The 230,686-nt window shown below is 68.9% G+C and carries 184 protein-coding genes and 1 tRNA gene (1 of these 185 cut by a window edge); 78 read left to right on the plus strand and 107 right to left on the minus strand.

Features of this window, described 5'->3' with window-relative positions; translation table 11 throughout:
• The 4 genes from BO221_RS30685 to BO221_RS30700 form a co-directional block, all read right to left on the minus strand.
• Positions 1-4,752, minus strand: a 4,752-nt coding sequence (locus BO221_RS30685) for a type I polyketide synthase (protein WP_073564415.1), incomplete at its 3' end; no start/stop codon positions are given.
• Between the two features lie 329 nt (positions 4,753-5,081).
• Positions 5,082-6,254: a CaiB/BaiF CoA-transferase family protein gene (locus tag BO221_RS30690; RefSeq protein WP_073564416.1), complete on the minus strand. Its 1,173-nt coding sequence runs from the start codon at positions 6,252-6,254 to the stop codon at positions 5,082-5,084.
• A 113-nt stretch (positions 6,255-6,367) separates the two neighbouring features.
• Positions 6,368-6,697, minus strand: coding sequence for an SCP2 sterol-binding domain-containing protein (locus tag BO221_RS30695; RefSeq protein ID WP_073564417.1), 330 nt, complete (start codon positions 6,695-6,697; stop codon positions 6,368-6,370).
• Positions 6,698-6,799: 102 nt separating this feature from the next.
• Complete coding sequence (locus BO221_RS30700) at positions 6,800-7,174, minus strand: response regulator (RefSeq protein ID WP_043391706.1); 375 nt, start codon at positions 7,172-7,174, stop codon at positions 6,800-6,802.
• Positions 7,175-7,371: 197 nt separating this feature from the next.
• On the opposite strand from BO221_RS30700, the gene BO221_RS30705 reads away from it, so the two are divergent.
• On the plus strand, positions 7,372-8,376 hold the full coding sequence (locus BO221_RS30705; protein WP_073564760.1) for a sensor histidine kinase KdpD: 1,005 nt from the start codon (positions 7,372-7,374) through the stop codon (positions 8,374-8,376).
• Between the two features lie 77 nt (positions 8,377-8,453).
• Complete coding sequence (tatA, locus tag BO221_RS30710; protein WP_073564418.1) at positions 8,454-8,693, plus strand: twin-arginine translocase TatA/TatE family subunit; 240 nt, start codon at positions 8,454-8,456, stop codon at positions 8,691-8,693.
• A gap of 87 nt (positions 8,694-8,780) precedes the next feature.
• On the opposite strand, the gene BO221_RS30715 is transcribed toward tatA, so the two are convergent.
• The 5 genes from BO221_RS30715 to BO221_RS30735 form a co-directional block, all read right to left on the minus strand.
• Entirely contained in the window at positions 8,781-10,631 is a 1,851-nt protein-coding gene (locus tag BO221_RS30715) for a long-chain fatty acid--CoA ligase (protein WP_073564419.1), read from the minus strand.
• Between the two features lie 203 nt (positions 10,632-10,834).
• Positions 10,835-11,584, minus strand: coding sequence for an RNA polymerase sigma factor RpoD/SigA (locus tag BO221_RS30720; RefSeq protein ID WP_073564761.1), 750 nt, complete (start codon positions 11,582-11,584; stop codon positions 10,835-10,837).
• 228 nt (positions 11,585-11,812) lie between these two features.
• On the minus strand, positions 11,813-13,243 hold the full coding sequence (locus BO221_RS30725; RefSeq protein WP_073564420.1) for an FAD-binding oxidoreductase: 1,431 nt from the start codon (positions 13,241-13,243) through the stop codon (positions 11,813-11,815).
• Positions 13,244-13,277: 34 nt separating this feature from the next.
• The gene (gene folE, locus BO221_RS30730; RefSeq protein WP_233166318.1) at positions 13,278-13,862 is read right to left on the minus strand and encodes a GTP cyclohydrolase I; all 585 of its coding nucleotides are present in this window, start codon (positions 13,860-13,862) and stop codon (positions 13,278-13,280) included.
• 69 nt (positions 13,863-13,931) lie between these two features.
• A complete protein-coding gene (locus tag BO221_RS30735) occupies positions 13,932-14,273 on the minus strand; it encodes a Rieske 2Fe-2S domain-containing protein (protein ID WP_073564422.1) in 342 nt (113 codons plus the stop codon).
• A gap of 127 nt (positions 14,274-14,400) precedes the next feature.
• Between BO221_RS30735 and BO221_RS30740 the strand changes: the two genes are divergently transcribed.
• The 6 genes from BO221_RS30740 to BO221_RS30765 are packed head-to-tail and all read left to right on the plus strand — an operon-like array spanning position 14,401 to position 19,686.
• Positions 14,401-14,832: a hypothetical protein gene (locus tag BO221_RS30740; protein ID WP_073564423.1), complete on the plus strand. Its 432-nt coding sequence runs from the start codon at positions 14,401-14,403 to the stop codon at positions 14,830-14,832.
• A 54-nt stretch (positions 14,833-14,886) separates the two neighbouring features.
• A complete protein-coding gene (locus tag BO221_RS30745) occupies positions 14,887-16,218 on the plus strand; it encodes a zinc-regulated TonB-dependent outer membrane receptor (protein ID WP_073564424.1) in 1,332 nt (443 codons plus the stop codon).
• A gap of 22 nt (positions 16,219-16,240) precedes the next feature.
• A complete protein-coding gene (locus BO221_RS30750) occupies positions 16,241-17,164 on the plus strand; it encodes a metal ABC transporter substrate-binding protein (RefSeq protein WP_073564425.1) in 924 nt (307 codons plus the stop codon).
• 3 nt (positions 17,165-17,167) lie between these two features.
• A complete protein-coding gene (locus BO221_RS30755) occupies positions 17,168-18,013 on the plus strand; it encodes a hypothetical protein (RefSeq protein ID WP_073564426.1) in 846 nt (281 codons plus the stop codon).
• Positions 18,000-18,827 carry a metal ABC transporter ATP-binding protein gene (locus BO221_RS30760; RefSeq protein WP_073564427.1) on the plus strand — a complete coding sequence of 276 codons (828 nt, stop codon included), beginning with the start codon at positions 18,000-18,002 and terminating at the stop codon, positions 18,825-18,827. Before BO221_RS30755 ends, BO221_RS30760 begins: the two co-directional genes overlap by 14 nt.
• A complete protein-coding gene (locus tag BO221_RS30765; RefSeq protein WP_073564428.1) occupies positions 18,808-19,686 on the plus strand; it encodes a metal ABC transporter permease in 879 nt (292 codons plus the stop codon). Before BO221_RS30760 ends, BO221_RS30765 begins: the two co-directional genes overlap by 20 nt.
• Before the next feature lie 22 nt (positions 19,687-19,708).
• Here BO221_RS30765 and BO221_RS30770 read toward each other — a convergent pair whose 3' ends face one another.
• Positions 19,709-20,257 (minus strand): isochorismatase family protein, encoded by a 549-nt coding sequence (locus BO221_RS30770; RefSeq protein WP_073564429.1) that lies wholly within the window; start codon positions 20,255-20,257, stop codon positions 19,709-19,711.
• A 99-nt stretch (positions 20,258-20,356) separates the two neighbouring features.
• On the opposite strand from BO221_RS30770, the gene BO221_RS30775 reads away from it, so the two are divergent.
• Complete coding sequence (locus BO221_RS30775) at positions 20,357-20,758, plus strand: cyclic nucleotide-binding/CBS domain-containing protein (protein ID WP_073564430.1); 402 nt, start codon at positions 20,357-20,359, stop codon at positions 20,756-20,758.
• A gap of 6 nt (positions 20,759-20,764) precedes the next feature.
• Here BO221_RS30775 and BO221_RS30780 read toward each other — a convergent pair whose 3' ends face one another.
• Positions 20,765-21,364: a hypothetical protein gene (locus BO221_RS30780; protein ID WP_073564431.1), complete on the minus strand. Its 600-nt coding sequence runs from the start codon at positions 21,362-21,364 to the stop codon at positions 20,765-20,767.
• Positions 21,361-21,633: a hypothetical protein gene (locus tag BO221_RS30785; protein ID WP_073564432.1), complete on the minus strand. Its 273-nt coding sequence runs from the start codon at positions 21,631-21,633 to the stop codon at positions 21,361-21,363. The genes BO221_RS30780 and BO221_RS30785 overlap by 4 nt, the downstream gene beginning before the upstream one ends.
• A 302-nt stretch (positions 21,634-21,935) precedes the next feature.
• On the opposite strand from BO221_RS30785, the gene BO221_RS30790 reads away from it, so the two are divergent.
• On the plus strand, positions 21,936-22,781 hold the full coding sequence (locus tag BO221_RS30790) for an alpha/beta fold hydrolase (protein WP_073564433.1): 846 nt from the start codon (positions 21,936-21,938) through the stop codon (positions 22,779-22,781).
• Between the two features lie 9 nt (positions 22,782-22,790).
• Here the strand turns inward: BO221_RS30790 and BO221_RS30795 are convergent, their stop codons facing one another.
• The 7 genes from BO221_RS30795 to BO221_RS30825 all read right to left on the minus strand — a co-directional run bounded on the left by BO221_RS30795 (position 22,791) and on the right by BO221_RS30825 (position 29,077).
• Positions 22,791-24,506, minus strand: coding sequence for a tetratricopeptide repeat protein (locus tag BO221_RS30795; RefSeq protein WP_073564434.1), 1,716 nt, complete (start codon positions 24,504-24,506; stop codon positions 22,791-22,793).
• A gap of 11 nt (positions 24,507-24,517) precedes the next feature.
• A complete protein-coding gene (locus tag BO221_RS30800; protein ID WP_073564435.1) occupies positions 24,518-25,123 on the minus strand; it encodes a hypothetical protein in 606 nt (201 codons plus the stop codon).
• A gap of 12 nt (positions 25,124-25,135) precedes the next feature.
• Entirely contained in the window at positions 25,136-25,513 is a 378-nt protein-coding gene (locus BO221_RS30805) for a hypothetical protein (protein ID WP_073564436.1), read from the minus strand.
• 72 nt (positions 25,514-25,585) lie between these two features.
• Positions 25,586-26,077, minus strand: a complete 492-nt coding sequence (locus BO221_RS30810) for a hypothetical protein (protein ID WP_073564437.1) — start codon at positions 26,075-26,077, stop codon at positions 25,586-25,588.
• Positions 26,061-26,543, minus strand: a complete 483-nt coding sequence (locus BO221_RS30815) for a hypothetical protein (protein WP_073564762.1) — start codon at positions 26,541-26,543, stop codon at positions 26,061-26,063. Before BO221_RS30815 ends, BO221_RS30810 begins: the two co-directional genes overlap by 17 nt.
• A gap of 337 nt (positions 26,544-26,880) precedes the next feature.
• The gene (locus tag BO221_RS30820) at positions 26,881-27,318 is read right to left on the minus strand and encodes a hypothetical protein (RefSeq protein WP_073564763.1); all 438 of its coding nucleotides are present in this window, start codon (positions 27,316-27,318) and stop codon (positions 26,881-26,883) included.
• Between the two features lie 106 nt (positions 27,319-27,424).
• Complete coding sequence (locus BO221_RS30825) at positions 27,425-29,077, minus strand: thiamine pyrophosphate-binding protein (RefSeq protein WP_073564438.1); 1,653 nt, start codon at positions 29,075-29,077, stop codon at positions 27,425-27,427.
• A 112-nt stretch (positions 29,078-29,189) separates the two neighbouring features.
• On the opposite strand from BO221_RS30825, the gene BO221_RS30830 reads away from it, so the two are divergent.
• From BO221_RS30830 to BO221_RS30840, 3 genes are all read left to right on the plus strand, one after another.
• On the plus strand, positions 29,190-30,656 hold the full coding sequence (locus tag BO221_RS30830) for a hypothetical protein (RefSeq protein WP_073564439.1): 1,467 nt from the start codon (positions 29,190-29,192) through the stop codon (positions 30,654-30,656).
• Positions 30,657-30,801: 145 nt separating this feature from the next.
• On the plus strand, positions 30,802-31,479 hold the full coding sequence (locus BO221_RS30835; RefSeq protein ID WP_073564440.1) for a Bax inhibitor-1/YccA family protein: 678 nt from the start codon (positions 30,802-30,804) through the stop codon (positions 31,477-31,479).
• An 87-nt stretch (positions 31,480-31,566) separates the two neighbouring features.
• Positions 31,567-32,373, plus strand: a complete 807-nt coding sequence (locus BO221_RS30840) for a phospholipid scramblase-related protein (protein ID WP_083681619.1) — start codon at positions 31,567-31,569, stop codon at positions 32,371-32,373.
• Positions 32,374-32,380: 7 nt separating this feature from the next.
• On the opposite strand, the gene BO221_RS30845 is transcribed toward BO221_RS30840, so the two are convergent.
• Entirely contained in the window at positions 32,381-32,716 is a 336-nt protein-coding gene (locus tag BO221_RS30845; RefSeq protein WP_073564441.1) for a ferredoxin, read from the minus strand.
• Between the two features lie 584 nt (positions 32,717-33,300).
• On the opposite strand from BO221_RS30845, the gene BO221_RS30850 reads away from it, so the two are divergent.
• Positions 33,301-36,084 carry a vitamin B12-dependent ribonucleotide reductase gene (locus tag BO221_RS30850; protein ID WP_073564442.1) on the plus strand — a complete coding sequence of 928 codons (2,784 nt, stop codon included), beginning with the start codon at positions 33,301-33,303 and terminating at the stop codon, positions 36,082-36,084.
• 277 nt (positions 36,085-36,361) lie between these two features.
• Here the strand turns inward: BO221_RS30850 and BO221_RS30855 are convergent, their stop codons facing one another.
• From BO221_RS30855 to BO221_RS30865, 3 genes are all read right to left on the minus strand, one after another.
• Complete coding sequence (locus BO221_RS30855) at positions 36,362-39,703, minus strand: hypothetical protein (protein ID WP_073564443.1); 3,342 nt, start codon at positions 39,701-39,703, stop codon at positions 36,362-36,364.
• Between the two features lie 95 nt (positions 39,704-39,798).
• Positions 39,799-41,193: an undecaprenyl-phosphate glucose phosphotransferase gene (locus tag BO221_RS30860; protein WP_073564444.1), complete on the minus strand. Its 1,395-nt coding sequence runs from the start codon at positions 41,191-41,193 to the stop codon at positions 39,799-39,801.
• A 231-nt stretch (positions 41,194-41,424) separates the two neighbouring features.
• Entirely contained in the window at positions 41,425-42,561 is a 1,137-nt protein-coding gene (locus BO221_RS30865; protein ID WP_073564445.1) for a glycosyltransferase, read from the minus strand.
• 119 nt (positions 42,562-42,680) lie between these two features.
• Here BO221_RS30865 and BO221_RS30870 point away from each other — a divergent pair, with 119 nt between their 5' ends.
• From BO221_RS30870 to BO221_RS30885, 4 genes are all read left to right on the plus strand, one after another.
• Positions 42,681-43,733 carry a glycosyltransferase family 1 protein gene (locus tag BO221_RS30870; RefSeq protein ID WP_083681711.1) on the plus strand — a complete coding sequence of 351 codons (1,053 nt, stop codon included), beginning with the start codon at positions 42,681-42,683 and terminating at the stop codon, positions 43,731-43,733.
• A gap of 518 nt (positions 43,734-44,251) precedes the next feature.
• A complete protein-coding gene (locus BO221_RS30875) occupies positions 44,252-44,467 on the plus strand; it encodes a hypothetical protein (RefSeq protein ID WP_233166319.1) in 216 nt (71 codons plus the stop codon).
• The gene (locus BO221_RS52915) at positions 44,454-45,293 is read left to right on the plus strand and encodes a hypothetical protein (protein ID WP_143195784.1); all 840 of its coding nucleotides are present in this window, start codon (positions 44,454-44,456) and stop codon (positions 45,291-45,293) included. The genes BO221_RS30875 and BO221_RS52915 overlap by 14 nt, the downstream gene beginning before the upstream one ends.
• An 8-nt stretch (positions 45,294-45,301) precedes the next feature.
• Entirely contained in the window at positions 45,302-46,411 is a 1,110-nt protein-coding gene (locus BO221_RS30885) for a DNA alkylation repair protein (RefSeq protein ID WP_073564447.1), read from the plus strand.
• Between the two features lie 10 nt (positions 46,412-46,421).
• On the opposite strand, the gene BO221_RS30890 is transcribed toward BO221_RS30885, so the two are convergent.
• The 18 genes from BO221_RS30890 to BO221_RS30975 form a co-directional block, all read right to left on the minus strand.
• Positions 46,422-47,546, minus strand: a complete 1,125-nt coding sequence (locus tag BO221_RS30890) for a nuclease (RefSeq protein ID WP_233166320.1) — start codon at positions 47,544-47,546, stop codon at positions 46,422-46,424.
• A 123-nt stretch (positions 47,547-47,669) separates the two neighbouring features.
• The gene (locus tag BO221_RS30895; RefSeq protein WP_073564448.1) at positions 47,670-48,026 is read right to left on the minus strand and encodes a response regulator; all 357 of its coding nucleotides are present in this window, start codon (positions 48,024-48,026) and stop codon (positions 47,670-47,672) included.
• Positions 48,027-48,107: 81 nt separating this feature from the next.
• A complete protein-coding gene (locus BO221_RS30900) occupies positions 48,108-48,461 on the minus strand; it encodes a helix-turn-helix domain-containing protein (protein ID WP_073564449.1) in 354 nt (117 codons plus the stop codon).
• A 100-nt stretch (positions 48,462-48,561) separates the two neighbouring features.
• Complete coding sequence (locus BO221_RS30905) at positions 48,562-49,761, minus strand: tetratricopeptide repeat protein (protein WP_073564450.1); 1,200 nt, start codon at positions 49,759-49,761, stop codon at positions 48,562-48,564.
• Positions 49,762-49,866: 105 nt separating this feature from the next.
• Positions 49,867-51,423, minus strand: coding sequence for a hypothetical protein (locus BO221_RS56460; protein WP_233166321.1), 1,557 nt, complete (start codon positions 51,421-51,423; stop codon positions 49,867-49,869).
• 51 nt (positions 51,424-51,474) lie between these two features.
• Positions 51,475-53,544, minus strand: coding sequence for a serine/threonine-protein kinase (locus BO221_RS30915; RefSeq protein WP_073564451.1), 2,070 nt, complete (start codon positions 53,542-53,544; stop codon positions 51,475-51,477).
• A 74-nt stretch (positions 53,545-53,618) separates the two neighbouring features.
• Positions 53,619-54,842: an O-antigen ligase gene (locus tag BO221_RS54090; RefSeq protein ID WP_073564452.1), complete on the minus strand. Its 1,224-nt coding sequence runs from the start codon at positions 54,840-54,842 to the stop codon at positions 53,619-53,621.
• Positions 54,839-55,939: an LptF/LptG family permease gene (locus BO221_RS30925; RefSeq protein WP_073564453.1), complete on the minus strand. Its 1,101-nt coding sequence runs from the start codon at positions 55,937-55,939 to the stop codon at positions 54,839-54,841. The genes BO221_RS54090 and BO221_RS30925 overlap by 4 nt, the downstream gene beginning before the upstream one ends.
• Positions 55,936-57,048 carry an LptF/LptG family permease gene (locus BO221_RS30930; RefSeq protein ID WP_073564454.1) on the minus strand — a complete coding sequence of 371 codons (1,113 nt, stop codon included), beginning with the start codon at positions 57,046-57,048 and terminating at the stop codon, positions 55,936-55,938. The genes BO221_RS30925 and BO221_RS30930 overlap by 4 nt, the downstream gene beginning before the upstream one ends.
• Before the next feature lie 9 nt (positions 57,049-57,057).
• Entirely contained in the window at positions 57,058-58,323 is a 1,266-nt protein-coding gene (gene purD, locus BO221_RS30935; protein ID WP_073564455.1) for a phosphoribosylamine--glycine ligase, read from the minus strand.
• Position 58,324: 1 nt separating this feature from the next.
• Positions 58,325-61,663, minus strand: a complete 3,339-nt coding sequence (locus BO221_RS30940; RefSeq protein WP_073564456.1) for a tetratricopeptide repeat protein — start codon at positions 61,661-61,663, stop codon at positions 58,325-58,327.
• Positions 61,664-61,666: 3 nt separating this feature from the next.
• Positions 61,667-63,211 (minus strand): bifunctional phosphoribosylaminoimidazolecarboxamide formyltransferase/IMP cyclohydrolase, encoded by a 1,545-nt coding sequence (gene purH, locus BO221_RS30945; RefSeq protein WP_073564457.1) that lies wholly within the window; start codon positions 63,209-63,211, stop codon positions 61,667-61,669.
• Positions 63,212-63,319: 108 nt separating this feature from the next.
• Positions 63,320-63,814 carry a sigma factor-like helix-turn-helix DNA-binding protein gene (locus tag BO221_RS30950; protein WP_043389932.1) on the minus strand — a complete coding sequence of 165 codons (495 nt, stop codon included), beginning with the start codon at positions 63,812-63,814 and terminating at the stop codon, positions 63,320-63,322.
• A gap of 48 nt (positions 63,815-63,862) precedes the next feature.
• A complete protein-coding gene (locus BO221_RS30955) occupies positions 63,863-64,387 on the minus strand; it encodes a MerR family transcriptional regulator (protein ID WP_083681627.1) in 525 nt (174 codons plus the stop codon).
• A 164-nt stretch (positions 64,388-64,551) separates the two neighbouring features.
• Positions 64,552-66,495, minus strand: coding sequence for a serine/threonine-protein kinase (locus BO221_RS30960; protein WP_073564459.1), 1,944 nt, complete (start codon positions 66,493-66,495; stop codon positions 64,552-64,554).
• A gap of 22 nt (positions 66,496-66,517) precedes the next feature.
• Complete coding sequence (locus BO221_RS30965) at positions 66,518-68,392, minus strand: protein kinase (protein WP_073564460.1); 1,875 nt, start codon at positions 68,390-68,392, stop codon at positions 66,518-66,520.
• A gap of 146 nt (positions 68,393-68,538) precedes the next feature.
• A complete protein-coding gene (locus BO221_RS30970; RefSeq protein WP_198956227.1) occupies positions 68,539-68,826 on the minus strand; it encodes a hypothetical protein in 288 nt (95 codons plus the stop codon).
• Between the two features lie 254 nt (positions 68,827-69,080).
• Positions 69,081-72,032 carry a choice-of-anchor D domain-containing protein gene (locus tag BO221_RS30975; RefSeq protein WP_073564768.1) on the minus strand — a complete coding sequence of 984 codons (2,952 nt, stop codon included), beginning with the start codon at positions 72,030-72,032 and terminating at the stop codon, positions 69,081-69,083.
• Between the two features lie 270 nt (positions 72,033-72,302).
• Here BO221_RS30975 and BO221_RS30980 point away from each other — a divergent pair, with 270 nt between their 5' ends.
• Both BO221_RS30980 and BO221_RS30985 read left to right on the plus strand, forming a co-directional pair.
• Positions 72,303-72,566 (plus strand): hypothetical protein, encoded by a 264-nt coding sequence (locus tag BO221_RS30980; RefSeq protein ID WP_073564461.1) that lies wholly within the window; start codon positions 72,303-72,305, stop codon positions 72,564-72,566.
• A 120-nt stretch (positions 72,567-72,686) separates the two neighbouring features.
• Positions 72,687-73,328 carry a phosphatidylcholine/phosphatidylserine synthase gene (locus BO221_RS30985; RefSeq protein ID WP_073564462.1) on the plus strand — a complete coding sequence of 214 codons (642 nt, stop codon included), beginning with the start codon at positions 72,687-72,689 and terminating at the stop codon, positions 73,326-73,328.
• A 10-nt stretch (positions 73,329-73,338) separates the two neighbouring features.
• Here the strand turns inward: BO221_RS30985 and BO221_RS30990 are convergent, their stop codons facing one another.
• Positions 73,339-73,692, minus strand: coding sequence for a hypothetical protein (locus BO221_RS30990; RefSeq protein WP_073564463.1), 354 nt, complete (start codon positions 73,690-73,692; stop codon positions 73,339-73,341).
• 114 nt (positions 73,693-73,806) lie between these two features.
• On the opposite strand from BO221_RS30990, the gene thiD reads away from it, so the two are divergent.
• The 7 genes from thiD to BO221_RS31025 all read left to right on the plus strand — a co-directional run bounded on the left by thiD (position 73,807) and on the right by BO221_RS31025 (position 82,474).
• Complete coding sequence (gene thiD, locus BO221_RS30995) at positions 73,807-74,619, plus strand: bifunctional hydroxymethylpyrimidine kinase/phosphomethylpyrimidine kinase (protein WP_073564464.1); 813 nt, start codon at positions 73,807-73,809, stop codon at positions 74,617-74,619.
• Positions 74,620-74,643: 24 nt separating this feature from the next.
• Positions 74,644-76,050, plus strand: coding sequence for an MATE family efflux transporter (locus BO221_RS31000; RefSeq protein ID WP_073564465.1), 1,407 nt, complete (start codon positions 74,644-74,646; stop codon positions 76,048-76,050).
• Between the two features lie 98 nt (positions 76,051-76,148).
• Positions 76,149-77,705, plus strand: coding sequence for an ATP-binding protein (locus BO221_RS31005; protein WP_073564466.1), 1,557 nt, complete (start codon positions 76,149-76,151; stop codon positions 77,703-77,705).
• Between the two features lie 108 nt (positions 77,706-77,813).
• Positions 77,814-78,365, plus strand: coding sequence for a hypothetical protein (locus tag BO221_RS31010; protein ID WP_073564467.1), 552 nt, complete (start codon positions 77,814-77,816; stop codon positions 78,363-78,365).
• Positions 78,366-78,445: 80 nt separating this feature from the next.
• Positions 78,446-78,739, plus strand: a complete 294-nt coding sequence (locus BO221_RS31015; protein ID WP_073564468.1) for a hypothetical protein — start codon at positions 78,446-78,448, stop codon at positions 78,737-78,739.
• A gap of 99 nt (positions 78,740-78,838) precedes the next feature.
• Positions 78,839-80,098 (plus strand): serine/threonine-protein kinase, encoded by a 1,260-nt coding sequence (locus tag BO221_RS31020; RefSeq protein ID WP_073564469.1) that lies wholly within the window; start codon positions 78,839-78,841, stop codon positions 80,096-80,098.
• Between the two features lie 99 nt (positions 80,099-80,197).
• A complete protein-coding gene (locus BO221_RS31025; protein ID WP_233166322.1) occupies positions 80,198-82,474 on the plus strand; it encodes an ATP-binding protein in 2,277 nt (758 codons plus the stop codon).
• Between the two features lie 18 nt (positions 82,475-82,492).
• Here the strand turns inward: BO221_RS31025 and BO221_RS31030 are convergent, their stop codons facing one another.
• The 6 genes from BO221_RS31030 to BO221_RS31055 form a co-directional block, all read right to left on the minus strand.
• On the minus strand, positions 82,493-83,839 hold the full coding sequence (locus tag BO221_RS31030; RefSeq protein WP_073564470.1) for a PAS domain-containing sensor histidine kinase: 1,347 nt from the start codon (positions 83,837-83,839) through the stop codon (positions 82,493-82,495).
• Positions 83,836-85,254: a sigma-54 dependent transcriptional regulator gene (locus tag BO221_RS31035; RefSeq protein ID WP_073564471.1), complete on the minus strand. Its 1,419-nt coding sequence runs from the start codon at positions 85,252-85,254 to the stop codon at positions 83,836-83,838. The genes BO221_RS31030 and BO221_RS31035 overlap by 4 nt, the downstream gene beginning before the upstream one ends.
• Before the next feature lie 117 nt (positions 85,255-85,371).
• Positions 85,372-86,049 carry an ABC transporter ATP-binding protein gene (locus BO221_RS31040; protein WP_073564472.1) on the minus strand — a complete coding sequence of 226 codons (678 nt, stop codon included), beginning with the start codon at positions 86,047-86,049 and terminating at the stop codon, positions 85,372-85,374.
• Between the two features lie 14 nt (positions 86,050-86,063).
• A complete protein-coding gene (locus BO221_RS31045) occupies positions 86,064-88,487 on the minus strand; it encodes an ABC transporter permease (protein ID WP_073564473.1) in 2,424 nt (807 codons plus the stop codon).
• 37 nt (positions 88,488-88,524) lie between these two features.
• Positions 88,525-89,220, minus strand: coding sequence for an ABC transporter ATP-binding protein (locus BO221_RS31050; protein ID WP_233166323.1), 696 nt, complete (start codon positions 89,218-89,220; stop codon positions 88,525-88,527).
• Positions 89,221-89,279: 59 nt separating this feature from the next.
• Entirely contained in the window at positions 89,280-90,524 is a 1,245-nt protein-coding gene (locus BO221_RS31055; protein WP_073564770.1) for an HlyD family secretion protein, read from the minus strand.
• Positions 90,525-90,718: 194 nt separating this feature from the next.
• Between BO221_RS31055 and BO221_RS31060 the strand changes: the two genes are divergently transcribed.
• The 7 genes from BO221_RS31060 (at position 90,719) to BO221_RS31090 (ending at position 101,112) form a co-directional block, all read left to right on the plus strand.
• The gene (locus BO221_RS31060; RefSeq protein WP_369865897.1) at positions 90,719-92,746 is read left to right on the plus strand and encodes a von Willebrand factor type A domain-containing protein; all 2,028 of its coding nucleotides are present in this window, start codon (positions 90,719-90,721) and stop codon (positions 92,744-92,746) included.
• Between the two features lie 9 nt (positions 92,747-92,755).
• Positions 92,756-94,573: a HAMP domain-containing sensor histidine kinase gene (locus BO221_RS31065; RefSeq protein WP_073564474.1), complete on the plus strand. Its 1,818-nt coding sequence runs from the start codon at positions 92,756-92,758 to the stop codon at positions 94,571-94,573.
• On the plus strand, positions 94,574-95,275 hold the full coding sequence (locus BO221_RS31070) for a response regulator transcription factor (RefSeq protein ID WP_073564475.1): 702 nt from the start codon (positions 94,574-94,576) through the stop codon (positions 95,273-95,275).
• A 234-nt stretch (positions 95,276-95,509) separates the two neighbouring features.
• On the plus strand, positions 95,510-98,125 hold the full coding sequence (gene ppsA, locus BO221_RS31075; protein ID WP_073564476.1) for a phosphoenolpyruvate synthase: 2,616 nt from the start codon (positions 95,510-95,512) through the stop codon (positions 98,123-98,125).
• A gap of 356 nt (positions 98,126-98,481) precedes the next feature.
• Positions 98,482-99,360 (plus strand): alpha/beta fold hydrolase, encoded by an 879-nt coding sequence (locus tag BO221_RS31080; protein ID WP_073564477.1) that lies wholly within the window; start codon positions 98,482-98,484, stop codon positions 99,358-99,360.
• Positions 99,361-99,373: 13 nt separating this feature from the next.
• A complete protein-coding gene (locus BO221_RS31085; protein ID WP_073564478.1) occupies positions 99,374-100,411 on the plus strand; it encodes a sensor histidine kinase in 1,038 nt (345 codons plus the stop codon).
• Positions 100,408-101,112, plus strand: a complete 705-nt coding sequence (locus BO221_RS31090; protein ID WP_073564772.1) for a LytTR family DNA-binding domain-containing protein — start codon at positions 100,408-100,410, stop codon at positions 101,110-101,112. The genes BO221_RS31085 and BO221_RS31090 overlap by 4 nt, the downstream gene beginning before the upstream one ends.
• 13 nt (positions 101,113-101,125) lie before the next feature.
• Here the strand turns inward: BO221_RS31090 and BO221_RS31095 are convergent, their stop codons facing one another.
• Positions 101,126-102,571, minus strand: coding sequence for an FAD-dependent monooxygenase (locus BO221_RS31095; RefSeq protein ID WP_073564773.1), 1,446 nt, complete (start codon positions 102,569-102,571; stop codon positions 101,126-101,128).
• Between the two features lie 101 nt (positions 102,572-102,672).
• Here BO221_RS31095 and BO221_RS31100 point away from each other — a divergent pair, with 101 nt between their 5' ends.
• Positions 102,673-103,476 carry a helix-turn-helix domain-containing protein gene (locus BO221_RS31100; RefSeq protein ID WP_073564479.1) on the plus strand — a complete coding sequence of 268 codons (804 nt, stop codon included), beginning with the start codon at positions 102,673-102,675 and terminating at the stop codon, positions 103,474-103,476.
• Between the two features lie 32 nt (positions 103,477-103,508).
• On the opposite strand, the gene BO221_RS31105 is transcribed toward BO221_RS31100, so the two are convergent.
• Positions 103,509-104,060, minus strand: a complete 552-nt coding sequence (locus BO221_RS31105) for a TetR/AcrR family transcriptional regulator (RefSeq protein ID WP_158079941.1) — start codon at positions 104,058-104,060, stop codon at positions 103,509-103,511.
• Positions 104,061-104,307: 247 nt separating this feature from the next.
• On the opposite strand from BO221_RS31105, the gene BO221_RS31110 reads away from it, so the two are divergent.
• From BO221_RS31110 to BO221_RS31125, 4 genes are all read left to right on the plus strand, one after another.
• Positions 104,308-105,492, plus strand: a complete 1,185-nt coding sequence (locus BO221_RS31110; RefSeq protein WP_073564774.1) for an oxygenase MpaB family protein — start codon at positions 104,308-104,310, stop codon at positions 105,490-105,492.
• A 64-nt stretch (positions 105,493-105,556) separates the two neighbouring features.
• Positions 105,557-106,114: a trans-aconitate 2-methyltransferase gene (locus BO221_RS31115; protein ID WP_233166324.1), complete on the plus strand. Its 558-nt coding sequence runs from the start codon at positions 105,557-105,559 to the stop codon at positions 106,112-106,114.
• Positions 106,115-106,242: 128 nt separating this feature from the next.
• Complete coding sequence (locus BO221_RS31120) at positions 106,243-107,340, plus strand: DNA ligase (protein ID WP_073564481.1); 1,098 nt, start codon at positions 106,243-106,245, stop codon at positions 107,338-107,340.
• 93 nt (positions 107,341-107,433) lie between these two features.
• Positions 107,434-107,850, plus strand: coding sequence for a hypothetical protein (locus BO221_RS31125; protein WP_073564482.1), 417 nt, complete (start codon positions 107,434-107,436; stop codon positions 107,848-107,850).
• Between the two features lie 101 nt (positions 107,851-107,951).
• On the opposite strand, the gene BO221_RS31130 is transcribed toward BO221_RS31125, so the two are convergent.
• The 3 genes from BO221_RS31130 to BO221_RS31140 form a co-directional block, all read right to left on the minus strand.
• On the minus strand, positions 107,952-109,244 hold the full coding sequence (locus BO221_RS31130; RefSeq protein WP_233166325.1) for a S8 family peptidase: 1,293 nt from the start codon (positions 109,242-109,244) through the stop codon (positions 107,952-107,954).
• Between the two features lie 120 nt (positions 109,245-109,364).
• Positions 109,365-110,642 (minus strand): PKD domain-containing protein, encoded by a 1,278-nt coding sequence (locus tag BO221_RS31135; protein WP_233166326.1) that lies wholly within the window; start codon positions 110,640-110,642, stop codon positions 109,365-109,367.
• A 6-nt stretch (positions 110,643-110,648) separates the two neighbouring features.
• On the minus strand, positions 110,649-111,455 hold the full coding sequence (locus BO221_RS31140; RefSeq protein WP_073564483.1) for a hypothetical protein: 807 nt from the start codon (positions 111,453-111,455) through the stop codon (positions 110,649-110,651).
• 50 nt (positions 111,456-111,505) lie between these two features.
• Here BO221_RS31140 and BO221_RS31145 point away from each other — a divergent pair, with 50 nt between their 5' ends.
• The gene (locus tag BO221_RS31145; RefSeq protein WP_073564484.1) at positions 111,506-111,850 is read left to right on the plus strand and encodes a DUF3703 domain-containing protein; all 345 of its coding nucleotides are present in this window, start codon (positions 111,506-111,508) and stop codon (positions 111,848-111,850) included.
• A 13-nt stretch (positions 111,851-111,863) separates the two neighbouring features.
• Here BO221_RS31145 and BO221_RS31150 read toward each other — a convergent pair whose 3' ends face one another.
• Both BO221_RS31150 and BO221_RS31155 read right to left on the minus strand, forming a co-directional pair.
• Positions 111,864-113,297 (minus strand): aldehyde dehydrogenase family protein, encoded by a 1,434-nt coding sequence (locus BO221_RS31150; RefSeq protein ID WP_073564485.1) that lies wholly within the window; start codon positions 113,295-113,297, stop codon positions 111,864-111,866.
• Between the two features lie 33 nt (positions 113,298-113,330).
• On the minus strand, positions 113,331-114,968 hold the full coding sequence (locus tag BO221_RS31155) for an acetolactate synthase large subunit (RefSeq protein ID WP_073564486.1): 1,638 nt from the start codon (positions 114,966-114,968) through the stop codon (positions 113,331-113,333).
• Positions 114,969-115,070: 102 nt separating this feature from the next.
• On the opposite strand from BO221_RS31155, the gene BO221_RS31160 reads away from it, so the two are divergent.
• Entirely contained in the window at positions 115,071-115,955 is an 885-nt protein-coding gene (locus BO221_RS31160) for a LysR substrate-binding domain-containing protein (RefSeq protein WP_073564487.1), read from the plus strand.
• Positions 115,956-115,959: 4 nt separating this feature from the next.
• Here the strand turns inward: BO221_RS31160 and BO221_RS31165 are convergent, their stop codons facing one another.
• The 3 genes from BO221_RS31165 to BO221_RS31175 form a co-directional block, all read right to left on the minus strand.
• Entirely contained in the window at positions 115,960-117,480 is a 1,521-nt protein-coding gene (locus BO221_RS31165; protein ID WP_073564488.1) for an acetyl-CoA hydrolase/transferase C-terminal domain-containing protein, read from the minus strand.
• A 40-nt stretch (positions 117,481-117,520) separates the two neighbouring features.
• Positions 117,521-119,167 (minus strand): prenyltransferase/squalene oxidase repeat-containing protein, encoded by a 1,647-nt coding sequence (locus BO221_RS31170; protein WP_073564489.1) that lies wholly within the window; start codon positions 119,165-119,167, stop codon positions 117,521-117,523.
• Between the two features lie 372 nt (positions 119,168-119,539).
• Positions 119,540-120,274 carry an HAD family phosphatase gene (locus BO221_RS31175; protein WP_158079942.1) on the minus strand — a complete coding sequence of 245 codons (735 nt, stop codon included), beginning with the start codon at positions 120,272-120,274 and terminating at the stop codon, positions 119,540-119,542.
• A 124-nt stretch (positions 120,275-120,398) separates the two neighbouring features.
• Here BO221_RS31175 and BO221_RS31180 point away from each other — a divergent pair, with 124 nt between their 5' ends.
• On the plus strand, positions 120,399-122,177 hold the full coding sequence (locus tag BO221_RS31180; RefSeq protein WP_143195785.1) for a methyl-accepting chemotaxis protein: 1,779 nt from the start codon (positions 120,399-120,401) through the stop codon (positions 122,175-122,177).
• A gap of 60 nt (positions 122,178-122,237) precedes the next feature.
• On the opposite strand, the gene BO221_RS31185 is transcribed toward BO221_RS31180, so the two are convergent.
• Genes BO221_RS31185 through BO221_RS31200 form a run of 4 tightly spaced genes read right to left on the minus strand, consistent with a single transcriptional unit; the run spans position 122,238 to position 125,343 of the window.
• Entirely contained in the window at positions 122,238-122,789 is a 552-nt protein-coding gene (locus tag BO221_RS31185) for a hypothetical protein (RefSeq protein WP_073564492.1), read from the minus strand.
• Positions 122,786-123,793: a FecR domain-containing protein gene (locus BO221_RS31190; protein ID WP_143195786.1), complete on the minus strand. Its 1,008-nt coding sequence runs from the start codon at positions 123,791-123,793 to the stop codon at positions 122,786-122,788. Before BO221_RS31190 ends, BO221_RS31185 begins: the two co-directional genes overlap by 4 nt.
• Positions 123,780-124,340, minus strand: a complete 561-nt coding sequence (locus tag BO221_RS31195) for an RNA polymerase sigma factor (RefSeq protein ID WP_073564493.1) — start codon at positions 124,338-124,340, stop codon at positions 123,780-123,782. The genes BO221_RS31190 and BO221_RS31195 overlap by 14 nt, the downstream gene beginning before the upstream one ends.
• A 49-nt stretch (positions 124,341-124,389) precedes the next feature.
• Positions 124,390-125,343, minus strand: coding sequence for a hypothetical protein (locus BO221_RS31200; RefSeq protein WP_073564494.1), 954 nt, complete (start codon positions 125,341-125,343; stop codon positions 124,390-124,392).
• Positions 125,344-125,405: 62 nt separating this feature from the next.
• Here BO221_RS31200 and BO221_RS31205 point away from each other — a divergent pair, with 62 nt between their 5' ends.
• Both BO221_RS31205 and BO221_RS31210 read left to right on the plus strand, forming a co-directional pair.
• A complete protein-coding gene (locus BO221_RS31205; RefSeq protein ID WP_233166327.1) occupies positions 125,406-127,199 on the plus strand; it encodes a DUF1592 domain-containing protein in 1,794 nt (597 codons plus the stop codon).
• On the plus strand, positions 127,196-128,806 hold the full coding sequence (locus tag BO221_RS31210; protein ID WP_073564495.1) for a DUF1552 domain-containing protein: 1,611 nt from the start codon (positions 127,196-127,198) through the stop codon (positions 128,804-128,806). Before BO221_RS31205 ends, BO221_RS31210 begins: the two co-directional genes overlap by 4 nt.
• A gap of 68 nt (positions 128,807-128,874) precedes the next feature.
• On the opposite strand, the gene BO221_RS31215 is transcribed toward BO221_RS31210, so the two are convergent.
• The 8 genes from BO221_RS31215 to BO221_RS31250 all read right to left on the minus strand — a co-directional run bounded on the left by BO221_RS31215 (position 128,875) and on the right by BO221_RS31250 (position 138,358).
• Complete coding sequence (locus tag BO221_RS31215) at positions 128,875-130,119, minus strand: imm11 family protein (RefSeq protein ID WP_073564496.1); 1,245 nt, start codon at positions 130,117-130,119, stop codon at positions 128,875-128,877.
• 9 nt (positions 130,120-130,128) lie between these two features.
• A complete protein-coding gene (locus BO221_RS31220; RefSeq protein WP_083681635.1) occupies positions 130,129-131,304 on the minus strand; it encodes an AHH domain-containing protein in 1,176 nt (391 codons plus the stop codon).
• Positions 131,305-131,637: 333 nt separating this feature from the next.
• Positions 131,638-131,719, minus strand: a tRNA-Leu gene (locus tag BO221_RS31225).
• A gap of 133 nt (positions 131,720-131,852) precedes the next feature.
• On the minus strand, positions 131,853-132,311 hold the full coding sequence (secG, locus tag BO221_RS31230; protein WP_073564498.1) for a preprotein translocase subunit SecG: 459 nt from the start codon (positions 132,309-132,311) through the stop codon (positions 131,853-131,855).
• Positions 132,312-132,393: 82 nt separating this feature from the next.
• Entirely contained in the window at positions 132,394-133,167 is a 774-nt protein-coding gene (gene tpiA, locus BO221_RS31235; protein WP_043389879.1) for a triose-phosphate isomerase, read from the minus strand.
• A 33-nt stretch (positions 133,168-133,200) separates the two neighbouring features.
• On the minus strand, positions 133,201-134,388 hold the full coding sequence (pgk, locus tag BO221_RS31240; protein ID WP_073564499.1) for a phosphoglycerate kinase: 1,188 nt from the start codon (positions 134,386-134,388) through the stop codon (positions 133,201-133,203).
• A 39-nt stretch (positions 134,389-134,427) separates the two neighbouring features.
• Positions 134,428-135,438, minus strand: coding sequence for a type I glyceraldehyde-3-phosphate dehydrogenase (gene gap, locus BO221_RS31245; protein ID WP_073564500.1), 1,011 nt, complete (start codon positions 135,436-135,438; stop codon positions 134,428-134,430).
• Positions 135,439-135,544: 106 nt separating this feature from the next.
• Positions 135,545-138,358, minus strand: a complete 2,814-nt coding sequence (locus BO221_RS31250; protein ID WP_369865902.1) for an N-acetylmuramoyl-L-alanine amidase — start codon at positions 138,356-138,358, stop codon at positions 135,545-135,547.
• 86 nt (positions 138,359-138,444) lie between these two features.
• Between BO221_RS31250 and BO221_RS31255 the strand changes: the two genes are divergently transcribed.
• Complete coding sequence (locus tag BO221_RS31255; protein ID WP_083681637.1) at positions 138,445-139,128, plus strand: diacylglycerol kinase family protein; 684 nt, start codon at positions 138,445-138,447, stop codon at positions 139,126-139,128.
• Positions 139,129-139,256: 128 nt separating this feature from the next.
• On the opposite strand, the gene BO221_RS31260 is transcribed toward BO221_RS31255, so the two are convergent.
• Complete coding sequence (locus BO221_RS31260) at positions 139,257-139,451, minus strand: hypothetical protein (protein WP_143195787.1); 195 nt, start codon at positions 139,449-139,451, stop codon at positions 139,257-139,259.
• 314 nt (positions 139,452-139,765) lie between these two features.
• Between BO221_RS31260 and BO221_RS31265 the strand changes: the two genes are divergently transcribed.
• From BO221_RS31265 to BO221_RS31275, 3 genes are all read left to right on the plus strand, one after another.
• Positions 139,766-141,361: an NAD(P)/FAD-dependent oxidoreductase gene (locus BO221_RS31265; protein ID WP_073564504.1), complete on the plus strand. Its 1,596-nt coding sequence runs from the start codon at positions 139,766-139,768 to the stop codon at positions 141,359-141,361.
• Between the two features lie 16 nt (positions 141,362-141,377).
• On the plus strand, positions 141,378-141,749 hold the full coding sequence (locus tag BO221_RS31270; protein ID WP_073564505.1) for a hypothetical protein: 372 nt from the start codon (positions 141,378-141,380) through the stop codon (positions 141,747-141,749).
• 357 nt (positions 141,750-142,106) lie between these two features.
• Entirely contained in the window at positions 142,107-143,246 is a 1,140-nt protein-coding gene (locus BO221_RS31275; RefSeq protein WP_198956219.1) for a class I SAM-dependent rRNA methyltransferase, read from the plus strand.
• 15 nt (positions 143,247-143,261) lie between these two features.
• Here the strand turns inward: BO221_RS31275 and BO221_RS31280 are convergent, their stop codons facing one another.
• Entirely contained in the window at positions 143,262-143,879 is a 618-nt protein-coding gene (locus BO221_RS31280) for an START domain-containing protein (RefSeq protein WP_073564507.1), read from the minus strand.
• A gap of 46 nt (positions 143,880-143,925) precedes the next feature.
• Here BO221_RS31280 and BO221_RS31285 point away from each other — a divergent pair, with 46 nt between their 5' ends.
• The 4 genes from BO221_RS31285 (at position 143,926) to BO221_RS31305 (ending at position 150,862) form a co-directional block, all read left to right on the plus strand.
• On the plus strand, positions 143,926-145,452 hold the full coding sequence (locus BO221_RS31285; protein ID WP_073564508.1) for a 3'-5' exoribonuclease YhaM family protein: 1,527 nt from the start codon (positions 143,926-143,928) through the stop codon (positions 145,450-145,452).
• A gap of 3 nt (positions 145,453-145,455) precedes the next feature.
• Positions 145,456-147,414: an HD domain-containing phosphohydrolase gene (locus tag BO221_RS31290; RefSeq protein ID WP_073564509.1), complete on the plus strand. Its 1,959-nt coding sequence runs from the start codon at positions 145,456-145,458 to the stop codon at positions 147,412-147,414.
• A 179-nt stretch (positions 147,415-147,593) separates the two neighbouring features.
• Positions 147,594-149,747 carry a hypothetical protein gene (locus BO221_RS31300; protein WP_143195788.1) on the plus strand — a complete coding sequence of 718 codons (2,154 nt, stop codon included), beginning with the start codon at positions 147,594-147,596 and terminating at the stop codon, positions 149,745-149,747.
• The gene (locus BO221_RS31305) at positions 149,744-150,862 is read left to right on the plus strand and encodes a hypothetical protein (RefSeq protein ID WP_143195789.1); all 1,119 of its coding nucleotides are present in this window, start codon (positions 149,744-149,746) and stop codon (positions 150,860-150,862) included. The genes BO221_RS31300 and BO221_RS31305 overlap by 4 nt, the downstream gene beginning before the upstream one ends.
• 13 nt (positions 150,863-150,875) lie before the next feature.
• Here the strand turns inward: BO221_RS31305 and BO221_RS31310 are convergent, their stop codons facing one another.
• From BO221_RS31310 to metG, 3 genes are read right to left on the minus strand one after another with little or no spacing between them, the layout of a single operon-like run.
• The gene (locus tag BO221_RS31310; protein WP_073564513.1) at positions 150,876-151,667 is read right to left on the minus strand and encodes a TatD family hydrolase; all 792 of its coding nucleotides are present in this window, start codon (positions 151,665-151,667) and stop codon (positions 150,876-150,878) included.
• Positions 151,664-152,644: a HEAT repeat domain-containing protein gene (locus BO221_RS31315; RefSeq protein WP_073564514.1), complete on the minus strand. Its 981-nt coding sequence runs from the start codon at positions 152,642-152,644 to the stop codon at positions 151,664-151,666. The genes BO221_RS31310 and BO221_RS31315 overlap by 4 nt, the downstream gene beginning before the upstream one ends.
• A 2-nt stretch (positions 152,645-152,646) precedes the next feature.
• On the minus strand, positions 152,647-154,758 hold the full coding sequence (metG, locus tag BO221_RS31320) for a methionine--tRNA ligase (RefSeq protein ID WP_073564515.1): 2,112 nt from the start codon (positions 154,756-154,758) through the stop codon (positions 152,647-152,649).
• A gap of 116 nt (positions 154,759-154,874) precedes the next feature.
• On the opposite strand from metG, the gene BO221_RS31325 reads away from it, so the two are divergent.
• Entirely contained in the window at positions 154,875-155,696 is an 822-nt protein-coding gene (locus BO221_RS31325; protein ID WP_073564516.1) for an NRDE family protein, read from the plus strand.
• A 74-nt stretch (positions 155,697-155,770) separates the two neighbouring features.
• On the opposite strand, the gene BO221_RS31330 is transcribed toward BO221_RS31325, so the two are convergent.
• The 3 genes from BO221_RS31330 to BO221_RS31340 form a co-directional block, all read right to left on the minus strand.
• Positions 155,771-157,033: a PLP-dependent aspartate aminotransferase family protein gene (locus tag BO221_RS31330; protein WP_073564517.1), complete on the minus strand. Its 1,263-nt coding sequence runs from the start codon at positions 157,031-157,033 to the stop codon at positions 155,771-155,773.
• 128 nt (positions 157,034-157,161) lie between these two features.
• Entirely contained in the window at positions 157,162-158,364 is a 1,203-nt protein-coding gene (locus BO221_RS31335) for an ATP-binding protein (RefSeq protein WP_083681639.1), read from the minus strand.
• A gap of 20 nt (positions 158,365-158,384) precedes the next feature.
• Positions 158,385-159,200, minus strand: a complete 816-nt coding sequence (locus BO221_RS31340) for an alpha/beta fold hydrolase (RefSeq protein ID WP_073564518.1) — start codon at positions 159,198-159,200, stop codon at positions 158,385-158,387.
• 208 nt (positions 159,201-159,408) lie between these two features.
• Here BO221_RS31340 and BO221_RS31345 point away from each other — a divergent pair, with 208 nt between their 5' ends.
• On the plus strand, positions 159,409-159,963 hold the full coding sequence (locus BO221_RS31345) for an Lrp/AsnC family transcriptional regulator (protein WP_073564519.1): 555 nt from the start codon (positions 159,409-159,411) through the stop codon (positions 159,961-159,963).
• On the opposite strand, the gene holA is transcribed toward BO221_RS31345, so the two are convergent.
• The 5 genes from holA to BO221_RS31370 all read right to left on the minus strand — a co-directional run bounded on the left by holA (position 159,923) and on the right by BO221_RS31370 (position 165,820).
• Positions 159,923-161,239, minus strand: a complete 1,317-nt coding sequence (gene holA, locus BO221_RS31350; RefSeq protein WP_073564520.1) for a DNA polymerase III subunit delta — start codon at positions 161,237-161,239, stop codon at positions 159,923-159,925. The genes BO221_RS31345 and holA overlap by 41 nt on opposite strands.
• On the minus strand, positions 161,236-162,264 hold the full coding sequence (holB, locus tag BO221_RS31355; RefSeq protein WP_073564521.1) for a DNA polymerase III subunit delta': 1,029 nt from the start codon (positions 162,262-162,264) through the stop codon (positions 161,236-161,238). The genes holA and holB overlap by 4 nt, the downstream gene beginning before the upstream one ends.
• Positions 162,265-162,303: 39 nt before the next feature.
• Positions 162,304-163,293 (minus strand): TIGR02757 family protein, encoded by a 990-nt coding sequence (locus BO221_RS31360; protein ID WP_083681641.1) that lies wholly within the window; start codon positions 163,291-163,293, stop codon positions 162,304-162,306.
• Positions 163,294-163,375: 82 nt separating this feature from the next.
• Positions 163,376-164,602 carry a cytochrome P450 gene (locus BO221_RS31365; protein ID WP_073564522.1) on the minus strand — a complete coding sequence of 409 codons (1,227 nt, stop codon included), beginning with the start codon at positions 164,600-164,602 and terminating at the stop codon, positions 163,376-163,378.
• A gap of 117 nt (positions 164,603-164,719) precedes the next feature.
• Positions 164,720-165,820 (minus strand): alpha/beta fold hydrolase, encoded by a 1,101-nt coding sequence (locus BO221_RS31370; RefSeq protein WP_233166347.1) that lies wholly within the window; start codon positions 165,818-165,820, stop codon positions 164,720-164,722.
• A 344-nt stretch (positions 165,821-166,164) separates the two neighbouring features.
• Between BO221_RS31370 and BO221_RS31375 the strand changes: the two genes are divergently transcribed.
• The gene (locus BO221_RS31375) at positions 166,165-167,418 is read left to right on the plus strand and encodes an MFS transporter (RefSeq protein WP_083681643.1); all 1,254 of its coding nucleotides are present in this window, start codon (positions 166,165-166,167) and stop codon (positions 167,416-167,418) included.
• On the opposite strand, the gene BO221_RS31380 is transcribed toward BO221_RS31375, so the two are convergent.
• Entirely contained in the window at positions 167,405-169,135 is a 1,731-nt protein-coding gene (locus BO221_RS31380) for an amidohydrolase family protein (RefSeq protein ID WP_158079943.1), read from the minus strand. The genes BO221_RS31375 and BO221_RS31380 overlap by 14 nt on opposite strands.
• A 44-nt stretch (positions 169,136-169,179) precedes the next feature.
• Here BO221_RS31380 and BO221_RS54095 point away from each other — a divergent pair, with 44 nt between their 5' ends.
• The 10 genes from BO221_RS54095 to BO221_RS31430 all read left to right on the plus strand — a co-directional run bounded on the left by BO221_RS54095 (position 169,180) and on the right by BO221_RS31430 (position 186,734).
• On the plus strand, positions 169,180-173,919 hold the full coding sequence (locus BO221_RS54095; protein ID WP_073564523.1) for a HEAT repeat domain-containing protein: 4,740 nt from the start codon (positions 169,180-169,182) through the stop codon (positions 173,917-173,919).
• A 147-nt stretch (positions 173,920-174,066) separates the two neighbouring features.
• Positions 174,067-176,394: a molybdopterin-dependent oxidoreductase gene (locus BO221_RS31390; protein WP_073564524.1), complete on the plus strand. Its 2,328-nt coding sequence runs from the start codon at positions 174,067-174,069 to the stop codon at positions 176,392-176,394.
• Positions 176,395-176,404: 10 nt separating this feature from the next.
• A complete protein-coding gene (locus BO221_RS31395; RefSeq protein WP_073564784.1) occupies positions 176,405-178,315 on the plus strand; it encodes an ATP-binding protein in 1,911 nt (636 codons plus the stop codon).
• Positions 178,312-178,926 (plus strand): response regulator transcription factor, encoded by a 615-nt coding sequence (locus BO221_RS31400; RefSeq protein WP_073564525.1) that lies wholly within the window; start codon positions 178,312-178,314, stop codon positions 178,924-178,926. Before BO221_RS31395 ends, BO221_RS31400 begins: the two co-directional genes overlap by 4 nt.
• A gap of 111 nt (positions 178,927-179,037) precedes the next feature.
• Positions 179,038-180,396, plus strand: a complete 1,359-nt coding sequence (locus tag BO221_RS31405) for a DUF1254 domain-containing protein (protein ID WP_073564526.1) — start codon at positions 179,038-179,040, stop codon at positions 180,394-180,396.
• Positions 180,397-180,583: 187 nt separating this feature from the next.
• Positions 180,584-182,461 (plus strand): kelch repeat-containing protein, encoded by a 1,878-nt coding sequence (locus BO221_RS31410; protein ID WP_083681649.1) that lies wholly within the window; start codon positions 180,584-180,586, stop codon positions 182,459-182,461.
• Between the two features lie 214 nt (positions 182,462-182,675).
• Positions 182,676-184,103 (plus strand): Ig-like domain-containing protein, encoded by a 1,428-nt coding sequence (locus BO221_RS31415; protein ID WP_073564528.1) that lies wholly within the window; start codon positions 182,676-182,678, stop codon positions 184,101-184,103.
• A 182-nt stretch (positions 184,104-184,285) separates the two neighbouring features.
• Positions 184,286-185,008 (plus strand): YafY family protein, encoded by a 723-nt coding sequence (locus BO221_RS31420; RefSeq protein ID WP_073564529.1) that lies wholly within the window; start codon positions 184,286-184,288, stop codon positions 185,006-185,008.
• A gap of 78 nt (positions 185,009-185,086) precedes the next feature.
• Positions 185,087-185,941 carry an NAD(P)H-binding protein gene (locus tag BO221_RS31425; protein WP_073564530.1) on the plus strand — a complete coding sequence of 285 codons (855 nt, stop codon included), beginning with the start codon at positions 185,087-185,089 and terminating at the stop codon, positions 185,939-185,941.
• 31 nt (positions 185,942-185,972) lie between these two features.
• On the plus strand, positions 185,973-186,734 hold the full coding sequence (locus BO221_RS31430) for a phytanoyl-CoA dioxygenase family protein (RefSeq protein WP_073564531.1): 762 nt from the start codon (positions 185,973-185,975) through the stop codon (positions 186,732-186,734).
• A 30-nt stretch (positions 186,735-186,764) separates the two neighbouring features.
• Here the strand turns inward: BO221_RS31430 and BO221_RS31435 are convergent, their stop codons facing one another.
• The 3 genes from BO221_RS31435 to BO221_RS31445 form a co-directional block, all read right to left on the minus strand.
• On the minus strand, positions 186,765-188,240 hold the full coding sequence (locus BO221_RS31435; RefSeq protein WP_073564532.1) for a glycoside hydrolase family 6 protein: 1,476 nt from the start codon (positions 188,238-188,240) through the stop codon (positions 186,765-186,767).
• A gap of 118 nt (positions 188,241-188,358) precedes the next feature.
• On the minus strand, positions 188,359-189,978 hold the full coding sequence (locus BO221_RS31440) for a mucoidy inhibitor MuiA family protein (protein WP_083681653.1): 1,620 nt from the start codon (positions 189,976-189,978) through the stop codon (positions 188,359-188,361).
• A gap of 1 nt (position 189,979) precedes the next feature.
• Positions 189,980-192,229, minus strand: coding sequence for a mucoidy inhibitor MuiA family protein (locus tag BO221_RS31445; RefSeq protein WP_073564533.1), 2,250 nt, complete (start codon positions 192,227-192,229; stop codon positions 189,980-189,982).
• A gap of 172 nt (positions 192,230-192,401) precedes the next feature.
• Between BO221_RS31445 and BO221_RS31450 the strand changes: the two genes are divergently transcribed.
• The gene (locus BO221_RS31450) at positions 192,402-194,132 is read left to right on the plus strand and encodes an NAD-binding protein (protein ID WP_073564534.1); all 1,731 of its coding nucleotides are present in this window, start codon (positions 192,402-192,404) and stop codon (positions 194,130-194,132) included.
• A gap of 66 nt (positions 194,133-194,198) precedes the next feature.
• Here the strand turns inward: BO221_RS31450 and BO221_RS31455 are convergent, their stop codons facing one another.
• From BO221_RS31455 to BO221_RS31460, 3 genes are read right to left on the minus strand one after another with little or no spacing between them, the layout of a single operon-like run.
• Positions 194,199-194,666: a molybdenum cofactor biosynthesis protein B gene (locus tag BO221_RS31455; protein WP_198956230.1), complete on the minus strand. Its 468-nt coding sequence runs from the start codon at positions 194,664-194,666 to the stop codon at positions 194,199-194,201.
• Entirely contained in the window at positions 194,657-194,839 is a 183-nt protein-coding gene (locus BO221_RS55550; protein WP_198956220.1) for a hypothetical protein, read from the minus strand. The genes BO221_RS31455 and BO221_RS55550 overlap by 10 nt, the downstream gene beginning before the upstream one ends.
• Before the next feature lie 38 nt (positions 194,840-194,877).
• Positions 194,878-195,195, minus strand: a complete 318-nt coding sequence (locus BO221_RS31460; RefSeq protein WP_073564536.1) for a Rieske 2Fe-2S domain-containing protein — start codon at positions 195,193-195,195, stop codon at positions 194,878-194,880.
• Positions 195,196-195,337: 142 nt separating this feature from the next.
• Here BO221_RS31460 and polX point away from each other — a divergent pair, with 142 nt between their 5' ends.
• Genes polX through mrtX form a run of 3 tightly spaced genes read left to right on the plus strand, consistent with a single transcriptional unit; the run spans position 195,338 to position 198,436 of the window.
• Complete coding sequence (gene polX / locus BO221_RS31465; protein WP_073564537.1) at positions 195,338-197,080, plus strand: DNA polymerase/3'-5' exonuclease PolX; 1,743 nt, start codon at positions 195,338-195,340, stop codon at positions 197,078-197,080.
• Between the two features lie 34 nt (positions 197,081-197,114).
• Positions 197,115-197,717, plus strand: coding sequence for a serine protease (locus BO221_RS31470; protein WP_369865903.1), 603 nt, complete (start codon positions 197,115-197,117; stop codon positions 197,715-197,717).
• Entirely contained in the window at positions 197,714-198,436 is a 723-nt protein-coding gene (gene mrtX, locus BO221_RS31475; RefSeq protein WP_073564538.1) for a myxosortase MrtX, read from the plus strand. Before BO221_RS31470 ends, mrtX begins: the two co-directional genes overlap by 4 nt.
• An 8-nt stretch (positions 198,437-198,444) precedes the next feature.
• On the opposite strand, the gene BO221_RS31480 is transcribed toward mrtX, so the two are convergent.
• Positions 198,445-199,284, minus strand: a complete 840-nt coding sequence (locus tag BO221_RS31480) for a class II glutamine amidotransferase (RefSeq protein ID WP_073564539.1) — start codon at positions 199,282-199,284, stop codon at positions 198,445-198,447.
• 213 nt (positions 199,285-199,497) lie between these two features.
• Between BO221_RS31480 and dnaK the strand changes: the two genes are divergently transcribed.
• The 3 genes from dnaK to BO221_RS31495 all read left to right on the plus strand — a co-directional run bounded on the left by dnaK (position 199,498) and on the right by BO221_RS31495 (position 203,526).
• Positions 199,498-201,114 carry a molecular chaperone DnaK gene (gene dnaK, locus BO221_RS31485; RefSeq protein WP_073564540.1) on the plus strand — a complete coding sequence of 539 codons (1,617 nt, stop codon included), beginning with the start codon at positions 199,498-199,500 and terminating at the stop codon, positions 201,112-201,114.
• Between the two features lie 603 nt (positions 201,115-201,717).
• On the plus strand, positions 201,718-202,752 hold the full coding sequence (locus BO221_RS31490; protein WP_233166349.1) for a J domain-containing protein: 1,035 nt from the start codon (positions 201,718-201,720) through the stop codon (positions 202,750-202,752).
• A gap of 18 nt (positions 202,753-202,770) precedes the next feature.
• Entirely contained in the window at positions 202,771-203,526 is a 756-nt protein-coding gene (locus tag BO221_RS31495) for a CvpA family protein (RefSeq protein WP_073564541.1), read from the plus strand.
• Between the two features lie 12 nt (positions 203,527-203,538).
• Here BO221_RS31495 and clpX read toward each other — a convergent pair whose 3' ends face one another.
• A complete protein-coding gene (gene clpX / locus BO221_RS31500) occupies positions 203,539-204,612 on the minus strand; it encodes an ATP-dependent Clp protease ATP-binding subunit ClpX (RefSeq protein ID WP_073564542.1) in 1,074 nt (357 codons plus the stop codon).
• Between the two features lie 223 nt (positions 204,613-204,835).
• Between clpX and speA the strand changes: the two genes are divergently transcribed.
• A complete protein-coding gene (gene speA / locus BO221_RS31505; protein WP_073564543.1) occupies positions 204,836-206,854 on the plus strand; it encodes a biosynthetic arginine decarboxylase in 2,019 nt (672 codons plus the stop codon).
• 126 nt (positions 206,855-206,980) lie between these two features.
• Positions 206,981-208,849: a penicillin-binding transpeptidase domain-containing protein gene (locus tag BO221_RS31510; RefSeq protein WP_073564544.1), complete on the plus strand. Its 1,869-nt coding sequence runs from the start codon at positions 206,981-206,983 to the stop codon at positions 208,847-208,849.
• Positions 208,850-208,873: 24 nt separating this feature from the next.
• On the opposite strand, the gene BO221_RS31515 is transcribed toward BO221_RS31510, so the two are convergent.
• The 8 genes from BO221_RS31515 to BO221_RS31545 all read right to left on the minus strand — a co-directional run bounded on the left by BO221_RS31515 (position 208,874) and on the right by BO221_RS31545 (position 217,679).
• Positions 208,874-209,635 carry a hypothetical protein gene (locus BO221_RS31515; RefSeq protein WP_073564545.1) on the minus strand — a complete coding sequence of 254 codons (762 nt, stop codon included), beginning with the start codon at positions 209,633-209,635 and terminating at the stop codon, positions 208,874-208,876.
• Entirely contained in the window at positions 209,632-210,168 is a 537-nt protein-coding gene (locus BO221_RS56470; protein WP_233166328.1) for a hypothetical protein, read from the minus strand. The genes BO221_RS31515 and BO221_RS56470 overlap by 4 nt, the downstream gene beginning before the upstream one ends.
• Positions 210,169-210,342: 174 nt before the next feature.
• Positions 210,343-211,713 carry a TAXI family TRAP transporter solute-binding subunit gene (locus BO221_RS31525; protein ID WP_158079944.1) on the minus strand — a complete coding sequence of 457 codons (1,371 nt, stop codon included), beginning with the start codon at positions 211,711-211,713 and terminating at the stop codon, positions 210,343-210,345.
• A gap of 142 nt (positions 211,714-211,855) precedes the next feature.
• Complete coding sequence (locus tag BO221_RS31530; RefSeq protein ID WP_073564546.1) at positions 211,856-212,359, minus strand: hypothetical protein; 504 nt, start codon at positions 212,357-212,359, stop codon at positions 211,856-211,858.
• 19 nt (positions 212,360-212,378) lie between these two features.
• Positions 212,379-213,143, minus strand: coding sequence for a hypothetical protein (locus tag BO221_RS31535; protein ID WP_073564547.1), 765 nt, complete (start codon positions 213,141-213,143; stop codon positions 212,379-212,381).
• Positions 213,144-213,316: 173 nt separating this feature from the next.
• Entirely contained in the window at positions 213,317-215,029 is a 1,713-nt protein-coding gene (locus tag BO221_RS31540; RefSeq protein ID WP_073564548.1) for a sodium:solute symporter, read from the minus strand.
• Complete coding sequence (locus BO221_RS55555; protein WP_198956221.1) at positions 215,026-215,196, minus strand: hypothetical protein; 171 nt, start codon at positions 215,194-215,196, stop codon at positions 215,026-215,028. The genes BO221_RS31540 and BO221_RS55555 overlap by 4 nt, the downstream gene beginning before the upstream one ends.
• A complete protein-coding gene (locus tag BO221_RS31545; protein ID WP_073564549.1) occupies positions 215,193-217,679 on the minus strand; it encodes a PIG-L family deacetylase in 2,487 nt (828 codons plus the stop codon). Before BO221_RS31545 ends, BO221_RS55555 begins: the two co-directional genes overlap by 4 nt.
• 89 nt (positions 217,680-217,768) lie before the next feature.
• Here BO221_RS31545 and bshC point away from each other — a divergent pair, with 89 nt between their 5' ends.
• A complete protein-coding gene (gene bshC / locus BO221_RS31550; protein WP_073564550.1) occupies positions 217,769-219,397 on the plus strand; it encodes a bacillithiol biosynthesis cysteine-adding enzyme BshC in 1,629 nt (542 codons plus the stop codon).
• Positions 219,398-219,449: 52 nt separating this feature from the next.
• Positions 219,450-220,610, plus strand: a complete 1,161-nt coding sequence (gene bshA, locus BO221_RS31555) for an N-acetyl-alpha-D-glucosaminyl L-malate synthase BshA (protein ID WP_073564551.1) — start codon at positions 219,450-219,452, stop codon at positions 220,608-220,610.
• Here the strand turns inward: bshA and BO221_RS31560 are convergent, their stop codons facing one another.
• Together BO221_RS31560 and BO221_RS31565 are read right to left on the minus strand one after the other, a co-directional pair.
• The gene (locus BO221_RS31560; RefSeq protein WP_198956222.1) at positions 220,611-221,456 is read right to left on the minus strand and encodes a DUF2911 domain-containing protein; all 846 of its coding nucleotides are present in this window, start codon (positions 221,454-221,456) and stop codon (positions 220,611-220,613) included.
• 81 nt (positions 221,457-221,537) lie between these two features.
• Complete coding sequence (locus BO221_RS31565) at positions 221,538-222,710, minus strand: metallophosphoesterase (RefSeq protein ID WP_073564552.1); 1,173 nt, start codon at positions 222,708-222,710, stop codon at positions 221,538-221,540.
• A gap of 77 nt (positions 222,711-222,787) precedes the next feature.
• Between BO221_RS31565 and BO221_RS31570 the strand changes: the two genes are divergently transcribed.
• Positions 222,788-224,602, plus strand: coding sequence for a CsgG/HfaB family protein (locus BO221_RS31570; protein ID WP_073564553.1), 1,815 nt, complete (start codon positions 222,788-222,790; stop codon positions 224,600-224,602).
• A 12-nt stretch (positions 224,603-224,614) separates the two neighbouring features.
• Here the strand turns inward: BO221_RS31570 and BO221_RS31575 are convergent, their stop codons facing one another.
• Complete coding sequence (locus BO221_RS31575; protein ID WP_073564554.1) at positions 224,615-226,939, minus strand: hypothetical protein; 2,325 nt, start codon at positions 226,937-226,939, stop codon at positions 224,615-224,617.
• A 47-nt stretch (positions 226,940-226,986) separates the two neighbouring features.
• Here BO221_RS31575 and BO221_RS31580 point away from each other — a divergent pair, with 47 nt between their 5' ends.
• Positions 226,987-227,697 (plus strand): CsgG/HfaB family protein, encoded by a 711-nt coding sequence (locus BO221_RS31580; protein ID WP_073564555.1) that lies wholly within the window; start codon positions 226,987-226,989, stop codon positions 227,695-227,697.
• A gap of 3 nt (positions 227,698-227,700) precedes the next feature.
• On the opposite strand, the gene BO221_RS31585 is transcribed toward BO221_RS31580, so the two are convergent.
• The 4 genes from BO221_RS31585 to BO221_RS31600 form a co-directional block, all read right to left on the minus strand.
• The gene (locus BO221_RS31585; RefSeq protein WP_073564556.1) at positions 227,701-229,014 is read right to left on the minus strand and encodes a M48 family metallopeptidase; all 1,314 of its coding nucleotides are present in this window, start codon (positions 229,012-229,014) and stop codon (positions 227,701-227,703) included.
• 69 nt (positions 229,015-229,083) lie between these two features.
• A complete protein-coding gene (locus tag BO221_RS31590) occupies positions 229,084-229,623 on the minus strand; it encodes a hypothetical protein (RefSeq protein WP_073564557.1) in 540 nt (179 codons plus the stop codon).
• A 115-nt stretch (positions 229,624-229,738) separates the two neighbouring features.
• Positions 229,739-230,179, minus strand: a complete 441-nt coding sequence (locus BO221_RS31595; RefSeq protein ID WP_073564791.1) for an OsmC family protein — start codon at positions 230,177-230,179, stop codon at positions 229,739-229,741.
• A 27-nt stretch (positions 230,180-230,206) separates the two neighbouring features.
• A protein-coding gene (locus BO221_RS31600) for a deoxyhypusine synthase family protein (protein ID WP_043405802.1) crosses the window boundary here: on the minus strand, positions 230,207-230,686 show its 3' portion. The gene runs 732 nt beyond the window's last position; 480 of the gene's 1,212 nt are visible here — the last part of the coding sequence; the start codon falls outside the window, past its right edge — the gene reads right to left on this strand; it ends in the stop codon at positions 230,207-230,209.

Below are 230,686 nucleotides of genomic sequence, written 5' to 3' on the forward strand. Positions count from 1 at the left end.
CACCGCGGGCAGACCCATCCGGCGCCAGGCCAGCTCGAAGAGGGAGCGATCCTGCTCCGAGCGGGCGCGGCCGTAGCGCGTGGGCAGCGCGGAGAGCTCCAAGCCCTCCACCTCGACGAGCGGCACGCCCTGCCCGTCGAGCAGCACGACGTCGCCCTCGAGGGGCGTGCCCTTGCGCCAGGACTCGGGCGGTGGCAGGCGCGCATGGGCCCACTTCGGCGTGCCCTTGCGCAGCACCTCGAAGCGGCGCAGACGGACGGGCACGAAGGTGGTGTCACCGGCGGGCAGCGCCTCCAGCAGCACCTGCAGCGCGGCGTCGAGCACCGCGGGGTGGAGCTCGCCCTGCTGCGCGAGCGACTCGGGCGGAGAGAGGCGGCCCACGGCCTCGCCGTCCTGACGCCACACCTCCTTGAGTCCGCGGAAGGTGGGGCCGTACTGGAGCCCGCGCTGCTCCATGTCCAGGTAATGCACCTCGGTGAGGCGGACCTCGGAGCAGCGCCGTTGGATGTCCTCCACCCGCACCGCGGGCAGCGCGCCGCGTCCGTTGGAGTCCGACGCGCGCACGCGGCCCTGGGCGTGCAGCGTCCACATCTCCGTGCTGCTGCCGCCCGGCGTGGGGATGAAGCTGGACACCTTGAAGGAGATGGCGCCCGTGGAGCCCACGTCCACCAGCAGCTCGGCCCGGCGGGTGCCGTCCCCGAGCAGGGCCAGGGCCTCGTGGATGCGCACGTCCTCGAGCGTCCACGGCCCGGGGCCGAGCGCCGACTGCACCGCCAAGGACACCCAGTCCAGGTACGCCGTGGTGGGCAGGATGATGGTGCCCTGCACCCGGTGGTCTCCCAGCCAGGGCAGGTTCTGCGCGCCCACCTCCACGTCCCAGAAGAAGGCTCCGGGACGCAGCGACGAGCGGCGCACCGGCCCCAGCAGGGACTGGTTGCGCTCCTCGCGGGACAGCTTCGGGGCGGGGCTCGCACCGGGCTGGAACCAGCAGTCCTGACGCTGCCAGGGGTAGTCGGGCAGCCGCACCAGCCGGCCCCCTTCCGGGTGCAGGGCCTTCCACTCCACGTCGCGGCCGGCCGCGTAGAGGCCGCCGAGCGTCTCCAGCATCACCTCGCGCTCGGGCTGCTCGCGCCGCACGGACGGCAGCACGGTGGCCTCCATGCGCAGGTGGGCGATCGTCTGCTCGATGGCGGGCAGCAGCACCGGGTGCGGGCTCACCTCCACGAAGAGCGAGTGCCCGTCGTTGGCGAGCCGCTCCACCACCGGGGCCAGCAGCACGGGCTCGCGCAGGTTGCGCACCCAGTAGGCCGGCTCCAGGTCCGTGCCGTCCGACACCTCGCCCGTCACGGTGGAGAAGAGCGACACCTCGCCGCGCCGGGGCGCCAGGCCCTCCAGCGCGCGCATCAGGTCCTCGCGCAGCGGCTCCATCTGCGGGCTGTGCGAGGCCACGTCCACCTTCACCCGGCGGCAGAAGACGTTGCGCGCCTCCAGCTTCTCCAGCACCTGGGCGAGCGCGTGCGGCTCGCCGGAGAGCACGGTGGAGCGGGGGCTGTTGCTGGCCGCCACGGACAGCCAGTCCTCGAGGCCGCGGATGGCCATGCGCGCCTCGTCCATCGTCAGCTCCACCACCGCCATGCCGCCCTGGCCGCTCACCCGGCGCAGCAGCAGGCTGCGGCGGCAGATGATGCGGGCCGCGTCCATCAAATCCAACGCGCCGGCCACATGCGCCGCGGCCACCTCGCCCATGCTGTGGCCCACCACCATGTCGGGCACCACGCCCCAGGAACGCCAGAGCCGGGCCAGGGCCACCTGGATGGAGAAGAGCGCGGGCTGCACCTGATCGATGCGCTCCATCCACCCCGGGTTGTCCGAGGCCAGCAGCTCCATCAGCGACCAGTCCACGAAGCGGCGCAGCGCGGCGTCACACTGCTCGAGCGCGGAGCGGAACACGGGCTCCTCGGCCATGAGCCGGCGCCCCATGCCCAGCCACTGCGAGCCCTGGCCCGGGAAGACGAACACCACGGGCTGGTGCCGGCCATCCGCGTGTCGGGTGACGGAGAGCCCCGGGCGGACCTCGCCGCGCAGGAAGGCCGTCAGGCCGTCGCGGGCCTCGGCGGGGGTGTGGGCCAGCAGCGCCAGCCGGTAGTTGAGGTGGCTGCGGGTGACGGACGCCGAGTAGCAGACGTCCTGGAGCGACAGGGGGTGCGACTCCAGGCGGGAGATGACACGGCGGGCGGCCTCCGCGAGCGCCTCGGGCGTCTGGGCGGACAAGGGCAGCAGGTGCGTGCGGCCCGGTGCCAGGGCGGGCGGCTTGCCGGAGGGCAGCACGGCCACCGGCGTCTCCGGCGGCGGCAGGGCCTCCCAGCGCACCGGCACGCCCCGCACATGCAGCGCGCCGAGCGCCTCCAGCAGGGCGGCCCGTGCCTCGTCACGGCGCAGCGTGCCCACCACCACGCCCGTGCGTCCGGCCTTACGCAGCAACTGCTCCACCGGGCGGCACAGCACCGGGTGCGGGCTGAGCTCCACGAAGGCGTCGACGCCTTCGGCCATCAGCCGCTCCACGGCCTGGGCGAAGCGCACCGGCTGGCGCAGGGTGCGGCAGCGCGCGTCTCCCATGCGGCCGTCCGGCCCCACCTCGCGCGCCACGGTGGACACCCAGCGCACGCCCCCCTCGCGCTCCCACAGCTTCTCCTGGGCCGCCTCCAGCTCGTCGCGCAGCGGCTCCCACTGGCTCAGGCGGCTGGCGCGGTACACCTTCCACACCGCGTCCGCGGCCTCCAGGCCTCCGGCGATGCAGGCGGCGGCCACCTCTCCCACGCCGTGGCCCACCACCACCTCGGGCTCCACGCCCCAGGCACGCCACAGCGCCGCCAGCCCCACCTGCACCGCCAGCGTCAACGGCTCGGCGGCGTCCTCGTCCGACAGGATCCGCGCATGTGGATCCCTCAACGCCTCCACCAGCGACCAGCCCGCCAGCGGCATGAAGGTGGTGTCCAGCGCCTCCAGCCGCGCGCGGAACACCGGCTCCGTGGCCAGCAGCTCGCGGCCCATGGCGGGCCACTGTGAGCCCTGCGGCGCGCACATGAAGGCCACGCGCGGCCGTTCTCCGGGCTCGCTCGTGAAGAGGCCCGCGCGGCGCTTCCCCTGCCGGAAGGCCTTCAGCTGCGTGGCCAGCTCCGCCCGCGTCCGGAAGGTGAAGGCCGCCCGGTGCGCCCCCTGCCCCGCGTACGGCGCCCAGGTGCGGCACAGGTCGCGCACGCACGCCGGATTCTCGTCGTGCTGTACCAGCTCCTCGGCCTTCGCGGCCCGGGCCAGCAGCTCCTCCGCGCTTTCCGCCGCCAGGGCCAGCAGCTCCTCGCGGCCCACCGGCGACTCCTCCAGCACCACGTGCGCGTTGGTACCGCCCCAGCCAAAGGCGCTCACCCCCGCCGTCGCGGGCTCGTCCTCGCTGGGCCACGGCATCACCCGCTGCGGCAGGCTCAGCCGCAGCTCGCCGAAGGGAATGCGCGGGCTCGCCTCGCCGTGCAGCATGTGCGGCGGCACCAGCCGGCGCGACAGCGAGAGCGCCACCTTGATGAGGCCCATGATGCCCGCCGCCCCCTCCAGGTGGCCGACGTTCGCCTTCAACGAGCCGATGAGCAGCGGCCGATCGATGGCCCTCCCCTCGCCCAGGGCCGCGCCCAGCGCGCTGGCCTCGGTGGGGTCTCCCAGCGCCGTGCCCGTGCCGTGCGTCTCCACGTAGTGCACGCGGTTGGTGGGCACGCCCGCGCGCGCGTACGCCTCGCGCAGCAGCGCCGCCTGTCCGGGCACGCTCGGCGCGGTGAGCCCGTTGCCGGTGCCGTTGTTGTTCACCGCGCTGCCGCGGATGACGCAGTAGATGTGCGCGCCGGACGCGAGCGCCGCCGACAACGGCTGGAGCACCACCAGGCCCGCGCCCTCGCCGCGCCCGAAGCCATCCGCTCCCGCCGCGAACGCCTTGCTGCGCCCGTCCGGCGCCAGCCCGCCGAACTTGGACAGCAGCACGTTCGCCTCGGGCGAGAACATCAGGTTGACGCCGCCCACCAGCGCCAGCCGCGACTCCCCCGAGCGCAGGCTCTGGCAGGCCAGGTGCACCGCCACCAGCGACGAGGAGCACGCCGTGTCCACCGTGAGGCTCGGCCCCTTGAGGCCCAGGAAGTACGAGAGCCGGTTGGCCACGATGTTGAGCGACTGGCCCGTCGCGCTGTGCAGCGTCACCGCCGCGCGCTCGCTCAGGTGCCGGTCCGCGTAGTCGTGCCAGATGGCGCCCATGAAGACGCCCGTGCGCGAGCCCTTCAGGCCCACCGCCGGCACGCCCGCGTCCTCCAGCGCCTCCCAGCACACCTCCAACATCAACCGCTGCTGCGGATCCATCTCCGCGGCCTCGCGCGGGGAGATGCCGAAGAAGAGCGGATCGAACCCGCCCACCCGCTCCAGGAAATAGCCATGACGGGTGTTGGCCTTGCCCGGAGCCTGGGGGTCCGCGTCGTACCAGACGCCGTTGTCCCACCGCTCCGCGGGCACCTCCTGGAGCAGATCCTTCCGCTCGCACAGCAAACGCCAGAAGGCCTCCGCATCCGGCGCTCCTGGCAGACGGCACGCGAGCCCCACCACCGCGATGGGCTCCGCTTCCTTCCCTCCCTGCGCGGCCCCGGCCTCGGCGCCCGTCAATTCCTGCTCCGCCTTCGTGGCGGATCCGGTGCCCGGGCCCAGCTGGCTCTCGCTTTCCGTCATGACTGTCGCCTTCCTGTGTCCGTCAAAGGTCCACTGCACTGTCGGCCACTGTCAACCGACCGACTGTCAATGAATTGCGTTCCTCACGGGTTTCGCTTGGTTTTGCGGTCCCGGCATGTGGGTGCCTCTCACGGATGCGATTCCCCCCGGCATGAGACCAGACGTGACTCGCGGAGAAATGCGAGGCGCTGGCTCGACTTACCGCAAAATCGCACGACTCAATTTGCGTGTGTAGCGGGTAAAGACAGACCCCCACACTTTACGGGAGATCCGGGATTCATGACGCCCCGTGACTCCCGTTTGTAGTCCCAGTCAATTCCAGACAGAACCTATTTGACCAGTCTTTCAATTTCTTCCGGGCTAAAGCCTGCCTCGAAAAGAATTTTATGTGTGTGCTGTCCAAGATTGGGAGGTGGACGCAGGGGTGTCTCGCCCATGCGCAGCGGCGTGAGGAGGTGGGTCACCCGTCTCCCACGTTGGGTGTCTTCAGACTCCACGAAGAGATTCCTGGCGCGGAGCTGGGGATCCGCCAGCACCTCATCGCCTTCGAGTACGGGTTCGACACACACATCCGCGCCCGCGAAGCGCTCCGTCCAATACGCCAGGGGATGCTCGGCGAAGATGCGGGTGAACTCGGCCTTCACGCGCGCGCCGGCCTCGCCGGTGTCATAGGCATCCGCGAGCAGGTCCGGCCGCCCCAACACCTGACACACCCCGGCGAGGAACTTGGGCTCCAGCGCGCCCACGGACAGGTAGCGGCCATCGCGGGTGCGGTACAGGCCGTAGCAGGCGTAACCGCCATTGAGTGTCTCGCGGCCACGGCGCAGCGGCTGGCCCTGCTCGCCCATGAAGAGCCGCGCCGCCAGGTGCATGTGGAGGAAGGCCGTGGCGCCATCCGTCATGGACACGTCCACGAAGCGGCCCTGGCCGGTGCGCTCGCGCTCGTGGAGCGCCGCGAGCAGGCCCACCAGCGCGAAGAGGCTGCCGCCGCCGATGTCACCCAGCTGCACGCCGGGGAAGGCCGGGGCGCCGTCCGCCTCGCCGCCGTAGCCGAGCACGCCCGCGCGCGCCGCGTAGTTGAGGTCATGCCCCGCCTTGAGCCGGTCCGGCCCCGTCTGCCCGTAGCCGGAGATGGCGCAGTAGACGAGCCGCGGGTTCTCCGCGTGCAGCACGCTCCAGCCCAGGCCCAGCTTGTCCATGACGCCGGGCCGGAAGCTCTCCACCAGCACGTCGTAGCCGCGCACCAGCCGCTTGAAGGCCTCGCGCGCCTCGGGGGCCTTGAGGTCCAACGTCAGCGAGCGCTTGTTGCGGTTGAGCCCGTAGAAGAGCGCGCTCTCGTCGTCGCGCAGCGGAGCCATCTGGCGGAGGTAGTCACCGCCCTGGGGGTCCTCCACCTTGTCCACCGTGGCGCCGAGATCGGCGAGCACCAGCGTGGCGTAGGGGCCGGGCAGAAGACGAGAGAGATCCAGGACCTTGAGTCCGGACAGGGGAAGCGTGTTCATGGTGGGGGGGGTGGGGGCTGAGGGGGAGACAAAAAAGAAGCGGCGCGGCCCCGGGAGAGGAGCACACGCCGCTCGTGGAGCCAACGCGCCCGAGGGCGCGGCTCCGGGTGAGACTAGCCGAGCAGCTTCGCCAGCTTCATGGCGAGGGCCATGTCCATCGGCTTGAACTTGAGCTTGCCCTGCATGGCGGCCATCTGCGCGTTGAGCTGCTTGGCGCGGATCTTCACGAAGTCGTCGTTGCTGACGGTGACGGTCATCTTCGGGGCGCCCTCGGCGCCCTTGGCGACCCAGCCATCGGCCTTGGTGCAGTCCAGCGTCCAGGTGCCGCCGTTGTCGCCGGTGATGATGAAGTGGATGACCGAGTTGATGTCCTTGGCCAGCTGCGGATTCTGCTGCAGCACGGTCGGGATGTCGTTCTCGATGATCTCCTGTGCGCTCGCCATCGCTTCTCTCCTTTGAGGAATTGACTGGTGAATCAACGTCCGGGCGGCACCGTAATGACGGGGCCCGGGCGGGTCAAGCCGCGAGGTGGCCCGGGGGGTGGCTCAACGTCCAGCGCTGGAGGCCTGCGCCTGGCTCAGCGAGCGCCGGACCATCTCCAGGAGATCATTGAGCTCGAAGGGCTTGGCCAGATGGCCCACCGCGCCAATGTCCGTGGCCTTGCTGCCCACGTTGCGGTCCGCGCTCAGGACGATGAGGGGGATGCCGGCCACGGACGGGCGCTGCCGCATGCGCTGGGCGAACTCCCAGCCGTCCATCACCGGCATCATCAAGTCCAGGAGGATGAGTTGGGGCGGATCCGGCTCGAGCCGCTCCAGGGCCTCCTTGCCATTGCGGGCGCGGCGGATCTCGAAGCCCTCGGCCTCGAGGATCTCCGAGAGGGCCTCGAGGATGTCCGGGTCGTCATCGACCACCAGCACGACGTTGGACCCCTGGTGCTGAAGATTGGCGGAAGACAGGTTCTTCTCCTGAGTGACGCGCACCCTCGATTTTCTCTCAAGGGACGGGAAAGGGAGGATGAATTCAACCGGCTCGTAGGGCAACAGGGCAGGCTCGTTGCAAAATCGACAGTGCCGACCCACCGTTTTCCTAACCCATGGACGAGGAGACGGCAGGCGTGAATCACGCGGGGGAATGGAGGCAGGCGGCGGCCGGAGAGGACGAGCCCGGGTTCGCCATCCTCTCGCGAAGAGGCCTGGTGCGGGAGGTGGACGGGCGGCTGAGGGCCCATCTGGGGGTGGAGCGGCTCCCCGAGAGCGTGGGCTCGCTGGTGGAGCTGATGGAGGCGGTGGGCTTCCAGCAGCGGCCGGGTGCCGACCTGTGGGAGCACGAGGGACGGCTGGTGCGGGCGGGCGAGAGTCCCCTGGAGGACGGGACGCGGCTGGTGTGGACGCAACCCGCCGAGGGCGACGAGGAGATCGTACGCCGGCGGGTGCGCTACCTGGGGCTGGCGTCCCATGATTTGAGGGGCTCCCTGGCCAACGTGCGCTCGTACGCCGCCCTGCTCCTCAATGGACGCATTCCGCTGGAGCCCAAGGCGAAGCGCGGGCTGGAGACGATCCTGCGCAACACGGACAAGGCCCTGGCCTTCGCCCAGGACTTCTTCGACGCGAGCCGGGCGGACCTGGGCATGCTGGCGTGCGAGCGGGAGCGGCAGGCGCTCGAGCCCCTGCTCGCCAACGCGGTGGAGCACCACCTGGAGGCGGCGGGCACGGCGAGCGTGGCGCTGAGCCTGGAGCTGCCCGGAGGCCCCCTGCCCGAGGTGGAGGTGGACGGAGGCCGGGTGCAGCACGCCGTGGAGGCCTTCATCCGCCACCACCTGCTGCGCGCCCAGCCCGGGGAGCAGCTCCGGGTGCGGGCCCGGCCGGAGGGTGGAATGCTCCGGGTGGAGGTGCGGCGCGATGGCGTGCCCCTGACGGAGGAGGAGCTCGCCCTCGCCTTCGCACGGGAGGAACGCGCCTTCCGGGAGAAGAAGCTGGAGGATCCGCTGCGGCTGGGGCTCGCCCGGCAGGAGGTGGAGGCGCTCGGGGGCTCCGTCGGGGTGACGGCCGACGCCGGGGGCACCACGCTCTACCTTACACTCCCCATCGCCCTCGCTTCCTCGGCAGGCATGCAGGTCTGAACAGCCCTTTCGTCGTGCTGGCGACCCGCGCCCCGGGGGGCTATCCTGCCCGGGCCTTTTCCTTCAGGGAGTGCGCGATGGGTCTGAAGATGTCGGAGATTCTGCTGATCATGGCGGTGCTGCTGCTCCTGTTCGGAGCCACGCGCCTGCCGCAGCTCGGCTCTTCTCTGGGGAGCGCCATCCGTAACTTCAAGCGCGGCTTCAGCGACGAAGGCTCCTCCTCCGACTCCGACGAGAAGAAGCCGTCGGGCACGCTCGCCAGCAATGGCACGGTGGAGAAGGACGCCACCGCCCGCAGCACCAGCCACCAGGGCTGAGCTTCCCGCTTCCCTGTCCCGAGCCGCACCACGCCCGCGCCGGTCTCTCCTCCGTGAGAGATGGGCACGGGCGTCGTTGCTTGCGGGTCAGCCCGCGCGATCTTCCTTGTCGTAGAGCCCGTCCAGCACCGCCTTGTACTTCTGGCTGACGTGCTTGCGCTTCACCTTGAGGCTCGGGGTCAGCTCGCCCGTCTCCTGGCTGAAGTCCGCCTCCATCACCGCGAAGCGCTTGAGGGTGCTGTAGGACGGCAGCTCCGTGTTCACCTTGTCGAGGATCTCCTGCACCGCGGCCCGGAGCGCCGGCTGGCGGCACACCTCCGCGTAGCTCCCGGCCTTCACCCCCCGGCCATCGAGCAGCTTGCGCGCGGGCTCCTCGGCCACGGTGATGAGCGCCACCAGGTACTTGCGCTTGTCGCCGTGGACCACCGCCTGGCTGACGAGCGGGAACGTCTTGAGCGTGTTCTCGATGTTCTGCGGCGAGACGTTCTTGCCGCCCGAGGTGACGATGATGTCCTTCTTGCGATCGGTGATGGTGACGTAGCCGTCCACGTCCACCTCGCCGATGTCCCCGGTGTGGAACCAGCCATCGGCCTCGAGCACCTCGGCGGTGGCCTCCGGGTTCTTGTAGTAGCCCTTCATCACCCCCGGGCCGTGCAGGAGGAGCTCCCCGTCCGGGGCGACCTTCACCTCGGTGCCGGGCATCGGCGGGCCCACGGTGCCAATCTTGATGCGCTCCGGCGGGTTGACGCAGGAGGCGGCCGACGTCTCGGTGAGGCCGTAGCCCTCCAGCACCTTGTAGCCGAGCAGATCGAAGAAGTACGCGATCTTCCGGGACAGCGGCGCGCCACCGGAGACGAACAGGCGCATGTTGCCGCCCAGCTTCTCGTCGAGCGAGGCGCGCACCTTGCTGAACACCAGCTTGCGCGCCAGGGCCAGCCCCAGCAGGGCGGGCTCGCGGCCCTGCGTCTTCGCCTCCACGTGCTCCTCGAAGAGCGAGAAGGCCCAGCGGAACAGGCGGCCCTTGAGGCCGGGCGCGGCGGAGCCGTTGGCCACCACGCCGTTGTAGACCTTCTCGAAGACGCGCGGCACCGCCGGGAGGATGGTGGGGCGCGTCTCCACGAGGTTGGCCAGCAGCTTGTCCGCGGACTCGGCGAACGCCATGCGGAAGCCCATGGACAGCCACGCGGCCTTCACCACCTGCCCGAAGGAATGCGCCAGGGGCAGGAACATCAACACCGAATCGCTGGGCGTCATCGCCCCGATGCCCTTCACCCCGTTGGCCTCGTAGGCCCAGTTGCCGTGGGTGAGCAGCACCCCCTTGGGGTCCCCCGTGGTGCCCGAGGTGTAGATGATGCAGCACACGTCCTCGGGCTTCATCTGGCGCGCCCGCTCGTCGAAGGACTCCGGGCGCGCGGCGTGCGCCGTGCGGCCCTGCTCCATCAGTTGCTCGAGCGTCAGCTCCACTTCGCCCGTGCTGGCGCCCTCGAAGAGCACCACCTTGCGCACGCCGGGACACTCCGCGAGCTTCTGCCGCAGGCGGGTGGCACGGCCCGGCTGCCTGGGCGTCTGCTCGTCATGGTCCACGAAGACGAGCGACGCCTCGGAGTGGTTGAGGATGTAGCGCGCCTCGTCCGGCGTGTTGGACGCGTAGATGGGGACGGTGATGGCCTGGGCGGCGGAGATGGCCAGATCGCACACCACCCACCGCAGGCTGGTGTCCGCGAAGATGGCCACCCGGTCCCCCGGCTTCACGCCCTGGGCGATGAGGCCGGCGGACAGCGTCTTCACGTCCTCCAGGATGCGTCCCCAGGTGACGTCCTCCCAGCGGCCGCCCGTCTTCCAGCTCGCGGCGACTTTCGTGGGGGACTGCGCCCGTTGGAGCAGCAGCTCGACAAGGTTGCGCGCGTCCGAGGTAGCCAGCTGGGTCTCCGCCCTCATGTGAGCTCCTCCTCTCCTACATTTCCTTCAGTAATCTGGCTTCTCGCTCCTCGCGTCAGGGCCACGCCTGCCTGCCTGCCCGCCTGCCCGCCATGGGGCGGACGGCGAGCCGGGCCCCCGGAAACGACGAAGGCGGTACCCGGGGTGCTCCGCACCTCGAGTACCGCCCGATTCTGTCGCCGGCATGGTGCCTGTCCCGGAGGTCAGGCGGCGTCGGCGGGGGAGATGTCCTGCATTTCCTCGTCCTGGTTGAAGGCCGCCAGGTAGCGCTCGAGGAAGTTCTTCGTCTTGAGCTCCACCTGCCGCACGCGCTCGCGAGACACGCCCCAACGCTGGCCCAGCTCCTCCAACGTGCGCGGCTTGTCCTGCGTGAGCCGCTCCTGGAGGATGTCCCACCCCAGATCGCCAATGCGCTTGCGCACCTTGGCCAGCGCCTCCTGCACTTCCTCGTTCTGCTCGCGAGACAGGAACACCTGCTGAGGCGAGGGACCGCCGTCCTCCAGGCGATCCAGGAACGTCGTCTCGCCTTCCTCGTCGATGCTCGCGTCCAGCGAGAAGTCCGTCATGCTGCCGCGCTCGGCCTCACCGCCGCGCACCTGGCTGCGGTTGTCCTTCAGGTAGCGGGTGATGTAGGCGCGAATCCACCACACCGCATACGTGGCGAAGCGCACGTTCTTCTTGGGGTCGAAGTGCTCGATGGCCTTCATGAGACCCACATTGCCTTCCTGGATGAGGTCATCCAGGCGGGCACCGCGGTTGGAGAATTTCTTCGCCACCGCCACCACGAAAGCCAGGTTGGACTGCGCGAGCATCTGCCGCGCCGACTCGTCTCCCTTGCGAGCGCGCCCGGCCAGTTCGTACTCCTGCTCTCGGGTCAACTGCGAATGATCCCCGAGGTGACGCAGGTAGTGCGACAGGCCCTCGGCTCCATACTTCATCGTCCTGTTCGCCATGTTTCGCGTCTCCAGTTCCATCAGTGTGACGGACGCGCTCGCCCCCCGGTTCCGCGTCCACATCTCTAGGACGCACAACGTGCCGAAGCGTTTCTCATTTCCATTCGGGGTTATTTGACCCGCTTACCCTGGCAACAAGCGGGCCTGGGGTCCGTTACGACCACGTAACGGCTCCATCCAGGGTGGGAAGTGACCTGCGCCCCGAAGAACGAGCGTGTCCGCTGAGGACTAAGAACGCTTGGGCGCGGGAAAGATTTTCTCGGGGTTGAGCATTCCTGAAGGATCGAAGAAGCCCTTCAAACGGCGCTGCAGCTCCAGCACCGTCTCGGATTGCTCCATCGCCAGATATTCCCGCTTGGCGTGCCCCACGCCGTGCTCGCCCGTGATGGTGCCTCCCATGGAAACGGTGAGCTCCAACATGCGCTGGATGGCCGTCTCCACCAGCGCGCGCTGGTGCGGGCCCTCGTAGAGGATGTTGGCGTGCAGGTTGCCGTCCCCCGCGTGGCCGTACGTGGCCACCGGCAACCCCAACTCCTCTCCCATTTTCTTGAGGGCCAGGATGATGTCGGGAATACGGGACCGGGGTACCGCGATGTCCTCCGAGATCTTGTGCGGCCGCAAGGAGCGCAACGCGGTGGAAACCACCCGGCGCACCGCCCAGAGCTTCTCGCGCTGGGACTCGTCCTGGGCCACGAGGACTTCCCGGGCGCCCTGCTGCTCACAGATTTCACCCAGCCAGGCGAGCTCGGCGAACAGGCCCTCCTCCATGTTGCCGTCCACCTCGGCGATGACAGCCGAGCCGGCGCCCGCGGGAAAGTTGAAGCCCCTTCCATCCACGGCCTGGAGCGCCACGTCGTCGATGAGCTCGAGCGTGCGCGGGAGGATGCCGGCCTTCAGCACCGCGGTGATGGCGTGAGCGGCGGTGTGCACCGAGTCGAAGATGACCAGGGCCGTCTTCACGTGCCGGGGCTTGGGGATGAGCTGGAGGGTGATTTCGGTGGCCACCCCGAGCGTGCCCTCGGAGCCCACGAAGAGACCCACCAGGTCGTAGCCGGCCACGCCCTTGATGGTGCGGCGGCCCACGCGGACCACCTCGCCGCTCGGCAGCACCCACTCCAGGCCGATGACGTAGTCACGGGTGACGCCGTACTTGAGCGCCCGGGGGCCTCCCGCGTTCTCCGCCACGTTGCCGCCCATCGTGCAGAACTCCCACGAGTTGGGATCCGGCGGATAGAAGAGGCCCTGCGCCTCCACGGCCTTCATCAGCTCGCCCGTGATGACGCCTGGCTGCACCACCGCCGTGAGGTCCTCGGCCGAGACGGAGAGGATGCGGTTCATCCGCTCCAGGCTCACCGCCACGCCGCCCAGCAGGGGAAGCGAGCCGCCGCTCTTGCCACTGCGCGCCCCGCAGGGCGTGAAGGGCACCCCGAGCGCCTGGCAGGTGCGGAACACGGCGGAGACCTGCTGGGTGTTCTCGGGGAAGACCACGAGGTCCGGCGGGTAGACGCCCGAGTCGGACTCGTCCTCGGCGTAGTTCTCCAGGGTGGAGGCGTCGTGGCGCACCTGGCCCGGGGAGAGCACCTCCACCAGCGCGGCCCGCGCACGCTCCAGGAGGCCGGGGGAAACTCGGGGGAAGGTACGCTCCGCGGGCAGGGTCATCCGGACAGCTCCACTCGACTGCGCTTCACTCCACTCAACGCCGCAGGGCGCTCAGGCGCGTCCACAGCTCCCGGCGCAGGGCTCCGTCCTCACGCAACCGGCCCTCGTAGGCCTCCGAGTGCGTGCGGGCATCGCGCTGCCGATCACCCCGGATGCGCAGACAGGACTGCTCCGCCTCGATGATGCAGGCGGTGGCCGGGCTCTTCAGCACGCGGGCCAGCGACGAGGCCACCTCGCGCGCCAGGTCCTCCTGGAGGATGAGCCGGTGCGCGAAGCAGTCCACCAGCGCGCCCAGCCGGCCGAAGCCCACCACCCGCGAGCGCGGCACGTAGGCCACGTGCGCCCGGCCCTCGAAGGGCAGCAGGTGGTGCGGGCACATGGACTGGAAGCGCAGGTCCGTCACCACCACCAACTCCCCGGACGAGTCCGCCGGTCCCGGGAATGTCTCGCCCAGCGCCTCCTCGGGCGTGCGCGCGTAGCCGTCGAGGAACTCCGACGCCCACGCCTCGGCCACCCGCTCCGGGGTCTCCACGAGGTTGGGATCGCTGTCCAGCGGCAGGCCCGCCGCGCGCAGGAAGTCCCGGACCGCCGCGGCCATGGCCTCCCGATCGGGTTTCACGGGCGGAGCCCCTCGAGTCCTTCGAGCTGCGGCCATGGTGTGTGTCTTCCTCGTTGCCAGGTCGATACCTCAGGGGACGGGCACCCTATCCGAAGCCGCTACCTGAATCTCGTCTCCAATGACCCGTACCGGGTAGATGCGCACGCGCGCGCCCGGAGTCGTCGGGCTGATGCCCGTCCGGACGTCGAAGGCCCAGGCATGGAGGGGACAGTAGAGGAGGCACCCGTCCTGATCTCCCTCCGACATGGGGCCTCCGCGGTGGGGGCAGGCCTGCTGCACCGCATGGAGCCGTCCGTCCACCTGGACCAGCGCCACCCACTCCTCCCCGACCCGCACCACCGCCCGGCCCCGCTCGTCCAGGTCAGACAGATGCGCTACGGGAATGAAGTGCTCGTCCTCCTGTCCGTTCATGGCTCGTCCTTCAACGCCCCGCGTCGAGCGCGCCCTCCACACCTGAATACCCGGATAAAGGGGCCGTCGCACCCTTGACACCCCTCCGGGGGACCAGTAGAGCAAATAATTACCGTCTTCCTGCCCGATGAGAATCCGCGCCCACATCGCTGGCCACCTCATCGCCACCCTGTTGGTGGTGCTCTGGGTTGCCCAGCCGCTGATCGCCATCGCGCACGCGCAGGAGCACGTCCACCGCTACTGCCCCACCCACCGGGCCTTCGAGGAGAGCCCGTCCAGCAAGGGCTCGGCGCTCTCGGCGCAACTCCGGGACGCCAAGGTCTTCGAGAAGCTGCCGCCGGCCGCCCCCGGAGGCTCGCTCAAGCACGAGTCGTGCGCCTTCGTCTCGGTCAGCACCCGGGACGAGGTGACGAGCCCCGAGGTCCAGCCCGTCCTCCAGGCCTGCCTCGAGGTGAGCCGCCCGGCCACGGCGCCGCCCCGGCCCCAGTCCTCGCTGTCCGTCCTCGACACCGCCCCCAAGGCCTCGCCTCCCGTGCGCGCTAGCGCGGTCGAAGCGTAAGTCCTTGGGTCGACGTCCGCCTGCTCTTCGGACGTCCGGTTCGCGGAGTGCATTGTGTTCCCCACGTCGTGCCGGCTCGCCGGTCTCGCTGTCTGCCTGTCTTTCTGTCTGTCCCCTCTCACACCCGCCTCGGCCCAGACGCCGCAGGACACGGACACGCCCGCCCAGGAGCCGGAGCCCACTCCGGACCCGGGCATGTCTCCCGAGGAGTTGAAGAAGCTCGAGGAGGAGCTCGGCCGGGAGGCCGCCGCGGCCGCCGCCCAGGAGGGCACGCCTCCCGCGAACACCACGCCCCCCGCGTCCTCCAGCGGCGTGACGATCAGCCCGACGAACATCGACGTCCACGGGCTGAACCTCGCCTTCATCCTGGACGTGGCCGCCGCCGCCTTCACCTCCAAGGAGCCACTGCAGACGGGCGGGCATGATCCCACCACCAACGGCTTCAACCTCCAGCAGTTGGAGCTGTCCATCAACACGGCGGTGGACCCGTACTTCCGCTTCGACGGCAACATCGTCTTCAGCCAGTTCGGCGTGGAGATAGAGGAGGCGTACGCCACCACGTCGAGCCTGCCGGGCAACCTCCAGGTGCGCGCCGGCCAGTTCCTCACCCGCTTCGGCCGCATCAACCCCACGCACCCGCACTCGTGGGAGTTCGTGGACCAGCCCTTCGCCATCGGCCGTGTCTTCGGCGGCGAGGGCAACCGCGGGCTCGGCGTGGAGGGCTCCTGGCTCACCCCGCTGCCCTGGTACGTGGAGGTGCTCGGTTCCGTCACCGACGCCACCGGCGAGTCCACCGCGCGCAGCTTCCTGGGCGCCGACCTGGGCGGAGTCACCTCCCCCTTCGACTTCCAGTTCACCGGCCTGGTGAAGCAGTTCTTCCCGCTGTCGGATGACCTGTCGCTGCTGTGGGGCCTGTCCGCCGCCGATGGCCCCAACCCCACCGGCTACCGCAACCGCACCGACGTGTTCGGCACGGATGTGTACCTCAAGTACCGGCCGCTCTCCGGCAACAACTTCACCACCGTGGCCCTCCAGGCCGAGCTCCTCTACCGGCGCCGCCAGGTCCCCCAGGACGTGCTGTCGGACCTCAACGGCTACGCCCAGCTGTCCTGGCGCTTCGATCAGCGCTGGGCCGTCGCCGGCCGCTACGAGCTCGGCACCCCGGCGTACGGACAGAACGGCGCTGTCGTGGACGATCCGCTCGACCCCGAGTGGTCCGACAACCGCCAGCGCCTCTCCGCCAACGTCACCTTCTGGCCCACCGAGTTCTCCCGCATGCGCCTGCAGGGCGCCACGGACATCGCCAGCTGGCGCGAGCGTCCGGACTACTCGGTCTTCCTCGCACTCGAAGTGGTGATGGGCGCGCACGGCGCCCACGCCTTCTAACCCTCTCGCGCTGGAGCCTTCGATGAGCCCCTTCCGATTCTTCGTGGCCCTGAACGCCGTCCTCCTGGGCCTGCTGTCCCTTCCCGCACGCGCCGACCTCAAGGTGGTCACCACGCTGCCGGACCTCGCCGCCATCACCAAGGCCGTGGGCGGCGAGCATGTGCAGGTGACCTCCCTCTCCCTGCCCACGCAGGATCCGCACTTCGTGGACGCCCGGCCCAGCCAGACCCTGGAGGTCAACCGCGCGGACCTGCTGATCGCCATCGGCCTGGAGCTGGAGGTGGGCTGGCTGCCCACGTTCCAGAACGGCGCCCGCAACACCCGCATCCTCACCGGCAGTCCGGGCTACCTCGAGGCGGCCCAGTTCGTACGCACCCTGGAGGTCCCCACCACCCGCGTGGATCGCAGCCAGGGAGACATTCACGCTGGGGGCAACCCGCACTTCCTCTATGACCCGAGGGCCGCGCTGCAGGTGGCCCGGGGCATCACCGACCGCATGGCGTCGTTGGATCAGAAGAACGCGGCGGCCTACCGCGCCAACCTGGAGAAGTTCACCGCGGAGCTGGAGAAGGCACGCGCGGGTTGGGAGCAGCGGCTGGCGGGGCTGAAGGGCGTGCCCGTGGTGGCCTTCCACCGGACGACCGCGTACCTGTCCAACTGGCTGGGTTTCGACACCATCGCCTACCTCGAGCCCAAGCCCGGCATCCCGCCCAACCCCGCCCACATGGCCCAGGTGGTGATCCAGGCCCGCCAGCGCAAGGCCCGCTTCATCCTCCAGGAGAACTACTACCCCACCACCAACTCCAAGCCGGTGGCGAGCAAGATTCCCGCTCCCCTCATCCTCTTCACCTCGGGCACCGACTTCCGCGGCGGACAGACGTACATCCAGCACCTGGAGGATCTGGTGACGAAGCTCGAGAACGGCCTGAAGGGCCAGGGGACCTGAGCCATGCGCCGTGTCTTCCTCCTCCTGCCCTGTCTGGGCCTCGGCGCCTGCGCGTGGGAGCCCGGCCAGGGCTTCGCGGTGGTGGAGCCCACCGTGCGCGCCGCGTACGAGCCGCTCGCCGACCGCAACACGCCCGATGGCTACCAGCAGCTCAGCTCGAACTACCAGGTGCTCGTGGACGGGGCCTCGCTGCGGCTGTCGGGCATCGAGTTGATCGCCATCGCCGGAGGCTCGGGCGGGGGCTTCAATCCCGCCAACCCGCCTCCGGGCTACTCGCTCTGCCACAATGGCCACTGCCACCGCGCTGACGGAGCGCTCATCCCCTACGAGCAGATCGCCGCGGAGATGGGCGGAGGGGGCGGCTCCAGCACGGTGGCGACGCTGCCCGTGGCCGGGCCGTTGAACCTGCTGGCCGCGGAACGGCTCGCGGTGGAGTGCCTGCCGGACTGTGCCCTGCCCCAGGCCAACGTGTCCCAGGGCCGCTGGGGCATCGAGTCGCTCCAACTGGAAGGCACCGTGCGCGACTCGCGTGTTCCCGCGCGCTTCCCCGGCGAGCGGCGCTTCCGGTGGGTGCTCTCCCAGGCCATGGGCAGCGAGGCGCCAGCGGTGGTGCTCAACGGCTCGGTGGACCTGCCCTCGGACCGCTCCACGCCCCCCCTGGCGAAGCTGGACCTGAACCTGGTGCTCACTGCCCGGCTCTTCGACGCCGTGGACTGGAGCACGCTGACGGAAGGCCCGGACGGAGTGATGGAGATCAGTGACGAGGCCAACACCGCGGTCCACGACGCGATCGAGGAGCAACTGGCCACGGTCTCGCCCGAAGCGGAGGTGACCCGTGGCGAACGGTGAGCACACGCACGACAGCGGGCCCACGAAGGCGCCCGGGCCCACGCACCAGCACGAGGCAGACCTGCTCCTGTGCTGCGAGGATCTGGTCATCGGCTACCAGGGCCAGGCGCTGCTGCCGCCCATCAACCTCCAGGTGCACCGAGGCACCTTCCTGGCCGTCATCGGCCGCAACGGCTCGGGCAAGAGCACGTGGTTCAAGACGCTGCTGGGCCTGCAGAACCCGGTGTCCGGCCGCGTGTACCGCTCCAGCCCCCAGGTGAAGAGCGCGTACGTGCCGCAGACGTCCGGTATCGACGGGATGCTCCCGGTGCGCTCGCGTGAGCTGGTGCACTGGGGACGGCTGACGGGGTGGAACTTCCTGCGGCCCTTCTCCAAGCGGGAGGATCGCCAGGCGGTGGACACGGCGCTGGAGACGGCCGGGGCGGGCCCCATCGCCAACCGGCCCTACCGCGAGCTGTCCGAGGGACAGAAGCAGCGCGCCCTGCTGGCGCGGGTGCTGGCCACCGAGGCGGACCTGGTGCTGCTGGACGAGCCCACCGCGGCCATGGACGCCGTGGCCGAGCGGGAGACCATGAGGCGCCTGGCTGAGCTGGCGCGCGAGCGGCGGCTGGCCGTGGTGGTGGTGAGCCATGATCTGCGGGTGGCCTCCGAGTTCGCGGACCAGCTCCTCTTCGTGGACAGAGAGGCCCCGGCGGTGGTTCTTGGGGACGCGAACACGGTCTTCTGCCATCCTGCCTTCCGGCACCAGTACGGCGACGATTACTGCCCCCGCCATCCTTCTTCAGGACACCCCCTTGGACCCGCAACTGGCTGAGACCAACACCTGGGCACAGTTCTGGGACGCCTACGATCTGTTCCGGGACCCGATGCTCTGCGCGCTCATCGCGGGCAGCGTGCTGGGTTTCCTGAGTGTGTACGTGGTGCTGCGGCGCATGGTGTTCGTCAGCGCCGCGGTGACGCAATCGGCGGGCCTGGGCGTCGCGCTGGCCTTCTACGCGGAGATCCACCTGGGCATGCATGTGGCGCCCACCCTGGGCGCCGTGGGCCTGTCCTTGATCGCCACGCTGCTCTTGATGACGGAGCCCACGCGGCTGCGCATCTCCCGCGAGAGCCTGCTGGGCCTGGCCTACGCGTTCACCGGGGGCGCCTCCATCCTCGTGGGAGACCGCATCTCGCAGGAGGCCCATGACATCCAGGGCATCCTCTTCGGCACGGCGGTGCTGGTGGAGCGGCCCCAGCTCATCGCCGTGGGCGTGGTGGGCGCGCTCACCCTGCTCTTCCACCTGTGGTGGTTCCGCGGCCTCACCTTCGCCAGCTTCGATCGCACCGGCGCCATGGTGCAGGGGCTGCCGGTGCGGGCGCTCGACGCGGTGCTGATGATCTCCATCGGGTTGATGGTGGGCGTGTCCGCGCGGGCGCTCGGCGCGCTGCCGGTGTTCGCCTTCTCCACGCTGTCGGCCATCGCCGCGCTGGTGTTGGACCTGCGGCTGCCGTGGACCTTCCTGCTGGCCACGCTCGCGGGCGCCATCTCCGGCCTGGGCGGGTACATCTTCGCCTACTTCTACAACTTCCCCGTGGGCGGCTCGCAGACGGTGCTCGCGAGCGCCCTGGTGGTGCTCGCGCTCCTCGCCCGGGGCGTGAGGCAGCTCGTCATGGGCGGCGGGTCACGCTGAGCCGCCCACGGTTCCGTGATAGCTAACGGACGGCGGCGGAGACCTTCTTGAACTCGGGGGTACCCGCGCACCCGAGCAGGTCGAACAGCGCGGCCTCCACCGTGATGATGTGGGCGCCCGCCTCGCGGCACATCTCCAGGCCCACGCGGCGGTCCTCCGGGTTGCGCGACATCACGGCGTCCGCGCAGAGCAGCGGGGTGAAGCCCTTCTCGGCCAGGTCGCGCACCGTCTGGAAGACACAGACGTGCGTCTCCATGCCGACGATGATGACCTGCTTGCGCTCGCCGAGCCGCGAGGCCACGTCCGGCACGCAGGCGGTGAAATCGATCTTCTCCACGGCGGAGTAGCTGCCCAGCCGCATCTTCACCAGCGAGTGGGTGGGCCCCAGACCCTTGGGGTACTGCTCGGTGACGATGATGGGCAGTTCGAGCGCCCGGGCACCCTCGATGGCGGCATTGGTGCGATTGAGCATCCGGTCGAGGGCGTCCCGCTCCATGGCGCCGCACAGGCGCTCCTGGATGTCCACGACGAGCAGCGAGGCCTGGTCTTTCTTGAGGCGGAAGGTAGGCATGAGGGGATTTTCCGAAGCCACGGCCACTCGTCAAGCACGCCCCACTCGCGGCCGGTGGAGATTGACGCCCCCTCAACGCGTGTCCAATCTCGCGGGCATATGAAGGGACATGCCCGCAACCTGATGACCGCACCGGTGAAGTCCGTCTCCCTGGGGATGCCGATATCCGACATCGCCATCCTGCTCGTCGAGGAGCGCATTGGTGGCGCGCCCGTGACGGACGACGATGGGCGCGTGCTGGGCATGATCAGCGAGGTGGACATCATGGCCGCCCTGCTCCGGGGCCTGCCGCTGCGCACTCCGGTGGAGGAGGTGATGACCTCGCCCGTGCACACGGTGAACGAGTTCGATCTCACCGACAAGGTGATGGAGCTCTTCCGCCAGCACCGCATCCACCACCTGCCCGTGGTGCGCGAGGAGAAGCTGCTGGGGATGATCACCCCCGCGGACGTCATCCGCTACCTGGCCGAGGACTTCCCCGAGAACGGCCGGATGGCCTGATTCGGCTCACCAGCGATCGTAGGTGAAGAGGCAGTCGATGAGTTGGGCTTCACCGAGAGCCCTGTTCCCACACTCAATGTCGGGAACCGGAGTGAAGAGGGTGTGCTGCGGCAAGGCCTGAACGCCCAACTCCGAGCACACCAGCGCTTCGACCTTGCCCGCGACGGGCTTCGTCTCTGGAACGTCCTCGTAGAAGAGCCTGCGATTCCTCCACTTGCGATCGAAAAGCTCACGGAAGGAGCTATAGCGCACGTACACCGGCGCCAGGATGCTGACGAGCACCACGACAGCTCGAACCTCCTGCCCTCCTCCCTCGAGTCGAGGAACCTCCGGAAGGGTCACCCGGACACGCCAGCAGTTGTCATTGGAGAAAAGAACGCTCCAATCTTCCACGCGGCAACCCGGCAGCGCTTCTGTCAGCGTGGAAACCAGGCGCTCCCAGGGCCCGGAGTTCCTCAACGCCTCCTGACGCGCCCTCACCAGCCGCTGATACTGCTCCGACTCACTGTACCCCTCGGCGAACTGCCTCATGTTGGCCGGGTAGTACTGGTGGACCAGTTCCATCAACCGGGGCGTGGACAAATCAACGGGAGGGTTCGAGGTCATAGGGCCTTGATAACACGAGCCCCATCCACGGTATCTCCCATCACATCCAACATCTCCGCCATGAACCGCTGGCACAACTCCGCCGATAACAAATGCTGTTGTTTCAATGTCCTCTCAGCGGCGATATCTGCTGCCCTCGCAGCCTCCCATTGCGCGAATTGATCAGTCACGACTCCGAGGTAGTTGACCTCCGGTACCTGCACCTCGATAGGGCAGAAGACGTTCTTGTGAATACCTTGCTCAGTCACATGTATCAGATGGATGACCACCCTCGCTGATTTCCATCCACCGGGTCCGGGCGCCCTCAAGGGGACGATTGGTCGAAACTCGAATTGGGATGGAGAGATGCCTCCTGGGCCACCAACGATGGAAACACACGCGGACAGGCACAGCAGGGCCGTAACGGCCAACACGACGAAAGAGCGATTCACGGGGTCTCCAAGATTGGAGCAGCCCGGACACCCTACGCATGTCCACTGACACCCCACCGTGGTGGGCAGTGCAGGAAGTCTTCTCTCGCGAGACGCCGCGAAGAGCGCACACCCGGAACTGGTTACTGTATAGGGTAGCGATGAGCGACCCCTTGCACCTGGATGATTGGGGTGGCACCGGCCCGGTGCTGCACCTCGCGCACGCCAACGGCTTTCCCCCGGGCACCTACCGCAAGCTCATCGAACGGCTCAAGACGCGCTACCACGTCTACACCCTGCGCAGCCGCGGCCTCGTGCCGGGGACGGATCCGCGCTCCCTGCGCGACTGGGAGGACATGGCCGATGACCTCGCCGGAGCCCTGCGCGCACGGGGCCTGGAGGGCGTGGTCGGCGTGGGCCACAGCATGGGCGGCGTGGCTACACTGCTCGCCTCGGTGAAGAACCCGGGCCTCTTCCGGGCCGTGGTGGCGTTGGATCCGGTGCTGTTCACGGGCACGCGCCTGCTGGCCATCCAGGCGCTGACGCTGCTCGGTATGCGGAGCCGGGTTCCTCCCGCGAGCCTGGCCCGCCGCCGCCGCGAAACGTGGGGCTCCCGCGAGGAGGCCGCCACGAGCTACCGCAAGAAGCCCCTCTTCCGGCGCTTCGACCCCGAGTGCTTCCAGGACTACATCACCCACGGTCTCACCGAGGTGCCTGGTGGCGGTTTCCGGCTCACCATCCCCACCGCGTGGGAGGCCCGCATCTTCGAGACCTCGCCGCGCGGGGTGTGGCGGAAGCTGCGCGCGGTGAAGGTGCCCACGCTCGTGCTGCGCGGGAGCGACTCGGACACGCTCCTGCCGGCGGCCCTGGCCCGAGCCGGGCGGACCATCCCCGGCGCCCGTGCCGAGGAAGTGCCCGGCACCCACCTCTTCCCGCTGGAGCACCCGGAGGAGTGCGCTCAACGCCTCCTCACGTTCCTCGAGGAGGCGGCGCCGCACCGGGCGTGAGCGAGGCCCTCAGCAGGAGACGTTCTCCAGCGGGCGCAGCGGGATGACGTTGACGGGCATCGCCGCCGCCACGCTCACCCCACCCCGGCCCAGGATGAAGGCCCGGGCCCGCCGGAGCTCCGGCAGTTGCTGATCCGCGTCACGCCAGCACTCCAGGAAGGCGGCGAAGGCGGAGGCCGCCTCGGAGAAGGAGCCCCGGGCGACGTGCACCTCGGCGAGGAGGAACCAGGCATGGCCACTGCCGGGCCGCTCCTTCACGAGGGCCTCAGCCAGCTCCACCGCCTTGTCCTCGCGGCCACCGCGCATCCGCGAACGGGCCAGCGTCTCACGGGCCGGGCGGGAGAAGGGCGAGGGCCCCGGCGCGCGCAGCCGGCGCTCCAGCCGCATGGCCTTGATGAGCGAGGCCTCGGCGCGGGCGAAGTCACCCTGGCGAGCCTCCAGGGCGCCCCGCAGCTCGCACGCCGCCAGTTCCACCACCCGGGCGACGTCGCGCGGGCAGAGCAGGCGTTGCTCCGCCTTGCGCTCCTCGGACAGCGGCGGGTGCAACGCGTCGAGCTCGTCACACACCCGCTCCGCCTCGGTCAGCCTGCCCGCCTCCAGGGCGCGCAGTCCCCGGGCATACGCCTCCATGCCGGTGAGCAGCCCGCGCTCGGCCACGCTCGACTCCGGCGACAGCTCCACGCGCAGGTCCGCCGCCGCGCGCCAGAAGCCGAAGCGCATGTGCGCACCGGAGAGCGCACCGGCCGCGAACACGAGTGCCTGTCCGGAGTGCGGCGTCACCGGCTCCACGCGCTGGCGCAGGCGGCGCGCCCACGTCTGGGCCTCGCCATACCGCCCCGCGTCCGCGCACGCCTGGACGAGCAGGCGCAGCGCCAGGCCCGCGGCCGGTGCGGCGGACTCGGGCAGGGACTCCTGGGAGAGCCAGGCGTCGTCCGCGCCCACCGCCGCCTCGAGCACCTCGCGGGCCTCGCGGGTGTGTCCGGTGCGCAGCAGCAACCGGCCGGAGCCGAGCAGGGCCGTCCCCGCGCGAGGCGCCAGCAGCCGCAGCCGCCGGGCACTCTCCAGGGCCGCCTCGGGCCGGGCGCTCTCCACCATCACCTGCACCCAGGTGTGGTGGACGCCCTCGTGGTGGGGGTGCGTGCGCAGCAATTCGCGCAGCAGCGCCTGGGCATAGGGCTGGCCCGCGCCGGGCCGCCCATCCGACTCGTACCCATCCGAGAGGAAACCGGCGAGCAGCAGGCGCGCCTCGGCGTCCTCGGGGAAGCTGTCGATGAGCGCCTCCATCTCCCGGACGAAACCGTGGCGGCCGTTGGCGGGGCCCTTGTCGGCCAGGAAGGTGGCCGCGACGATGTAGCGCTGCTCCGCGTCCGAGATGCCCTCGCTGAGGACGAGCGCCTTGTGGATGGCGTCCGCCCGGTCCGTCGCGAAGCGCGCGCCGGCACCGCGCGTCAGGGCCAGGCCCCAGTACGCCATGGCCAGCGTTGGATCCCTCCGCGCGGCCTCCGCGAAGGAGCGCCGCGCCTCGGCGCCCCAGCCGAGGTGCAGCAGGCACAGGCCCTGATCGAAGTACGCCTGGGCCAGGGGCACCCGGGTGCTGACCTTCAGGTGCGCACGTCCCAGCCCCTCGCGCAGCGGCGGCGTGGGCAGCTCCAGGTCCGGCACGTCGTCCCAGGGCGTGGAGGGGAAGAGGGAAGGATCCTCGGCTCGAAGGTGTCGCGTCAGCATGGTGACCTCACTCACGCCCCAACGGGCGGGGCAAACGATTCGTCCACGAAAGGCCGCTCCAGCGCCTCGACGCGCCCGGCCAGACTCCGCCACTCCACCGCCAAAGACTCCGCGCTCACGGGCGAGGCCTTCGCCCGCGCCGCGAGGCACTCATGCCGCCAGCCCGAGCCCATGAGCCCGAGCACCCACTCCTCGTACCCGGCCATCCACCGGGCCAGGACGCTCACCGCGGTGCGCGCGGCGGACTGCTCGCACGGGGTGGTGGGCGCCCGCGGGCTGCCGAGCCCCGCCGCCTGGAAGACGGGCCAGGTGACGCGCGACTCCTCCACCAGGACGGGGGAGAAACCATCGCGCGGCACGTAGACGGACTCGCCGCACACGCGGCACAGCGCACCGAAACCCCACAGCGTGAGGGCCCCTCCCCCGGGCAACGCACCCGAGTAGGCGCTGGTCCCCTGCTGTCCCGCCGGCATGCGCTCGCGGGTGAAGCCATGGCGCAGCAGCAGGTTGTCCGCGTGGGTGACATCGCGGCCGATGCACCACATGGAGACGTTGAACAGCCGCTCCCCGTCGCGCCGGACGTCCTGCGGGAGGGAGTGGAGAAGGGAGGAGCCCATCCGCGTGTCTCCTCAGCTCGCCTTGGCCGCCGCGCCCTTGCGGACGGGCACGTCGCCGAACAGCGCCTTGAAGTCCACCGCCTGGCCGCCCTTCTTGGACAGCACGGCGTTCACCGCGCGCACCAGCTTGCCGCGCACCTTCGGCGGCAGCGGCTGGTCCTCCAGCGCGGCGTTCACCTGCTGCACGCTCACGCCGCGGCCGCTCTTCGGCTTGCCGATGCCCAGCTCCGTGTACGGCTTCGCCTTCTTCTCCGCGTCGCGCCGCTTGTCGGAGCGCTGCTTCACCAGCTTGCGGTCGTCCTCGGCGCGGGCCTCGAGCTGGCTGGACAGGCGCACCAGCGTCTCGGGCTTCAGCTGCTTCTCGTCCAGGAACTGCTTGAAGGTCCCCATGGTCATCTCCTGCGGAATCAGGTGGAAGGAAGTGAAGCGGGAGGCACGCCGGCCTCCCGCCCCGGACTGCCGTTACTTCGAGCCGCTGGCGTGCGTGCTCAGCATCCGGCGGTGCTCCTCGCCCAGACGCTCGTGCTCGCTCACCATGGACTTGTGCTCCTCACGCATCTTCTTGTGCTCGTCCTCCATGCGGCCGTGCTCGGAGGTAGCGGGCTTGCCCTCGCCGTGGGAGGCCTCGAGCTGCCCGTGGTCGCTCACCAGCTTCTGGTGGGCATCCACCACCGACTGGTGGCGGGAGATCAGCTGCTCGTGCTGAGCCTCCAGCGCGTCGTGCTCCGTGTCGGGAGCGCTGCCCTTGAGGCGGTCGTGCTCGGCCACCCACTCGCGGTGCTCGGCCTCCATCTTCTGGTGGGCCGCTTCCATCTCCTGGTGCTCGGCCTCCAGCTTCTGATGGGCGGCGGCCAGCTCGGGCTCCAGCGCCGTGGAGGACTTCGCGCACCCCGTCAGGGCCAGCACCGCGCCCGCGAACGCCGCCAGCAGCTTGCGCTCAGTGCTCGTGCTCATGGGCGGTCTCCTCGATGACCAACGAGACACTGCTCTCGGACGCGGGCCCGAAGGTCAGCGTGTACGTGCCCACCTCCAGCGGCGCCACGTAGCGGCCCTTGATGTTGGTGCACTGCGCCGAGCTCGTCGCGGACTCCTCGAACGACACCGTCTGGCCGGAGGCGTTGGTGACCTTCAGCGTGACGTTCGAGCCCAGGAAGAAGACATAGTCGGAGGCCTCGGCCGCCGCGAACGACACGGAGCCCACGTTGCCTCCGCTGCCCGCCGGCAGCGTGATGTCGTAGCGCTTGTGATCGTTGCTCACGGCCGGGAGGGTGCCCGTGGCCGAAGCACTCGCGGTCACGGCGGCGCTGGGGCCCTCCTGGAGGTGCTCGCACCCCTCGACATCGGCCTCGTTCTCCTCGCCACCGCACCCCACGAGCAGCGCGCTCGACAGGAGGCAGGCGGACAGCAACTTCTTCATCATGATGTGTGACTCCAGCTTGTTGACGTGTTGGTGCTGCAATGCCCCCACGCTCCCGTCCTGGAAGACGGCTTGGGACACCCGGAACGTGGGGAAGGCGCGCGCACGGACGCACGGCGGGGCGGGCATTGCCTCACGCACCGATGCCAGGAATTGGAGCTCCCAAGGCGTGCATGGGCCAAAGCCATACACGGAGGGAGGCTCCGCCGGCAGCGAGCGCTACGCGATGCGCGAAGGGTGCTGAGAGGAATTGAAAACGCGACGTGAGAGAAGGAAGACCCTCACCCCGGCCCTCGCACACCGGCCCCGCTCCTCTCCCGAGGGGAGAGGATGGGCGTGCTCAGACCCGTGGCGGTGAGGACTTGGGGGCCAGGTGGAGCCACGCGACCTGGGGCTCCACGGCCACGCTGACCACCTCCAGCACCTGTCCCGGCAGGACGGGCGCTTCCGGCGGCAGCATCACTCCGGCCGGGAACTGAACCACCCGGCGGAGGAAGACATGGGCGCAGTGTGCATCCGCGCCGTGCACGGACACCTGGGCGTCCGTGCGGGTGATGCGCTCGTCCTCGAAGGACTCACGCACCGCGAGCCGCGCTTCCCCCTGCTCGCCCGAGGCCTCGTGCACCATGTCCCCGTGCTCGAGGCACGCGGCGTGCTGCACGAGGACGAAGTGGGCCGCGCTCCCCAGGTACGCCAGCACGCACAGGAGCACCAGCGGCAGCGCCAGCAGGCGGGGCCGTCGGTACAGCGCGGGCTCTTGGCGGTGGTGGCGGCTCACGGGAAACACGGTTTCAGGGGTAATGACGACTGCGTCTGTATTTGTACGCCAGGGCGCACGCGCGTGCAAGTGCAGACACGGCGGCGCCCACGGATGACGCGGTGAATCAGACGGCGTAGCCCATGGCGCCCGCCTTCACCGGCGCGTCCGGGTCGAGCATCACGTTGACGCACGCCACCGTGCCGCTGGCCACGGCGCGCTCGAGCGCGGGGCGGATCTGTGCCGGCTCCGTCACGTACTCGCCGTGGCCGCCGAAGGCCTCCACCACCTTGTCGTAGCGGGTGGGAGCCAGCAGCGTGCCCGGCGACTTGTCCTCGCCGAACATCTGCACCTGTGGCAGGCGGATCTGCCCCCACGCGGCGTCGTTGCCCACCACGCACACCATGGGCAGCTTGAAGCGCAGCGCCGTCTCGAAGTCGAAGCCGTTGAGGCCGAACGAGCCGTCACCCTGGATGATCCAATGCGTGCGCTCGGGGTGCAGCACCTTGGAGGCCAGGGCGAACGGCGCGCCCACGCCCAGGCAGCCGAGCGGACCCGGATCCAACCACCGGCCCGGCCGGCGCAGCTCCACCACCTTGGCGGCCATGGCCACCCAGTTGCCACCATCGGCGATGAACACCGGATCCTGCCCGGCGCTGTTGGCCACGTCCGACATCTCCTTGGCCAGCCGGTAGTGGTGGATGGGGGAGTTGTCGTCCTTCGTCCAGGCCTCCAGGTCGCGCAGCCGCTTCTGCTCGCGCTCGCGCAGCCCCGAGAGGAAGGCGTCGCGCTTGCCCTTGGGCGCCGCGTCCGCGAAGGCGGTGAGCGCGCTGTAGCTGTCCGAGATGATGCCCACGTCCACCACGCGGTTGCGCCCCACCTCCGTGGGATCGATGTCCACCTGGATGATCTTCGACTCGGCGCTGAAGGTGGGCTCGGCGCCGTAGTTGAGCCGGAAGTCGAAGGGCGTGCCGATGACGAACACCAGGTCCGCCCCGCTCAGCGCCTCCTTGCGCGTGTGCTGGAAGAAGAGCGGATGGCCCGCCGGCAGACAGCCGCGTCCCGCGCCATTGAGGTACACGGGAATCTGCGCGGTCTCCGCGAAGCGGCGCAGCGCGTCCCACGCCCCGTCCCAGTACACCGATGAGCCGGCGATGATGGCCGGGCGCTCGGCGGATTTGAGCAGCGCCATGGCCTCGTCCACCTTGCGCGGATCCGGCGCCTGCCGCGCGTCCGTACGGTAGCTCTTGGGAATCTGCAGGGAGTCCTCGTCCACGCCGTTGCAGAGCACGTCCCAGGCGAGCTCCAGGAACACGGGCCCCGGACGTCCGGAGAGCGCCACGCGGAAGGCCTTGGCGAGGTACGCCGGTACCAGGTCCGGGGTGGGAACGCGATCCGACCACTTGGAGATGCGGTGGAAGAGGTCCACCTGCTCCATCTCCTGCAACGAGCCGCGGCTCTGATTGAAGATGGGAGCCGCGCCGCCCAGGAGGATCATCGGCGAGCTGGCCGCGTGCGCGTTGGCCACGCCGGTGAGCGCGTCCGTGACGCCAGGGCCGGCCGTCACCACCGCCACGCCCACGCCACGGGTGACGCGGGCATAGGCATCCGCCGCGTGGGCGGCCGCCTGCTCGTGGCGCGTGTCGATGACCTGGATGCCCTCCTCCACGCATCCGGCGTAGATCGGGGCCACATGCAACCCCGAGAGGGTGAAGATGTGCCGGACGCCCTCCTTCTTCAGCATCCGTCCGACGAGCTGTCCTCCAGTGACCATGCCCATGGCGCGTGTCCTCTCTGTATGGGGAACCTCGGAAGTCCGGGCATCATCGCCGAATCGGGCCGCCCGGGAAGCCCCTGGACGCCCGGCTGTTCACGTCGTAAGGATTCCCACCGTGCAAGAACTCCTGGAAGTGCTGCGCCGTCAGGCGGTCCATTTCGGGCCCGAGCTCGCCCGTACCGCGTACAAGCGGGGACTGGCCGTGACCCAGAAGGACGGCTCCACCCGGCCCATCCCCGTCACCGCCACCCCCGTCATCCTCGACGCCGCGGAGATCCGCCGGCGGGCCACGCTCTCGGCGCACCTGGCCTCGGCCACGGTGAAGGTGACGCGCGCGGTGCTCGCCAGTGACGAGAAGGAGCTGTTGCTGGGCGGCCTTTCTCCGGTGGAGCGGGAGCTCACCGAGCGCACCTTCGCGAACGTGGAGCGGCTGGCCACCACGCGGGTGGACTACTTCGTGGACACCAAGCCGCGCGCCCTGGAGGTCAACGCCACCATCCCGGCCATGCAGGGCTATTCGGACATCGCCGCGCGCACCTTCATCGAGGTGGTGGCCCGGCACTTCCGCTACCCCGAGAAGGCCCTCTACGCGGTCATCTCCGCCAATGGCAGCAACGCGCTGGCCCTCTACCGCGCCCTGCTGGACGGCTACGCGGCCGAGCGTGACGGCAAGATGCCGGACACCATCGCCCTGCTCTGCCGCCGCAACGACGCGCAGATCACCGAGCAGCGCTACCTGTGCGAGCGCTTCCGCGAGTTCGGCGCGGACGCGGACGTGGTGCACCCGGACGAGGTCTCCGGCGAGGAGCACTTCGAGGTGCGAGGCAAGCGGTACGACCTGGTCTACCGGCACCTCTTCACGCGGCGGCTGGAGGAGACGCCGGCCCCGTGGGTGCAGGACTTCTTCGGCACGGTGCCGGGGCGCAAGGCGGTGCTGCTCAACCCGCCGGCCTCGCCGGTGGAGGTGAAGACGACGTTCGCCCTGCTCTCGCAGGCGCTGGTGGAGCCCGCGCGTGCCGAGGCCGCCGGCCTGACGCCCGAGGAGCTGGAGGCGGTGCGCGAGTCGGTGCCCTGGACGCGGCCCTTCCGGCACGGCCCCGGCGTGGGTCCGGACGGGCAGCGGGTGGAGGATCTGGTGGCCCTGGTGGTGGCGGATCCCAAGCGCTTCGTCCTGAAGCGGGCCTGGGACTACGGAGGCCGGGCGGTGTACCTCGGCCGCTCGGTGGGTACTCCGGCGTTCGATGAGCGGGCGAAGGCCGCCTACGGCATCGTGCCCACGTGGGCGGAGCTGTGCGAGCGCGCCGCCACGGATCCGGCGGGTGGAGGCTTCGTGGTGCAGGAGGTGGTGGAGACCACCCCCGAGGAGCACCTGCTGTGCGAGGAGAGTGGCGTGACGCCTCTGTCCCTGCACGTGGACTACTCCGCGTATGCCTCGGTGGGACTGGCGAAGCAGCCGGCCTGGGGCGGGGTGTGCCGGGGCTCCACCTCGGAGATCGTGAACATCGTGGGCGGGGGCGGTGTGCTGCCGCTCATCACCACGGAAGTGGCCCAGAAGCTCCTCATGGCCTGGAAGGCGATTTGATGACCCGCGGCGGATATCCGGGAAGGGATGTTCCGCACGCGGGTTGAAGCTGCGTTATAAACACCGGCGCCGGGCGGGGGGGACCCGTCCAGTCGCAAGGAAAGGACACAGAATTCTCATGGCTTGGGAATCTCCCGGGTTTCAGATGGCTCGCCCCATGGTGAGCGATGCCGCCGTGCAGGAGTCGCGGCGTGCGTTCATGTCGCGCGTGTACGGCTGGATGTTCACCGGACTCGCCGTCACCGGCATGGTGGCGCTCTACGTAGCCGCCAACAACCTGCTGCCGCGGATCGTCCCGTTCTTCCTCCCGTTGATGCTGGCGGAGTTCGCGTTGGTGTGGGTCATCTCGGGGATGACCCACCGGCTCTCCGGCCCGGTGGCCGCGGTGCTCTTCCTGGTGTACTCGGTGCTGACGGGGCTCACCTTCTCAGCGATCTTCTACCGCTACACGGAGGGCTCCATCGCGAACGCCTTCCTCATGAGCGCGGGGGCCTTCGGAGCCATGAGCGCCTACGCCACCTTCACCAAGAAGGATCTGAGCCCCTGGCGCAGCTTCCTCATGATGGGTCTCATCGGCATCATCATCGCCAGCATCGTTCAGTTCTTCGTGCACAGCCCGATGCTGCAATTCGTGATGGGGTGCGTGGGCGTACTCGTCTTCTCGGGCCTCACCGCCTATCACACACAGAAGCTGCGCGAGATGCACGCCGAGGCCGGCTACAGCTCGTCCGGCTCGCTGAGCATCGCCGGCGCGCTGATGCTGTACTTGGACTTCATCAACCTCTTCATCTCGATGCTGCGCCTGTTCGGCTCGCGCCGCTAGCGCCTCCACGGTGAACGCAGCACGAGGCGGTGGGCCCCCGGGCCCGCCGCCTTTTTTCTTGGGCGCGGGCGGGCTAGCCTCTCCGGCATGTCGAACGACAACCGGCAGCCGAAGGGTGACAGCGAGCTGGAGCTGGACTGGAAGGGGCGCACCGCGCCGGAGGAGCGCGTGCAGCCGTCGGCGCTCGCCGAGTCGGGCGCGGGCCGTGGGGCTCCGGGAGACATCCGCCACATGGGCCCGGAGGTCCGTGACGCGCTGACCCCCCTGTTGGAGGGCTCAAGCCTGAGCGTCCGTCAGATCCACGAGTGGGCGGAGATCCTCGTGGGCTGGGAGACGGGCAACCGCTACGAGGCCATCGATCAGAACGGCCAGTTCATGCTGTACATCGGCGAGACGGGCCAGGGCTGGGGCAACGCGCTGCTGCGCAACTTCTGGCCCTTCCGCCGGGTGGAGCTGGAGTTCATGACGAAGGGAGGCGCGCTCGCCCTGCGCCTCGAGCAGCCCTGGACGTTCTTCTTCACGTACGTGGAGGTGAAGGCCTGGGACGGGCGCCTGATGGGCTACATCCAGCAGCGCTTCGGGCTGCTGCACCGCACCTTCGACATTTGCACGCCCGGGGGCGCGGTGCTGGCCACCCTGGAGGGCCCGCTGTGGCGGCCGTGGACGTTCCGCGTGAAGCAGAACGGCCAGGAGGTGGCCACCATCCGCAAGCAGTGGAGCGGACTGGCCCGGGAGATGTTCACCGACTCCGACTTCTTCGGCGTGGAGTTCCAACCGGGCTGCACCGATCCCCGGCTGCGCCAGCTGGTGCTCGCCGCCACGCTGATGGTGGACCTGGCCTACTTCGAGGAGCGCGACAGCGGCGGCAGCCTGTTCTCCCTCCTCGGCGACTGAGCCGGACCTACTCCCCGGCCTTCTTGCGCGAGAACGGCATCAGCAGCCGCTCCACGGGCTGGCCGCCCACGAGGTGCTCGTCGACGATGGCGGGCACGTCCTCGGGCTTCACCCCGCCGTACCAGGTGCCCTCGGGGTAGACGACCACCGACACGCCGAACGAGCACGTGTCCAGGCACCCGGCCGCGTTGGCCCTCATCTGCCCCTTCATCCCCCGCTTCTCCAGTTCCTCCTTGAAGCGGGCCCGGACGTCCTCCGCGCCCTTGGTGGCGCAGCAGCCCTTGGGATGCCCATCCGGGCGGCGGTTGGTGCAGACGAATACGTGACGCTTGAAGGGGGGCATGTCGTCCTCCTAACGCGCCTTTCGTCCAAAAGCGACTAACCGGCCCATGAGCCTCCTGCCCCTTTCTTGCCACGAGGCCTAGGCAGCCGGACCATCCATGCACAGACTCACAGCAAACATCCGCTAGTGATCATCGGCCTTTTCGCGGGAGTGACAATACATGACTCGTCATCACCTGACGATCCACTGCACGAAGGGCTGCGCAAGAGAGTTGATCGGCGGCCGAGCAGGCTTTAGATCGCCACCCCCGACCCGGTTCCGGACCGCGGGCGGAGAGCCGGACGTGGACCGTCCAATCGGTCACACTCCCCTACCCATAGGTGGCGCAATGTTGGCGGACACAAGATCTGGGGGGCACAGAACCTTGACGAGTCCGGATCGAAGATCGTACCTTTGCCTACCTGCCCGCCGAGCCAGCAACCAGGCGGGATCCCAAAAAACAAGAGATTGAACCATCGCCACGTACCTCTCCCCACCGGGAGAAGACGTGTCGAATCGAGATCGCTCGATCCTGAGAGATCTCGCGGGCTTGGCTTTTTGCAAATTTTGCAGTCATACGCTGAGTGAGAGCAGTGGGAGGGACCATGGAACGCGACCTGAGCGCCACGGCAACAGCATTGGACGGTAAGGAGACGGTGGCGGGGCTGAAGACGAGAGCCCCGGCCGGTGGACTGACGGTGGAGCGCGTCTTCACGACGCCGGGCGTGGATCCCGCGGACGAGCTGGCGTGGGAGCTGCGGACGGCGTCGATCTCGGGCGAGGACGGCAAGTCCGTGTTCGAGCAGAAGAACATCGAAGTGCCCAAGTCCTGGTCCATGCTGGCCACCAACGTGGTGGCGTCGAAGTACTTCCGTGGGACGCCGGGGACGCCGGAGCGTGAGACGAGCGTGCGGCGGCTGGTGGGCCGCGTGGTGGACACGCTGACGCGCTGGGGCGCCGAGGGCGGCTACTTCGCCACGGCGACGGACCGCGACACGTTCCACGCGGAGCTGACTCACCTGCTGCTGAGGCAGAAGGCGGCCTTCAACTCCCCCGTCTGGTTCAACGTGGGCGTGGAGGAGCACCCGCAGTGCTCGGCGTGCTTCATCAACTCGGTGGGGGACTCCATGGAGTCCATCCTCGGGCTGGCGAAGACGGAGGGCATGCTCTTCAAGTACGGCTCGGGCACGGGCAGCAACCTGTCCACCATCCGCTCGAGCAAGGAGCTGCTGGCCGGTGGCGGCACGGCGTCCGGTCCGGTGTCCTTCATGAAGGGCTTCGACGCGTTCGCCGGCGTCATCAAGAGCGGCGGCAAGACGCGGCGCGCGGCGAAGATGGTCATCCTCAACGCGGACCACCCGGACGTGCTGGACTTCATCCGGTGCAAGTCCAACGAGGAGAAGAAGGCCTGGGCGCTCATCGAGGCCGGGTATGACCCGAGCTTCAACGGCGAGGCGTACTCGTCGGTGTTCTTCCAGAACTCGAACAACTCGGTGCGCGTGACGGACGAGTTCATGCGCGCGGTGATGAACGACAGCGCCTGGACGACGCGGGCGGTGCGCGACGGGCGTCCCATGGACACCCTCAAGGCGCGCGAGCTGTTCCGGGAGATCTCCGAGGCGGCGCACCTGTGCGGTGACCCCGGCCTGCAGTTCGACAGCACCATCAACAACTGGCACACCTGCTCGAACACGGACCGCATCAACGCGTCCAACCCGTGCTCGGAGTACATGTTCCTCGACGACTCGGCCTGCAACCTGGCGTCGCTGAACCTGATGCACTTCCGCACGATCGACGGCGACTTCGACGTCAGCGCGTTCAAGCACGCGGTGGACGTGGTGCTGCTGGCGATGGAGATCATCGTCGGGTTCTCCAAGTACCCGTCGGAGAAGATCACCCAGAACAGCCACAAGTTCCGGCCGCTGGGCCTGGGGTACGCGAACCTGGGCGCGCTGCTGATGGCCACGGGCCTGCCGTACGACTCGGACGCGGGCCGCAACTACGCGGCGGCCATCACCTCGCTGATGTGCGGCGAGGCGTACGCGATGAGCGCGCGGATGGCCGGGAAGATGGGGCCGTTCGAGGGCTACGCGAAGAACGAGGAGCCGTTCCTCGGCGTCATCCGCAAGCACCGCAAGGCGGCGTACAACGTGCCGCCCGAGGGTGTGAGCGCGGAGCTGTTCGCGGCGCAGAAGAAGGCGTGGGATGACGCGCTGACGCAGGGCACCGAGTCCGGCTACCGCAACAGCCAGGTGACGGTGCTGGCGCCCACGGGAACCATCGGCTTCATGATGGACTGCGACACGACGGGGATTGAACCGGATATCGCGCTCATCAAGTACAAGAAGCTGGTGGGCGGCGGCATGCTGAAGATCGTCAACCAGACGGTGCCGCAGGCGCTGGAGAAGCTGGGCTACCCGCAGACCCAGTCCCAGGACATCATCACCTACCTGGACAAGCACGAGACGATCGAGGGCGCGCCGCACCTGAAGCCCGAGCACCTGCCGGTGTTCGACTGCGCCTTCAAGCCGGCGAAGGGCCAGCGCAGCATCCACTGGATGGGGCACCTGAAGATGATGGGTGCGACGCAGCCGTTCCTGTCGGGAGCGATCTCGAAGACGGTGAACATGCCGTCGGACGCCACGGTGGAGGACATCGAGAAGGCGTACATCGAGGCGTGGAGGATGGGCCTGAAGGCGGTGGCGGTGTACCGCGACGGGTGCAAGCGGACGCAGCCCTTGAACACGTCGAAGGAGAAGGTGAAGGACACGAAGGCGGCGATGGCCGAGCCGGCGCTGGCGGCGGTGAAGGACGCCAACGCGATGAGGAGGCGGCTGCCGGACGAGCGGCAGGCGATCACGCACAAGTTCTCGATTGGTGGCCACGAGGGCTACCTGACAGTGGGCATGTACGAGGACGGGACGCCGGGCGAGCTCTTCTGCGTGATGGCGAAGGAAGGCTCGGTGGTGAGCGGGCTGATGGACAGCTTCGCCACGGCGGTGTCGCTGGCGCTGCAGTACGGGGTGCCGTTGCAGGTGCTGGTGGACAAGTTCATCCACACGCGCTTCGAGCCGAGCGGCTTCACGGGCAACCCGGCGGTGCCGATCGCCAAGTCGATTGTCGACTACATCTTCCGGTGGCTGTCGCTGAAGTTCCTGCCGAGCGAGCAGGCCGAGGGGATGGAGGAGGCGGTGGAGAAGCAGGTGGTGGCGGAGCCCGCGGCGAAGCCGGTGCAGGTGGCGGCGGTGGCGCTGCCGATGTCGACGCCGAGGAAGACGTACCTGAACCAGGCGGACGCGCCGCCGTGCCACACGTGCGGCGAGATCATGGTGCGCAACGGGGCCTGCTACAAGTGCAGCAACTGCGGCACGACGAGCGGCTGCAGCTGAGCCCGTAGCCCCAATATCCCCTCTCCCCTCGGGAGAGGGACGGGGTGAGGGTGCCGGAAACACTCGGGTTCAACCCACTCCCCTCTCCCTTTGGGAGAGGGACGGGGTGAGGGTCTACGCGAAACCCAGACATGAATCCGTGAAGCAAAGAGGCTCCGGTACACACGTACCGGGGCCTTTTTGTCATCACTCGATATCGGGCAGAGAGCGCAGCCACCGTGCGTCACGGGACGCGGATGTCCGCTGAGTCCCAGGACGGGCACGAACGCCCCCGATATCAAGACGAGACGTCGTGCAACCGGCCGTAGGCCTCGGAGGCCGCCGAGAGGAGCTGCTCCAGCTCATCGAGTTCCTCGGCGCCGAACGGAGAGGGCCCGCTGTCGAGGACGACGAAGCCCACCGCGCGCTGGTGCAAGCGGATGGGCGCGGCCATCAGGTGCGAGAACGACTCGCCCAGCGCGGCGAAGAGCTGCTCATCCATCGGGCTCTCCGGCACGCTGGAGACGACGGCCCTTCCCCCCGCCGCGGCCATGGCCAGCAGCGAGGGCGCCTCGAGGTCCACCTGCAACGCCGAGACCTCGTACTTGTCGCTGCCCGGACCGTACGCACGGCCCACGCGGGCGTAGCCGAACGTCTCGCCCAGCAGGAAGCCTCGCGGGAAACGGCCCTGGCAGTAGTCCAGCAGCACCTTGCCCAGTTCTCCCTGCGTGGTCGCCTGCCGCAGGGCATCGAGCGATTCCTGGAACTGCACCAGCTTGATGCGCTCCGCGTCCCCAGCCGGAGTGGCCGCCGACGCGCCCATCCCTTCGTCCCACCCGGAGAAGCCCTCCTCGGGCTGCACACCCGCTTCCGGCTCCGCGGGGGGCGGCTCGGCCGAGGGATCCCAGGTCGGGATGAACTCGTGCACCGATGCCAGGGGAATCTCCCCGTCCGCATCGGAGGCGCCCGCCTCGGTGGGGCTTGCCTCCTCCGACGAGAAGTCCACCTCGATGGCCCGCCGGGTCCAGGGAGGCGAGGACTCCGCACCCGAACTGGCTTCCGCCGTCTCCGTCTGGCGCCAGTCCATGAGCTCCAGATGCGACGACACCTGGATGTCCCCAACAGGATCCGAGGGCAGCTCCACGGGCTGCACGGCAACGGTCCGGGGCCTGCGATCGGGGGCCGCGGGGGCCGGGTCCGCGACGGGCGCGGGCGCCACCGGGCTGGCCGCGAGGGGCTCGCGTGCCGGAGCAGGCGTACTGGGAGCAGGAGGCACCGCGACAGGCGCCTCGGCCACGGGCTCCGCCTTCTTCGGCTCCTGCGCGGGAGGAGGAGCGATGGGCGCGGACTCGACCTTCGGAGACGGCTGCGCGATAGGCGCGGATGCGGCGGGCGCCTTGGCGGGAGCAGCGGGGGCCGCCTCCTCCATCAGGGGAGCCGTGCCCTCCAGCTCAGGCTCGGCATCCAGCAACGGGAAGGGCGCGTCCTTGAGCGTGACGGGGAAGGAAATGGTCTGGGTAGCAGGCGGAGCCGCGGAAGCCGGGGCCTGCGCGAAGGCAGGAGCCGAAGCCACCGGAGGAGCCATCACCGCCGCTGGCGTGGAGGGCACCTCGAGCTTGCGAGCGATGTCCGGAGAAGCCGCCACGGGCCTGGCTTCCGGCACGGGAGCAGCGGGCGCTGGCAGAGCGGAAGGCGGGCTCTGGACCGGTCCCGGAACCGGAGCGGACGGAGAACCTCCAGGCGTCGCGGCTTGCGGCGCGGCGGGCGTGGCCTGCGGCGCGGCGGGCGTGGCCTGCGGCGCGGCGGGCACGGGAGCGGCCGGAGCCCGAGGCGCCACGGAGGCGGGCTGCGGCACGGGAGCACGCGCGGGCTGCGGAGCCGCCACACCCGGAGCCGCTGGCTTGGGAGCGGGCACGGGCTGAGTCGACACGCCCACGCCCGGAGCAGGCGCAGGGGCCGAGGGAGGCGTCGCGGAGGGAGCCGCCGCCGGAGAAGCTCCAGCGGGAGGCACCGCCCCACCCTGTGCCGGCGCGGAAGCAGGAGCCCCCGGAAGCGGCGCACCGGCAGGCGCGGGACGAGGCGCGACACCCGGAGGTGGAGCACCCACGGGAGGACGCGCCACGGCGGGCGTGCCAGGAGGAACCTGAGCACCCGCGGGAACGGGCGACGTCCCAGGAGCCGGAGGGCGCACGGCCTGCGGCGGAACCTGACCCACGCTCGAGCCCGGAGCGGGCGCGGTGGCTCCCGTGGCTCCCGGCTGAGACGTCCCCGGAGCGCTCCGAGGCATCATGCCCGGAGGCAGGTTCTGCCCGGGCTGCGCGGGGCCGGCAACACCCGGAGCAGTTCCCGCGGGCTTCGCGGCCACCGGTGCACCCGGCGCGAGAGGCGTCGAGGGCGCCGGTCCCACGGGCGGCTTCGCCACACCGGGCTGCTGCGCTCCGGCACCGACAGGCGTCGCGGCGGCACCCGGCGCCCCAGGAGCCCCAGGCACGCCCACGGGAGCAGGACGCTGAGGCACGGCAGCGGAGGGCTGAACCCCTGGCGCGCCCGGTGCCCCAGGGGGCCTCGGCGCGGCAGCGGCCTGCGGAGACGCGGCTCCGGCCGGAGCACCAGCGGGAGCACCCGGCCCAGCGACAGGCGCCGCCGTGGAAGGCTGAGCGGGAGCGGCGCCAGCCGGAGCACTCCCCGGCGCGCCAGGCGAAACGGGTGGACGAGGCGCCACGGTCCCGGCCGGAACACTCCCAGGAGCCCCTGGTACTGGAGCCCCCCCCACGGGCGCCGGAGGCCTCGGAGCCACGGGGGCACCGGGCGCACCCGCCACCGGAGCGGAAGCGGGCTTCGCGGCAACACCTGGGGCCCCAGCGGGAGCCGCGGGCGTCGGCCGCACTCCCGTGGGCTGACCCGCGGCAGCAGGCTGACCCTGGGGATTCATCCCAGGATTGGTACCCGGAGCGGCGGCCACGGGCGGAGCGCCCGCAGGACGCGGAGCGGCGGCCACCACACCCGGAGCACCGGCGGCAGGAGGCTGCGGCGCACCTAGCGCGGCAGGAGCCGGAGCACCCGGGGCCACGGGCCGCGCGGCGGCCACCGGAGCCGGCTGCGCTGAGCCAGGCGTCTGCGCGGACAACGCCGTGGGCCGCTGCGCGACGGGAGCCCCCTGCCCCACCGCGGGCTTGGGCTGACCCGGACGCACGGGGCGTGACGGCTTGGGGATGCCGTAGCGCTTCTCCAGCAAGTCGAAGAGGCGCAGCTCCGGGAGGATCGCCGGCACGATGCGCATGCCCGTGGCGAAGCCGAGCGCGTCCACGTGTTTGGGATCCTGCGGATTCACCATGGCCACGCGCAGGCGGCGGCCCTCGAGGGCCAGCGGGAACGCCAGGTGGTTGCGCACCTGCTCGGGCTTGAGCAGCGCGATCGTCTCGGCCGTCGCCGCCTCCAGCTCCGCGTCCTGCGCGAGCGGGAAGTGGTACGTGTCCGACAGTGCCTGCCCCAACACGCCCAGGTCGAGCACTCCCAGCTCGACCAGGTTGGTGCCCAGGCTGCCGCCGTAGATGAGTTGTGACTTCAGCGCCTCATCGAGCTGAGCCTGCGTGATGAGGCCCTTGCGGACCAGATGCGCTCCGAGCTGTTGTTCAGCCATGCGCCCCGGATACTAGACCGGTCCGCGACCGGGAGCGCAGGACTCTCGGCTCCGGGCGTGCGGCAGCCCACACACCCGCCCGGACGCTCTGCGAGCTAGTAGGCGTTCTTCGACAGGAAGCCGCCCAGTGCAGTGCGAATGAGAATCTTCAAGTCCATCAGCAGCGACCAGTTCTCGATGTAGTACAGGTCGTACTCAATCCGCTTCTGGATGGACGTCTGCCCGCGAAGGCCGTTGATCTGCGCCCAGCCGGTGATGCCGGCCTTGACCTTGTGGCGCAGGTGGTAGCGGGGAATCTGCTTCTTGAACTCCTCGATGAACACGGGCCGCTCGGGGCGCGGGCCCACGAGGCTCATGTCGCCCACCAGCACGTTGAAGAACTGGGGCAGCTCGTCGAGCGAGTACTTGCGCAGGAAGGTGCCAATGGGCGTGCGCCGGGGGTCTTCCTTGCTGGCCATCATGGCGCCGGAGGCCTCGGCGTCCACGCGCATGGTGCGGAACTTGAGGATGTGGAACGTGTCGCCGTCCAGGCCCATGCGCTCCTGGGCATAGAGCAGGGGCCCGCGGCTGGTGAGCTTCACGGCGATGGCCACGGCCAGCATGATGGGCGCGCTCACGGCGATGGCCACCAGCGCGAAGAGGATGTCGAAGACGCGCTTGGCCACCATGTTCCAGCCGGACATGGGATCGCCCTGGAGGCTGATGATGGGCAGCCCGCCGAACTCCTCGAGCCCGCCGTACAGGGTGACGTACTGGTAGAGGTCCGGCACCACCTTCACGTCCACGGTACGCAGCGCCAGCTGCTCCATGAGCGGCTTGACGGCGGCCTGCTCCTCGAGCGGCACGGCGATGATGACCTGATCCACCGGGTGCGCATCCAGCACGGCGTCCACGTCCTTGACGAGCCCCAGCACGGGCACGCCGCGCACCTGCTGGCCCACCTTCTCGGGGCGCAGCGTGAGCACGCCGGCCACGCGGAAGCCCAGCTCCTTGTGGCCCTCGACCGTCTCGATGACGCGCTGGCCCAGGTCTCCCGCGCCGATGACCAGGATGGACTTGAGGTTGAAGCCGCGCCGGCGCACCTCGTTGAGCACCGCGCGCAGCACCAGCCGCACCGCGGACACGCCCACGAACGAGTAGCTGGCGAAGAAGGCCAGCATCAGACGCGAGTAGCGCTCACGGGTGAAGTACGTGAGGGCCACCACGATGAGCGTGGCCATGATGGTGGCCTTGAAGACCTCGAAGACCTCGCCGATGTGCGTGCGCGCCCGGTTGGTGGCGTACAGCCGCGCCTGCCGGTAGGTGACGGGGAAGACGATGAGCACCGTCGCCAGCGACAGCAGCGTCTCCTGCACGGCGGGCAGGCCGTAGTAGACGGGGATGGGGCCCTCGAAGCGGCTGACGTAGGCGAGCGCGAACGCCAGCGTCAGCATCACCACGTCGGCGGCGACCTTGATGGACGTATAGAAGCGCTGGAACCGGTTGAACACGCGGGCCTCCTTCTGTGGCCTGCAAAACGCCTGGCCGCGACCTGCAATCGTCGCACCCCGCACCCACGGGCCGTCCTGTAACGGACACCCCATGCGGCCGGGAGGGCTCCTACCATGAAAAGCGCCCGGAATCCAAGGGGTTGCCCGGGCTTGTGGCCAACGGTGCGAGCCCCGGAGCCAGGGGCGGGACCCTCGGAAAAGACACCCACCAGGACAACGGTGTCAGGGAACTCAGGGGACGGCGGCCCGGCGGACGGGGACGGAGGGAGCCATCAGCGCGTCCACCTCGGCCCGCACCGAGCGCAGGAAGGTGGCGCGGCTGAAGCGCTCGGCCTGGGCGCGGGCATCGGCGGGCTGGAAGGCGGGCTCCCACTGCTCGAAGCGGCGCACGGCCTCCACCAGGGCGCCGGGCGTCTGCTCGTCGAAGAAGAGGCCCGTGCGGGGGCTGACGGTCTCCAGCGCCCCACCCCGCCCGTAGGCGATGACGGGGCGGCCACAGGCCTGGGCCTCCAGGGGGACGATGCCGAAGTCCTCCTCGGGGGTGAAGATGAGGGCGCGCGCGTCGCGGTAGAGGCCGGCGAGCGCCTCATTGGGCACGGAGCCGAGGAAGCGGATGTGCGAGGGCAGCGGTCCCGAGGTGAGCTTCGCCGCCTCCTGGCCGGTGCCCACGACCCAGAGCGGGGCATCCAGGTGGCGGAAGGCCTCCAGGGCGATGTCGAGCCGCTTGTAGGGAGCGAAAGCGCCCAGCCACAGGTAGTAGCCGCCCTGGCCGAGCCCCTCGAGCGGGTGCTGGCAGAAGCGGTCCAGGGCGATGGGCGGGTAGACCACGGCGGCCTCGCGGCCCCAGAAGCGCTGCACCTTGCCGGCGATGTGCTGGCTGTTGACGAGGATGCGATCCACCCCGGCGGTGCTGTCGCGGTCCCACTTCTGGAGGTACGGGCGGACGGCGTGCGCCGCCACGCGCACCGGCAGCGAGGCGCGGCCCGGCCCGAAGTAGTCGTCGAAGAGATCCCACATGTAGCGCATGGGCGCGTGCACGTAGGCGAGGTGCTTGGCCCCGGGCGGCTTGCGGATGCCCTTGGCCACGCAGTGGCTGGAGGAGATGACGAGGTCATAGCCCTCCAGGCGCATGGACTCGATGACCTGGGGAAGGACGGGGAGGAAGTGGCGGTAGAGCTTGTGGATGCGGGGAATGCGCTGGAGGACGGAGGTATGGATGGGCCGCGACTCGATGCGCGGGTGCACGACGCCGGGGCGGTGCACGAGGGTATGGATATCCGCCTGCGGGAACAGTTCGCACAGTGCCTCGAGCACGTGCTCACCGCCGCGCTGGGTGACGAGCCAGTCGTGGACGAGGGCGACCTTCACGGGCGGGCCTTGTATCACCGCCGGGCCCGCTTGCCGACAACCAGCCAACCGAGCGCCCCACTTGGGTCCGCGCGTGTGGTAGGGGCACCTCCGTGGCGAGCGTCCTGATCGACCTGCGGATGGTGCGTGGCCGGCTGCACGGCATCGCGCGTTACGCGCTGGAACTGGCGAGCCGGCTGCCGGAGTTGGCGCCGGACCTGAGTTTCAGCGGCCTGACGGGCCCGGAGGGGCTGCCGGAGGGGCTGGGAGCGCTCACGCCGCGCATCCCCCTGCACCGCTGCCCGGTGGGCTTCCTGTCGCCGTTGGAGCAACCGGCGCTCGCCGCCTCGCTCGTCCGGCTGGCGCCCGCTCTGTTCCACGCGACGTCCTTCTCGGTACCGGCGTTGTGGCCGGGGCGGCTGGTGGCCACGCTGCACGACGCCAACCACCTGGTGCTGTCATCGGAGTACGGCCCGGGGCGCCGCGCCTACTACAAGCTGGTGGTGGGCCCGAGGGCGAAGACGGCCAAGGCGCTCATCACCGTGTCCGAGTTCTCCCGCGCGGAGCTGGCGAGGGAACTGGGCCTGTCGCCCTACCGGCTGCAGGTGATTCCGAACGGGGTGGACGCGCGCTACCAGCCGCCCACGGCGTCGGAGCTGAAGGACTTCCGCGAGCGCCGGATGCTGCCGCCGCGCTTCTTCCTCGCGGTGGGCAACACGAAGGCCTTCAAGAACCTGGGGATGCTGGCGGAGATCGCGCCGTCGCTGCCGGTGCCCATGGTGCTGCTGGCGGGCAAGGGCGCGGTGTGGGAACTGGGCTTCCCGGACTCGACGCTTGAGCTGGCGGACCTGCCCGAGGACGACATGCCGCGCCTGTACGGGGCGGCGACGGCGTTGTTGATGCCCTCGCGCTACGAGGGCTTCGGGTTGCCGCCGCTGGAAGCCATGGCCTGCGGCACACCGGCGGTGGTGGCGCGGGCCACGTCGCTGCCGGAGGTGGTGGGCGATGCCGCGCTGCTGCTGCCGCCGGAGGACGCGAACGCGTGGCGGGAGACGGCGCTGAAGCTGCTGCGGGAGGATGGCCTGCGCCGCGAGCTGTCGGAGAAGGGCCGCGAGCGTGCCGCGCTCTTCAACTGGGAAGACTGTGCGCGGCGGACCCTGGCCACCTACCGCCGGGCGCTCGAGTCACGCTAGGGTCCGCCCGCCTCGAGAACAACAGAAAGTACATGCACCCCATGAAAACGAGTCTGGCGCCACAAAGGCTCTGCTCTGCGGTCCTCGGTCTGCTGTTTGCTGCCTGTACGGCCACCCGCTACCCGGTTCCCGGACCCACGAGCGCACAGGACTTGGCCAGGCATGTGCTCGTCATTGAAGAGTCTCCAGACGGACGGGTGAGCCACACCTGGAAGTCCCTCGCGGACTTCGACTTGACGAATTATCCCTACCACGCAAGCCACGGTGGACTTGCTGGAAGGCTCGTGCGCGTCGCGACGTCCTCTGCCCAATGCGAGGCCAAGCAGCAGAGCTGCATTGACCTGTGCACGAACAGCCCCAGACCCATCCCTATCGAAGGGGTCAGGTACCCAAGCTACCAGGGGTCATGGGCGAAGAACAGGGGCCGCTGGTGTGAAAGCACCTGCACGAATTTCTATCAGATGTGCCTCAACGGGCGAGGACCCTGGGCCCAGCAGCAGGCTCGAGAGTTCACGCGGGTGGACCTCGCTGTTGAATGGCTCAAGGTCCATCGGGAGGAAATCGTAACGGGAACCCTTGTCGTCATCGCCGGGGTGGCTTTTGTCGCCGCAGTTGGAGGTTCGGGAGGAGGCCTTCTTTTCTTTGTGCCGCTCATGGCTGTGGCATCGGCAGATCCGGTGTCGGAACTGCCCGCTGACTCACGATTCGCCGAGGTACTGAATGTCAATTTTTGACCTCCTCAATGAAGCGTTGCTCTTGATTGGCAACCTGCAGCGAGCGGCTGAATCCACTGGGAAGGGAGAAGAGGCCACCCTCTGGCAGCACCTGCGCGAGCACTGGAACTTCACCGTCACAACCGGCCAGGTGTATGTCTTCGAGGACTACCTCGCTGGCCTCGACCCCGCGCGCACCTCCTACGTGAGCACGGCATTCAAGGTGCGCGCGGACGCGATGTCCCAACAGGCGATGGCCATGCTGCTCCGGACCCTGGATGAAATGGCGGATCCAGAACGGAAACTGCAACTCCTCATCCTCATCGATCTGCTCAACTTCATCGCGGGCACCGATCAACAAGAGGCCCTCGCACGCTATCGCGAGGATTCTCGTTCCGATGCTCCTCCACCCGTCATCGCATTTTTCGATACTCGCGAGGAGGCAAATGCCTGGCTGAACCATCTCTCGGCCCCGCCCAGCTATGGCCATGTGATGATTGGCGACGAGTATTACGAAATCTGGTACTCACGCGAGGACAACGTTCGTGAGTTGCTGCGCGGCTATGTGATGGAGTATTTCCTCGAGGATTTCGACGAGTCGAAGCCCTTGCCTTCCCCCGCCGCGTCGTTCAACACTCGCGAGGAAGCCATGGAGTGGCTGGCGAGCCACCCCGCCTCTCCAACCGCCCTGGTGGCCATCGCGGGTGAATACCATCACGCCGTGTATCACAAGAAATTCAACCGCCACACCCTGCATTCCCTATCGCGCCTGAGAGAAGAGCGGGAGAAACGAAAGGCCGAACAGGAACGGCAAGAAGACGAAGAAGCCGAGTCCTCCGAGGATTGAAGGAAGACATGCCCGAGCAGCTCAAGGACTTCTTCGACCAGCGCGTGGTGAAGCGCATCGCCGCCATGCTGCGTGGCGCCCATCCGTCCTTCCCGGAGCAACGCTTCCTGACCGAGGCCACCGACGGACTCGAGGCCCACGAGCTCCTGGGCCGTGCCCGCCACATCATGCAGGCCATGCACCGCGCCCTCCCCTCCGACTTCGAGCGCGCGGCCGGCATCCTCCTGCGCTCGATCGGGCCGGAGCACGAACGCGAGGAGCTCCAGGGCATGGGCGTGTTCATCTACATGCCCCACACCATGTACGTCGCGGAGCACGGGCTCGAGCATTTCGAGACGTCGATGCGCGCCCATTACGAGCTCACCAAACGGTTCACCTCCGAGTTCTCCATCCGCCCATTCATCGACCGCTACCCTCGCGAATCCCTGGAGCGCCTCCACCAGTGGACGAAGGATCCGAACGTCCACGTCCGGCGGCTCGTCTCGGAGGGCACGCGGCCCCGGCTGCCCTGGGCCTCCCGGCTCCGCGCATTCCAGAAGGATCCGCGCCCGGTGCTCGCGCTCCTCGAGTTGCTCAAGGATGACCCCGAGCTCTACGTCCGGCGCTCCGTCGCCAACAACCTGAACGACATCGGCAAGGACCACCCCGAGGTCCTCGTGGACACCTGCGCCCGCTGGAAGGAAGGGGCCTCGCCCGAGCGCCTGTGGATCATCCGCCACGCGCTCCGCTCCGCCGTGAAGCGCGGTGATGCGCGCGCCCTCTCGGTGCTCGGATTCCAGGGAGGCGGAGAGCTCGAGGTGACGGCCTCGTTCCAACCCAAGCGCGTCCGGCTCGGCGAGAGCGTCTCCATGACCCTGTCCGTCACCAACCCCGCGAAGACACGCCAGCAGGCCGTCGTCGACTTCGCCGTGCACTTCGTCAAGGCGAACGGCTCGGCCAGTCCCAAGGTCTTCAAGGGCACCAAGGTCGATCTCCTCCCCGGCGCCTCCTGCACCCGCGAGAAGTCGATCTCCTTCGCCACCCTGACGACACGCAAGCACTACGCCGGCACGCACCGGGTCGAGGCCCTCGTGAACGGCCGGGCCACGGACCTGGGGAGCTTCACCGTCATCGGTTGAGTAAAGACCCTCACCCCAACCCTCTCCCAAAGGGAGAGGGGGCTTCCACGGCTCCCAGGCCTGGTCCGCGGGCTGTGAAGGTCGTCACGGGCACGGTCCGTTCCAGTTCTCCCGGGTTGAGGCGGAACCAGCGCGCCACGAGCAGCACCTCCTGTGCCTCGTGGGCCCGCAGACCAATCATCGCCGGCTCCGGCCTCTCGAAGACCTCGCCCACCGTCGCTTCCAGGGCGAGCCGCTCGTGCGGCGTACGCGGAGCGGCGGACTCGGCGCGCACGCTTCCCCGGCGGATGACGTAGGCACGGTCCTCTCCGTCATGACCCGGCACCGTGTACACGAAGGACAGCCGCTCCACGAACTGGCCAATCTCGAGCAACTCGGCCTGCACCCGCTCCAGCGTCTCCGCGCGGTCCCTCAACTCGGCGGCGTACTCGAACTGGAGGCGCCGGGACGCCATGCTCATCCGCTCACGCAGCAGGGCCAGTGGCTGGTCCGTCACCCCATTCAGGAAGTCCCGCGCCTGGTTGACGCGCGCCATGTACTCCGTGCGCGTGCAGCCGCCGGCACAGGGTGACAGGCAGCGCCCCACCTGGCCCCGCATGCAGCGCGGATCCTCCTTCAGCCGGAAGAGCTCGATCTGATCCGCCAGCCGCATGGGCGTGTCCGAGGAGCAGTCCCGCAGCTCCAGCAGATCACCCACCGCCCGTACCGCCTCGGTGGCGCCCTGCCGCCCACGAAGCGGACCGAAGTACTCGGCCCCATCGTTGATGACGTGGCCCACCACCAGCAACCGCGGCACGGGCTCGCGGGTCAGCTTGATGAAGCAGAACGAGTTGTCTCGCTTGTGCTGCACGTTGAACGGGGGCCGCCAGCGCTTGATGTGACGGAACTCCTGCAAGAGCGCCGCGAACTCGCTCGGCTCGTAGTCCCACTCCACCCCGTGCGCGTGCCCGATGATCTCCGCCCCCTTCTCCCCTCGCTGCGCGCGGAAATAGGAGAGCAACCGCGTGCGCACCTTCACCGATTTGCCCACATAGAGCACCTCTCCCGAGGGGCCTCTCATGCGGTAGACCCCGGGACGGTTCTCGGCGCGGGCGCGGACCTCGGCGCGGAGTTGTTCGAGACGGCTGGCGCTCATGCGGCGAATGACCCGGTCGCGATACACCGGGGCCGCTCAGCCTATAGCGCTCACGCGCAGCCTCACGGGAGCCGCTCTCCCCCACTCCGCGCACGGCCGTGGAGCGAGCGGAGGAGCCAGCCCTCACCCCGCGAACCGCTGAGCGATCTCCAGGAGCTCGGTGATGTCGAAAGGCTTCCGCATCACGGCGGCGACGGAGGGATGGGACACGTTCGAACCGCTGATGGCCACGACGGGAACCTCACCCAGACCCAGCTCGCCCCTCATCCGCTCGAGGAAGGCCCAACCATCCAGCCGGGGCATGTAGAAGTCGAGCAACACCAGGCCCGGCCGCAGGCCACCCGCCAGCAGCTCGAGCGCCTGGGCTCCATCGACCGCACATGTCACCTGGTACCCATCCCCGGCGAGCACATCCTGGATGATCTCGCGAAGATCGGTCTCGTCCTCGACCACGAGGACGACGCGGGAAGGAACGAGCATGTCCTCGCGTGACTAGACCAGCACGTGCTCGGGCAACAGGGAACATCCGCCCTGTCCGTCCCAGAGCATCCGCCGGGGCGCTCAGCGCTCCTCGAACATGGCGCGCACGACACGCCACACGAGCTGCACGTCCCTCCCGGAGCGGTTGGACAGGAAGTCGCAGATCTCCGCGACCCGATCGGACTTCTCGCGCTCGAAGGTCTGGAACAGCGTCTTCAAGGAGACGTCGAGCCCCTCCGTCAGCTTGGCCAACGTCTCGAGCGAGGGGGAGAACGCCCCCCGCTCGATGCGCCGGATGGCGTCCACCGACAGTCCACTCCGCTCCGCGAGCTGCTCCTGGGTGAGCTGCTGCGCGGTCCTGAGGCGGCGCAGGTGGTTGCCGAAACGGTGGTGCAACTCCTCACCATCCGCCAGCTTGTTCTTCTCGTTCTCCATACCGGGCGGATGATTGGGAGGGCCCCTCACGATGTGAAGGGCGGATGTTCACGGGTGGACCCTGCTTTTAGGCTCGGCGTTGCAAAGCCCACCCGCTGGCTCAGTTCTGGCCGAGCTTTTCCTTCATCCGGACGATGCCCTTCTTGTAGGCGTCGTGGTCCTTCTGGCCCAGTGCGGACTGGAAGTTCTCCAACGCATCGGCCCACTTCTGCTCGCCCTCGTAGACGCGGGCGATGTTGTAGAAGGAGCTGGCCCGGATGGTGGCCGCGGCCTTGCCCGACGCCAGCGCGATGGCCTTGCGGTTTGCCCACAGCGCCTCGGCGTTGCGGTTGAGCTTCTGGTACGCCAGTCCCAGGTTGCTGTACGCCTGCCCATGCTCGGGGTTGTTGGCAATGGCCTCCAGGTACAACGACACGGCCTCGTCGAGCTTGCCCTCGTGATAGGTCTTCTCGCCCTGCTTGTTCAGCGTGTCCGCGAGCCGCGTCTGATCCACCGACACCTCGGGCACGGACTGGAAGCCGCCCCCCTTGATGAGGCCCTGCATGAAGGAGCCCACCTGGCCGCGGTCCTTCACGTCGGTGAACTTGTTGATGTCGTAGAACTCGCCGTTGTCGCCGATGCCGAACACCACCCAGACGTTGCCCGCCTTGCCCTTGGGCGGCGTGAAGGTGCGCACCAGCGAGGAGCCCACGTAGACGAACACCTTCGCCTGGCTGTTGTTGGAGAGCGTCACCGAGCCCTGCTTGTCGCCCTCGGTGTAGTTGTGCACGGCGTAGAGGTACTTCACGCCATTCTTCTTCTTCTCCAGCGTGACGGTCTCCGGGCCGTAGCTCGTGGTGTCGTCCACGTCCAGGTTGGCCAGGTCACCCTTCTTGGCGGAGTAGAAAACGTGGGTCGAGGGATGGACCAGGTGCGAGTCCAGATCGCTCGGCTGCGCGCCCCAGTTGAGCACGATGCGCATGCCGTCCAGGTTCTGGCTCATCACCGGGCTGATGGCGTACGACAGGCCATCGCACGGGCACTTCACCACCAGGTTCGAGTAACCGTCCTTCTTGACGATCAGGCTCACCGCGCTGTCATCGGCACCGCCGAAGGGCTTCTCGAACCGGACCGTGCCGTCCGCCGCCGTGGTGCCCTTGATGGATGCCTCGCCATTCTTCTGAGCGATGACCTCCGCTCCGGCGATCTTCTGGTCCTTCACCGTGGCGCTGAGGATCTGCACCTTGATGGCATCCGCCGCCATGGCGGACACCGGCACCGCGCACCCCAAAGAGAACGCCAACGCGAACAACCGCTTCATGTCTGCTGCCCCCGAAAAGAGAAGTAAAGCGGGGGCAGTCTACGAGCCTCCCGGTGGAGCGTTCAAATGCGGACACGCTCCATCCGGGGGCCGGCGCTCACGGACCTACTGGTCGTCACACGGCGTGCCCAGACGGGCACCGGTGTAGACCCCCAGCTCGTTGTAGATGAGCGGCAGGTTCTCCTCGACGGGCACCGGGCGCAGCTCGGTCTTCTTCTTCTTCTCGAGCCACGTCGAGGAGGCCGCCTTGTCCAGCACCAGCCGGAGCTCGCCCTTCTTCGTGGCGAAGATCTCTCCCTCCGAGTCGGAGACGATGTCCGTCATCTTCTGCTGCTGCAGGTTGCCCTTGGGGCCGATGTAGACGCGGAAGCTCCGCTCCTGTCCCGGCTGGAAGCCCCGCTCCACCAGGTAGTAGCGGCCCTGCTGATCGCGCAGCAGCGCGTAGGGCACGTACTGCTGCGGATTGGGCTCGATGGTGGCCTTCGCCACCAGCTCCTGGGCCTTCTCGGACTCGAGCAGCGTGAAGGGGATGGTGCGATCGCCGCAGCGGACCGCGCAGGTCTTCTTCTCGTCGCTCAGCTCCACCTCCGAGTACACGCGCATGTCGAGCCCGCGGAACGAGGGGTTCATCGACTTGTTGAAGAAGCGCGGCTCGAGGAAGTGGTAGCCGGAGAGCACCCAGGGCGGCGACGCGACCTGGACGAGCTTCTTGTCGTCGCCGTAGGCCAGCTGCACGGTCTGCCGCTCATGGGGCATCAACGCCACGTAGTGCCCCTTGTTGTCGGTGCACACGCGGATCTTCTCCAGGCGCAGCCGCTCGGAGAGCTTCTCGCCCTGGCCCCGCGCGGACTCGAGGTTCTCCGTGAAGTAATTCGTGGCGAACGTCTCCTGATTCGACGCGTCCTTGGCGGTCGTCCAGGCGACGCGGCCCGCCTGAACCTCCAGCTTCAGGGCGTCACCGAAGCGGCAGGAGACCTCCTTCACATGCGTCTGGATGGCCTTCTTGCCCTCGGCCGTCGCGCACAGGGACTCCAGGGCATCGAACGGGCTCTCGCAGTAGGAGGCGATGCTGTACGACTTGATCAGCTCGTCCGAGATGCTGTTCCAGTCGATCGCCACCTTCACCGAAGTGCCGCACGCGGTGTTCATGGACTTCACCGGCTCGGCGAGCGACGCCTCGGCCTCGGCCATCTCGGCCTTGCGGTCGAACGCCATCAGCCTGGTGAGCGTGCCATCCGCCTTCTGCTTCTGGTGGAGCGCGTACACCTCCTCGCCCTTGAGGGACTTGGTGCGATCATCGTCGTAGGACACCGAGATGCCGTCACGCTTGCCGGGCAGGTTGAGGGTGTAGCTCCGGGTCCCGCCGCTCGCCGGGCGCGCGATGAGGGTGGAGAAGCTCCGGCCCCGGATCTCGGTGGTGTAGTAGACGTAGTCGCCCGTCTCTTTCACGTCGTAGGGGAGCGCCTTGCCGTCGAGCTCGCTCCCCGTACCCTGCACGCGCAGGAGGGCCTTCTTATTCTCCACGGGCGAGAGCGGAACGACCGCCACCAACTCCCCTTCCCTGCCGGAGAACACCTTCCCCGCTTCCACTGGCGCCGCCGCCCGGGCGGGGACTGAAGACACCACTCCTACCGCGATGAACATCGCCAGAACTGCTCTCACATCTGCCTCCTGTGGGGTGTGCTGGGGCCCGCGCAAGTCGGGCATGAGCGCTCAGAACTCCAGCGGAAAGTCGTGAGCCGCGCAGAAATCGATGACCTTTTCTCGCTCCCTATCGGACAACATCTTCCGCTGCTTCCCCTCAAGCAATGTCCTTTTGGCGCCATTGAGATCCCTCTTGCGGCAGTAAGCACGCGAGAGCACGGAGAACGACTCCGGGGTGAGCTTCTTCCGCTGACTGGTCTGAGCGAGACTAATTGCCTTCTGGAAATCACCGGCAGCGAGCGCGCGCTCCGCATTCTGGATGTCTTCACGCACCTCTTCCGGCAGGGCCTCGCTCGCAGTGGCCACGGGAGCCTTGGGCTTTGAAGTCTTGGGTGCAGAAGCGACCGCAGTGGGCTTGGTCTCGGCGACGGTCTTGGTCTCGGCGACAGTCTTGGTCTCGGCGACAGGCACGGCCGGGACCTTTGGCTCCGTGGGAACAGCAGGAACGGGATTCGGAGTGGGGTCCTTCGCCGCCACGGGCTCGGGCGTGCCGATCTCGGGGACAGCAGTGGACCGGGTCGCGAACCAACCGCCCAGGGCCAAGAGCGCGAGGGACAGCACAGCCGCTCCCGCCTTCATGCCCATCCCTGGTCCCGAGCGAGCGGGGGCTGTCGGCGGTACGGTGACCTGGACGGCAGCGGGCACGGGAGCTGCGATTGAGGCAGGAGAGACGGGAGCCGGGCTCGCCGGTGGCGGCTGCACCACGGGAGCCGGGATACCAGCCGTGGACGAGGGCACATGTGCCGCAACGAGTCCGCGCTCATCTGCCACGGCGGCCGGTGCGGGTACCGGCTGCACCGGGAAGCGGGCCGTGGACGAGGGCATATGCGTCGCGCCGAGCCCATCATCCGTCGCGGCGGCACCAGGAGCCGGGAAGCGAGCGGTGGACGAAGGCATGTGCGTCGCGCCGAGCCCATCATCCGCCGCACCTGCCGGAGCCCCAAAGCGCGCAGTCGACGCAGGCATGTGCGTCGCGCCAAGCCCATCATCCGCACCGGCGGCCGGAGCCCCGAAACGAGCCGTGGACGAAGGCATGTGCGTCGAGCCGAGCCCATCATCCGCCGCCCCTGCCGGAGCCCCAAAGCGCGCCGTGGACGAGGGCATGTGCGTCGAGCCGAGCCCATCATCCGCCGCGGCGGGTGGCACGGAGGCCACACGTGACGAGGAGAACGAGGGCACCGGCACTCCGGCGAGCGACTGGAGCGGGCTGCCGGTCAGCTCGGCGACGAAGGCACTGACATCCGGGTAGCGGTCCTGCGGGCTCTTCGAGAGCGCTTTCTCCACGGCTCCGATGATCCGCAAAGAGAGGTCCGGGCACAGCGAGGCCAGTGGCTCGGGCTGTCCGTGGACGATGCGGAAGACCACCTGCACGATGCTGCCACCGTCTCCGGCGAACGGCGGCCGGCCGGACATCAGCTCGTAGACGATGCACCCGAGCGCGAAGATGTCGGTGCGCGCGTCCACCTCGCTGTTCTTCCCCAGGGCCTGCTCGGGCGCCATGTACTGCGGCGTGCCGATCAGCACCGCCTCCTGCGTCTGGAGCGTCTGCGAGTCGAGCATCTTCGAGATGCCGAAATCGAGCAGCTTCACCCGCTCGGACACCACGCCCCCGGAGTCGGTCGGGGAGAGGAAGATGTTGGCGGGCTTGAGATCCCGGTGGACGACTCCAGCGCGGTGGGCCGCCTGGAGCGCCGAGCAGACCTGCCGGACGATGGAGAGCGCCACGTCGACCGGAAGCGGGCCGCCCGCCAGCCGATGTTCGAGGCTCTCGCCGCGCAGGTACTCCATCACCAGGAAGGGCGTGCCGTCCTGCAGCGTGTCGAAGTCGAGCACCTCGACGATGTTGGGATGGCCGAGCTGGGAGGCGATCTCCGCCTCGCGGCGGAAGCGCGCATACAGCTCGGGGTTGAGGCTCGCGCTGTTATGGAGGACCTTGACGGCCACCTGCTTGCCCGGGAGCCGGCGGTGACGGGCCAGGAAGACCGTGCCCATCCCTCCCTTCCCGAGCAGCGAGGTGATCTCGTACGTGTCCCGCAGGACCGCGCCCACACCAATGTCACTGGCAGCCGGTTGAGTCATGGGAAGCAGCGGGCCAGACAGGCGGCCCGGGCCACATGACTTAGCCCGCTTCGAGACCCTTCCGCCAGTACCCCTCAGGCACGCCGCGAGACCGCGCTGAGGCCCGTTCCCAGGATGAGCACCAGTGCCTGCGAGGCCTGGACATGGAACAGCGGATCATGCAGCAGGGACAGCAGGCAGAAGAACGCGAGCGCCCCGATTGCGCCAAGGCCCTCGGGCCGGTTCCGGGGAAGGCGCCAGAGTAGCCAGCCAAGCAACAACACGAACAGCAGCGCGCCCGGGATACCCGTCTCCGCGGCCATGCTGACGAACTGGTTGTGGGATTTGCCCGGGTGCTCGCGCGCCTGGTCGGGCATGTCCGGGGTGGCCCAGAGGCGGGCCTGGAAGCGTCCCGGGCCCACGCCGGTGACAGGGTGCGCGCGCACCGCGCACAGGCCCGTCTCCAGCAGCGCCGCCCTGCTCCCCGAGCCCTTCTCCGTGGAGCTGTTGAGGAAGCGCTCGCGCAGGGGCCGATTGACGGCCAGCGTCAAGACGGCCAGCCCCAGCACCGCGGCACAGGCGGGCAGTGCCACGCGCCTCGGCAGGCCGAGCAGCACCACCAGCCCCATCACCGCCACCAGGGCCACGCTCGCCGCACGCGCGTACGGGAAGAGGCCCACGGAGACGAGCCCCACCGCCGCCACGGCCAGCGCCGCCGTCCGCCGCCGTCCCTTCAGGTGCAGCCCCACGCCCAGCGCGAAGGCCACCGCCATGCCGCCGATGTGCGAGAACTTCAGCCGGTGGAACAGCAGGCCTCCGGCCATGAAGCGGTTCTCCGTGCCGGGCACGGCCTCATAGACGCGCTCGAAGGACAGGCGCATCCACCGGAGCGGCTCCAGTGCCTCCTGCGAGGGCCACACCCCGAAGTGCTGAAACCCCGCCACACCGCACGAGACGAGGAACACCGCGCTCAATATCCACGCCAGGCGCACGCGCCGCGCGTCCGACAGGTGGCCGATCGCCACCGCCGCCACGGGGATGCCCGCGAAGTCCAGCAGGCGCGCCACGCCCGTTCCGCTCGGCCGGTGTCCGGACAGCGCCGGCACCAGCAGCGCCCACGCGAGGAAGGCCACCAGGGGCCACCAGGCTCGCAGCGCGCCACGCACGGTGACGCCGCTCCGCCGGGCCGCCACCAGGGCCACCAACGCACACGCCGCGAGCCCCACCGCCGCGAACGCCTCCAGGAACAGGCACCCCACGCCCCACAGGGTCAGGCACACCAGGAACCAGCGCTCGAGCACTTCGGACCGGTCGTTCACGCGCCACCGCCTCCCAGCCGGCCTTCACCGCGCAGCCACAGCAGGACCGCGGCCACCGACAGCAGCGCGACCGGGAACCACGCGGCCACCGCGGGCGCCATCCGCTCCGAGAGCGCCAGCGTCCGCGTCACCACCATCAGGCCCCACATGATCACGGAAATGAGCAGACCCTCGACGATCGCCACCGTCAGGTGTCCCTTGCGTCCCGGGCGCAGCGCCAGTCCCACCGCCAGCAGGGCCGCGGGCAGGCTCGCCATCGGGTGGGCGAAACGGTTGTGCAGCACGAGCGAGAACTGCCGCGTATCCCGCCCCACCTCGCCCCGCACGCGGATCTGCTCGCGCAGCACCGGAATGCGCATCTGCTCGGGCCGGCCGGGGCGCAGGCGGAACGTGTGCGGGGTGACGCCCAGGTCGTACTCGGCTTCCGCCATCTGGCGCACCTGGGACTTGCCATCCTTGGTGAAGGAGCGCTCCACCACGCCCCCCAGCATCCAGCGCGTGCCATCCACCGAGCGCATCGTCTCCGCGTCCACGCGCCGCGCCAGCCGGAACTCCGGGGTGACGGTGAGGATGGCCACGTTCTCGAAGCCCTCCTGCGCGTTGCCGCGGCGCAGGTAGAAGATCTGCTCTCCCTTGCGGAACCACTGCTTGGGCGTGTGGTACACGCCCCAGTCTCCCCAGCGGTTGAAGCGCTGGGTGGTGATCTCCTCCACACGCTGGGACGCCTTCACCACCACCCACTCGTCGAAGGCGATGAGCCCCACGCAGGCCAGTCCCACGCACAACGCCACCGGCAGGTAGAGGGCGTTGGGGCCGAAGGTGAGGGAGCGCATCGCCGTCACCTCGCCGCGCTTGCGCAGGGAGGACACCGAGGTGCCCGCCGCCAGCAGCAGCGCCACGGGCCCGAGTTGCTGCGTGGCCACCAGCGCCTTGTTGGCGTACAGCACCACCACGTTCCAAAGCCAGCCCTCGCCGGTGTACTGGCGCGCCCGGTCCACGAAGTCCACCACCAGGAAGATGGAGATCACGGCGGCGAGGATGCCCACCGCGAACTGGAGGTACGTGCGGACCACGTAGCGGAAGAGCGTGCCTTTCACCGCACCGTCCCCGCCCGGCTGACGCGGTACATGGCCACCAGGCCCACCACGCCGAAGATGATGTTGGCGAGCTGGTTGGCCAACGGCAGCGGCACACGGCCCTGCAGACCCAGTTGCTCGCAGAAGCGCATCAACAGGTGGAAGGCCACGTAGCCGCCCAGCGACAGCAGGTAGCCCCACGCGCGTCCGCCCTGCCGCCGCCCGATGGCCAGCGGCGTGCCCAGCAGCGCGAAGGACAGCGGCGCGAGCGCGTGCCCCAACCGGTTGTACAGCGAGTTGAGGAAGGGCTTGGGATCTCCCCCGGTGCGCTCGGCCTCCTCGGCGGCCTGGAGCAACTCGGTGGGCGTGAGCTCCTCCTTCGGCGAGCGGAAGCGGTTGCGCCGCCCCATGGAGCCCTCCACGCCCACGGCGATCTCCGCCTCCTTGAAGGTGATGACCGAGTAGGACTCGGAATCCTGGTTGGCCCGGTGCGCCTCGCCGTCGCCGAGCTCCAGCGTCAGCACCTGTCCGGCGCGGTTGGTGTTCACCCGGCCATTGCGCGCGAGCATCAACAGGGGGGCGGACGGCTCCCGGTCGTCATGGAGCAGCACATTGGTCCACCGGCGGTCCCCCGCGTTGACCGTCTCGGCGTAGAGGGTGAGGTTGGACAGGTCCTCGTAGAAGACGCCCGACTTCACGTCGCCCACCACGTTCTTCTTGATGAGGTCCGCGACGAAGGTCTTGATGCTGGTGAGGCCCCACGGCTCGGCGGTGGAGGTGATGAGCACCATGAGCGCGGCGAGCACCGCGCCAATGGCCAGTGGCCCCGCGAGCAGTTGCACCGGGCCGATGCCGAGCGCCTGGAGCGCGGTGAGCTCGCGGTCCTCCGATAGCCGGCCCAGGCCCAGGAGGATGGCCAGCAGGAAGGCGACCGGAAGCGCCATCATCAGGAAGTGCGGCGCGAGGTAGATGATGAGCTGCCCCAGGTCCTCCAGCGACACGGACGAGCCGAGGATGACCTCCGAGCCCCGCAGGAACTGCATGACGAAGAGGAGCAGGAAGAGGAACGCCACCCACACCACGAGGGGGACGACGAGCTCCTTGAGCAGATAGCGGGAGAGCAGGCTCACGGCGTCACGTTACTTCGCGGCGGGCGCCCCCAGCCCCTTGGCGCCGATGTCCCGGCGGAAGTGCATGCCCTCGAAGCGGATATGGGCCACGGCGGCGTACGCCTGGGAGCGGGCCTCCGCCAGGTCCGCGCCGCGCGCGCAGACGGTGAGCACCCGGCCACCGGCCGTGAGCCACGCCCCGTCCTTCTCCTCCACGCCCGCGGCGAACACCGGGCAGCTGGCCGGCACCGCGTCCACGCCCTCGATGCGATCTCCGCGCCGCGGCGTCTCCGGGTAGTTGTGGGCAGCGAGCACCACGCCCACCGAGGCGCCCGGGTGTACCGCGAGCGGGCGCTGCTCCAGCCGGCCGCGCGCACACGCGTCCAGCAGCGGCAACACGTCCTCCGCCAGCTGCATCATCAGCACCTGCGTCTCGGGGTCACCGAAACGCGCGTTGAACTCGAGCACCCGGGGCCCGTTGCGCGTCAGCATCAGCCCCGCATACAGCGCCCCCCGGAAGGGGATTCCCCGCCTCCGCAGCGTCGCCAACGTCGGGGCGATCACCTGCTCGCCCACCTCGGACAGCTGCGCGGCGGACAGGAAGGGCGCGGGTGCGTAGGCGCCCATGCCGCCGGTGTTGGGGCCCGTGTCGCCCTCCCCCACCCGCTTGTGATCCTGCGCCGGCGGGAGCAGCACGTAGCGCTCGCCGTCGCACAGGGCGATGACGGACACCTCCTCGCCCTCCAACAACTCCTCCAGCACCATCCGCTGGCCCGCCGTTCCCATCGCGCCCACCGCGCGCACCGCCTCGCGAGCGGCCCGCGCGTCCTGCGCCACGATGACGCCCTTGCCCGCCGCCAGCCCGTCCGCCTTCACGACGATGCGGCCCTGCTCCACCGCGTAGGCCTCGGCCGCGGCCACGTCGGTGAACACCTGGAAGCCGGCGGTGGGCACACCCGCATCGGCCATGATCTCCTTGGCGAAGGCCTTGGAGCCCTCGATGAGCGCGGCCCCCGCCACCGGGCCGAAGCAGGCGATGCCGGCCGCGCCGAGCGCATCCGCCACCCCCGCCATCAAAGGCGCCTCCGGGCCCACCACCACCAGGTCCACCTGCTCCCGACGGGCGAACGCCACCACCTCGCCGGGCGCGTCCGCCTTCAGCGGTACGTTGGCGGCCACGCGGGCGGTGCCGGGATTGCCCGGGCCCACCCACAGCTTCGTCAACCGCGGGCTCTGGGACAGCTTCCACGCGAGCGCGTGCTCCCGCGCGCCAGAGCCGAGCAGAAGGACCTTCACATCAACCTCGTTTTTCGAGTGAGTAGAGGACGCGTTTGGCGGGCAGGAACGAAGGATCCAGGCTCAGCAACCGGATGAGCCGTTCGCGGACCGAGTCGCGGTTGGAGGTGCCCTCCATCTCGGCCAGCTTCACTTCCGCCGAGTACAGCTTGGGGGCGAGTGTCACCGCCTCGCGCAGGGAGCGCTTGGCCTGCTCCAGCTCCTTGGACTCCAGCATCACCAGGCCCAGGGCCAGGTGGGCGACGGCCACCTGACGGCCTCCCGCCACCGCGCGAGCGGCATGCCCCTTCGCCGACTTCAGGTCCCTGCGGCCCAAGGAGATGAAGGTCCGGTAGGCGGACGCGACGGCGTTGTTGGTGTCGATGTCGTTCACCTTCTTCAGCAGCTTCTCCGCCGCCGCGCCCTCGCCCTGGTGGAAGCGCAGGAGGCCCTCATAGAGGTTGGCCAGCAGGTCGTCGTCCCCGCGGCCAGCACCCACGATGGAGCCCTCGAGCCCCTCGAGCAGATCTCCCGGGCGCAGGTAGAAGGTGGTGACGGCCGGCCGGGGAGACAGCCGCATCGGATCTCCCTGGCTCGCCTGGGCGAGCACGCGGAAGGCCTCGTCCCGGCGTCCACTCTGGGCACCGGCCACGCCGGCCAGCAGCAGGGCATCCACGTAGCGCGAATCCTGCTTCGCGGCGTCCAGGAAGAGCGGCATCGCCTCGGCGGGTTTGCGCTCGAGCAGCCGCAGCCGGCCCTCGAGCAGCTTCTCCAGCACGGGCGAGTCGAGCTGGCCCTTGAGGCCGGCGAAGTGCTCGGCCGCGGCCGTGGCGTCCTTGCGCTTCACGGCCACGAGGAAGAGCTGCAGGTGCGCCGCCGGGTTGTTCTTCTGCAGTTGCAGGGACTCGCGGGCCGCCTTGGCCGCCGCCTCCAGGTTGTTGGCCGAGCGCTCCGCGGCCGCCAGATGCAGCAGCAGCTCCGCCACCTCGCGCTCGTCGTACTTGTCGCGGTTGCGCAGCAGGGCGCGCAGCCCCCCGAGCCCACCGGTCAGCCCGTTCTCCACCTGGTAGCGCAACACCGCGGTGGCCAGGAGCGCCTGGAAGTCCGTCGGCGTGCTCTTGAGGCGCGACTCGTACAGATCGCGCGCCTGCTCCACCTGGCCCACCTCCATGAAGATGCGGGCCAGCGTGGCGCGGGTCTCCCAATGATCCGGATCCTGCGCGAGCCGCTTCCGCAACCGATCGATCGCCAGCGAGTAGTCACCGGCCGTCTCGTCGGCCAGCGCGCGGTAGTAGTGCACGCGCTGGAAGTCCGAGGCGAGCGCCAGCGCCGACTCGAAGTGCTGGTTGGCCAGCTCGCGGGACGACGCCAGGAAGACACGGCCCAGCACCAGGTGGGCCTCGGCCTTCTGCGCCGGGGTGCCCGCCTTGGGATTGGCCAGCACCTCCTCGGCGAGCTTCTGCGCCTGCTGCACGTTCTCCGAGCTGCCGGAACGCGCGAGCAGGAGGTTGGCGTGCGCCACCAGCAGATCCGGGCCACGCTGGGACCGGCCCTCGGCGGCCTCGATGAGCGAGCGCGCCTCCTGGAAGGTCGGGTCATCCATCCGCGAGCCAAGCCCCAGCGCGAGCGCCTGGACGTAGCCGAAGATGGCCGTGTCACTGCGGGGATCCAACAACAGCGCCCGCTGGAAGGACTCCGCGGCCTCCGCGTAGGCGAGGCGCTGATCCTTATCGAGCAGCGACTGCCCCTGGGCGAGGAGTTGCTTGCTGTCACCGCTGCTGGCGTCCACGAACATCAACTGCCAGCGGGGCAGCACGGACTCCAGCGCGGGAGGCAGCGCGGCCGTCGCGGGCTGCTGCTGGCCGGACGAGGACGACGTGGACCCACCGCCGCTCCCGGTCTTGCCGCCGCCCACCAGCTCCTTCACCTGGGGGACGAAGAAGTACGCGGCTCCGCCACCACCCAGGAGCAGCAGGACCACCGCGGCCGCGATCAGTCCGCCACGGCCTCCGCTGGACGCCGACACGGCCACGCCGGAACGCGAGTTGACGGCGCTGCGGGGCTCGGGCGCCAGTGCCGGAGGGGCGGAGCGTGCGCCACTGCCGGGCTCTGGAGGCAGGGGCGCGCTCGCCAGGGCTCCACCCGCATCGCCGAGCGGCGGCAGATCGAGGACCTCCACCGGCCGGGTCTCGGGAACGGGCGCGGGCGTGGGCTTCTGCGGAGCACGGCGACGGCAGTCCTCGCATGCACCGAGCGCCAGGTCGAACGGGTCCACGATCTGCTTGCCGCACTCACGGCATGTCTTGGCGACGCCACCGGCGGGCTTCGTGGCGGCAGGAGCCGCGACGGGCGGAGGGGCCGCGGCGGGCTCCGGCTGCGAGGGCGGTGTGCCGAAGAAGTCGAGGAGCGGATCCGCATCCGGAGCCGCCGCGACGGGAGGCGCGGCCACGGGAGGTGGCGAGCTCATGCCCGGCGGCGCGTTGAAGTCGAAGATCCCGTCGTCCGCCATCTCCGGCAGCGCGGCGGAAGCGGGAGCCGGCCTGGGCGCGGCCACGGGAGGGGGCGCGCTGAATCCCGGCGGCGCGTTGAAGTCGAACATCCCATCGTCCGCCATCTCCGGCAGCGCGGCGGGAGCGGGAGCCGGCCTGGGCGCGGGAGCTGGCTTGGGCGCGGGCGCTTCGAATCCAGGCGGTGCGTTGAAGTCGAACAGCGCGTCGTCGGACGGAACCGAGTAGGCCGGAACCGCCGGCTTGGGCTGGGGCGCGGGCGCGGCCGGACGGGCCTGCACCGGCGCGGCCGGCCTGGGTTGCGGCACGGGCGCTGGAGCCGGCGCGGGCTCGTCGAACAGCAGATCGCCCGTCGGAAGCGAATAGCCCGGCGTCCCCGGCCTGGACGAGGCACCGAGATCAATCGCCGGATTGGACGGAGACGACTGCGTGAGATCGGCGAGATCGCCGAACAGCGAGTCCTTCTCCAACGGGGCGGCGGGCGTGGCCGGCCTGCCGATCGCCGAGAGGTCGTTCAGCAGCGAGTCCGCTGGGGCCTCACCGGGATCCGGCGCTGGCTCGAGGTCCCCGAGATCGCCGAAGAGCGAGTCGGTCAGGGACGCGGACGGCGTGGCCGGTCTCGCGGGAGAGGGCGCTGGCTTCGCCGCCACGGCGGGCTTGGGGGCGGGTTTCGGCGCGGGGGCGGGTTTCGGCGCGGCGGCAGCGGGCTTCGGCTCCGGGGCCGCGGGCGAGTCCTCGCGCTTCACCAACTGGAGGTGACGGCAGCGCGGGCACTGCGCACGCACACCCTTGGGGGTGATGACCCGGTCATCGATGGCATAGGCCGCCGCACATTTTTGGCAGATGATCCGCATGGCTCAGTGCCGGAAGTGTCGCACCCCGGTGACCACCATGGCCATTCCATGTTCATCGGCCGCGGCGATGATCTCCGAGTCCCTCACCGAGCCGCCAGGCTGGATGACGCAGGTGGCCCCCGCCCGGGCGGCCTCGTCGAGCCCATCCCTGAAGGGGAAGAAGGCATCCGAGGCCACGGCGCTCCCCTTGAGGGCCTCGCCCCCCCGGGCGGCGGCGATCTTCGCCGAGTCCACCCGGCTCGTCTGCCCGCCTCCGGAAGCCAGCAATTTCGAGCCATTGGCGAACACGATGGCGTTGCTCTTCACGTGCTTGCACACCTTCCAGGCGAAGCGGAGAGCCCTCTCTTCCTCCGGGGTCGGCGCGCGTTTGCTGACGACCTTCCACTCGAGCGGGGGCTCGACGGCGTCCTTGTCCTGGAGGACCAGGCCACCGGACACGCTCCGGGCCTCCAGCTGGGCCCTCGGCCGGGCAGACGTCGAGGCCAGGGCGGGACCCGCCTCCAGGAGGCGCAGGTTCTTCTTCGCCCCCAGCACCTGCAGGGCCTCGGCCGAGTACGCCGGGGCGATGACGGCCTCGAGGAACGTCTCTGCCAGGGCCTCGGCGGTGGTGCGGTCCACCTCCCGGTTGAGCGCGACGATGCCACCGAAGGCGGACACCTCGTCGATGGCGCGCGCCGTGCGGTAGGCCGTCACCAGCGACGCATCCAGCGCCACGCCGCAGGGGGTGTTGTGCTTGATGATGACGGCGCAGGGCTGCTCGGGGAACTCGAGCACCAGGCCCAGCGCCGCGTCCAGGTCCAGGATGTTGTTGTAGGAGAGCTCCTTGCCCTGCAGCACGCGGGAGAAGGCCACGGTGGGCTCCGCGGGCGCGGCATGCTCCCGGTAGAAGGCGCCGCGCTGGTGCGGGTTCTCGCCGTAGCGCAGGTTCTGCACCTTCTGGAACGCGAGCGTCTGCTCCTGGGGAAACGGCTCGCCGGCCTGCGCCGACAGCCAGCCCGAAATGGAGGCGTCATACGCCGCGGTGTGCGCGAAGGCCTTGCGCATCAACCGCCGGCGCGTCTCCTCGCTCGTGGCGCGGGACTTCTCCAGCTCGGCCAGCACGGCCTCGTAGTCATCCGGGTCCACCACCACCGTCACGTGGCGGAAGTTCTTCGCCGAGGCACGCACCATGGCGGGCCCGCCGATGTCGATCTGCTCGATGACATCAGCCTCGGAGGCGCCGGAGGCCACCGTCTGACGGAAGGGGTAGAGGTTGACGGCCACCAGGGAGATGGGGGCGATGCTGTTGGCGGCCATCTCCGCCCGGTCACTCTCCAGGTCCGGCCGTCCGAGGAGGCCACCATGGATGCGGGGGTGGAGCGTCTTCACGCGGCCCCCGAGGATCTCCGGGCTCTGGGTGTGCTCGGAGACCTTCCTGGCGGGGACCCCCGCGGCCTGGAGCGCGGCGAGCGTGCCCCCGGTGGAGAGCAGCTCGAAGCCGAGCCGGACGAGCCCCTGCGCGAAGGGGACCAGACCGCGTTTATCGGAAACGCTGAGGAGAGCCAGCACGGGTTTGCACGCCTCTGTCTGTAGGAGAGGCGGCCCGTCTAGCAACCACCCCACGGGGTGTCAACGAAGCATGCAACCCGTGTGCGCCAACGGATTCCGGCCCGATTATCAGGGCTTACGGGCGGAGACCGGAGGCTCGGCCTCGGTGGCCTCGCGCAGCTTGAGCAGGCCGCGCGTCTCCACCTGGCGGATGCGCTCGCGGGTGAGGTTCATGATGGCGCCCACCTCCTCGAGCGTGATGCCACCCTTCTCCGCCACGTCCAGGGCGCAGGTGTGCTCCAGCTCCCAGATCTCCTTGTCCGGGAAGTTGAGCTTGATGGAACCGGTCTCCGGGTTCACATCCAGATAGAGGTTGTGCTTGCAGGACACGAAGAGGCACGGACGGGGACCGTTCACACAGTCCGCCCGCGTCTTCGGCCGCTGCGAGTCGACGGCGGTGAGGAGCTCGCTCTCCTCGGGATCGATCTGCCCCGTCAGTCGGCGGCGGCGCAGATCCCTGGCCATCTCCTTCCGCGACATCGTCTTCGAGCGACGGCGCTCCGCCCCACCGTCCGCCTCCGCGGGCGCCTCCTCCTCCGGCCGCTGCTGCTTCACTTCAGACATGTCCCCTCCAACGATGAGTCCACTCTACCCGGTCCCCCACCCTTCAGCCTACGGCGAATGGAGCTTTTCGTCTCGGCGCGCGGTGACCGCGCTTCCCAGCCGGGACACATCCCGGACCAGTTCCCGAGCCCTTGACTTCAACGATGCCAGCTCTGCTTCCAGTGCGCGCCGGTACTCCGTACCGAATGCGCGCTCCCCCATCTGATCCTGAAAACCATCGAACACCTCGGAGAGATCACGCTCCAGCTGATCGATGTGATTCTTGTGAAACAAGAAGGAGCGCTTGATGTCCTCCAGGGTGTGACCCTCGGCCATCATTTTTTTGATGGCGTTGATCCGCCGAACTGATTCCACCGGGTACAGGCCCCGGCTCCCCTGGTGCTTGCCCTTGCGCCCCACCCTGCGGCTGCGGGGCAACAGGCCTACCTGCACGTACTTGCGGAACGTCGCCTCGGAGAGCTGAACGCCGCGGGGACGGAAGATCTCGAGGATCTCCCTCGCGGGCAGCCCGCCAGCGAAGTCGCGTTCGATGCGTTCGAGCTCGTCGGGCTCCAGCAACCGCATGCCTTCCATTCAATATACTGTACTGAATGGAGTCCAGTGAATGCCAGAAAGCCCGCGAAGCTGTCAACAAAAGCCTGTAGCAGCCGGTAGCACCGGGCGTACGAGGGCCGTGGCGCGCCGGAGCAAGCCGGCGGCGCGGGGGTTACGAGGTCGTGAAGTGAACGGCGTGCGCGCTACTTGCGCGTCGCGTTGAAGGCCTTCGTCACCCGGCCGTTGGGCGCGAGGGTGATGTCGAAGGACTCAGTGCGCGAGGGGTGCTTGAAGGTCACCTTGTGGGGACCGGCCACGAGCGGAATGTTCGCGGTCCCCTGCAACTCGCGCCGGACCAGCTTGCCGTCGACGTAGACGTCGGCATACGGCACGGCCTTGACGGAGAGTGTCCCCTTCGCCTCCACGACGGGAGCCTGCTCCGCCGGGGTCTGCTCCGCGCTCCCCGTCTGGGCGGGAGGTGGCTCGGGCGGAGGCGTCGCGGCCGCCAGGGCTCCCGCGTCGGGAGAGCCCGCATCGGGTGCCGCCGCGAGCACGGGCTCGGGGGCCGGCGGAGGGGGAACCTCGGCCTTCGGTGCGGGAGAGGCGGTGTCCTGCACGGAGGACGTGGCAGGAGCCGAGGCGGCCGGCGGCTTCGACGGTGCCACCAGGGCCGCTACCCCGCCGATGAGGACCACGGCCACCGCGCTCGCGCCGATCCAGAGCCCCTTGCTCCCGCGCTTCGGCCCGCTGGCTTCCTGAGCGGAGGTCCCCGGCGGCATCACCTGGGCCTCCCGGACGGGGGCGGGAACGGACTCGAGGGCCGCGGGCCGCGGCGCACTCCCCTGCTCCGCCGGGCCCACCACGGGCATGGGGCGGGAGTTCCTCGTCCCCTCGGCCGGGGGCAGCGGCTGGGTGGAGCGAGGAGGAAGCGGGTCGCGGGACAACACCTGGGTGGAGGCGGAGACCAGGGCCTCCTCGGAGGCGTCCGGCCGTACGGGCCTGTCGCGCCCCGAGGCCGGGTTCGAGCCGGGCAACACCGCGGTGGGCTCGCGCGCGGGCGAGGACACCTGGGCGGCGGGCTCCGCCACCTGCACCGAGGGCGCCTCTCCCGTGCGGCTCCGAGCCGGCGCGCCCGGGGCCGTCCCCGCCACGGGCACGCTGCCGGAGCGGCTGCGCTGCGAGCGGTCCATCAACGCGGACGGCACCGCGATGAACTGGGTGAGCGGGACGTCGAAGAGCCGCCGGACGAAGGTGCCCACGTCCGTCTCGTCCACGCTGTTCGCGCTGCGCAGCACGCACTGGGCGAGCGCACGCTCCAGCTCACCCGCCGACTGGTAGCGGGCCTCCGGGTCGCGCTCGAGCGCGGTGCACACCACGCGGTCCAACTCCTCGGGCACGTCCGGGTTGAGGCGGGCCGGCCGGGCGATGACGCTCTCCTGCACGGCCCGGAGCACGGCCATCTCCGAGTCCCCGTCGAACAGCTTGCCCCCGGTGAGCATCTCCCAGAGCACCACGCCGAGCGCGAAGACGTCCGTGCGCGCGTCCACCTCTTCCCCGCGCGACTGCTCCGGGGACATGTACGCGAACTTGCCCTTGAGCACGCCCGGCTGGGTCAGCTTGTTGCTGGCCTTGGCGATGCCGAAGTCGGTGAGCTTCACCGCGCCGTCGTAGGACAGCAGCACGTTGTGCGGGGTGACGTCGCGGTGCACCAGGTGCACCAGCTCCCCATCCGAGGACTTGAGCCGGTGCGCGTAGTGCAGCCCGGCCGCCACCTGCGCGCCGATGTGCGCCACCAGCACGGGCGGCATGGAGATGCCCTTCTCCCGGCAGCGCTTGCGCAAGTCCCACAGCGAGCAGCCGCGCACGTACTCCATGGCCAGGTAGTACGAGTCCTCGTGCTTGGCGAAGTCGAAGATCTGCACCACGTTGGCGTGGTTGAGCCCCGAGGCCAGCCGCGCCTCGGCGATGAACATCTGCACGAAGCTCTCGTCGTCCGACAGGAACGAGCGCACGCGCTTGATGACGACTTCCTTCTCGAAGCCCTCGGCGCCCGTGGAGGTGGCCAGGTAGATCTCCGCCATGCCTCCCTCGGCGAGCTTGCGCTTGACGACGTACTTGCCGATGGGGGTGCCTGCTTCGAGTGTCAAGGCGGAGATCCCGGAGAACGAGCTAGAACTTCACGACCACTTTGGTGTGGCTGTTGGCCTTCACCTCGACCCGTTGGGTACGCGTCCCAAGCTCCGGGTTCGAGAACTTGCACTCATACTCGCCGACGGTGAGGGACACGTCCGGCAGCGGCGTGGTGCCCAGGTTGCGCCCACCGCAGGACACCTCGGCCCAGGGCGTGACCGCGAAGCGCACCGTGCCACGGCGCGACTCCTGCGAGGCCACGCGCTCCACCGGGCCCGGAGTGGGCCGCTCGGGCTCCGGCTTCTGCTCCACCCGGGGCGAGGGCGTGGGCGGGGTGGCCACCACCACGGGCTTCGGCTCCTCGCGGGGAGGAGCCTGTTGCTCGGGGACGGAAGGCGAGGGCTCCAGCGGAGCGGGCTTCGTCACGGGCGCCACCGCCACCGGAGCGCGCTCCGAGTGCAGCGCGAACCATCCTCCCAGGCCCACACCCACGATGAGCCCCACGCCCACCGCCAGCAGCGCGACCCGGTACGGCTTCCGGGGCTCCTGGGGCTCCTGGGGGGGTGGCTGCACGGCCGGCTGACGCGACCGGCTCGACCTCGGCGCCAGGGTCTTCTCGGGGTCCGACGCCTCGGAGAGCGACTCGTCTCCGGGCTCGGGCGGAGGGGTCCGGCGACGGGTGGACTTCTCGGGGGCGTAGGAGCGTGGCTCCTCCGCGAGCTCGGGCGCCGACGCACGGCGGATGTCCACGGTGCGCCGGGGCTCCACGGCCTTGCGCTCGGAGGTGCCCCGCGCATCCTTCACTCTCGGAGTGCGCAGCGAGGGCCGCTCCGGCAGCGGCACCTGCGTGCCCGGCTGGCGAGGCGCCGCCATCGTCTCGGCGGAGGATTTCTCGGAGGCCTTCTCGGGCGACTTGCCAGCACCGGCGAGCGAGGCACTCTCGGCCTCGTCCACCACCAGCACATCCCCCAGCCGGGCCTCCTCGGCCAGCCGCGCGGCGTACAGCTCCTTCATGAAGGCCGCCACGTGCGCCGTGGACGACGGCAACTGGTGGGCGAGCAGCCAGTCCTCCAGCGCCAGTTGCAGCTGCAACGCCTCCGCGTACCGGTCCTCCGGCTTGCGCGTCAGCGCCTTCATGACGATGGGGTCCAGGTCCTTCGGCACCCGCGGGTTGATCTGCGAGGGCGGTTGGATCTCGCAATCCGCCACCGCCTGCAGCGTGGCCATGTCCGTGAGGCGCTTGAAGAGGCGCATCCCGGTGAGCAGCTCGTAGAGCACCACGCCCAGGGCGAAGATGTCCGTGCGGCAGTCCAGGCTCTTGTTCCCGGCGGCCTGCTCCGGAGACATGTACGAGTACTTGCCCTTGAGCACCCCCGAGCGCGTCACGGTGGCCTGGTCCGCCGCCTTGGCGATGCCGAAGTCCACCACCTTCACCCGCCCCTCGAACGTCAGGAGGATGTTCTGCGGGGAGATGTCCCGGTGGACGATGCCCAGCGGCTTGCCCTGGGCGTCCTTCTGCTTGTGCGCATGGTCCAGGCCCGCGCAGGCCTCGATCATGATGCGGCACACCAGCGGCACGGGAATCAGCTGCCCGCTGCGCTCCGCCCGCTTCCACACGCGCCGCAGGTCCTCGCCGTGGATGTACTCCATGGCGATGAAGTAGGTGTCGTCCTGCGCCCCCAGGTCGTAGATGTCGACGATGTTGGGGTGATCCAACCGGGCGGCGATGCGCGCCTCGTCCAGGAACATCCGGACGAAGTCCCCGTTCTCCGCCAGGTGCGGGAGGATGCGCTTGATGACCAGCAGCTTCTCGAAGCCCTCGGGACCCCGCTGGCGCGCGAGATAGATCTGCGCCATGCCTCCCATGGCGAGCCGCTTGAGGAGCTGGTATTTGCCGTAGTTCTCGTTCGACACGGTGCGACGCGGCCCCCCCTGGGTACGGCGGTCACGCCGTGCAGGGGGAACACCTGGAGGCGGAAGGGGCCCAGATCGTAAGCGGCCCGGCCGGGAGGGTCAAACCTCCTGTCGCACTTTTCCCCTGTACGCCCCCCTGGGACGCACTACCCGCCGCGGCGGGCGGGGGCTCTGACCTGGCGGGTCTCCCTCATGAGGGCCTCCAGGTCGTCCAGGTGCCGCTGCAGCACGGGCATCAACAGGGGGGCGGCGTCCACCCGGTCGAACAAGTCCAATACCCGGTCCACCTTGCGCTCGATCTCCGCGGCCCGGGCCGGGCTGATGCGGCGCAGGAGCAGATCCACGCCCGCCTCCATGAGCACGCGGGCCACGGCATCGCGGGAGACGAGCGGCTCGTCCTGCCGGCGCTGCCCTCCGCCTTCGATGACACGCAGGCCGCCAGGCGAGCGGGCGGCCGGTGTGGACGAGCGGCGGGTGAGCGGACGCTCGGAGGTGGAATTGTCGTCGTGCTGTCGGGAGCTCACCGTCGCCTCCTGCTGCGGGGACGCGCTCAGGGTACTCAGCATGGGGTGCCGTCCAATTTTCCGGTCAACCGCACAGACCGATGCAGAGCTGTAGCACCCGGGGCCGACATGTCCCGTCCGGAGCCGGATTACCGGCCCCGGAGCACGTCCTCACGCCGCGCGGCTCAACGGCAGGCGCGGCGGTAATAGACCTCCACCTTCGCGCCCGGAGCGGGCGCCGAGGCGAAGACGACGCTGTTGGTGGCGCCGTCGTAGGTCCAGCCACTGGTAACCAGGGAGCCGTTCACGCGCACCGCGATGCTGCCGGCGTCTGGCGGCTCGCTGAGCGGGAAGCGGTCCTGGGCGGAGAACGCCTTGGTGGCCACCGAGCGGAGCAGCGGCGCGTAGTCCGTGGCGCACACGGAGAGCACCTCGCCACCGGTACGGGAGGCGGCCTCGGCGTAGCGCGTGCCGGCACCACCCGCGGTGGGGCAGCCGGAGGCCGTGGGCGCGATGGCGTAGATGGTCATGCGCTGCGGCTGGTTCTCGCCCTTGCGCGTGCGCAGGAAGCGCACGTAGGTGTCCACGCTGTCGGGCGAGTGGTCGTCCTCGTCGCCCATGAAGACGACCACCAGCGCCGCCTCGTCGCGCAGGAAGCCCAGGTTGCCGTCGTTCCTCGGGGCCGTGCGCGGATCGTCCGCGTTGTTCACCAGCGGAGGCGACAGCGCGCGCCGCACGGCCTCGAAGCCCTGCTCCACCGTGGCGCACTGGCCCACGTTCACGTTCTGCTGCAGCACGGAGGCCAGGTCCGGCGTGCGGTTCGTCATGATGCGCGGCCGGGTGCCATCCACCGGGACGAAGCGGCCCGCCTCACCGCCCTGCGCCCCGCCGGGGCACGCGTTGGAGACCGGGTCGATGCCCGTGGTGGTGACGGCCACGTGCAGATCCACGCTCCGGGCCAGCGCCGCGTCGGCGAAGGCGGGCATGGCCGCCGCGATGCGCGGCTGCTCCTCCACCATGGACGCCGTGTTGTCCACCACGAAGAGCACGTCCACCTTGGAGCCGTCCTGCTGGATGAACGTGTCCGTCTTGTCCATCTGCTTGGAGGACTCGCCAATGAGCGGGACGAGCAGCGGCACCGGCAGGTCCGACGAGTCCACGAAGAGCGGTGACATGTTCAGCCCGTACACCTGGGCCAGGTAGCCCACCGTCACGGTGAAGCCGTCGTTCGGGTCCAGCGTGAAGGGCGTGGCCGGCGCGTCGTGGAGCTCGAACTCCCCGTCCGTCGTGCCCGGGCCGATGAACACGTTGGACACCGTCACCGGATTGCGGCACGCGTTGAGGTAGTTCACCTCGCGCGGGGCCGGAGCGCAGTCCGGACGCGACACGCCGTAGTCCACGAAGCGCGGCGAGGCCACCAGGCACGCGTTCTGCGAGTGCGCCATCAGCGGCACGGTCACCACCGGGATGACGGGATCCGCCGGCTCGAACTGCACCGCCCCCGTGAAGTCACCGCCCGACGCGGGCGCGCGGAAGGCCACCATGTAGCTGAAGTAGTCCCCGGGCCAGATGATGACGCCGTCCAGCGCGCCGCCGGGCATGCTGAACACCCCGCCCCCATCATCGCTCAGGCGGATGTCCTTCACCGCGCAAAGGTCCGTGCCCACGTTGGCCACCTTCACGCCCAGCACCGCGCCGTAGCCCGGCTCCACCGTGCCGAAGTCCACCGTCGCCGGGGTGACGGCCAGCTGGCAGGGCAGGTGCGCCTCCGCCAGGCCCGTGAAGTCCAGCTCCGTGGTGTTGCCCGAGTACACGTCCGTCGTCATCAGCAGCCGGCCCGCCGCGGCCCCCACGCGCATGGGCTCGTAGAAGACCTTGAAGCTCACCTCTTCACCGGGCAGCAGCCGGTGCGGCAGCGTCAGCGGCGCCACGTTGAACTGCACGTCCGTGTCCGGGTGCCCGTCCGACGAGTGGAACTCGAGCCCATAAATGGTGAGCGGCCCCCCGTTGGCTGCGCCGCAATTCTTCACGTTGACCACGACTGGCGTCTTCGAGCCGATCGGCTGGCGCCCGAAGTCATGGGCGATGGGCGACACGCACAGCTCCGCCGCGCCGCCAAAGCCGCGCAGCGCCACGTCCGTGGTGGGGTGGCGCTTGCTCACCACATGGAAGAAGGCCATGTCCTCGGCCGGCCCCATGTGGCCCGGGCTGTAGCGCAGCTCCCACGTGCGCGTCTCTCCACCCTCCAGCACCAGCGGCAGCCCCGGAGCGCCGTGGCTGAAGGAGGCATCCCGCCCCTCCAGCTTCAGCTCCGTGATCGTCATGGGCTCCGTGCTGAGGTTGCGCAGGCGCGCCAGCCGGAAGCTGTCCTTGTCCACGGGAATGGAGCCGAAGTCGAGCAGCGGAGGCTCGGCCACCACGGCCTGCTCCAGTGACTCGGCCGCCACCTGCACCGCCACGTCCGAGCAGCCCTTGCACGGCGACACCGCCAGCGCCACCTGCTTGCGGCCCACCCGCCCCGGCGAGAAGGTGATGGGCACCTCACGCTGCTCCCCCGGCCCCAGCGTCACCGGGTCCGAGGAGAATTCGTCCCGATCCGCTCCCACCAGCTTCGGCGTCACCTCCACGGGCATGTCCGTGGGGTTGTTGACGGTGAAGGTGAGCGTCTTGGAGGAGTCGGCCTCGATGCGGCCGAAGTCCAGCCGCCGCGGCGTCACACGCGCCCAGGCATCCACCCCCATGCCCTGCAGCCGCACGCGGATGAGCGGCTCCTTCTTCGAGTCCGAGCGCACCACCAGCGTGGCGGGCAGCTCCCCCTCGCCCTGCGGCGAGAAGCGCACGCGCACCGTGCACTCCCCGCCCGGAATGAGCGAGTGCGGGCCCTCGTGGGTGAAGTCCACCTGCCAGGCTCCGGCAGGGCCCTCCACCCAGGCCTCGTCCACGATGATGCGGGAGCGTCCCACGTTGCGCAGCACCACTTCCGCTTCGCGCCCGTCGAAGATCGCCACCCGTTGGAAGTCCAGACCACCCGGCGTCGCCGCCAGTCTGCCATCGGCGATGGCCGGACGGTCCCGATCGGCACACCCCGTCAGCACCAACAGCACTGCGAGGACACACAGGCCCCAGCGCCTGCTCATGGATCCCATTCCCCTTCCCCACCCCACCCTGCGCCCACCCATCCAGAGCCCATACGAGGAGCCCCGAGGGATCAGGGTGCGAAGCTAGGCACCCAGGGTGGGGGGGGCAACGCCCACCCCGATCCCTCCGTCCGGGACAGGCACTCCCCCGCGGCTCCCACCTCCTCGCGTGTCCACTTCCGGGCGGAACGCCGCGACCCCCGTCCGAGCGCGAACCGGCACGGCCCTTGCTCTCCTCATGAAACGGAACCGCGATGGAGGGACAGCGTCATGAACGAACGGCAGATGCGCGACTGGATGAACGAGAACCTCGGGCGGCTGAAGACGCTGCGCGATGAGATCCGCGTGGACATCCACCTGGCCGGCATGGAGGCCCGGGACAAGTGGAAGGAGCTGGAGCCCGTGGTGCGCGACGCGGAGAAGCTCGCCGAGGAGGTGACGGACGTGTCGCAGCGGGCCATGGAGGAGTTGGTGGAGAAGTTCCGCGGCTTCCGCGAGTCGCTCCGTCACCACCGGCCGAGCGGGCCTGTGTAGCGCGGCAGTGATACGCGGCGGGTGCAATTCCTGCGCACTCCCCCCGCAAAGAAAGCGGCGAAGCCCGCAAGATGGGGTAAGCCTCGGGTTCCACGCCCCCCGGGGCCGCGGAGGGAACGCATGCCGACGGAGTCGCCGCAGAAACGTGAGCCGCGCCACTTCTCGATGATTCGCACCTTCACGCCGGCGGACTTCGTCACGCTGGGCAATGCCTTCTCGGGCGCGGGCTCCATCCTGGCGCAGATGCAGTACCTGGCCACCGGGCTGCCCCATTGGATGTGGCTGGCCTTCGGACTGCTGCCCCTGGCCTTCATCCTCGACGCCCTGGACGGCCGCATCGCGCGCTGGCGCTTCCAGTCCTCGCCGCTGGGGGCGGACCTGGACTCGCTCTCGGACGTCATCTCCTTCGGCATGGCGCCCGCGGCGCTGGCCTTCGCCATGGGGCTGCGCGGCACGCTGGACGTGGTGGTGCTGCTCTACTTCGTGGGCTGCGGCATCAGCCGCCTGGCGCGCTTCAACGTCACCGCCGCCACCCTCTCGGACGGCACGGGCAAGGTGAAGTACTTCGAGGGCACCCCCATCCCCACCAGCCTGGCCCTGGTGATGGTGCTCGCCTTCTTCTACTGGAAGGGCCGCACCGGGGACTCGCTCCCCTTCGGCGTGTGGGACGTGGGCCCCTTCCAGTTCCATCCCATCGTGCTGCTCTACTTCGCCAGCGGCAGCGCGATGATCAGCAAGACGCTGCGCATCCCCAAGTTCTGAGGCGGCGCGCTCAGTCCTGGTCGGGCTTGGGCATCTTGCCGAAGCCCTGGAAGATGGACTGCACGTTGTTCATCAGGGACATGCGCGACATCTCCCGGATGGCCTGCTCCTCGGGGGACACGGCGGGCGAGCCCGCGGCCTGGGTGGAGCTGGCGGACGCCTCCTGACGGGCGGCGGTGACCGTCTGGGAGACGATGTCCCGGCCGGAGACGGCGGGGGCATTCGCCGGACGCATGGCCACGCCACCGCTGATGCTCGCCTGCACGCGCGACAGGAAGCTCGTGCTCGAGGCCCCCCCCGCCGTGGACGTGGCCGTCGTCTGGGTGGGCACGCGGGGGCCGGTGAGGCCATTGATGGTGGACATGGAGTCTCCAGGGGGGACACCGCCCGTACGGGTGGCTGGTCCGAATTCAATTATCGCCGAAGCCGCTCCAGAGTTGCGTGGAGACGGGACCCCCCTCGAAATTATGTTCCCCCCATGGAACACCCCAGGAAGGTAGCGACCGCGCTCACGATCGCGGGCTCGGACAGTGGAGGGGGCGCGGGCATCCAGGCGGACCTGCGCACCTTTTCGTTCCACCGCGTCCACGGCACCAGCGCCATCACCGCGCTGACGGCCCAGAACACCCTCGGCGTCACCCGGGTGGACGTCATGCCCCCCGAGTCCGTCGCGGCCCAGATCGACGCCGTGGCCTCGGACATCGGCATCGGCGCCGCCAAGACGGGCATGCTCGTCAACAGCGCCATCATCTCCACCGTCGCCGAGCGCGTCCGGGCGCACGGCATCACCCCGCTCGTCGTGGACCCCGTCATGGTCTCGCGCGCGGGCTCCCGCCTCATCGACAACGAGGCCGTGGCCGCCCTGCGCGAGCTGCTCATCCCCCTGGCCACCCTCGTCACCCCCAACCGGCACGAGGCCCAGCTGCTCGCGGGCCTGGAGCTCCACACCCTGGAGGACATGCGCGAGGCCGCGCGCCGCATCCACCGGCAGGGGGCGAAGGCGGTGCTCGTCAAGGGCGGCGCCATGCCGGGCTCCCTGTGCGGCACCGACGTCTGGTTCGACGGCGAGCGCATGGAGGTGCTGCGCCTGGTCTCGTTGGAGACGCCCAACACCCACGGCACCGGGTGCACGCTGTCCGCGGCCATCGCCGCCAACCTGGCCCTGGGGCTCGGGCTGCTCGAGGCCACCCGGCAGGCCAAGCAGTACGTCACCCGGGCCCTCCAGCACCCCCTGGCGCTCGGCCGGGGCAATGGCCCCATCGGTCACTTCTTTCCCTTGATGGATTCCTGAGCGCTTCGGGCTATGTGAGGCCCCATGAGCGCGCACGAAGATCCCGCCCCGAGCCTCTGGGCCTCCTTGAAGGAAGCCCTCCACGGCACCGAGCAGGACTTCACCGAGGCCCCCGTGGGACGGGCCATCCTCCTGCTGGCCGTCCCCATGGTCCTCGAGATGTTGATGGAGTCCGTCTTCGCCGTCGTGGACGTCTTCTTCGTGTCCCGCCTGGGCGCCGAGGCCATCGCCACCGTGGGCCTCACCGAGTCCATCCTCGCGCTGATCTACGCGCTGGGCATGGGGTTGAGCATCGGCGCCACGGCGATGATCGCCCGGCGCACCGGTGAGAAAGATCCGGACGCGGCGGCGCGCGTGGCCGTACAGACCATCATCCTGGGCGTCCTCGTCTCCCTGCCCATCGCCGTGGCCGGCGTGGTGTTCGCCCAGCCCCTGCTCTCGCTGCTGGGCGGCTCACCCTGGGTGGTGGAGCACGGGTTCCGCTACACGCAGATCCTCCTGGGCGGCAACGTCATCATCCTCCTGCTCTTCCTCATCAACGCCATCTTCCGCGGCGTGGGGGATGCCGCCGTGTCCATGCGCGTGCTGGGGCTCGCCAACGCGCTCAACATCCTCCTGTGCCCGTGCCTGGTGCTCGGCCTGGGGCCCTTCCCGGAGCTGGGCGTGGTGGGCGCGGCCACGGCCACCACGATCGGACGCGGGGCGGGCGTCTGCTACCAGTTCTACCGCCTCTTCCGGGGCACCCACCGCGTGGTCATCCGCCGCGAGCACCTGCGCTTCGAGCCGGCCACCCTGCTCGCCATGCTGCGGCTGTCGGGGAGCGCCACCTTCCAGACGCTGCTGGGCACCGCGAGCTGGACGGTGCTGGTGCGCATCGTGGCGTCCGCCGGCAGCGCCGCGGTGGCCGGCTACACCATCGGCATGCGCATCATCGTGTTCGCCCTCCTGCCCTCGTGGGGGATGAGCAACGCCGCGGCCACGCTGGTGGGGCAGAACCTGGGCGCCCGCCAGCCCGAGCGCGCCGAGCAGGCCGTCTGGCGCGCGGGCTTCTACAACATGGTGTTCCTCGGCCTGGTAGGGCTCGGCTTCATCCTCTTCGCCGAGCCGCTGATCGCCACCTTCACCCGGGAGCCCCCGGTGGCCGCCGTCGCCGTGCGCTGCCTGCGCGTGGTGAGCGCCGGCTTCCTCTTCTACGCGTACGGCATGGTGCTCACGCAGGCGCTCAATGGCGCGGGGGACACCACCACCCCCATGCTCCTCAACCTCCTGTGTTTCTGGGGCATCGAGCTTCCCCTCGCCTGGCTGCTGTCCCGGCCCCTCGGGCTGGGTCCCACCGGTGCCTTCATCTCCATCGCCGCCGCCTTCTCCGTCTTCGCCCTGCTGGGCGTCTGGGTGTTCCGGCGCGGACGTTGGAAGCTGCACCGGGTGTAGCCCCCCTAGCACTCCCAGCGTGCGAGCTTGGACATCAAACCGGGTGGATAGATGATGGAGCCGGTCCGCTCCCCCGGGCGGGTTAGCATGGTGAAACGATGAGCAAAGCCGCACCGGGCCGCCGCCCGGACTCAGCCCAGGGCCGCACCCGCTCGCGTGCGCTCGTGGCCGAGCGGGCGCTCCATGCCAGCAACACCCTGCTCCAGGCTCTCACCGCGGCCCAGCTCGAGTTCATCGGGGGCAGCGATGCCCACATCCTCTTCGACAAGCTGCTGGCCGTGCTGCTGGAGCTGACGGAGAGTGAGTACGGCTTCGTCGGCGAGGTGCTCCGCGATGAGCACGGCAGCCCCTATCTGCGCACCCTCGCCCTCACCAACATCGCCTGGACGGACGAGCTGAAGGCGCTCTACGAGCGCAGCACCGCGCAGGGCATGGAGTTCCGCAACCTCGAGACGCTCTTCGGCCGGGTGCTCACCACCGGGGAGCCCCTGGTCGCCAACGAGGCCGCGACGAACCCCCACGCGGGCGGACTCCCCGCCGGACACCCGCCCCTGAACGCCTTCCTCGGCCTGCCCCTCAAGTCCGGCGACGAGCTGGTGGGCATGGTGGGCATCGCCAACCGCCCCGGCGGCTACGGCCCCGAGCTCATCGAGTTCCTCCAGCCCTTCGTCGCCACCTGTTGCAGCATCATCCTGGGGTGGCGCGGCCAGCGGCAGCGGTTGCACACCGAGGAGCTGCTGCGCCAGCACGAGGAGGAGCTCCAGCGCCACCGGGATCATCTGGAGGAGCTGGTGCAGAGCCGCACCGAGTCGCTGCTCCACACCACCGTGGCGCTCGAGGAGCGGCAGGCCCAGCTGCTCCACTCCGAGCGCATGGCCTCGCTGGGACAGCTCGTGGCCGGCATCGCCCATGAGATCAACAATCCCCTGGGCTACATCACCAGCAACCTGGCCACCCTCACCCAGTACCTCTCCGTCTTCACCGAGCTGATCAAGCTCCACCGCGAGCTGGCGGACGGGCTGGGCGAGTTGCCGGGGCCCCAGGCCGAGCTGCGCCAGCGCATCCGCACCCTCCAGGAGGAGGAGGATCTCGACTACCTCCTGGGGGACGTGAACGATCTGCTCAACGACTCGCGCGAGGGCGCCCACCGCGTGGCGGACATCGTGCAGAGCCTCAAGGCCTTCGTCCGGGAGGATTCCAAGCAGCCGGAGCTGGTGGATGTGAACAAGGAGCTGGCCACCACGCTCAAGGTGGTGTGGAACCAGCTCAAGTACCGGTGCGAGGTGAAGTGCGACTACGCCCAGGTACCGCCCATCCTCGGCCGCCCCGCCCAGCTCAACCAGGTGTTCACCCACCTGCTGCTCAACGCCGTCCAGGCGATTCCCGAGCGCGGCACCATCCACGTCACCACCCTGCACGAGGGAGACGAGGTGCTCGTGCGCATCTCCGACACCGGACATGGGATGAGGCCGGAGGTGCTCTCGAAGATCTTCAGCCCCTTCTTCACCACCAAGCCGCCCGGCAAGGGCGCGGGGCTGGGCCTGTCCATCAGCGAGGGCATCGTCACGAGCCACAAGGGCCGCATCGAGGTGACGAGCCAGTTCGGCCAGGGCAGCACCTTCACCATCCGGCTCCCCGTCGCCAAGGACCTCTGAGCAGGCGCCCGCTCCGCCCGCCCGTCCAGGGGCCCGGCCACCGGGCTCCAGGAACCCCGCCGTCACATTTCAAGAGGCGCCGCATCCATCTCCCACGAGGAGGAGTGCATGCCGGAGCTTCGAGGAGCCGGAGTCTGGTGGACGGTGGCGCTCACCGCCTGCGCCCTGGCGCTTCCCGCGGGGGCGGCGGACGGACCCGGCGTGGGCCAGCCCCTGCCCGGCTTCTCGGGGAAGGATCTCCTGGGCCAGGAGCACTCGAGCCAGGAGTACGTGGGCCAACCCACGCTGCTCGTCGCCATCACCGACAAGGACGCCGGCGAGGAGATGCGGCGGTGGTTCGAGGCCGCCGATCAGCACGCCCCCGGCAGCGTCCAGCGCGAGTCCATCATCTCCCTCCACCTGCCCTTCTTCGTGGGCATGGGCACGGTGCGCCGCCGCGTGCAGGCCCAGGTGCCCCGGCCCTTCTGGGATGACACCCTGCTGGATCGCGATGGCACCCTGGCCGGGACGCTCGGACTCGGCTCCAGCCGGGAGCCCTACGTCATCGCCCTCGACGCCCGGGGCCGGGTGCTCGCCGTCGTGAATGGCAAGGCCGGCTCGCCCCAGGCCTCGCGCATCTGGTCATCCCTCAACACAAACCCGGCTCCGTTAGAAAAGTAGAAATGACGCAACCCGAAACGACTTACTTGCGATAATCTAATGACCGCTTTTCTCGGCGCCTGAGACTCTGGAGGCACAGCATGTGGATCGAGACCATCGTCATGCCCCGGGAAGAGCCCGCCGCCGAGTACCGTCCCGCGCCCCAGCGGGACCGCTCGGCCGCCCACGCCGCGGCGTGCGTAATGGGTGAGCAGTTTCGCGACACCGTGCTGAGCTACCTCCAGTCCCATGCGTTGATGGACTCGGTGAAATGGGTCAGCGCTCCGGGGAGCATTCCCCTGGTCACACTCCATTGCACCTCCAATGTGTTGGAGCAGCTCCAGCGAGAGCCCCGCTTCGAGGCGGGCCGCTCCCTGACGTTTTCGGTGTATTGAGCGAGGACTCCGTCCCGCCGGTGTAGGCAAACCCACGACAAGCCAAAGGGAGCAGGCAGCCGGGCGAGACGGTGGAGGTTCTGTTATTCAGGGAACCCCATGACGGACACGCTCCGATACGTCCCGAACGCCAGCCTGGATGCCACCTACATCTCCCCGGCCTCCCAGCCCGGGAATGCCCCCGCTCCGGTGGCCGTGACCCCGAGTGCCGCCGCGACGGCCGCCGCGCGGCGCAGCACGGTGCTCCCCCGGGTGGAGTGGGCCGGAGACAAGCCCAACGTGGTCCCCTTCGAGCGGGAGCGTTTCGAGGAGCTGCACCGGCTGGGTCAGGGCGGCATGGGCGAGGTGGTGCTGCTCAAGGACCATGACATCGAGCGGATGGTGGCCCTCAAGCGCCTGACGGACACGAACGACGTGGATCGCCTGCTGCGCTTCGTGGAGGAGATCCGCACCATCGGGCAGTTGGACCACCCCAACATCGTCCCGGTGCACGACGTCGGTATCGACCAGCAGGGCCGCTACTACTTCGTGATGAAGCACCTGCAGGGCGACACGCTCGAGGCCATCATCCACAAGCTGCGCCAGGGGGATCGCGCCGCGCACGCGCGCTTCAGCTTCCCCGTCCGCGTGCAGATCTTCATCGGCGTGCTCAACGCGGTGGCGTACGCGCACCGCAAGGGCTTCATCCACCGCGACCTCAAGCCCGCCAACATCATGGTGGGGCCCTATGGCGAGATCACCGTGATGGACTGGGGCCTGGCCCGGCGCGTGCGCACCCCGGCGGGCGAGGCCGGTGCCGCGTCCGCGGGCAGCGCGCCCGCCAGCCTGCGTGATGCCGCCTCGCTCCAGACGCAGATGGGCGCGGTGGTGGGCACGCCCTTCTACATGTCCCCCGAGCAGGCCCGGGGACAGCACGACGCCATGGACGAGCGCAGCGACACCTACAGCCTCACCGTGCTCTTCCACGAGCTGCTCTCCCTGAACCACTACCTGGAGGGCCGGGAGTCGCTGGCCGAGGTGCTCGAGGCCGTCCAGAAGACGGCGCCCTCGATCTTCACCCAGAACACGAGCCCGCACCAGCCGCCGGTGCCGTCCGAGCTCCTCTGGTTCCTCCACAAGGGCTTCTCGAAGACGCCGGAGAAGCGCTTCCAGTCCGCCGACGAGATGATGCTGGAGCTGCAGGGCGTCATGGATGGCCGCATCCACGTGCAGTGCCAGCGCACGCTGATGAAGCGCGGGCTCCACGAGGTCCTCCGCTCGGTGGACAAGCATCCGGTCCTGCTCACCGCGCTGTGCACGACGGCCGCCGCGGTCGTGCTCGCCTCGCTGGCCCATCTGCTGATGGTGTTCTTCGGCTGACATCCGCCGTCCCGAGGGCGGAGGCGTGTCACTTCAGGAGATATCAGGTAGATTTCCGTCCCCGGACGCAGTCGCCGCACTCTCCCAAGGTCCCCCTCCATGGCTTCCCACCCTCAAGGTCCGGCTCCGGTCTCCCGGGACACCTCCGGTGTGAGCACCGGTGGCGAGAGTTCCGCCGAGGAGAAGCTGCGAGCCAGCAACGCCCTGCTGCGGGCCATCTCCGCGGCACAGGCGGACTTCATCCGTGGGGGAGAGCCCCAGGACATCCTCCACCGGCTGCTCGCGGGGGTGTTGGAGCTGACGGGCAGCACGTCCGGCGTCATCGGTGAGGTGCTCGACTGCCCGGGAACCCCGCCCTCGCTCCAGCTCCTCGCCAGCGTTCCCCGGGAGGAGGACGGCACCACGTGGGAGCTCTCCGTCACGCGGGACGCACCGGCGCGGGAGCCGGGCACGCCACGCGCGGTCGTGGAAGCCGTCTTCACCTCGGGCGCGCCCGTGCGGGGCGGAGAGCCCGGCGCGCGGCACACCTTCCTCGGGCTGCCCCTGGAGTCCGGAGGAGAGCGGGTGGGGCTGGTGGCGCTCACCCAACGCCCGGGCGGCTACGACGCCGGGCTCATCGACTTCCTCCAGCCCTTCCTCAGCGCCTGCGGGGACCTGATCGCCGGCGGTCGCAAGGAGTGGCGGCGGCGGTACGCCGAGCAGGAGCTGCGCCAGACGCAGGAGGCCAGCGCGGAGCGCGTGCGGCTGCTGGCCGAGCGCCTGCGGCTGATGATGGACAGCGTGCAGGACGGCCTGTGGGACCTGGACATGACCACGGGCCGGGTGTTCGCGAACCGGGCCTGGATTGGCATGCTGGGCTACGACGAGGGCGAGCTGGAGCACACCCGGGACTCGTGGATGCGCCTGTGCCATCCCGAGGACGCGGACGAGAGCGAACGGCTCGTCCAGGAGCACATCCGGGGTGCCATTCCCTTCGTCGAGCGCGAGCAGCGCCTGCGGCGCAAGGATGGCGGGTGGAGCTGGGTGCTGACCCGCGCCCGGGTGGTGGCGAGTGACGAGCAGGGCCGCCCGCTGCGCATGGTGGGCACCAACGTGGACATCACCACGCAGAAGCTCACCGAGGAGCGCCTGCGCTCGCTGATCCGCACCCTGCCGGACATCGTCCTGCGCCAGAGAGCGGACGGCACCTACCTGGACTACCACGCCCCCAGGCCCGAGGACCTGGCCGTCTCCGCCGACACCCTCATCGGCAGCAACATGCGCCAGGCGCCGTTCCCCAAGGCGCTGACCGACAAGATGTTCATGCACCTGGGGCGCGCCATCCGGGAAGGCACCCTGGAGGTGTTCGACTACGCGTTGGAGCTGCCGGAGGGGCGCGAGTACTTCGAGGCCCGCATCCGCCGCAGCGGCCCCGACGAGGCCGTGTCCATCGTCCGCAACATCACCGAGCGGAAGCTGTCCGAGGCGCGGCTCCTCCAGCAGGAGGAGGAGTTGCGGCGCCACCGCGACAGCCTCGAGGAGCTGGTGCGCAACCGCAGCGAGAAGCTGCTCAAGGCCACCATCGAGCTGGAGGAGCAGCAGGCCCAGCTCATCCAGGCCGAGAAGATGGCCTCGCTGGGACAGATGGCCGCGGGCGTCGCGCATGAGATCAACAACCCCGTCAGCTACGTGATGAGCAACCTGGGGACGCTCGACCAGTACGTCTCCTCGCTCTCGACCCTGCTGCAGCTGCAGCGCGAGCTGGTGTCCAACCCGGACGGGGCCAGCGCGGAGCTGCTCGAGCGCATGGCCGAGCTGTGGAAGCAGGAGGAGGTGGACTACCTGCTCAGCGACATGCCGGAGCTCATCGAGGAGTCGCTGGCGGGCACCCGGCGCATCAAGGAGATCGCCCAGAGCCTGCGCTCGTTCGCGCGCGAGGACACGGGCGAGCCCCAGCTGGTGGACGTGAACACGGAGATGGCCTCCGCGCTGAAGATCGTCTGGAACGAGCTCAAGTACAAATGCGAGGTGAAGCGCGACTTCGGTCCGCTGCCGCCCGTGAGCTGCCACGCCACGCAGATCGGCCAGGTGTTCACCAACCTGCTCCAGAACGCGGCTCATGCCATCGAAACGCGGGGGGAGATCCGCATCCGCACCCGCCAGGAGGGCAGCGAGGTGGTGGTGGAGATCGCCGACACCGGCAAGGGGATGACCCAGGAGACGATCTCCAAGCTCTTCACGCCCTTCTTCACCACCAAGCCGCGCGGCCAGGGCACGGGCCTGGGACTGTCCGTCAGCTACGGCATCATCGCGAAGCACAAGGGCCGCATCGACGTGCAGAGCCAGCCGGGCCAGGGCAGCACCTTCACCATCCGCCTGCCCGCCGCGCAGCGCTGAGGCCCGCGGCACTGAAGCTCAACGCCGCGGCCCGGCCACGTTCAACGGAAGCCGCAGCCGCGCGCGGCACCCGGGGCCCTCCGTCCGGTTCTCCAGGCGCAGACTGCCCCCATGCGCCTCGGCGATCTGCCGGCTGAGCGCCAGGCCGATGCCACTGCCCTCCGGCTTCGTCGTGAAGAAGGGCACGAAGAGGTTGGCCGTGTCCGCCAGACCCGGGCCCTCGTCCTCCACCCAGACCTCCACCGCGTCCGCCGAGGGGGCCGTCCACGACACCCACACCCTGCCCTGGCGCTCGCGCGCCGCGTCCACCGCGTTGCGCACCAGGTTGATGAGCAACTGCTCCAGCTGATCGCCGTCCGCGCTCACCGCGAGCATGGGCCCCGGGCGGACCTCCACCGGCAGCCGCGTCTCCAGCGCCGCCACCCGCCGCACCCAGGGGTCCACCTCCAGCGGCGAGAGCCTCGGCGGCGGCAGGCGCGCCAGCCGGGCATAGGCGGACATGAAGCGCCCCAGCGCCTCGCTGCGCCGCGCGATGATGCCCAGGCCCATCCGCGCGTCCTCCTCCCAGTCCGCCGCCCGGGGCACCTGCGACAGCGACTCCTTCAACGAGTCCGAGATGGAGTGGATGGGCGCCAGCGAGTTGTTGATCTCATGGCTCAGCACCCGGACCAATCGCCGCCACGCCTCGCGCTCCTCCTCGCGCAGCGCCAGCCGCAGGTCCGCGAGCACCACCAATTGGTGGGGCAGTCCACCCTGCCGGAACGTCCCCCGGCGCAGCTCGTACGGCCCACCCTCCACCGCGAAGGTGCGGGCGAGGCGCCGCGGCACCGGGCCCTCCAGCAGCTCCGCGAGCCCGAGCCCCTCTGCCTTCTGGTTCATCAAGCGCGCGCGAGGCAGGCCGAGCAGCCGTTCCCCGGCGCGATTGACGAGCTTCAGCGTGCCCTCGGCATCGAAGGTCAGCACGGCGACGTCGATCTCCTGCATCACCTGGGTGAGGAGCACGTCCGCCTCCATGGCGCCCAGCCGCTGCTCGCGCAGTGTCTCGGCCAGGGTGTTGGTCTCCAGGTACACCTCGCCCAGGGGATCTCCCCCTCGGGCGCCGCGCCCGCGCACCGAGTAGTCCCCCTCACGCAGGGCCGCGAGCAGGTTGGCCACCGTTTGCAGCGGCCGGGTGACGCGCTCGCGGATGGAAAACGCCGCGCCCAGGTGCACGCCCACCACGAAAACAGTGAGCGTCCAGCACACCTTCGTGCTCGCGTCTCCGCCCCACAGGAGCACGAGGGCGGTGATGGAGCCCGGCAACCCCGCCAGCAACGCCAGCAGGAAGATGTGGACGTCGTGCGCGAGCGGCTTGCGCCGGCTCACCGGGCGCCCTTGATGCCGTAGTACTGCATGCGGCGGTAGAGCGCACTGCGCGACAGGCCGAGCGCCTTCGCCGCGTCACTGACATTGCCCTCGTGCCGGCCCAGGGAGCGCTCGATGAGGTAGCGCTCCACCTCCTCCAGCGTCATCTCCTCGAGCCGGGCCTGACCCTCGCGGCCCCCACCGCCCCGCCGCAGGAGGAAGTCCTCCGCCGTCACCTCGTCCGTGGCGGCCATGAGCAGCGCGCGCTCCACCGCGTGCTCCAACTCGCGCACGTTACCGGGCCACGGGTAGGCCATCAGCGCATCCAGCGCGGACGGCGAAAGCTTCAGGCCCGAGCGCCCGTAACGGTGGCCATGGATGTTGAGGAAGTGCGCCGCCAGCAGGGCGATGTCCTCGCGCCGCTCCCGGAGGGGAGGCAGGTGCACCTCCACCGTGTTGAGGCGGTAGAGCAGATCCTCGCGGAATCGGCCCTCTGCCACCGCCTTGGACAGGTCCACGTTCGTCGCGGAGACGACGCGCACCGACACCCGGCGCACCTTCGAGGAGCCCACCGGATGCAGCTCGCCCGTCTGCAACACGCGCAACAGCTTGGCCTGCTGCGTGAGCGGCATGTTGCCGATTTCATCCAGGAAGAGCGTCCCGCCGTCCGCCAGCTCGAAGCAGCCGATGCGGTCCGTCTTCGCGTCCGTGAAGGCCCCCTTCACGTGGCCGAACAGCTCGCTCTCGAAGATGCCCTCGGACAGGCCTCCGGAGTTGACGGCGACGAAGGGACGCTCGGGACGGCCCGAGGCCGAGTGGATCCACCGCGCCACCACTTCCTTGCCCGTGCCGTGCTCGCCGGTGATGAGGACGTTGGCCCCCGAGGGCGCCACCCGCTCCACCATGCGGCGGATGGGCTGCATCGCCCGCGACTCCCCGAGGAAGGCCGGACGCTCCCCGCCCTTGCGCAGGTGGGTGTTCTCCTCCTCCAACCGGCGCGAGCGGCGCAACGCCCGGCCCAGCTCGAGCTGGGTGCGCAGCGTGGCCAGCAGCCGCGTGTTGTCCCACGGCTTCTGCACGTAGTCGCGCGCCCCGCCGCGCATGGCCTCCACCGCGCCCTCCACGCTGCCCCACGCCGTCATCACCACCACCGGCAGCGACGAGTCCAACTGGCGCACGCGCGCGAGCAGATCCAACCCCTCGCGGCCGGACGTGGTGTCCCGCGCGTAGTTGAGATCCATGAGCAGCACGTCCACGTCCTCTGACTCCAGCGTGGCCAGGACACCGGCCGGGGACTGGGCGGTGTGGATGGCGTACCCGTCGCGCTTGAGCAGGAAGCGCAGCGCCTCCAGCACGTCGGCCTGGTCGTCGGCGATGAGGATGCGCGCCTGCGGCGCACTGGCGGGGGCGGGGGTGGCGGAGACGGGCTCGGACACGGCGGATTCCTGGGGGAAGAGACTCTGCCAGAAGCAGTGGCCCGGAGGGAAAACGGAGTGGAGCGGCGCGCTCCAGGGTTCCACTCCGGGCGGGGCGGCGAGAGAGCGGGCGAGGGCTCAGCCGGTTTGAATCCACCCGTCGGAGAGCTGCACGACGCGGTGGCCGTAGGCGGCATTGGCCTCGGAGTGCGTCACCTGCACCACGGTGGTGCCGGCGCGGTTGAGGGCCTGGAACATCTCCATGATCTGCTTCGCCTGGGTGGAGTGCAGGTTGCCGGTGGGCTCGTCGGCCAGCAGCACCTGGGGGTTGGCGATGAGGGCCCGCGCGATGCCCACCACCTGCTGCTGCCCGCCGGAGAGCTGGTTGGGGTACAGGTCCTTCTTCCCCACGAGCTGGAAGCGGTCGAGCATGTCGCCCACCAGGGCCTCACGCTCGGAGCGCTTGAGGTCCCGGTAGGAGAGCGGCACCTCGAGGTTCTCCGCCACGGTGAGGCTGTCCAGCAGGTGGTACTGCTGGAAGACGAAGCCGATGGTGCGTTTGGCCAGCTCGGCACGCGCCTTCGCCCCCAGCGAGTGCACCGCCTGGCCGTCCAGGAAGTACTGGCCCTGCCACTCGGCGTCGAGCATGCCCAGGAGGGACAGCAGCGTGGACTTGCCGGCGCCGGACGGGCCCATGAGCGTGACGAACTCACCGGCGTGGATGTCGAGCTGGATGCGGCGCAACACCCACGTCCGGCCTCCCGCCAGGGGATAGGACTTCTCGACGTCGCGAAGGGAGATGAGGGGTTGGGACATGAAGTTCGCTCGTTTCACTCGGCGCGGAGCGTCTGGGCGGGATCCACCTTCACCGCGCGCCGCGCGGGCACCCAGCTCGCGAGCACGGCCACTCCCGCCAGCACCACCGCCGTCCCACCGAAGGTCAGCGGATCCGTCGTCCCCACGCCCTGCACCAGGCTGTCGAGCAGCCGCGTGAGGATGCCCGCGGCCACCGCGCCGATGACGACGCCAATCAGGGCCAGCCGCACGCCGTAGCCCACCACCAGGCGCACCACGTCCATCTCGCGCGCCCCGAGCGCCATGCGGATGCCCATCTCCCGGGTGCGCAGCGCCACCGTATAGGACATGACGCTGTAGATGCCGATGCTCGAGAGCACCAGGGCCAGCACCGCGAACAGACCCACCAGCCCGAGCACGAACCGGCGATCGCCCAGGGAGTTCTCCACCACCGAATCCATGGAGGCCAGCCCCGACAGCGCCTGGTCCGGGTCCATCGCCTTGAACTCCTCGCGCACCCGAGGCACCAGTGCGTCGGCGTTGCCATCGCCCCGGACGGCCAGCGTCAGCGAGCGGCCCACCTGCGTCACGAACTGATCCGGCACCTGCAGGAAGGGCAGGTAGAACTGGAAGGGCGCGGGCTCCGGTTCTCCGGGACCGTAGGCGAGCACGTGCCTCGCCACCCCGACGATCTCGAAATCCCGGTCGCCCTGGGTGTTGATCTTCTGCCCCAGCGCGCTCTGGCCAGGGAAGAAGCGCTTCGCCAGCACCTCGTCCACCACGATCACCGGCGTGCTCCCCACGCGATCCGTGGGCAGGAAACCGCGGCCCTCCAGCAGCGGGATGCCCATGGCCTCGAAGTAGTTGGGGGCGGTGATGAACAGGACCGACTGCGGCGCCTCGCCCTTCTCGGGAGGCGGCCGGCCCGAGATCCGGAAGCTCGTGTCCGAGAAACCGATGATCGGCATTCCGTTGGAGTACGTGGCCGCGTGCACCCCGGACACCGCGCCCAGCCGCTCGCGCGACTGCTCGATGAAGGCGCGGAGCGACTCCACACCCGGGAAGCGGCTCTCCGGCGCGGACATGCGCAGGGTCAGCAGGTTCTCGGGCTTGAAGCCCAGATCCAACCCCTTGAGCTGAACGAAGGTCCGCGTGAGCAACCCCGCTCCCACCAGCAACGTGAGCGCCAGCGCCACCTCGGCCACCACCAGGGCGTCACGCGCCCGGCCCCGGAAGCGAGCGGCCCCCGCGCCCGTGTCCTTGAGCGTCTCCACCAGCGACACCTGGCTGGCCCGGAGCGCCGGGAGGATGCCGAGCAGCACCCCCACCCCGAGCGACAGCACCAGCGTGAAGCCCAGCACCTTGCCGTCCACGGCGAAGGTCGCGGTGGTGGGGATTCCCTCCGGCCGCGAGGCCGCGAGCACATCCACGCCCCACAGCGCGAGCATCAGCCCGAACCCACCGCCCACCAGCGCCAGCAGCGCGGACTCCACCAGCATCTGGCGGATCAACCGGCCACGTCCGGCACCGAGCGAGGCGCGGATGACCAGCTCACGCTGGCGCGCCGTGCCACGGGCGAGCAACAGGTTGACCACGTTGATGGCGGCGATCAGCAACACGAAGGCGACCGCCGCCATGAGGGCCAGCAGGCTGGGACGCAGGTCTCTCACGAGCCGCTCATGGAGCATCGACAACCGCGGCAGCACCTTGCTGTTGGAGTCCGGATAGGCCTCCTGCAGCCGCTTGCCGATTCCCTCGAGGTCCGCCTGCGCCTGCGCCAGCGTCACGCCGGGCTTGAGCCGGCCCACCACATACATGCCCGGGTGGTTGCCGCGCTGCTCGAAGAAGCGGCTCTCCGTCCGGGCCAGCGGCACCCAGATGTCCTGGGCCGTGTAGAACTGGAAGTCCTGGGGCAGCACACCCACCACCGTGTGCGGCACGCCATTGAGCGTCAGGGTCCTGCCGAGGATGCTCCGATCCTGGCCGAAGCGCCGCACCCAGAAACCATGGGAGAGCATCACCACTGGAGGTCCGCCGAGCACGTCCTCCTCGGGAAGGAAGTTGCGCCCCAACGCCGGATTCACCCCCAGCAGCGGCAGCAGCGAGGCGCTCACCAGCCGGGTCCCGAGCCGCTCGGGGATGTCCACCCCGGTGAGATCGAAGGCCCCGGTCCGGAAGGCCGCCAGGTCCGTGAAGGTCCGCTGGCCCGCCCTCCAATCCATGAAGTTGGGGATGCTGACGCTCATCGACGGGAAGCTGGGCGTGCCTTCCTGGATGAAGACGAGCTGCTCGGGCGCCTTGTACGGCAGCGGGCGCAGCAGCACGCCATTCACCACGCTGAAGATGGCGGTGTTGGCGCCGATTCCGAGCGCCAGCGTGAGCACCGCGGCCACCGTGAAGGCCGGGCTCTTGCGGAGCAGGCGCAGCGCGAAGCGAGCATCCTGGAGGAAGGTGTCCATGGGGGTTCCCGGGGAGGGACTGCGGGGGCGCTGCGGTTCAGCGGAGGCGCTCGTCCTGGACGACGCGGCCGTCGAAGAGGCTCACCATCCGCGTGCCGAGCCGCGCCTGGTTCGGATCGTGCGTCACCATGATGAGGGTGGCGCCGCCCTTGTGGAGCTCGGCGAGCAACTGCATCACCTGCTCGCCATTCTTGGAGTCGAGGTTGCCGGTGGGCTCGTCGGCCAGGAGGATGAGCGGATCTCCCGCCACGGCGCGCGCCACGGCCACGCGCTGCTGCTGACCGCCGGAGAGCTGCCCCGGCATGTGCCGCGCCCGGTGGCCCATGCCCACCCGCTCCAGCGCCCGCTCCACGCGCTGGCGGCGCTCCTCCGCCGGCATGCCCCGGTAGGTGAGCGGAAGCTCCACGTTCTCGTAGACGGACAGATCGCCGATGAGGTTGAAGCTCTGGAAGATGAAGCCGATGTGCTGGTTGCGCACCAGCGCCCGCTCCGCCGGGGACAGGTCCAACACCGAGCGGCCATCCAGCAGGTACGTGCCCTTGGAGGCCGTGTCGAGCAGGCCCAGCAGCGCCAGCAGCGTCGTCTTCCCCGAGCCCGAGGGCCCCACGATGGAGACCCACTCGCCGGGCCGCACCGCGAAGTGGACGTCGGAGAGCGCGTGCGTCTCCACCTCCTCCGTCTCGAAGACCTTCGTGATCCCCTCGAGCTGCAGGAGGGCCTTCTGCTGTGCCATCGAAGGAGTCTCCATCGGAGCCATCTCCTGAACCTGAGCCGGAACCACCGTCATCATCGTCATCGCAGCCTCACCCGCTCCACCGCGTCCCACGCGGTCATGTCCGAGAGCACCACCTGGTCTCCCTCGCCGAGGCCCTGGACGACCTCGATGGAATTCACCGAGCCCCGGCCGAGCTGCACCGGAACCCTCACTGCCTCGTCACTGCCCGGCACCAGCCGGAAGAGCGACACCGTGGCGTTGGGCTGAGCGCCCGCCGGCCGGCCCACGGACAGCACCTCGCCCAACCGCTCCAGCTCCACCGTGCCCTCCACGGTGAGATCCGGCCGCGCGCCCCGGGGCAGCTCGCCCGTGAGCGTCACCTCCACGCGCACCGTGCCCTGGCTGGCCGCCGGCGCGATGCGCGCCACCGTGCCCTCCACGATGCCGTTGCGCGTGTCCACCTCCGCCCGCTGGCCCACCTGGATGTCCCGCGCCTGCGTCTCCGCGATGCGCAGCTCCGCCTTCAACCGCTCGGGCTTCACCACCTTGGCCAGTACGGTGCCCGGCGTCACCCATTGCCCCAGCTCCAGCGGCAGCTCCGACAGCACCCCGCCCTCCCCCGCCTTCACGTGCATGGACTCCACCTGCGCGCGGCGGAAACGCGCCACCGCCTTCAACCGCTCGATCTGCCCCTGCTGCGCCGCGAGCCGCTCGCGCGTGCTCGACTGGATCACCGCCAGGCGCTGGCGCTCCAGGTTGAGGCGCGTGACCATTTCGCCCGCCTTGCCCTTCACCTGCTGGACCTCCAGCTTCGGCACGAAGGAGCGGTCCATCAGCGCCACGGTGGCCTGGGCCTGGCTCTCGGCGTTGGTGGCCTCGGTCTCCAGGGTGGCGATGGTAGCCGCCTGGGAAATGCGCTGCGTCTCCAGGTCGGTGCGCAGGGAGATGAGCTCGGCCTCCGCGCTGGCGAGCTGGCGCTCGGCCTCCAGGGCCTGGAGCTGGACGTCCGGATTGGACAGCTCGAGCAACAGCGTGCCGGGCTCCACGGGCGTACCGGGCCGGACGTGGATGCGCTCGACGCGGCCCGCGGTGTCGGCGGTGAGCCAGCGGATGTGCTCGGGCACCAGCGTGCCCGTGCCCTTCACCTGGCGAACCATCGGCCCGCGCTTCACCGTGTCGAGCCACACCGTGCCACGCTCCACCGCGGGCGCGGCGGCCCGGAGCCGCGAGAGGCCCACCGTCACGCCGATGAGCACGAGCGCACCGAGGCCCATGAGGAGCCAGGGCTTGCGACGGTTCTTGGGTTTCTTGGGAATGTCCACGTCCGGGCCCTTGAGCGAAGGACGTGCCAGCGCCGGACACCCGCCCAAGTCCTTGAAATCACTCGGAGGGCATGGGAGGCACCGAGGGGGCCTGCCCGGTTGTGGAAAGCGCCGTCCCAGGAACGAACACCGGAGCCGCCCCGCTCCGCGGCCGGGCGTGCGTGATGAAACGATGATGAAGAGCGGAGCCCCCCATGAGGCACCATGCGGGCCGCATCCGGATGATGGGTCGTGTCTCCCCGTTGCCCGAGGTGGCCCCGACGATGAAGCACGCCCTGAGAAGTGCCCTCTGCTGTGTCCTCCTGCTGCTCTCCGCGCCGGCCCTCGCCGATAGCGTCATCATCGGCAGGGTCGTCGCCGCCGATACGAAGAAGCCCATCTCGGACGTGGTGGTCACCGCCACCTCGCCCAACCTCATGGGCGAGCAGGTCGTGGTGACGGACACCGACGGCAACTTCCGCATCCCCCAACTGCCACCGGGCGTCTACACCCTGCGGTTCGACAAGGAGAGCTACAGGCCGTTCTCGCGTTCGGACATCCAGTTGCGCCTGGATCGCACCGTCCGCGTGAACGTGGAGATGCTGGCCGAGAGCTTCGCCGAGGAGATGATCGTGGTGACGGGCAGTGGTGCGCCGCCCCTCGACTTCGGCGCCATCGGCAGGAGCATCAGCGACTTCTTCAGTGGAGGAAAAAAGAACTCCAGCCCGCCTCCCGCGCCCCCGCCTCCCCCTTCTTCCAACCCCACCCCGGCGCCCCCACCGCCGCCCGAGCGCACCGCGACGCTGCCCCAGCAGCCCTTCTCGGACATGTACTTCCAGAGCTACGGGGTGAATCCGACCATCGACACCGAGGAGGAGCGCTTCTCCACCTTCTCCGTGGACGTGGACACCGCCTCCTACGCACTGACGCGCGGCTACCTGGAGCGGGGGGCTCTGCCCGACGAGCAGGCGGTGCGGGTGGAGGAGTTCGTCAATAGCTTCGACTACGGCTACAGGAGCGATCCCGAGGCCCCCTTCAGCGTGAATGTGGAAGGCTTCCCCTCGCCCAGCCGCAAGGGCTACCACGTGGTGCACATCGGGCTGAAGGCGCGCGAGGTGAGCCGGGAAGCGCGCAAGCCCGCCCACCTCGTCTTCGTCATCGACGTGTCCGGCTCCATGAACATCGAGAACCGGCTCGGGCTGGTGAAGCGGGCGCTGAAGCTGCTGGTGAACGAACTCGACGAGCGCGACCGGGTGTCCATCGCCGTCTACGGCTCGACGGCGCGCATGGTGCTCGGGCCCACCAGCGCCTTCGAGAAGCACAAGCTGTTCGCCGCCATCGACGGGCTCTACTCCGACGGCGCCACCAACGCCCAGGCCGGCATCGAGCTGGGTTACTCCATCGCCTCGGAGCACCTGATCAAGGGTGGCATCAACCGCGTCATCCTGTGCTCGGACGGCGTGGCCAACAACGGCATCACGGACGCGGACGGCATCTGGGAGCGGGTGCGTGCGCAGGCCGCGAAGGGCATCACCCTGACCACCGTGGGCTTCGGCATGGGCAACTACAATGACGTGCTGATGGAGCGGCTGGCGCAGGTGGGCGAGGGCAACTACTCGTACGTGGACCAGTTGGAGGAGGCGCGGCGCATCTTCGTGCAGAACCTCACCGGCACGCTCCAGGTGGTGGCCAAGGACGTGAAGCTGCAGGTCGAGTTCGACCGCAAGGCGGTGGCCCGCTACCGGCTGGTGGGTTACGAGAACCGGGTGCTCACCAAGGAGCAGTTCGCCAATGACCAGGTGGACGCGGGCGAGGTGGGCGCGGGCCACAGCGTCACCGCCATCTACGAGGTGAAGCTGCGCGAGCCCGCCGAGTCCTTCGCCACGCTGCGCATCCGGTACAAGGCGCCGGAAGGCGGCGACTCGCGGGAGCTGGAGAAGCACCTGCCCGTCAGCATCCTCCGGCCCGCCTATGGCCACACCGCGCCGCCCACGCGCCTGTCCTACGTGGCGGCCGCCTTCGCGGAAAAGCTGCGTGGCTCGTACTGGGTGCGCACGCTCTCCTGGCCGCAGCTCGTTTCGCTGTGGGAAGAGCTGGACGAGCCCCTGCGTGACCGGCCGGACGTCAGGGAGCTGGGCGCGCTCATCCGGAAGGCGCACGGGCTGGACCGGCGCACGGATCGCTTCGAGCAGCTCGCGCCGGTGGTGTCCATGGACTTCGACCGCGTGCCGGTCATCAAGTAGAGAGAGTCCATGTTCCGCAGGCTGCTGCCCACCCTCTCCGCCCTCGTGCTCGGCCTGGCCGGGCTCGGGTGGGGTCTGTGGCAGCTCCAGCGCATCTTCGCCACCGAGCGCGAGGATGCCCGGGCCTCGCTCCACTCCCGGCGCGAGGCCCTCGACCAATACGCCCTCGCCTCCCTGAGCCAGACGCTGAGGGAGAAGCTGGAGGAGGCCCGGCCCGCCCTGGAGCTCGCCGCGGCCGACCCACTGGCCCCCGCCGGAGGGCTCTACCTGCGCGAGCGCGGGGAGCAACTCCTGCCACGGCTGGCCCTCCATGACGTGGGAGAGGACTCCCCCGCCTGGGACCGGTACATGCGGCTGCGCGCCGGCAAGGAGCCCCCCGAGGACGCGGAGGACCCCTGGACGGAGCGGCTCGCGCTGATGCGCGACCTGGAGCGGGCGCTCGAGCGGCGGGATGCGCGGGCCGTGACGGACGCGCTGGTGGCCTTCCTCCAGCACCGCGTCCGGTACGTGCTGGCCTCGACGAGGGACGTGCCCGGATTCCTGGTGGTGCTGGAGGCCCTGGCGGAGCGGGCGGCCCCGGAGCGCCCCCTCATGCAGTCGCTGCTGCACCATGGGATGGAGGACCACCGGGGCCACCGGATGGAGGGGCTGCAACGGCTGTTGCTCCTCAAGCGCTCGCGCTTCACCCGTGCCGACTTCTACTTCCTGCACGAGCGCGTGGTGGAGCTGTCCAGGCGGACGGGGACGCCGGTGATCGAATTCGAGGCGCGCACGGCGGAGCTGGCAACCACGCCCCTGCCCCTGCCCGAGTCCCTTCCCGGCCCCGTACTGATGCGCTCCGGCTGGTATCTGGAGCCGAAGGACAAGGAGCATGTCCGGGGCGTGGCGGTGGCTCCCGCGGCATTGCTGGACACCCTCACGCGGGAGATGCGCGAGCGCGGGCTGCTGGGCCCCGAGGGGCACGTGAGGCTGCTCGGGACGGAGGAGGTGCTGCCGCTGGCGAACCTGCCCCTGGGGGTGGAGACACCGGTGTGGGAGCAGGAGGAAGCGGCGCTGGAGCAGCGCTACCGGTTGAAGACGGGCATGGTGGTGCTGTGCGCGGGGCTGGCGCTGACGATCGCCGGGCTCGCCTTCGTGGCGCAGCACCGCAAGTACCGCTTCCTGGAGCTCAAGAGCGACTTCGTGGCCACCGTGTCACACGAGCTGCGCACGCCGCTGGCCTCCATCCGGCTGCTGGCCGAGACACTCGAGTGGCGGCTGGCGCAGGGGGCCGAGACGAAGGACTACCCCGCGCGCATCATCCACGAGGCGGACGGACTGGGATTCCTGGTGGAGAACCTGCTGTCGTTCAACCGGATCGACAAGGGCCGGTGGGTGCCGCACCTGTCGGTGGTGCGGCTGGACGAGCTGGTGGCCACACTGCGGAGGGACCTGGAGGCGTGGGCGCGGGTGCCGGTGGAGCTGACGGCCGACGTGGGAGAGCGCGAGCTGCTCGCGGACCCGCAGTTGATGCGGCTGCTGCTGGCGAATCTGGCGCGCAACGCCTGTGCCTACAACACACGCGATCCGGTGTGCCTGCGCGTGGAGGCGCTCGCGGACGGGTGGGTGCGTTTCTCGGACAACGGCGTGGGCATTCCCGAGGCCGAGTGGGAACGCATCTTCGGCGAGTTCTACCGGCTGCGCGGCCAGGGGCGGGAGGTGGCCGGCAGCGGGCTGGGCCTGGCGCTGTGCCGGCGCATCCTGCGGCTGCACGGGGGAGAAATCCGCGTGGCGGCCTCCAGTCCCGAGGGAACCACTTTCGAGCTCACCTTTCCGGAGCGGCGCTGAATGAATTCCACGACTCCCGCCATCCTGCTGGTGGAGGACGATCTCAACCTGCGGCTCGCGCTGCGCGACAACCTGGAGAACCAGGGGGGCTACGGCGTGGAGGAGGCCACCACGGTGGGCGAGGCCCGCGCGCACCTGGCCCGGCGTACCTTCCAGCTCATCCTGCTGGACGTGATGCTGCCGGATGGGGACGGCTACACGCTGTGCCGGACGCTGCGCCAGGAGGGGGTGACGACACCGGTGCTGATGCTCACGGCGCGGACGCTCGAGGACGACGTGGTGCGAGGCTTCGAGGCGGGGGCGCAGGACTACCTGGGCAAGCCCTACCGACTGCGCGAGCTGCTGGCGCGGGTGGGAGCGCTGGTGCGGCGAGGCGGAGGCGTGCCGGTGCAGGTGCTGCGCTTCGCGGGCTACCGGATGGATCTGGACCGGCGCAAGGTGGAGACGCCCGAGGGGAAGACGGTGGAGCTGACGCGCACCGAGTTCGACCTGCTGGCCTACTTCGTGCGCGAGCGTGAGCGCGTGCTGCGGCGGGATGAAATCCTCGACGCGGTGTGGGGGCGGGACGTGGTGGTGGACCCGCACACGGTGGACAACTTCGTCTCCAGCCTCAAACGCAAACTGGGGTGGAACAGTGCCTCACGCTTCGCGCTCCAGACGGTGCGCGGCGTGGGCTACCGCATGGAGATAGAGGGCTCGTGAGCCCTGCCTGAACGCGAGCCGTTGGGCCCACTGCGGCTTGTTTGCAATTGCGGCCTGACGCTCGACACCACGCCAGCTGCGCGGCTCCCTGAGCCCGGCCCAGTCCAGAGGAAGAGCCCCACCCTCCCCTCATTTTAAGCTTGTACCTTTTGGGGGGGCTTGCCGCAAGACGGGGGGCGTCCCTCATGATCGGCCGCCGAAACAGGATTTCTCGGGAATTGGAGGCGCGGACATATGGATTCATATGTGCTTGGTTTTCAGGACCTGGACAAAACAAAACGCATGGTTGCCGGAGGTAAAGGCGCGAACCTGGGAGAACTCTCCAAGATCGAAGGAATCCGCGTGCCGGATGGCTTTTGCATCTCCACCGACGCCTTCAAACGAATCATCGGGGAAATACCGTCGCTCGGCGGTCTACTTGATCAGTTGTCTCTTCTGAAGGCGGAAGACCGGGACAAGATCGGCAGACTGAGCGGTGAAATCCGCGGCGCCATCGAAGGGGTGGCCATCCCTGAGGATATCCTCGAAGACATCACGCGCCTTCTCTCCAGATTGGGAGAAGAAAATGCCTACGCCATTCGATCCAGCGCAACCGCGGAGGATCTACCGACGGCCTCCTTCGCGGGCCAGCAAGATACGTATTTGAACATCATCGGGAAGAAGGCCATCCTCGCGCACATCAGCAAGTGCTGGGCATCGCTGTTCACCGACCGGGCCGTCACCTACCGCCTTCAGAACGGCTTCGACCATCGCAAAGTCCACCTGTCCGTGGTTGTGCAGAAGATGGTCTTCCCGCAGGCGGCGGGGATCCTGTTCACAGCCGATCCCGTCACGGGCAATCGGAAGGTGTCATCCATCGATGCCGGCTTCGGACTCGGCGAGGCCCTCGTCTCCGGCCTGGTCAATGCCGATATCTACAAAGTGCGTGACGGCGAGATCATCGACAAGAAGGTCTCCACCAAGAAGCTGGCCATTCATGCCTCGAACGATGGCGGCACGAAAGAACTGGCGATCGAGCCTGAGCGGCAGAACAGGCAGGCGCTGACGGATGAGCAGATCTTGCGGCTCGTGCGCATGGGCCGAAAGGTCGAAGAACACTTCGGCAGCCCCCAGGACATCGAATGGTGCCTGGTTGGCGATGAATTCTATCTGGTTCAGAGCCGGCCAATCACCACTCTATTCCCCATCCCGGAAGCGAACGATCGAGACAATCACGTCTACGTGTCCGTCGGCCATCAACAAATGATGACCGATCCCCTGAAGCCATTGGGGATTTCATTGTTCCAGCTAACGGCTCTCCGGCCCATGTACAAAGCGGGCGGGAGGTTGTTCGTGGATGTCACCAGCGCTCTGGCGTCACCCGCCAGCAGGGAAATGTTGCTGGATGGCATGGGGAAGCACGACCCACTCATAAAAGATGCAATCATGACCATCATCGAGCGACGCGATTTCATCAAATCGCCGCCAGATGACAAGAAAGAACAGGGCTCCAGCAAGAACAACAAAGGTGCGCCGTCTCCGGAGTTCCATCCGCAAATCGAAAACGACCCAAAAATCGCTTCCGATCTGATTGAGCACAATCAAGCATCGGTAGATGCGTTGAAACGAAACATCCAAACGAAATCCGGCTCCGAACTGCTTGATTTCATCCAAGAAGATGTTCAGGAGCTGAAGAAGATTCTATTTGATCCCCGGAGTACGGCCGTATTCATGACGGCCATGGGTGCTTCAGCATGGCTCAATGAAAACATCGAGAAGTGGCTGGGCGAAAAAGGCGTAGCGGACACACTTTCTCAATCGGCACCAAACAATATTACTTCGGAAATGGGGCTGGCGCTCTTGGATGTCGCGGACGTGATTCGCCCTCATCCGGAAGTAGTCGAATACATCCAGCACGTAAAAGATGATGATTTCCTGGATGAACTGGTCAAGCTCGAGGGTGGCCAGGAAGCCCGGAACGCCATCCATGCCTATCTCGATAAGTATGGAGTGCGGTGTGCCGGAGAAATCGATATCACGAGACCTCGTTGGCGCGAAAAACCAACGACGCTCGTCCCCATGATTCTCGGGAACATCAAAAAATTCGCGCCCGGTGCCGGCAGCCAGAAATTCGAGCAAGGGCGACAGGCGGCTCTGAAAAAGGAGCAAGAGCTGCTGGAACGATTGAATCAACTGCCGGATGGCGACCAGAAAGCCGAACGGACGAAGCAAATGATCAGCCTGGTCCGGAATTTCATCGGCTACCGTGAATATCCCAAATACGGGATCGTCAGTCGCTACTTCGTCTACAAGCAGGCCTTGCTGAAAGACGCCGAACGGCTCGTGCGAGCCAACGTCATTCGAGAAAAGGAAGATATATACTATCTCACCTTCGAAGAGCTTCGCGACGTCGTGCGCACACACGAACTGGACGACCAGCTCATCAGCAAACGGAAAGACGAGCACGCGCTGCATGAAAAACTGACGCCGCCGCGCGTCATCACGTCCGATGGCGAGATCATCGCAGGTGCATACAAACGAGAGAATCTCCCGGCCGGAGCGATTGTCGGTCTCCCCGTTTCCGCCGGCGTTGTGGAGGGACGCGCGCGTGTCGTCCTGAACGTGGAAGACGCCGTGCTGGAAGAGGGAGATATCCTGGTCACCGCCTTCACCGACCCGAGCTGGACACCGTTGTTCGTATCCATAAAAGGTCTGGTCACCGAAGTCGGCGGGCTGATGACCCATGGAGCAGTCATCGCACGCGAATATGGCTTACCGGCGGTTGTCGGCGTGGAAAATGCCACCAGGCTGATAAAGGATGGGCAGCGGATTCGCGTCCATGGCACGGAAGGGTACGTAGAAATCCTCTAGGCCAGCCGAAGTAAGTCCGTTCAGGGGTCTGTCCTCAGCTCGAAAGCAAAAGGGTCCCCTCCGGGCACGGTCTCGCCAGACTTGTCCAACAGTTGGACAAGTTCGTGAAGAGCGCGCCCGGAAGGCGGACTCACTCACCCCTGAACGGACTTTGTTCCGATTGCTTGGATCGCGCGCCCCCCTCATTCGCTTGGGGGGCGCACCGGACCGCCCATCCCGCCGCTCGTGCCATCCACCCGGGTGCGCTGCCGCTCATCCGCCCCAGCGCCCGCTCATCACGATTCGGACGCCCCAAGGCGCGCCGCCCGTACCTTCTTCCTCGCCGGGCCACCTCACGGCCCCAGAGGGAGAACTCCATGCGTCAGCTCATCCTTTCCGCTTTCCTGCTGCTCGCCGGCATTGGCTGCACCGCCGGTGGCCAGGCCGTCCGCGCCGAGCCGGGCTCGCCCACCGCCTTCCGCGTGGACGTGCGCGGCCATGGCCGGCCGATGATCCTCATCCCGGGCTTCGGCTCGTCGGGAGAGGTCTGGGACGGGGTCGTCGCCCACTACCAGGACCGCTTCGAGTGCCACATCCTCACACTGGCCGGCTTCGCGGGCGCCCCGGCGAGCGAGGAGGGCGCGGTGATGCCCCTGGTGCGTGAGCAGCTCGCCGCCTACGTGGCGGCGCACCACCTCGACAAGCCGGTGGTGGTGGGCCACAGCATGGGCGGGGTCATCGCCCTGTCGCTCGCGGCCGAGCACCCCGAGGCCGTGGGCCAGCTCGTCGTGGTGGACAGCCTGCCCTTCCTCCCTGCCGCCAACGATCCCTCCGCGACTCCCAGCTCCATGAGCGAAATGGCCCTCGGATTCCGCAACCTCCTGGTGAGCCAGCCGTTGGATCAGCGCCGCGCCTACGAGCGCCGCGTCCTGCCCACGCTCATCTCCGACAAGGACAAGGTGGAGATCGCGCTGGACTGGGTGATGAAGTCCGAGGGGCGGACGCTCGGCCAGGCGTTCTACGAGATGATGACCACGGATCTCCGTCCGGCGCTGGGCCGCATCCAGGCCCCGGCGCTGGTGATGGGGAGCTGGGCGGGGACTCCTGGCGCGACCCGGGCGAGCGTCGAGCAGGCCTTCCACTCGCAGTACGCGGGGCTCTCCGGCGCGCGCATCACCCTGGCGGACCGGGCCCGGCACTTCATCATGTGGGATGATCCGAGCTGGCTGATGAAGCAGATGGATTCCTTCCTCTGAGAGAGAAACCGCCATGCCGCCCCCGCGCGCCTCGCACACCTACTGGATCTGCCAGGGCCTGGGCTGGTCGCTGTACGCCCTGTTGAACACGCTGGCCTTCAGCTCGCTCTCCAGGGCGCCGGGGGCGGCCGCGGGGCTCTCGGTGGGCTTCAGCGCGATGGGGATGGGGCTCACCCACCTGCTGCGCCAGCGGGTGGCCCACGGATGGAAGCGGCTCGGCCCCGCCGCGCTGGCGCCGCGCATGGTGGCCGCGAGCCTCCTGCTGAGCGTCGTGATGAATGTGACGGGGATGCTGGGCAACTACCTCCTCCGGCCGGACGCCCCCCTCGCCGCGCCCGGTGTGTGGTTCATCTACACGTTCAACTGGAGCGTGATCTTCCTGGGCTGGCAGCTGCTCTACTTCGGCGTCCACCTCGTCCAGCGCACCCGCCGCGCCGAGCTGGAGTCGCTGCGCCTGGAGACAGCCGCGCACGCGGCGCAACTGCGCCACCTCGAGGCCCAGCTCAACCCTCACTTCCTCTTCAACTCGCTCAACGTGCTACGCGCCCTCATCCCGGAGGACCCCAGCCGGGCCCAGCAGGCCGTGACCCAGCTCGCCAACCTGTTGCGCTACGCGCTGTCTGCCGAGGGCCGGACGGTGAACCTCGAGCGGGAGCTGCAGGTGGTGCGCGACTACCTGGCGCTGGAGTCGCTGCGCCTGGAGGAGCGGCTGCGGGTGCGCCTGGAGGTGGAGCCCGCGTGCCTGCCCGCGCCGATTCCTCCCATGCTGGTGCAGCTGCTGGTGGAGAACGGAATCAAGCACGGCATCGCGCGGCTGATGGAAGGCGGCGAGCTGTCCATCGTGGCTCGCCGGCGCGACGGGCTGCTGCTCCTGGAAGTGGGCAATCCCCGTCCGGCGCGCGATGATGGCCGGCACGACGGGAGCCGCGTGGGCCTGGCCAATGCCTCCGAGCGGTTGCGCCTGCTCTTCGGCGAGCGCGCGAAGCTCGAACTGGACCTCTCCCTGCCGGATCGCGCGGCCGCGCGCGTCCAGATACCGTGGCCCTCATGAAAGCGCTCATCGTGGATGACGAGCGGTTGGCCCGCGCGGAGCTGAAGCGGCTGCTCGCGCCGTTCCCCGGGCTCCAGGTGGTGGGCGAGGCCGCCAACGCCGACGAGGCGGCGCGGCAGGTGGAGGCGCTCACCCCGGACCTGCTCTTCCTGGACATCGAAATGCCGGGAGGCAGTGGCTTCGACCTGCTCGGGAGACTGGAGCACGTCCCACGTGTCATCTTCACCACCGCGTATGATCAGCACGCGGTGCGGGCCTTCGAGGTGAACGCGCTCGACTACCTGCTCAAGCCCATCGATCCGGCGAGGCTGGCGCGGGCGCTCGAGCGGCTGCCACCGGAGTCCGGGCCACCCGCGCCCGCGCCGCGCAAGCACCTGGAGCGGGTGTTCGTCCGGGACGGGGAGCACTGCTGGTTCGTGGAACTGGCGGACGTGCCCCTCTTCGAGAGCGAGGGCAACTACGCCCGGCTGCACCTGCCCGGAAAGCAGCCGCTGCTCGCGCGTTCGCTGAACTACCTGGAGGAGCACCTGGACCCGGAGCACTTCTTCCGGGCGAGCCGCCAGCACCTCGTCAATCTGAGCAAGGTGGAGGCGGTGGAACTGGGGCCGGGGGGGAGGCTGGTGCTCCGTCTGCAGGGAGGCCGGGAGGTGGAAATGTCCCGCCGCCAGTCCCAGAAGTTCCGCGAGCGGATGAGCCCCTGAACTGAAGCGCTTTTCAGGCCCAGGCCCAACCCACGTGCCCATCCGGGCGGATCAGCAGTCCGCTCAGCCCACGGAGCTCCTCGCGGTCATCGTCTGGACGGGCCTGGACGACGTTCGTCCAGCCCCGCGGAACGTCGGGTCCATGGCCGCCCCGGAGCCGCAGCAACAGCCACTTTCCCTCGTGCATGAAGGAGTAGAGCCTCCTCACGGATCCATCGAGCAGCTTCAATTCCAGGTCGGGGAGCCTCTTGCCGGTCAAGGCCGTCACGAGCTCGCCCTCGAACCGGGGAGCGGGCATCTCCAGGTCCGGATAGACCACGTCCATGGCCCCCAGACGCTCCGCCAGGGAGCGATTCAGGGCCGGGTCCTTCAAGAAGCCCGACAGCAGGTCGCGCAAGGCCAGTACGGACGGTGAGCAGCCCATGAGGGCGGTCTGCGCCTCCGTGTTGCGCGTGAGCGAATGACCCACCGGGTAGCGCTCCCGGTGGTAGCTCTCCAGCAGCGACAGCGGAGCCCGATCTCGCAGCACTCCGGCGAGCTTCCAACCAAGATTCATGGCGTCCTGCAAACCGACATTGAGGCCCTGCCCTCCAGCGGGGAAATGGATGTGCGCGGCATCGCCTGCGAGCAGCACGCGGCCCGCCTTGTAGGTTTCGGCGATTCGCGTCTCGTTGCCAAAGCGAGACAACCACTGGGGGTCCCTGATCCCGAGGTCCGTGCCACAAATCCTCGTGACGCTCCGCCTCAGTTCATCGAGAGTAACGCTCTCCTTGACCGGCACCTGCATGCGTTCGGGGTCGAAGAGGATGACCCGGTGGATGCCGGGGCCGAGCGGGACGATCATGAGGCCGCCCCGGGTGTTGATGGTGGAGAAGGCAGGCGTCGAGGGCGGCTCGGCGAGGACCACGTCGCCCAGCATGGCGGTGACCGAGGTGTCCGTTCCCACGAAGCCAATCCCCGCGAGTTGCCGGACGATGCTGCGCGCCCCATCCGCGCCCACCACATAACGCGCGCGGCAGCGAAAGGCCTGCCCCGAGGCCAATCCGGCGAGGTCCACGCCTTCGTCATCCTGCCGCAACTCCCGCACCTCGAATCCGCGCCGGATGTCCACCCCGAGCGAACGGGCGCGCTCCTTGAGCAGCGTCTCGGTGACGACCTGGGAGATGAACAGCGTGTACTTGAAGGTCGTGTCGAGCGCCGAGAAGTCGAGCCGCGTGTCGAGCATGCCGAAGTGACCGGTCGGCAGGGGCCTGCCGCGCTCCAGGAAGGGCCCCTCCCATCCGCGCAGCGCCAGGACCTCGAGCGAGCGTGGATGGAGCGTCAATGCACGCGATTGCTGGACCGGTTCATCCCTGCGCTCGAATACCGTCACGGCAATGCCCGCCAGGGCCAATTCACAGGCAAGCATCAACCCGGCCGGTCCACCGCCCACGACGGCGGCCTCGATGACATCCTTCATGCTGAGCTCCATGGCAATGATTGTTCATGCATCACCATAGGGCCCGGCATGTCTGGCGTGGTAACGTCATCCAGCCAAAGAATACCGATCTTCCGCCAGACATGCCGAAGCCGAGTGCACACCTCATCGCCGCCATCGAGCGTCCGGACGAACCGGCCCTCATCGCCATTCCCATCCACTCGGGCCAGGAGCCCGAGCTCGCCCGGCACCGGCATGCGAGGGGGCAGCTGTTCTCCATCGAGAACGGGCTGCTCGTCATCCATACCTCACGCGGCAATTGGCTCATGCCGCCGGGAATGGCCGGATGGATTCCTCCCGGCACATGGCACTCGGCGCAGTGGTACGGCCCCACGAATGGCTGGAGCGTCTACGTCTCGGCCCGAGCCTGTGAACGGCTGCCCGGGGAAGCCCGTGTCGTGCGGATGTCCCGGGTACTGGAGGCCATCGTCGAGCGCGCCACGGACTGGGAGCCCGGTGCGCCGCTCAGCCCACCCCAGGCCCGCCTGGCGGAGGCCGCCATCGACGAGCTCCAGGGAGCGGAAGAGGAGTTGGCGCTGCGCCTGCCCATGCCGCGAGAGCGGCGGCTCGCCACGATTGCCCGGGCACTCCTCGCGGATCCGGCCGATGCGAGAAGCATGGGAGCCCTGGCCTCATGGGCGGGCATCAGCGAGCGGTCCCTGACGCGCCACTTCAAGGAGGAGACGGGCATGACCTTCGTGCACTGGCGGCAGCAGGCGAAGCTGGCGCGCGCCCTGGAACTGCTATCGGAGGGAGAGCCCGTTGGGAACGTGGCCTTCACCCTGGGCTATGAAAGCGTGAGTGCGTTCATCGCCATGTTCAAGCGATTCCTGGGCACGACCCCGGCGCAGTACATGCCCGGGCGGAGGAGCACTTCTGGACCCTGACGTTGCGTCAGGTCGCTCCTGCCTGGAGGACGCTATGGGCTCGTCCGCGACGCGGTGCGCCCGACGATTCGCTCGGCGGTCGCCAGCAGGTGTTGGTTCAGTTCCTCGTCGGAGAGATGGGGGAACCATGCCGCCGCATTGCGCAGCCCGCCGAGCGTGACCGCGAGGAACACCCACTCCGCGTTGCCGGGGGCATCACTCTCGAAAAGATGCCTGATGCGCTCGGCGAAGAGCGTCATCTTCTCGCTGATGACGGGGCTGGCCGCCGCGATCGGATCCTGCTCCAGCAGGGCCAGGAGCCCACGGTGCTTGACCAGCAGCGACACGTAGCCTCTGAGCGCCAGGCGTCGTCGCACCGCCTTCCGGGGCTCGGCCTCCGTCTCGTCCAAGAACTGTCGCAGGTCCGTGAACGCCGGCTCCGCCACGGCCGCCAGGAGATCCTCCTTCGTTCGGAAGTGGTAGGACACGGCCGCCTTCGACAATTCCATGGCCGTGGCGATCATCTGGATGGACGTGCCTTCATAGCCGTGTTCCGAGAACAGCTCGATCGCGGTGCGGATCATGCGCTCACGCGTTCGTTCCATGGCAGGGGTCGTCATTCCTCCTCATTACACCCCAATCCCACACCTCCGTCCTGGACCTCCGCATGACTCAGGGACTGGACGATCGTCCAGTCAGGCACTTGACGATCGTCCAGTTCCCACATTAGATGAACTGGACGATCGTCCAGGGGTCAAGGCCGGTCGTTCTGTCAGCAGTGCACCCGGCTGGAGAGGTCCCGATGGCATCGGAGCGCCCGGTCGCCGCTCGTGGACAGGAATGGAGAGCTTCATGAGTGCGAGGGACCTGGACGTTGGGTTTTCTGGCAGGTTGGTCAACTTCGAGGCGGCGCGAGCCCGTCATGGTGAAAAGGCGGACTTCATGGCTCGCATGCTCGCCGTGGGCGATCCATTGGCGGACGCGGTCATCGCCGAGTTGGACTCGCTGGGCCAGGCCGGGAGGCAGCTGCTCAATGCGGGCCTCACGGATGGGTTGGACAGCCTGAAGGACCCTCCACCGGCCATCGCCGCGCTGCTGCGCCAGCTCGAGACCGTACCCGAGTGGGTCGACCGCGAGGCGCTGGTCCAGGGCGACGTCGTGTCCCAGTCCATTCCTCCGCTCTGGAGCAACCTCGCCTTCTCCGCCGGCTCGCTGGTGCATACCTACAGCTCACCGGCCATCGCCCGGCTGCTGGTGCAGACCGGCCAGCTCTCCACCATGGCGCGGAGGAGGCTGCTGGAGACCGGCATCTGGCGCATCCAGAGCATTCTGCCCGGAGGACTGGTGCGCGGTGCGCCCGGCTATGTCCAGACCGTCCAGGTCCGGTTGCTGCACGCCCGGATGCGCGCCACCGCGCTCAAGCGTGGCTGGGAGCACGAGCGATGGGGTGTCCCCATCAACCAGACCGACGTCGCTCGCACCTGGCTGGACTTCACCATCGTGCCCTTCCGTGCCCTGGCGCAGGTGGGGCTCGCCATCACCGAGGAGCAGCAGGAGTCCCTCTACCGGCACTGGTGGTACGTCGGCCATCTGTTGGGCCTGGACGAGGGCTTCTTCCTCCCCTTGCACAACCACGACGAGGCCGAGGCGCTGCTCGAGCTGGTCGACTCCACCACCACGCCGCTGGACGAGAACACGCGTATCTTGACCATGGCGCTGCTGGACGCCAACGTGGATGAGCTTTGCGCGGTGCCGGGCTCTCCCTTCACGCGGCCCGTGGCGCGGGAGCTGCTCAACGCACTGACCCGGCTCTTCCAGGGCGACGAGGTCGCCGATGCACTGGGTGTTCCGCCCTCGCCGGTCATGTCGCTGCTCCCGCTGTTCGCCGGGGGCAATGCCGAGACCCGTCGCTGGCAAGTCCGTACGCCAGACGCCGCGGAACAAGCGCGCGCGGAGAACCTCGCCGTCTACCGCGAGTGGACATCCCTGGCCCCCGACGGCACCGAATACCAGAAGCACATCAGGGCCGCGGGCTAGGGGCTACCGCCAGGCGCCCACGAAACTCCGCCAGGCCCGCTCCAGGGCGCGTAGCATGCGCGGCGTGAGCACGGCCGGCGCCCTCCTCTTCCTGCTCCTGTTGGCCCTGCTCCTGGCGGGGATGCTGTCCATCGTCTTCCACACGTTGAAGACGGGCATCTCTCCCATGCCCTCCTCCGGGAAGGTGCGCCGCCAGCTGCTCTCCCTGCTCTCCGCGGAGCTTGAGGGCACGCTGCTGGAGCTCGGCTCCGGCTGGGGCTCGTTGGCCTTCGCGCTGGCGGACCACTGCCCTCGTGCCCGCATCGTGGCCTTCGAGCTGTCTCCCCTCCCCTACGCCTTCTCGCGCCTGCGCCAGCGCCTCGCCCCGCGCCCCAACCTCCAGCTCGTGCGCGAGGACTTCTTCCGCGCCTCCTTCGTGGAGGCCTCGGCTGTCGTCTGCTACCTGTACCCCGGCGCCATGAGCCGCCTGGCGCCCAAGCTGTCCCAGGAGCTCGCGCCCGGCACCCGCATCCTCAGTCACACCTTCGCGCTCCGCGGGTGGAAACCCCTGCGCACGCTCGTCGTCGACGACCTGTACCGCACGCCCATCTACCTCTACGAGGTGCCGGCCCGGGAGGGTTGAGCCCCCATCCTTCCCTCGGAAGTCATCCCGCCGAACCGCCCTGAGAGGTCCTCCGCACCCGTCAGACCTACCGGATACGATTCCCCTCGTCGCCGCCAGCCAACCGCGGCGCATCAAGGGAGGGACTCGTGGCGGACATCGCGGACGGCGCCCAGGTCGAGGTACAGGGCTCTGGCTCCAAGCCGTACATCCTGAAGAACACCGGTGGTGTGTACTCGTGCTCGTGCCCGGCGTGGCGCAACCAGTCCATCGCCATCGAGCGGCGGACGTGCAAGCACCTGCGCAAGGTCCGGGGGGATGCGGCGGAGGATGCCCGGGTGGGCGGCTCGGACGCCAGCGCTCCGGCCCGGCCGGCGGCGCGCAACGTCCGCCCGAAGTCCGGCGCGAACACCGTCGCGGGCGCGGAGTCCGACGACGCCACCGCTCCCGCGCTGCTGCTGGCCCACTCGTGGGAGAACGACGTCGACCTCACGGGCTGGTGGATGAGCGAGAAGCTCGACGGCGTGCGGGCCTACTGGGACGGCAAGCAGTTCTTCTCGCGTCAGGGCAACCCGTTCTTCGCACCCGACTGGTTCACCGCGAAGCTGCCCGATCATCCGCTCGACGGCGAGCTGTTCGGTGGCCGCAAGAAGTTCCAGCGCACGGTGAGCATCGTGCGGCGGCAGGACCGGAGCGATGACTGGAAGGAAGTGGCCTTCGTCATCTTCGACGCGCCGAGGCTGGAGGCGCCCTTCGAGGAGCGGCTCGCGTACTGCCAGCGGTACGTGGAGGACGTGGCGCCCCCCTACGCCGAGTGGCTGGAGCACCAGACCTGCAAGGGCGTGACGCACCTGCGCGAGGAACTGGCGCGCGTGGAGGGCCTGGGCGGCGAGGGACTGATGCTGCGCAAGCCGGGCTCGCGCTACGAGGCGGGCCGCTCGCACACGCTGCTGAAGGTGAAGAGCTTCAAGGACGACGAGGCCCGCGTGGTGGGGCACACGGCGGGTGCGGGCAGGCACAAGGGCCGGCTGGGAGCACTGGAGGTGGAGCTGCGCGACGGCACCCTCTTCTCCGTGGGCACCGGCCTCTCGGACCAGGAGCGGGAGAACCCGCCGCCGGTGGGCACCATCATCACCTTCCGCTACCAGGAGCTCTCCAACGACGGCGTGCCGCGCTTCCCCTCGTATGTGGGCGTGCGCATCGACGCCGCGCCCTTCGAGCCCACGGCGCGGCGCAAGCGCGCCTGAGCCGGGGATTTAACCTTCCGCGGGCTCCAGGGTTTTGACGAGCAGATGACGCCGGGAAGCCGTCCCGGCGCGTCACCCGAAGGAGTCTCCGCCATGCGTCTGAAGCTCGCCCTGTCCGCCGCCGTTGCCTCGCTGTTGTTCGCCGCGCCCGTGCTCGCCCAGCAGCCCGCCGCTCCCACCGCCGCTCCCACCGGCAACGAGGCGCACCATGGCAAGCACAAGCACAAGAACAGGGAGGCGAGGATGCGCCACAAGCTCGAGCGCATGGAGCACCGGATCAACCGCGCCGTCGAGCGCGGCCGTCTCACGCGCGAGCAGGCGGACGGGTTCCTCGCCGAGGCCCGGAAGCTCCGCGATGACACCCAGGCGCAGCTCCAGGCCAGCGGGGGCCAGTTCACCGAGGAGCAGAAGCAGCAGTTCCGGGAGCGCAATCAGGCCCTGCGCGAGAAGGTCCGCGCGGCCATGAAGCCCACCCAGCCCCAGAGCCAGACCCCCACCCAGGCCCCCTGAAGGCCCCGGTGCGGCGGCTTCGAGCCGGCACCAGGAGCCTTCCCATTCCACGGCTCCAGGGAGCCCGGCAGGCCGTCACCGGCTCCCTGTCACGGGGCGCCCTACTTCGCGTCCTGGGCCGTGCCGTTGCGCATCGTGGGGTCGCCGAGGAAGCCGGAGAACATCAGCCGGTTGGGCGAGCACCTGCCCGCCTCGGCCACCTTGCCAGGCGTAGAGTTGGAGATGAGCGCGGAGGTGACGGCGGCGGGAACGGCGACGGGGTTGCGCTCCAGGAAGAGCGCGGCGAGCCCCGCGACGTGCGGCGAGGCCATGGACGTCCCGCTGATGGCGCGGGTGGCGGAGTCATCGGAGATCCACGCCGAGGTGATCTTGTCGCCCGGAGCGAAGACGTCCACGCAGGCGCCCCAGTTGGAGAAATTGGCGCGCTTGTCGGCATCCGTGGTGGCGCCCACGGTGACGGCGTTGGGGCTGCGGGCTGGAGAGCGCGAGCAGGCATCCTGGTTCTCGTTGCCCGCCGCGACGACGAAGGTGATCCCCGAGGAGATGGCCTTGGCCACGGCCTCGTCGAGCGCATCGCTCTTGCCACCGCCCAGGCTCATGTTGGCCACGGCGGGGAGCAGCCGGTTGTTGGTCACCCAGTCCACGCCGGCGATCACCCCGGCGGTCGAGCCGGAGCCGTTGCAGTTGAGCACGCGCACCGCGTGGAGCTGGACGTTCTTGGCGACCCCGTAGACCTGGCCACCCACGGTGGCGGCCACGTGCGTGCCATGGCCGTTGCAGTCGTTGCCCTTCTGCCCATCCGAGAAGGCGTCGAAGGCGACCTGCGCGCGCCCACCGAACTCGGCGTGCGAGACGCGGATGCCGGTGTCGATGATGTAGGCGTTCACGCCCTTGCCACTGGCGCTGTAGAGATAGGTCTGGTCCAGGGGCAGGTTGCGCTGATCGACGCGATCGATGCCCCAGGTGGCCTCGGGCTGGCGCTCACCGATGGCGCGCATCACCCCGTTCTCCTCCACGTACTCCACCGACGCATCCGCGGCCATCGCCCGGGCCTGCTCCGGAGTCATCCGGCTGGCGAACCCGCGCAGCGCGTGCTCGTACATGAGGAAGGCGCTGCCTCCGTAGCGCGCCGAGAGGCTCTCCGCGATCACGGCCGGAGCAATCCCCTTCTCCCCCACGCGAGGGGCCTTGAGGACGACGATGTACTCGCCCTGGACGGGCTGGGCGGCGGCGATGAACTTCCCGTCGCGGGCCATGGACTCCACGGAGGCGGTAGGGCAAGGCGGATCGTCAGGTGGCGCGGGCGGCTTGGGCAGAGTCGCAGCCGGGCACCCCAGCAGCACGGACACGGACACTGCGGACACGGCCATCCAGGATACGGTACGGAGACGCATCGATTCCCCCTATTGCTTGATAATAAAAGTCTACCTGTTTCAGTCTAATCCGACGTCTGACGCCCCATTTCCTGTCCACACCTTCCGCAATCCTGTTCAATAGCAGACGTCCATGGGCCGCTACTTCCGGGGTGGCGGCTCCACGGTGCGGGGCTCCTCCGGGGAAGGCTCGCGCTTGAAGGGGCTCCAGGAGACGGCCACCTCCTGGCCCAGCGCGTCATGGCCATACAACTGGTCGAGGAGTTGTTTGATCCCGGGCGGGGCCTCGGAGGCGCGCACCGTCACGTAGCCGCGGAAGCCGCCATTGCCGAGCTCCTCCTCCACCTGGAGCACCTCGCGCCAGGGCCGCATGGAGGTGTCCGCCTGGCCATCCCAGTGGAGGGAGATGCGCTCGAGCCGCTCCCAGGTGACGGCCTTTCCTTCCGGGACGCGGACCACCACGTCGCTGCGCCAGCCGCCCTCGGGAAGCGGGCGCCAGCGGGAGACGCGCAGCTCGACGGGAGGAGGCTCGGAGGGAGGCTGCCCGCGCGTGAGCGCGAACGCCGTGGCCTCCAGGGGCCCACCCCGGTCGAGACGGGCCTGGAGCCGCACGGTGAAGCTCTTGATCTCCTGGGGACCGATCGCCTCGAGAGAATAGGCGTGCTCGACGCGGGGCTCGGAGGTGGTGGAGGTGGTGCCATCTCCGAAGTCCCACGCGTACGCCGTGATGCGCGCACTGCCCTGATGGAGGGCCTCGAACGAGAAGCTCCCCTGCCCTCGCTGGGAGACCATGATGCGCAGGGGTTCGTTGCGCTGGGCCTGCTGCTCACCGCACCGGCGCACGTCGAGCTCCACCTCGCGCTCGGCCAGCACGCCGACGCGCCGTCCGCCGAGATCCCTGCAGACCTGGAATCGTACCCGGTACCTGCCCGGCGTCTCCGGCGCCTGCCATTGGAGCGCCGGCCCGGGATGAAGCTCGGCGCCACTTCCAGCAACCGGCCAGACCCACCGGTAGACCGCGCCCGGCTCGGGCTCCCCGCCGAGACGGGCGGACAGATGGATCGATTCGCCCGCGCACACCCACGAACGGTCCGTGTCGATTCCCGCGATCACCACACTGGACGTCAGTGACACCCGCTCTTCGTTGAGGGCCGCGGAGAGCGCCTCGCCCGAGGCCGCCAGGGAAGTGGGTACGGGGGGCGGCGGTGGTGACGGAGCCGGAGTCGCCGGAGGCCGGACCTCCGGGGCGGAGAGACGGCGCTCGGGGACGGCGGGAGGCCGGGGTGGCTCCTCGCTGACGGGCCGGGGCCACACCGCGACGACGAGCGCGAGCAACAGCGCCGTGGCGGCGAGTCCCACGGCGGCGCGAACACGCGCCCTGGCGGCGGGACGCTCGGGGGTCACGGGGGCGTTGGGCACGGAGGACTAGAACCCGAAGTCGTTCAGGTGGCGGCGGTAGCCCTGCGAGTTGGGCCGGTACCACTGATCATCCCAGCCCTTGAACTCCACATCATCGAGCAGACGCTCGGTCTTGCTGTTGAGGGTGACGGAGTTGATGAGCTGCACCGTCGTGGAGCCCACGTTGCGGGAGACGAGCCGGTTCGAGGTGGCGGTGTCGAGGTATTGATAGGTGGTGCGGCTGCAATAGTCCTGGAGGAAGCAACCACTGTCACAGGTGCTCAGGTTGTTGTAGGTGGCGTGTTTGTCTTCAGCGACGTAGAGCGTGGGCCAGCCGCGAGAGGCATTGCGCGAGTCGATGGCCGTGTCGTACTCGAGCTGTCCATACGAGTACCAGGCTGACGAATCACAGCTGCTCTTGCGATGGGCGGACAGGTAGGCCCAGTCCAGGTACCACCTGCCACCGGAGTAGTGGACCTCGAGGATCTGGAACTCGGGGTCCCCGTCGTGGCCGGTGGTGACACCGGTGTCCTCGAAGAAGGTGTCCAGGTAGAACACCTGGAGCGTGCGGGTGGAGAAGCTGGTGCTCTTCACGGCGTAGTACGGGCGCCGGTCGAAACCGCTCTCGCCGCTGTCGAACCAGAAGAGGGGCATGAACCAGAAAGCGACCTGGTGCTCACAGTCGTCGTTGAGCCCATCGCGGTCGGCATCGGTGCCGGTGCCCCAGCAGTTGTCCCCGTAGGGGATGGTGGAGAGACCATCGGCGCGGGCCGGGCCTGGCAGGGCGAGGAACAACCCCAATGATAGGACCGCGATCCAGGTGAAGCGATGCATTCGAGAACCTCGGGGAAGGGAGGGGCTCGTATGGTACACGTCCACCGGACATGACGCCCAAGCTGCGACACCACTTCGAGCAGGAGTTGCAACAGTCCAGGGAGGCCGGGTCACGGGGAGACCCGGCCGCCGCGTGGACGTTCCTCGAGCGCGCGCACATCCTCAGCCAGGCCCATGCCGGACCGCACATCCGGGTGCACTTCGCGATGTTCGCGTTCGCCTGGCGCACGAGGAACCCGCGAGAGCTGCTCGGTCAGATTCCCCGAATCCTTCTCGCCGGGCCAGGGTCCTGGTCGGGCCGCGCCCCCCTGGGCAACACGGGCGGCGCGAACGTGGGCATCTTCACCCCCATGCCCATCCCCGAGGATCTCCAGGCCCTGCTCCGCGACGCCTGAGCGCGCGCGGGCCTCACCCCTGGCGCAGCACGAGCAGCCGCAGCTCGGTCATGTCCTCGATGGCGTACTTCACGCCCTCGCGCCCCAGTCCCGAGCCCTTCACACCCCCGTAGGGCATCGTGTCGACGCGGAAGCTCGGCACGTCGCCCACGACGACGCCTCCCACCTCCAGCTCGTCCCACGCCCGCATCGCCCGCGACAGGTCGTTCGTGAAGACGCCCGCCTGCAGCCCGTAGCGCCCTGCGTTCACCTCGCGCAGCGCGTCCTCGAAGGAGCCGAAGGGCTGGAGCAGCACGACCGGTCCGAAGGCCTCCTCCGCATTCAGCGGCTCGTCCGCGGGCACGCCCTCCAGCACGGTGGCCTCGAGCAACGCGCCCCGCCGCCCTCCCCCGGCCAGCACGCGTGCCCCACGCTCCACGGCCCGGTGGATCCATCCCTCCAGCCGGCGCGCGGCGGCCTCGTCGATCATGGGGCCGAGCGTGGTGGCCTCCTCCCGGGGGTTCCCCGCACGCAGCGCCCGGGCCCGGGCGACGAGCCGCTCGCGCAGGGCGCCGTACAGCTCCTCGTGCACGAGCACGCGCTGCACCGAGATGCAGCTCTGCCCCGCCTGGAAGAAGGCACCGTGGGCGATGCGGTCCGCGACGAAGTCCAGGCGCTCACCCTGGTCGCGGTCCACCACGCAGGCCGCGTTGCCGCCGAGCTCCAGCACCACCTTCTTGCGCCCGGCGCGGGCCTTGAGCTCCCAGCCCACCTTCTCCGAGCCGGTGAACGACAGCAGCTTGAGCCGGTCATCCTCGATGAAGGGCCCCACGTCCTCGAGGCGCGTCGGGAGGACCGAGAAGGCGCCCTCGGGGAGGTCCGTCTCGGCGAGCACCTCGGCCATGATCATCGCGCTCACGGGCGTACGGTCCGACGGCTTGAGCACGAACGGGCAGCCGGCGGCGATGGCGGGCGCCACCTTGTGCGCCACCAGGTTGAGCGGGAAGTTGAACGGCGTGATGAACGAGCACGGGCCCACGGGGACGCGCTGGGTGAAGCCCCGGTAACCCTCGGCGCGCTTGGACACCTCCAGGTTCAGCACCTCTCCCCCGCCGCGCACGGCCTCCTCGGCCGCGGCCTTGAACGTGTCGATCAGCCGGGTGACTTCACCCCGTGCGTCGCGCAGGGGCTTGCCCGCCTCGATGCAGAGCGCGAACGCGAGTTCCTCGGCCCGCTCGCGGAAGCGGCGCACGCAGTGTTCGAGCACCTCCTGACGCGCATACGGAGCCAGACGCCGCATCGGCCCGGCCGCGCGCACGGCGGCGGCGATGGCCTCTTCCACGGCGGCGGCATCCGCGAGCGCGACACGCGTCACGACCTCGCCCGAGTATTTGTCGGTCACGGCCAGCTCCGCGTTGGGCTGCCGCGGGCGGTTGGCCAGGTAGTACGGGTAGCGTTCTGCCAACATGGGGGTCCTCACTTTCTCTCTCAGGTTCGTGGCTCAGCGCACCGCGGGGTCCTCGGCACTGGCTCCGAGCGCGCGGGCGTTGTCCGAGTAGTCGATGGGCAGGTCGATGACGTGCACGCCGCCCGATTCCAGGCAGCGGGCGAGCGTGGCGCCGAACTCCGAGGCGCTCGCCGGGCGGTGCCCCTTCGCCCCGTACGCCTCCGCGTAGCGGACGAAGTCCGGGTTGCCCAGCTCCATTCCGAAGTCCGGGAGCCCCATCTCGCCCTGCTTCCAGCGGATCATCCCGTAGCCATCGTCGCGCACCACGACCACGGTCAGGTCCAGCTTCAGGCGGACCGCCGTCTCGAGTTCCTGCGAGTTCATCATGAACCCACCGTCACCGCAGACGGCAATCACCTTGCGGCGCGGATGGACCAGCTTCGCGGCGATGGCGGACGGGAGCCCCGCCCCCATGGTGGCGAGCGCGTTGTCGAGCAGCAGCGTGTTGGGCCGGCGGCAGCGGTAGTAGCGGGCGAACCAGAGCTTGTACATGCCGTTGTCCAGGCACACGATTCCGTCATCCGGCATCGCGCGCCGCACCTCGGCGACGAGCCTCGCGGGGTAGATGGGGAAGCGCTCATCACGCCCTCCCTCCGCGAGCTGCGCGTCGAGCCCCGCACGAGCGCGCTCGAAGGAGGAGAAGTCCCAGTGCGTCCGGGGGCCGACCCCCTCCGCGATGCGCCACACCGCGTTGGCGATATCGCCGGTCACCTGCACCTGCGGGAAGTACACGGGGTCGACCTCGGCCGAGGAGAAGTTCAGGTGGACCACCGTGCGGCGGTGGTCGCGCATGACGAACGGCGGCTTCTCGATGACGTCATGGCCGACGTTGATGATGCAGTCCGAGGCCTCGATGGCCCGGTGGACGAAGTCTCCGTCGGAGAGCGCGGCCGTGCCCATCCAGAGCGGATGCGTCTCATCCACCACGCCCTTGCCCATCTGGGTGCTGAAGAAGGGCACACCGGCGCGGTCCACGAAGACGCGGAGCATCTCCGAGGTGAGCTTGCGGTTGGCGCCCGCGCCGATCATGAGCAGCGGACGGCGGGCGGACGCGATGGCCTCGACGGCCTGGGCGATGGAGGCCTCATCCGCCACGGGCCGGCGAAGGACAGCGGGTGCGAGGGGCGCGGCATCCGTGGACTCGCGGGCCACGTCCTCGGGCAGCTCCAGGTGGGTCGCACCGGGGCGCTCCTCCTCCGCGCGGCGGAAGGCCTCGCGCACCGCCGAGGGGACGTGCTCCGCGGAGACGAGCGTCCGGGTGGACTTGGTGAGCGGCCGCATCATTCCCACCACGTCGACGATCTGGAAGTGGCCCTGCTTGCTGGCCTTGATGGGCTTCTGGCCGGTGAGCATGACCATGGGCATGGCGCCGAGCTGGGCGTAAGCAGCGGCCGTGACGAGGTTGGTCGCGCCGGGTCCGAGCGTCGCGAGGCACACGCCCGCCTTTCCGGTGAGCCGTCCCCACGTGGCGGCCATGAAGCCCGCGGCCTGCTCGTGGCGCGTGACGACGAAGCGCACACCCGAGGCGCGCATCGACTCGAGCAGGTCGAGGTTCTCCTCGCCGGGAAGTCCAAAGACGCAGCGCACGCCCTCCGCTTCGAGGGCTTTGACGAACAGATCCGATGCCTTCATGGGCTCACTCTCCTCCGGTACGCGACAAGATCTACGCGCGGCCGTCGATTCGTACATTCGTTTGTTCCCATGGAGCCGATAGGCATTGCCTATGATGGGAGAATGGAGCTCCGCCACCTCCGCTACTTCTCCGCCGTCGCCGACACGCTGCACTTCGGACGTGCCGCGCGGCGCATCCACGTCTCGCAGCCCACGCTGTCGCAGCAGATCCGCCAGCTCGAGGAAGAGCTCGGCTCACCCCTCTTCGAGCGCGCTCGCAGTGGCGTGCGGCTGACACAGGCAGGGGAGCTGTTCCGCACCTATGCCTCCCGGGCGCTGGAGGACGTGGATGCCGGCCGGGTGGCGGTGAGCGCGCTAAGGGGACTGACCACGGGAGCGCTGCGCGTGGGCTACCCGCCGAGCATGCGAGGGGTCGTGGTGCCCGCCCTGGCCGCCGTGCTGCGCAAACACCCGGGTCTCGCACTGAGCGCCGAGGAGGCGGTCGTGCGGCGGTTGGAGCGGCGGCTCTCGGACGGCAAGCTGGACGTGGGGCTGGGGTATGCGCCCGCGCGCTCACCAGACCTCGACGCCGAGCCCGTCTTCGACAGCAAGCTCGCGCTCTTCGTGGCCAAGGGGCACCCCCTGGCGGGAGCGGAGTCCGTGGCCTTGCGGCAACTCAAGGACGAGCCATTCGCGCTGCTCTCGCCCGGGTTGCGCGTGCGCGCGCGCGTGGACGTCTGGTTCGATGCCATGCGCTTCACGCCGAACATCGCGCTCGAATCGAACGCGGTGGCCACCGTGCTCGCCATCGTGCGCGCGGGCCTCGCCGTCACCGTGCTCCCCGAGCCCCGGCTGGCCGACGCCGAGCGCCTGGTGGTGAAGCGGCTCTCCCCTGCCCCACGCTCCGAGCTCGCGGCGCTCCTGTGGCGCAAGGGCGCGCCCCGCCCGCCCGCGGCCGAGCTGTTCGCCGCGGAGGTGCGCGAGCGCGCGAAGGAGGTCGGAGCGTGAGTGCTCAGCCTCCCTTGGGGAAGTTGCGGCAGGCCTCGTCGTAGTCCCGCCACCATGCTTCCAGGGACTTCATGTCGATGAGCCGGGGCTCGTCTCCGGCGCCCGCCATATCCAGGTAGGCGTGCAGCAACGGGCGGAAGTGCGGGTGCGCGCACCGCTCGATGATGTCCGTGGCGCGCCGCTTGGGCGAGCGGATGTCCATGTTGAGCGCATAGCCGTGCTCGGTGACGACGCACTTGATGTCGTGCTCGGTGTGGTCGATGTGCCGCACGTACGGCATCACGCAGCTCACGACACGCCCGTCCTTCAGCGGCCGGGTGGACGGCGTGTGCACGATGCTCAGGTAGGCGTTGCGGAAGAAGTCACCCGAGCCGCCCAGCCCGTTGACGATGCGCGAGCCGTCGATGTGCGTGGAGTTCACGTGCCCGTAGATGTCCACCTCGATGGGGGTGTTCATCGCGATGACGAACAGCCGCGAGATGATCTCCGGGCTGTTGGACAGCCACATGGGCCGCAGCACCAGCTTGTCCCGGCAGCGCTCGAACAGCTCCAGGAAGCGCCGGCGCCCTTCGGCCGAGAAGGAGACCGCCGTGGCCGACGCGTTCTCGAACTTCGCGTCGTCCTCCACGTAGCGCAGCATTCCGTCCTGGAAGACCTCGGTCCAGAAGCGGATCTTCTGGAAGGGGGATTCGTAGAGCTCGCCGATGATGGCGTTGGCCACGTTGCCCACACCGGACTGGATGGGGGGCAGGCGCTTGCCCCAACTGAACTGCTGGCGGCACTGCATGAGGAAGTCGATGACGTTCTGAGCGATGCGGCGGTCCGTGTCGCTCGCGGCCTTGAAGGGCACCGGGTGGTCGGGCGTGACGGACTCGACGACGGCCACCACCTTGCTGCGGTCGAACTCGACGTAGGGGGTACCGATGCGGTCGCGCACGTTCAGCAGGGGCAGCGGCCAGCCCACCTTGGGGTGCACGGCGGGCAGGACGATGTCGTGGAAGCCCGTGTAGTCCGGCACCGCGGTGTTCACCTCGAGGATGATCTTCCGCGCCCGGGCCAGCGCCTCGGCGGAGATTCCCACCGACGATGAGAGGACGACACTGCCGTCCTCGCGGATGCGCGATACCTCGACGACGGCGACGTCGATCTCCCCGTAGAACCCGTACATCAGGTTGCGCGCGAAGGCGGACAGATGGACGTCGGTGAAATCCATCTCCCCCGAGTGGATGAGCTTGCGGGAGATGGCCGAGGACATGTACGGCCCGCGCTTGCGGATGAAGGGGGCCATGGGGCCCTCGACATCGTCCGAGAGCGAGGCACCGCTCAGCAGGGTGATGCGGGCATCGGGCGCCGTCTGGGCGAGGTGACGGGCGAGCGCCGGGAAGAAGGTCTTTGGCTCGCCGGACTTGGTGAAGCCGCTGATGGCCACCGTGCTGCCATCGGTGACGTGCTTCACCGCCTCCTCCACTGGAACGGCCTTGGCCAGCAGTTCAGCGTTCTCGACTCGGTCCCGCAGTGTGGTCATGCCCTAATGCTGCATCCTCCGGCATCCCACGCAAGCGATCTCAGCGAGCCTCCAGTCCCAGGGTGGGGAACTGGCGCGCCATGGCCTTCCAGGCAGGCATGGCCACCGCCGGGCGCGCGGCCAGCACGTGATCGAGCGCCAGCAGGGCGAAGATCTCGGAGAGGACCGGGACGTTGTACGCGATGGGCCGGGGGCCTGCCTGATCCGGAATGGACAGGAACCGCCCGTCCGCCTGCTGCTGGCGGACGAGGTACCTCACGCCCCGCGCGAGCGTGGCGGGCTCGTCGAAGTGGCTGAGGGCAATCAGCGCGTACGACGTGCTGATGGGATCGCTGACGTCACCGGCCCGCTGCCCCCAACCGCCGTCCACGTTCTGCGAGCGCCGCAGGTAGTCCAGGCAGTACTCCTCGGCGAGCTCCATCGTCATCCTCAGCCCCGAGGCGCTCTCGGGCAGCAGCCGCATCGCCAGCAGGGCGCGGAAGATGGCGTTCGACTCGCTCAGGCTCCAGCTCCGCTCGAAGCTGCCATCCGCCTTCTGGTGGGTGATGATGTAGCGGATGCCCCGCGCGATCAGCGCGGCGTGCTGCTCCCGGTTGGGGGCCAGGGCGTTGAGCGCACCCGCCGTCATGGCGACCTCAGACTTGCTCCCCGCGACGAACGTCGGGAAGCCGCCGTCAGCGCCCTGCATGTCCACCAGGTACGCCTCGGCCCGCTCGATGGCGTGGGCATGGCGCATCGGATCCAGGGCCCGGAGGAACTCCAGGCAATACGAGGTGTCATCCACGTCGGTCTGGTGCACGTCCTCGGCGTAGCCCCAGCCCCCATCGGGCTGCTGCTCGCCCACGAGGTAGTCCGCCATGCGGTACAGCAGGGACTTCCGGCTCCCGGCCTCCACCAGCGCCAGGCCCGCCGTGGCCGTGCAGAAGATCTCCATCCCCGTGATGAAGGGGATGCCACCATCCGCGTTCTGCACCGAGATCAGCAGGCCGATGCCGTGCTGGAGCGGCTCGCGGTGCCGCGGGAAGTGACGCAGCGCCAGCAGCGCGAGGATGTTGGCCAGCAGGTGCTTCTCCCAGGCCCCTTCCGTGCTCTGGGTGGCCGTCAGCAGCTCCACGTCCTCGGCGCGGATCCACTCGGGGAATCCGCTCCCCACCGCATGGAGGATGCGCAGCGAGGCCACCGTCACGCCCACCCAGCTCTGGTACTTCTCCTCGCCGCTGTTCGAGAAGTCCTCCGGCGTGAGCACGGAGTCGAACGGCGCCAGCCCCAGCTCCGCCATGAGCACGCTGAACATCATCCGCTTGCGCCGGTTGGTGAAGTGGTCGAAGCCCGCCAGGTACGCCCTGACCGCCTCCGCGTCCTGGCTCGTGCTCTCCCCCAGCGCATGCCGGCGCAGCACGGCGTGCAGGGGATCCTCCCGCTCGTCGATGCACTGGGCCCGCAGGTAGTCTTCGATCCGCCCTTGCACCTCCGAAAACAGGCCCAACTGCTGCAGCAGGTGCAGGCTCAGCACCGACTCCAGGACGCGGCTCTCACACTGGCCCCGCACACACCCGTCCTCCCCCACCTGCGTCTCCAGGTACTCCCGGAGCTGCTCCCTCGCGACCACGGCACCAGGCTCCGACGGGATGCGTGCCGGCTGGCCCATCTCGAATGCGGGGACGTTCATGTACGGGGAGGTGCGCATGGGGGGGACCCTGTGAAAGAGGGAGCGCGACAGTCGAAGAACAACCAGACTGAATAATTTCAATAAGCCAGAAAAGGGTATGAAGCAACCCTCTTGAGTCAGTTTCTACTCACTGACGACCTCCTACATTGAGCGTCAGGCACAACATTGGATCCGGTTCCTGAAAAGCCCAGGGATTGAGAGCCTTTACGACGCGAAAGGCTCACGGCCACGCGATGGAAAAAAACCGTGGAGCGAAATTCGCGCGAAAATATGGGTCCAGACACACCCAGCCCCGGCGACGCAAAGCGTCAGTGCTCGGCCACGACGAAGGCGGACGGGTGGCGGCAGGCCCACGGCGAGGGGGCCCGGCATACCTGAGAGGTGAAGTGGTCAGCCCCGGGGCGAGGACCCGGGAACGGGGGCCGCGAGCATCATCCGGGTGCGCTCGAGCACATCCTCCCGGGTGGCCACGGCCCACCCGCGCTGCTGGGCGAGCACCCGCAGTGCGGGCTCGGGCTCGAAGGCCAGGGGCAGGCCCAGGCGCTCGAAGAGGACTGAATCGGTGATCGAGTCACCCAGGGCGAAGCACCGCTCCAGGCGCACATCCTGTCCGCGCGTCACCGCGTCGAAGATCCGGCTCTTCTCGCCCAGGGCGCCCGAGGACAGGTCCACGCTCCCCGTGTACTGGCCGTCGCGGCGAGTGAACAGGGCGCCGCAGGCCTGGGAGATGCCGAGCTCGCCGGCGACGCACTGGATCATCTCCTGGGGACTTCCCGAGATGATCACGCTCCAGTAGCCCGACTCCCGAAGCAGGGCGGCCAGGGGCCGTACGAAGCCGAAGAGCTTCCGCCGCTCCTCCTCCCACACCTTCCGGGCCAGGGCATCGACGGTGTCACACCGGATGCCCTCGAGGGCCTGGGCGTAGAGGGTGTAGGCGCGAGTGGCCATGGTGGAGAAATCGATGGCCCCCTGCTTGTACTGGCGGAGGACCTCGAGGACCCCCTCGGCCCGGGTACGGTGACAGTCGCCCGTGGCCATGAGGGCCCGCAGCAGCTCGACGCCCAGGGCTCCCGGGTAGAGCGTTCCATCGACGTCGAGAACCGCAGCCTTCAGTTCGTTGCTCATCCCCATCGCGCCTCTGTGGCGGTTATATCCGAATCCAGCGGACGAGCCCACCGCCAGGCCAGACCTCTGAGGTCACGTCCCTTCATTGACACCCTGGCGACAGGCTGACTACCGTCATGGGGGCATGCCGGACACGTCGACTCGCGGGTTGTTCAAGCAGTTATTCCTGGTGCAGCAACTCAACAGCCTCTCCTGCATGCCAGTGGTGGTCTGGCTGGTGTCGCTCGTCATGGGCCTCACGCCAGACCAGGCCTTGCGGACGGCGGCCGTGCTTCTGCCTCCCGCGGCGTTGATCTTCGGGCTCGGCCTGCCCGTGGCGCTCATCTCCACCACCTGCCGGTGGGCCCTCAACGAGCGCCCGGGTGAACGCGCCGGTGCGCGTCTGGCGAGGATCCTCAAGGTTCCGCGAGTGCTGGAGGTGGGGTGCCTGCTCATCTACATGACGGGAGCCGCCACCTACACCGGGCTTCCCAGCGTCTATTACGGCAAGGGGCTGCTGGCCATGCCGGTGGCCATGATCGTCATCGGGCTGATGGCCAGCCTCAACATGGTGTGGACGCGCATCGCCTTCGAGCGGGTGCTGCGGCCCCTGGCCCTGGCGGAGTTCACCCAGTACCCCAACCTGGAGCTCAAGGAGCAGGGTCTGCTGTGGCCGCGCTATGGCTGGTACCTGCCCTTCGTCTTCGGGCTGTTCGTGGCCACCACGCTCACCACCACGGTGGTCATCATCTGGAAGATCTCCGAGGAGAACATCACCGACCTGCTGGCGCGCATCTACACCGTGCCGGACCCGGGGGTGGCGATCCGCGAGACGGTGAACCTGCTGTTCGAGCAGCTCGCCCTTCCGCTGCTGCTGGTGGGCCTGTTCCTGGTGGGTATCGCCGCACTGGGCGCCTGGAGCGTGGCCAAGCACCTGGAGACTGGAGCCAACGCCGTGCGGAGCGCCATCGAGGGCTTGGCCTCGGGCAAGCCCCGCTTCCCGGAATGGGTGACGACCGACGAGGTGGGTGATCTCTCGCAGGCAACGGCCCGCGCCTTCGAGCGGCTCAAGCTGCTGACGCAGACGCTCGGCGAGTCCGCCCAGCGGTTGGGCACCTCGGCACGGGAGCTGGGCAGCTCGAGCCAGCAGCAGAACGAGACCATCACCCGCCAGGCCGCCGCGCTGCACGAGACCCATGTGACGGCGCAGGAGCTCAAGGACACGTCGCAGCTGGCCTCCAAGCGGGCCGAGACCATCCTCCAGCAGATGATCGAGGCGGAGTCCATCGCCCAGACGGGCGAGACGGTCATCGAGGGCAGCCTGAAGGGGCTGGAGCAGATCCGCACGCAGGTGGCGGCGATGGCCGAGCGAATCCGGTCGCTGGATGCGCATACGCGGCAGATCGCCCACATCACCACCACGGTGAAGGACCTGGCGGACCGGTCGAACATGCTGGCGCTCAACGCCGCCATCGAGGCGGTGCGCTCGGGAGAGCACGGCAAGGGGTTTGGCGTGGTGGCCCGGGAGATCCGCTCGCTGGCGGATCAGTCCATCCAATCCACCCACCGTGTGCGGCAGCTGCTCGAGGACATCAGCGAATCCATCCGGACGACGGCCACCATGACGGAGCAGGGCTCGGAGAAGGTGGGCGAGAGCCTGGAGCAGATCCGCTCCTTCGGCCACAACATGCGCCAGCTGTCCAACCTGGTGCAGAACAACGCGGCGTCGGTGAAGCAGATCTCCGCCGCGGTGGGCCAGCAGGGCACGGGCATCGAGCAGCTGTTCACCGCGGTGACGGCGTTGACGGAGATGATGGAGGACACCATCACCCGCATCCGCGCCACGGATCAGTCCATCACCGTGGTGAGCAACGTGGCGAACAACGTGAGCACCTTCGTCGACAGCTACAACTGGAAGGCGTGAGCTGAAGAAGCAGGCCTGCCCGGAGCGACCGCCGCTCCGTGCTGGAGGCGCAGGAGCCACTCAAGGCGCGCTCGATGCCTGCACGACCAGCACATCCAGCTCGATGACGTCGCCCGGGGCCCCCTCGGTGCCGGTCACCTCCACCCCCACCCGCTCCGTTCCGGCCGGGGCCGTCAGCTCGCGAGCAGTCCGAACCCACTCCGAGGAAAGCACCGGGCTGGAGAGCACCTCCGACCGCAACTCCTGGCCGCGCGCATCACGCCAGCTCACCCGCATCTCGGCGGCCAGAGCCCGTCCCGGCGTCCCGCGGGCCCAGAAAGAAGCGCGGTGCGCTCCCGGGGATGCGGCAAATCCCGGCCAGTTGTCAGAATGGACGCCCCAGCCGTACAGCGCGGTCACCTCCACGCGCATGCCCGCTTCGCCATCTCTCGCGGCGGTGGGCGCTCTCGAGACGTTCACCGAGAACCACGGGGCCCACTGTCCGAACCCGGTCTCGAGAGACGCCGTCTCGGCGTCGAGCAGATTGGAGGTGGGGGGATGGTCGATGATGACAGGCTCGCAGGCGGTGAGCGCCGCGGCCAGCGACAGCACGCTCCAGCGCCCCGGTCTCATCGCCCTGTCTCCCCGTCACGGGCCTGGCAGGACAGCGTCTCACGGGCACGCTGGACTGACTCCGCATAGCGCCCACGCTGGAACTGTCGTTCGTGGCGGGCCCAGTGCGCACAGGCGCGCTGCGCGTCCTCGAGCTGGTACGTGAGAAGAGAGCCCAGCTCGAAGCTGAGGCGTTCCCGCGTCGCCGCGGGCTGCTTGCGCATCGCCGCCTCGAGGTAGCGCGCCGCTTGCTCGAACTCGTGCCGGCCGCGAAGGACCTCCAGCTCTCGCAAGATTTCCCCCACGCTCGGGGCACGGGCCGCCGCGGTGGGGGGGCTGGAGGAAGCGGCCACCGGGCCAGGCGTGGCCAGGGGCTGGGGCGGTTCCGGCTCGGGAGACACCACCTCCACCGGCCACCCCAACGTCTGCCCCGGCCGAAGCTGAACCACCTCCCCCGTGAGCCGGCGGAAGAGAATCGCGCCTTCGTGCAGGGTGACCGCTCCACCCACTTCCCGCTCCTCCACCGTGAAGCGCGTGCCCATGACCTCAATCGCCCCACCCGACACGAGCACGACTGCGGGGAGGGCCCCTGGCTTTCGGCGCTCCACCGAGAACTCCGCGCGGCCGCGGACCAGCCGCACCCCCGACGGCTCGCGACGAACGACGAGCGGCCCCAGGTTCCGAAGGGCGAGGCCTCGGGCGTCGTCCACCAGGGCGGCCTCGCCCGTTTGGATTTCCACCCCCGCGGCGTCTTCCCGCACCCTCAGGCCGGGAGTGGCCTGCGCGAGCTCGAGCCCCCCTAGCGAGCGTGCGGACGGAGCGCTCCAGAAAAACACCGCGAGGGCCAGCGCCGCTGCCGGCGCGGCGAGCATCAACCATACGAGACGCTTGTGCCGTGCCGGCTTCGGCTCGCGCGCGTCCCGCAACCGCGACCACAGCCGGGCCCGGGCGGCCGGGGACAACCCCTGCTCGCGGCGGAGCTGGTCTTCACGCCGGAGCTCGGCGCGGAAGTCACGGGGAGCCATCGTCCACCTTCCATCCCCAGGCCGACAGGCGGCCCTGTGCGCGGCTGATCAACTTCGACACGTAGCCCTCCGACAGCGAGAGGAGCTGGGCAATCTCACGCTGGCTCAGGTCATCCAGCATCTTCAACCCCATCACCACGCGCTCCTGCCCCGGCAAGCGGTCGAGCGCCGCCGTGGCGCTGCGCACCACCTCTTTCCGCTCGAGGGCCGCCTCGGGCGTGGACTCCGTCTCCGTGCGCTGCGACGGAAACAGGAGGGCGGCAACGCGCCGTCTAAACGTGTTCTCGCGCCGCAGGGAGGAGAGTGCCACGTTCTGCGTGACGCGAAACAGCCAGCCCCTCACGTCCTCCTCGCGCAGCCACGCGCGGTGCTCCCAGGCCTTGAGAAAGACATCGTGCGTAACGTCTTCGGCCCAGCCCGAGCGGCCCGCCGCATACCGCATGGCCCAGTAGAAGACATCCTCGGCGTACTCCTCGTAGAGCGTGTCGAAAGACACGGGCCGGGCAGGCAGGGGGGGCGGGGCCTTGGAGTGGAGAGCGCGCGACATCCGTTACCAGGGCACCTACGATCGGCGCCGGAAAAACTTTCCTCGAAGGTTACGGCCGCCAGGAGAAGCTGGCGCCGGTTTCGAACCTCGCGCCGCCTCGCGACCACAGCGTTCCACCCTCGCTCACATGGGTCACTGGCCTCAGCAGGCCCAGGGCCACGCGCAGCTCCGCCGCGAGGCGCTCGGTGAACCTCCACCGGAGCTTCATCCGGGCCCAGCCCGCGGGAGACACCTGCGTACCGGACCGGGCCGATACCCAGGGGGCCGCGAGCTGGTAGGTGTGGAGGACGACGCCCGCGCCCACGCCAGGTTCGAGCTGAAGACGCTCCGACGCGGAGAGCCGATAGCTGAAGAAGGCGCCACCTTGCGCCTCGAGCACGGTCAGCTCCGCGCCGCGAGACCCCCCGAGCCCCGCCTCCGCCTCGAGGCCGAACGCCCCCAGGCCATGCCTGATGGACAGCAGGAGGTGTGGGTCGACGGCGGGCCCACGCCAGAGAGACCCCAGGCCCAGGCTCAGGTTCAGCTCCGAGCTCCGTGGGGCGGAAGCCACCCCCACGGGAGGCTGGGGCACGGGCCCAGCAGTCTTGGGCGCGGGCCCAGCAGTCTGGGGCGCGGGCGCTGCCACCCGGGGCGGGGGCGGCTCCGGCTCGGTCTTCAGCGCACGCGTCATCTCGGACAGCTTCTGTGCGATCTCCAAGTGGAGCTCCGCGAGCGAGCCCCGCCCCATGCGGACGATCTGCTCGACCCGTTGCCGCGGCCCGGTTGCCTCGAGCCGCAGTCCTTCGCGAGTGCGGCTCGCGCGCAGTCGAAGCTGCGCCGGACTCTCCGGAGAAACGACCGCGAAGCCCTCCTGTATCAACCGGAGCGCCACCTTCCGCTCCAGCTCCACACCTTCCCACCGCCGGTAGTCCTGGGAGGACAGGGGGCGAAGGTCGAAGGAAACGGACACCGCCGGGGCCTGGGCCAGGAAGACGAGGGACAGCGCGCTGAGCAGAGCAGTCATGCGGTGGCGAGATAGTACCCCACGGGGAGGAAAGTTTTTTCGGCCTGGCGCGTAGTGGGGGCATGACTTCTCCACGCCTTGTGAGCCTCCTGCTTCTCTGCGCGGGAGCGATCGCCTGCTCTGGCGGCATCGAGCAACCCGTCCCCGGAGGAAACGACTCCGGCGGCGAAGACGACCCCGCTCCGCCCGCTTCGTCCGTGCCCATTCCCCCCGCACCGGAGCGGTTCTCCTGCGATACGAACGCCGTCCCCGTCGGCCTGCCATTGCCCAGGCTGTCCCGGACCCAACTGGGGAACTCGCTTCGCTTCGCCGTTGCCCGTGCCTTGCCGAGCGAGGCGGACGCCATCTGGGCGAAGGTAGCGCCCACCTTCGCCCGGTACCCCACGGACCAACGCACACCCGCTCCCGGTGACCTGAAGGGCGGCTACAGCCGGCTGGACCAGTCCATCCAGCAGGCCCAGATCGACGCCATGTATGACCTGGGGCAAGCCGTGGCCCAGGAGCTCACCGGCAGCAACGCGCGCCGCAATACCCTCCTGGGGAGCTGCGCGAGCGATGGACAGACCGCCAACGACCGGGCCTGCCTGGAGACCTTCATCCGCGGCTGGGGCTCCCGCGTCCTGCGCCATCCACTGCCGGCGGCGGAGGTCACCGCCTTCGCGGACATCGCGGGGAGTACTCCGGTGGACAGGGCTGCGGTGGCCGACGTCATCACCGCGCTCCTGAACTCGCCCTGGTTCCTCTACCGGGTCGAGCATGGAACCGGCGCCAGCCAGCCGGTGAGCCCGCTCTCCGCGTTCGAGCTGGCCTCGAGGCTGTCCTACCAATTCTGGCAAGCGCCTCCCGACGACGAGCTCTGGGCCGCGGCGGTCAATGGCTCGCTCCTGACCGAGGCCGGCTTCGCTGCGCAGCTCGATCGGATGCTCCAAGGTCCCCAACTGCGAAGCTCGCTGGACGAGTTCGTCAGCGAGTGGCTGCGGCTCGAGGAGCTGCCGTCGCTGGTCGCGCTCCAGAATGACCCGGTCTATCAGGCCTTCGTCGGGGAGGAGATGCCCACGGACGCTGCTCGCACCGCGATGTTCGAGGACGTCCAGCTCTCCGCCTGGCAGACCATCGTGTCGGGGGGCTCGGTGAGCAACTTCCTCCACGACCGGAGGTCCTACACGGGGGACCCCTACCTGGCCTCCATCTACGGTGTGCCCGTCTGGAGCGGCTCCGGTCCAGCACCGGTCATCCCTTCCCAGAACCGCGGCGGGCTGCTGACACGCGCCGCCCTGCTGGCCACGGGAACCGCGTCGACGCGTCCCATCCACAAAGGATACATGGTGCGGAACGCGCTGCTCTGCCAGCAGGTCGGGGCCCCACCGCCCAACGCCAGCGACAGGCCTCCCTCGCCGACCGCGGACATGACGACGCGACAGGCGGTGACCCAGCTCACCTCCGGAGGCAGTTGTGGAGGCTGTCATAACCAGATCATCAACCCGCCGGGCTTCGTGCTGGAAGGGTTCGATGCACTCGGACGGGAACGCAGCGTGGAGCGGCTGTATGACCCGCGGGGCCACGTGACGAACACCCCCCCGGTGGACACCCTGGCGGAGGTGCGGGTCTACGACGCCGAGCGGCGGGCCGTCTCCAACGCCGCCGAACTCACGCAGATGATTGATGACAGCCAGCTCTTCGAGTCCTGCATCGCGCTCCAGTACTTCCGCTTCTCGCATGCTCGCGTGGAGTCCACCTCGCGAGATGGCTGCCTGCTCTCGGAGATGGAGAAGGCCGCACGCAGCGGAGCGCCGATGGCCGACATGCTGAAGACGCTCGCCAACCACCCCACGTTCAAGCAGAGGAGCCTCCAGTGAGCAGCACACCTGTCTTCCGAGTGGATCGCCGCATGTTCCTTCGCGGCGCGGGCGGAGCCGTCCTGGCGTTGCCGCTGCTCCCGTCGCTGCTGAGCCCGAGGGAAGCGAAGGCCCAGACGGCCCAGCGCCCGAAGTGCTTCGTGCACTTCCGTACCCCCCATGGCGCCATCTTCGGCGCGAACATGTGGCCGGGGGACCCGGCGCTGACGCAGAGCCTGTTCTACGCGACCCACGACGTCCGGCGAGGGGCGCTGGCCGCGCCGGTCAACGCGAGCGGTGATGCGGTCATCAGCCGGGTGCTGACCGCGCGCTCGACGATGCTCACGCCCACCCTCGTCTCGAAGATGAACATCCTGCGGGGCCTCGACTTCCCCCTGTACATGGGTCACAACTTCGGCGCCGCGCTGGGCTATTACGACTTCGACAAGCAGAGGCCCGCCTCGCCTCGGGCGACCATCGACCAGGTGATGGCCTACTCTCCGGCCTTCTACCCGAGCGTCGCCTCCGTCCGGAAGCGAAGCGTCGCCATCGCCGCCTCGGGCACCGCGAGCGGGAGCTGGGGCTACAACACCCCCGGAGTCCGCTCCTCCGGGGTCGCCTCGAGCTCCATCAGCTCCATGGAGAGCTCGCTCGGCCTGTTCGACATCCTGCTGGCCGGCACCAGCGGCTCCGGCGGCACCCGAGCACCGGTGGTGGACAAGATTCTCGACAGCTATCGGCGGCTCCGCAACGGCAATAGCCGGCTCTCGGCCGAGGACCGAACGCGACTGGATCAGCATATCGACGCCGTCGCCGAGCTGCAGCGCCGGCTGGAGACGACCACCAGCGCCGGCTGTCAGGAGCCGCAGCGGCCCACCACCGACAACCTGTCGCTCAAGAGCTCGGGCTCCTTCGCGGGAGACCCCGCGAAGAACGTCGAATACTTCCGGCTCATCAACGAGGTGCTCGCCGTGGCGATGAACTGTGGCGTCTGCCGCATCGCCACCATCAGCATCGATGAGAACAACCAGAACCTGACGTTCACCACCCGCGCCCCGCAGGGTGAAGACTGGCACAACAACGTCGTTCATCCGTCGACCGTGGCCGGGCCGAACCAGGAGCTGGTGGTCCAGTTCAACCAGGTCTTCTTCTCGCAGGTGTTCCTCGACCTCGTCTCCCGTTTCGAGCGGTTCTCGAACGGCGCGGGTGGAACGCTGCTGGATGACTCGCTGCTCGCGTGGGGCCAGGAGAACGGCAACACCCCCCACTTCTCCTTCTCCGTCCCGGTGGTGACGGCCGGGAGCGCGGGAGGCGCCCTCAAGACCGGCAGCTACTGCGACTACCGGAACACCACGCGCAAGGTGAGCGGAGACTCCAGCACGGGCAGCGAGGGCAATTACCTGTGGGCAGGCCTCCTCTACAACCAGTGGCTCGGCACCGCGCTCCAGGCGATGGGCATCCCGAAAGCGGAGTGGAGTGAGTCCGACCATTCCGGTTACGGCTGGAAGGCGTCGTACCAATCCACGTACGAGTACTTCTTCACGAACAAAGGCTTCAGCTCGGCACAGGCCTATCCGTCGTCGATGTGGCAGAAAACCGGAGAGCTGCTGCCGTTTCTCGCGCCATAGCCGACCGCGGTTGGAAACGATTCACTTCGAGGAGGGCGCTACCAGCCCGGGGCTACCGCCACTCCGCGCTACGCCACGGGCTTCCTTCTGAGACGCGACAGGTGCTCCTCGCCGCTCTCCGCGAAGCGTCGTGCCAGCTCGGCCAGGCCCTCCGTGCCGTGCTCCAGCAGGTACGCCAGCTCCGAGGGCAACAACGCCTTGACGGTGACGAGCTTCACCTCCCCATACGGTGTGGAGAAGTGACCCAGCAGCGAGCGTGACTCCACGCCCAGCAGCACGGCCACCCTGCCCTCCTCGGTGACGAGGGACTTGGGCATGCCCTTTCCGGACACCTCCATGGAGAAGAGGCCCGCCTTCATGCTCTCGCGCACGTGCTCGTGCTCGGCGACTTCATCCGCCACACGGTCCAGCAGCATCAAGGGCCACCCCTTCGAGATGTCCTTCACGGCTGCGTCCACCTCCAGGGCAAGCTCCAGGCCAAAACCCGTGGAGGGCTCCAGCCGCTCGATGAACGGATCCGAAAGCCCATGAGTGACGAGCAGGGTGCGCCCCGCCTCGCGACGGATGACGCTCCAGAGCTGCCGCTGGCCCGGCCACGCCCCGCTCATGGCGATGGGCATGAAGACATCCTCGTCCAACGAGCCCAGGGTGCGCCAAGCCGTCTCACGAGCGGTGGCCGCCGTCTCCAGCAGCTCACGGCTCTTCCGGTCCCGTGCTCGCTCCTCCGCGCTGATGGTGCTGGGGCCGGTGACCTCCTTGAACTTCGGCCCCGTCGCGCCCAGGTCCTCAAGAGCTTCCTTGACGACCTCAGAGACAACGATGGCTACCCAGCCCCAAGTACGGAATACCTGGGCATCACCCACCTTCGTGGGATCGATCCGCATGCCGATCACGGACCTGTACTCTCCGATCTGGTCTGGCAATCCATGCGCTGGCGTCACATAGCGCACCTCGTCGGAAGCCTCGTCGTCGATGCACTTCACGACACGTGTGATGTTGAGCAGGATGTACGGTTCGCTCTGTCCGTCCACCTCCACCGGAATCAGCTGCACATCACCGGGCGCCAGCGCGGCGAACACGGCCGCCACCCTGTCATGGACCACGGGAATCGACGAACCCGCCATCAAGGTGAAATCGAGCGCCTTGCCAGGGGCATAGATAGGAATGCGGATTCGTCCCTCGACGTGAGTGGGCTCGCCCCGCTCAAACAGCCAGGTACGAATCTCCTGCTCCCGCTCATCCAGAGGATTTCCCAGTTCCCACCGGCCCGGGGTGTAGACGTCGTCGACCAGTCTGAAATACCGTTTCGCCATGAAGAACTCCTAGGGCGGTGACCTTTTGGTCGTCAGCAGCTTGTTGAGCCTGCTGCCCTTCGTGGTGATTTCCTCAGCCAACTCACGGAGCGCTTGCCTCAATGCTACGGCGCACTCCTGCTGATTGGGGCACCTTGCCGTCGCCTTCTTCAAGTGGTCAAAGACTAATTGATGGTACTCCTGGGGGTGAGGCCCCTTGTGCCCGAGCAGTGGGACCGTATTCGCCGGATCCTTCATCGACATGCCCGCCTTATCGAAGAATGGCTTGAGCTTCTCCGTCCAAGGCCCGCCACGGACGGTGGCAATCGTGTTCTCGATGGTGGCGATGTGGTGCACATCCGGTTTCTTCCTGTCCGGAGGAGCCGCACGTGCCGGAGCGCCCCGAGGCGCCGCCATGCTCAAGACGTTGGCGGGCAGGACAACACTGAAGGTGCCCTCGGCCACGGCGACCTTCACCTTGTCCGCGTCCTGTACGGCCGTGAGCACGTCTCGGATGCCGGCATGTGACTCGAGCGCACCGGCGGCTTTCGCGAAGCCGGGCAGCATCGGGGCCTTGGACACGAGCGCCGCCGTCTCACCCACCGCCGCCGTGCCCAGCAGGAGGAGAATCCGCACGCTGTTGGGCCCGATGACCTTGCCGAAGCGGTCCCCCGCCTCACGCAGCTCCGCGAACGTGCTGGCCTCCGCAGCTTCCTTCCACAGCTGGAACCAGGCCCGAACCAGGTCGAAGAACTCCCAGCCCAGGTAACCCCACATGAGCAGGGCCAGTGCGGCGGCCACACCTTTAGAAACGGGCTCGGGTGCCGCGATCAAGGCGAGGTATCCGATGAGGGTGAGGCTCAGCGTCCGCCACAGCTGCGTCGTGGAGAACATGCTACGCAGCTCCGCATCTCGGGCCTCCAGCGCCGCATTCACGGAGAGCGCCAGGGCGAGGTCGCGCTTGTCCTCGCCATCCAGGCCCGGCCCGTCCTTGAACAACCCGAGGCAGTCGCCCGGCGTACCTTGCCGCTCGCAGAAGCTCCCGTAGGACCGGGCCAGGGGCGTGCGCCACTCCTCGCCTGTGAGCGGAACGGAGGCCAGCGCCAGCTTCCGGTGGAGGTAGAGCGGGACAGGGCAGTCGGCCAGCCGCAACGGCACGTTCAGCACCAGGGTGGCCATGGCCTCATCGAGCTCGGAGTCGCTCACCCGTACCGCTCCGAATCGGGTGGGCAGGGAGAGGCGAACCCACTCGTCCGCGACCGTGCCCTCCGGCTCCTCGGCCTTCGCGACAGCCGTGGGCGACAGCGCGTCCCCAGGGAAACGGTGTGTCGCCCGAGGAAGACCCGAGACACACGCAGCGTGGAGGACAAGGACGATGAGGGCCCATGCGCCCAACCAGGGGCGAGGCCGCGTGCCCGACGGGCGCGAACCAACGAGACGCGTGGACACGCCGCAGCTCCAGTCAGGGACAGGCCAGGATAGGGCCCCAGAAACGAAAAAAGCCCCCGAGTCACTTGGACTCGGAGGCTCATTTCGGAGTGCCCAGGGCGGGATTCGAACCCGCACACCTTTCGGCGCCACCCCCTCAAGATGGTGTGTCTACCAGTTCCACCACCTGGGCATTTCCGGCTCGGTCCCGACTGAGTGGGTCGCCCCGGAAACAACGCGGCCTCTAGTACCACGAACCGCGCTGTCTGCAACAACGAATTTTCAACCGCCTCTCCATCCGCTTTCTTCCGCGGATGGCCGCCCGCCTACTGCCCGGGCGCCGGAGCGGGAGCCGGGGTCTCGGCCGGACGCGGCTGCTCCACGCTGCCCGGAGCCGCCGGAGCCGAACCCGAGGGAGGCGCCGCCTCCTGCGGATTGGCCGGAGGAATCTGGCCCGCCGGAGGAGCCCCGCCACCCAGCTGCTCCGTGCCCTGCTGCTGCGCCGGAGCCGGCTGCGTCGCCGCCGGCTTGTTCGCCAGCGAGCCCGCCACCGACGTGCGCATGCCCACGAACGACAGGCCCAGCGACGTCAGGAAGAACAGCGCCGCGCAGACGCCGGTGATCTTGGTCAGGAAGGTCGTCGCGCCGCGGCCACCGAAGGCGCTCGTCGCGGCACCGCCACCCAGGGCCGAACCCATGCCGGCGTCCTTCCCGGGCTGCAACAGGATGACGAAGATCATGAACACGCACAGCACGACGTGCACGATCGTCACGAAGGTCAACATGCTTTAAGCTCTTCTTTCCGGTCCTGGATGAAAGGCCGCGCAGCCTAACCGAACGGGCCGGGCGGTGACAATCTTCCTGCGATCAGACCCCGCCCTTCGCGATCGCCGAGAAGTCGCCCGCCTTGAGGCTCGCCCCACCCACCAGTGCCCCGTCCACGTCCGGCTGGCCCAGCAGTTCCGCCGCGTTGTCCGGCTTCACGCTCCCACCGTACTGGATGAGCACCCGCTCCGCCGTCCCCCGGTCGTACAGCCGCCCGAGCTGCTCGCGGATGGCGCGGTGTACCTCCTGGGCCTGGGCGCTGGTGGCCGTCCGGCCCGTCCCAATCGCCCACACCGGCTCGTAGGCCAGGACGAAGCCCGCCACCTCGGCCGCCTGGAAGCCCTTCAGCGCCCCCGCCACCTGCCGCTCCACCACCTCCAGGGTGCGGTTGCCCTCGCGCTCGGCCAGCGTCTCGCCCACGCAGATGATGGGCGTCATCCCCGCCCCCACCACCGCCCGGGTTCTCTTGTTCACCGTCTCGTCCGTCTCGCCGAAGTACTGCCGGCGCTCGGAGTGGCCCACGATGACGTAGGCGCACCCCACGTCCTTCAGCATCGCCGCGGACACCTCGCCGGTGTACGCCCCGCTGGCCTCCCAGTGGCAGTTCTGGGCGGCCAGCTTCACCGCGGAGCCCTCGAGCTCCTTCGCCACGGCCTGCAGCGACACGAACGGCGGCGCCACGGCCAGCTCCACCCGGTCTCCCGGAAGCGAGGCCACCAGCCCCTTCAGCTCCCGCACCAGCGCGAGCCCCTCGGGGATGGTCTTGTTCATCTTCCAGTTGCCGGCGATGAGCTTGCGTCGCGCCTGTGCCGCCATGAGGTCTGCCTCCGTGGTGTTGGGTACGGCCGACTACTTCGTCTCCAGCGCCTTCACGCCCGGCAGCTCGCGGCCCTCGAGGAACTCCAGCGAGGCGCCGCCACCGGTGGACACGTGGCTCAGCTTCGGAGCAATGCCCATCTGCGTCACGGCCGCGGCGCTGTCTCCACCGCCCACCACCGTGATGGCGTCCTTGTTGAGCGCCATGGACTCGGCCACCGTGCGCGTACCCGCGGCGTACTTTTCGATCTCGAACATGCCCATGGGGCCGTTCCAGATCACCGTCTTCGCGCTCTTGATGTGCTCGGAGTACATGGCCCGCGTCTTGGGACCGATGTCCAGGCCCATCAGGTCCGCGGGAATCGCGCGGTCGGTGATCTCCCGCACGGGGCCCTTGTCCGTGGGCTCGGTGCTGCAGACGTGGTCCACGGGCAGCACCAGCGACGTCTTCAGCCGCTGCGCCGCCTCGAGCATGCGCGTGGCCAGCGACAGCTTGTCCTCCTCCACGCGGCTCTTGCCCACTTCAATGCCCTGCGCCTTGAGGAAGGTGTAGGCCATGGCGCCGCCAATGAGCAGCGCGTCCACCTTGGGCAGCAGGCTCTCGATCACCTTGATCTTGTCGCTCACCTTGGAGCCACCCAGGATGGCCACGAAGGGCTTGGCCGGGTTCTTCATCACCCCGCCGAGGTACTCCAGCTCCTTGCGCATCAGGAGGCCGGCGCCCTTCTCCTTCACGTGGGGCACCATGCCCGCGGTGGAGGCGTGGGCGCGGTGCGCGGTGCCGAAGGCGTCGTTGATGTAGACGTCGGCGAAGGAGGCGAGCTCACGCGCGAAGGCGTCGTCGTTGGCCTCCTCCTCCTTGTGGAAGCGCAGGTTCTCGAGCATGAGCACCTGGCCGTCCTTGAGGTCCTTCACCAGCTTGCGCACGCCATCACCCACGCAGTCGTCGGCGAGGATGACCTCGTGCTTGGCCCCGAGCAGCTCGATGAGCCGGTGGGCCACCGGCTCCAGCGAGAGCTTCGGATCCGGACCCTTGGGGCGCCCGAGGTGGGAGGCCAGAATCACCTTCCCGCCCATCTCCAGGGCGCGCCGGATGGTCGGCAGCGCCTCGCGGATGCGGGTGTCGTCGGTGATGCGCTTGCCCTCCAGGGGAACGTTGAAGTCCACCCGGATGAAGACGCGCTTACCGGTGAGCTGCATGTCGTCGATGTAGCGGATCATCTCGGTCCTTCCACTCGGAACGCCCGTTGAACAGGCTGACTACAGACCCTTGGTGGCGAGGAACTTCGCCGTGTCCACCATGCGGTTGGAGAAGCCCCACTCGTTGTCGTACCAGGCCATCACCTTGAGCAGGTTGTCGCCCATGACCATGGTGTTGGTGGAGTCGAAGATGGAGGAGTGCGGGTTGCCGTTGTAGTCGACGGAGACGGTCAGCTCTTCGCTGTACTGGAGGATGCCCTTGAGCGGACCCTCGGCGGCGGCCTTGAAGGCGGCGTTGACGGCGTCCACGGTGACGCTCTTGCTGGTCACCACGGTCAGGTCCACCAGGGACACGTTCGGGGTGGGCACGCGCACCGCCTGGCCGTTCATCTTGCCCTTGAGGGCCGGGAGCACCTCACCGATGGCCTTCGCGGCGCCGGTGGAGGCGGGAATCATCGACAGCGCGGCGGCGCGGGCGCGGCGCAGATCCTTGTGCGTGAGATCCAGGATGCGCTGGTCGTTGGTGTAGCTGTGGATGGTGGTCATCACGCCCTTCTCGATGCCGAAGTTCTCCAGCAGCACCTTGCCCAGCGGCGCCAGGCAGTTGGTGGTGCACGAGGCGTTGGAGAGGATGTGGTGCTTCTTCGGATCGTACTGGTCGTGGTTGATGCCGTAGGCGAGCGTCAGGTCCGGGCCCTTGGCCGGGGCGGAGATGATGACCTTCTTGGCGCCCGCGCCCAGGTGCTTCTCGGCGCCATCGCGCTCGGTGAAGCGGCCGGTGCACTCGAGGACGATGTCCGCGCCCAGGGACTTCCAGGGCAGCGCGGTGGGGTCCTTCTGGGCGGTGACGGCGATCTCCTTGCCGTCGATGATGATGGCCTTGTCCGTGGCCTTCACGGTGCCCTGCCAGGTGCCGTGCACGGAGTCGTACTTGAAGAGGTGGGCCAGGGCGGCCGGCTCGTCCAGGTCGTTGATGGCAACGAAGTCGAGGTTCTCCTTGCGGCTCAGGGCGGCGCGAAGCACGCAGCGGCCAATGCGACCGAACCCGTTGATGGCAATCTTGGTGGCCATGTCTCAGTCTCCTTGAGAAGTTGGAAAGCTCACAGGCACACGACGGGCCGTACGCCCTCCCGTCGTGGGAAAGGGCGGCCGACCGTAGGCATGTGACGCACGCGAGTCAACGCTCTGTGAAGGGAGAACGACGACGCGTACGCCATAGCTGAACAGTGGAGAGGAGCAACAGCCACGCAACGGACGCTGCGCCGCCGCCCGCTCGGCAGCCGCAGCCCGTCTCGGCGTTTTCGTAGGTCCCGGGAATGCGCTCCACGAAGCAGGGACCGGGGCTCGAAGAGGCCCTCACGACGGCACCCGGAGGCAGGACCTCCTCTCCGGTGGGCGGCGTGGGGGCGGAGGCCAGCACTCCCGCCCGGGCCAGGAAGGACCCCATGAGCCACGCACGGCGCTCGGGAGTGACGATGCCCTCGAAGGGAACACTCAAGAAGAGCACCTGTCCCCCCGGCGCCGAGGCCACCGCCGCGGCCGAGTCCGTCCCGGCATAGCCCAGCACGGGAGAGCCCCCCTCCAGTGGGAGGAGCACGTCCGTCATTCCCACGGGGTAGGAGCCCCGCAGCCCATCATCGAGCAGCGAGTTGGAGAGGCCCGGGAGCCAGCCCTCCGAGAGCCCATTCACCAGAAGCGCCGACGAGCCGCAACCCGGCAGGACATGGAGGATGTCCGTCAGGAAGGCCTGCCCCTCCGCGCCCCCCGCCGCGAGCGAGGAGGCCACATGGCTACCCGAGAGCAGGAGGTGCCCTCCCCCCGTGACGAAGGTGCGCATCATCGCCTGCTCGGCGGCGGTGGGACCCTGCCCCCCTACCCCGCCCCGGCCGATGAACCAGTCCAGCACCCGGTAGCCCACGGGGGTGAGCAGGCCCGCGGAGATCGCCTCGCTGGTGGCTCCGTCGAAGGCCACCGCGTGCTGCGCCACCGCGTCCCCATGCCGCCGCAGGGCCGTGCCGTCATTCATGGACTCCAGGAGCTCGCGCAGCGGAGTGCCCAGTGCGTAGGCCGAGAGGTCCTCGGCGCGCGCCAGCTCCGCGTCCAGGCGGCGGAAGGCGTTGACCACCAGCACCTCGGGAACCTTGCCCGCCTCCGGGACGCGCACGCCCACCACGTCCGAGGGGAAGGACTCACCACCCGGGTTGAGGGAGGCCACGCGGAAGTAGCGTGTCGTGCCCGCCGGCAGGGTGATGGAGAAGGAGGTGGTAGCCACCTCGGAGCCCCCGTCCCAGGCCAGGCCGTCCGCGCTCTCGTAGACGCGGTAGCCCGTGGCCGCATGCCCGCCCAGGTCCAGCGCATCCACGGCCGGCTCGGTCCACTTCACCTCCACCCGGCCACTGCCCGCATGGCGCGCCACCAGGGCCGCGGGTGGCTCGGGCGGCAGGCGCACCGGCTGACTGTCTCGCGTGGCGAAGTACTTGATGAGGCCCTGCAGCAGGGCGCGCGCGGCCACCCGGCGGAACTCCGGCTGCTTCAGGTACACGGCATCCGCGGGATGGTCGTGGTACGCCACCTCCACGAGCACCGCCGGCGTCTCCGGGTTGTGGGTCGGGTTCACCTCGCCCAGGTTGGCCGAGCGCAACGAGCGCACCCGCCAGTTCGGATCGAACGCATTGCGGATGTCCTGCCGCAGCTCGTCCAGCAACGCCCGGCCGAGCACGTCGCTGCCCGGCACCCCCGTGAAGTTCAGCGTGCCGTCCACCGGATTGGGTCCATAGACGTACACCTCGGTGCCACGGAACCGGTCGTCGGGCGTCGAGAGCCCGGAGGCGTTGGTGTGCCAGGCGACGTAGACGGCGTCCTCCCCCTCCTCGTGGAGCCAGGCGGCGAAGCGCGCGCGCGAGGTGACGTCGTCGTTGCGCTCGTTGGAAAGCGCATTGATGCCCGAGGGCGCGAACACCGTGGGCGGCGCCCCGCTGAACTGGGTGTGGTAACGCGCGCACTCCTCGAAGCGGGGACGCGGCAGGGGCGCGAGCGCCCCGTCACCGATGACGCCCGTGCCACCGCCAATGCGTACCGCGTCCAGCGACAGGGTGCCCGATTCCGCCGAGTCGTTGAGCGCCGCCACCGAGGCCGCCTCGGGATTCTGGCCCGCCCGGAAGTAGAAGCGGCCCAGCAGCACCCACGTGCCTCCATGGCGGCGCTGGTTCACCCGGAAGTGGCTCTCGCCGCCCGCGTGCCGCACCACGTAGTGCGCATCCGAGACGCGGCCCGGGTCCGCCCCATACGAGACGTACACGTGGTAGGCGCCATCGGCTGGAATCGAGGGCGCCCAGGTGGCCTGCGCGGTGGCCGTGGGCGCGGCCGTCATCAGCCGGTGGTCCCCGAGCTGGAAGGGCTGCACCGCGTTGCCCATCGGCACCGGCGGAGGACCCCAGCCGGGCGTGGCGGAGGTGAAGAGCTCCGTGGCCCCGGTCTCCGTGTAGCCCGCGGCTCCGTTGTCGACGATGACCATGCGCGGGTTGAGGTCCGACTCGCGCACGGGAATCACCGTGGCGCCCGCCCCCATCAGCATCGGCAGCAGGTACTGGTTGAGCGTCTCGATGGAGACCAGGTCCTCGACGACGTCATTCGTGTTGCCCCGCTGGGTGGCCCACCGGCCCAGAGGAGAGCTGCGAAAGAAGCCATGCCCCGGGCTCAGGTAGATCGTCTTCCCCGACAGGGCCCCGGTGCGGATGCGCGTCTGGGGCACGCCCGCGAGCGCCGACACGGAGCCCCGGGGGTCCTCGCGGCGCACCAGGGGCGGCTCGGAAGGCAACCAGCGTGTCTCGTGGGGCCTCGGGCCCGGAAGTGGCACATAGATGGCACCCGGCGGCTCCAGGCCGCAGTCTTGGGCGAAGGCGCCATCGTCCTGGGCCAGGCTCATGCCCGGCAGGCAGAGCAGCGAGAACAGCATCCAGGCGGTGGTACGTACGTGAGCAGGAAGGGCCATGAGGGGGCGGACGTTAGGCCCCGGCGCGAGGGCATGCCAATCAAACCGTGAGTGCCTGCCTGCTCTCCCGCTAACCTGTTTCCGAGATGAGCTCTCCCGCCCTATCACCCCCGCTTCCACCCTCTCCCGAGAAGCAGCCCCCGCCGCATCCTCCCCGGGGCGGCTCCGGCATGCTGGCTTCCTTCGTCCATGCCTGGAACGGGCTCATCCACACCGTCGTCCACCAGCGCAACATGCGCGTCCACCTCGTCTCCGCGCTCCTCGTGGGCCTGGTGGGCAGCGGCATCGAGCTGGGGCTCGCGGAGAAGGTGACGCTCATCTTCTGCGTCCTCCTCATCTTCTTCGCGGAGATCCTCAACAGCGCGCTCGAGCACCTGGTGGACCTCGCCACCCGCCACTTCGACGAGAAGGCCCGCCTCACCAAGGACGCCGCCGCCGCCGGCGTGCTGGTGCTCGCCACCGGCACCGTCGTCATCTTCGCCGCCATCCTCGTGCACAACTGGCAGACGGTGCTCAACAGCGGGCCTCGAATCGCCCGGCAGGTGGCGCTCGGCCTGCCCCTGGCCCTGTGCGCGCTCGTGCTGGTGCTCCCTCAACCCCGCTCCGTCTGGGTGGACCGGCTGGCCTTCGTGGGGGGCGCCCTGCTGCTCGCCGCGCTCGCTCCCGGCACCGCCAGCTCCGTCTTCACCGCCATGAACGCCGGGTTGCTCGTCGTCGCCGGGGCCGCGGCCCGCCAGCGCCGTCTCGAGCGCGCACGCCGCAACCCCTAGAGGGCGGAACGCGGACACAAAAAAACCGGCACCAGGCCGGTTTCTTCTTCGCCACCTGGAGGGATGCTCGAGCCCCGGGGCCTGCCCGGAGCCCGGCTACCCGCCAGGGACAGAGCCAGTCTATCTGCTCAGGCTTCCTTGCGGAACTCCGGCCGGGGCTCGACCGTCGCCTGGGCAACGTTCTCTCCCTTGATGTCCTCCGTCACCAGGTCCAGCAGCTCCGTGGCGATGCCGATGATCTGCATGGGGGTATAGCCGCTCGCGCGCAGCTGGTTGAAGAAGGTACGGGCGAGAATCCGGGTGCCCTGCTTGTCAGTACTCAAGGACGTGTCCTCCGAGAAGCGGTTGGACCGCGTAATCACTGGCGGTTCCATCTTCAACCCGCGTGCCAGCAGTCACCTTCCTGACGAATTCTCCATGCACTTCAGGTGGTTGAGAGAAACCGGGGGCTGGCCGGGTTGTCCGCAGATGCGAAGGGGCGTTCGCACCCCGCCCGCCGTCCAGGGGAAGTGCATGCGAGGGGTGCATCGTCAAGTTCGCACCCGCTCGCTTCAAAGGTGTTCAACAGCTTGCATTCGGGGGCCCGGGTGACGCAGATACGCGCCCTCTGTCCCCGGCTTCAGGAGAAGAGCAGCGCATGGCGTATCGGGTGAACAACATCGGGCTGTGGTTGGACGAGCCGGAAGAGCTGCTCGGCCAGCGAGCAGCCGAGAAGCTCGGAGTGACTCGCTCGGACCTGGCGTCCGTGCGCGTCGTGCGCGCGGTGCTGGATGCTCGCAAGAAGGGCAGCCCCCGCTACATCTATACGCTGGAGGTGGAACTGGCCCCGGGCCGTGCGCCCCAGCGGCTGCCGCCGGACGTCAGTGAGTCGGCGCCTCCGCCCGAGCCTCCGCAGCGAGTGAAGGAGCCGGAGCGCATGCCGCTCATCATCGGCACCGGACCCGCGGGTCTCTTCGCCGCGCTGGGACTACTGGAACGCGGCGTTCGCACCATCCTCATCGAGCGCGGCCGCGAAGTCGTGGCCCGGCGGAAAGATGTGGCGAAGCTGATGCGGGATGGCTCGCTGGACCCCGAGAGCAACATGAACTTCGGGGAGGGTGGGGCTGGCGCTTATACCGACGGCAAGCTGTCCACGCGCATCAACCACCCCATGGTGCGCAAGGTGATCGAAACGTTCGCCCGCTGCGGCGCGCCGGATCACATCCTCATCGAGGGCAAGCCGCACATCGGCTCGGACCTGCTGCCGGGCGCGGTGGCGAAGCTGCGCGACGAGCTGATCGCCGGAGGCTGCCAGGTGCTCTTCGAGCACAAGGTGGAGGAAGTGCTCTACCGCGACGGCCGGGTGTCGGGCGTGAGGCTGGCGGACGGGCGCACGCTGGAGAGCGACCGGGTGGTGCTCGCCCCGGGCAACTCGGCGCGCGAGCTGTATGAGCGCTTCGCCGCGGACGGGCGCGTGGTCATCGAGCCCAAGCCCTTCGCGCTCGGCTTCCGGGCCGAGCACCCGCAGGGGCTCATCAACTCCATCCAGTACGGGAGCGCGGCGAAGAATCCGCGGCTGCCCCCCGCCGACTACAAGCTGGCGGAGAACCTCGAGGTGGATGGCGAGGTGCGTGGCATCTACTCGTTCTGCATGTGCCCCGGCGGCATCGTGGTGCCCACGCCCACCCAGGACGGGCTGCAGTGCACCAACGGCATGAGCAACTCGCGCCGCAACGCGAAGTACGCCAACGCGGGCATCGTCGTCACCGTGTCCGTGCAGGACTTCGAGCGCGAGGGCTTCAGCGGCCCGCTCGCCGGCCTGGAGTTCCAGCGCCACTGGGAGTCCAAGGCGTACGAGCTGGGCGGGGGGAAGTTCTTCGCCCCCGCGCAGACCATCCCCGACTACCTCGCCGGGCGCGTGAAGAAGGATCCGGGCGGCACCAGCTACCGGCCGGGGCTGGCGCATACGGACCTCAACAAGCTCTTCCCCGAGCGCCTCACGCAGTCGCTGAAGCAGGCGCTCAAGGCGTTCGACCGGAAGATGCGCGGCTTCATCAGCGACGACGGCAAGCTCATCGGCATCGAGAGCCGGACCAGCTCGCCGGTGCGGATTACCCGCGGCGAGGACATGCAGTCCGTGTCGATGCGCGGGCTCTACCCCGCGGGCGAGGGCTGTGGTTACGCTGGCGGCATCGTCTCCTCGGCCATTGATGGACTGCGCGTGGCTGAGCAGATTGCGAGCGAGCTCGCCTGAGCCACGGGAGGGAGCCATGGGCTACCGCGTACGCACACCGGAGGGAGAGCTGGCCTACCCCACGTTGAGAGACGTGGAGGTGGCGTACATCCAGGGGCTGGTGGAGCCCAACGACGAAGTGCTCGAGGAGGGACACTCCACCTGGCGCAAGGCTTCGAGCATCCCCGCGTTGGCCCGGGCCCGTCCCGAGTCGAAGGGGCTCGCGGGGCGGACCCAGATATTGAGCGTCCTCGCCGCGGTGGCCCTGGGGGCCGGAGCACTGGCCCTCATCATGAGCGACTCGTGGCCGCGGAGGGGATTGGGCATCGTCCTGGCACTGGCCATGAGCGTGCTGCTCACCCGGCTGTCGGCCAAGGCCCACAAGCGGCCCGCGCCGCCGAGGGACTGAGCGCCTCCGAGGGACTGAGCGCCTCCTTCCCTTGCCCTACCTCCCCTCTCCCCTCGGGAGAGGGACGGGGTGAGGGTATCGGGTGTAACCAGGTTGCCCCTCGCACCGTGCTCCACTCGAGGACTCCGTGCTGATGCACGGGTCAAGAGAACGGGGGCGGGCACCCTCACCCCGTCCCTCTCCCGGAGGGCGAGGGGATATTTACGGGTTGGAGATGGAGCGCTCCCCCGCTCCCCTGCTCCACGAGCGGGCACTCCCGCCCTCCCCGCACCGGGTCCCCACCCGCCGCATGTTTCCCCCCATTGAGGGCACATGGCGCGCGGCCGGCTCGGCGTCCGCGCAGAGGGGAGGACGGCCTTGTTCAACACCTATCTGTCCCGCGAGGCGGCACGCAGGCTGAAGCACGGCGCCCCCTGGGTGCGCCGCGAGGACATCGTCTCCATGGAGGGCACCCCCTCCGCCGGCGAGGCCGTGCAGCTCCGGGACGAGGACGGGCATGTGCTCGGGCTCGCGGACGTGGACCTCGAGTCCTCCTATGCCGTGCGCCGATTGGGGCTCCCGGACGAGTCCGCCGAGGGCATCATCCCCCGCCACGTGCGCCATGCCTTCGAGCGCCGCGCCCGCATGGTGGATGACCCGCGCTTCTGCCGCTCCATCAACGACGACGGCGACGCCCTCCCCGGCCTCATCGTGGACCGCTACGACACGCACCTCGTCGTGCAGACGCTCACGCGCGCCATGGATGCCCGGATACAGGAAATCACCCGCGCCCTCGTGGAGGTCTCCGGCGCCGAGTCCGTGCTGCTGCGCAATGACACCGCCCGGCGCCGCCAGCTCGGCCTGCCCGTGCAACGGCCCCACGCCCTCTACGGCAACCCGCCCCGCTGGAGCCGCGTGCTGGAGCTCGGCGCCCGCTTCACCGTGGACCTCACCTACGGCCCGGGCGTGGGCTACCCCTACGACCAGCGCGAGCTGCGCCGCTTCCTCGCCCGCCTCTCCCAGGGCGCGCGGGTGCTCGACCCGAGCTGCCATGTGGGCGGCCTCTTCGTCCACGCCGGACGCCACGGCGCCCGCTCCGTCCTCGCCTTCGACAGCGACGCGGACACCGCGGACCTCGCCCGCGAGAACGGCGAGGCCAACGGAATGCTGGGGCGCCTCCGGGTGGAACGCGGGGACGCCCTCGACGTGCTGCACGGCATCCAGGACACCTTCGACCTGGTGCTCCTGGACACCCCGGAGGCCACCTCGCCGCAGAGCTTCATCGAGCAGGTACGCCTGGGCCTGCATGCCACCCGCCACGGCGGCACCCTGCTCGTCGTCGGCTACCACCCGCCCCTGCCCAACGGCGGCTTCGACGACCTGATCGCCGAGGCCTGCGAGCAGGAGGGGCGCATGGGCTTCCGCTTCGCCCGGCTCGGCCTGCCGCCGGACCACCCCACCCTCGTGGGCTTCCCCGGCACCGACTACCTGTCGGGGATCGTCATCCAGGCCAGCTGAGACGCCCTCCGGCGCCTACTTCTTCGCGGCGGTGGCGTGCTTGCGCACCGCCCGGAGCACGTCCGGCACCGACGTCTTGTTCGCCTTGTCGGCGATCCACTTGGGCAGCGAGCCTCCCGGGTCCGTGTAGAGGTAATAGGTGACGAACGTCTTCTTCCCCTCCTCGCGCGGCTCCATCAGCCAGTAGCCCGTGTTGAGCTTCACCCGCACCACGCCCTTCTTCTCGGGAGGCACCCCCTCGGTGGCCGCCGTCCAGGCCGTCTTCAGGAAGCCCTTTCCGTCCTTCCAGTCCGACTCGTCCCGGATGCGGATGATGAAGTCCCGCTTGTCCACCAGCGGGGCGTTCACCAGGCAATAGAAGACGGTGATCTTCCCGTCCTGCTCCGAGGACAGCACCTTGCTCTCCTCGGTGTAGGGCATGGTCTTGGTGTAGTTGTCGTAGTCACGGATGACCCGCCAGACGTCGTGGGCAGGGGCATCCACGAGGGTGGTGGCCTTCACCTCGGAGACGGACCCCCCCTCGGGAGTCCGGGCCAGCACGGAGATGCCGTCGTCACGGGCCACCTGCTGCCAGGACGGTTCAGCCGCGCCAGTCAACAGCACGAGAAGGGAGAGAGTGGGAAGTAGGGACATGAATCCATCCTAACCGCCTGGGTGGTGGTAGTGTCGCCGCCCGCGTATGACGACCGATAACCCGTCCGACAATTCCCCGACTTCCGCTCCCACCGACGCCTCCGTGGAGCAGGTGCGCAAGGTGTATGCGAAGGACCTGCGCGAGAAGGACTCCGTCAACACCGTCTTCCGCGTCACCAAGAAGGAGCGCGTCACCGCGCGCAGCGGCAAGGTGTTCCTCTCCGTGGTGCTCGTGGACAAGAGCGGAGAGATCGACGCCCGCGTCTTCGACAAGGTCGAGGCCCTCGAGCCCACCTTCTCCCCCGGTGACTACGTGCTCGTGCGCGGCAACGTCATCGGCTTCCACGGCAAGTCCCAGGTGGTCATCGAGGCCCTCGAGAAGCTGGACCCCGAGCCGCTCGATCCCAAGGAGTTCGAGCCGCCGGCCCGCGAGGAGCAGCCCGCCCCCAAGGCCGCCGCCCCCGCCCGCGAGGAGCAGCCCGCCCCCAAGGCCCGCGAGGAGCAGGCCACGCCCAAGGCGGGCGGTGACGGCCACAGCGGCCCCCGCGCCGTGGGACAGATCCGCGAGCTCATCACCGAGCGCGTGAACGACCCGAACGTGAAGGCGCTGCTGCTGGCCTTCCTGGATGACGCGCAGATCGCCGCGGGCCTGCCGCACGCGCCGGCCGCCAAGGGCATCCACCACGCCTACCGCGGCGGACTCGCCGACCACCTGCTGTCGGTGATGCGGCTCACCCTCCGGGTGGCGGACCACTACCCCATGGCGGACAGGGATCTGCTGCTCGCCGGCGCCTTCCTCCACGACGTGATGAAGGTGGCGGAGATCTCCCCGGACAAGGGCTTCGAGTACACCGACGAGGGCAAGCTGGTGGGCCACCTCGTCATGACGGCGCAGAAGATCCGCGAGAAGACGCTCGCGATTCCCAACTTCCCGCCGCTGCTGGAGCAGCACCTCACCCACCTCGTCCTCTCGCACCATGGGCGGCTGGAGTACGGCTCGCCCAAGCTGCCGATGACCATCGAGGCGCACATCGTCCACGCGCTCGACTCGCTGGACTCGCGCATCGCCTCGTGGGTGGAGGCCATGCAGCGCGATCCCAACGACAAGTGGACGGAGAACCTCAAGCTCTACGACCGCCAGCTCTGGAAGGGACCCGTGCCCACGGTCCGGGGCCGCGCACCCGTCGAGGGGGGCCGCCGGAAGGGCAAGGAGGGCAAGAAGCCCAAGGATCGGCCGGAGAGGGCCGCGGGCGAGGGCCAGCAGGCTCCGCGCGCCGAGCGTCCCGAGAGGACCGAGCGGCAGGAGAGGACCGAGCGGCCCGAGCGGCAGGAGCGTCCCGAGAGGCCCGAGCGGCAGGAGAAGCAGCGCGAGCCCCGGCCGCCGCGTGAGCAGCGGGAGCCGCGTGAGCAGCGGGAGCCTCGGGAGGCCCGCGAGCCGCGGGAGTCCAAGCCGCCGCGAGAGCGGGTGGACGTTCCCAAGGAGCTGACGTTCAAGCCGTTCAGCGTGCTGACGGCGCCGAAGACGGAGCCCGCCGACAAGTCCGGCGGGGAGGGCTCGGACACGGAAGGTTGAGAGATGGCGAAGAAACTGGGCGAGCGCCTCGTCGAGGCGGGACTGGTCACCTCGGATTCCATCCAGAAGGCGCTGGAGCACCAGAAGATCACCGGCCACCGGCTGGGGGACTGCCTGGTGGAGATCGGCCTGCTCCAGGAGGCGGCACTGCTGCGCTTCCTGGCGGCCGAGTTCCAGACGCGCTTCGTCTCCGCGGAGAAGCTGGCCAAGGCCCGCATTCCCACGGACGTGCTGGACAAGGTGCCGGTGCGGCTGGCGGAGGCGCAGAACGTGCTTCCGCTGGCGATCGACCCGGAGCGCCAGCTGCTCTCGGTGGTGGCGGCCGAGCCGCAGAACAAGAAGCTGCTGGACGAGATCGCCCTGGTGACGGGGATGACCGAGGTCTACGCGTACGTGGGCCTGCGCAGCACCATCGCCGCCGCCATCCGCAAGCACTACTACGGGGACACGACGGCCTTCGCCTCGCTGGAGGTGGTGACGGCGCAGACGCGGGCGGACGTGTCCACCATGGCCAGCGCCTACGAGAGCACCGCGGGGATGGCGCCCAGGCCCAGCATCCAGCTGCGGCTCGAGTCGGAGACCCGGCTGCGGCCGCGCCCGGGCACGCAGGGGCGGAACAAGACGTCCAGCGGCGACACCTTCCCGGGCTCGCGCGGGACGGTGAGCGACAAGGACTACATCGAGACGCTGAGCATCCTGGTGACGATGCAGGAGCGGGACCGCAAGCACCACCGGGGACACTCGGCGCAGCTGTCGCGGCAGGCCACGGTGGTGGCGCGGCGCCTGGGAATGCCGCCCCGGGACGTGGCGGCGGTGGCCATCGCGGGCTACCTGCACGACCTGGGCAAGCCGGCCGAGCGCCACTTCTGCCTGGCGAGCAACGCGGTGAATCCGGAGTGGATGGCCGAGGCCAAGCGCTACTGCCGGGTGCCGACGAAGCTCTTCGAGTCGGTGAACCTGCCGGTGCAGGTGAACACCATGCTCGCGCAGCTCTACGAGTCCTATGACGGCTCGGGGACGCCGCAGGGAGCCAAGGGGGATGACATCACCCTGGGCGCGCGAATCCTGGGGGCGGTGGACAGCTACCTGGAGCTGACGAAGAACCCGGCCAACGCCTACGGGAAGCTGCTGACGAAGGAGCAGGCGCTGGAGCACCTGCGGGAGAACTCGGGCAAGCTGTACGACCCACTGGTGGCGGACATCGTCATGCAGGTGCAGACGGGCGAGCTGCTGCGCCAGCGCATCATCAACGACGGGCGGCAGATCCTCATCGTGGAGCCCGAGGAGGGCACGCGGACGGACCTGCTGGAGTCCGGCCAGAAGCAGGGGCTGGTGGTGCACGCCCTGTCCTCGCTGGACGGGGCGTACGACGCGCTGGGCTACCAGGACTGCGACGTGCTGGTGGTAGGGCTGAAGTTCGGGCTGGACGAGGTGCTGGGGCTGCTGCAGGCGACCCGCTCCTCGCCGGAGCACGCGGGCCTGCCGGTGGTGGTGCTCGGAGACCCGGACGCGGGCACGCGCGAGCGGCTGATGATGGGTGGAGCCTCGGCGGTACTGCCGCCCACGCAACCGGACGAGGCGGCGAAGACGATCCGCGCCCTGTACGATGATCGCATCCAGCACAACGGCCCGGCCCGGATGGTGCGAGGCAGCCTGGACGAGCTGCCGGCGGCACAGCTGCTCAAGCTGCTGGGAACGGGCAAGAAGTCGGGGCGGCTGTACCTGAAGCAGAACGCCCACGAAGGTTACCTGCACATGGAGCAGGGAAAGCTCGTCTACGCGACGGTGGCGACCCAGAACGGCGAGCAGGCCATGCAGACGCTGCTGGGCTTCCAGCAGGCGGACTTCCGCTACGACCCGGACTCGCTGCTGCTGGACACGCCGCAGATGGACAAGGATCTGGAAACGCTCGCCCAGCAGGTGGCGATGCGCAGACCGACCATGTCCATGCCTACGGTGTAAAGCTCCCTCCGCGAGGCCCTTCCGCCGAAGGAGGGCCCGGCCTGGAGGCCATGGTGACGCCCCCCTGCTTGCTCGGGGGGAGGATTTGCCCAAAAGTAGAGGGTGTCGTTCAGTCCGGGGGGGGAAGAAGTCTCGGTGCCGTCTGCTGCTCCCGGAGTCATGGAACCGCGAGGAGCGCGATGCCCATCCACGCTGGCAGTTATTCGGTCCTCTCCACCACCAACACCGCTGTCCCGTTCTGGCCTCTCGCCCCTGGGACGAGTGTGGAGGCGGCCACCACGTTGCGTCCGCCATTGACAGCGGACCCCGTCGCTTCCGTCAGTGTGTTCGACATCGTCATCCAGATGTCACAGGACAACATCGTCACGAAGACCGAGGCGGCCCCCAACCCACCGCTGATGGGCAGGACGACCCAGGAGGGCACGACTGTCACCAGCATGCCGCTGCACTGGGACGATGCGTCCAGCCGCCGCATCCACATCTGCTTCGCCGTGGCGACACCCGATGAAGGCGTGCCCAAGCACAACCAGTTCGAGGGCACACTCCGGCTGAAAGCCTCTTATGTGAAGGCCTCGGGGCAGACCGCACATTGCGTGCTGGACGTAGCACTGCGGATCGGTCCGCGCCAACGCTGTGACGATCTGTTCGTCTTCTACGTGGTCCATCACGTACCGCCCCAGAGGTATTGCTGGATCAAACTGCGCGCGGTGGATGCCAACACCACCAAGGCCGTCGCGAGCGCCAACGTGAAAGCCGAGGTCCTGCGAGACAATTTCAACAACGGCTTCACCAACATCAATCGACAGGTCGCGCTGGAGACGAACAAGGAGGGCTACGTCTCCTGTGAAAGCAGAACAACCCTCGCGCTTCCCATCGACTGGCCGATCCTCTTCCGCGCCACCGTGCCCTCCCATTCCGCGGCAATGGGTTATCTACCCAGGGCGCACATGTTGCGTTTCACCAAGGACCACCTCAAAGGCAATACCCAGGACGCCCCTCTTCGTCCTGACAACATGCAACTGCAGCGGATCACCACCACGCAACTGGCCAATCGCCGCTTCCTGCTCGATCCGGGGCATGGCGTGGTCTATGGGCTCGCCGCGGCCCGCCGCTCCCAGGAATGGTTTGGCGCCCACCTCGTCGCGGACCGTATCGCCCATCTCCTGCAAACCCGGCACGGAGTGCCGCAAGAGAACATCTTCTGGACCCGGACCGCGGGGTTTGGCCTCATCGAGCCGGGTTCCGTCAACGCGGCAGCAGCCCCGGAGACGGGTGCACAGCGCTACGAGTTCAACCTCTCCCAGCGGCGTATCCGAATCCGCAACGGCAACCCGACGCTTCTCGCGCTCTCGGCGCTGCTTCTCACCCGGCATTCGGGAGACACCAACGCCGTGCTGCCCGTGGGAGCCGATGATCGAGCCCGCCTGCTCCAGATCAACACGGCCACGATCAACACCATCGTCGCACGTATCAACCAACAACTGCAGAGCAGCCACAGGCGTGTACAGCCCGGCTCCGTGCGATGGGACGTCACGACCAACAACTACGTCTACACGAGAGAGTCCACCCAGACACCGCCGGGAGGGAATACACCTCCCCCTCAGGTCCAGGCCTTTCCCATCACCACGCAGGACTGGTTCGAGGTGGATGATGCCATGCTGGAGGTCCTGGCCGATCGTTCCGCGCGCTGGTCTCTCGCCTGCGAGATTGGCGGAGATGGGAACTTCCAGACCTCGGCGCGGACAGCCATGCGGACGAGAGGGTTCGTGGATTACGCGCGTACGAAGGTCCTGCGCTACCTGCAACAAGGCTCCCCCCAGGCCTACTTCAATCATGGGACCAAGGCCTGGGGCCCTACACCTCGCCTCGCGTACATCAACGGCATCGACCCCGAGTGCGATCTCTACCTTTCGATCCATCTCAACGCGGGCGGCGCGGCCGCGAAGGGACAGGTGCTGCTGGTGTCCAGGACCGATCCGCCAAACGATCAGATCCGCCTCGCCAAGGTGTTCGTCAAATACGTGGATCCCTGCGGGCTCGGACTCCGGCAGGGCGGCGTTGCCGCGGAGGAACCCAACAATCCCGCCGCGATGCTCAGTGCCCAGAATCAGCGGCGCGAAAAGTATACCTATTTCGAGCTCGAGTTCATGGATGCAGCGCACTCCAGTGGCGGGCAGGGGCAATACCGCTACGGCGAACTGATAGAGGAGGAGCGCGTCAATGAGATGGCCGAACAGATCGTGGCTGGAATCGTCGAGTCCTTGCTGAACAGACAGCCCAATCTCGATGCGGTCACCTACCGCTCGACCCTTGGAGATCCCCCACTGTGGTGAACCGGCTCCGACTCGCCCAGGCAGCACTCCTGTGTTCCCTGCTCCTCGCCGCCCCTGTACAGGCGGGAGGATCCGCGCCCACGACCTCCGAGGCGCCCGCGCAGGTAGCGGCCATCGAATATGGGCCGCGGGGCGCACGGCCCGTCGTCATCCAGGTCTCCACCCGGCGGGTGCAGTGGACGGGAGACTGGAGACAGGACGCCGCCGTCGCGCACCTCTCCTGGTCTCCCGATGGCACCTTCCTCTTGTACCGGCAAGCCGACACCCTCATGAGGCACACCCTGGGGGAGCAGGGCAGCGTCAAGCTGGCCGAGGGCCTCGCCATGCCCCGACTACGGCCCGACTACGAGCTCCGTCCGGACGGCCAGCAGGTGGCACTCCGGCGTGCCCCCAGCAAGGTCGAGTTCCTCCCCGTGGGTACGGGAAATGGTGCGGCCGGAACATCCCACCAGGCCGACATGCCTTCCGGATGTCTCCCCTCCAGCATGCAATGGCAGCCCGATGGCAAGCTGCTGCATGTGCTCTGCGTCCAGGAGAGCTCGAAGACAGCCCCCCTCCTCGTGAAGCTCAATCCGGCAGCGGGGGTGGTGACTTCACGGCCCGCGCCGGACGTGGCGGAGCTGCTCGGCTGGAGCGAACAGCGCGGATTGCTGGTCTCGGGCAAAGCGGATGCGTACGGCCAGAGACCGGGAAACATGACGATGGATGGTTCGTATCAGCCACTCCGGCCCGCGCCAGCAATCCCCGAGGATGCGGAGGAGTCCCCACCCATCGACTTCGTCCAGGGCTACCTGCCATCCATTGACGGTTTCGTCATGGCCCGGGCGACCGAGGATCCCCACGACCCGGTCGTGCTGACCCTGGTCACGCCCGGAGAGTCCCCCGCGAAGCGGTGGCTCAAGGCCTTCAAGCGAGTGGGCACCATCTCCTATGGCGTTCCCGGTCCATGGGTCGCCTTCGTCGATCGGAAGCCGGCCGACCGCGCGGACGTGGGTGACATCTACATCGTCCGCGTGGGCAAGGAAGACGCGCGTCTCGTCGTCCGCGCGAACGCCAAACGGGACACCTTCTACGGCGGGCCCGAACCCCGGCCGAACAAAGCCAGGAAGCAATGAACCCGGCCCGCGGTCACACCGTGAAGCCGAACAGCGCCGCCGCGTTGGCCGTGGTCACCTCGGCCACCCGCTCGACCGTCACGCCCTTCAGCTCGGCGACTTTCTTCGCCGTCTCGACGACGTACGAGGGCTCGTTCTTCTTGCCGCGATACGGGATGGGCGCCAGGTACGGGCTGTCTGTCTCCACCATCAGCCGCTCCAACGGCGCGAAGCGCACCGCGTCCTGCAACGCCTCGGTCTTCTTGTAGGTGACCACTCCCGACAGCGACAGCAGGAAGCCCAGGTCCAGGTAGCGCCGGGCCGCCTCGGTGTCTCCCGTGAAGCAGTGGATGACGCCCCGGCTGATGCCCTCCTCCTTCAGGATGGCCTCGCACTCGGGATGCGCGTCCCCGCCCTTCGTCGACTCGCGCACGTGCACCACGAGCGGCTTGCCCAAGCGCTTCGCCAGCGCGCACTGCCTGCGGAACACCTCCCGCTGCACGTCCCGCGCGGAGTGCTCGTAGTAGTAATCCAGCCCCGCCTCGCCCACCGCGTGGATCTCCGGCCGGGCACAGGTGCGCTCCAGGTGCTCGAAGTCCGCCTCGGTGGCCCGGGCCGCTTCGTGCGGATGGATGCCGAGCGTGGCCGTGAGGAACTCCGGATGCGCCGCGGCGACCTCCAGCGCGATGCCCCAGTCACCCGGGCCCTGGAACTGGCCGACGATGACGGCATGCACCAGCCCGGCGGCACGGGCGCGCTCCAGCGCGGCGTTCACGTACTCGGAATCGGCACGATCGAAGTGGCAGTGGGAATCAACGAGCCTCATGGCATCTCCTGGATGAGCTCGGAGAGCTCGGCACGGGCTTCCTGCGACAACGAGGGCAGCACCGCCCGGACGCGCTCCCTGCCCTCGGGAACGCCGAGCAGCCACAGGCCCTCGGCGGCATCGAGCCGGTAGTCCTCGGGAACCCCGGGCTCGTCAATCAACGCGAGCAGCCACGGCAGGGCCTTCGGGTCCGCCAGGCGGCCCAGTCCCCGAGCCGCCGCGCCCCGGCAGTCGTCCTTCGGATTCGTGATGATGGTGTGCAGCCGCTCGAGCGCGCCCGAGGCCTTCACCTCGCCACACAGCTCCACGGCGAGGGCCCGGTCCTGCGACCAGTTCCACCGCCGCCGCTCCGTCCGCTTGAGCAGCCAGGCGGCCCCCTCGGCATCTCCCAGCTTCGCGAGCACTCCCGCGGCCTGGGTCTTGTCGAAGGCGGGCAGCATCCAGCGGCGGAACAGCCGCTGCACGGCCGGCAGCGCGCGCGCATCCCCCAGCTCGGCCAGCGCCCCGAGCGCACGGAAGCGGAGCAGATCCTCGTCGAGCGCCTCCACGAGGACGTCCAGCCCCGCGGGGTGTTTGAGGGAGGCCATGCCCCGGGCGGCCTCGAAGCGGACCTCGAAGATGGGGTCCTCGAGGGCCCGCGCCAGCAACCCACGGCAATCCGGCCGGACAAGGTCCGCGAGGCGCCCGGCGGCCTCCAGGCGCACGAGGCTCTCCTCATCGGCGAGCTGCGTGGCGAAGAAGCCGGGGAGTTCCTCGGCGGCGAGCACCGCGGAGGCCATGCCCACGCCCGTGCGGCGCACGGCCACCTGCTTGTCGGCGAGCAGCCGCTGGAACGACGCGGACATCTCGGGCGCGCGCGAGGCGTCCTCGGCGGCGATGTGGAAGAGCAACTCCGCCGCCTCGATGCGTAACCCCGGGTGCTTCTCGCGCTCGAGGGCGAGGAGCGCCCGGTCCCGTTCGGCCCGCCAGTCCGTCACGCTCACTTCACCTCGGAGCCGGGAGGCATGTCCCCCGGATCCAGCAAGGAGAGGTTCTTCCCGCCAGGTCCGGCGGTGAGGATCATCCCGCGCGACTCGATGCCCCGCAGCATGCGCGGCTTGAGGTTGGCCACCACCACCACGTTGCGGCCCTGCACCTGCTCGGGCTGGAAGGCCTCCGCGATACCGGAGCAGATGGTGCGCGGCTGCCCCTCGCCCAGGTCCACGGTGAGCTTCAGCAGCTTGTCCGCCTTGGGCACGCGCTCGGCGGCGAGCACCTTGCCCACCTTGAGCACCACCTTGCCGAAGTCACCGATCTCGATCTCCCCGGGCGCGGCCTCGGCGGGCTTCGCCTCGGGAGCCTTGGCCTCGGCGGGCTTGGGTTCCGCGGCCTTCTTCTCGCCCTTGTCACCCTTGCCCTTCTTCTCCTCCTTGGCCGGCTCGGCGGCGGCGGGAGGCTGGTCGATGATGGCGTTGACTCGCTCCTCCTCCAGACGCGGCAGGAGCGGCTCGGGGGTGCCCACGGGCCGGCTGCGGTCGAGCAGCGGGTAGCTCGCGGTGGCGAGCGCCTCGAAGGTGAGCGGCGGCGCGTTGAGCTGCGCGAACAGCTTCTCCGTCACGCGCGGAATCACCGGCGTGAGCAGCGCGCCCAGCAGGTAGGCCACCTCGGCGGCGTCGCTCAGGTCGGCGCGAGCGGCCTCGGGGTCCGTCTTCACCTTGGCCCACGGGGCCGCGGTCTGGAGGAAGCCATTCGCCGACTGGGAGATCTCCGTGATGATCCGGATGGCGGTGCGGAACTCGAGCTTCTCGAACGCCTCACGCACCTCGGGGACACGGGCCAGCGCGGCCTCCACCAGCGCCTTGCCGGGGCCCTCCTTCGTGGCGGGAGCCAGACGCTTCTCCAGTGCCGCACCCGCCAGCATGGACAGGCTGCGGTTGGCCAGGTTGCCGATGTTGTTCACCAGCTCGCCGTTCACCCGCAGGCGGAAGTCCTTGAGGCTCAGGTCGAGGTCCTCGACTCCGGCGCCCAGCGTGGCCGCGTAGAAGTAGCGCAGGTAGCTCGGGTCCAGGTGATTCAGGTAGGAGCGCACGGGGATGAGCGTGCCGCGGCTCTTGCTCATCTTCTCGCCGTTGACCGTGAGGTGGCCGTGCACCTTCACGCTCTCGGGCCGCTTGAGGCCGGCCTCCTTGAGCACGGCGGGCCAGAAGAGCGCGTGGAAGTAGACGATGTCCTTGCCGATGAAGTGGATGATGCGGGCGTCGCTGCCCTCGGCCCAGTAGTCCAGGGCGCTCTTGGCCTTGCCCGTCGTCTTCGCCCACTTCTCCGTGGTGGCGATGTACCCGATGGGGGCGTCCAGCCAGACGTAGAAGTACTTGTCCGTCTCGCCCGGGATGGCGAAGCCGAAGTACGGGCCGTCGCGGCTGATGTCCCAGTCCGCCAGACCCTGCTCGAAGAAGCCCTGGAGCTGGGTGGCGAGGCCGGGGTGGATGAACCCGGGCTTGCGCAGCGTCTCCTGCAGGAAGTCCGCGTGGCGCGACAGCTTGAAGAACAGGTGCGAGGACTTGCGGCGCACCGGCGGCGTACTGCACAGGGCGCACCGGGGCTCGATCAGATCCGTGGGGGCGTAGGCCTTGCCACACTTCTCACAGGCGTCGCCGTACTGGTCCGGCGCCTTGCAGTTGGGACAGGTGCCCTTGATGAAGCGGTCCGGCAGGAAGCGCTTGTCGGTCTCGCAGTATGCCTGCTCGATGTCGCGCTTCTCGATGTCGCCCTGCTCCTTCAGCTTGCCGTAGATGAACTCGGCGTAGTGCTTGTTCTCGGGCGAGTTGGTCGAGTGGAAGTAGTCGACGCTGACGCCGAGGTCGCGGAAGTCCGCCTGGTGCGAGTCGTACCAGCGGGCGACGAAGTCCTCGGGCTTGAGACCCTGCTTCGCGGCGTTGATCTCGATGGGAGTGCCGTGGGTGTCGTCGGCGCAGAAGTAGACGACGTCCTTGCCGCAGGAGCGCAGGAAGCGCACGTAGATGTCGGTCTGGACGTACTCGACGGCATGGCCGATGTGGATGGGGCCGTTGGCATACGGCAGCGCGCTGGTGACGAGGATTCTCTCCGCCATGGGTTCTCCTGAGGGGGGGCGGACATTAGCCGCTCGAAGGGCTCCGGTCATCGGGAAGTAATCAAGGAACGCACCTGATGCACCGGGGTCCCGGAGCTGTTATTCGACCCCACACGATGTGCACCATCGCCATCCTCCGCCACATCCACCCCGAGTGGCCGCTCGTGCTGGCCGCCAACCGCGACGAGTTCTACGCCCGCCCGGCCGCTGGTCCCCAGGTCCTGTCCCTCTCTCCCCGGGTCGTCGGAGGCCGCGATCTGGAGCGTCAGGGGACGTGGATGGGAGTGACGGACGGGGGCTTTTTCGTGGGTCTGACGAATCAGCGGGGCTCCGCCAACCTGACGCGGGCCCCTCGCTCGCGGGGCGAGGTGGTGATGCGCGCCCTGCAGGCCAATGACGTGGAGGGGGTCGACCGCTACCTCGCGGGGCTGGATGCCCGGGAGTACAACCCCTTCAACCTCCTCTATGGAGACGCCGGGGTGCTCCGGGTGGCGTACGCCCGCCCGGACTCCGAGCGGATTCACCAGGAGGATGTCCCGCCGGGCGTCCACGTGCTGCCCAACGACGTGCTCGACACCCCGGCCCTGCCCAAGGTGGCGAGGGCCCGGAAGCTGGCCGAGAAGGCCGCCCGGAAACCCTGGCCCGAGACCGTCCAGGAGCTTCAGGCACTGCTCGCGGACCACGTGCTGCCCGAGCGCACCCCGGAGTTCCTCCTCGAGGAGTTCCCCCCGGAGCTGCACGAGCGCATCCGCCAATACCAGGCACTCTGCATCCACACGCCAGAATATGGGACGCGCTCGTCGGCCATCGTCGCGCTCGCGCCTGGACGGGTGGCCCACTACCTGGCCGCCGACGTGGCCCCGTGCCAGGGGCCGTTCCAGGACGTCACACCACTGCTCTACCCGCCGTCAGGATTTCCCGCGCCTTTTCGTCCCTGAAGGTAGCTGCCCGGCCGGAGATGCCGAACACGCCACTGGTAATCGCCTGTAAAGCGACGCGGTTCAACTCCGCCCTAGACCTTGGAAAGGTCACCAACCAAAACGGCGTCTCCACTCGGGCAGCGACTCTTCTCCATCCCCTCCACCACTCCGTGGCCGAACGACTGCACCCCCTCCAGGGCGCGCTGCAGGTCGGCCCAGAGGTCCTCGGGGCTCTCCAATCCCACGCTGACCCGGAGCATGCCCGCGGAGATGCCACTGGCCTCGCGGTGCTTCTCGTCCACCACGCGGTGCGTGAGGCTCGCCGGGTGCTGGATGAGCGAGTCCACCGAGCCGAGGCTCACCGCCGGCGTGAGCAGCTCCACCCGCTCCATCACCTGGGCCGCCGCCTTCGCGCCGCCCACCACCTCGAAGGACAGCAGACACCCGGGCCCACGCATCTGCCGCCCGATGAGGCCCTCGGTGTCACAGCCGGGGAGCCCCGGGTACCACGTGCGGGACACGGCGGGGTGCGAGGCCAGGCGCTTCGCGAGGAACATGGCGCCACGCTGTGACTCGCGGACGCGCACGGGCAGCGTCGCGAGACCGCGGTGCAGCATGTAGCCCGCCTCGGGGTGGAGCACGCCGCCCGTGGCGATGCGCACCTGGCGCAACCGCGCCGCCCAGACCGCGTTCGTGGCCACCACGCCGCCCATGACGTCGCCATGCCCGCCGAGGAACTTCGTCGCGCTGTGCAGCACCAGCGAGGCCCCGAGCGCCAGCGGGTTCTGCAGCACGGGCGTGGCGAAGGTGGAGTCCACCAGCACGGGCACATCACCCGCCTGGGCCACCACCCGCGCGATGTCGATGAGCGCCAGCGTGGGGTTGGCCGGCGTCTCCACCACGACGAGCGACGTGTCCGGACGCACGGCCTTGCTCACGTGGTGCGGATGCGTCCAGGTGACCTCCACCCCCAGCAGGCCGCTGTCCAGCAGATGGTCCGTACCGCCGTAGACGGGACGGCACGCCACCACGTGCTTGCCCCCCTGGCGCGCCGCGAGCAACACCGCCGTCAGCGCGGCCATGCCCGAACCAAAGGCCACCGCCTCCTCGGCGCCTTCCAGCGCGGCCAGTGCCTTCTCGAAGCGCACCACGGTGGGGTTGTGCAGCCGGGCGTAGATGGGGTTGTCGCGCAGGGGTCCACCCTGGGTGAGCGCGTCGAAGCACTCGCCGATGCCTCCCATACTGCCCACGGGATAGGTGGTGGAGAGATCGATCGGCGGCGCATGGACGCCGAGCCCGGCCAGATCCTCCCGGCCAGAGTGGACCGCACGCGTTTCGAATCCGAGCTTCTTCATCCGAATTTCCTCCCGTGAGAAGGGCACGGGAAGAAATTACGCACCCATGCGACGAAGAAACATCGAATAGGCTGCGGAACCCTGCGGCGGAAGGGGCTCGGGACCGAATTGGCTTCGGCCAGGACGCGTCACTGCCGCAACGGCAGCAACAGGGTGAACCGGGTTCCGCGGCCCGGCTCCGACTCGACCGAGATGGAACCGTTGTGGTTCTCCACCACCTTGCGGCAGATGGCCAGGCCGATGCCCTGCCCCGGGCTGTTCGGATCCAGCTTCTTCAGCGCCTCGAACACGTAGTCGCTGTAGCGGTTGTCGAACCCCATCCCGTTGTCCGCGTAGATGATCCGCGCGAAGTCGGTGTAGTGGTACCTGCCCGTGTTGGCCCGGTAGGTGTTGTGCTGGAGCAGGCAGCACTCGATGCCGATCCTCGGCTCCTCCTCCGGCCGGCGGAACTTCACCGAGTTGTCGAGCAGCTGGAAGAACAACATCATCAACTGCCGGCGCCGGCCCTGGAGCACGGGGAGCTGCTCGCTGTGCAGCTCCATCATCGTGCCGGTCCTCTCGGTCACGAGCTGCCGGGCGCTGTCCACCACATCGCCCAGCGACACCTCATCGAGCGGCTCGTGGGTGTCATCCAGCGACACGAACTCCTGGAGCGCCATCACCAGCTGCTCCATCCGCGCGCTCTGGACCTTGATCCGATCCAACGAGCGCTGGCCCGTCGCCGATAGCACCTGGCGATCCTGCTGGGTGAAGAGACTCGAGAACATGGAGAGCTTGCGGATGGGCTCTCGCAGATCATGGGACAGGATGGTGCTGAGGCGGGTGAGCTCCTGGTTCTTCTGCTCCAGCCGGCTGATCTTCTGGTCCAGCTCCCGGGCATGCAGCTCCAGCTCCTCCCGGGCCCGGATCAGCTCCTCGTTGCCGCGCAGCGCCTCCTCCGCCATCCGCTTCGCCGCCAGCAGCTCGTCCTCGTACTTGCCGCGGTTGCGCACCGGGATGAGCGCGCACTGATTGACGACCCCGCCCTCCTGCTCCTTCCGCACGGCGTTGAGGAGCACGGGGATGCTCTCCCCGCTCCGGGAGCGCAGCGAGAGGAAGATCTCCTCCGCCTTGCCCTGCATCCGGATCATCGGGAAGAGGTGCGTCTGGTAGAACATGCGGCTGGCCAGCGTCAGGAGCGACTCGACGCGGCCGCCCACCAGCTCTCCCGAGGCGTACCCCAGCATTCCCGCCAGCGTGTCGTTGGCGGCCACCAGGGTTCCGTCATCGGTGAAGGTGAAGAAGCCACAGGGCGCGGTGTTCAGAGGCTCTTCCAGCAGGTGCGTCGCCATGACTTCTTCCCTACGTAGTCTCAGGACATGGGCACCTGGCCCAGGTAGTCCTTGATGATGGAGGTAGTCTCCTCCGGAGCGCTCATGTGCGGACAGTGTCCCGTGGCACGAGCGACCCGCAGCGTGCTGCGCCCCAGGTTGCGGTGAAGGTACTCGCCCACCTGCCGGGGCGCGATCAGATCGTCCGAGCACTGGAGGATGAGCGAGGGCACCGTCAGCTTGGGCAGATCCTTCCGGTTGTCGGAGAAGAACGTCACCTCCGCGAACCGCCGGGCGATGGTCGGATCCGTGGAGCAGAAGCTCTCCGTCAGCTCCTGGCCCAGCTCCGGCCGATCCGGTCTGTTCATCACCATCGGCGCCAGGAAGTTCGCCCAGCCGATGTAGTTCTTGTCCATCGTCTGCAGCAGCTCCTCGATGTCCTTCCGCTCGAAGCCGCCCACGTAGTCAGGAGCCTCGTTGATGTAGCGGGGCGAGGGAGCCACCAGGACGAGCCGCTGGAAGCGCTCGGGCTCGCGGATGGCGGCCAGCAGCCCGATCATGCTGCTCACCGAGTGGCCGACGAGGATGACGTCCTTCAGGTCGAGGGCCCGGCAGATATCGAGGATGTCCTCCGCGTAGCCGTTCAGACTGGAGTACCGCTCACGGTTGTACGCGCGGAGGTCCGATTTGCCCGAGCCGACGTAGTCGAACAGGACGGCCCGGTAGTCCGCCTCGAAGGCGGGGGTCACGAAGCGCCACATGTTCTGATCGCAACCGAAGCCGTGCGCGAAGAGGATCGGCTGGCTGCCCCTGCCCGTCACCTTGACGTTGTTGCGGGAGAGGACGTCGTTGGCCATGGGCTTCGAAGCCCGGAGAGATGTGCTTTCAGGGTGGATCATGACCCCACGCGTTACCGGTAGAAGACGATCCCCACCAGGGCGGATGGACGCTCCTCCGGAATCACCCCGGCGTTCTGTTCGATGGAACGGATTTCACGCCGGAGCGGGTTCGAAGTTCGACACTTCGGCCGGGAGAATCCACGCTGACCGGAATACGCTTCCACACATGGAAGGAACCTCGAACCTGGACGCCATCGATCTCGCCATCCTGGAGGCCCTGCAGAAGAACGCGCGGCTGTCGAACAAGGAACTGGCGGCCGAGGTGGGGCTCGCGCAGTCGAGCTGTCTGGCGCGGGTGACACGGCTGCGCGAGACGGGCGTGCTCAAGTCCTTCCACGCCGAGGTGGACCCGCGCGCGGTGGGCATCGGGCTCCAGGCGATGATCGCCGTGCGGCTGCGGCAGCACTCGCGGGAGATGGTAGAGGAGTTCCGCCACCATGCGCTGTCGCTGCCACAGGTGCTGGCCGTCTACCACGTGGCCGGAGCCAACGACTTCCTCGTGCACGTGGCGGTGCGGGACGCGGATCATCTGAGGGACCTGGGCATGGACTCCTTCACCACCCGGCCCGAGGTGGCCCACCTGGAGACGTCGCTCATCTTCGAATACGTCCGCAGCCCCGGGATCCCGCTCTATGGGCCCCAGGGCGCCGTGCAGCGCACGGCCCCCAGCGCCGAGCCCGTCAGGCGCTCCCGCAAACGGTCCAGAGCAGCCGCTCGATGACGAGCTTGCCGCTCGCGGAGGACTTGAGCGACAGGTCCGCGTCGGCGCACGCCACCAGCGCGTCGAGCAGCTCGCGCCGCTTGTAGCGCGCCGCCCCCTGCATCGCGAGGAACGCCGCGTACGGGTGCGGAGCCTTGCCCTTGGCCGCCTTGGCCTCCTCCTCCACCCTGGGGAACACCCGCGACTTGAAGTCCGGGTACGAGCGCGGCAGCGAGCCTCCCGCGTACTTCTCCAGCCGCTCGTGGTTCTCCAACATGCCGCGCGTGATGGAGGCCACCGCGCCCAGCAGTTGCAGCCCGTGGACTCCCTGCCCCATCGCGTCCATCGTGTAGTCCAGCGCCGCCTTGAAGTTGCGATTCTGCAGCGCCTCGGACAACTCGAAGAACTCCTCCTCGCGCGTGTGCGCCACCAGCAGCGCCACGTCCTGGGCCTCGATCGCCGGGCCCTGCGAGTACGTGGCCAGCTTCTCCAGCTCCGACTGCAGGAGCCGCACGTTGCCGCCGATGCGCTCCTTGAGCTGCTCCGCCGCCCCCTTGCCCAGCTTCTTCTTGAAGGGCCGCAGGAACTCCTCGGCGAGCGGCTCGAGCTCGAAGTCCTTGTGGCGTGCCGCCACCTTGCGCTCGACGACGCGGCCCTTGTCCGCCGCCAGCTTCACCAACGGGTTCTTCGCGTCCACCTCCGAGGCCGCCAGCACCAGCGCATGCCCCGGCGGCACGCCCTTCTGGAACAGCTCCAGCAGCGCGCTCGCGTCACCCTCGGGCGCGGAGATCCGCTCCTCGCGGCAGAACGTGGCCACCTCCTTGAGGAAGGCCAGGTCCGCCTCGGCGAGCTCCACGTTCAGCTCGTCCTTCCACTGGTCCACCGACGGCGCGCCCGGAGCGCCCGGATCGAGCTGCTCCACGCCCCACCCCGCCCGCGCCGCCAGCGCCAACAACCGCCGCGCGCCCTCCTTGCGCTTGCCCGCCTTCCACGCCTCGCGCGCCTTGCCCAGCGCGTCCCCGCGGCCCTTCTTCGGCGCGAGGAACTCCGGGTCGCGCACCAGCACCACCTTGCGCCCGGGGAAGAGCGGCAGCGTGGCCAGCTCCTGTGCCACCTCGCGCGGCGAGCCCGCATCCAGCACCGCGAAGTTCAACCCCGCCGACGCATCCGGCAGCAGCACCTTCACCAGGTCGTCCGCGCCCCGGCGCACCAGGTACTCCTCGCCCCACAGCAGGTAGAGCGGAGCCACCTTGCCGGCCTTCGCCTCGTCCAGCACGTCCTCGATGTCCGCGCTCATCGCCCCTCCAGCAGCTCGATGAGCATCCGCTCCAGCTGCAACCTCGGCGACGCGTTGCGCTCCACGATGGTCGCCTTCGTCTTCTCCAGCAGCGCGTGCCGGCGGTGCAGCACCGTCTCGTGCGTGCGGGCCGCCACCTCCTGGGCCAGCTCCAGCATGTCCTGGTTGGCCAGCCGCTCCACGCCCGCCTTCGCCAGCGACACGTCCCGCGTCCACATGGAGAGGATGGAGAGCGCCTGCTCGGCCTCCTCACGCGAGGACCCGAAGGTCTCGGCCCAGCGCAACATGGGGCCCACCTCGCCGGGCTTGAGGGACTCGAAGCCGCTGATGACGTCCTTGCGCGCCGCGAGCGCGTCGAGGTCCAACGCCAGGGCGCGCCCCAGACTGCCGCCCGCCATCACCGCCGCGAGCTCCGCCGTCTGGGCGTCCAGCTTGCGCTCCTTCTGGAGACGCTCGGCGATGAGCGCCACGGGCAGCGGGCCGAAGTGCACCTTGCTGCAGCGGCTGCGGATGGTGGGCAGCATCTTGTCCGGGGCCGAGGCCAGCAGGATGAGCGTGGTGTCCGAGGGCGGCTCCTCGAGCGTCTTGAGGAAGGCATTCTGCGCCTGCGGGTTCATCATGTGCGCATCCACCACGATGGCCACCTTGCGCCGGGACTCGAGCCCGCGCAGGGTGATGCGCTCGAGCAATCCGCGGATCTGCTCCACGCGAATTTCCCGGCTGGGCGTGCCCTGGATGTCCGAGCGCCCCGCGAGGCCACGCTCGACGCGCTGGGCATCGGGCATGAGCCAGGAGACGTCCGGGTGGGCGCCCTTGGAGATGCGGGTGCAGCTGGAGCAGGAGCCACACCCTTCATCGGGCTTTTCCGGGCACGTGAGGGCCTGGGCGAGCCCCACGGCGGCGAGCTCCTTGCCGACGCCCTCGGGCCCGGCGAAGAGGTAGGCGTGATGAACGGAGCCGCCGCGCAGAGCCGCGAGGAGCGCGTCGATGGCGCGAGGCTGTCCGACGACCGAGGCCAACGTCATGGCGCGTGTATCCCCGCTCGGAGAGTCCCCGTCAACCACTCAGGGGGTAGTTTTCCCTCTCCCCCCGGGAGAGGGTCGGGGTGAGGGTATCGGACCCATTGGGTTGCCCCTGTGCATGCCCTTCACGGTCTTCTGTCCCACGGAGCAAGCGGGGAGCAACTTGCACCGGGAGCAATTCTCCGGAATGGGCTTCGTGGGGCACACGCCGCTCATGCCGTAGTGACACAGCGCGAAGTCGAAGCGCACGGGGTCGGCGGCATCGAGGGTGCGCAGGGAGGCCGTCACCTCCTCGGCGGTGCGCCAGCTCAAGTCATTCCGGCGGGTCAGCCCCAGGTGCTTCGAAATCCGTCCAATGTGCGTATCCAGCGGAATGAGCAGCGCCGAGGGGCGCACCCGCTTCCAGATGCCGAGGTCCACGCCATCCGGCCCGCGCACCATCCACCGGAGGAACAGGTTGAGCCGCTTGGCCGCGCCGGCGCCCAGGGGCGAGGGCAACAGGTGCTGCAACCCGCGCTCGGGCCCGAGCACCTCGCGCAGAGGCGGCATGGGCACGTCCCGCAGGGCCGAGGTGAACGCATCCAGCGCGCCATGCCAGGAGCCCCGTGCTTCCAGCCCCTGGACGAAGAGCGCCTCCAGGCTCCCGAGCTCGCGCAGGGCCCGGCCCATGCCCAGCAGCAGCACCGCCACGTCCGTGCCCACGTTGAAGCGATAGACGAAGCCCGAGAGCAGCTCGCGAGCCCCGGCCACATCCAGCGCGCGCACGAAGGCGGCGGGCGACGGGCCCATGCGCGCGAGCAACGCATCCACCTTGGGCCGGAACAGGTCCGCGCGCCCGTACGCCAGGGCCGCGGCCAGCAACGCGCTCACCTCGATGTCCCTCGGGTCGCGGTAGCGGTGCGGAAACTCCAGCGGATCGAACGCGATGCGCGCCCGGCTGTCCGTAGACGCCAGGAAGGCGTCCAGGCAGGGGCGCAGACGCTCGGCATCTCGCGGGCTCAGTCCTGTGTGTCCTCGGGCTCTCGGGGGCATGGCTCAGACACTCCGTAGCCTGGAGCAACCCGCTCCGCCACGGAGTTCATCCACCGCCGCCCCCGGCCCGGGCCCGCCGCGCCTACAGCTCCACGGGGAGCGCGCGCAGCTCCCGGTTGAGCGGGGGCCGCGTCTCCCACGTGGGCTGGGTGTCCTTCGCGGGCCGCACGTGAGGGAAGCGGCGCAACAGCGTCTCGAAGAAGACCTGGGCCTCCAGCCGCGCCAGCGCCGCTCCCAGGCAGTAGAACGAGCCGAACCCGAACGCCACGTGCTTGCTCGGCTTGCGGGTGATGTCGAACCGGTCCGGCTCGGCGAAGACATCCGGGTCCCGGTTCGCCGCGGCGAGCGCCAGGTACACCATCTGGAACTGCTGCACCACCTGCGCGCCGAACTCCACCGGCGCGACGGTGAGCCGGGTGATGAAGCCCACCACGTCGGCGTAGCGCAGCATCTCCTCCACCGCCTGGGGCATGAGCGAGGCGTCCTCGCGCAGCTTCGCGAACTGCTCCGGGTGCTGGAACAGGAGCAACATTCCCTTGCTGATGAGCCGCGCGGTGGTCTCGTGGCCGGCGAACAGCAGCAACGCGCAGTTGGAGAGGATCTCCTCCTCACTGACGAGCCCCTCGGCCTGGGCGCGCACGAAGACCTCGAGGATGTTCTCACCCGGGGCGCGGCGATGCTGGGCGAGCACGTCGCGCATGTAGTTCATCATCTCCATCACGCTCTGCTGGCTCCGCAGCAGTTGCTGCACGTCGAAGGCACTGAAGATGGCGGTCAGATCCCTCGACCAGCGCTGGAGCATGTACTCGTCCGTGAGGGGCACCCCGAGCATCTCGGCGATGACGCTCGAGGGCAGCGGAATGGCGAGCTCCTGCACCAGATCGATGGAGCCGCCCTTCGCCGCGGCGGCGTCGAGCAGCGTGTCGGTGATGGCCTGAATCCGCGGACGGAGGCTTTCCACGGTGCGCGGGGTGAAGTAGCGCTTGAGCAACGACTGGAAGCGGAGGTGGCCCTCATGGGTGGTGTGCCCCATCCACATGTTGACGGCGTCGCGCAGCGGCAGGAGCTGCTTCCGGGCCTCCTCGGGGAGGCGCTCGAACTGCCCCGTCATCGGTCCCGCGACCATGCGGGGATCCCTCAGGGCGTTGGCGATGTCGGAATGGCGGGTGAACACCCAGCCCTGGAGCTGCGGGCTCCAATGGATGGGCTCCTGGGCCCGAAGCCGATGGAAGAGCGGCTGCGCATCCTGGGCGGACGCGGGGCTGAGGAGATCGAAGACGAGGGGGGACTGGCTCGCTGCCTGGCTCATGACGTTCTCTCCGAAGTACGGCGAGAGGATACCCCTTTGCCCGGCCCCGGTCGCGGGAGGGGTCCGACAACGTTTCACCTCCCCTTCTGGCGGATTTTCAGCAACCAGGTGCCGGCGCTATCGGGTGCCAGCGGGCGCCACATCGCCAGCGCGCTCGGCAATCGGGCGGACATCGCGGACGAGTGAGAGCAGCACCTTGCCCGGCTCCTCGGCCATCAGCTCGTGCGCCGACTGCTCGAACCAGACGAGCTTCTTCGATGGCGCCTTGACGCCCGCGAACCACTCGGCGGCGACCGCCGCCGAGACGTTGTGGTCGTGACGCCCGAGGAACAGGATCAGCGGCGTCTTCAGCCGCTTCACATGCTTCAGATCCGCCGTCAGGATCGCGGACAGGAGCCGCTCGACCGAGAACGCCTCCGCCGTCCAGACCTGGCGCACCTCCTCGTCGGTGTACTCGGGCGACAGGTTCACCGCCGCGGCCTCGAAGCTCGCATTGGGACGCCGATAGGCGGCACCCCCGAAGAAGTTGAGCCAGCGCCGCTGGACCAGCACGTCCTTCACCGGCAGCGGCTTGCCGCCAACGGCATAGGGCGCGATCGATTCGAGGTCGCGGATCGCCTCTTCATTCTTCGCCGCGCGCGCCTGCTCCATCGTCCAGGTCCAGCCACGCCGCTCGCTCTCCCGTGCGTCGATGCCCTGACCAACGCCGATATAGGCATGGAGCCATTCGGGATGCCTCTCCGCGAGGGTGAGCCCGAGGATGCTTCCCCAGCTATGGCCGAGGACGAAGATCTTCTCCTTGCCAAAGGTCTTGCGTGCCCACTTCACGAGTTCCTCGGCATCCGCATGCATCCGCTCGACCGTGAGCGTCGGGGCGACCGTGGCCGGATCGTTCGCGACATACGTCTTGCCCGCGCCGCGCTGGTCCCACTGGATGACGGTGAAGAATTCGTCCCAGCCATGCGCGAAATACCAGCTCGTGGGCATCGCCACCCAGCCGGGGCCGCCATGGAGCACGAGCAGCACCGGATTGCGCGGGTCGCGGCTGCGGACCGAGACCCATTGATCGATGCCTCCGATGCGGAGCTTCTCGGTGCGCTCCAGCCCTTCGGGCGCCACGATCTTGCGGAGCTCCGCGATGATCTGAACGGCCCCCGCCCGGTCACGAGGACCCTGCACCTCCTGCGCCTGTACTTGAATACCGCCCAGAAGCAGCACCGCCAGCAACAGACAGGATCCTTTGCGCACCGTACCCTCTCGATTCTGTTCGCGATGCCCGTGGGTACCACGAACCCGCTCGACGTCTGAAGAGGTAAGGCCTGAAAATCCGGATATCCGGTGTCACAGGCGTACCGTCGAGGAGTTCTCGATTGATGAGCTTCCGGGCCCAACGCCCGGCTTGCTCCTGGACCGCGCTGTAGCCAGGATTGTCCCATGATCTGCACCGGCAAGACTCGAGCCTGAAGTCCGTCCCGCGCGGGACTCCGCGCGGAGCTCCCTTCGGACCTGCTCCCATCTCTTGAAGCGGCCGCCGCACGCGGCCCTTTGCGCTCGAGTTGCCGATGAATTCCCGTCTCCACACGCCCTTCGCGCGCGGCATGGTCGCGCGCCTTTCCCTGCTGCTCTTCCTGGATGGCCTGGCGCAATCGGTGAGCTTCCCGGTGATTCCTCGCCTCGTGGGCTCGTTCCTTGATGGCCATCCCGGCATGACCGCCCTCTGGGTTGGCTGGCTGGAGGTGGCCTGGGCGCTGCCCCAGATCTTCATGGCCCCGATCCTGGGCGCCTTGTCCGACCGGTTCGGCCGTCGGCCGCTCATGCTCCTGTCGATGGGGGGCGTCGGGCTCGAGCTCCTCCTCGATGCCCTGGCGCCGAACCTTGGGTGGCTGCTCGCGGGGCGGATCGTCTGCGGCCTCACCTTCGCCAGCCAGGCCGCGGTCATGGCGGGCGTGGCAGACACCACGCCGCCGGACGAGCGCGCCCGCGCCTACGGCTTCGTCAATGGCGCCCTCTACGCCGGCATTCTCGTAGGCCCCCTGCTCGGCGGCTGGCTGGCGGAGGCCGACCTTCGCGCGCCGTTCCATGTCGGCGCCGCCATCGCCGCCGTGGGCGCGCTCTACGTGGCGAGCCTCCTGCCCGAGCCACTTGCCCACGAACATCGCACGTCGACCCATGAGCCGAGGATCGGGCTCGGGGAGGCGTTCCGGCTGCTTGGAACCCACCCCGCCCTCCGCCCCCTGGCGGCCGTGCTGCTCCTGTCGTGGCTCTCCTTCCAGAGCAGCGACAACATGGTCGTGCTCTACACCGCCCATCGCTATGGCTGGAGCCCGGTTCAGTTCGGCGTCTTCGTGGCCGTGGAAGCGGCGCTCGGAATCCTCGTCCAGGGCTTCGTCGCGGGCGCCGCCGCCCGCCGCCTGGGCGAGCGCCGGACCCTCATCCTGGGCGCCACGCTCCAGGGCATCGGCATGCTGGCGATGGGGCTCGCGCCCACGGCCGCCCTGTTCTGGCCAGGAGCCATCATCGCCGCCCTGGGCGCCATCGTCCGGCCGGCGCTGCAGACCCTGATGTCGCGGGCCGTGGGCGCCGGCGAGCAGGGGCGCCTGCAAGGCATCGTCTCCTCGATCGCGAGCGCGACGAGCGTCGTCGCCCCACTCGTCTTCACATCCCTCTACGCCTGGGCGATTGGCAGCGGCCGGAGTCCGGCCTGGGCGGGGATCACCATCCTCTGCGGCGCGGCCCTGAGCGCCCTCGGCGCCTGGGTCGCCTGGCGCATGGTGCCGCGCCGTCAGCCGCCCCCGCCCCCCGTCAGCCCGCGGTGAGCCGCAAAGGACGTCCCGCCCGGTGCGGCCCGCGCTCGCCGTCACGCAACGCGAGCGCCCCATTGACGAACACCGCGCGGACGCCCGTGGCGTACGCGAAGGGATGGGCATAGGTGGCCTGGTCCGCGACGCTGGCCGGGTCGAACACCACGACGTCCGCCGCCATCCCGGGTGCGAGCAGTCCGCGATCCTTCATGCGGGCACGGGCGGCGGGGAATCCCGACAGCTTGTGGATGGCCTGCTCGAGCGTCAGCACCTTCTTCTCGCGCACATACACGCCGAGCACCCGGGAGAAGGTCCCGAGCGAGCGCGGATGAGGGTGGCCACGGCGCGTGGCCCCCTCCAGCGCCACGGCGGAGCCATCGCTCGCCGCCATCCCGAGCGGGTGCGAGAGGATGCGCACGAGGTTGTCCTCGCTCATGGCGAAGCCGACCATGCCCACGTTACCGCGGCTGCGCTGGAGCAGACCGACGGCCAGCTCATAGGGAGAGGTGCCGAGTGCCGCGGCGTGGCCGCCGAGCCGCTGACCTTCCGCGGCCCGGTCCACCGCATGGGCCACCGAGGACACCATCACGTTGTCCCAACCGCCGATGCTCTCCACCTTCGCCATCGCGGCCGACCGCAAGCGCTCTCCCATCACCGGATCCGAGAGACGCGCGAGAAAGGCATCCGTGCCACCGTCCCGGCTCCAGGCGGGGAAGAGGTTGGCCAGGGTGGTCTGGTAGGCCGTGTAGGGATAGCGATCGAAGGAGAGGTCGACGCGCTCCACCGTGCGCGCGTGCTCCAGGCGGGTGAAGACCTGGTCGAGCTTGCTCCAGTTCCGGGGGCCCTGCGTCTTCAGATGGGAGATGTGGAGCGGGCAGCCCGCGCCCCGCGCGACGGCAATCGACTCGTCGATGGAGTCGAGGATCCGCTCGTCCTCGTTGCGCATGTGAGTCGCGTAGACGAGCCCGCGTGCACCGAGCGGGCGGCAGAGGGCGATGAGCTCCTCGAGGGAGGCGAACGCCCCGGGCGTGTACTCGAGCCCGGAGGACGCGCCACACGCCCCCTCGGCGAGCGCGGCCTCGACGAGGGCCACCATCCTGGCCAGTTCCTCGGGCGTGGCGGGACGGTTCTCCTCGCCGATGACCGATTCCCGCACCGTTCCGAGCCCGACCATGCTCGCGACGTTGACGGCGGGCGAGAGGCGCTCGATGGCCTCGAAGAAGGCGCCCATGCTCCCGAAGGAGCGCTCCGAGCCACCTCCCGCCACGGAGGACTCGGGAGCACGCAAGCGGGGTGCTCGTGAGAACCCATCCTGCCCGGCGACGACGGTCGTCACGCCCTGACGGAGGACAGACTCGGCATTCGGGTCGTCGAACAGGGTGCCATCCGCGTGCGAGTGCAGATCGATGAATCCGGGTGCGACGGCGAGCCCGCGCGCATCGATCAGGGTACGAGCCTTCGCTCCCGCCAGAGCACCCACGGCGACGATGCGCCCTCCCGCAATGCCAACGTCCGCGGCCACGCCTGGCGCGCCCGCACCGTCATAGACGGTGCCGCCCTGGACCAGGACATCGTAGGTCTGACCCACCCCAAGCCGCTGTCCGCGCCCCACGCAGCCGAGCGCGCTCGCCCCGGCCAGTGCGAGCGCCGAGCCGAGCACGGTGCGGCGTGTCAGGGGATCGGATGCGGTGGAAGTGGCCGGGCGGTGAATCGAGGGATGGGAGGGAGCCATGGGCACTCTATAGCCCAGGGCCATCCGCATTAGAGTCCCCGGCCATGGCTCACTCCGAGGCCGAACTGGCGGAAGTGGAATCGCTCTACCGGAAGACGGTGAGGGACGCGTTCGAGTTCCTGACCTTCAAGGGCCTCACGCCCACAGGCCAGCCGGTGAGCCTGCCGCTCGAGGAGGTGTATGTCGGGCTGAAGCTATTGGCCGAGGTTCCAGATGCGGCGGATGAACTCAGCGCCGCCGAGCGCAGGCTCCTTCAGGAAACGGGGCGGCAGGGACGCCTGGATGAGGAGCAGGACCGGGAGCTGGACAGCTTGCGCTACCGGCGCTGGCGTGAAGAGGCGCGCGGTGAACAGCCGCGCCTCCAACGCTGGAGCCTCGATGCCACACAGGTGGAGCTGGATGAGCCCGTCATGGTCCTGCTGGGAGACCCGGGCTCTGGCAAGACGACGCTGCTTCACTACCTGGCCCTGCGCGCCATCGCGCCGGAGCAGCAGGGAGGAACGAGGAAGGGACGCTTGCCCATCTTCGTCTCGCTCGCCGCATATGACGAGCACCTGAGACGTACGGACGACACCACGACGCTCGAGCAGTTCCTCGCCCCCTCCTGCGCGCGGTGGAGAAACCCGCGAGGCCTGGAGCCGCTGTTCCACCAGGCCCTGGAGGAAGGAAGAGCCCTGGTCCTGCTCGATGGATTGGACGAGGTGCTGGATCTGACGACGCGACGGCACGTGGCCGAACAGGTCAGCGGCTTGCTTCACGAGTGGGAGGGCCGAGGCAACCGCTTCGTGCTCACCAGCCGGTTCATCGGCTACCGGGAGGTCCGGCTTCCGGGCACATGGCCGCACTACATGGTGCTGGATTTCGGGCCGGAGGAGATGGAGCGGTTCGCGCGGAAGTGGTGCGAGGCATTCGAGGTGCTGGCCGCGGGTGGCGAGCGTTCGGAGGTGGTGCTGCGGCGTGCGCGACAGGAAGCACGGGCCTTGCTGTCGGACGTGCACAGCAAGCCGGGTGTGACGCACCTGGCCTCCAATCCCCTTCTGCTGACGATGCTGGCACAGCTGCGACGGCAGGAAGGACAATTGCCAGCTCGGCGGATGGAGCTCTATGACCGTTACGTGCGCAGGGTGTTGGAGCATTGGGCCGAGCGAGTCGAACCCGATGTAGCCCAACAGCACTTGATGGATCTGGCGCTTTGGCTTCAGCGGCACCGCCCTGGCGGGACGGCGCGCCAGAGCGATCTGGTGAAGGTACTGCGTCATCAGGAGATGCGGGATATCGCCGGGCTGCTCGGAGAGCGGGGCCACGATGCCCATGGCTTCCTGCATCTCACATTCCAGGAGTACTTCGTGGGGCGGGCCCTGGCGCATGAGTCCCCGGAGCGCCGCTGGGAGCTCCTCCGGCCCCACCTGCATGACCCGCGCTGGCATGAGCCCCTCTTGCTGTGTGCGGGTCAGCTCGGGGTCATCGAGCGCCGGGATGAAGAGGTCGATGAATTGGTGGGGAGAATCCTGGGAGCGGACAGCGAGCACGAGGAGGCGCTCCACCGGGATTTGTTTCTGGCGACAGCGGTGCTCGCGGAGGGCGGCACGCGATCCAAGACGAGACTGAACGGCATTCTGGCTCGACTCGAGGCCTTGCGAACAGCGCGGGTGCCCTCGGTCCGTCAACAAGCACTGACGGGGATGGCTCGGCTGATGCAGCTGGGACATGAGCCGGCAAAGGATGCGTTCCTCGCCTGGGTGGGTGAGCGGCCCGATGCAGAGGAAACCATTCGAGTCATGACGAAGTGGCCCCACGGAGCGATGCCCGCCGAGCTTCGCGAAAGACTGATCCGTTGGCTGAGGTCCCCCGAGCTTCGGGCCGCGGCGAAGGACGCGCTGCGAGCCATGGATGACAGCGACGGATACATCCGGCGGACCCTGCTCTCGCTGCTCGCCGGCGAAGAACCCCATGTGTGGAGCACGGCGGTCCTGGCACTGGGAGATATGGCCGGCGGTGACGGAGCCTTGCGGCAGATTCTCCTCTCCCGGCTCGCTGATGAGGAACCCGATGTACGTGGCGCGGCAGCCAAGGCATTGGGAGCCCTCGCGGGCAACGATGGATACGTGCGGCAGGCGCTCCTCGCTCGGCTCACCGACGAAGAACCCGATGTGCGGAGCGAGGCGGTCCTGGCGCTGAGAGACGTGGCCGGCAGTGATGGAGCCGTGCGGCAGGCCCTGCTCTCCCGGCTCGAGGACGAGACCTCCGAAGTGCGTGAATGGGCTGTCGAGGCACTGAGTTCCGTGGTGGGCAACGACGGGGCCGTGCGGCAGGCCCTTCTTGCCCGGCTCACCGACGAGTCATCCGATGTGCGTTGCGCGGCAGTCGAGGCGCTAGGCGCCATGGTGGACAGCGACGAGGCCGTGCGGCAAGCCCTCCTCTCGCGGCTGACCGACGAACTCTTCGCTGTGCGTAGAAGGGCAGCCAAGGCGTTGGGGCCCCTGGTGGGCAGCGACGAGGCCGTGCGGCGGGCCCTGCTCTCCCGGCTCGCCGACAAGGACCGCGATGTGCGTCGGGTGGCGGTTGAGACGCTGGGGGCCAGGGTGGGCAGTGATGGAGCCGTACGGCAGGCCCTGCTCTCCCGGCTGACCGACAAACACCCCGGTGTGCGTGAAAAGGCGGCCGAGGCGCTGCGTGCCGTGGTGGACACCGATGGAGACGTGCGGCAGGCACTCCTCCCCCGGCTCGCCGACAAGGAGCCCGAGGTGCGCGAAAGGGCAGCCGAGGCGTTGGGAACCCTGGTAGGCAGCGACGAATCCGTACGCCAGGTCCTCCTCTCGCGGCTTGGCGGCGAGCACCGGCAGGTACTCAGCGAGGCGGTCGAGGTGCTGGGTGCCCTGGTGGGCAGTGACGAGTCCGTGCGGCTGGCCCTTCTCGCCCGGCTCGACAGCGAGGACTCCGCTGTGCGTCGAGCGGCAGCCAAGGCACTCGGAGCCATGGTGGACGACGATGGGTCCGTACGTCAGGCCCTCCTCGCCCGGCTCGACGACGAGGACTCTGGTGTGCGCCGGGTGGCAGCCGCGGCGCTGCATGCCGTGGTGGACAGCGACGAGGCCGTGCGGCAGGCCCTCCTCGCCCGGCTCGCTGACGAGGACTCCGAGGTGCGTCGAGCGGCGGTCTGGGCGCTGGGAGCAGGGGCCGGCGTCGAAGGAGCCGGCGTCGAAGGAGCCGTGTGGCGGGCCCTTCTCGCCCGGCTCGACGACGAGGACTCCGATGTGCGCCGGGTGGCAGCCGAGGCGTTGAGTTCCATGGTGGGCAGCGACGAAGCCGTGCGGCAAGCGCTCTTCGCGCGGCTCGATGACGAAGACATCCATGTGCGTCGAGTGGCGGCCAAGGCACTGGAAACCGTTGTGGGCACCAATGAGCCCATGCGGCGGACCCTCCTCGCCCGGCTCGCTGACGAGGATTCGAAGGTCCGTAGCGCGGCGGTCTGGGTACTGGGAGCCGTCGTGGGCAGCGACATGGCCGTGCGGCAAGCCGTCTTCGCCCGGCTCGACGACGAGGACTCCGATGTGCGTCGAGCGGCGGTCTGGGCGCTGGGGGCCGTGGTAGGCAGCGACGGAGCCGTGCGGCAGGCCCTCCTCCTCCGGCTGATCCTTGCTGACGAGGTCTTCGAGGTGGGTCGAGCAGCAGCGAATGTATTGGGCGCCGTGGCGGGCAGCGACGAGGTTGTGTGTCAGGCGCTCTTCTCCCGGCTCGCCCACGAGCGCTGGGGTAGCGATGTTGCCAGGATATTGGGAGCCCTGGCGGTCAGCGACGAAACCGTTCGGCAAACCCTCCTCGCTCGAATCACCGACGAGGATTGGTGGGTACGTCGGGATGTAGTCAGGGTGCTGGGGGCCTTGGCGGTCAGCGACGGAACCGTGCGGGAGGCCCTCCTCGCCCTGCTCGATGATGAGCACGTCCAGGTTCGTCAGGAGGTAGCCAGGGCGCTGGGGGCTTTGGTGTGCAACGATGAGTCCGTGCGGGAGGCCCTCCTCGCTCGGCTCGACGATGAGAGCATCAGAGTGCGTAGCGAGGTCATCAAGGCACTGGGTTCCGTGGTGGGCAGCAACGAAGCCGTGAGGCAGGCCCTTCTCCCTCGGCTCGACGATGAGGACTGGGAGGTGCGAGCGACAACGGTGATGACTCTTTCAGAGAAGCTCCCTGCCGAGGATGCTCCAATAGACTCATTCATTCCCTGGCTGGGAGCTGCCGGCCATTACGAACCAGGGAATCTGGCTGAAAAGGCTCGTCGTTCGGTCGCCCGGATGGCCGCTCTCGAGGCCTCTCACGATGAACCCACGTTGAAGCGTTTGTTGGAGATGGTGCATGACCCGGAGTGGCTGAAGCGCCGGGGCGCCGCGCTCGCACTGATGTCCATTCCCGAGGGGCCGCCGCCCGGCGTGAAACCGGCCCTGCTTGGCTTGCTCGAGGATTGCCGTGACGAGGGGCGTTGGTATGAGCGCCTGGAAACGGTGGCGGTTCTGCTCAATGTGCGTGACCGGGAAGCGAGCGAGAAGGCCATCGACTGTGCGATGCGCGCACTCGATTGGGGCATCCAGCCCTGGGTCGACGCCAGCGCCGGTGGATGGGTGCGCCGCACGGCAGCGGAGCTCCTCGGGCAGTTGGAGCCCACCCATCGCAACGAGCGCGTGCTCCAGCGATTGATCCGGTTGCTGAGTGAAGACGATCAGGAACAAGTCTGCGACGCTGCCTACCAGGCCGCATTGCGCCTCATCGTGGCTCCTGCCGAGCGCCGGTAGAGGCCCGAAGGAACAACCGCTCTTCATCGCGTGGCTCGATGGTGGAGAAGCGGCCGCGCGTCGCTTCGAGCTCCCGTCTCGATGATGGCGGACCGCATGGCGCGCCCATGAGGTAACGTTCGTTATCCTTTTGACAAGGGGTCCTCCATGACCACCGAGCAGACCGCCTGCATCCTGTGCTCCCGCAACTGCGGGCTCCGCGTCGAAGTCGAGGGCTCCCGCCTCACGAGTATTCGCGGCGACGACGCGCACCCGGTCTCAAAGGGATACCTCTGTCAAAAGGCCGCGCGGTTGCAGCACTACCAGGAGAACGCGGATCGCCTCGAGCACCCGCTGCGCCGCGAGCCAGACGGCAGTTTCGTGCGCGTGGGTTGGGACGAGGCACTCGCCGGCATCGCCGCCCGGCTGATCTCGATTCGCGAGCGGCACGGCGGCCGCGCGTTCGCGTTCTACGGCGGTGGCGGCCAGGGCAATCACCTCGGGGGCGCGTACAGCCGGCAACTCACCAAGGCGATGAAGAGCCGCTTCGTGTACAGCGCGCTCGCCCAGGAGAAGACCGGCGACTTCTGGATCAATGGCCGGCTGTTCGGCGACCAGCGTTGCCACATCACGGAGGACGTCGAGCACGCGGACGTCGTGCTCTTCATCGGCACGAATCCATTCCAGGCGCACGGCATCCCGAATGCGCGCGACACGCTGCGGGAGCTGAAGAACGACCCCGCACGCACGATGGTCGTGATCGACCCGCGCAAGACCGAGACGGCGCGCATGGCCGACGTGCACCTTCAGTTGCGTCCCGGCACCGATGCATTCCTGCTCGCCGCGATGCTCGGCATCATCGTGCGCGACGGCTTGCACGACCGGGCGTTTCTCGCCGAGCGCTGCACCGGGTTCGCGGCGGTCGAGGCCGAGCTCCGGGCGATTCCCATCGAGGAGTTCGTTCGTCGCGCGGACGTGCCTCTTGCCGGCGTCGAGCGGGCCGCCCGGACGTTCGCTGGAGCGCGCACCGCGTGCGTGCGCGTGGACCTGGGACTGCAGCAGAGCCTCCACAGCACGCTCAACTCGTACCTCGAGAAGCTCCTGTTCCTGCTGACCGGGAACCTCGGCAAGCGCGGGGCGAACAACTTCCACTCGCTCTTCCTGCCCATCCTCGGCAACACCGACGAGCGCACGGGCCGGCACGTGCTCACCGCGCATCACCGCATGTTCCCGATCGGTGGGCTGTATCCGCCGAACATCCTGCCCGGAGAGATCGAACACGACGGAGAGGACCGCGTGCGTGCGCTGTTCGTCGACAGCGCCAACCCGGTCCTGACCGCCGCGAACACCGCCGCCTACGAGCGCGCGTTCGCGAAGCTCGAGCTGCTCGTCGTCGTGGACGTGGCGATGACGGAGACGGCGCGCTTCGCTCACTATGTCCTGCCCGCGGCGACGCAGTTCGAGAAGTGGGAGTGCACGGGGTTCAACCTCGAGTTCCCCGACAACGCGTTCCAACTCCGCAACCCCCTGTTTCCACCGCGCGCGGAGGCCCTGCCCGAGCCGGAGATCTACACGCGGCTCCTCGAGGCCATGGGCGAGCTGCCCCGGTCCTTCCCGGTGCTCGAGCGCATCGCGGCGGCCGAGCCCGCCGCCACGAAGCACGCCGGATTCATCGCCGCGCTGGGTGCGACACTCGCCGCGAGGCCGCGGTGGGCCCCCTATGGCGCGTCGATCGCGTACCGCACGCTGGGGCGGGCACTCCGCACGTCACGGGCGCACCCGGAGCGCGTCCCACCCGCCGCCGCGGCGCCCCTCATCGCATTGGCGCTCGACCTCGCACTGAAAGAGCCCGGTGCGGTCCGCCGCGCGGGGCATCGCGGCAATCGGCTCACCCTGGGCCTGTCTCTGTTCCAGACGATTCTCGACAAGGCCGAGGGCACGCTCATCACGCGGCACGAGTTCGCCGACACCTGGTCGTTCATCCGTCACCAGGACGGGCGCGTGCACCTGGAGATCGCGGAGATGCTCGGTGCGCTCCAGTCCCTCCGGAACGAGCCCGAGCCTCCCCCGGGGCTCGTGCTGCTGGCGGGCGAGCGCCGCGCCTACAACGCCAACCAGATCTTCCGGGATCCCACCTGGCGGAAGATCGACCCCGACGGCGCGATGCGCATGCATCCCGACGACGCACGCGAGCGCGGACTCTCCTCGGGCTCGCGCGCGATTTGCGAGTCGGACACCGGACAGCTCGAGGTCACGATCGAGCTCGACGACTCCGTGCGAGCTGGAATGGTCACCCTCCCCCACGGTTACGGAATGCGCTACCGCGGCGGAGCGCCCCTCGGCCCCCAGCTCAACCGCCTCACGGCGAGCGAGCACTGCGACCCGCTCGCGCGCACGCCCTTTCACAAACACGTTCCGGTTCGAGTCACCGCGGTCCACGTCGCGCGGAGCGAGGCCCCCGGCAAGAGCGCCCGGCCCGCGCTGCCCCCACGGTAAAGTGTCCACCATGTCCTGGCGCATGGTCTTTGTCTTCTGCCTCCTGTCGCTGCTGCCCCCCCAGGCGGTGGCCCAGGAGGCGCGTCCGGCTGGAAAGTCCGTGCTCCTGCTCATTCCCGAGGATACGGCGCTGCCCGCCATGGCGACGCTCGTCGCCAGTCTCCGCTCCTCCCTGTGGGAGGCCCAGGACGGCCCGATCACCCTGGATGTCGAGAGCCTGGATCTGGGTTGGGCCCGCGGGCCTGCCTACACACAGGCCCTGCACACCTGGTATCTGGCCAAGTACCGGGAGCGTCGGCCGGATGCCCTCATCGCCTTCCGCTCCGACGCCATCCAGTTGGCCCTGCAACTGCGCCGGGAGCTGTGGCCGGATATCCCGATGGTCGTCCTCTCCGAGGACGAGCGGCTCTGGGAGCAGCAGCCTCGCCCGGAGCAGGTGGCGGGCCTCTGGCTACACTATGACATGCGGGCCACCGCGGAGCTGGCCCTGCGGCTGCTGCCTGGCACACGGAGGCTCGCGCTCGTCAGCGGCTCCAGTCCCTGGGAGCGCACTCAGCAAGAGCGGATGGTGCGAGAGCTGCAACCGCTGCTGGCGCGGCGGGGGCTGGAGTTCATCGACCTGAGCAATCTGCCGCTGGCCGAGCTGCTCGAGCGCGCGAGGACCCTGCCGGACGACACCACGGTCCTCACCTTCACCTTCATGACCGATCCCAGCGGGAAACCCTTCGTGGGGCGCGAGATCGCACGCATGTTGCTCTCCGCCAGCAACCGGCCCTGCTTCGCCCTCCACGAAACCGTCCTGGGTCTGGGGTTCGTCGGCGGAGCGCTCGTCAGCTACGAAGCCGTGGGCCAACAGCTGGGCATGCTCACCTCCCGCGTGTTGCGCGGAGAGCAGGAGGAATTCCTCGCGCCCCTGAAGCCGGCACCCGTGGACACGCTGAAGGTCGATGCCCGCGCGCTGCGGCGCTGGGGCATCCCCCGCGATCGGGTGCCTCCCGGGGTGCAGCTCGCCTTCGACGAGCCCACGCTCTGGGAGCGCTACCGCTGGTGGGTCCTGGGGGCCCTGACGATCAGCGGCCTGCAGGCGCTGGTAGCCGGGGGGCTCGTGGTGGAGCGCCGCCGCCGCATGCGTGCCCAGGCCGAGCTCCTCGAGCGCCAACGCCTGGAGAAGCTCGCGGAGATGGAGGCGCGTCGAACCCTGGATCAACTTGCCCACGTGAGCCGGGTGGCCGCCCTGGGCGAGCTGACCGCCTCACTGGCTCATGAGCTCAACCAGCCCCTGGCGGCCATCCTCAGCAACGCCCAGGCCGCCCGCCGCCTGCTGAACGCCACCCCCGCGGAGCTGGACGAGGTGCGCGAGGCCCTCGAGGACATCATCTCCGACGACAAGCGCGCGGGCGAAGTCATCCACCGCATGCGCGCGCTGCTCAAGCGAGGGGAGCCCCGGCAGGAACTCCACTCGCTCAATGACCTGGTGCGCGAGGTGGCGCGCCTGATGGCCAACGACATGCACCTGCGCGGCGCGACCCTGCAACTGGCGCTTGCCCCGTCGCTGCCCACCATCCAGGGGGACGGAATCCAGCTCCAACAGGTGGTGCTCAACCTGCTCATCAACGCCATGGATGCCATGACCGATGTCCCCGCGGGCCAGCGCCAGCTGCGGGTCCACACCGCCTCGCCAGGCCCGGGGCAGGTGGAGCTGAGCGTGCAGGATTCGGGAGGAGGGATCGAGCAGTCGCGGCTGGCCCTCATCTTCGAGCCCTTCTACTCCACCAAGGAGCAGGGGCTGGGCATGGGGCTGTCCATCAGCCGCTCCATCGTCGAGGCGCACGGCGGCCGCTTGCAAGCCGAGAACCTTCCGGGACAGGGGGCTCTGTTACGGTGCGTGCTTCCCGCAGCGCTCACGGAGTCCCCGCCATGACACAAGCCCCCGCCACCATCTTCCTCGTGGACGACGATGAGTCCGTGCTGCGGGGGCTGGGGAGGCTGCTGCGGGCCGCCGGCCATGCCACGAAGCCCTTCGCCTCGCCCTCCGAGTTCCTCGCGCAGCTGTCCGGGGACACGCCGGGCTGCGCCGTGTTGGATCTGCGGATGCCGGGGCTGAACGGGCTGGAGCTGCAGCAGGCCATGGAGTCCAGGGGCTGCCACCTGCCTGTCATCTTCATCTCCGGCCACGGGGATGTTCCGGCCAGCGTCAGGGCCATGAAGGCCGGCGCCGTGGACTTCCTCCTGAAGCCCTTTGATGAACAACAACTGCTGGGAGCCATCTCCGAAGCCCTGCTCAAGGACGCGGCGGCCCGCGCTGGCCGCGCCGAGACCGCCACGCTGAATGCCCGTCATGCCGCCCTCACTCCCCGCGAGCGGGAGGTATGCGCGCTGGTGGCCCAGGGACTGACCAACAAGGAGGTCGCCCAGCAGCTGGGCACCACCGAGAAGACCATCAAGGTGCACCGCGCCCGCGTCATCCAGAAGCTGAACGTGGACTCGGTGGCGGAGCTGGTGCGATTCGTGGACCGGCTGGACCAGGGCTGAGCCCGCGCTGTGTAAGCACTCGGTCCAATATCCATGAAATGACACGCTGATAGGTTCCCCGCTCGCGACAGATAGAACTTCGAGCGATCCCCGCTCGAAGAAAAAAAGCCTATGGCGACGAGCGCTGATTTGAACTTCGAGACTGCATACGAGATTGGCTGCGAGGGATATACCTATCTCTATCCCATCGTGTTGATGGACGTGACGCGCCGGCAGATGACGAACGTCAAGGAGATCGACCTCCCCACCTGGCGAGCCCCGGCCAACGTGTTCATGAACAACCCGACCTTCCCGGGGCCGGAAGACCGCACCGTGGTGCGACCCAACTTCGACACGCTCTATTCGAGTGCGTGGCTCGATCTCGTGCGCGAGCCCCTGGTCATCAAGGTCCCTCCGTCCGATGGGCGCTACTACCTCTTGCCCATGCTCGACATGTGGACGGACGTCTTCGCCTGCCCCGGCCCCCGCACGACGGGAACCGCGGCCCAGGAGTTCGTCATCGTCGGCCCGGGGTGGAACGGGACGATCAACCCGGCCCTGAACCTGCAACGGATCGACGCGTCGACGCCCTATGTCTGGATCATCGGACGAACGCAGTGCGACGGTAGTGAAGCGGACTACGCCAGCGTGCACGAGTTCCAGAATGGCCTCCAGATCATCCCTTACTCCGCCTACGCGGCCGGGCAGCCGGCGCCGCCGCCCGTCGGGACAGACACCGATGACATCAGCCGCGAAGAGCCGTTGGTGCTCGTGGAGCAGATGACGCCCGAGGCATTCTTCGCCTATGGCGCGGACCTGCTGCGCAAGAATCCAGCGCACTTCAATGACTACCCCATCCTCGCGCGTCTGGCGCGGGCAGGCTTCGTGGCGGGCCAGCCGTTCGACCTGAACGCAGCCCCGGCGGCAGTGCAAGACGCCTTCAGGAAAGCGGCCCCCGACGCCCTCGCCCGGATGAAGGAGAAGCAACACTCCCTCACGCCGCTGACGAATGGCTGGGTATACCCGAACGAGATGATGGGGACCTACGGGACGAGCTACCTCCGCCGCGCGATCATTGCCCTGGTCGGACTGGGCGCCAATCTCCCGGAGGACGCCATCTACCCGACCGCCTACGTTGATTCCACGAGCACCGTGCTGGACAGCGCCAGGCCCTACACGCTGCGCTTCGAGGCCAACAGCCTGCCACCGGTGAACGCCTTCTGGTCCGTGACGCTGTACGACGAGCAGGGATTCCAGGTCCCGAACGCCATCAACCGCTTCTCGCTGGGCACGCGAAACGACCTGGCCGAGTCCGATGGCTACGTGACGGTGTACGTCCAGCGCTCCATGGACGAGGCCGATCCGAGGCGGTCGAACTGGCTGCCGGCACCACAGCAGGGCGTGTTCAACCTCACCCTGCGGCTGTACTCGCCGAAGCAGGAGGCGATCAATGCGGATTGGCACCCGCCCGCGATCACGCGAGCGACGTGACCCGCGACAGCCGGGCGCGAGCTCGTGATTCCCGGTAGGCCAGGCGGGAGCGGCGCTGTGTAAGCACAAGGTCCAATACCCATGACCTGACACCCCGAGTAGAGGTGCCCGCGCTGACAGGGCCTGGCACCTCCTCTGGCTGCTGGCCGTCTGGGCCTTTGCCCACCATGAACCGGGGCCGCTTCGCATGAAAAACCTACCCATCTCCCTTCTTGCCTTCTGCCTGGCGCTCGCCGTCACTGGCTGCCGCTGCGCTTCCTCTCCACCAGACGATTTCTCGCTCCGTGTCGTCCTCGCGGAGAGCAGCATCTCCGCGGGGGTGAGCACCACCGCGAAGGCCCAGCGGGTCTATGAAGATGGCCGCGTCGTCGACCTCGACGCCTCCACTTCACAGCAATGGGCTTCGTCCGCTCCTCAAGTGGCCTCCGTCGAACCGCAATCGGACGGCACCGTCAAGGTGACGGCTCTCCAGCCCGGTAGTGCCATCATCACCGTCAACGCGGACGATGCCTCGGGCGAGGCAACCCTCGAGGTCACCGCCGCTCGCCTGCTCTCGCTGCAGGTGTCACCCACCGTTGCCTCCGTGCCCGTGGGCCTCACGCAGCAGTTCACCGCCCAGGGCAGCTACAGCGACGGCACCACGGCCGACGTGACGAGCAGCGCGACGTGGACGGCGAGCAACACCGCCATTGCCACCGTGAGCAGCACGGGCCTGGGCACCGGCGTAGCCGAGGGTGGGCCCGTCACCCTCACCGCCACCCTGGGTGGCGTGAGCGGCACGGCTCAATTCACCATCACATCTCCGCCGCCCGTGCTCACCTCCATCACGATCACCCCCGCCACGGCTTCGGTGCGCCAGGGCTCGACACAGCCGTTCACCGCCCAGGGCAGCTACAGCGACGGCACCACGGTCGACGTGACGAGCAGCGCGACGTGGACGACGAGCGACACCGCCATTGCCACCGTGAGCAGCACGGGCCTGGGCACTGGCGTGGCCGGGGGTGGGCCCGTCACCCTCACCGCCACCCTGGATGGCGTGAGCGGCACGGCTCAACTCAGCGTCACCGGGTGGACGTCCGCGGAGTCCATGTCCACGAGCCGCGACAGCCACACCGCCACGCGGCTCGACTCGGGCCGGGTGCTCATCGCTGGGGGGCGCAATGGGACAACCACCCTGAGCAGTGTGGAGTTGTACGATCCAGCAACCAACTCCTGGTCTCCAGTCCGTGCCATGTCCAATGGCCGCTTCGCTCATGCCGCCCTCTTGCTCCCCTATAGTTACGTGCTCGTCACTGGAGGGCACAATGGGACGGACTCCCTGCGCAGGGCGGAGATGTACGATCCAGCTTCCAACGCCTGGTATTACTCCGGCAACATGGCCACGGGCCGCTACCATCACACCATGACGCTGCTTCCCTCGGGCAATGTGCTCGTCACCGGCGGCACCGATGGCACCAACGCTCTAGCCACTGCGGAAGTGTTCGATCCGTTGAGCAGCATCTGGTCTCCGGCCAGCCCCATGAGCACCGCCCGCTTCCACCACACCGCCACAGTGCTCCCCTCGGGCAAGGTCCTCGTCTCAGGGGGGTCCAATGGCTCCGGGAGCTCAAGCAGCGCCGAGGTGTACGACCCGGCCACCAATACGTGGGCTCCAGCTGCCACCATGGTGACGAGCCATCGCCTTCACACGGCCACGCTGCTCTCCTCTGGCAAGGTGCTCATCTCAGGGGGGCAATCGAGCACCGGGCCCTCTTCCTCCGAGCTGTATGATCCAAACACCAACAGCTGGTCCGCGGCTGGCTCCATGGTCGAAGGCCGCTCCCGCCACACCGCCACGCTGCTCGCTTCGGGCAAGGTGCTTGTCACGGGCGGCGGCGACGGCAGCAGCGATTACAACACCGCCGAGTTGTACGACCCAGCTACCTCTTCCTGGTCCGCAACCGCCTCCATGGCCGCGTCCCGCGGAGCGCACACCGCCACGTCGCTGACCTCAGGCAGGGTTCTCGTCGTGGGTGGCGAAGATGGCACCCACTCACTTGCCACGGCGGAAGTGTACGTGCCCTGAGCGCACAGCCTCTCTGTAGAGAGCGGGGCGCACGCTCGCTGTCTCCAGCGGAGCCCACTGTGTGTGACGGGGTGCCTGGCGACCGCTCGAACCCGGGCGGCGCCGCCATCTTCGGGCACGACTTCGCCCACCCTGGAGCCATCTTCCACGCCGTGGGAGAATCTGACGTTCCACGTTTCCATCGCCCATGTCGGGCGTTCCACGAGAAGAGTTCATGTCATATTTGCTTTCGAGGTGGCTCGCAGCGCCAGCCACCGCATTGCGCGCCGGACTGGTGCTTGGACTGGCTGTCAGCACCCTCGCCGCTTGTAACGGCTCGCCGGTGACCCAAGACGGCACCCACGAGACGGCGGAAGACACGCCCCTCGAGGTGCACCTGCCGGCCAGCGGCAACGGGGCACTCACCTTCAGTATCGTCGACGCGCCGGACCACGGCACGCTGAGTGAGATCAGCGCCAATGGCCTCGTCACCTACACCCCCGGCGCCAACTACCATGGCGAAGATGCCCTCACCTTCCGCGCCACCAACCGCAACGGCCAAAGCGCCCAGGCCACGGTGACCATCACCATCACGCCAGTGAACGACACGCCCACCCTCTCCCCGGTGGCAAACCAGAGCATCACCGCTGGCAGCTCGACCGGCGACCTGGCCTTCACCGTGGGCGACGTGGAGACCGCCGCCGACAGCCTCACGGTCACCGCCACTTCCTCCAATACCGGCCTGGTGCCCAACGACCCCAGCCATCTCGTCCTCGGCGGCTCCGGCTCCAGCCGCACCCTCAACGTCGTCCCCGCCGCCAGCGCCCGCGGCACCACCACCATCACCCTCTCGGTGAGTGACGGCTCCGCCACCACCACCACCACCTTCGTGGTCGACGTCACCGGTATTGCGAGCCTCTACTGGATGACGGCCGCCGGCTCGCTGTGGAGGGTTGACGTGAACGGCACGAATGCCATTGAGCTCAAGACCGGCATCGGCGGGACATCTGTCATCGCCACCGACCCAGAAACCCGTACCATCTTCTACTCCCGCGGCAGCGCAATCGTTCAAGCGGACAGTGATGGGGCGAACCCGGTCGATGTCGTGGCGAACGGAGGCTACCCCTCCGGGCTGGCAGTCGATTCGACGAACCGCAAGCTGTACTGGTCCGATTTCAACGGGAATCGGGTCATGCGCGCCGAGCTGGACGGCAGCAATCCAACGCAGATCGCCGGCGGCATCGATAGCCCTTCCGCCCTCGCGTTCGATGTCCCGAGCGGCAAGGTGTATGTCATTACCTACAACAACACCAAGATCGTACGATTCAATCTCGATGGCACCAACCTGGAGACCCTCGCTTCAAACCTGGGCGGCCAGGGCGTGGGCCTGGCGGTCGACTCGAGCGGCGGGAAGGTGTACTACTCGACCCGCGGCCCCAGTATCTATGTCACCAACCTGGACGGCTCCAACGCCACCACCCTGGTGACCGGCCAGAACACGGTGCACGGGATTGCCATCGATGTCACGGCCGGGCAGCTGTATTGGGCGGATTGGCTGGGTGAAGTGCTCCGGAGCGCCAATCTGGCCGACGGCAGCGATATCCAGCCCGTGAGCTCGGGCAGCGGCAGGTACCTGGGTCTGGCCTGGATGCCTGCGCCGTAGCCAGGAAGTGGGGGCTGGCGCGCCAAGGCCAGCCTCGCACCTGCCGGTCAAGAAGAAGGCCGTGGCATAGGCCGAAACGCCTGCCAGCGGGTGAGATTCCATGTGGAACTCGCCGCACGGCCGGGTCAGGATGATCGCATGAGCCAGCGTGCACCTCCGATTCTCTTGGCTCACGTGACGGAATGGACAGGATTCTTCGCCTCTTCGGACTCATGGACTCCCTCCGCCGGCGCCGCCAACCCGTGACGGCGCAGGCGCTCGCCGAGGAGCACCGCGTTTCTGTACGCACGGTGTATCGAGATATCCAGATGCTCCAGAAGCTCGGAGCACCGGTTGGAGGAGAAGCTGGATTGGGCTACGTCCTCCTCCCCGGTTTCTTCGTGCCACCGCTGATGTTCTCCGTGGAAGAACTGGAAGCGGTCGTGCTGGGAGCACGCTGGGTCGAGCAACTCCCGGACAAGGAGTTGGCGGCCGCCGCCACGAACGCCTTGGCCAAGCTTGGAGTGGCAATCCCGGGCGAGCTCGCGGAGCGGATCGATGACACGGGGCTGTGGCCGGTCACCAGCGCTCCCGACGCGAGCACGGAACCGCTCCTCAAGCTCGTCCGGCGCGCAATGCGCGAGGAACGGGGCCTCTCCATCCAGTACAAGGACCGGGCTGGCGCGATATCGCAACGTGTCGTTCTCCCGGTGCAACTCGCGTACTTCGAAGCACGACAGGTCTTCGCGGCGTGGTGCTGTACAAGGAGCGCGTTCCGTCACTTCCAGCTGGATCGCGTTTTGCACGCCGAGCTGACCGAACAGCGATTCCACGAGCGCCGCGTCGAGCTCGCGAGACAGTGGTTCGAGGAGTTCGAGGCGAACTTCCTGAATCGACCTACGCCGAGGGCGGACGCCGGCTCCTGACACATTCTGTCTCGAGGCTGTCGTACCAGAACCCGGTGCCGCCCGGAGAGGCGGCGAAACCCGATTCTGGAGCCGCCCATGTTGGAGAACCCCAAGGAGACGTCCCCAGCTCGCCGTACGATTCTGGTCACCGGCGCGACCGGAACGGTCGGCCGGCACCTCGTCCACCAACTCGCCGCCGCCGGCCACCGCGTTCGCGCGCTGTCGCGGCACCCCGCCCAGGCAAACCTACCGCGGGAGATCGAAGTCGTTCAGGGTGACCTCTCGGACGCGGCTTCGCTCGTGCATGCGTTCGAAGGCGTGAGTGCCGTCCATCTGATCACCCTCACCGGTGACAACGGCGAATCACTGACGAACGGAGACGAGATCATCCGGCTCGCCGAGCGGTCGGGCGTCCGCAACGCCACGGTTCTGGGGGGTTGGGACGAGACATCCGTTGAGGAAGCGCTCCGAGGAAGCTCCATCGGGTGGGCCCGGCTGGAGCCGGTCGAGTTCATGGCGAACGCGCTGGAGTGGGCGGCGAGCATCAAGGGAGAAGGTGTTGTCCGCATGCTCGCGACGTGGCCTGGCGCGGTCGTGCACGAAGCCGACATCGCGGCGGTGGCGGCAGTAGCGCTGACGCAGGAGGGGCATGCGGGCAAACGCTACCCTCTGAGTGGACCGCAAGCGCTCACCCCCGCGGAACGAACCGCGTGCATCGCGACGGCCGTGGGCCGCCCCATCACCTTCGAGGCGCTGAGCGAGGAGCAGGAGCGTGAGCGCCTCCGCTCCTACGGCTACCCGGAGGATTACGTCGAGTTCGGCATCCAGCTGGCCAGGAATCCGCCGGTACAAGCGGCCAGAGTCGTCCCTACCGTCGAGCAGGTGACGGGACGTCCTGGCCGCACCTTCGCGTCCTGGGCGCTCGAGAATGCCCACGCGTTCCGCTCCTGAGCAGCCCCACACACGTCACTGGAGGAACTCGATGTATTTGAAAGCCAGCGACATCACCCGGTACCAGAGGGAGGGCTTCTTGATGGTGCCCCAGGTGCTCACCCCTGAGGAAGTGGCCGGGTTTTTCGAAGAAGCCGCCGCGATGCTGTCCCGCGGCAAGACCCTTCACTGGCCCTCGGAAAAAGGGATGGTCATGGACTGGGTCGCGGATGCGGAAATCGAGAGCGCGATCATGCGTCGCCTGGCGCTCCATCCCGTCATTACCGGCATCGCCGAGGAGCTTGCCGGTCGGCCGCTGCGTCTGTTCAAGTCGGAACTCCTGCGCAAGGAGGGCACTGGCTCGACGATGACCCCTCCGCACATCGACGAGTTCGCGCTCCCCATCAGCGGCGCGCCCGTCACCCTCACCGCATGGGTGGCGCTGGTGGACGTCCCCAAGGAGCGCGGGTGCATGAAATTCTGGCCCGGCTCGCACCAGGTGAAGGCCGTCGACGAGGCGCAAGACCTTGCTTCACACCCCGAGATGATGTTCCTGCCTCGGGTCACGCTCCCGCTCCGTGCGGGTGATTGCACGTTCCATCACGCACGAACAGTGCATTCGGCCCATGCGAACGAGACCCACACGACACGGATTTCGCTCGCCACGGTCTACATGGATGAGGGAGCGAGGTTCGAGCCCCGGACGCTCTACGGCGATGGGATGAATGACAAGCTCTCCCGACACCTGGCCACCATGCAAGCGGGCCAGGCGCTATCCGGTGAGTGCTTTCCCAGAATCCGCTGGAAGGACTGAGATTGTTCCGACTCCAGCTCCTGAACCAGATCAGGTGCCGTGGATGAGCCGCCAGGCGATCTCCGGGTCGAACTGGCCCGCGGGCGTGCCCGGAGCGATGCCGCACTGGCCATCCGAGTCGCCGGGGACCTTCACCCACAGCAGCAGCTCCGCGCCGCCGCCCGCCTGCGTCGGAGTTCCCAGCTTGCGTCCACCCGGGTTGCACCACTCACCGTTGGAGCCATTACCGTTGCGGCTGGTGTCCACGACGAAGGGACGGGTGTAGCCGTAGCGGCTGGACAAGGCGGCGTTGACCGCGTTGCCGTAGGTGACCGTCTCGGCCGTGATGTAGAAGTTGGAGACGTTGGCCACGAAGCCCCGGATGTTGCTCACGCCAGCCGACTGCAGCCGCTGCGCCATGGTGTCGGGGGCAATCCACCGCGCATTGCCTCCGTCCATATAGGCCCACGTGTTGGGCGCGCGGTCGCGCAATTGCTCGGTGGCGTAGCGCAGCAGTTCCACCCGGGTCTGCCGGGCCAGGTCACTCGGCAGACAGTCGAGTTGGGCAAGCGCATCCGGCTCGATGATCACGATGGCGGGGCGATTGCCGAGACCCGAGGCGAAGGCGGAGATCCACGACCGATAGGCGTCGGGAGTGCCCGCGCCGCCGCCCGAGTGACTGCCACAGTCGCGGCCAGGAATGTTGTAGGCCACCAGGATGGGCAGTTTGTTGGCCGCCGCGGCCGCGCCGACGTAGCTCGACACCGCGGAGGCAATGTCTGGATTCCAGTTGCCGAACCAGCGCGCCATCGGCCTGCTCGCGATGTTGGACTGGATGAGGGCCGCACGCCCGTCTCCGCCGTTGTTGCGCGCCCAGACAGCGGGATTGGAGTTCGGATCCGTGTAGAAGCCGTTGGTCATCGCGATGGGCCCCGAGCCCGTGCTTCCCGTCTCACTCGTGAGCGAGATGTCATCGAGCCGGACGGTGAGGGCACCACGGCCGCCCAGCTGGAAGGTCACCTGTCCCTGGGCTGAGCTCACGGACGAGGTGAAGGCGAACGAATAGCGCCGCGACGTGCCGTCGAGCGCGACCTGCTTGTCCAAAGTGGCCGTGTAGGGAGCACTGTCCAGTTGCACCGTGGTGCGGATGCTCACGCTCGCCGAGGCCGAGGCGGTAAAGGACAGGGTGTACGCCCGGCCGCTCACCAGCGGGAGTCCACTCTGTCCAGCCAGCGCGTCCCAAGCGTTGGCGGTGCCGCTGGCGACGTCGAGCCGCCACTGGCCGTTCTCGATACGCGACTGCGTGTTGGCGCTGTTCCACCAGGGAGTGATGCTGCCCGAGCTGAAGGCTCCGTTGACGATCAACTCGGTGGTGGCCGGCTGAGAGGTGCTCGCCAGGAACGGTGTGTCCGTCCCCTCCGCACTGCTCACCGGGCCACAGGACACGGTGAAGGCCGAGGCGAGTATCAACGCGATGGGCAGCAACCGCCGGGGGGAGCCAGGAAGGGTCGTTTTGCGAGGGACCATGGATCCCTCGTTATCACGTTTTGGCGGTTATCACGGATAAGCTTCTCTGTCAGCTCCAAGACACTCCCCGGTGGAAGAGGCCGGGTAGGCAGGGAGAGTGCCCTCCCCGCCCCCTACATCAGGCGCTCTGCACACCCGGCGCCGTCAAGACCTTGAACACCAGGTGCAGCCGGGTATGCCCATTGGCGGGCAGCTCGACCTTCCACGTGCAGAATCCGTTGTCGTCGAGCACCGGTGAGCCGCTGGTCTTCTCCCGATCCAGCTCCACCTTCACGTGCTCGATCTCCGACACCGGCAGGCGCTCGGTGACCGCCACGGTGCGCGCGCTCCCCGAGAGGTTCGAGAGGTAGAGGGTGAGCCGCACCGTGGCCTCGTTCCACTTGCTCACCGGGTTGAGCTCGCTCTCCCGCTTCGCCTCGCGCTGGATGCGGATGGACTCCTCCGGACCGAAGCTCAGCTCGAACTTCTCCTGGGGCGCCACGAACAGCGTCTGGGTCCAGCCCACGAAGCCGTTCTCCTGCAGCAACTCCACCGGCCCCGCCAGCACCGGGTTGGGCGAGGTGTTGCGCCCCACTGCCCGCAGGAACACCTGGGTCTCCAGCTCCGGGAAGGCCACCAGCGATGACTCCGCCTCGGCCTCGAAGGTGAAGAGCGGGATGATATGGGGCCGCCCATCCGAGACGATGGTGTTCCGGCCCGGCGCCCTCAGGTTGCGCGTCTCGCCGCCATCATCCACCCCGGGCAGATCCACGCTCGGCGGCGTCGCCGGAGCGGCCGCGCCAGAAGCCGGCGCACTGCCCAGTCCCGCCTTCTGCACCTTCACCTCCCGGACCTGGACCGACACCGTCTCGCTCTTCTTCTTCACGGTGAGCAGGTCCGCCTGCAACAGAGGCGGCTCGATGCCCAGCGAGGAGCGCGCCGTGGAGAAGCGCAGCTCCGCCTCCCTCCAGTCCTCGCCGGTGTCCTGCCAGACCGCGGCGGACGAGGCGAAGAGAATACGCTTCCCCTCCAGCAAGCGCGCCGAGTGCAGAGGCCGCCACAGGGCGTTGGGCACCACGTAGTGAATGCGGACCTCCACCTCGCCCTCGGCCTCCGCGAGCACGTCCACTTCCAGCCAGCCCACCACCTGGTGCTCCACGCGATCCAGCGCCTGCCGCTGGCGCATCACGGCGGCGATCTCCTCCGCCAGCCGCTCGGCGGTGAAGGTGGCCTTCAGCGCCGACTCGCGCAGCTGGCGGGCCTTGCGGAACAGGGCATCGAACGTGTCCTGCCACTGGGCCGCGGCGCCCATGCCCCACCCCGCGTCCTCGGGAATCTCCGAGGCCCCGAGCACCAGCATCCGCTGGATGCGCTCGAAGCGCGCACGGGCTCGGGCCTGATCCTCCAACACCTGCTCACGCTCGCGCCGCAGGGCCTCGATCCGCTCCTCGAGCACCCGCGCCGCCTCGGGCTTGTCCACGGTCCGGATGCGCAGGCTGCGGCGGACCCGGACGTCCACCACACGCGCCTGCCCGGAGACGGCCTCGGCGCGCAGGGACACGTCCTGCATCACCGGAGCCACACCCCGCACCACGACCCGATTCTGCCCCGCGCGCACGCGCACCGTGCCGCCGCGAGTCACCTGCGCCCGATCCTCCAACAGCGTCACGACGCGCACCGGCGCGTCCAGGACCGGAGCCACCTCGGGGAAGGCGGGCTCGTAGCGCTCCACACCCATGGGTTGGATGGCCGTGCTCATGTCACGCCTCCCGGCGGTTGCCGCCGTTGACCTCGTTGTTGGCGTACATCTTCACCACGTACCGGGCGGACAGCTTGCTCGTCCCGTTCGCGGGGACGGTGAGGCGCCAGCGGCGTCCCCCCTCGAGCACGCGGCCACGCTCCTCCTGCGCATAGGGCTCCCACGCGGGGGCGACAGCGCCCTCCTCGACCACCACCTCCGCGTTCGGCGCGGGCTGGGGGATGCGTTCACGGACCTCGCAGACGATCTCCCGGTCCAGGTTGTTGACGAGGTCGATGAGGATGTCGTGCCAGAGCTCCGTCGTCGCGACGATCTTCTCGCCGCTGCGGACCTCGGTGAAGCGGGTGTTGCGCGCGCAGCGGATGGCCTGCTCCACACCCAGGCCCAGCTTGAACTCGCCGCGAGGGGGCACCGAGGGCAGCGTGGTGGAGAGCACGTACTCGCCCCCGACGTAGACCTCGGCGGGGCCCGGCAACATGGGAGCGGACAGCGGGTTCTTCACCTGCGCCTGCCGGTAGACGTTGCTGTCCTCCCGGGGGACGGCCACGTAGAGGACGCTGGCCTCGCCGGTGCGCGTGCCCAGGGGCACGGAGTGGAAGGAGCTGTCGGACGGAACGTCCACCGTGGCATCGGCGATGTAGCTGAAGTCGAAGTGGCCACTCGCGGCCCGGACGTCCGCCGTGCCGCCCGGAAGGTCCAGGTTGGCCACGGAGCGGGCCCGTTGCTCGGCCTCGGCCACCACGGCCATGACATCGAACTTCACCTCCACCTGGAAGCGCGACAGCGACTCCAGATAGAAGCGCCGCGCGTCGACGGGCTGGAGCCGGTTGCGCATGCCCTCGGCCGCCGGAGCGAGCCGCAGGTGGGTGAACACCACCGCCTCCAAGCCGGCCTGAGGGGGGGTCCCACCACCGCCAGCCGGGCCGCCCCGTGACACCGCCCTGGAGCGAGCGGGACCGGCAACGGCCACCGACGGGCGTGCCGCCATGGGCGCGGGAGCTGGCGGAGGCATGGGTGGCGCCATGCCCGGCGCCGCGGCCACGGCCATGGGGTAGGCCGGTTCATCCATCTCCGCGACCGATTCCTCTTCCGCTGCGATTCCATCGTACACGGCCGACCCCTCGGCCATGGCCATGTCATCGTCCAGGGCATCGAGACTCGGGCGCGAGACCTTCTCGACCCGCCGCCGCTCCTTGCGTTGCTCGAGGGCGTCACGCACCCCGCCGAAGACGACGGCCTCCTCCAGATCCAAAGGAGCCGGCAGCGAGGGCAGCACGTACGACTGGACGGGCGACAGGCCGAGCAGCAGCGAACGGCGATCCCGGTCGTAATCGGAGAAGAGCGCGGTGGCGCCTTTCGGTGGCGGACGGAAACCGGCGCGAGCGGGCGGCGGAGGCTGCGCACGTCCGATACGGGTGGAGGGCAGCTCCGGCAGCTCCGTCCAGCTCATGGGCGCGGCGGTGGATAGCACCAGCTTCACGCCGCGCCAGTCCTCTCCGGAGTCCTGGCAGATGAGGGCACGCGTCACCAACTCCACCTGCCGGCAGTCCCGCGTCAGGCGGCACTGATAGCTGGGAGCCCAGCGGGCCCCGGGGACGAAATACTCGACGGAGAGCTCCGCGCGCCGGAGCTCGCCTCCCCCGTGGCGCAGCTGCACGTGGACGGACTTGCGGAGCTCCGCCGCCGTCACCTCGCGCGCGGTGGAGGCCCTCCGCATCTTGTCCTCGAGGACGGCCACGTCCTCATTCAGCTTGCGCCACTGCTCACGCAGGGAGCGCGCCTCCACGAGACGGGCCTGCACACCATCCTGGGAGAACTGCTCCAGGGCGAGCCGCGCGCCCATGGGAGCGGGTGGCGGTGGCTTGCCCTCCTCGGGATCCGGACGCTCCGGCACGGGGATGTCGGCGAGGATGGACATCTCCCAGTCGAGCTGCCGCAACTGGCTCTCCACGGTCCGCACCTGCTGGCGGAGGGAGCGCAGCGCGGCCTCATCCACTGTGTCCAGGGGAGCTTCCCTGGGGGGAATCCACAACCCCACGCGCACATTCGTGGCGGAGAGGTCCGCCTGGGGATTGTCCGTGGACAACACGCGCACGCGCACGGTGGCGTCGAACAGCGAGAGCGGCAGCCGGGGGATCTCCAGCTCCGTGGGCGGCTTGCCCCCGGAACAGTCCAGCGAGAGCAACCGGGTTACCCGCGCCCCCTGGTGGTAGAGTGTCACGGTGTCGAGGCGGGACTCCACGATGGGCATGCACCCTCCCGAAATGCGTTGCGCGGCACGCTAGAACGCGGCTCCTCGAGCGGGCAAGGATTGAAGGCGTTCCCCTGGCTGCTTCCCGCCCTGCCCTTCCGTTCCGGGGAGCGAGGTAGACTCGGGGCACATGCGACGTCTCCTTGCCTTTCTCCGCGATCATGAGCCCGGAATGGTCGTGGCGTGGGTGCTCTCCACCCTTGGCCTCGGGGTCGTGGGGCTCCGCGGCTACCTGGGAGATCCCCTCTTCGGTGTCTCGGATCTGCTCTACCAGTCGGTGCAGCTCTTCGTGCTGCAGCTCCAGGTGTTGCCGGGCAGGACGCCCTGGACGCTCGACGTGGCCCGCTGGTCCTCCGCGGCCGTGTCCTTCTACGCGGTGCTGCGCGCCGGTTCCGTCATCTTCGCGGGCGAGCTGGAGCGGCTGAGATTGCGCCGGCTCTCCGGCCATGTGGTGGTGTGCGGCCTGGGGCGCAAGGGGCACCAGCTCGCCCAGGACTTCCTGTCCCGCGGCGAGAGGGTCGTCATCATCGAGAAGGACGAGGAGAACGACTCCCTGCTCGCGGCTCGGGAGTCGGGCGCGCTGGTGCTGCCGAGCGCGGCGGCCGACGAGGCCATCCTCCGCCAGGCTCGCGTGGCGCAGGCCTCGCTCCTGCTCGCGGTCACGGGTGATGATGGCGCCAACATTGAAACGGCCCTCACCGCGCGCCGGCTGGTGCGCGAGCGGGCACCCGGACGCACCACGCCCCTGCGTGTCCTCGCCCACGTGGGCGATCTCCAGCTGTGCTCACTGCTTCGTGCCTCGAAGGTGCTGACGGGGCCGGAGCCGGTGGAGGCCCAGCCCTTCAACATCCACGAGGCGGCGGCCCGCGTGCTGCTTCGCGACAACCCGCTGGACCGGGAGCGGATGGAGCCCGGGGACCCGCGCTTCGTGCACCTGTGCGTGGTGGGATTCGGGCAGATGGGCGAGAGCGTGGCGATGCAGGCGGCCCGGTTGACGCACCTGGCCAACGGCTCCCGCCTGCGGGTGACGATCGTCGACCGGAAGGCCGAGGAGCGGCGGCAGCGTTTCCTCGGCAGGTGCCCGGGATTCACCCAGGTGGCGGACCTGGACGTGCTCGAGGGCGATGGGGAGTACGCCGAGGTGCTCTCGCGTCTGGAGGAGTGGGGACAGGATCCGCACCGGCTCCTGAACATCGTGGTGTGCTTCGACGATGACCGCCGTGGCCTCGCCTGTGGGCTGACGCTGGTGGAGCGGCTGCGAGGACGGCGGGTCCCGGTGCGGGTGCGCATGTCGCACGAGGCGGGGATGTCGGCCCTGGTGCATGGCTCGGGCGAGGGCCGCTGGAACGGGCGGATCAGCGTCTTCGGGATGATCGACCGGCTGTGCAACCGCGAGAGCATCCTGGGCGAGACGTTGGATCTGCTCGCGCGCACGGCGCACACGGACTACCTGCGGCGCAAGCTGGCGGAGGGAGAAGTCCTGGGGGCGCGTCCGGCACTGAGGGAGTGGCCCGAGCTGGACGAGTTCTTCCGCGAGTCGAACCGCCAGCAGGCGGACCACATCCCCGTCAAGCTGCGCGCCGTGGGTTGCCGGAGCGAGCCCACCCCATCGGGCACGGGAGGATTCGCCTTCACCCCCGAGGAGGTGGAGCTGCTCGCGCGCATGGAGCACGACCGCTGGTGCGCGCGGTACCTGCTCGATGGGTGGCACAAGGGCCCTCGTGATGACGAGGCGAGGACGCACCCGTGCCTCGTTCCATGGGAGGACCTCGAGGAGACATACCGGGACAATGATCGTGCCGCGATCCGGCAGATTCCCGGGCTGCTCGCGCTCATCGGCCAGCACATCGTCCGGGAGCGAGCGGAGAACGGGGAGGCAGTGAGGCCGAGGCTCGCGGGGTGATGAAGAGGACCGGCCAGACCTCGCGGGGCGATGGAAGCCCGCGAGGCCCGGCCGGACGTACGAGGCTCAGCGGGTCAGCTCACGCACCGCGTGACCCAGCTCGGGGAGGATGAGCTTGCGCAGCGCGAGCCGCACCGCCTTCGGAGAGCCCGGGAGCGAGAAGAGGATCATCCCCTGGTACGTCCCCGCGGTGGCCCGCGACATCATCGCCGCGCTGCCGATCTCCTGGAAGGACAGCATCCGGAACAGCTCGCCGAAGCCGGGCAGCGTCTTCTCGAAGAGGCCCTGCAGCGTCTCCACCGTGCTGTCCCGGCGGCCGATGCCCGTTCCTCCGTTGAAGATGACGGCCCGCGCACCGGACTCCTGCGCCTCCTTCAGCATCGCGCGGATGGACTCGGGCTCGTCCTTGATGACGCGGTAGCCGCTCACCGTGTGCCCCTCGGCCTCCAGCAGCTCGCGCAGCACCCGCCCGCTCTCGTCCTTCGACTCGTCCCGGCTGTCCGAGCACGTCACCACGAACGTGCTCACGTGCACCGGCGCGTGCGCCTTGTGCTCCGCCACCGGCCCGGAGCCGTGCTCGTGCCCATGGTGGTGGTCATGACCGTGTCCGTGGTCATGGCCGTGCCCGTGGTGGTCATGGCCGTGGTCGTGGCCATGCTCGTGCCCGTGGGGGTGATGGTGATGTCCGTGACCATGCTTGGGGTCATGGTCGTGATCGTGTCCCTCGTGTCCCATGGCGCGCCTCCTACAGGTCCTTGTCGGGCAGCTCGACGATCAGCTCTCCGTCGGCGACCTCGATCTTCACGGCGGGCTGGTCATCGCACACGCCCGGCGAGGTCTCGTTCTTGCCAGTGTCCATGTCGAAGCCGACCTCATGGCAGGGGCACACGACCATGTTCCCCTCCAGGCGTCCACCGGAGAGCAGACAGCCCCCGTGGTTGCACCAGTCATCGAGCCCCTTGTAGCGCCCGTTGATCCTGGCCACACACAGGCTGCTCTTGCCCACCTCGTAGCCCCGCATCTCCTTTTCGGCGAAGTCCGCCGGTCCGAGCTTGATCTTCATCGACTCCGTCTTTCGTGGCTCTCTGGAATGAGCGACCCGGGCTCTTGTATCCCGGCCGGGCCCGGGCCGGGGAGTGCTTGTCGGTGAACCTCACGTTTCCGCTCGCCTGCACCCCCGTCTCAAGGGCATTACCTTCCTCCCTGTGACGCCTCCCGATAAAGCCGCCGTGGTCCAGGTCCTCCGGGACATCTCGCTCCTCCTCCAGATGAAGGGGGAGAACCCGTTCCGCAGCCGCGCATACGACACCGCCGCCGACCGTATCGCCGGGCTCTCCGAGGACCTGGGGGTGCTCGTCCGCGAAGGCCGCCTGAAGGAGCTGCCAGGGATCGGCCAGGCGATCGCCGACAAGGTCTCCGAGCTGCTCACCACCGGTAAGCTCGCCTACTACGACACGCTGCGCGCCGAGTTCCCCCCAGGGGTCCTGGATCTCGTCCAGGTGCCGGACCTGGGCCCGAAGAAGGCTCTGGCCCTGGCGCGCCAACTCGGTGTGGACGGAGTGGACGCGCTGGAGAAGGCCTGCCGCGAGGGCCGGGTGCGCAAGCTCTCCGGTTTCGGGGAGAAGAGCGAGGCGAAGATCCTCGCGGGCGTGGAGCTGTACCGGCGGACCCGGACACCCCGGCGGCTGCTCGGGGACGTGATGCCGGTGGCCGAACGGCTGCTGGAGTCCATCAAGGCCACGCCCGGCGTCATCCGCGCGAGCGTGGGAGGCAGCCTGCGCCGGCGGGCGGAAACGGTGGGGGACGTGGACCTCATCGCCTCGGCGGCGGATGCCAATACGGTGTTCGATGCCTTCTCCCGCGCACCCGAGGTGGCGAACATCATCGGCCGGGGCGAGAGCAAGTGCTCGGTGCGGCTGCACGAGAAGGACCTCCAGGTGGACCTGCGCGTGCTGCCGGACGAGGACTTCGCCACCGCCCTGCACCACTTCACCGGCTCCAAGGCCCACCATGTGCGGCTGCGGGGGATGGCCCAGGACAAGGGGCTGAAGATCTCCGAGTGGGGCGTGCACCGCGCCGATGGCACCAAGCTGAGCGTGCCGGATGAGGCCGCGCTCTACGCGCTGTTGGGCATGCAGTACGTCCCGCCCGAGCTGCGCGAGGACACCGGGGAGATCGAGGCCGCGCTCGAGGGCCGGCTGCCCGGGAACCTGGTCACGCTCGAGGACCTGCAGGGCGCCGTGCACGCGCACAGCACCTGGTCAGACGGGAAGAACACGCTGGAGGAGATGGCGCGCGCGGCCCAGGCGATGGGGCTCAAGTTCCTCACCGTCACCGAGCACAGCCAGGCGGCCATCTACGCCGGAGGCCTCAAGGAAGACGATCTGCGCCGCCAGTGGGACGAGATCGACCGCGTCAACGAGACCGTCCAGGGCATCCGGCTGCTCAAGGGCATCGAGGTGGACATCCTGGAGAGCGGTGCCCTGGACTACTCGGATGGGGTGCTGGAGAAGCTGGAGGTGGTCATCGGCTCCATCCACGTGCGGCACAGCATGGATGAGGAGCAGATGACGCGCCGGTTGCTGGCGGCGTTCGACAACCCGCACCTGCACATCCTCGGACACCCCACCGGGCGGCTCATCCACAGCCGCGAGCCCTACCCCGTTCGCATGGAGGCGGTGCTCGACAAGGCCGCCGAGCGCGGCGTGGTGGTGGAGGTCAACGGCAAGCCGGAGCGGCTGGACCTGAAGACGGAGCACGTGCGCATGGCGCTCCAGCGCGGGGTGAAGCTGGTGGCGAGCTGCGATGCACACAAGGTGTCGGACCTGGCCAACCTGGCCTTCGCCGTGGCCACCGCGCGCCGGGGCTGGGCCCGGAAGGAGGACATCCTCAACACCCTCCCCGCCGAGCAGTTCGTCTCCACGCTTCGCAAGCTGCGAGCCGCCTGACGCGGGCCAGCACCAGTGCTAGGCTCGCGGCGCCTTGTTGCGCCGACTGCTCCCGATCGTCCTCGTCCTGCTCGCCACCCAGGTCTCCGCCTCGGAGCCGGAGCGCCCCTCGCGCGCCGATCTCCAGCGGGCGCTCGCCCAGTACGAACGCTCCGTCGTCCGGGTACGCGGCCCCCGAGCCGCCGGCCCTGGCGTCATCGTGGGCACCGAGGGCCAGGTGCTCACCGCCGTGAACCACGTCGACCTGGACGCCGCGCAGGTGGAGTTCAGCGGGCGGACGCTGCCGGCCACGGTGGTGCTCGCCAACGCGTACCTGAAGGTGGCCGTCGTCGCTGCCCCCGCGGGCACCTACCCCGCCGCGGCCGTGAAGCCCAATACCGGCAACCTCCTCGGCCAGTGGCTCATCGGCATCATCCCCGGCAAGGGCAAGCGCAAGGACACGCCAGCCTCGGCCCTGGCGCGCAAGGCGCCCGCGCCCTTCGTCGACGTGAACCTGGCACTGTCTCCGGGCAGTCCCCTCTATGACGAGACGGGCCGGCTGGTCGCCGTGTCCGTCCAGCGCAAGGGACGCGGTTGCCGGGTCCTGCCGCTGGACGTCGTCCGGCAGCAGCTCGCCACGAAGGTGGCTACCCCGTGAGCGCGTCCGCGGCCACGCCCTGGCGCCCCACCGCCGTGCAGGAAGTGCTGGGCCTGTGGGGCATCGGCTTCCTGGGCATCATCATCGCCTTCCTCCTCTTCGGAGGCTCCGGCGTCCCCAAGCTGGTGGCCACGGTGGGCTTCCTCTACCTGCCGCTCATCGCCATGCGCTGGCGCGGCGAGGACTACCGGGACTACGGCCTCTCCCTACGCACCTGGCGCCAGGACGTGCGCCTCTTCCTCATCATGAGCGCGGTGGTGTTCCCCCTCTTCTTCGGGGCCTTCCTCCTGTGGACGGAGGTGCTGCAGCTCCTGCCCACGGAGCTGTCGCGCCTGCTGGCGCCCTTCCGGGGCGCGGCGCACTTCACCCCGAGGCTGCCGCCCCGCTTCGGCGAGTGGGTGGTGGATCAGCTCTTCGTGGTGGCCCTGCCCGAGGAGTTCTTCTATCGGGGCTACATGCAGGCCCGCCTGCGCGACGCCTGGCCCCACGGGCGGCGATTCCTCGGCGTGCGGCTGGGCCCCGCCTTCTGGCTGACGGCGCTGCTCTTCGCGCTGGGCCACCTGGCCATCTTCCAGGTGTGGCGCCTGTCCGTCTTCTTCCCCGCCCTGCTCTTCGGCTGGATGCGGGAGCGCACCGGCAGCGTGGTGGGTGCCGCCCTCTTCCACGCCGCCGCCAACCTCTTCGTGCGCTTCCTTGAGGTGTCCTTCTTCGGCTTCTGACCCGGGCGTCAGGGGGTGGCCGGCAGGTGGCGCACCTGGAGGTCCGCCTCCACCGTCAGCGTGGTGCCCTCGGCCAGTTCCACCCAGCCCACCGGGCGCTTGAGGTGCGAGGCCACCACCACCGAGCGCCGGCGCCGGTGCGCCATCACTCCCGGGTGCGTGTCGGGCATGCCGGGCGTGAGGCCGCACACCTCGCAAGAATCCGTGCCCTCCAGGCGCGTGTAGTAGAGCGGCTGGCCGCCCAGGCGCGTGGCCACCAGGACGTAGCCGTTGGTGGCGAGCAGGTTCACCGTGGACGTGCGCGCGGCCCCCGCCCGGGCCGAGGCCCGCGACAGGCTCATGGCCGTGTCCGCCAGCAGCCGGCCGGCCACCTCCGCCGGGAGCCTCGGGTCATCCCCATGCCCCGTCTCCCACAACCGCTTGAGGAAGAGCGCGAAGGCCACCTCGCTGTCCGTCTCCCCGCGGATCTGCCGCTTGAGGAAGTCCGGCACCTCGTCCAGCAGCCCGGCCCGGAGGCCGGCGAAGTCCTCGATACGGCCCTGGTGCGCGAACAGCCAGCGCCGCGAGCGGAACGGCTGGGTGTTCTCCTCCAGCGACAGTCCCACCGGCAGCCGCCGCCCGTGGAACAGGAGCGCCTCCGTCTCGTGCGGCGGAGCGAGCGATTCCAGGATCAGGTCCGCGTCTCGGGGGAAGCGGCGGAGCAGGACGTCATCCTGCGCGTAGGCGCCGATGCCCACGGCGTTGGACCGCCCCTCCTCCCCCTGGAGAGCCACCTGCCCCTCCAGCCGATGCAGCTCGCACCGCACCAGGTTCGGGTCGGACGTCAGGACGGCCAGCGCGACGGACATGCGGGAAACCTCCTTGGTGCATCTATAGATAATGATGCCCTCCAGGGCTCTCAAGCCGGTCTCCCCCTCGCCGCCAACCCAGCCAACCCCTTGAAAGGACTGGGGTTTACCCATACGGAACGTTTGACAGCCCGAGTGCGAGGTGCCTAACATCCCGGCGCTTTCCCGAGGGTTGGGGATTCAACGACCCTCCATGGCTACACCGGAGACGGAATGTCGGACGACATCGCGATCGGCATCGACCTGGGCACCTCCACCTCGTGCGTTTCCGTGGTGCAGGACGGTCAGCCGTTCGTCATCCCCAACGAGTGGGGAGAGACGACCCACGCCTCGTGCGTGTCCTTTCTCGAGGACGGCTCGGTGCTGGTGGGCAACGCGGCCAAGCGCAACATCATCACCAACCCCGAGTGTACGGTGTACTCGGCCAAGCGTCTCATCGGGCGCTACTACTTCTCCGACGAGGTGAAGAAGGCCCAGGCGGTGATGCCGTACCAGATCGTCGAGGGCGAGAACAACTCGGTGCGCATCGCGGTGCGGGGGCGCGACTACTCGTTGCCGGAGATCTCCGCGCTGGTGCTCAAGGAGATGAAGGCCATCGCGGAGGGGTACCTGGGCCGCGAGATAACGAAGGCGGCCATCACCGTGCCGGCCTACTTCAACGACAACCAGCGCCAGGCCACCAAGGACGCGGGCCGCATCGCCGGGCTGGAGGTGCTGCGCATCCTCAACGAGCCCACCGCGGCGGCACTCGCCTACGGTTTCGGCCGCGAGGTGAGCCAGCGCGTGGTGGTGTACGACCTGGGCGGCGGTACCTTCGACGTCTCCATCCTGGAGATCGGCAAGGACGTCTTCGAGGTGCTGTCCACCGCCGGTGACACATACCTGGGCGGTGACGACTTCGACGACCGCATCATGACGTGGCTGGCGGACGACTTCATGAAGCGCACGCGGCTGGATCTGCGGCAGAACAAGTACTGCCTGCAGATGCTCAAGGACGCGGCCGAGCGGGCGAAGATCGACGTGGGCAGCACGGGCCTGGCCGAGGTGAACTGCCAGGGCATCTGCCAGGACGCTGGCGGCAACGTGTTGGACCTGACGGGCCGGCTCACGCAGGACCAGTTCAACCGGATGGTGATGGACCTGGTACAGCGCACCTTCAAGGTGTGCGACGAGGCCCTGCAGTCCGCGCGCATGACGGCGGCGGACATCGACGCGGTCATCCTGGTGGGAGGCCCCACGCGCCTGCCCATCATCCGCAACTCGGTGCGCCACTACTTCCAGAAGGAGCCCAAGGAGGGCATCAATCCGGACCAGGTGGTGGCCATGGGCGCGGCGCTGCAGGCCAACGCGCTGCTGGACGCGGCCACCGAGACCTTCCTGGTGGACGTGACGCCCCTGTCGCTGCGCATTGGCACCGTGGGCGGCTACACGGAGAAGGTCATCGACAAGAACACCCCGGTGCCCATCGACCGCTCGAAGACGTTCACCACCAGCCGTGATGGCCAGGAGAAGGTGAAGATCCGCGTCTACCAGGGCGAGTCCAACCGCGCCGACGAGTGCGAGATGCTGGGCGAGTTCGAGTTCTCGGGCTTCCGCATCGGCTACCGGGGCGAGGTGAAGATCGACGTGACGTTCGAGATCAACACCGACGGACTGGTGAACGTGTCGGCGACGGACCAGGAGACGGGGCAGAAGACGTCCACCACGCTGACCATGTCCTCGGGCATGTCGGAGGCGGACATCCAGGCATCCATCCAGGCCAACAAGAAGATCCAACTCGCGGGGCATGGGGCGGATCTGCCCGCCGTGGCCACCAGTCGAGGGAGATAGACGAGCGCGATGTCCCAGCCTCCCCAGAACGGCGCCGGAAAGCCCCCCGCCCCTCCGGTAGAGACCCAGCCCGCGGCGCCGGGCTCGAGGACGGGTCCGGCGGCAGCCACCGCGCCAGCCATGTCCCCCGCCCGTCCACCGCCGCCGCCGGGTTCCACACCCGCTGCGGCCCCCGCCCGGCCTTCCGTGACCGGAGCGCCCGCCCAGCCTCCCGCGCGTCCAACCGCGACGGTCCCCGCCGTACCCTCCGGTGCCCGTCCGACGGCGACGGTTCCCGCCGTGCCCACTGGCGCGCGTCCGACCGCGACGGTTCCCGCCGTGCCCGCTGGCGCGCGTCCGACCGCGACGGTCCCCGCCGTATCCTCCGGTGTCCGTCCGGCCGCTCCCGGTGCACCCGCGACGCCCGGCACGCCCGCGGCGGTCCGTCCTCCCTCGTCTCCGGGAGCTCCCGCGGTGCCCGCCGCTCCCGCAGGGGCACGGCCTCCTTCGTCACCGGGAACTCCCGCCGCCGCCTCCGGAACCCGCCCGGCCGTGCCTCCCGGTGCGCCCGCGGCCCCGGGTGTCCCGCCCGTCACGCCGCCGCGTCCTCCTGGGACGCCCGCAGTGACGCGCCCCTCCGCCACGGGCATTCCGAGTGTGGCGTCCGTACGTCCGCCGCCCCCTCCCGGTACGCCCCCGGCGCCTCCGGTGGCCGCCAGCGCTCCCCCGCCTCCGCCCGCCACGGCCTCGCAGACCCGCGCGCAGCCGCCCACGCTGGCGCCGGGCGCCGTGCCTCCTCCTCCCGTGAGCACCACTCCCGGCTCGGGGCCACGTCCCGCCGTGCGGCCCACCACCTCACTGCCAGCCGTGGCGCCCGCGGGGACCCTGCCCGCGCGGCCTCCGTCCGGAGCCGGCCCGGCGCGTCCACCACCCCCGCCTCCCGCCGCGCTCCAGCCGCCGCCTCCGCCCGTGGCGCCGTCCATCGCGCCGCTCGTTCCTTCGGTGGCGCCCGTCGTCCCGCCGGCACCTCCCGCCGCCGCGGCCCAGCCCCCTCCCCCGCCGCCCGCCGCGGCCGGGAAGACCTTGGACTTCGACCCGGGCCAGATGACCGAGCTCGCGGATCGCTGCGCCCGGCTCGACCAGATGGACTACTTCGAGATCCTCATGGTGGAGCGCTCGGCTGCTCCCGCGGACATCAAGAAGGCCTTCTACCGCGAGAGCCGCACCTACCACCCGGACCGCTTCTTCCACCTGGACAACAAGGAGCTGAAGGACCAGGTGCACGACCTCTACAAGCGCGTCACCGAGGCCTACTACGTGCTCCGGGACGACGCGAAGCGCCGGCAGTACACGGCGAACATCTCGGGGCCGGAGCGGGCCCAGAAGCTGCGCTTCACCGAGTCCTCCGAGGCCGAGACGCGCGCCGCGTCCAAGCGACAGGTGGAGGAGCAGATCGGCGTGCACCCCAAGGGGCGGCAGTTCTACCAGACGGGCGCGGCGGACGCCGACGCGGGCCGCTGGGCCTCGGCCGAGCGCAACCTGAAGATGGCGCTCACCTATGAGCCAGCCAACACCCGCTACAAGGAAAAGCTCGCCGAGGTGCAGAAGGTGCTACTGGAAGAGTCACGCAAGCAGGGCGACGCCTTCAAGATTCGCTGACGCGAGACGGGGGGACGCGTGACGATCGATCTGATCATCCTGGGCCTGGTGCTGCTCTTCGCGGTGGCGGGTGCCATCTCCGGAGGGGCGAAGCAGATCGCCAACCTGGTGGCCCTGGCGGTGGCCTGGTACGTGTCGCGCAAGCTGGGCACCTACGTGGGGCCGAAGATGGCGGCGGCCCTGGGTGGCGCGCCGCTGCTCATCGGAACGGTCGCCGGCACGATGCTGGTGTTCATCACCGTACTGGTGGCGATCCGCTACGCCCTCACCTACTTCCTGCAGCGGCTCTTCGGCGGGCCGGATCCGGACAAGCGGAACGTGGATGGCGCCATCGGCTTCGTGCTCGGCGGGGCCAAGGTGGCGCTCATCTCCTACGTGGTGCTCAGCGCGCTCGTCTTCGCCGAGCAGTACATCATCGTCGCGGGCAAGCGCATGGGCGTGTCGCCCAAGGACTCGGTGTCCTTCGGGCTGGCGCGCCGCTACAACCTCTTCGAGATGACGCAGTTCGCCGCCGTGAAGGACATGGCCGCGGTGGCCAAGGTGGCCGGCAACCCGGAGAGCGCCCGGCGGATGGCGGACAATCCGGCCTTCAAATCGTTGAAGCAGGACCCGCGCTTCCAGCGGGCCCTCTCCGACAAGAAACTGCGCGAGGCGCTGGAGAAGGGCGACACGCAGGCGGCGCTGCGCAGCAACCTCGTCCTCCAGCTCCTGCAGGACCCCCAGTTCGTGGCCCGGCTGGGGGCCGCCGCCCGGGCCTCCGAGCGCGGCGAATAACCAGGCGAGGACTCAGGCGCCCAGCCCGGCGCTCGCCTCCAGTCCGGCCAGGCGGAGGCGGACGAACCCCTGGTCCACGGTGACCTGGCGGTGGCGGTGCTCGGGGGCCTCGAACATCACGTCCGACATCACGTGCTCGAGGATGGAGCGCAGGCCACGCGCCCCCAGGCCCTTCTCGATGGAGAAGCGCACCACCTCACGCAGGGCGCCATCGGTGATGTCCAGCTCGATGCCGTCCAGCCCCAGCAGCTCGCGGTACTCGCGGACGATGGAGTCCGGGGGCTCGGTGAGCACGCGCAGCAGCTCCGGCTCGCCGAGCAGCTCCAACTGCACCACCACCGGCAGACGGCCGAGGAACTCGGCGAGCATGCCGAAGTCCACCAACTGTTTGGTGGTGACGCGCCGGCGCACCTTCTGGACGTCCTGGGCGCCGAAGCCCAGGGGCCGGGTGTCCACGTTGCCGCCGTACTCGTGCAGGTCCGAGAAGGTCCCCGCGCAGATGAACAGGATGTCCCGGGTGTCGATGGGCACGAAGTCACCGCGATTGAACGTCTGCGTGACATTCATGGGGACGAAGACCTCGCGGCCCTCCAACAGCTTGAGCAGGGCCTGTTGCACCCCCTCTCCGCCGATGTCGCGGCTGCCCGCCCCGTTGCGCGCGCCCTGCGAGCGCCGGGCGATCTTGTCCACCTCGTCGATGAAGATGATGCCCCGTTGCGTGTCCTCCACGGAGTGGTTGGCCTTGAAGAGCAGGTCCGCCACCATCACCTCCACGTCCTTCCCGTAGTAGCCGGCCTCCGTGTACTCGGTGGCGTCCACGGTGGTGAACGGGACGGAGAGGATCTCCGCCAGGTTGCGGGCGATGTGCGTCTTTCCGCTCCCGGTGGGCCCGATGAGCAGGATGTTGGTCTTCTTGAGCAGCGAGGTGCGCCGCAGCCGGCGCGCCTGGACACGTTTGAGGTGATTGTGGGCTGCGATGGCCACGGCCCGCTTGGCCGCCTCCTGGCCGATGACGAACCTGTCCAAACGCTCGTAGATTTCCCTTGGGGTCATCAACGGCGAGTCCCTGCGTGCGGACGACTCCATGTACCCTCCCCTTGGCTCCATGCGGGCTCCCGGACCTCCTCTGGGGAAGGGTAGGAATCCGCTGGGAGACAGCCCACTCATGGGGGTGGGAAGGGGGTCCCTCCCCGCGCCTGGCCGGCCGCCCCTCAACCAGGAGTTGAACCCCGGGGAGTTTCCCGATACTTCCCGCGCTGTCCATTGTTGGACACCGTCCCACCCCTAGACCGGGAGATCAGGAACGCCGATGCCGCCCATCACTCCTCAGCACCGCTGGACCCTCGCTGATGCCCAGGACACCTACGGCATCCGTAATTGGGGCGCCCCCTACTTCGGCGTCAACGAGAAGGGGCACGTGTGTGTCCATCCGGATGGCCCCACGGCCCCGAACATGGACCTGAAGGAGCTGGTGGACGAGGTCCGCCGCCGTGGCATCGGCCTGCCGTTGCTCATCCGTTTCACGGACGTGCTGCGCCACCGGGTGGTGCACCTCAACCAGGCGTTCCGCAAGGCCATCGCCGAGCACAACTACAAGGGCGTGTACCAGGGCGTCTACCCCATCAAGGTGAACCAGCACCGGTACGTGGCGGAGACCATCGTCGAGACCGGCAAGCAGTTCGGCTACGGCCTGGAGGCCGGGAGCAAGCCGGAGCTGCTCGCGGTGATGGCGCTGCTGGACCAGGAAGACGCACTCGTCATCTGCAACGGCTACAAGGACGAGGAGTACGTCGAGACGGCGCTGCGCTTCAGCCGCCTGGGCCGCAAGGTGATCCTCGTGGTGGAGAAGCCCTCGGAGCTGCCCCTCATCGCCGAGGTGGCGCGCAAGACGGGCATTGCTCCGCGCATCGGCATGCGGGTGAAGCTGTCCTCGCGAGGCGCGGGCAAGTGGGAGGCCTCGGGCGGAGACCGCTCCAAGTTCGGCCTGTCCTCCTCGGAGCTGATGAGCGCCATCGGCTTCCTGAAGGAGACGGGGCTGCTGGCCTCCTTCGAGCTGCTGCACTTCCACCTGGGGAGCCAGATCTCCAACATCCGCAACGTGAAGAACGCGCTGCGCGAGGTGGGCCGCTTCTTCGTGGAGGTGGCGCGCCAGGGTGCGCCGCTGAAGTACCTGGACGTGGGCGGCGGCCTGGGCGTGGACTACGACGGCTCGCAGACGAACTTCACGTCGTCCATGAACTACACGACGGAGGAGTACGCCAACGACGTGGTGTTCGCGGTGATGGAGGCGTGCGACTCGGCGGGCGTGCAGCACCCCACCCTGGTGTCCGAGTCGGGCCGCGCCATCGTGGCGCACCACGCGGTGCTGGTGGTGGACGTGCTGGGCACCAGCGAGTTCGATCCCGTGAGCGTGCCGGAGAAGACGGACGACAAGGCGCCCTCGGTGGTGCGCAACCTGCTGTCCACCTTCAAGGAAGTGACGAACAAGAACCTGCTCGAGGCCTACCACGACGCCCAGGACTACAAGGAGGAGACGCTCACGCTCTTCTCCCTGGGGCACCTGTCGCTCGAGCAGCGGGTGATGGCCGAGAACATCTTCTGGGCCCTCTGCCACAAGATCATGCGGATCGCCGGCGAGTCGGGGGAGATCCCCGAGGAGCTCGAGGCGCTGGAGAAGCAGCTGTCGGACACCTACTTCTGCAACTTCTCGGTGTTCCAGTCGCTGCCGGACTCGTGGGCGATTGATCAGCTCTTCCCGATCATGCCCATCCACCGGCTGAACGAGCGGCCGTCGCGGCGCGCGGTGCTGGCGGACATCACGTGCGACTCGGACGGGAAGATCGATCACTTCATCGACAAGCGCGAGGTGAAGGACGCCCTCGAGCTGCACCCGCTCAACAACGACGACTACTACCTGGGCATCTTCCTGGTGGGCGCGTACCAGGAGATTCTGGGCGACCTGCACAACCTCTTCGGTGACACGCACGCGGTGCAGGTGTCGCTGGGGCCCAACGGCGGCTACCTGATCGACCACGTGGTGGAGGGCGATACGGTGACCGAGGTGCTCAACTACGTGAGCTACAACAAGGACGACCTCGTGGCGAAGCTGCGCAAGTCCACCGAGGTGGCGCTGCGCAACGGCAAGCTCACGCTGGACGAGTCGCGCCAGCTGCTGCGCATGTACGAGGAAGGCCTGTCCGGCTACACGTACCTGGAGCGCGAGGTGGACGCCTCCTTCGTGGCCGGGCACGGACAGCTGCGCCTGGTGGCCCAGGACGGCGGCGGCGCCGGCAAGGCCCCCGTCCCGCCCACCGGCACGGGGACCTGATCGCCCCACGGTAGCGCCAGGGATGTAACGAAGCCCCGCGAGCACCCTCAGGTGCCGCGGGGTCTTCTTTTTTCCGGGACCGGTCCCCTTGCCGCATTCCTTGACTCGCCGCCCACCCGCATCACAGTGCGCCGCGTGTCACGGCAAGGGTTGAGGTTTGGAGTCAGTGCCGCGGCTGCCCTGTTCCTGGCGGCCTGCGTTTCGGTGCGAGGACGGCCCGCGGAAGGCCCCGAGGCGGAGGCCCAGGCCTATCTGCAGGCATGGGCCGGGGGTGACTTCGCGGCCATGGGGCGAAAGGTGGCCGAGCCGCCCGCCAACTTCGTGGAGCGGCACCAGCGCTTCCGCGACGAGCTGCGCATCCTCTCCTCCCGCTTCGAGACCGGCCGGGTCGAGCGAGAGGCGGAGAGCGCCGTGGTCACCTTCCGTGCGACCCACGTGCTGCGCGGGCTGGGCGAGTGGGAAGTGAACGGCGCGCTGCCCCTCGTGCGCCGCGAGGGCCGCTGGTGGGTGCGCTGGACTCCAGCGGTGCTGCACCCCGAGCTCCGCGAGGGAGACCGCTTCTCCCGGACGAGGACCCGCCTGGAGCGGGCCGCCATCCTCGATGGCGACGGCCTGCCCCTCACCCGGCAGGGCGAGGTCATCACGGTCGGCGTCGAGCCCCGGCGAGTACAGAATCGCGCCGCCGTGGCCTCGGCGCTCCAGGCGCAGCTGGGCGTGGACCCGGCGCGGCTGGAGAGGCTGCTGAACGCGCCAAATGTGTCGCCCGAGCACTTCGTGGCCATCATCGACGTGCGGCCCGAGCGCTACCAGCAGGTGCGCCCGGCGCTGGCACCCGTGCCGGGCATCTTCTTCCGCCGCAAGAGCGCCCGGCTCTCCCCGGCGGAGGGGTTCGCGGCGCACACCCTGGGCCGCGTGGGCGAGGTGACGGCCGAGCTGCTCCCTCAGCTGGGCCCGACCTACCAGCCAGGAGACATCGTGGGTCTGTCCGGACTGGAACTGACCTATGAGCATCAGCTCGGGGGCAGCCCTTCCGGAGAGGTGCGCCTCACCCGTCCGTCCGGAGAGGTGCGCGTCCTCGGCCGTTTCGAGGGAACGCCGGGCACGCAGCTGCACACCACGCTGCGCCAGGAGGTGCAGTCCGCTGCTGAGGCCGCGCTCGAGGGGGTGACCCAACCGGCGGCGCTCGTCGCGGTGGACACGGGCACGGGCGCCATCCTGGCCATCGCCAGCCGGCCGCTCGAGCAGCCACTGCATCGGGCCCTTACCGGCCGCTACCCTCCTGGCTCGACGTTCAAGGTCGTCACGGCGGAGGCCCTGCTCGCCGCGGGCATGAACCCGGACTCCCCGGCGTCGTGCCCGCCGGTGGCGACCGTGAGCGGCAAGTCGTTCCGCAACTTCGAGGGCGAGGCGTTCGGGAACACCCGCCTGCGCGTGGTCTTCGCTCATTCGTGCAACACCGCTTTCGTGCTGCTGGCCTCAGGACTCAAACCGGGCGCGCTCGGGGAAGCAGCCCACCGCTTCGGCTTCGACGTGGCCTACGACCCGGGACTCCCCTCCCCTGGCGCCTCGTTTCCCGTGCCCCGGGATGAGGCTGAGCTGGCGGCGGCCGCCATCGGGCAGGGACGCGTGCTGGCCACGCCGCTGCACATGGCCTCGGTCGCCGCGGCGGCCGAGTCGGGCCGATGGCGCGCGCCCTACCTCCTGGCGGAGCTCGAGGACGGTCCACGCGCCTCGTTGGCGGCCGGAACCCGTGTGCCCTTGCAGACACTGATGCGCGCCGTCGTCACCGAGGGCTCCGGCCGGACGGCGGCGGGCCTGATGGGGCTTGCGGGCAAGACGGGCACCGCCGAGTTCGGAACAGGTACCCCGCTGCCCACGCACGCGTGGTTCATCGGCTTTCGCAACGGCATCGCCTTCGCCGTGCTGGTCGAGGGCGGCGGCGTGGGCGGCCGTGTCGCCGTGCCCATCGCCGCGAAGTTCGCTTCAGCCCTGTGATACGCGCCACGGAACTGCCCCCTGTCACCCAGGATGGGCAAGGGAAAGCGGGAACAGGGCCCGGTGCTGGATGTTGGGGTAGTAGGCCGCCAGGTAGATCTCTCCCCCCACCCTCACCCACGCCCGGCTGGCGGGCTCGGACTGCCTCCTCCACCATGCGTCCGCCTCCTCACGAGTTTCAAAAGAGGCTACGGGAACGGGCTGCTCTTTCTCCACGAGTTCTTCGAGATACCATTTGAGAGCACGACTGTTCGGCAAGCGGCGGAGGTTCGTCTCGCGATCATAAACGACATCGTGAAACTCGTTCGCGATAAGTACGCTCGCGGGGTCCGGTGGATGGGGATGGTTCGCAAGCCAGGATTGCGCTGTCTCCCGGGTGTCAAACGATGCCACGACGAAGGGTGGTGCGTTGGCCTCGACGTGCTGCAGATACGCCGCGAAAGCATCCTGCTGGCCGGTTGATTCAATGTATTGAATCGCGTCCAGGATGGCTTGACTCTGAGCCACCTCCTCAGCCAATTCGGGCTGCTCGCGAACCTTCTCGAAAAAGCGCTTCGTCACATCCATGCGCTCGCTCAATTCCGCGTTACCACCTCCAGGAGGCAAACGGCGGGAGTCGGAGCTATTGAAGAAGTCCTCGAAGTCGTACCGCTGGCCAGTAGCAAAGATGAAATCCAGAGCGTCTCTCGCCAGACAAAGAATTCGCTCTTGCTCGGGAGCCTGGTCCTGACTCCAGCGCCTCCCAATCACAGGGTGCGCATCCGCAAGTTCATAAAGAGTCGTCATGGAACCACCGGCGTGAGGACGTGCACAGAGGGGACGCCAGACGAGGCCATCAAGACGATTGGAGCGAGCACCAGGGCTCCGCCCCCACTTCCAGCGGCAACGACAACGAAAGCGACGCCCGCGATGACGACGATGGTCCCTACCAACAATTCGCGATGGTGCTGCTTCAGCCAATCGACCGCGCTGCCAACAACGGGGAAGCTGACCCGAAGCTTGCCGGCTTCGGACAACTCCCTGAGCTTGCAACAATCTACATATGTCGGCAGGCACCTCTTGACACACATGGCCTTTTTGGAGCCATCACTTGCGTGTGTCCAATTGCGACCCTTCAGGCTGGCTCTGCACATCTCCTCGCAGCTATCGCGCTCGGCCTCGCAATCGCGATTGAAGGAAGCACGAAGGACAGGTGCTTCTAGATGACCCTGACTCGTGAGTTCTGGATACCCGGACAGGTCAAAATCACTGAGGCGCTGCCACGCGTGAGACACCCGGCCATCCTGAGACTCCTGGATGATGAGCACGTAGCGGGACAAATCCGCGGCTCCTGATGGAGCGGGCGGCACGTACACGGTGGCGCTACAGGAAAGAAGGAGCAGGCTGAGGCTCGATGCCATGAACCGCTGTGAGGCTGTGCGGATACCCATCAGGCCCTCTCGCATGGGCGTCCCACTGAGTCAACGTCCATCCCGAGAGATACCCGCGCGCCATCAACCGTGCTTCAGCGCGGCCTCGGTGCGAGGCGCGCCCGGCACCGTGAGCCGCTCCTCCAGCCGGTTCCGGATGTAGCCCACGTGCAGGCGCAAATCATAGAACTCGTCCATGTAGCTCAGCGGCACCTTCAAGCCGCCAATCTCATGCTCGAGTTGCTCGAGCAGCAGCAGCTCCTTCCGCACCTGCTCGACATCCAGCGCGCCGCGCAGCCGCTCGTCAATGACTCGCAACCGCGCATACCAGCGATAGATGCGTGAACGGATGCTCCACCGGTACACCGGAGGCGTCAGCCTCAACAGCGGCACCAGCACCACGAAGAGCGGAATGAGCAGCACCACGAACCGGTGGATGAGCGCCGCGAGCCAGAAAGGCAACATGCGCCGCAGGAAGTCCGGGCCGTGCGTCAGGTAGTACCGCGCCTGCTCGTTGACGGGCAGCTCCGTGAGCGTGTCATTCGGAAACCTCCCGGGCTCACTGAGCAGGTCTCCGCTCCGGTGCGTCCGGACCGCCGCCTCGGTCAGCAACGCGACCACGGCCGGGTGCACGTCCTTGCTCGCCACCAACACCGCCGCGGGCGCCACCAACTGCACCTCCCGCTCCGGCAGGTCTCGCACCAGGTCCAGCGACCCCCGATGCAACGTCACGGGTGACAGGTACCGGAACTTCCGCGCGTAGGCATGCGCCTGCTCGAAGCTCATCAACCGCACCCCGGGCATGTGCATCAGCTCGGAGATCAACGGCGCCGTGGGGCCCATGACGAACAGCGCCGCATCCACCGAACCCTCGCGCAACGCCGCCACGGCCTTGTCCCCGCCGAGGTCGACCAGCGTGGTGCCCGCCTGCCCGCCCGCTACCCCGCCCGCGGCCAGCAACTCCAGGGACAGCGCCCGCACACCGCTTCCCTCCGCCCCGACCGCGATGCGTCTGCCCACCAACTGCCCGAGCCGATCGAGCTGCGCCTCGCCCCGGTAGAACACCCACACCGGCTCCAGGTACAGGCTCGCCAGCGCGACCAGCTCCTTCCGGCGCTCCTTGTCCGCCGGAGCCGTACCGCCCTGGACGATGGCGACATCGACACCGGAGCCCGGAGTCCCCAGCAGCGTGTAGTTCTCGATGGAGCCGGCCGTCTCCCGGACGATGAGCTCGAGCCCCGCCGCCTCGAAGTGCTCGGCGTAGTGCCGGGCCACCGCGTGGTACGCCCCGCTCGCGGAACCGGTGGCGATGACGACCGTACGCGGCGGAGCGGGCTCGACGAACTGCCACGCCGCCGCCGCCAGCGCCGCCAGCACCACGGCCACTACCGCGGCACCCCGCATCATCTCCAGACGCGACAGCGCCCGAGGATTCTCGTTTCGCTCTCCCTGCACGCCAGAGCCTCCTTCGACTCCGACCATCCTAGCGCGCGGGGGCATCTTCCGTTCGGCCCCTGTTGCCCGACTGCTCCAGAGGCAACTTCCCGGGACCCTGGGCCCGCCCTTCGCCGGAGCCCGGCGGGAAGTCCGGTTCCGGCTACGTCAGGCGGAGCCCCGAGGGCAACGACTCGAGCTTGCGCTGAACCAGGCGCCCCGGCTCTCCCTGGAGCGTGAATCGCAGATTCAATGCGGGCACCTCGAACTTGGAGCCGAGGAACCACCCGACGATCCCATCATCCTGGGAACGAACACAGCGGAGCTCGCCCCAGGGAATGCAGGGAACGCCTCGGATGAGTGGAGTGCGCAAGAGCACGCCAGGGGCCAGATGAAGCCCCCGGTTGCCGATCCCCACGTAAAGGGAATGCTTGAAGTTCACCCAGCGCACGACCCCCGAGCCGAACTGGAACGACCGCTCCAACGGCTCATCCACCGGCGGGTAGCGATTCAGCAGCGCCATCTGTCCCATCAGCCACGCCAGCAGGGTAGAGATGAACAGCCACATCCCCACGAAGAGGAAGGGCAGGAGGACTGGGCTCACCACGACGGCCCGCGAGCCGGGGCCCGCGGCGGCCAGGAGCGTTTCTCGAACGAGTGGATTCATCTCGGGGAGAGCATAAGCGCTACTCGAGCTTCCAGTCGTCCAGATACACGTCCATGTAATCCGTACGCACGCCTGTCGTGCCCCACGTCAGGCTGGTGTCATGGGCCGTGAGCTGAAGCACGCCATCGACGAAGTACTGCAGCGTGTCGCCACTCACCGCGAGCTTCACGGTGTGCCACGTCCGGGTCGCCGGTGCCCTGAGCATCTTCTGCGCGAGCGTGGTGTAGACGCCGCCCAGCTTCTTCTTGATCGTGACCAGTCCGTCCTTGCGGTAGGACGCCACGTACAGGTCGTCCTCCGTCTGGTAGCGCGCGAAGACATGCAGCCCCGCCCACTCGGGCGCGCCCGCCTGCCACTCCTGGATGTGGGCGCGGTAGCTCGGAGCCGCGGTCTTCCAGCCCACCTTCTTGCCATCCACGTACAGCCGCGAGAGTGCCCGGAAGTTGTACGTGCTCGTCCACCCCCGGCGCCACGTGCCCGCGTACTTCGAGGAGAGGCACCCGGACGTCACCTCGAGATGGAGCCGCTGGGACGAGTCGCTCGAGCACTCGACGAGCGAACCATCCGCATAGGCCTCGAAGTTCTCGCCCGCCCAGGGGCAGCTGCTCGCGGAGGTGCAGATGATGTAGTTGGAGTCGGGATAGAAGTCATACGCGCTCGCCGCGGTGGCCGCGGACTCAGCGGTCTCCAATGCGCCGGCTTCCTCCAACGCATCCGGCCCGCAAGCTCCCGCCAGCACCATCACGCAGGCGGACAACCCCAGAGCGATCGCACGACTCTTCATGGTGGCTTCTCCCTCTCCTCAGGAGGAGGGCTCCGGCCTGCCGCCATCCCAATAAAAATGAATTAACGGGCAGAAACGGATTCCCCGCAAGTTTCTGGCAGAAGCCACCATGCGGAGGGTGGCCCCAGCTTCGTGGGGCCACCGTACGGCCAGGCGAGCGTCCAGCCGGCTCGCTAGCCCGGCGACGGCTGGGGCTCCGCGGTCCGGGGCATGACGGCCTGGAGGACCAGGGCCAGGACCACCACCAGCGCACAGCCAATCACGTTGAACCACAGGTAGCCGATCGCGCTGAACATGAAGAGGGCGATCACCGTCGTCTGCGAGATGAGCGCGGCGAAGAAGACGGCGTGGCCCCGCACGTGTTTGAAGAAGAAGGCCACCAGGAAGATGCCCAGCACCGTCCCGTAGAAGATGGACCCGAGGATGTTGACCGCCTGGATGAGGTTGTCGAGCAGCGACGCGAAGCTCGCGAAGGCCACCGCGATCAGGCCCCAGAAGACGGTGAACAGCTTGGAGGCCACGAGCACCTGACGGTCCGAGGCGTCGCGGCGGACGAGCCGCCGGTAGAAATCGACCGTGGTCGTCGCGCCCAGGGCGGTGAGCTCGCTGGCGATGGAGCTCATGGCCGCCGCCAGGATGACGGTGATGAGCAGCCCCACGAGTCCACTCGGCATCCAATCCTTCACGAACGAGATGAAGATGTAGTCCGAGTCCTTGGTCTCCACACCCGGCAGCGCGCGCGACACCACGGCCTTGGCCTCCTTGCGGACCGAGTCGGCCGTCTTCGCGGCGGCCCGGAGCCGCTCGCGCGCACTGTCCGCGGCGGACGCATCACCGGACTCCCGCGCGGCCAGGTAGCGGTCGGCCTCGGCGCGCTTGTCGGCCTGCACCTGGGCCCACTTCTGCTCGATCGCGGCGAACTCGCCCGCCTGCGCGGTCGCCTGGACCTTCGCGCGCAGCGGCTGGTTGAAGAGCAGCGGCGGCGCGTTGAATTGGTAGAACACGAAGACCAGGAGCCCGACGAAGAGGATGAGGAACTGCATCGGGATCTTCAGCACGCCGTTGAACAGCAGCCCGAGCCGGCTCTCGGAGATGGAGCGGCCCGTCAGGTAGCGGCCCACCTGGGACTGGTCGGTGCCGAAGTACGACAGCGCCAGGAAGAACCCACCGGTGAGCCCGGACCAGATGTTGTAACGGTCCTGGACGTCGAGATCGAAGCTGACCACGTTCATGCGGCCGAGCGCTCCGGCGACATCCACCGCCCGCCCGAAGGACACGTGCTCGGGCAGCCGCCAGACGATGACGATGGCGGCCACGACCATGCCCCCGAGCATCACCACCATCTGCTGCTTCTGCGTCTGGCTGACGGCCTTGGAGCCACCCGTCACCGTGTAGACGATGACGAGCACACCGATGCCCACGATGGTCGGCTCGAGCGGCCAGCCGAGCACGGCCGAGAGGATGATGGCGGGAGCGTAGATGGTGATGCCGGAGGCCAACCCGCGCTGGATGAGGAAGAGGAACGCGCCGAACAGGCGGGTCTTCAGATCGAAGCGCGACTCCAGGTACTCGTAGGCGGTGAGGACGTTCAGGCGGTAGTAGATGGGAATGAAGACCGCGCTGATGAGCACCATCGCGATCGGCATGCCGAAGTAGAACTGCACGAAGCGCATCCCGTCCTCGTAGGCCTGGCCCGGGACGGAGAGGAAGGTGATGGCGCTGGCCTGCGTGGCCATGACCGACAGGCCGATGGTGGGCCAGCGCAGATCCTGGCTCCCGCGCAGGAAGCCCTCGGCGGTGTTGCTCTCGCCGCGCGTGCGCCAGAGCCCCCACCCCACGATGAATGCCGTCGTCCCGATGAGGACCAGCCAGTCGAGCAGTGTCACGAATAGGCCCGGGTGAGCGCCCAGAACAGGGCGATGGTGAGGGCAAGGTTGCCCACCACGAGGAGGTAGATGTTGCGCCAGGACCCGAGCAGGGGTGGCGCGTCGTCGAGCTCGGGCCGCGACGCGGGAGCCGAAGCCGGTTCAGGGGGTTTCGAGGTGGCGGTCATTGGGCGAGGAGGTTCGCGAGCAGGCGGTAGGCACCGGGCACGCCCGCGGGAAGCTGACGGAAGAACGCGATGCCCGTGTAGACGAAGGTTCCCTTGCCGTGGCGGGCCACGAGGAGTCCACCCCGGAGCGGCTCCTCACCCGGGTCGTTCATGGCGAACACGGGCTTGTAGCGCTCGTCCCACTTCGCGGCGAAGTAGAGCCCCCGCTCCTGCACCCAGCCCTCGAAGTCGGCGGCGGTGAGCCGGTTGGGTCCCTTCAGCAGCGGGAGGTTGGGGCCCACGGACCTCATGGCCGCGGTCTCGTCCGTCACGCGATCTCGGCCAATCTCCAGGGGATAGGGCCCGAGCGAGGCGTTGAGCGGGCCCACGCGGCTGTTGGTGTTGTACTGCACGATGAGCCGCCCCCCCTGCTCGACGTAGCGCATGAGCCGCTCGCGGTGGAGGGCGAGGCGCTGATTGGCATTGAAGGCGCGTACCCCGACCACGATGGCCTCGAAGCCCTCGAGCTTCTCGGAGGCCAGGCGCTCCTCGGGCAGCAGCGTCACCTCGTAGCCCACGGCCGCGAGGCTCTCGGCCACGCGGTCCCCGGGGCCGGGGATGTAACCGATCCGCCGCACCTTCGTGGCCAGGGTGAAGGACACCAGGGCCGCTTCGGACGGCTGGCGCACGGTCTGCGGTGGAATGTGCTCGTGCGTCACCGAGCGGACCCGCCATGACTCGGAGCGGCCTCCGCTCTCGACGACGACGCGCATCCGGCCCCGCTCGTTCGCGCCCTTGGGCGGAGTCACCTGGAAGCGGACCGTCCGCTCATCTCCGCGAGCGGCGAGCTTGAAGGGCACCTCGGCGGGTTCGGCGCGCCAACCCGCCGGAAGCTCGAGCCGGACCTTCCCTTCCGCATCGGCCCGGCCCGCGGCCAGCACCACCGACACGGACTTGGCTCCGCCGTTGGGGAACATCAGCACCTCCCGGTCGAGCGTCGCCGTGATGGCCGGTGCCACCTCGAAGGCACGGTACAGCTCGCCCCGCACCGGATCCGTCCAGGCGTAGACCACCGGCCGGACCACGGAGAAGCGCTTGCCGCCCACCTCGTAGAGGAACGTCACCGACAGGGCGGGCTCGCCCTCGGGCCTGCCCACGAGCGCGCGGTCCTGCTCGTCCAGCGCATAGAGGCCACCGGCAACGGGCTTGCGCAGCCAGTAGGGCGTGGAGATGCGTGCCGCCTCGGGAATCGCCACCGTCCTGGAGAGCTTGAACGGCTTGTTGTCGGCCAGCTCGGCACCGGCCGCCACGGACTCACCGCCCGGCAGCGTCACGCCCACCAGCCGGAACGCCGCGGGCGAGCGGTTCAGCGCCACCAGGTTCAACGCCACCTGGCTGCCCGGCACGGCCATCGCCTCCGCCGCACGCGCCTCGAGGAACAGACCCGCGCATGCGGCCACCAGGTCCTCGGTCTCACGCAGCTTGATGGCCTTCCACGGGTTGCTGTCCGGCAGCGCCGAGATCGCCTCATGCACGCGAAGCAGCGCCGGAACGCTCTTGTGAGGCGCGCGCGCATCGAACCCGTTCACCGCCTCGTCGAGGGTCCGGACCACCTGCTCCGTACCGCCCCACCGCCGCCACGAGAACTCGAGCCCCTCGAAGACATCGGACTTCGGCTGCGTCCCGGCGAGCGCCTTGAAGTGCTCCAGTTGCGTCCCCCGCTCGGCCGGCACGCCGAAGCCCTGGCTCTTGTGCTGGCTGCGGCTCTCCGCGGAGATCTCTCCCCACGAGCGCCCCAGGAGCGGGTCGTAACCGCCCACGTCGAGCTTGAGGTAGGCGGACATGTCCGCGTCCGGCTTCAGGTTCCACGTGGACACGTTGTTCAGCAGCCGGTCGGCCTTCCACGGCTTCACCTCGCCGAGCTGCTCGGGGAAGCGCGACGGGTCCGCCGCCGCGGTGAAGGCCTCCTCCGCCAGCAGGGCCGACGCGGTGTGCTGGCCATGGTTGGGCGGAAGGGTGGTGAAGCGCGTGATGATCACATCCGGCCGGAAGCGGCGGATGGCGAGCACCACATCGGCCAGCACCTGCTCACGCCCCCAGATGCGCAGCGTCTCATCGGCGCTCTTCGAGTAGCCGAAGTCCCTCGCCCGCGTGAAGAGCTGCTCGGCACCGTCGACGCGCCGCGCCGCGAGCAACTCGTACGTGCGGATGAGCCCGAGCAACTCATCCTGCTCGGTGCCGATGAGGTTCTGCCCGCCATCGCCACGGGTCAGCGAGAGGTAGCCCGCGCGGAGGCCACGTCCACCGGCCAGATAGGCCAGCAGCCGCGTGTTCTCGTCGTCGGGGTGTGCCGCCACGTACAGCACACTCCCCGTGACGCCGAGGCGCCGGAGGTCCGCCGCGATCTCTCCCGCGTGGGGTTGCCGGGGCGCTTGAGCGAATGATGCCGACGAGAATCCGAGGCTCATGGCCACTGCCATTCCGAAAATCACCAGGGTCCGCATTCGGGGCGGACCCTAACAAGGAACGCCACCCCAGGGGTGTGAGGAATCCTTCAGGAATTCTTGATGCGGGTCCGTGTTACAAGCCGCCCGTGGCTTCCTCATTCTCCGCCTCCTGGCTGCGCGGTGATCCGCGAGCCCTCGAATTTCTCTCCGACCGTTACCGGCATGGGACCGCCCGCGCCGAGGCGGTGGCCGCCGCAGCCGCCCGCACCGTGGCTCCGGCGATTCATGACGTGCTGGTGGCTCGCAACGCGCGCCTCGCGCCGAGCCCCGCCCGCCAAAGGAACCTGGAGCTGCTCGCCCGTCCCGGCACGACCGCCGTGGTGACCGGACAGCAGGTCGGGCTCTTCCTGGGGCCGCTCTTCACGGTCTACAAGGCCGCCTCCGCCATCGTCGCCGCACGCGCACTCGCCGAGGAGACCGGCCGGCCCTGTGTCCCCGTCTTCTGGCTGCAGACCGAGGACCACGACCTTCCCGAGATCGATCACTGCTTCGTTCCGCGCTCCGCGGGTGGGCCCCTGCGCATGGCCCTGGAGCATCCGGACGCCGCCACCTCGCGTGTTCCCGTGGCCCATCGTCACCTGGGCCCGGGCATCACCGGTGCGCTCGCCGCGCTGCGCGCCGAACTGAGCGGCAATCCCCACGCGGACGAGCACCTGGCGCTGCTCGCGCGCTCCTACCGCCCCGAGGCGACGCTCGCGGACGCCTTCGCCGAAGTCCTGTCGGCCCTCTTCGCGGACGAGGGGCTCGTGTTCCTCGACCCGCGCGACCCGCGCCTCGCGCCGTTCGCCGCGCCCATCCATCGCCGTGCCATCGAGGAGGCCGCGCCCATCTGTAGCAAGCTCGCCGAGCGGGGCCATGCCCTCGCCCAGGCGAGCTTCTCCGAGCAGGTCCACATCCGTCCGGGCTCACCGCTGAACTTCTTCTCGCCCGATGGTCTCGATGGCGCGCGCTACCGCCTCGATCCCTCCACCACGCCCGGCACCTGGAACCTCGTGGGCCATCCCGAGGGCGCCTCGGTGACGACGGCCGAGCTCCTCTCCTGGCTGGAGCGCGAGCCGCTCCGCTTCACGACCTCGGCCCTGCTGCGGCCGATCCTCCAGGACTCCTGGCTTCCCACGGCGGCCTACGTCGGTGGGCCTGGGGAAATCGCCTACTTCGCGCAGCTCGCGCCCCTGTATGCGCACGTGGGCCTGCCCATGCCGCTCATCGTGCCGCGCGCCCGGTTCCGGGTGATCGACGACCGCGTGCGCCGCCTGCTCGACAAGCTCGGCCTCTCTCCGGATGACGCGAATGCTCCGCGCGACGAGCTGCTGGCCCGCCTCGCCGCCCGCGACACCGGAGAAGCCCTCGAGACGCCCGAGGCCATCGAGGCCCGGCTCCTGAGCACCTTCACCGCCGAGCTCGCCCGCCTCGGCGAGCGCATGGCCGCCATCGACCCGACCTTCGCCCAGGGCATCTCCCGCACCGACGGGACCGTCCGCCGGGGCGTCTCCCGGCTCGTGGCCCGGTACGGCCGCTCCATCACGCGGCGGGATCAGACCACCCTGGAGCGCGTGGACCGCCTGCAAGGCTACCTCGCCCCGGAGGGTGCGCCCCAGGAGCGCATCTACTCCCTGCCGTACTACGCGAGCCGTCTCGGCTCCCACGCCTTCACGCGACTCGTGCTGGAAGCGTGTGAACCCTTCTCCGGCAACTTGAAGGATCTGAGACCGTGACCACGGCGCGCGGGAATACCTTCGTGCAGCCCGAGTTCCGGCCCTCAATCCCATGAGCGACCGTCTCAACCTGGCCATCACCTGCTTTCCCACCTTCGGAGGCAGCGGCCTGGTCGCGACCGAGATCGGTCTGGCCATGGCGGAGCGCGGCCACCGCGTCCACTTCATCGCGCGCGACCTGCCCGTGCGGCTCCATGGAATGACGCGGAAGGTCGTCTTCCACGAGGTGACGGAGAGCGACTACCCGGCGCTCGCCCACTCGGGGACGTACCCCCTGGCGCTCGCATCGAAGATGATCGAGGTCGCGAGCTACGAGCACCTGGACATCCTGCACGTCCATTACGCGGTGCCCCATGCCACGGCGGCCTGGATGGCCCGCGAGGTGCTCGGAGACAAGGCGCCGCGCATCGTGACGACGCTCCACGGTACGGACACCACGCTCGTGGGCACGGACCCCACCTACCTGCCCATCACGCGCTTCTCCATCCTGCGCAGCGACGCGGTGACCACGCCCTCGGCGTTCTTGCGGCGCGCCACGTGGGAGGGCTTCGGCATCCCGGAGACCTTCCCCATCGACGTCATCCCCAACTTCGTCGACACGAAGCGTTATTGGCCGGCCCGCGACCGGAACCATCTGCGCCAGCTCTTCCCCGGCCTGGAGGATGGCGAGCCCGTGCTCATCCACGTCTCGAACTTCCGGCCCGTGAAGCGCATCGGCGACGTGGTGTCCATCTTCGCGGCGGTCCAGAGCAGGCGCCCGTGCCGGCTGGTGATGATTGGTGACGGCCCCGAGCGCTCCCCCGCCGAGCGCAGGGTGCGGGAGCTCGGGCTCGAGGCGCGCGTGGCCTTCCTGGGCAAGCAGGAGAGCTTCGTGGAGATGCTCGCCGCGACGGATGTCTTCCTGCTTCCGAGTGAGCAGGAGAGCTTCGGACTCGCGGCACTCGAGGCGCTGAGCTGCGGCATCCCGGTGGTGGCGAGCAACATCGGCGGCATCCCGGAGCAGGTCGATCACGGGACGACGGGTTACCTCGCGCCGGTGGGCGACGTGGAGGCCATGGCCGGCCACGTGCTCGAGCTCGTCCGGGAGCCCGAGCGCTGGCGGGGCTTTTCCCGCCGCGCCCGGGAGAACGTCCTGGAGCGCTTCCAGCTCGGGCCGGCGATCGACCGCTACGAGGCGCTCTATCGCCGGCTCCTGGCTGGAACCACCGCGTGACTACTTCTTGCCCTTCCAGTCCTGGAGGGCCTTGGCGACCTGATCCTTGTAGAAGAAGTTCTGGTCCTTCTGGCCCAGATCCCAGGCCGTCTGGGCGGACTTGCGGGCCTCGGCGAACTTGCCCGTGCGCGCCAGGATGTCGGCCTTGATCCAGTTGTTGAACCAGTGCGACTGGATGGCCAGGGAGTCATCCGCGTAGCCCAGCGCGGTGTTGTAATCCTTGGACGTATCGGCCACGTAGCGGGCCGCGTTGGCCAGGGAGCGCCACGCATCGTTCACCGCGGCCTGGATGTTGGCCTGGGCGTACGTCGTCGTGTCCGTCTTGACGGGCACCGAGACGCGCAGCGTGCCCCACTCGAGGTCCAGCGAGGTCTGGTCATCGGTGGTGTTGGAGAAGAGGAACGTCAGGCGCTCGCGGTTGGGAACCTCGGTGGGGGTGACGGAGACGCGGGCGACGTCGTTCTTCTGGTCGTAGGCCTTGCCACCGCCGTACAGGCCGAGCTCCTTGTTCAGCACCACCGTCCACTCCTTCTCGGTGGGGATGGAGACGATGGCGTAGGTGCCCGCGGGGACGGGCTTGCCACCGAACGTCACATCCCGGCTGAAGGAGATCTTCGTGGTCATGTTGGCGCCGGTGCGCCACACCTGACCGAAGGGGACGAGCTCGCCCCAGAGCTTGCGCCCCTTGACGGCGGGGCTGGAATAGTCGACCGAGACCTCGGTCAGACCCACGTGCTGAACCACCTTGGCCGACGGGCTCGCGGCGGGCAGCTCGAGCTGCGCCGAGGCGGGCAGAGAGGTGAGGGCCATCACAACAGCGACTACGCACCCAAGAAGCTTCTTCATCGTCCTGATCCTTATCGCTCGGGGAAGGATGAGCGGCCGGAATCTATAGATCGGCATCGGGCCGCACCAAACCTTTCCGCCTCACGATGTCAGCACGAGTTTGACGAGCTCCGGCGGGCTTCCCACGCGCATGGGCGGGCCCCAGAAACCGCAGCCCCGGCTCACGTAGAGGTGCGAACCGCCATGCTGGTAGAGCCCGGCGGAGTGCTCCCAGGCCAGTCCGATGAAGAAGGTCATGGGGACGATCTGCCCGCCGTGGGTGTGGCCGGAGATCTGCACGTCCACGCCCCGCTCCGCGGCGACCTTGAAGTTGGCGGGCTGGTGCGCGAGCAGCACCGAGGCGCGGTCCGGATCCCTCCCCGTGAGCGCCTGCTCGAGGTCATAGCCCTTCTTGCCGCGCCGGCGTCCGCCGCTCCAGTCATCCACGCCGATCAGGTCCAGCGAGCCGCCCGCGTCACCGATGCGCACGTGACGGTTGCGCAACACCTGGATGCCGAGCGTCCCGAGGAACGCCGACCACTCCTCGTCACCCGAGTAGTAGTCGTGATTGCCGGTGACGAAGAAGGAGCCGAAGCGCGACTTGAGGTTCGCGAGCGCCGCCACGTGTCCACCGAGCGTGGGCACGTCCCCATCCACGAGGTCTCCCGTGATGGCGAACAAGTCCGGCCGCAGGTCGTTGGCCTGACGGACCAGCTCATCCATGAACCTGCGCTGGATGAAGGGGCCCACGTGGATGTCCGTGAGCTGGACGATGCTGAGCCCCTCCAGGGCCTTGGGCAGCTTCGGGACCTTCAGCACCACCTCGGTCACCATGGGCGGAGCGAAGGCCCTCCAACTCCCGTACGCGGCCAGACCGCCTCCCGTGACGGCGGCACCGCCGGCCACCGCCTGGGCAAGGAAGCGCCGCCGCTCCTCGTCCACCGGCGGAGAGGCAGGCGCGCGAAACCGCTGCCCCAGCACCAGGAGCCCACGGCCCAGGTCCATGACGAGGAGTGCGATCACCAGCAGGAGCGCCACGCCCATCCAGGTGTAGGAGACCACCGAGAGGGCATCCGCGAATTCCACGGGCAGTGCATCCAGCAGCTTGCGCCGGAACATCAACAGGAGGGTCATCGAGAGAAGCACGGCCACGGCCAGGAGCCGGAGCGCTCGGCTGCGGACCGTGTCCCGCACCAACCTTCGGTACAGATAGAGATGACCCAGCAGGGCGCCGGTCGCGATGAAGATCGAGAAGGAGAAGAACCGGAGCAGCATGGGGAGGGATCATAGGACGATTGCCCGGACCAGGTGGGGATGAACCGGGACCGGTTGGCACATTAGGATTCACCCCCATGCTCCGCCTCCAGGCACTCGCCCTGAGCCTGCTGCTCGCCCTGCCCCTCTCCGCCCATGCGGATGAGGACCCGAATGCCGAGGACCTCAAACCGGTCCTCGCGGTCCTCTACTTCGACAACAACACTGGCAAGCCCGCGCTCGATGTCCTGCGCAAGGGCTTCGCGGACATGATGGTGACGGACCTGTCCGCGGTTCAGCAACTCCAGGTCGTCGAGCGCGAGAAGCTGCAGAGGCTGCTCGATGAGTTGAAGCTGCAGCGGAGCAGCTACTTCGACCCGAAGACGATCCAGCGGCTCGGCCAGGGCATGGGGGCGCAGTTCGCGGTGACGGGCTCCATCGTGGCCGTCGACCCCACCCTGCGCATCGACGTCCGGCTCGTGGAGATCGCCACCAGCAAGGTCCTCCTCGCCGAGAAGGTCATGGGCCAGAAGAATCAGCTCTTCGACCTGCAGCAGAAGCTCGTGGGCCGGTTCGTGAAGGCGCTCCTGCCCAGGCTGGATCAGCTCCCGAAGCCCCGGAGCCGCGCGCCCGACGTGGACACACTGCTGAGCTACTCCAAGGGCATCGACCTGGTGGACCAGGGAAAGCTCCATGAGGCCCGTGACCAGCTCGCCGCGGTGGTGAGCAAGTCCCCCACGTTCCTCCTCGCGCGCCAGCGCCACGAGGAGATCCTCGCCCGTCTGAAGGAAGCCCAGCAGCGGCGGACCGAGACGCTCAGTGACGTGAACGAGCTCCTCGGGCAGCGGTCCGAGGCCTGGCTCCAGGGCAAGGACATGGCCTCGCTCGACGAGAAGGAGAGCTCCACGTTCCTCGCCTGGCGGCTCATCCGGATGCAGTACCTGGCCCGGCGGCTTCACAAGCACCTCGCCTCCAAGCCCCCCCACCTCATCCTCCCGGGCCACGAGCCCCAGGCCCTGGAGTTGATGAAGCGCTGGAACGAGCAGGCCCAGGCCTTCGTCCAGGAGACGGGCGCGTACGTGCGGCGCTTCACGCGGGAGATGAACGGTGTCCGCTTCATGCCCAACACCCGTCTGGAGCTCCCGCCCGAGGACGCGGAGTACGTGCGTCAGGCGGATTACGGCCCGCTCGATCTCGACGGAGAGGTGCACCTCACCGTCGCGCGGGCCCTGTTGGTGGGCAGGTACAAGCAAGGTCGCGCCATGGACGGCTTCCAGGTGGGGCCCTCGCACTCGGACCTGGATCCCACCGTCGCGGAACAGGGCTTCCGGTTGCTCGAGGAGTCCGTCGAGCAAGCCGCATCCCTTCCTCCCAGGCAGTACGAACACCGCGCGTACCTCGTGCTGGATTTCCACGGCGATGCGCTCATGCGCAAGGGCCGGACGGAGGAGGCGATCGCCCGCTGGCAGAGGTTCCTCGACCTGTTCCCGGCCGCGGAACGGTTCCCCTTCATGAGCGACAAGATCAAGACCGCGCTGGGCGTGGGCTCCAACAGCCACGCGAACGCGGGCGCCACCTTCCCGCAGTCCCTGGAGGAGTGCGACAAGAGCGGCATCCTCCAGGGCTACAGCCAGGAGCTCAACCGGCGTCTCATGACACGGGGCTACAAGGCGGCGCGCGAGCTGTTCACCGAGTTGGACACCCGGTGTGGCGAAAACCGGGAGCTGAAACCGTACCTGCGCAGCCTGCTCACCACCACGGCCCTGTCGGCCGCACAGGCCCACGACTGCGCCACGTTCCACGAGTTGATGACGACCCGCTTCCTCGCCCTGAAAGGAAGCCAGAGCGACATCGCCGGGTACCTCAAGAACTACGTGCCGCACTGCCAGAAGCCGGAGCCCGCGGCGCCCTGAGCCGCGAGCCCCTCAGCGTCTGCGCCAGCTCATCACCCGCGCGAGGAACACGGTGCCGAAGACGAGCACCGTGAAGGCCGCCGTGTAGCCGAGGAAGATGAGCCAGCCGGTGGTGGTGCCGGGGATGCCCACCGAGGGGCTCATGTCCTGGAACTGCGCTCCGGAGAAGAAGCCGCACGCGAGGCTCACCGGCAGGAAGACGAACACCAGGATGCCCACCATCCGGTCGAACTGGTCCCGCTTGTATTGGTCCAGCTCCGAGGCCTGGTCCTTCATGGCCTCCACCGTCTCCTGCAGTCCGTGCAGCGAGTGCCACGCGAGGTAGCGCGCGTTGATGTCCGGGTCCTCGCTCACGCGCGTGTGCCACAGGGAGTTGGTGAAGAGCATCACGTCCGAGCGGACGCTGCGCGCGGGCCGCAGGCTCTGCCAACGCGAGGTGCGGTAGCGCTGCTCCACCTCGGCCATGCGCCGGCTGGTCTCGAAGGCCGAGTAGCGCTGGCCGATCGTCAGCAGGAAGAGGAGGAAGTCCCGATCGCACGCGAGCGGTCCACGCTCCTCCTCCTCGATGAGGAACTCGAGCCGGGCGCCGCCCGTCGAGGTCAGCCAGTGTTCCGTCTCGCCCGCGGCGTCCCGGAGCACCCGGCGGCTCTCCGATGCGGCCTCCGACGGCAGCTTCTCCAGCGTGGGCTCCGTGCCCGTGGCGAGCGCGTAGAAGAGCCCCTGCATGGAGCGCGAGTCATCGAGCATCGACGAACGGCCGCGGGAGATGCGGTAGCCACCGTAGACGAGCCAGCGCTCCGGCCCGAGCGGCGCGAGCCAGGGCGGCAGGCCCCTCAGGGGCTCGAGCTCCCACAGCTCCTTGCCCTCCACGAGCGCGGCCTGCTCGTGGGCGAGCTCGTACAGCGAGGTCGCCGTCAGCCGGGACCGCTCTATCCACACGACGACGAGCCGGTTGGGGTAGACGGAGACGCGGACGGTATGGCCCTCGGTGGGCTTCTCGTAGTGCAGCACGTCCGCCTCGGCCGTGGCGCCGAGGAAGGAGTGGACCACCGCGGGGTGGAAGGCCACGCCCTGGTTGGAGAGATCGCACCGGCGGAAGCCCCGGGACACGAGCTCCGCGTCTGGCGCCGGTCCCCGCCACAGGAAGGGCCGGGCGAAGACGGTGTGGGCCTTGAGGACATGGACGTTGCGGCCGACGTTGAAGCGGCTCCAGAGGGCTTCCCACAGCTCGCGGCGCGACTGCCGGGTGCCCGAGTAGGGGCCCGCCACCATCGTCGAGCGGCCCACCGGGCTGGCGTAGCCGTCCGAGTACCACGGGTCCGAGTAGTCGTTGGGCTGGCGCTCGAAGCGCCGGGCTCCCCGGACGCGCGGGTTTCCATCCGGCAGCCGATCTCCCTCGAGCTCGTCCAGATGACCCGCGAGGTTGGAGAGCGTCCCCGCGCGCTCGGGAGTGAGCGAGAAGGCATGCCAGGGCTTGGACTGCTCCGGCCGCGAGATGTGGACGGCCATGAAGTCGAAGCCCTGGCCGTAGTGGGTGTTCTCGGTGTCGGTGCGCGCGAGGAGCCGGAGAACGGTGACGTCCTGGAAGGAGGACAGGAAGAGCGCGTCCACGCGCCGCACGGCGCCGTTCTGCTCGTCGTCGAGCGGGATGTCGAGCTGCACGCGCTGGGCCCGCGACAGCTCGGCGCGGTAGAGGCGCTCATCGGCCTTGAGCCGGCGGGAGATGGTCGGGGGGATGAGCGCCTCGGGCAGCTTCGTCAGCTCCACGGAGAGGCGGCCGCGATCCAGCACGGTGGCCATGAGCTCCAACAGCTCGCGGGTGGGGCGAGCCGTCTCCGAGGGCCAGAGGTCCAGGGCGGCGTAGAACACGGTGCCCAGGGCACGCTCGTAGTCACCCACCGTCTCGGTGTGCCCCTGCTCCCACTCACCCACGTACTCGCCGAAGGCGTCGACCCCCTCGGGCCAGGAGCCGTGGAGCAGCCGGTACATGGCCAACAGCGTGGCGCAGAGCACATCCAGGGTGGGCTCGTGGACGCGCAGGGTGAGGGGTCCGAGCGAACCCTCGGGCTGCCCCTTCCTGAGTTCCTGGGAGAAGGCATCGAGCTCCTCGGCGGACAGGAGGACGGCGCCCGTGGTGGAGCGCACCGAGCGCCGCATCCACTGGGGCAGCTTCCACGCCAGCATGCGGGGGTGGGGCGGCAGGGACTGTCCGCGCGAGCCCACACTGAAGAAGAGCTCACGCGGTCCCGGCTCCACACCGGGCACGGGCTTCTCCGCGAGCCACACCACCTGCTCGCCCAGCAGCACCTCCACCACCTGTCGCAACTTCGCATCCATGGGGGGCACCTTATAGGCGCATCCCGTCCGTGCCAGAATCCCGCTTCGTGAAGACAACCCGTCACTTCCCGCGTCTGCTCTGCCTGCTGCTCGGGCTGTTCGCCCTCCCCGTCCTGGCCGCCGACGCCGACAAGCCCACGGTGGCGGTGCTCTACTTCGACTACGAGGGCGCCGACGCCGGCATGCAGCTCCTCAAGAAGGGGCTGGCCCAGATGCTCATCTCGGACCTGTCCGCCCACGAGCCCGTGCGCTTCGTGGAGCGGGACCGGCTCCAGCAGGTCATGGACGAGCTGGAGCTGAACCAATCCAGCAGGTTCGATCAGGCCACCGCCAACAAGGTGGGCAAGCTGCTCGGGGCGCGCTACCTCGTCATGGGCGGGTACTTCGACGTGATGAACACCCTGCGCGTGGACGCCCGGGTCGTCGAAACGGAAACGGGCCGCATCGTCCGTTCCGTCGGGGCGCAGAACACTCCGGAGAAGTTCCTCGTGCTCGAGCAGGAGCTGGCGCGGGAGCTCCGTGCCGTCTTCGAGGAGCTCGTCGCCCCCACGGGCGAGTCCGGCAAGGCGCCCGCGAAGCCGAAGCCCGTGCGCAAGCCGCGCAAGCTCACCCGGGACACGGCCCTGCGCTATGCCCGCGCGCTGGACGCGAAGGATCGCAAGGACCTGGTCACAGCAAAGAAGGAGCTGAGCGCGGTGGTGAAGGACCAGCCAGATTTCCAGCTCGCGTCCAAGGAGCTGGCGCTGCTGATGAAGTGAGTCTCAGGGAGCCGAGCAGAGGCCAGCGGCTTCCGGATGGCCGAGAGACTTCGCGCGGCAGAAGGAGGCCCGGGCGAGCTCATGGTCCGCGACGGCCTCCTGGGCCTTGCCAGCCGTCTCGGTCTCCCGGGCCCGCGCCTGGTAGGCCTCTCCCAGCCTGAAGTGGATATCCGAGACCTCGGGAGCGCTCTCGGCCGCGCGCTGCAACCACAGCACGGCCTTGTCCACGCGAAGCACCTGCAAATAGATCAACCCCAGGTTGTAGCGAGGCTTCCAGAACCGTGCGTCCAGCTCCGCGGCGCGGGTGAGGCGCTCCACGGCCTCCTTCAGGTTCTGTTGGGCCACCCCCACCCTTCCAGCGAGATTCTCCGCCGCCGCGAAGTTCGCGCACAGGAGCGCCTTGTTCATGGCCTCCGCATCGGGCTGGCCCGCCAGGAGGCTCGCCCTGGCCACGTGGAACCACCCTTCCGGGCTCCAGTGGGGACCCCGGGCCCGCAGCGCGGGGAGCGCCGCGGTGGCCTCGCGGACCCGGTCCTTTTCCGGGACGCGGTCCGCGAGCTTCGAGCCCATCTCGAGGAGCATCACGAGCCCCTGGGGGTCCTTCTCCTGGCAATCGGCGGGAGGAGGAGGCTCCGCGTTCGCCGCGTAGAGCGCATCCACCTTTTCCCGGAGGCTCGGAGCCGAGGAGGAGGACGACCCGGCCATGGGACGGTACGCGAGCACGCCCAGGCCCGAGGCCACCGCCACGAGGGCGACGCCCCCCGCCAGCGCCAGCCGCCTTCCGTCCGCGGGCCGGGCCGATGGACCCCGCCTCACCGGGGACACCGTGGGAGCCGGGGGCGTCGCCTTCACGGGAGCATCCGGCACCGGGGTGGGCGCGCGCTGCTGGCCGTATGACTCGTGGTACCAGGTGAGGATGGCCACCAGGGAGTTGAGGCTCGTCACCGCCTCCTGGAGGTCCACCTTCACGCCCGTGCCGTCGTGAAGCCCGCCCGCGTGGTCGTGCGAGCTCAGGTTTCCCCAGGCCTGCACCGTCCCCATGTGCGCGAGGATATGGGTGGGGATGATTCCGGCGTGCGCTTGTTGGCGGAACTTGGTGATCAGCTCGTCGAGCATCGCCTTGCCCGGCGTCTGCTTCAGCTCGGTGCTGACCATCGAGCGCAGGAGCATTTCGAGCACGAGCCGGGCGTTCTGCAGCACGCCCTTGTAGTCCCGGGTGCGTCCCCGGGTGGCCAGGGCCACCAGATCCTCCTGGGCCCTGCCGAAGTGCGGCGTGAGTTGCTCGATGCGCTGAAGCAGCGGCTCCAGTTCCGTCATGTCGCTCCCTCTGGTGGGCACGCTACCACCTTCGAGCGCGCCCACGAGCGGGCGAGGGAGCGGAGCGGCTCAGTGCGCCTCTCTCTCGGAAGGCGAGGGAGTAAGACGCAGCACGGAGCCCGCTCCTGGCTCGAGGAAGGCTTCGTCCGAGCACTGCTGGCGCAGCCGCTCCAGGGTGCGCCGCTGGTGCTCGGCCCGGGCGATGAGCGAGGAGAAGTCGAAGCGGCCCAGGCGCTCGTCCTTTCGCGACAGCCGCCGCAGCGTCCGCCACATGGACAACCGCCCCTCGGTGCCCAGGCACAGCCCTTCCAGCTCCACCACACGGCTCAGGGGCGAGTAGCCCAGCAGCTGTCCGTTGAGCTTCAGGCGGCCCAGCTTCTCGGCCACCCAGGCCGCGCCCTGCTTCAGCATGTCGGGCTTGAACCCCAGGGCCGACATCACGCTCAGGAGGATCGCGCGATCCTCCATCAGCTCCTGATGAAAGGTCTCCAGGAACTCACCCACGGCGTTGTCGGCGTTCTCCGCCTTCGCGCGGCGCGCCAGTTCCAGGCCCCCGATCGAGCCCGCCAGATGATCATTCAGGTAGATCCTCAACAGCGCCACGTTCACGCCACCCTCCTCGTGCTCGTTCCCACCGTGCGGAGGGTCGGCATGCCCGGGCGCTGGCGCAGGACACCACGCCCGGGCGATCGGAGGGCAGACGGCGGAGCGGGCCTTCTTCCGCCTACCGGGCCTCGTCGGGGTAGCGGAAGGTCAGGGGGATCTTCACGTCCGGGTGCAGGCTGCGCGTGACGGGGCAGCCGTGCGCCACCTCCTCCAGCCGGGCGCGGTGCGCGGCGGAGAGGCCCGCGGGCATGTCGATCTCCAGCACCAGCTCGCCGATGCGGCGCGGCGGAGGCGTCATGCGCTTCTCCACCCGGGCGCGCGCATCACCGAAGGGAATCCCCTCGCGCGAGGCGGCCAGGGCCATGGTGGTGAGGGCGCAGGAGGCGAGCGCCGCGCCCACGAGGTCCGTGGGCGAGAAGGACATGCCCGTGCCGCCGTTGTCCTTGGGGGCCTCGGTGGTGATGTTCGTGCCGGACGGACCGTGCTCCAGCTTGCAGTGGAAGCCCGGCGCGCTCGCGACGTTCATCACGACGCCGGTGGCGGGAGTGGGTTGGCTCATGGTCATGGCTCCTGTTCTGACGCCGCCTCAGCGGACGTAGGTCTCGTGCTCCGTCGGATCCGGCTTCGCCTCGTCGGGGCTCCAGTCGATCGTCTTCAGCAGCGACTTGCGGCGCTTCTGCACGTCCTTGTCGAGGAAGGTCACCGCCTCCTGCATCACGTCCATCAGCCGGCGCGGCTTGCGCTTCATCTTCGTGTCGCTGAGCAGGGCGTGGGTGAGCCACGGGAAGACGGCGGTGACGTCGGTGTGCACGTACATGGAGCCGGCCTCCACGGCCTCCATGGACACCTTGCCCCAGGTGTGGCCCTCACCGGCCGGACAGCTGGAGAGCGCGCCGTTGTCCACCGGGTCCACACAGAACTGCACGTCGATGTCGAAGCCGTCCGTGGGCACGCCGAGAATCTGGTCCAGCAGCGGCTCGCCCTGGAGCGTGTAGTTCTTGGGCACGCCACCGCCGAGGATCCAGATGGCCATCTTGTTGGAGAAGTGGTGGCGGCAGTAGTGCTG

This window comes from Archangium sp. Cb G35 (genome assembly GCF_001896145.1).
Taxonomy (GTDB): Bacteria; Myxococcota; Myxococcia; order Myxococcales; family Myxococcaceae; genus Archangium; species Archangium violaceum.

Excerpts from the sequence above, each read along its gene's own strand:
- BO221_RS30690 (WP_073564416.1), bottom strand. The coding sequence starts at position 6,254 with ATGAACACGCTTCCCCTGTCCGGACTCAAGGTCCTGGATCTCTCTCGT.
- BO221_RS30695 (WP_073564417.1), bottom strand. The coding sequence starts at position 6,697 with ATGGCGAGCGCACAGGAGATCATCGAGAACGACATCCCGACCGTGCTG.
- tatA (WP_073564418.1), top strand. The coding sequence starts at position 8,454 with ATGGGTCTGAAGATGTCGGAGATTCTGCTGATCATGGCGGTGCTGCTG.
- BO221_RS30715 (WP_073564419.1), bottom strand. The coding sequence starts at position 10,631 with ATGAGGGCGGAGACCCAGCTGGCTACCTCGGACGCGCGCAACCTTGTC.
- BO221_RS30720 (WP_073564761.1), bottom strand. The coding sequence starts at position 11,584 with ATGGCGAACAGGACGATGAAGTATGGAGCCGAGGGCCTGTCGCACTAC.
- BO221_RS30725 (WP_073564420.1), bottom strand. The coding sequence starts at position 13,243 with ATGACCCTGCCCGCGGAGCGTACCTTCCCCCGAGTTTCCCCCGGCCTC.
- BO221_RS30735 (WP_073564422.1), bottom strand. The coding sequence starts at position 14,273 with ATGAACGGACAGGAGGACGAGCACTTCATTCCCGTAGCGCATCTGTCT.
- BO221_RS30740 (WP_073564423.1), top strand. The coding sequence starts at position 14,401 with ATGAGAATCCGCGCCCACATCGCTGGCCACCTCATCGCCACCCTGTTG.
- BO221_RS30750 (WP_073564425.1), top strand. The coding sequence starts at position 16,241 with ATGAGCCCCTTCCGATTCTTCGTGGCCCTGAACGCCGTCCTCCTGGGC.
- BO221_RS30755 (WP_073564426.1), top strand. The coding sequence starts at position 17,168 with ATGCGCCGTGTCTTCCTCCTCCTGCCCTGTCTGGGCCTCGGCGCCTGC.
- BO221_RS30770 (WP_073564429.1), bottom strand. The coding sequence starts at position 20,257 with ATGCCTACCTTCCGCCTCAAGAAAGACCAGGCCTCGCTGCTCGTCGTG.
- BO221_RS30775 (WP_073564430.1), top strand. The coding sequence starts at position 20,357 with ATGAAGGGACATGCCCGCAACCTGATGACCGCACCGGTGAAGTCCGTC.
- BO221_RS30780 (WP_073564431.1), bottom strand. The coding sequence starts at position 21,364 with ATGACCTCGAACCCTCCCGTTGATTTGTCCACGCCCCGGTTGATGGAA.
- BO221_RS30790 (WP_073564433.1), top strand. The coding sequence starts at position 21,936 with ATGAGCGACCCCTTGCACCTGGATGATTGGGGTGGCACCGGCCCGGTG.
- BO221_RS30795 (WP_073564434.1), bottom strand. The coding sequence starts at position 24,506 with ATGCTGACGCGACACCTTCGAGCCGAGGATCCTTCCCTCTTCCCCTCC.
- BO221_RS30800 (WP_073564435.1), bottom strand. The coding sequence starts at position 25,123 with ATGGGCTCCTCCCTTCTCCACTCCCTCCCGCAGGACGTCCGGCGCGAC.
- BO221_RS30805 (WP_073564436.1), bottom strand. The coding sequence starts at position 25,513 with ATGGGGACCTTCAAGCAGTTCCTGGACGAGAAGCAGCTGAAGCCCGAG.
- BO221_RS30810 (WP_073564437.1), bottom strand. The coding sequence starts at position 26,077 with ATGAGCACGAGCACTGAGCGCAAGCTGCTGGCGGCGTTCGCGGGCGCG.
- BO221_RS30815 (WP_073564762.1), bottom strand. The coding sequence starts at position 26,543 with ATGATGAAGAAGTTGCTGTCCGCCTGCCTCCTGTCGAGCGCGCTGCTC.
- BO221_RS30825 (WP_073564438.1), bottom strand. The coding sequence starts at position 29,077 with ATGGGCATGGTCACTGGAGGACAGCTCGTCGGACGGATGCTGAAGAAG.
- BO221_RS30835 (WP_073564440.1), top strand. The coding sequence starts at position 30,802 with ATGGCTCGCCCCATGGTGAGCGATGCCGCCGTGCAGGAGTCGCGGCGT.
- BO221_RS30840 (WP_083681619.1), top strand. The coding sequence starts at position 31,567 with ATGTCGAACGACAACCGGCAGCCGAAGGGTGACAGCGAGCTGGAGCTG.
- BO221_RS30845 (WP_073564441.1), bottom strand. The coding sequence starts at position 32,716 with ATGCCCCCCTTCAAGCGTCACGTATTCGTCTGCACCAACCGCCGCCCG.
- BO221_RS30850 (WP_073564442.1), top strand. The coding sequence starts at position 33,301 with ATGGAACGCGACCTGAGCGCCACGGCAACAGCATTGGACGGTAAGGAG.
- BO221_RS30855 (WP_073564443.1), bottom strand. The coding sequence starts at position 39,703 with ATGGCTGAACAACAGCTCGGAGCGCATCTGGTCCGCAAGGGCCTCATC.
- BO221_RS30870 (WP_083681711.1), top strand. The coding sequence starts at position 42,681 with ATGGTGCGTGGCCGGCTGCACGGCATCGCGCGTTACGCGCTGGAACTG.
- BO221_RS52915 (WP_143195784.1), top strand. The coding sequence starts at position 44,454 with ATGTCAATTTTTGACCTCCTCAATGAAGCGTTGCTCTTGATTGGCAAC.
- BO221_RS30885 (WP_073564447.1), top strand. The coding sequence starts at position 45,302 with ATGCCCGAGCAGCTCAAGGACTTCTTCGACCAGCGCGTGGTGAAGCGC.
- BO221_RS30890 (WP_233166320.1), bottom strand. The coding sequence starts at position 47,546 with ATGAGCGCCAGCCGTCTCGAACAACTCCGCGCCGAGGTCCGCGCCCGC.
- BO221_RS30895 (WP_073564448.1), bottom strand. The coding sequence starts at position 48,026 with ATGCTCGTTCCTTCCCGCGTCGTCCTCGTGGTCGAGGACGAGACCGAT.
- BO221_RS30900 (WP_073564449.1), bottom strand. The coding sequence starts at position 48,461 with ATGGAGAACGAGAAGAACAAGCTGGCGGATGGTGAGGAGTTGCACCAC.
- BO221_RS30905 (WP_073564450.1), bottom strand. The coding sequence starts at position 49,761 with ATGAAGCGGTTGTTCGCGTTGGCGTTCTCTTTGGGGTGCGCGGTGCCG.
- BO221_RS30915 (WP_073564451.1), bottom strand. The coding sequence starts at position 53,544 with ATGACTCAACCGGCTGCCAGTGACATTGGTGTGGGCGCGGTCCTGCGG.
- BO221_RS30940 (WP_073564456.1), bottom strand. The coding sequence starts at position 61,663 with ATGCGGATCATCTGCCAAAAATGTGCGGCGGCCTATGCCATCGATGAC.
- BO221_RS30950 (WP_043389932.1), bottom strand. The coding sequence starts at position 63,814 with ATGTCTGAAGTGAAGCAGCAGCGGCCGGAGGAGGAGGCGCCCGCGGAG.
- BO221_RS30955 (WP_083681627.1), bottom strand. The coding sequence starts at position 64,387 with ATGGAAGGCATGCGGTTGCTGGAGCCCGACGAGCTCGAACGCATCGAA.
- BO221_RS30975 (WP_073564768.1), bottom strand. The coding sequence starts at position 72,032 with ATGAGCAGGCGCTGGGGCCTGTGTGTCCTCGCAGTGCTGTTGGTGCTG.
- BO221_RS30980 (WP_073564461.1), top strand. The coding sequence starts at position 72,303 with ATGAACGAACGGCAGATGCGCGACTGGATGAACGAGAACCTCGGGCGG.
- BO221_RS30985 (WP_073564462.1), top strand. The coding sequence starts at position 72,687 with ATGCCGACGGAGTCGCCGCAGAAACGTGAGCCGCGCCACTTCTCGATG.
- BO221_RS30990 (WP_073564463.1), bottom strand. The coding sequence starts at position 73,692 with ATGTCCACCATCAATGGCCTCACCGGCCCCCGCGTGCCCACCCAGACG.
- thiD (WP_073564464.1), top strand. The coding sequence starts at position 73,807 with ATGGAACACCCCAGGAAGGTAGCGACCGCGCTCACGATCGCGGGCTCG.
- BO221_RS31000 (WP_073564465.1), top strand. The coding sequence starts at position 74,644 with ATGAGCGCGCACGAAGATCCCGCCCCGAGCCTCTGGGCCTCCTTGAAG.
- BO221_RS31005 (WP_073564466.1), top strand. The coding sequence starts at position 76,149 with ATGAGCAAAGCCGCACCGGGCCGCCGCCCGGACTCAGCCCAGGGCCGC.
- BO221_RS31010 (WP_073564467.1), top strand. The coding sequence starts at position 77,814 with ATGCCGGAGCTTCGAGGAGCCGGAGTCTGGTGGACGGTGGCGCTCACC.
- BO221_RS31015 (WP_073564468.1), top strand. The coding sequence starts at position 78,446 with ATGTGGATCGAGACCATCGTCATGCCCCGGGAAGAGCCCGCCGCCGAG.
- BO221_RS31020 (WP_073564469.1), top strand. The coding sequence starts at position 78,839 with ATGACGGACACGCTCCGATACGTCCCGAACGCCAGCCTGGATGCCACC.
- BO221_RS31025 (WP_233166322.1), top strand. The coding sequence starts at position 80,198 with ATGGCTTCCCACCCTCAAGGTCCGGCTCCGGTCTCCCGGGACACCTCC.
- BO221_RS31040 (WP_073564472.1), bottom strand. The coding sequence starts at position 86,049 with ATGTCCCAACCCCTCATCTCCCTTCGCGACGTCGAGAAGTCCTATCCC.
- BO221_RS31045 (WP_073564473.1), bottom strand. The coding sequence starts at position 88,487 with ATGGACACCTTCCTCCAGGATGCTCGCTTCGCGCTGCGCCTGCTCCGC.
- BO221_RS31050 (WP_233166323.1), bottom strand. The coding sequence starts at position 89,220 with ATGGCACAGCAGAAGGCCCTCCTGCAGCTCGAGGGGATCACGAAGGTC.
- BO221_RS31060 (WP_369865897.1), top strand. The coding sequence starts at position 90,719 with ATGAGGCACCATGCGGGCCGCATCCGGATGATGGGTCGTGTCTCCCCG.
- BO221_RS31065 (WP_073564474.1), top strand. The coding sequence starts at position 92,756 with ATGTTCCGCAGGCTGCTGCCCACCCTCTCCGCCCTCGTGCTCGGCCTG.
- BO221_RS31070 (WP_073564475.1), top strand. The coding sequence starts at position 94,574 with ATGAATTCCACGACTCCCGCCATCCTGCTGGTGGAGGACGATCTCAAC.
- ppsA (WP_073564476.1), top strand. The coding sequence starts at position 95,510 with ATGGATTCATATGTGCTTGGTTTTCAGGACCTGGACAAAACAAAACGC.
- BO221_RS31080 (WP_073564477.1), top strand. The coding sequence starts at position 98,482 with ATGCGTCAGCTCATCCTTTCCGCTTTCCTGCTGCTCGCCGGCATTGGC.
- BO221_RS31085 (WP_073564478.1), top strand. The coding sequence starts at position 99,374 with ATGCCGCCCCCGCGCGCCTCGCACACCTACTGGATCTGCCAGGGCCTG.
- BO221_RS31090 (WP_073564772.1), top strand. The coding sequence starts at position 100,408 with ATGAAAGCGCTCATCGTGGATGACGAGCGGTTGGCCCGCGCGGAGCTG.
- BO221_RS31095 (WP_073564773.1), bottom strand. The coding sequence starts at position 102,571 with ATGAAGGATGTCATCGAGGCCGCCGTCGTGGGCGGTGGACCGGCCGGG.
- BO221_RS31100 (WP_073564479.1), top strand. The coding sequence starts at position 102,673 with ATGCCGAAGCCGAGTGCACACCTCATCGCCGCCATCGAGCGTCCGGAC.
- BO221_RS31105 (WP_158079941.1), bottom strand. The coding sequence starts at position 104,060 with ATGGAACGAACGCGTGAGCGCATGATCCGCACCGCGATCGAGCTGTTC.
- BO221_RS31110 (WP_073564774.1), top strand. The coding sequence starts at position 104,308 with ATGAGTGCGAGGGACCTGGACGTTGGGTTTTCTGGCAGGTTGGTCAAC.
- BO221_RS31125 (WP_073564482.1), top strand. The coding sequence starts at position 107,434 with ATGCGTCTGAAGCTCGCCCTGTCCGCCGCCGTTGCCTCGCTGTTGTTC.
- BO221_RS31130 (WP_233166325.1), bottom strand. The coding sequence starts at position 109,244 with ATGCGTCTCCGTACCGTATCCTGGATGGCCGTGTCCGCAGTGTCCGTG.
- BO221_RS31140 (WP_073564483.1), bottom strand. The coding sequence starts at position 111,455 with ATGCATCGCTTCACCTGGATCGCGGTCCTATCATTGGGGTTGTTCCTC.
- BO221_RS31145 (WP_073564484.1), top strand. The coding sequence starts at position 111,506 with ATGACGCCCAAGCTGCGACACCACTTCGAGCAGGAGTTGCAACAGTCC.
- BO221_RS31150 (WP_073564485.1), bottom strand. The coding sequence starts at position 113,297 with ATGTTGGCAGAACGCTACCCGTACTACCTGGCCAACCGCCCGCGGCAG.
- BO221_RS31155 (WP_073564486.1), bottom strand. The coding sequence starts at position 114,968 with ATGAAGGCATCGGATCTGTTCGTCAAAGCCCTCGAAGCGGAGGGCGTG.
- BO221_RS31160 (WP_073564487.1), top strand. The coding sequence starts at position 115,071 with ATGGAGCTCCGCCACCTCCGCTACTTCTCCGCCGTCGCCGACACGCTG.
- BO221_RS31165 (WP_073564488.1), bottom strand. The coding sequence starts at position 117,480 with ATGACCACACTGCGGGACCGAGTCGAGAACGCTGAACTGCTGGCCAAG.
- BO221_RS31170 (WP_073564489.1), bottom strand. The coding sequence starts at position 119,167 with ATGCGCACCTCCCCGTACATGAACGTCCCCGCATTCGAGATGGGCCAG.
- BO221_RS31175 (WP_158079942.1), bottom strand. The coding sequence starts at position 120,274 with ATGAGCAACGAACTGAAGGCTGCGGTTCTCGACGTCGATGGAACGCTC.
- BO221_RS31180 (WP_143195785.1), top strand. The coding sequence starts at position 120,399 with ATGCCGGACACGTCGACTCGCGGGTTGTTCAAGCAGTTATTCCTGGTG.
- BO221_RS31185 (WP_073564492.1), bottom strand. The coding sequence starts at position 122,789 with ATGAGACCGGGGCGCTGGAGCGTGCTGTCGCTGGCCGCGGCGCTCACC.
- BO221_RS31190 (WP_143195786.1), bottom strand. The coding sequence starts at position 123,793 with ATGGCTCCCCGTGACTTCCGCGCCGAGCTCCGGCGTGAAGACCAGCTC.
- BO221_RS31195 (WP_073564493.1), bottom strand. The coding sequence starts at position 124,340 with ATGTCGCGCGCTCTCCACTCCAAGGCCCCGCCCCCCCTGCCTGCCCGG.
- BO221_RS31200 (WP_073564494.1), bottom strand. The coding sequence starts at position 125,343 with ATGACTGCTCTGCTCAGCGCGCTGTCCCTCGTCTTCCTGGCCCAGGCC.
- BO221_RS31205 (WP_233166327.1), top strand. The coding sequence starts at position 125,406 with ATGACTTCTCCACGCCTTGTGAGCCTCCTGCTTCTCTGCGCGGGAGCG.
- BO221_RS31215 (WP_073564496.1), bottom strand. The coding sequence starts at position 130,119 with ATGGCGAAACGGTATTTCAGACTGGTCGACGACGTCTACACCCCGGGC.
- secG (WP_073564498.1), bottom strand. The coding sequence starts at position 132,311 with ATGTTGACCTTCGTGACGATCGTGCACGTCGTGCTGTGCGTGTTCATG.
- tpiA (WP_043389879.1), bottom strand. The coding sequence starts at position 133,167 with ATGGCGGCACAGGCGCGACGCAAGCTCATCGCCGGCAACTGGAAGATG.
- pgk (WP_073564499.1), bottom strand. The coding sequence starts at position 134,388 with ATGATCCGCTACATCGACGACATGCAGCTCACCGGTAAGCGCGTCTTC.
- gap (WP_073564500.1), bottom strand. The coding sequence starts at position 135,438 with ATGGCCACCAAGATTGCCATCAACGGGTTCGGTCGCATTGGCCGCTGC.
- BO221_RS31250 (WP_369865902.1), bottom strand. The coding sequence starts at position 138,358 with ATGGCCCTTCCTGCTCACGTACGTACCACCGCCTGGATGCTGTTCTCG.
- BO221_RS31255 (WP_083681637.1), top strand. The coding sequence starts at position 138,445 with ATGAGCTCTCCCGCCCTATCACCCCCGCTTCCACCCTCTCCCGAGAAG.
- BO221_RS31265 (WP_073564504.1), top strand. The coding sequence starts at position 139,766 with ATGGCGTATCGGGTGAACAACATCGGGCTGTGGTTGGACGAGCCGGAA.
- BO221_RS31270 (WP_073564505.1), top strand. The coding sequence starts at position 141,378 with ATGGGCTACCGCGTACGCACACCGGAGGGAGAGCTGGCCTACCCCACG.
- BO221_RS31280 (WP_073564507.1), bottom strand. The coding sequence starts at position 143,879 with ATGTCCCTACTTCCCACTCTCTCCCTTCTCGTGCTGTTGACTGGCGCG.
- BO221_RS31285 (WP_073564508.1), top strand. The coding sequence starts at position 143,926 with ATGACGACCGATAACCCGTCCGACAATTCCCCGACTTCCGCTCCCACC.
- BO221_RS31290 (WP_073564509.1), top strand. The coding sequence starts at position 145,456 with ATGGCGAAGAAACTGGGCGAGCGCCTCGTCGAGGCGGGACTGGTCACC.
- BO221_RS31300 (WP_143195788.1), top strand. The coding sequence starts at position 147,594 with ATGCCCATCCACGCTGGCAGTTATTCGGTCCTCTCCACCACCAACACC.
- BO221_RS31310 (WP_073564513.1), bottom strand. The coding sequence starts at position 151,667 with ATGAGGCTCGTTGATTCCCACTGCCACTTCGATCGTGCCGATTCCGAG.
- metG (WP_073564515.1), bottom strand. The coding sequence starts at position 154,758 with ATGGCGGAGAGAATCCTCGTCACCAGCGCGCTGCCGTATGCCAACGGC.
- BO221_RS31325 (WP_073564516.1), top strand. The coding sequence starts at position 154,875 with ATGTGCACCATCGCCATCCTCCGCCACATCCACCCCGAGTGGCCGCTC.
- BO221_RS31330 (WP_073564517.1), bottom strand. The coding sequence starts at position 157,033 with ATGAAGAAGCTCGGATTCGAAACGCGTGCGGTCCACTCTGGCCGGGAG.
- BO221_RS31335 (WP_083681639.1), bottom strand. The coding sequence starts at position 158,364 with ATGGCGACGCACCTGCTGGAAGAGCCTCTGAACACCGCGCCCTGTGGC.
- BO221_RS31340 (WP_073564518.1), bottom strand. The coding sequence starts at position 159,200 with ATGGCCAACGACGTCCTCTCCCGCAACAACGTCAAGGTGACGGGCAGG.
- BO221_RS31345 (WP_073564519.1), top strand. The coding sequence starts at position 159,409 with ATGGAAGGAACCTCGAACCTGGACGCCATCGATCTCGCCATCCTGGAG.
- holA (WP_073564520.1), bottom strand. The coding sequence starts at position 161,239 with ATGAGCGCGGACATCGAGGACGTGCTGGACGAGGCGAAGGCCGGCAAG.
- holB (WP_073564521.1), bottom strand. The coding sequence starts at position 162,264 with ATGACGTTGGCCTCGGTCGTCGGACAGCCTCGCGCCATCGACGCGCTC.
- BO221_RS31360 (WP_083681641.1), bottom strand. The coding sequence starts at position 163,293 with ATGCCCCCGAGAGCCCGAGGACACACAGGACTGAGCCCGCGAGATGCC.
- BO221_RS31365 (WP_073564522.1), bottom strand. The coding sequence starts at position 164,602 with ATGAGCCAGGCAGCGAGCCAGTCCCCCCTCGTCTTCGATCTCCTCAGC.
- BO221_RS31375 (WP_083681643.1), top strand. The coding sequence starts at position 166,165 with ATGAATTCCCGTCTCCACACGCCCTTCGCGCGCGGCATGGTCGCGCGC.
- BO221_RS31380 (WP_158079943.1), bottom strand. The coding sequence starts at position 169,135 with ATGGCTCCCTCCCATCCCTCGATTCACCGCCCGGCCACTTCCACCGCA.
- BO221_RS54095 (WP_073564523.1), top strand. The coding sequence starts at position 169,180 with ATGGCTCACTCCGAGGCCGAACTGGCGGAAGTGGAATCGCTCTACCGG.
- BO221_RS31390 (WP_073564524.1), top strand. The coding sequence starts at position 174,067 with ATGACCACCGAGCAGACCGCCTGCATCCTGTGCTCCCGCAACTGCGGG.
- BO221_RS31395 (WP_073564784.1), top strand. The coding sequence starts at position 176,405 with ATGTCCTGGCGCATGGTCTTTGTCTTCTGCCTCCTGTCGCTGCTGCCC.
- BO221_RS31400 (WP_073564525.1), top strand. The coding sequence starts at position 178,312 with ATGACACAAGCCCCCGCCACCATCTTCCTCGTGGACGACGATGAGTCC.
- BO221_RS31405 (WP_073564526.1), top strand. The coding sequence starts at position 179,038 with ATGGCGACGAGCGCTGATTTGAACTTCGAGACTGCATACGAGATTGGC.
- BO221_RS31410 (WP_083681649.1), top strand. The coding sequence starts at position 180,584 with ATGAAAAACCTACCCATCTCCCTTCTTGCCTTCTGCCTGGCGCTCGCC.
- BO221_RS31415 (WP_073564528.1), top strand. The coding sequence starts at position 182,676 with ATGTCATATTTGCTTTCGAGGTGGCTCGCAGCGCCAGCCACCGCATTG.
- BO221_RS31420 (WP_073564529.1), top strand. The coding sequence starts at position 184,286 with ATGGACAGGATTCTTCGCCTCTTCGGACTCATGGACTCCCTCCGCCGG.
- BO221_RS31425 (WP_073564530.1), top strand. The coding sequence starts at position 185,087 with ATGTTGGAGAACCCCAAGGAGACGTCCCCAGCTCGCCGTACGATTCTG.
- BO221_RS31430 (WP_073564531.1), top strand. The coding sequence starts at position 185,973 with ATGTATTTGAAAGCCAGCGACATCACCCGGTACCAGAGGGAGGGCTTC.
- BO221_RS31435 (WP_073564532.1), bottom strand. The coding sequence starts at position 188,240 with ATGGTCCCTCGCAAAACGACCCTTCCTGGCTCCCCCCGGCGGTTGCTG.
- BO221_RS31440 (WP_083681653.1), bottom strand. The coding sequence starts at position 189,978 with ATGAGCACGGCCATCCAACCCATGGGTGTGGAGCGCTACGAGCCCGCC.
- BO221_RS31445 (WP_073564533.1), bottom strand. The coding sequence starts at position 192,229 with ATGCCCATCGTGGAGTCCCGCCTCGACACCGTGACACTCTACCACCAG.
- BO221_RS31450 (WP_073564534.1), top strand. The coding sequence starts at position 192,402 with ATGGTCGTGGCGTGGGTGCTCTCCACCCTTGGCCTCGGGGTCGTGGGG.
- BO221_RS55550 (WP_198956220.1), bottom strand. The coding sequence starts at position 194,839 with ATGACCCCAAGCATGGTCACGGACATCACCATCACCCCCACGGGCACG.
- BO221_RS31460 (WP_073564536.1), bottom strand. The coding sequence starts at position 195,195 with ATGAAGATCAAGCTCGGACCGGCGGACTTCGCCGAAAAGGAGATGCGG.
- BO221_RS31480 (WP_073564539.1), bottom strand. The coding sequence starts at position 199,284 with ATGTCCGTCGCGCTGGCCGTCCTGACGTCCGACCCGAACCTGGTGCGG.
- dnaK (WP_073564540.1), top strand. The coding sequence starts at position 199,498 with ATGTCGGACGACATCGCGATCGGCATCGACCTGGGCACCTCCACCTCG.
- clpX (WP_073564542.1), bottom strand. The coding sequence starts at position 204,612 with ATGGAGTCGTCCGCACGCAGGGACTCGCCGTTGATGACCCCAAGGGAA.
- speA (WP_073564543.1), top strand. The coding sequence starts at position 204,836 with ATGCCGCCCATCACTCCTCAGCACCGCTGGACCCTCGCTGATGCCCAG.
- BO221_RS31515 (WP_073564545.1), bottom strand. The coding sequence starts at position 209,635 with ATGACGACTCTTTATGAACTTGCGGATGCGCACCCTGTGATTGGGAGG.
- BO221_RS31530 (WP_073564546.1), bottom strand. The coding sequence starts at position 212,359 with ATGAATCCACTCGTTCGAGAAACGCTCCTGGCCGCCGCGGGCCCCGGC.
- BO221_RS31535 (WP_073564547.1), bottom strand. The coding sequence starts at position 213,143 with ATGAAGAGTCGTGCGATCGCTCTGGGGTTGTCCGCCTGCGTGATGGTG.
- BO221_RS55555 (WP_198956221.1), bottom strand. The coding sequence starts at position 215,196 with ATGACCGCCACCTCGAAACCCCCTGAACCGGCTTCGGCTCCCGCGTCG.
- BO221_RS31545 (WP_073564549.1), bottom strand. The coding sequence starts at position 217,679 with ATGCGGACCCTGGTGATTTTCGGAATGGCAGTGGCCATGAGCCTCGGA.
- bshA (WP_073564551.1), top strand. The coding sequence starts at position 219,450 with ATGAGCGACCGTCTCAACCTGGCCATCACCTGCTTTCCCACCTTCGGA.
- BO221_RS31560 (WP_198956222.1), bottom strand. The coding sequence starts at position 221,456 with ATGAAGAAGCTTCTTGGGTGCGTAGTCGCTGTTGTGATGGCCCTCACC.
- BO221_RS31565 (WP_073564552.1), bottom strand. The coding sequence starts at position 222,710 with ATGCTGCTCCGGTTCTTCTCCTTCTCGATCTTCATCGCGACCGGCGCC.
- BO221_RS31570 (WP_073564553.1), top strand. The coding sequence starts at position 222,788 with ATGCTCCGCCTCCAGGCACTCGCCCTGAGCCTGCTGCTCGCCCTGCCC.
- BO221_RS31575 (WP_073564554.1), bottom strand. The coding sequence starts at position 226,939 with ATGGATGCGAAGTTGCGACAGGTGGTGGAGGTGCTGCTGGGCGAGCAG.
- BO221_RS31585 (WP_073564556.1), bottom strand. The coding sequence starts at position 229,014 with ATGACGGAACTGGAGCCGCTGCTTCAGCGCATCGAGCAACTCACGCCG.
- BO221_RS31595 (WP_073564791.1), bottom strand. The coding sequence starts at position 230,179 with ATGAGCCAACCCACTCCCGCCACCGGCGTCGTGATGAACGTCGCGAGC.